The sequence below is a fragment of the Paenibacillus sp. sgz302115 genome, from assembly GCF_056120445.1.
The window spans coordinates 1-230,686 of the sequence record NZ_JBVYOK010000004.1; the positions used below are offsets into that span (position 1 = coordinate 1).

Annotated in this window: 164 protein-coding genes, 7 tRNA genes, 2 rRNA genes, 2 pseudogenes and 1 other annotated feature (1 of these 176 cut by a window edge); of the genes and pseudogenes, 133 read left to right on the forward strand and 42 right to left on the reverse strand. The window is 51.2% G+C overall.

Features of this window, described 5'->3' with window-relative positions:
- From AC0LWN_RS10600 to AC0LWN_RS10640, 9 genes are all read left to right on the forward strand, one after another.
- A 23S ribosomal RNA gene (locus tag AC0LWN_RS10600) occupies positions 1-132 on the forward strand; the annotation flags it as partial.
- A gap of 148 nt (positions 133-280) precedes the next feature.
- Positions 281-397, forward strand: a 5S ribosomal RNA gene (gene rrf, locus AC0LWN_RS10605).
- Positions 398-590: 193 nt separating this feature from the next.
- A tRNA-Glu gene (locus AC0LWN_RS10610) sits at positions 591-665 on the forward strand.
- Positions 666-846: 181 nt separating this feature from the next.
- Positions 847-922, forward strand: a tRNA-Val gene (locus tag AC0LWN_RS10615).
- A gap of 36 nt (positions 923-958) precedes the next feature.
- Positions 959-1,032: transfer RNA gene (locus tag AC0LWN_RS10620), tRNA-Met, on the forward strand.
- Between the two features lie 35 nt (positions 1,033-1,067).
- A tRNA-Asp gene (locus tag AC0LWN_RS10625) sits at positions 1,068-1,145 on the forward strand.
- 63 nt (positions 1,146-1,208) lie between these two features.
- Positions 1,209-1,283 (forward strand) — tRNA-Gly (locus AC0LWN_RS10630).
- 6 nt (positions 1,284-1,289) lie between these two features.
- A tRNA-Arg gene (locus AC0LWN_RS10635) sits at positions 1,290-1,366 on the forward strand.
- A gap of 23 nt (positions 1,367-1,389) precedes the next feature.
- Positions 1,390-1,468, forward strand: a tRNA-Leu gene (locus AC0LWN_RS10640).
- A 28-nt stretch (positions 1,469-1,496) separates the two neighbouring features.
- Here AC0LWN_RS10640 and AC0LWN_RS10645 read toward each other — a convergent pair.
- The 4 genes and pseudogenes from AC0LWN_RS10645 to gap form a co-directional block, all read right to left on the reverse strand.
- On the reverse strand, positions 1,497-1,775 hold the full coding sequence (locus AC0LWN_RS10645; protein WP_474665025.1) for a tyrosine-type recombinase/integrase: 279 nt from the start codon (positions 1,773-1,775) through the stop codon (positions 1,497-1,499).
- Positions 1,776-2,364: 589 nt separating this feature from the next.
- Positions 2,365-2,540 (reverse strand): annotated as a pseudogene (locus AC0LWN_RS10650) (L-glyceraldehyde 3-phosphate reductase); the annotation flags it as partial.
- 221 nt (positions 2,541-2,761) lie between these two features.
- On the reverse strand, positions 2,762-3,001 hold the full coding sequence (locus AC0LWN_RS10655) for a NifU family protein (protein ID WP_474665027.1): 240 nt from the start codon (positions 2,999-3,001) through the stop codon (positions 2,762-2,764).
- A 133-nt stretch (positions 3,002-3,134) separates the two neighbouring features.
- A complete protein-coding gene (gene gap / locus AC0LWN_RS10660; RefSeq protein WP_458967690.1) occupies positions 3,135-4,145 on the reverse strand; it encodes a type I glyceraldehyde-3-phosphate dehydrogenase in 1,011 nt (336 codons plus the stop codon).
- A 230-nt stretch (positions 4,146-4,375) separates the two neighbouring features.
- Here gap and AC0LWN_RS10665 point away from each other — a divergent pair, with 230 nt between their 5' ends.
- Positions 4,376-4,975 carry a TetR/AcrR family transcriptional regulator gene (locus AC0LWN_RS10665; RefSeq protein WP_474665030.1) on the forward strand — a complete coding sequence of 200 codons (600 nt, stop codon included), beginning with the start codon at positions 4,376-4,378 and terminating at the stop codon, positions 4,973-4,975.
- Between the two features lie 263 nt (positions 4,976-5,238).
- Positions 5,239-5,427: a hypothetical protein gene (locus tag AC0LWN_RS10670; RefSeq protein ID WP_474665032.1), complete on the forward strand. Its 189-nt coding sequence runs from the start codon at positions 5,239-5,241 to the stop codon at positions 5,425-5,427.
- Positions 5,428-5,832: 405 nt separating this feature from the next.
- Here the strand turns inward: AC0LWN_RS10670 and rarD are convergent, their stop codons facing one another.
- From rarD to hemQ, 9 genes are all read right to left on the reverse strand, one after another.
- The gene (gene rarD, locus AC0LWN_RS10675; RefSeq protein ID WP_474665034.1) at positions 5,833-6,714 is read right to left on the reverse strand and encodes an EamA family transporter RarD; all 882 of its coding nucleotides are present in this window, start codon (positions 6,712-6,714) and stop codon (positions 5,833-5,835) included.
- A gap of 44 nt (positions 6,715-6,758) precedes the next feature.
- Positions 6,759-8,486: a thiol reductant ABC exporter subunit CydC gene (gene cydC / locus AC0LWN_RS10680; RefSeq protein WP_474665036.1), complete on the reverse strand. Its 1,728-nt coding sequence runs from the start codon at positions 8,484-8,486 to the stop codon at positions 6,759-6,761.
- Complete coding sequence (cydD, locus tag AC0LWN_RS10685) at positions 8,486-10,249, reverse strand: thiol reductant ABC exporter subunit CydD (RefSeq protein ID WP_474665038.1); 1,764 nt, start codon at positions 10,247-10,249, stop codon at positions 8,486-8,488. The genes cydC and cydD overlap by 1 nt, the downstream gene beginning before the upstream one ends.
- 42 nt (positions 10,250-10,291) lie before the next feature.
- Positions 10,292-11,305 carry a cytochrome d ubiquinol oxidase subunit II gene (locus AC0LWN_RS10690; protein ID WP_474665040.1) on the reverse strand — a complete coding sequence of 338 codons (1,014 nt, stop codon included), beginning with the start codon at positions 11,303-11,305 and terminating at the stop codon, positions 10,292-10,294.
- Positions 11,305-12,669, reverse strand: coding sequence for a cytochrome ubiquinol oxidase subunit I (locus tag AC0LWN_RS10695; RefSeq protein WP_474665042.1), 1,365 nt, complete (start codon positions 12,667-12,669; stop codon positions 11,305-11,307). Before AC0LWN_RS10695 ends, AC0LWN_RS10690 begins: the two co-directional genes overlap by 1 nt.
- Before the next feature lie 58 nt (positions 12,670-12,727).
- Positions 12,728-13,003 (reverse strand): chlorite dismutase family protein, encoded by a 276-nt coding sequence (locus AC0LWN_RS10700; RefSeq protein ID WP_474665044.1) that lies wholly within the window; start codon positions 13,001-13,003, stop codon positions 12,728-12,730.
- Positions 13,004-13,112: 109 nt separating this feature from the next.
- Positions 13,113-13,571: a Rid family hydrolase gene (locus AC0LWN_RS10705; RefSeq protein WP_053779473.1), complete on the reverse strand. Its 459-nt coding sequence runs from the start codon at positions 13,569-13,571 to the stop codon at positions 13,113-13,115.
- Between the two features lie 205 nt (positions 13,572-13,776).
- Complete coding sequence (locus AC0LWN_RS10710; protein WP_474665486.1) at positions 13,777-14,334, reverse strand: NAD(P)H-dependent oxidoreductase; 558 nt, start codon at positions 14,332-14,334, stop codon at positions 13,777-13,779.
- A gap of 143 nt (positions 14,335-14,477) precedes the next feature.
- Positions 14,478-15,224 (reverse strand): hydrogen peroxide-dependent heme synthase, encoded by a 747-nt coding sequence (gene hemQ, locus AC0LWN_RS10715; RefSeq protein ID WP_474665046.1) that lies wholly within the window; start codon positions 15,222-15,224, stop codon positions 14,478-14,480.
- Between the two features lie 909 nt (positions 15,225-16,133).
- On the opposite strand from hemQ, the gene AC0LWN_RS10720 reads away from it, so the two are divergent.
- The 3 genes from AC0LWN_RS10720 (at position 16,134) to AC0LWN_RS10730 (ending at position 19,117) form a co-directional block, all read left to right on the forward strand.
- Positions 16,134-17,333 (forward strand): MFS transporter, encoded by a 1,200-nt coding sequence (locus AC0LWN_RS10720; protein ID WP_474665048.1) that lies wholly within the window; start codon positions 16,134-16,136, stop codon positions 17,331-17,333.
- 237 nt (positions 17,334-17,570) lie between these two features.
- Complete coding sequence (locus AC0LWN_RS10725) at positions 17,571-18,146, forward strand: TetR/AcrR family transcriptional regulator (protein ID WP_014278010.1); 576 nt, start codon at positions 17,571-17,573, stop codon at positions 18,144-18,146.
- A complete protein-coding gene (locus AC0LWN_RS10730; RefSeq protein WP_474665050.1) occupies positions 18,143-19,117 on the forward strand; it encodes an NAD-dependent epimerase/dehydratase family protein in 975 nt (324 codons plus the stop codon). The genes AC0LWN_RS10725 and AC0LWN_RS10730 overlap by 4 nt, the downstream gene beginning before the upstream one ends.
- 128 nt (positions 19,118-19,245) lie before the next feature.
- On the opposite strand, the gene AC0LWN_RS10735 is transcribed toward AC0LWN_RS10730, so the two are convergent.
- Entirely contained in the window at positions 19,246-19,464 is a 219-nt protein-coding gene (locus tag AC0LWN_RS10735; RefSeq protein WP_474665052.1) for a hypothetical protein, read from the reverse strand.
- A gap of 221 nt (positions 19,465-19,685) precedes the next feature.
- Here AC0LWN_RS10735 and AC0LWN_RS10740 point away from each other — a divergent pair, with 221 nt between their 5' ends.
- The 3 genes from AC0LWN_RS10740 (at position 19,686) to AC0LWN_RS10750 (ending at position 22,629) form a co-directional block, all read left to right on the forward strand.
- Entirely contained in the window at positions 19,686-20,171 is a 486-nt protein-coding gene (locus AC0LWN_RS10740) for an RrF2 family transcriptional regulator (protein ID WP_474665054.1), read from the forward strand.
- A gap of 141 nt (positions 20,172-20,312) precedes the next feature.
- Positions 20,313-21,710 carry an MDR family MFS transporter gene (locus AC0LWN_RS10745; RefSeq protein WP_474665488.1) on the forward strand — a complete coding sequence of 466 codons (1,398 nt, stop codon included), beginning with the start codon at positions 20,313-20,315 and terminating at the stop codon, positions 21,708-21,710.
- Positions 21,711-21,765: 55 nt separating this feature from the next.
- Positions 21,766-22,629 (forward strand): class I SAM-dependent methyltransferase, encoded by an 864-nt coding sequence (locus AC0LWN_RS10750; RefSeq protein ID WP_474665056.1) that lies wholly within the window; start codon positions 21,766-21,768, stop codon positions 22,627-22,629.
- A 119-nt stretch (positions 22,630-22,748) separates the two neighbouring features.
- On the opposite strand, the gene AC0LWN_RS10755 is transcribed toward AC0LWN_RS10750, so the two are convergent.
- Positions 22,749-23,411, reverse strand: a complete 663-nt coding sequence (locus AC0LWN_RS10755; protein ID WP_474665058.1) for a nitroreductase family protein — start codon at positions 23,409-23,411, stop codon at positions 22,749-22,751.
- 176 nt (positions 23,412-23,587) lie between these two features.
- Between AC0LWN_RS10755 and AC0LWN_RS10760 the strand changes: the two genes are divergently transcribed.
- Positions 23,588-24,178: a TetR/AcrR family transcriptional regulator gene (locus tag AC0LWN_RS10760; protein ID WP_474665060.1), complete on the forward strand. Its 591-nt coding sequence runs from the start codon at positions 23,588-23,590 to the stop codon at positions 24,176-24,178.
- A 378-nt stretch (positions 24,179-24,556) separates the two neighbouring features.
- Here the strand turns inward: AC0LWN_RS10760 and AC0LWN_RS10765 are convergent, their stop codons facing one another.
- A complete protein-coding gene (locus AC0LWN_RS10765; RefSeq protein ID WP_474665062.1) occupies positions 24,557-25,777 on the reverse strand; it encodes an MFS transporter in 1,221 nt (406 codons plus the stop codon).
- Between the two features lie 192 nt (positions 25,778-25,969).
- On the opposite strand from AC0LWN_RS10765, the gene AC0LWN_RS10770 reads away from it, so the two are divergent.
- From AC0LWN_RS10770 to AC0LWN_RS10795, 6 genes and pseudogenes are all read left to right on the forward strand, one after another.
- Positions 25,970-26,563: a TetR/AcrR family transcriptional regulator gene (locus tag AC0LWN_RS10770; protein WP_474665064.1), complete on the forward strand. Its 594-nt coding sequence runs from the start codon at positions 25,970-25,972 to the stop codon at positions 26,561-26,563.
- A 111-nt stretch (positions 26,564-26,674) separates the two neighbouring features.
- The gene (locus AC0LWN_RS10775; protein WP_474665066.1) at positions 26,675-27,100 is read left to right on the forward strand and encodes a MarR family winged helix-turn-helix transcriptional regulator; all 426 of its coding nucleotides are present in this window, start codon (positions 26,675-26,677) and stop codon (positions 27,098-27,100) included.
- 94 nt (positions 27,101-27,194) lie between these two features.
- Positions 27,195-28,217 carry an NADH:flavin oxidoreductase/NADH oxidase gene (locus AC0LWN_RS10780; RefSeq protein ID WP_474665068.1) on the forward strand — a complete coding sequence of 341 codons (1,023 nt, stop codon included), beginning with the start codon at positions 27,195-27,197 and terminating at the stop codon, positions 28,215-28,217.
- Between the two features lie 54 nt (positions 28,218-28,271).
- Positions 28,272-29,306 carry an NADH:flavin oxidoreductase gene (locus AC0LWN_RS10785; RefSeq protein ID WP_474665070.1) on the forward strand — a complete coding sequence of 345 codons (1,035 nt, stop codon included), beginning with the start codon at positions 28,272-28,274 and terminating at the stop codon, positions 29,304-29,306.
- 247 nt (positions 29,307-29,553) lie between these two features.
- A pseudogene (locus tag AC0LWN_RS10790) lies at positions 29,554-29,766 on the forward strand (hypothetical protein); the annotation flags it as partial.
- Positions 29,767-29,775: 9 nt separating this feature from the next.
- The gene (locus AC0LWN_RS10795; protein ID WP_474665490.1) at positions 29,776-30,360 is read left to right on the forward strand and encodes a GNAT family N-acetyltransferase; all 585 of its coding nucleotides are present in this window, start codon (positions 29,776-29,778) and stop codon (positions 30,358-30,360) included.
- Between the two features lie 236 nt (positions 30,361-30,596).
- Here the strand turns inward: AC0LWN_RS10795 and AC0LWN_RS10800 are convergent, their stop codons facing one another.
- Entirely contained in the window at positions 30,597-35,792 is a 5,196-nt protein-coding gene (locus tag AC0LWN_RS10800) for an S-layer homology domain-containing protein (RefSeq protein ID WP_474665072.1), read from the reverse strand.
- Positions 35,793-36,201: 409 nt separating this feature from the next.
- Between AC0LWN_RS10800 and AC0LWN_RS10805 the strand changes: the two genes are divergently transcribed.
- From AC0LWN_RS10805 to AC0LWN_RS10835, 7 genes are all read left to right on the forward strand, one after another.
- A complete protein-coding gene (locus AC0LWN_RS10805; RefSeq protein WP_474665074.1) occupies positions 36,202-38,004 on the forward strand; it encodes a sensor histidine kinase in 1,803 nt (600 codons plus the stop codon).
- Positions 38,001-39,593: a response regulator gene (locus tag AC0LWN_RS10810; protein ID WP_474665076.1), complete on the forward strand. Its 1,593-nt coding sequence runs from the start codon at positions 38,001-38,003 to the stop codon at positions 39,591-39,593. The genes AC0LWN_RS10805 and AC0LWN_RS10810 overlap by 4 nt, the downstream gene beginning before the upstream one ends.
- A gap of 200 nt (positions 39,594-39,793) precedes the next feature.
- On the forward strand, positions 39,794-41,098 hold the full coding sequence (locus tag AC0LWN_RS10815; protein WP_474665078.1) for an ABC transporter substrate-binding protein: 1,305 nt from the start codon (positions 39,794-39,796) through the stop codon (positions 41,096-41,098).
- 63 nt (positions 41,099-41,161) lie between these two features.
- Complete coding sequence (locus AC0LWN_RS10820; RefSeq protein ID WP_474665080.1) at positions 41,162-42,073, forward strand: carbohydrate ABC transporter permease; 912 nt, start codon at positions 41,162-41,164, stop codon at positions 42,071-42,073.
- 11 nt (positions 42,074-42,084) lie between these two features.
- Positions 42,085-42,915, forward strand: a complete 831-nt coding sequence (locus AC0LWN_RS10825; RefSeq protein WP_474665082.1) for a carbohydrate ABC transporter permease — start codon at positions 42,085-42,087, stop codon at positions 42,913-42,915.
- Between the two features lie 59 nt (positions 42,916-42,974).
- A complete protein-coding gene (locus AC0LWN_RS10830; RefSeq protein WP_474665084.1) occupies positions 42,975-43,622 on the forward strand; it encodes a glycoside hydrolase family 36 N-terminal domain-containing protein in 648 nt (215 codons plus the stop codon).
- Between the two features lie 20 nt (positions 43,623-43,642).
- Positions 43,643-44,944: an ABC transporter substrate-binding protein gene (locus AC0LWN_RS10835; protein WP_474665086.1), complete on the forward strand. Its 1,302-nt coding sequence runs from the start codon at positions 43,643-43,645 to the stop codon at positions 44,942-44,944.
- Between the two features lie 39 nt (positions 44,945-44,983).
- On the opposite strand, the gene AC0LWN_RS10840 is transcribed toward AC0LWN_RS10835, so the two are convergent.
- Positions 44,984-45,838, reverse strand: a complete 855-nt coding sequence (locus AC0LWN_RS10840; protein ID WP_474665088.1) for an AraC family transcriptional regulator — start codon at positions 45,836-45,838, stop codon at positions 44,984-44,986.
- A 346-nt stretch (positions 45,839-46,184) separates the two neighbouring features.
- Positions 46,185-48,773 carry a beta-L-arabinofuranosidase domain-containing protein gene (locus tag AC0LWN_RS10845; protein ID WP_474665090.1) on the reverse strand — a complete coding sequence of 863 codons (2,589 nt, stop codon included), beginning with the start codon at positions 48,771-48,773 and terminating at the stop codon, positions 46,185-46,187.
- 378 nt (positions 48,774-49,151) lie between these two features.
- Here AC0LWN_RS10845 and AC0LWN_RS10850 point away from each other — a divergent pair, with 378 nt between their 5' ends.
- From AC0LWN_RS10850 to AC0LWN_RS10895, 10 genes are all read left to right on the forward strand, one after another.
- Positions 49,152-50,114: a glycoside hydrolase family 43 protein gene (locus tag AC0LWN_RS10850; protein WP_474665092.1), complete on the forward strand. Its 963-nt coding sequence runs from the start codon at positions 49,152-49,154 to the stop codon at positions 50,112-50,114.
- 438 nt (positions 50,115-50,552) lie between these two features.
- The gene (locus AC0LWN_RS10855; protein ID WP_474665094.1) at positions 50,553-54,293 is read left to right on the forward strand and encodes an alpha-L-arabinofuranosidase C-terminal domain-containing protein; all 3,741 of its coding nucleotides are present in this window, start codon (positions 50,553-50,555) and stop codon (positions 54,291-54,293) included.
- A gap of 296 nt (positions 54,294-54,589) precedes the next feature.
- Positions 54,590-56,251, forward strand: coding sequence for an extracellular solute-binding protein (locus AC0LWN_RS10860; RefSeq protein ID WP_474665096.1), 1,662 nt, complete (start codon positions 54,590-54,592; stop codon positions 56,249-56,251).
- 186 nt (positions 56,252-56,437) lie between these two features.
- Complete coding sequence (locus AC0LWN_RS10865) at positions 56,438-57,343, forward strand: ABC transporter permease (protein ID WP_474665098.1); 906 nt, start codon at positions 56,438-56,440, stop codon at positions 57,341-57,343.
- Between the two features lie 17 nt (positions 57,344-57,360).
- The gene (locus AC0LWN_RS10870) at positions 57,361-58,248 is read left to right on the forward strand and encodes a carbohydrate ABC transporter permease (protein ID WP_474665100.1); all 888 of its coding nucleotides are present in this window, start codon (positions 57,361-57,363) and stop codon (positions 58,246-58,248) included.
- 9 nt (positions 58,249-58,257) lie between these two features.
- Positions 58,258-60,027, forward strand: coding sequence for a sensor histidine kinase (locus AC0LWN_RS10875; RefSeq protein WP_474665102.1), 1,770 nt, complete (start codon positions 58,258-58,260; stop codon positions 60,025-60,027).
- Positions 60,014-61,672, forward strand: a complete 1,659-nt coding sequence (locus AC0LWN_RS10880; RefSeq protein ID WP_474665492.1) for a response regulator transcription factor — start codon at positions 60,014-60,016, stop codon at positions 61,670-61,672. Before AC0LWN_RS10875 ends, AC0LWN_RS10880 begins: the two co-directional genes overlap by 14 nt.
- Positions 61,673-62,127: 455 nt before the next feature.
- Positions 62,128-70,149 (forward strand): immunoglobulin-like domain-containing protein, encoded by an 8,022-nt coding sequence (locus AC0LWN_RS10885; RefSeq protein WP_474665104.1) that lies wholly within the window; start codon positions 62,128-62,130, stop codon positions 70,147-70,149.
- 159 nt (positions 70,150-70,308) lie between these two features.
- Positions 70,309-70,662, forward strand: a complete 354-nt coding sequence (locus tag AC0LWN_RS10890) for a PadR family transcriptional regulator (RefSeq protein WP_474665494.1) — start codon at positions 70,309-70,311, stop codon at positions 70,660-70,662.
- On the forward strand, positions 70,649-71,698 hold the full coding sequence (locus AC0LWN_RS10895) for an HAAS signaling domain-containing protein (protein WP_474665106.1): 1,050 nt from the start codon (positions 70,649-70,651) through the stop codon (positions 71,696-71,698). The genes AC0LWN_RS10890 and AC0LWN_RS10895 overlap by 14 nt, the downstream gene beginning before the upstream one ends.
- A gap of 2 nt (positions 71,699-71,700) precedes the next feature.
- On the opposite strand, the gene AC0LWN_RS10900 is transcribed toward AC0LWN_RS10895, so the two are convergent.
- Complete coding sequence (locus AC0LWN_RS10900; RefSeq protein WP_474665108.1) at positions 71,701-72,912, reverse strand: MDR family MFS transporter; 1,212 nt, start codon at positions 72,910-72,912, stop codon at positions 71,701-71,703.
- Between the two features lie 117 nt (positions 72,913-73,029).
- Here AC0LWN_RS10900 and AC0LWN_RS10905 point away from each other — a divergent pair, with 117 nt between their 5' ends.
- Together AC0LWN_RS10905 and AC0LWN_RS10910 are read left to right on the forward strand one after the other, a co-directional pair.
- On the forward strand, positions 73,030-73,905 hold the full coding sequence (locus AC0LWN_RS10905; protein WP_474665110.1) for a helix-turn-helix domain-containing protein: 876 nt from the start codon (positions 73,030-73,032) through the stop codon (positions 73,903-73,905).
- A 232-nt stretch (positions 73,906-74,137) separates the two neighbouring features.
- Positions 74,138-80,083, forward strand: coding sequence for a fibronectin type III domain-containing protein (locus tag AC0LWN_RS10910; protein ID WP_474665112.1), 5,946 nt, complete (start codon positions 74,138-74,140; stop codon positions 80,081-80,083).
- A gap of 123 nt (positions 80,084-80,206) precedes the next feature.
- On the opposite strand, the gene fabV is transcribed toward AC0LWN_RS10910, so the two are convergent.
- Positions 80,207-81,400: an enoyl-ACP reductase FabV gene (gene fabV / locus AC0LWN_RS10915; protein WP_474665114.1), complete on the reverse strand. Its 1,194-nt coding sequence runs from the start codon at positions 81,398-81,400 to the stop codon at positions 80,207-80,209.
- A gap of 190 nt (positions 81,401-81,590) precedes the next feature.
- Here fabV and AC0LWN_RS10920 point away from each other — a divergent pair, with 190 nt between their 5' ends.
- Positions 81,591-82,352 (forward strand): BofC C-terminal domain-containing protein, encoded by a 762-nt coding sequence (locus AC0LWN_RS10920; RefSeq protein ID WP_474665116.1) that lies wholly within the window; start codon positions 81,591-81,593, stop codon positions 82,350-82,352.
- Positions 82,353-82,627: 275 nt separating this feature from the next.
- Here the strand turns inward: AC0LWN_RS10920 and AC0LWN_RS10925 are convergent, their stop codons facing one another.
- Positions 82,628-84,613 carry a beta-galactosidase trimerization domain-containing protein gene (locus AC0LWN_RS10925; protein WP_474665118.1) on the reverse strand — a complete coding sequence of 662 codons (1,986 nt, stop codon included), beginning with the start codon at positions 84,611-84,613 and terminating at the stop codon, positions 82,628-82,630.
- 132 nt (positions 84,614-84,745) lie between these two features.
- On the opposite strand from AC0LWN_RS10925, the gene AC0LWN_RS10930 reads away from it, so the two are divergent.
- A complete protein-coding gene (locus tag AC0LWN_RS10930) occupies positions 84,746-85,654 on the forward strand; it encodes a helix-turn-helix transcriptional regulator (protein WP_474665120.1) in 909 nt (302 codons plus the stop codon).
- 18 nt (positions 85,655-85,672) lie between these two features.
- Here AC0LWN_RS10930 and AC0LWN_RS10935 read toward each other — a convergent pair whose 3' ends face one another.
- A complete protein-coding gene (locus AC0LWN_RS10935; RefSeq protein ID WP_458963852.1) occupies positions 85,673-86,539 on the reverse strand; it encodes a helix-turn-helix domain-containing protein in 867 nt (288 codons plus the stop codon).
- A 131-nt stretch (positions 86,540-86,670) separates the two neighbouring features.
- On the opposite strand from AC0LWN_RS10935, the gene AC0LWN_RS10940 reads away from it, so the two are divergent.
- The 10 genes from AC0LWN_RS10940 to AC0LWN_RS10985 all read left to right on the forward strand — a co-directional run bounded on the left by AC0LWN_RS10940 (position 86,671) and on the right by AC0LWN_RS10985 (position 105,730).
- A complete protein-coding gene (locus tag AC0LWN_RS10940; protein WP_474665122.1) occupies positions 86,671-87,414 on the forward strand; it encodes a GDSL-type esterase/lipase family protein in 744 nt (247 codons plus the stop codon).
- A 79-nt stretch (positions 87,415-87,493) separates the two neighbouring features.
- Entirely contained in the window at positions 87,494-89,803 is a 2,310-nt protein-coding gene (locus tag AC0LWN_RS10945) for a helix-turn-helix domain-containing protein (protein ID WP_474665124.1), read from the forward strand.
- 236 nt (positions 89,804-90,039) lie between these two features.
- Positions 90,040-91,026 (forward strand): ABC transporter permease, encoded by a 987-nt coding sequence (locus AC0LWN_RS10950; RefSeq protein WP_474665126.1) that lies wholly within the window; start codon positions 90,040-90,042, stop codon positions 91,024-91,026.
- A 13-nt stretch (positions 91,027-91,039) separates the two neighbouring features.
- Positions 91,040-91,924: a carbohydrate ABC transporter permease gene (locus AC0LWN_RS10955; RefSeq protein WP_474665128.1), complete on the forward strand. Its 885-nt coding sequence runs from the start codon at positions 91,040-91,042 to the stop codon at positions 91,922-91,924.
- Between the two features lie 38 nt (positions 91,925-91,962).
- Positions 91,963-93,504, forward strand: coding sequence for an ABC transporter substrate-binding protein (locus AC0LWN_RS10960; protein ID WP_474665130.1), 1,542 nt, complete (start codon positions 91,963-91,965; stop codon positions 93,502-93,504).
- Between the two features lie 160 nt (positions 93,505-93,664).
- On the forward strand, positions 93,665-97,441 hold the full coding sequence (locus tag AC0LWN_RS10965) for an Ig-like domain-containing protein (RefSeq protein ID WP_474665132.1): 3,777 nt from the start codon (positions 93,665-93,667) through the stop codon (positions 97,439-97,441).
- A 194-nt stretch (positions 97,442-97,635) separates the two neighbouring features.
- Positions 97,636-98,316: a hypothetical protein gene (locus AC0LWN_RS10970; RefSeq protein ID WP_474665134.1), complete on the forward strand. Its 681-nt coding sequence runs from the start codon at positions 97,636-97,638 to the stop codon at positions 98,314-98,316.
- Positions 98,309-102,394: a glycoside hydrolase family 2 protein gene (locus AC0LWN_RS10975; RefSeq protein WP_474665136.1), complete on the forward strand. Its 4,086-nt coding sequence runs from the start codon at positions 98,309-98,311 to the stop codon at positions 102,392-102,394. Before AC0LWN_RS10970 ends, AC0LWN_RS10975 begins: the two co-directional genes overlap by 8 nt.
- Before the next feature lie 31 nt (positions 102,395-102,425).
- Complete coding sequence (locus AC0LWN_RS10980) at positions 102,426-104,819, forward strand: GH36-type glycosyl hydrolase domain-containing protein (RefSeq protein WP_474665138.1); 2,394 nt, start codon at positions 102,426-102,428, stop codon at positions 104,817-104,819.
- A gap of 650 nt (positions 104,820-105,469) precedes the next feature.
- Complete coding sequence (locus tag AC0LWN_RS10985) at positions 105,470-105,730, forward strand: hypothetical protein (RefSeq protein WP_474665140.1); 261 nt, start codon at positions 105,470-105,472, stop codon at positions 105,728-105,730.
- Positions 105,731-105,743: 13 nt separating this feature from the next.
- Here the strand turns inward: AC0LWN_RS10985 and AC0LWN_RS10990 are convergent, their stop codons facing one another.
- Positions 105,744-106,604, reverse strand: coding sequence for a helix-turn-helix transcriptional regulator (locus tag AC0LWN_RS10990; RefSeq protein WP_474665142.1), 861 nt, complete (start codon positions 106,602-106,604; stop codon positions 105,744-105,746).
- Between the two features lie 270 nt (positions 106,605-106,874).
- Positions 106,875-108,005: a glycoside hydrolase family 88 protein gene (locus AC0LWN_RS10995; RefSeq protein WP_474665144.1), complete on the reverse strand. Its 1,131-nt coding sequence runs from the start codon at positions 108,003-108,005 to the stop codon at positions 106,875-106,877.
- 465 nt (positions 108,006-108,470) lie between these two features.
- Here AC0LWN_RS10995 and ruvC point away from each other — a divergent pair, with 465 nt between their 5' ends.
- The 7 genes from ruvC to yajC all read left to right on the forward strand — a co-directional run bounded on the left by ruvC (position 108,471) and on the right by yajC (position 115,664).
- Entirely contained in the window at positions 108,471-108,974 is a 504-nt protein-coding gene (gene ruvC / locus AC0LWN_RS11000; RefSeq protein WP_458963840.1) for a crossover junction endodeoxyribonuclease RuvC, read from the forward strand.
- Positions 108,971-109,594 (forward strand): Holliday junction branch migration protein RuvA, encoded by a 624-nt coding sequence (gene ruvA / locus AC0LWN_RS11005; RefSeq protein WP_458963839.1) that lies wholly within the window; start codon positions 108,971-108,973, stop codon positions 109,592-109,594. The genes ruvC and ruvA overlap by 4 nt, the downstream gene beginning before the upstream one ends.
- Before the next feature lie 30 nt (positions 109,595-109,624).
- Positions 109,625-110,629, forward strand: coding sequence for a Holliday junction branch migration DNA helicase RuvB (ruvB, locus tag AC0LWN_RS11010; RefSeq protein ID WP_458963930.1), 1,005 nt, complete (start codon positions 109,625-109,627; stop codon positions 110,627-110,629).
- A gap of 382 nt (positions 110,630-111,011) precedes the next feature.
- Entirely contained in the window at positions 111,012-113,108 is a 2,097-nt protein-coding gene (locus AC0LWN_RS11015; protein WP_474665146.1) for a SpoIID/LytB domain-containing protein, read from the forward strand.
- Positions 113,109-113,117: 9 nt separating this feature from the next.
- Positions 113,118-114,146 carry a tRNA preQ1(34) S-adenosylmethionine ribosyltransferase-isomerase QueA gene (gene queA, locus AC0LWN_RS11020; protein WP_474665148.1) on the forward strand — a complete coding sequence of 343 codons (1,029 nt, stop codon included), beginning with the start codon at positions 113,118-113,120 and terminating at the stop codon, positions 114,144-114,146.
- A 21-nt stretch (positions 114,147-114,167) separates the two neighbouring features.
- Positions 114,168-115,304 carry a tRNA guanosine(34) transglycosylase Tgt gene (gene tgt, locus AC0LWN_RS11025; RefSeq protein WP_458963836.1) on the forward strand — a complete coding sequence of 379 codons (1,137 nt, stop codon included), beginning with the start codon at positions 114,168-114,170 and terminating at the stop codon, positions 115,302-115,304.
- Between the two features lie 45 nt (positions 115,305-115,349).
- Complete coding sequence (gene yajC / locus AC0LWN_RS11030) at positions 115,350-115,664, forward strand: preprotein translocase subunit YajC (RefSeq protein ID WP_458963835.1); 315 nt, start codon at positions 115,350-115,352, stop codon at positions 115,662-115,664.
- 180 nt (positions 115,665-115,844) lie between these two features.
- Here the strand turns inward: yajC and AC0LWN_RS11035 are convergent, their stop codons facing one another.
- Complete coding sequence (locus tag AC0LWN_RS11035) at positions 115,845-116,684, reverse strand: phosphatase PAP2 family protein (protein WP_474665150.1); 840 nt, start codon at positions 116,682-116,684, stop codon at positions 115,845-115,847.
- 94 nt (positions 116,685-116,778) lie between these two features.
- Positions 116,779-117,171, reverse strand: coding sequence for a TIGR04086 family membrane protein (locus AC0LWN_RS11040; protein ID WP_458963833.1), 393 nt, complete (start codon positions 117,169-117,171; stop codon positions 116,779-116,781).
- Positions 117,172-117,404: 233 nt separating this feature from the next.
- On the opposite strand from AC0LWN_RS11040, the gene AC0LWN_RS11045 reads away from it, so the two are divergent.
- Positions 117,405-118,172: a YetF domain-containing protein gene (locus AC0LWN_RS11045; RefSeq protein WP_474665152.1), complete on the forward strand. Its 768-nt coding sequence runs from the start codon at positions 117,405-117,407 to the stop codon at positions 118,170-118,172.
- 4 nt (positions 118,173-118,176) lie between these two features.
- Here AC0LWN_RS11045 and spoVB read toward each other — a convergent pair whose 3' ends face one another.
- A complete protein-coding gene (spoVB, locus tag AC0LWN_RS11050; RefSeq protein ID WP_474665154.1) occupies positions 118,177-119,742 on the reverse strand; it encodes a stage V sporulation protein B in 1,566 nt (521 codons plus the stop codon).
- A gap of 177 nt (positions 119,743-119,919) precedes the next feature.
- Between spoVB and AC0LWN_RS11055 the strand changes: the two genes are divergently transcribed.
- The 6 genes from AC0LWN_RS11055 to AC0LWN_RS11080 all read left to right on the forward strand — a co-directional run bounded on the left by AC0LWN_RS11055 (position 119,920) and on the right by AC0LWN_RS11080 (position 126,745).
- On the forward strand, positions 119,920-120,171 hold the full coding sequence (locus tag AC0LWN_RS11055; RefSeq protein ID WP_474665156.1) for a post-transcriptional regulator: 252 nt from the start codon (positions 119,920-119,922) through the stop codon (positions 120,169-120,171).
- Positions 120,172-120,388: 217 nt separating this feature from the next.
- Positions 120,389-121,639: a protein translocase subunit SecD gene (gene secD, locus AC0LWN_RS11060; protein WP_474665158.1), complete on the forward strand. Its 1,251-nt coding sequence runs from the start codon at positions 120,389-120,391 to the stop codon at positions 121,637-121,639.
- Positions 121,629-122,531 (forward strand): protein translocase subunit SecF, encoded by a 903-nt coding sequence (gene secF / locus AC0LWN_RS11065; protein ID WP_474665160.1) that lies wholly within the window; start codon positions 121,629-121,631, stop codon positions 122,529-122,531. The genes secD and secF overlap by 11 nt, the downstream gene beginning before the upstream one ends.
- 120 nt (positions 122,532-122,651) lie before the next feature.
- Positions 122,652-123,611 (forward strand): cation diffusion facilitator family transporter, encoded by a 960-nt coding sequence (locus tag AC0LWN_RS11070; RefSeq protein ID WP_474665162.1) that lies wholly within the window; start codon positions 122,652-122,654, stop codon positions 123,609-123,611.
- Between the two features lie 29 nt (positions 123,612-123,640).
- Positions 123,641-126,052, forward strand: coding sequence for a single-stranded-DNA-specific exonuclease RecJ (gene recJ, locus AC0LWN_RS11075; RefSeq protein ID WP_474665164.1), 2,412 nt, complete (start codon positions 123,641-123,643; stop codon positions 126,050-126,052).
- Positions 126,053-126,226: 174 nt separating this feature from the next.
- Positions 126,227-126,745: an adenine phosphoribosyltransferase gene (locus tag AC0LWN_RS11080; RefSeq protein ID WP_019909079.1), complete on the forward strand. Its 519-nt coding sequence runs from the start codon at positions 126,227-126,229 to the stop codon at positions 126,743-126,745.
- 97 nt (positions 126,746-126,842) lie between these two features.
- On the opposite strand, the gene uraA is transcribed toward AC0LWN_RS11080, so the two are convergent.
- A complete protein-coding gene (uraA, locus tag AC0LWN_RS11085) occupies positions 126,843-128,147 on the reverse strand; it encodes a uracil permease (RefSeq protein WP_474665166.1) in 1,305 nt (434 codons plus the stop codon).
- Positions 128,148-128,450: 303 nt separating this feature from the next.
- Here uraA and AC0LWN_RS11090 point away from each other — a divergent pair, with 303 nt between their 5' ends.
- From AC0LWN_RS11090 to AC0LWN_RS11155, 14 genes are all read left to right on the forward strand, one after another.
- Entirely contained in the window at positions 128,451-130,628 is a 2,178-nt protein-coding gene (locus AC0LWN_RS11090) for a RelA/SpoT family protein (RefSeq protein WP_474665168.1), read from the forward strand.
- Between the two features lie 142 nt (positions 130,629-130,770).
- Positions 130,771-131,214, forward strand: a complete 444-nt coding sequence (dtd, locus tag AC0LWN_RS11095) for a D-aminoacyl-tRNA deacylase (protein WP_474665170.1) — start codon at positions 130,771-130,773, stop codon at positions 131,212-131,214.
- Between the two features lie 171 nt (positions 131,215-131,385).
- Positions 131,386-131,541 carry a hypothetical protein gene (locus tag AC0LWN_RS11100; protein WP_474665172.1) on the forward strand — a complete coding sequence of 52 codons (156 nt, stop codon included), beginning with the start codon at positions 131,386-131,388 and terminating at the stop codon, positions 131,539-131,541.
- A gap of 48 nt (positions 131,542-131,589) precedes the next feature.
- Positions 131,590-132,006: a hypothetical protein gene (locus AC0LWN_RS11105; RefSeq protein WP_474665174.1), complete on the forward strand. Its 417-nt coding sequence runs from the start codon at positions 131,590-131,592 to the stop codon at positions 132,004-132,006.
- A gap of 788 nt (positions 132,007-132,794) precedes the next feature.
- On the forward strand, positions 132,795-134,021 hold the full coding sequence (hisS, locus tag AC0LWN_RS11110; protein ID WP_458963929.1) for a histidine--tRNA ligase: 1,227 nt from the start codon (positions 132,795-132,797) through the stop codon (positions 134,019-134,021).
- A gap of 71 nt (positions 134,022-134,092) precedes the next feature.
- Complete coding sequence (aspS, locus tag AC0LWN_RS11115; RefSeq protein ID WP_474665176.1) at positions 134,093-135,871, forward strand: aspartate--tRNA ligase; 1,779 nt, start codon at positions 134,093-134,095, stop codon at positions 135,869-135,871.
- 145 nt (positions 135,872-136,016) lie between these two features.
- Positions 136,017-136,772: a tRNA threonylcarbamoyladenosine dehydratase gene (locus AC0LWN_RS11120; protein ID WP_474665178.1), complete on the forward strand. Its 756-nt coding sequence runs from the start codon at positions 136,017-136,019 to the stop codon at positions 136,770-136,772.
- Positions 136,769-137,413 carry a YdeI/OmpD-associated family protein gene (locus AC0LWN_RS11125; protein WP_474665180.1) on the forward strand — a complete coding sequence of 215 codons (645 nt, stop codon included), beginning with the start codon at positions 136,769-136,771 and terminating at the stop codon, positions 137,411-137,413. The genes AC0LWN_RS11120 and AC0LWN_RS11125 overlap by 4 nt, the downstream gene beginning before the upstream one ends.
- 136 nt (positions 137,414-137,549) lie before the next feature.
- Positions 137,550-138,851 (forward strand): NCS2 family permease, encoded by a 1,302-nt coding sequence (locus AC0LWN_RS11130; protein ID WP_474665182.1) that lies wholly within the window; start codon positions 137,550-137,552, stop codon positions 138,849-138,851.
- A 143-nt stretch (positions 138,852-138,994) separates the two neighbouring features.
- Positions 138,995-141,199: a HelD family protein gene (locus AC0LWN_RS11135; protein WP_474665184.1), complete on the forward strand. Its 2,205-nt coding sequence runs from the start codon at positions 138,995-138,997 to the stop codon at positions 141,197-141,199.
- Between the two features lie 411 nt (positions 141,200-141,610).
- Positions 141,611-141,892: a CD3324 family protein gene (locus tag AC0LWN_RS11140; RefSeq protein ID WP_019909096.1), complete on the forward strand. Its 282-nt coding sequence runs from the start codon at positions 141,611-141,613 to the stop codon at positions 141,890-141,892.
- 175 nt (positions 141,893-142,067) lie between these two features.
- Complete coding sequence (locus AC0LWN_RS11145) at positions 142,068-143,372, forward strand: replication-associated recombination protein A (RefSeq protein WP_474665187.1); 1,305 nt, start codon at positions 142,068-142,070, stop codon at positions 143,370-143,372.
- A 343-nt stretch (positions 143,373-143,715) separates the two neighbouring features.
- On the forward strand, positions 143,716-146,451 hold the full coding sequence (locus AC0LWN_RS11150; RefSeq protein ID WP_474665189.1) for a glycoside hydrolase family 9 protein: 2,736 nt from the start codon (positions 143,716-143,718) through the stop codon (positions 146,449-146,451).
- A 27-nt stretch (positions 146,452-146,478) separates the two neighbouring features.
- The gene (locus AC0LWN_RS11155; RefSeq protein ID WP_474665191.1) at positions 146,479-149,364 is read left to right on the forward strand and encodes a glycoside hydrolase family 48 protein; all 2,886 of its coding nucleotides are present in this window, start codon (positions 146,479-146,481) and stop codon (positions 149,362-149,364) included.
- Between the two features lie 150 nt (positions 149,365-149,514).
- On the opposite strand, the gene AC0LWN_RS11160 is transcribed toward AC0LWN_RS11155, so the two are convergent.
- Positions 149,515-150,102 carry a P-loop NTPase family protein gene (locus AC0LWN_RS11160; RefSeq protein WP_474665193.1) on the reverse strand — a complete coding sequence of 196 codons (588 nt, stop codon included), beginning with the start codon at positions 150,100-150,102 and terminating at the stop codon, positions 149,515-149,517.
- Between the two features lie 309 nt (positions 150,103-150,411).
- Between AC0LWN_RS11160 and AC0LWN_RS11165 the strand changes: the two genes are divergently transcribed.
- Complete coding sequence (locus AC0LWN_RS11165; RefSeq protein ID WP_474665496.1) at positions 150,412-150,555, forward strand: tautomerase family protein; 144 nt, start codon at positions 150,412-150,414, stop codon at positions 150,553-150,555.
- 138 nt (positions 150,556-150,693) lie between these two features.
- Here AC0LWN_RS11165 and mnmA read toward each other — a convergent pair whose 3' ends face one another.
- Entirely contained in the window at positions 150,694-151,815 is a 1,122-nt protein-coding gene (gene mnmA, locus AC0LWN_RS11170; RefSeq protein ID WP_474665195.1) for a tRNA 2-thiouridine(34) synthase MnmA, read from the reverse strand.
- Positions 151,816-152,125: 310 nt separating this feature from the next.
- On the opposite strand from mnmA, the gene cymR reads away from it, so the two are divergent.
- The 10 genes from cymR to AC0LWN_RS11220 all read left to right on the forward strand — a co-directional run bounded on the left by cymR (position 152,126) and on the right by AC0LWN_RS11220 (position 164,795).
- A complete protein-coding gene (gene cymR / locus AC0LWN_RS11175; protein ID WP_458963808.1) occupies positions 152,126-152,545 on the forward strand; it encodes a cysteine metabolism transcriptional regulator CymR in 420 nt (139 codons plus the stop codon).
- Between the two features lie 600 nt (positions 152,546-153,145).
- On the forward strand, positions 153,146-154,690 hold the full coding sequence (locus tag AC0LWN_RS11180; protein ID WP_474665198.1) for a response regulator transcription factor: 1,545 nt from the start codon (positions 153,146-153,148) through the stop codon (positions 154,688-154,690).
- Between the two features lie 2 nt (positions 154,691-154,692).
- Positions 154,693-156,426: a cache domain-containing sensor histidine kinase gene (locus tag AC0LWN_RS11185; protein ID WP_474665200.1), complete on the forward strand. Its 1,734-nt coding sequence runs from the start codon at positions 154,693-154,695 to the stop codon at positions 156,424-156,426.
- Positions 156,427-156,570: 144 nt separating this feature from the next.
- Positions 156,571-157,923, forward strand: a complete 1,353-nt coding sequence (locus AC0LWN_RS11190) for an ABC transporter substrate-binding protein (RefSeq protein WP_474665202.1) — start codon at positions 156,571-156,573, stop codon at positions 157,921-157,923.
- A gap of 74 nt (positions 157,924-157,997) precedes the next feature.
- The gene (locus AC0LWN_RS11195) at positions 157,998-158,927 is read left to right on the forward strand and encodes a carbohydrate ABC transporter permease (protein ID WP_474665204.1); all 930 of its coding nucleotides are present in this window, start codon (positions 157,998-158,000) and stop codon (positions 158,925-158,927) included.
- Positions 158,924-159,736: a carbohydrate ABC transporter permease gene (locus AC0LWN_RS11200; RefSeq protein ID WP_458963800.1), complete on the forward strand. Its 813-nt coding sequence runs from the start codon at positions 158,924-158,926 to the stop codon at positions 159,734-159,736. Before AC0LWN_RS11195 ends, AC0LWN_RS11200 begins: the two co-directional genes overlap by 4 nt.
- A 301-nt stretch (positions 159,737-160,037) precedes the next feature.
- Positions 160,038-161,111 (forward strand): putative 2-aminoethylphosphonate ABC transporter substrate-binding protein, encoded by a 1,074-nt coding sequence (locus tag AC0LWN_RS11205; RefSeq protein ID WP_474665207.1) that lies wholly within the window; start codon positions 160,038-160,040, stop codon positions 161,109-161,111.
- Between the two features lie 37 nt (positions 161,112-161,148).
- On the forward strand, positions 161,149-162,222 hold the full coding sequence (locus AC0LWN_RS11210; RefSeq protein WP_474665209.1) for a putative 2-aminoethylphosphonate ABC transporter ATP-binding protein: 1,074 nt from the start codon (positions 161,149-161,151) through the stop codon (positions 162,220-162,222).
- A gap of 14 nt (positions 162,223-162,236) precedes the next feature.
- Positions 162,237-163,928, forward strand: coding sequence for a putative 2-aminoethylphosphonate ABC transporter permease subunit (locus AC0LWN_RS11215; RefSeq protein ID WP_474665211.1), 1,692 nt, complete (start codon positions 162,237-162,239; stop codon positions 163,926-163,928).
- A gap of 81 nt (positions 163,929-164,009) precedes the next feature.
- Complete coding sequence (locus AC0LWN_RS11220; protein ID WP_474665213.1) at positions 164,010-164,795, forward strand: DeoR/GlpR family DNA-binding transcription regulator; 786 nt, start codon at positions 164,010-164,012, stop codon at positions 164,793-164,795.
- A 41-nt stretch (positions 164,796-164,836) separates the two neighbouring features.
- Here AC0LWN_RS11220 and AC0LWN_RS11225 read toward each other — a convergent pair whose 3' ends face one another.
- Positions 164,837-165,640: an HAD family hydrolase gene (locus AC0LWN_RS11225; RefSeq protein WP_474665215.1), complete on the reverse strand. Its 804-nt coding sequence runs from the start codon at positions 165,638-165,640 to the stop codon at positions 164,837-164,839.
- A 215-nt stretch (positions 165,641-165,855) separates the two neighbouring features.
- On the opposite strand from AC0LWN_RS11225, the gene AC0LWN_RS11230 reads away from it, so the two are divergent.
- On the forward strand, positions 165,856-170,529 hold the full coding sequence (locus tag AC0LWN_RS11230; protein ID WP_474665217.1) for a LamG-like jellyroll fold domain-containing protein: 4,674 nt from the start codon (positions 165,856-165,858) through the stop codon (positions 170,527-170,529).
- Positions 170,530-170,748: 219 nt separating this feature from the next.
- Positions 170,749-171,285, forward strand: coding sequence for a hypothetical protein (locus AC0LWN_RS11235; protein WP_474665219.1), 537 nt, complete (start codon positions 170,749-170,751; stop codon positions 171,283-171,285).
- 410 nt (positions 171,286-171,695) lie between these two features.
- Here AC0LWN_RS11235 and AC0LWN_RS11240 read toward each other — a convergent pair whose 3' ends face one another.
- Entirely contained in the window at positions 171,696-172,391 is a 696-nt protein-coding gene (locus tag AC0LWN_RS11240) for an SOS response-associated peptidase (RefSeq protein ID WP_474665221.1), read from the reverse strand.
- Positions 172,392-172,473: 82 nt separating this feature from the next.
- On the opposite strand from AC0LWN_RS11240, the gene AC0LWN_RS11245 reads away from it, so the two are divergent.
- A complete protein-coding gene (locus AC0LWN_RS11245) occupies positions 172,474-172,935 on the forward strand; it encodes a 2-thiouracil desulfurase family protein (protein WP_474665223.1) in 462 nt (153 codons plus the stop codon).
- Between the two features lie 54 nt (positions 172,936-172,989).
- Here the strand turns inward: AC0LWN_RS11245 and AC0LWN_RS11250 are convergent, their stop codons facing one another.
- On the reverse strand, positions 172,990-173,751 hold the full coding sequence (locus tag AC0LWN_RS11250; RefSeq protein ID WP_474665225.1) for a hypothetical protein: 762 nt from the start codon (positions 173,749-173,751) through the stop codon (positions 172,990-172,992).
- Positions 173,752-173,971: 220 nt separating this feature from the next.
- On the opposite strand from AC0LWN_RS11250, the gene AC0LWN_RS11255 reads away from it, so the two are divergent.
- From AC0LWN_RS11255 to AC0LWN_RS11290, 8 genes are all read left to right on the forward strand, one after another.
- Positions 173,972-175,123 carry a cysteine desulfurase family protein gene (locus AC0LWN_RS11255; protein ID WP_474665227.1) on the forward strand — a complete coding sequence of 384 codons (1,152 nt, stop codon included), beginning with the start codon at positions 173,972-173,974 and terminating at the stop codon, positions 175,121-175,123.
- Between the two features lie 96 nt (positions 175,124-175,219).
- The gene (locus tag AC0LWN_RS11260; protein WP_474665229.1) at positions 175,220-175,741 is read left to right on the forward strand and encodes a PRC-barrel domain-containing protein; all 522 of its coding nucleotides are present in this window, start codon (positions 175,220-175,222) and stop codon (positions 175,739-175,741) included.
- Between the two features lie 14 nt (positions 175,742-175,755).
- The gene (locus AC0LWN_RS11265; protein ID WP_019909142.1) at positions 175,756-175,965 is read left to right on the forward strand and encodes a hypothetical protein; all 210 of its coding nucleotides are present in this window, start codon (positions 175,756-175,758) and stop codon (positions 175,963-175,965) included.
- Positions 175,966-176,198: 233 nt separating this feature from the next.
- Positions 176,199-180,764 carry a carbohydrate binding domain-containing protein gene (locus tag AC0LWN_RS11270; protein WP_474665232.1) on the forward strand — a complete coding sequence of 1,522 codons (4,566 nt, stop codon included), beginning with the start codon at positions 176,199-176,201 and terminating at the stop codon, positions 180,762-180,764.
- 133 nt (positions 180,765-180,897) lie between these two features.
- Positions 180,898-182,304 (forward strand): sugar ABC transporter substrate-binding protein, encoded by a 1,407-nt coding sequence (locus AC0LWN_RS11275; RefSeq protein ID WP_474665234.1) that lies wholly within the window; start codon positions 180,898-180,900, stop codon positions 182,302-182,304.
- A gap of 74 nt (positions 182,305-182,378) precedes the next feature.
- Entirely contained in the window at positions 182,379-183,359 is a 981-nt protein-coding gene (locus tag AC0LWN_RS11280; protein WP_474665236.1) for a carbohydrate ABC transporter permease, read from the forward strand.
- Positions 183,356-184,213: a carbohydrate ABC transporter permease gene (locus AC0LWN_RS11285; RefSeq protein ID WP_474665238.1), complete on the forward strand. Its 858-nt coding sequence runs from the start codon at positions 183,356-183,358 to the stop codon at positions 184,211-184,213. Before AC0LWN_RS11280 ends, AC0LWN_RS11285 begins: the two co-directional genes overlap by 4 nt.
- 35 nt (positions 184,214-184,248) lie before the next feature.
- A complete protein-coding gene (locus AC0LWN_RS11290) occupies positions 184,249-187,212 on the forward strand; it encodes a GH36-type glycosyl hydrolase domain-containing protein (RefSeq protein WP_474665240.1) in 2,964 nt (987 codons plus the stop codon).
- Positions 187,213-187,223: 11 nt separating this feature from the next.
- Here AC0LWN_RS11290 and AC0LWN_RS11295 read toward each other — a convergent pair whose 3' ends face one another.
- On the reverse strand, positions 187,224-188,831 hold the full coding sequence (locus AC0LWN_RS11295; RefSeq protein ID WP_474665242.1) for a response regulator: 1,608 nt from the start codon (positions 188,829-188,831) through the stop codon (positions 187,224-187,226).
- The gene (locus AC0LWN_RS11300; protein ID WP_474665244.1) at positions 188,809-190,554 is read right to left on the reverse strand and encodes a sensor histidine kinase; all 1,746 of its coding nucleotides are present in this window, start codon (positions 190,552-190,554) and stop codon (positions 188,809-188,811) included. Before AC0LWN_RS11300 ends, AC0LWN_RS11295 begins: the two co-directional genes overlap by 23 nt.
- A gap of 116 nt (positions 190,555-190,670) precedes the next feature.
- Between AC0LWN_RS11300 and AC0LWN_RS11305 the strand changes: the two genes are divergently transcribed.
- Positions 190,671-192,251, forward strand: coding sequence for an extracellular solute-binding protein (locus AC0LWN_RS11305; RefSeq protein WP_474665246.1), 1,581 nt, complete (start codon positions 190,671-190,673; stop codon positions 192,249-192,251).
- A 66-nt stretch (positions 192,252-192,317) separates the two neighbouring features.
- On the opposite strand, the gene bglS (AC0LWN_RS11310) is transcribed toward AC0LWN_RS11305, so the two are convergent.
- Both bglS (AC0LWN_RS11310) and bglS (AC0LWN_RS11315) read right to left on the reverse strand, forming a co-directional pair.
- Entirely contained in the window at positions 192,318-193,025 is a 708-nt protein-coding gene (bglS, locus tag AC0LWN_RS11310; RefSeq protein WP_474665498.1) for a beta-glucanase, read from the reverse strand.
- Between the two features lie 218 nt (positions 193,026-193,243).
- Entirely contained in the window at positions 193,244-193,966 is a 723-nt protein-coding gene (bglS, locus tag AC0LWN_RS11315; RefSeq protein WP_474665248.1) for a beta-glucanase, read from the reverse strand.
- Between the two features lie 198 nt (positions 193,967-194,164).
- Here bglS (AC0LWN_RS11315) and AC0LWN_RS11320 point away from each other — a divergent pair, with 198 nt between their 5' ends.
- Positions 194,165-195,232 carry an AI-2E family transporter gene (locus AC0LWN_RS11320; protein ID WP_458963778.1) on the forward strand — a complete coding sequence of 356 codons (1,068 nt, stop codon included), beginning with the start codon at positions 194,165-194,167 and terminating at the stop codon, positions 195,230-195,232.
- Positions 195,233-195,602: 370 nt separating this feature from the next.
- Positions 195,603-195,868 (forward strand) — a binding site (T-box leader).
- A 401-nt stretch (positions 195,869-196,269) separates the two neighbouring features.
- On the forward strand, positions 196,270-198,720 hold the full coding sequence (gene leuS, locus AC0LWN_RS11325) for a leucine--tRNA ligase (RefSeq protein WP_474665251.1): 2,451 nt from the start codon (positions 196,270-196,272) through the stop codon (positions 198,718-198,720).
- Positions 198,721-198,823: 103 nt separating this feature from the next.
- Here leuS and comER read toward each other — a convergent pair whose 3' ends face one another.
- Complete coding sequence (gene comER / locus AC0LWN_RS11330) at positions 198,824-199,672, reverse strand: late competence protein ComER (protein WP_474665253.1); 849 nt, start codon at positions 199,670-199,672, stop codon at positions 198,824-198,826.
- A gap of 140 nt (positions 199,673-199,812) precedes the next feature.
- Between comER and AC0LWN_RS11335 the strand changes: the two genes are divergently transcribed.
- The 7 genes from AC0LWN_RS11335 to AC0LWN_RS11365 all read left to right on the forward strand — a co-directional run bounded on the left by AC0LWN_RS11335 (position 199,813) and on the right by AC0LWN_RS11365 (position 209,115).
- Positions 199,813-200,433: a ComEA family DNA-binding protein gene (locus AC0LWN_RS11335; protein WP_474665255.1), complete on the forward strand. Its 621-nt coding sequence runs from the start codon at positions 199,813-199,815 to the stop codon at positions 200,431-200,433.
- Between the two features lie 157 nt (positions 200,434-200,590).
- Entirely contained in the window at positions 200,591-201,109 is a 519-nt protein-coding gene (locus AC0LWN_RS11340; protein WP_458963774.1) for a deoxycytidylate deaminase, read from the forward strand.
- 125 nt (positions 201,110-201,234) lie between these two features.
- Positions 201,235-203,913, forward strand: a complete 2,679-nt coding sequence (locus tag AC0LWN_RS11345; RefSeq protein WP_474665257.1) for a ComEC/Rec2 family competence protein — start codon at positions 201,235-201,237, stop codon at positions 203,911-203,913.
- Between the two features lie 130 nt (positions 203,914-204,043).
- Entirely contained in the window at positions 204,044-206,101 is a 2,058-nt protein-coding gene (locus tag AC0LWN_RS11350; protein WP_474665259.1) for a glycosyl hydrolase 115 family protein, read from the forward strand.
- A 59-nt stretch (positions 206,102-206,160) separates the two neighbouring features.
- A complete protein-coding gene (locus AC0LWN_RS11355) occupies positions 206,161-206,784 on the forward strand; it encodes an RNA polymerase sigma factor (RefSeq protein ID WP_474665261.1) in 624 nt (207 codons plus the stop codon).
- Complete coding sequence (locus AC0LWN_RS11360) at positions 206,781-207,929, forward strand: hypothetical protein (RefSeq protein WP_474665263.1); 1,149 nt, start codon at positions 206,781-206,783, stop codon at positions 207,927-207,929. Before AC0LWN_RS11355 ends, AC0LWN_RS11360 begins: the two co-directional genes overlap by 4 nt.
- A gap of 160 nt (positions 207,930-208,089) precedes the next feature.
- The gene (locus AC0LWN_RS11365; protein WP_474665500.1) at positions 208,090-209,115 is read left to right on the forward strand and encodes a LacI family DNA-binding transcriptional regulator; all 1,026 of its coding nucleotides are present in this window, start codon (positions 208,090-208,092) and stop codon (positions 209,113-209,115) included.
- 159 nt (positions 209,116-209,274) lie between these two features.
- Here AC0LWN_RS11365 and AC0LWN_RS11370 read toward each other — a convergent pair whose 3' ends face one another.
- Positions 209,275-210,228: a sugar kinase gene (locus tag AC0LWN_RS11370; RefSeq protein WP_474665265.1), complete on the reverse strand. Its 954-nt coding sequence runs from the start codon at positions 210,226-210,228 to the stop codon at positions 209,275-209,277.
- A 342-nt stretch (positions 210,229-210,570) separates the two neighbouring features.
- Here AC0LWN_RS11370 and AC0LWN_RS11375 point away from each other — a divergent pair, with 342 nt between their 5' ends.
- The 5 genes from AC0LWN_RS11375 to holA all read left to right on the forward strand — a co-directional run bounded on the left by AC0LWN_RS11375 (position 210,571) and on the right by holA (position 214,863).
- Positions 210,571-211,212, forward strand: a complete 642-nt coding sequence (locus AC0LWN_RS11375) for a bifunctional 2-keto-4-hydroxyglutarate aldolase/2-keto-3-deoxy-6-phosphogluconate aldolase (protein ID WP_458963764.1) — start codon at positions 210,571-210,573, stop codon at positions 211,210-211,212.
- Between the two features lie 164 nt (positions 211,213-211,376).
- Complete coding sequence (locus AC0LWN_RS11380; RefSeq protein ID WP_474665267.1) at positions 211,377-211,607, forward strand: hypothetical protein; 231 nt, start codon at positions 211,377-211,379, stop codon at positions 211,605-211,607.
- A 215-nt stretch (positions 211,608-211,822) separates the two neighbouring features.
- Entirely contained in the window at positions 211,823-212,371 is a 549-nt protein-coding gene (locus AC0LWN_RS11385; protein ID WP_458963759.1) for an RNA polymerase sigma factor, read from the forward strand.
- Positions 212,368-213,600: an anti-sigma factor family protein gene (locus AC0LWN_RS11390; protein WP_474665270.1), complete on the forward strand. Its 1,233-nt coding sequence runs from the start codon at positions 212,368-212,370 to the stop codon at positions 213,598-213,600. Before AC0LWN_RS11385 ends, AC0LWN_RS11390 begins: the two co-directional genes overlap by 4 nt.
- 243 nt (positions 213,601-213,843) lie before the next feature.
- Positions 213,844-214,863, forward strand: coding sequence for a DNA polymerase III subunit delta (gene holA, locus AC0LWN_RS11395; protein WP_474665272.1), 1,020 nt, complete (start codon positions 213,844-213,846; stop codon positions 214,861-214,863).
- Between the two features lie 172 nt (positions 214,864-215,035).
- Here holA and rpsT read toward each other — a convergent pair whose 3' ends face one another.
- Positions 215,036-215,308, reverse strand: a complete 273-nt coding sequence (rpsT, locus tag AC0LWN_RS11400; RefSeq protein ID WP_019909173.1) for a 30S ribosomal protein S20 — start codon at positions 215,306-215,308, stop codon at positions 215,036-215,038.
- A 179-nt stretch (positions 215,309-215,487) separates the two neighbouring features.
- Between rpsT and gpr the strand changes: the two genes are divergently transcribed.
- The 6 genes from gpr to AC0LWN_RS11430 all read left to right on the forward strand — a co-directional run bounded on the left by gpr (position 215,488) and on the right by AC0LWN_RS11430 (position 222,638).
- Positions 215,488-216,498 (forward strand): GPR endopeptidase, encoded by a 1,011-nt coding sequence (gene gpr / locus AC0LWN_RS11405; protein ID WP_474665275.1) that lies wholly within the window; start codon positions 215,488-215,490, stop codon positions 216,496-216,498.
- A 192-nt stretch (positions 216,499-216,690) separates the two neighbouring features.
- Positions 216,691-218,088, forward strand: coding sequence for a stage II sporulation protein P (locus AC0LWN_RS11410; protein ID WP_474665277.1), 1,398 nt, complete (start codon positions 216,691-216,693; stop codon positions 218,086-218,088).
- A 39-nt stretch (positions 218,089-218,127) separates the two neighbouring features.
- Positions 218,128-218,628 (forward strand): hypothetical protein, encoded by a 501-nt coding sequence (locus AC0LWN_RS11415; RefSeq protein ID WP_474665279.1) that lies wholly within the window; start codon positions 218,128-218,130, stop codon positions 218,626-218,628.
- A gap of 104 nt (positions 218,629-218,732) precedes the next feature.
- The gene (gene lepA / locus AC0LWN_RS11420; RefSeq protein ID WP_474665281.1) at positions 218,733-220,547 is read left to right on the forward strand and encodes a translation elongation factor 4; all 1,815 of its coding nucleotides are present in this window, start codon (positions 218,733-218,735) and stop codon (positions 220,545-220,547) included.
- A 334-nt stretch (positions 220,548-220,881) separates the two neighbouring features.
- Positions 220,882-222,054, forward strand: a complete 1,173-nt coding sequence (hemW, locus tag AC0LWN_RS11425; protein WP_474665283.1) for a radical SAM family heme chaperone HemW — start codon at positions 220,882-220,884, stop codon at positions 222,052-222,054.
- A gap of 92 nt (positions 222,055-222,146) precedes the next feature.
- Positions 222,147-222,638, forward strand: coding sequence for an N-acetyltransferase (locus AC0LWN_RS11430; protein WP_474665502.1), 492 nt, complete (start codon positions 222,147-222,149; stop codon positions 222,636-222,638).
- A 177-nt stretch (positions 222,639-222,815) separates the two neighbouring features.
- Here AC0LWN_RS11430 and AC0LWN_RS11435 read toward each other — a convergent pair whose 3' ends face one another.
- On the reverse strand, positions 222,816-223,547 hold the full coding sequence (locus AC0LWN_RS11435; RefSeq protein WP_474665285.1) for a hypothetical protein: 732 nt from the start codon (positions 223,545-223,547) through the stop codon (positions 222,816-222,818).
- Between the two features lie 148 nt (positions 223,548-223,695).
- Here AC0LWN_RS11435 and AC0LWN_RS11440 point away from each other — a divergent pair, with 148 nt between their 5' ends.
- The 7 genes from AC0LWN_RS11440 to AC0LWN_RS11470 all read left to right on the forward strand — a co-directional run.
- Positions 223,696-224,295 carry a TetR/AcrR family transcriptional regulator gene (locus AC0LWN_RS11440; protein WP_474665287.1) on the forward strand — a complete coding sequence of 200 codons (600 nt, stop codon included), beginning with the start codon at positions 223,696-223,698 and terminating at the stop codon, positions 224,293-224,295.
- A 107-nt stretch (positions 224,296-224,402) separates the two neighbouring features.
- A complete protein-coding gene (locus AC0LWN_RS11445) occupies positions 224,403-225,221 on the forward strand; it encodes an SDR family NAD(P)-dependent oxidoreductase (protein WP_474665289.1) in 819 nt (272 codons plus the stop codon).
- A gap of 131 nt (positions 225,222-225,352) precedes the next feature.
- Positions 225,353-226,384: a heat-inducible transcriptional repressor HrcA gene (gene hrcA, locus AC0LWN_RS11450; protein WP_474665291.1), complete on the forward strand. Its 1,032-nt coding sequence runs from the start codon at positions 225,353-225,355 to the stop codon at positions 226,382-226,384.
- 48 nt (positions 226,385-226,432) lie between these two features.
- Entirely contained in the window at positions 226,433-227,005 is a 573-nt protein-coding gene (grpE, locus tag AC0LWN_RS11455) for a nucleotide exchange factor GrpE (RefSeq protein ID WP_474665293.1), read from the forward strand.
- Between the two features lie 106 nt (positions 227,006-227,111).
- Entirely contained in the window at positions 227,112-228,950 is a 1,839-nt protein-coding gene (gene dnaK, locus AC0LWN_RS11460) for a molecular chaperone DnaK (protein ID WP_458963748.1), read from the forward strand.
- 124 nt (positions 228,951-229,074) lie between these two features.
- Positions 229,075-230,196 (forward strand): molecular chaperone DnaJ, encoded by a 1,122-nt coding sequence (gene dnaJ, locus AC0LWN_RS11465; protein ID WP_474665296.1) that lies wholly within the window; start codon positions 229,075-229,077, stop codon positions 230,194-230,196.
- Positions 230,197-230,398: 202 nt separating this feature from the next.
- On the forward strand, positions 230,399-230,686 hold the 5' portion of the coding sequence (locus AC0LWN_RS11470) for a hypothetical protein (protein WP_474665298.1). Its footprint extends 42 nt past the window's final position; the window shows 288 of its 330 coding nt (coding positions 1-288); its start codon is at positions 230,399-230,401; the stop codon falls past the right edge of the window.

Genomic DNA, 230,686 nt, shown 5'->3' on the forward strand with positions numbered 1-230,686 from the left:
CGTGAAGCCCCCCTCAAGATGAGATTTCCCAGCATGTAAGACCCCTTGAAGACGACGAGGTAGATAGGTTGGAGGTGGAAGCACGGTAACGTGTGGAGCTGACCAATACTAATCGGTCGAGGGCTTATCCAAAGAACTAATACGCAGATTTCGTTTCGGATTCAGTTTTCAGGAATCAAGTGAATTGTCATGAGGCCCAAGTGGTTGAGTGATAATGAATTGATATTCAGCATTTGGCGATGCTGAGACCTGAAAGATGCATTTGCACCGCAAGTGCCCGTTTGGTGGCGATAGCGGAGGGGTTCCACGCGTACCCATCCCGAACACGACCGTTAAGCCCTCCAGCGCCGATGGTACTTGGACCGAAGGGTCCTGGGAGAGTAGGACGCCGCCAAGCACAGAGGCCACTGTTGAAATAATCAGCAGTGGCCTTTTGTTTGCAAGCATATCTTTTGCGTCGGGAGTATTTGGTAGTATCTGGAGTAAAAGAAGCTTTTCCTTGCTATATTTTAATAAAACAACAAACTTATGTTGCTATTTTTCTTGAAGTTTGATATAATATTTTTTGTTGTCGAAATAAATATTAATATGGCTCGTTGGTCAAGGGGTTAAGACACCTCCCTTTCACGGAGGTAACATGGGTTCGAATCCCATACGAGTCACCATTTCTTCTTCGAGTTTGGGATGAGAATCCATAGGGTTCGTTGGAGCATTGACATCGTTAGGAATACTTCGCAATCGTTTCGTAGTGTGAAACGTATCCCATACGAGTCACCACTATCTTAATAAATAATAATTGCATTTATCGGAATAATATGCTAAACTCATTAAGTTGCTTCTTTTAACGGAGGCTTAGCTCAGCTGGGAGAGCATCTGCCTTACAAGCAGAGGGTCGGGGGTTCGAACCCCTCAGCCTCCACCATATGAGTTAACAAATTGTATAATCCTTTTTTACTGACGCGGGGTGGAGCAGCCCGGTAGCTCGTCGGGCTCATAACCCGAAGGCCGCAGGTTCAAATCCTGCCCCCGCAATATATCCCCAAAGGGACCTTAGAAGTGCTTATCTTGGAACCGTGGTGTAGTTGGCCTAACATGCCTGCCTGTCACGCAGGAGATCGCGGGTTCGAATCCCGTCGGTTCCGCCATCAGTATTTTGCTTCAGGGATGAGAATCCATCAGGGTTCGTAATCTTTCTTTACATACCGTATGCGGACGTGGCTCAGCGGTAGAGCATCGCCTTGCCAAGGCGAGGGTCGCGGGTTCGATTCCCGTCGTCCGCTCCATAATTTGCGCCCTTAGCTCAGCTGGATAGAGCGTTTGACTACGAATCAAAAGGTCGGGAGTTCGAATCTCTCAGGGCGCGCCATTTATACCACAACATTATATTTTGCCGGCGTGGCGGAATGGCAGACGCGCTCGACTCAAAATCGAGTGGGAAACCGTGGAGGTTCGAGTCCTCTCGCCGGTATACTTCAGCTAAGACATTTCATTAGAAATTATTCTAATGAAATGTCTTGTGTTTTTATGACTTGGTTCATAATATTAGCTGAAGATACTTTTGAACTGCACTCCAGGTGTGAGTAAATATTTGCTGTTGTGGAATAATCGCTATGACCTAACCATTCTTGTACTTCTTTCATGCTAACCTCATTGGCCAACAATAATGTAGCGCAACTATGTCGAAGATCATGATACCGAATATGTCGAAGGCTATTCTTTCTAAGAACCAGAGCAAAGTGCTGAGTTACATAATTGGGCTTGGTAAGGTAGCCCATCTCATCGACGTTTATATAGGCCAGATGCTCTGTACTGTAAGAATCACCGCATACCTGCCGGTGTTAATCTCTTGCTGCTGTTTAAGATGCACTAGAAGGTCATAGAATGCGTCTACAAGGGGAAGGGTACGTCTACTTGGTTTATTCTTTGTACGGTCTTGCTGCCTTTCACAAAATCTCCAATAGTTGATTTACTTCTTCAGCAGTGTAAGAGCTGCCGATGAAAGGTTCTTTTTTTGGTCGAAGTACTTTATCTGCTGGATTAGATGAGATCCGTTCGGTTATAAAAGCATATATTAGCAAGGTGTACTAAAAAGGATGACTCCTAATAAATTCAGAGTGCCTGCTTATTAATTGAGCAAGGACTATACATAATTTAATACTTCGGCCCGAAAGTGAATTGAGACCTTATATGTGTCAACTCGATCTATTGTTTCGCATTTACACCCCTGATGCGTACCATATAGTTCAGCATATTTGATTGTTATCGCCATAATATTTATGTGGAAATATAGCTTTCGAAAACAATAGTGTAGATAAAATAGAATAAGCGGGGACTATTGTCCCCGCCCCCTATATTGAAAGTAAATTATCCGAGCAAAATCGCTTCGATCCGTTCCAGTTCTTCCGGCTAAGCTCCGGTGCATTTAACGATACCGCATCCTCAATTTAACTAACTTTGCTAGCGCCGATCAATGCTGAGGTCACTCTACCGCCACGAAGCACCCTGGAGAGGGCCAATTACGACATCTTCTGTCCGCGAGACCATGGCGCTGTCGTTCTCGAATGTATCGATCCTTTCAAAGTTATGCCGCAGACCTAGCGAGATGGCTGGCAGAGGCAGAGTGCTGCGGCCAATTTGAAGCGCGATCACTTCATGCACTTGGAAAAGCCAATCTTTTCAGAAGCACATACTTTCGTTGGATCTTGAGCAATCTTCGTCATGAAGCTGCGGCAATGAAGTAGTTTGTGTGGTCACCCTTTCTCTAGAAGACTTGAACGACTTCATGAATGCCATCCACTTCTTCAAAAATGGCACGTTCAATTCCAGCCTTCAATGTGATCGTTGCACTAGGACAGCCGTTGCACGCTCCCAAGAATTTTAGTTTAGCCACTCCGTCCTTAACTTGAACCAATTCGGCATCTCCGCCATCGCGGTTTAAAAAAGGACGCAGTCTTCTCAATACATCATCTACATCTTCGAACAAGTCCTCAGAATCTCCCACTTCATGACTCCTCTCATAAAGGCTGTGCTATCAGCTTCACCGTTCGCATTTTCTCTATTTCATCAATCATGTCTTGATATATAAACCCTGCTCTTGATGCTTGCAGCTAGGGTGAAGAAGAATTGCAATGATGTCACTTGGCGATTTTTGCGAAGTATTCTAATGTTCTAACCAGTTGCGCGGTGTAAGACATTTCATTATCGTACCAGGCTACAGTTTTCACCAGTTGCTGGTCGCCAACTGTTAGAACTTTTGTTTGAGTTGCATCAAAAAGAGACCCAAATGTCATTCCTCTAACATCGGAAGATACGATCTCGTCCTCAGTATATCCGTATGTTTCTGGATCTGATGCTTTTCTCATAACGGCATTAACTTCTTCAACCGTAACCTTCGTGTTCAAAACAGCTACGAGTTCTGTTACGGAGCCTGTTGCTACAGGTACACGCTGAGATGCACCATCAAGTTTACCCTTCAATTCAGGAAGAACGAGGCCAATGGCTTTAGCAGCACCGGTGGAGTAAGGAACAATGTTCTCTGCTGCAGCCCGTGCTGCGCGGAAGTTTCCTTTTGAATCTGGTGCATCAAGAGTATTCTGGTTGCCTGTATAAGCGTGAACGGTGGTCATCAACCCGGACTGAATTCCAAATTTATCGTTCAAAGCTTTAGCCATGGGAGCGAGACAGTTCGTTGTGCAAGAAGCACCGGAAATGACGGTTTCCGTTCCGTCCAGTGTTTCATGGTTTACGTTATATACGATGGTCTTCATGTCGCCTGTTGCCGGAGCGGAAATAACGACCTTCTTTGCTCCGCCTTTCAGGTGAAGCTCTGCCTTTTCTTTGGTGGTGAAGAAACCAGTACATTCGAGTACGATAGCTACACCAAGCTCGCCCCAAGGGATTTCTTCAGGGTTGCGGTTAGCCAGCACTTTAATTTCTTGGCCGTTAACAGTAAGAGATCCATCATGAACTTCAATGTCACCATGGAAAGTGCCTTGTGTAGTATCATATTTGAGCAGATGCGCCAGCATTTTTGCGTCAGTTAAATCGTTTATCGCTACAACTTCGATATTTTCCATTTCCTGAATACGACGGAAAGCGAGTCTTCCAATTCGCCCAAAACCATTAATGCCTACTTTTATACTCATTGAATAGTCCTCCTGTTTCGTTCTAAATCCATTCCACATAAGTTCGTCCAATGAACTTAAAGGTAAATAATGAGCCGAAGCCAAACAGGTTTGCCTTTGGAATGGGTTTGTTTTATAATAAAAGATACCGATCGGTACCTTTTATTATATCAGAATTTAAAACTTTGGCAAGGTTTCGTCCGTAAATTTGATATAATGTTGGTTTAGAATAAGATCATTGGGAGGAAACTATGAAAAAAGGAGATCGAACAAGAGAGCACATTATTATGAGATCGGCAGCAATCTTTAATCAAAGAGGTTATGCTGGTACATCGTTAAACGATATTATTGCCGACACCGGAATTAAGAAGGGGGGCATCTATCGACATTTTACAAATAAAGATGAGATTGCCCTTGAAGCCTACAACTACGCTGCCAGTATAGTTATCAGGAAATTTGCTGAGGCGGTCGACCGGGAGCAGTCTGCGTCAGGGAGGTTGCTTGCTTTTTTTCGTGTTTATGAAGATGTTGTTGGTAATCCACCATTTGTTGGCGGATGCCCTATGCAGAATACAGCTGTAGAAAGTGACGATACTCATACGGAGCTTCGAGATCGGGCAAGACAAGGGCTTCATAACCATTTGGATATGATAAAGAGTATAATTCTTAACGGGATAAATAGTGGGGAGTTTAAGGAGGATTTGGATGCGGATGCACTTGCTTCATTTGCCTTTTCCTTGCTTGAAGGAGGCATTTTACTCAGCAAGTTAGATGGGGATAATAAGCATATGCAAATGAATACAGCATGCTTTGCATTCTATTTACAAAATTGTTGTTTGAAAAATAGTTAATCAGTTGTGCTTGGAAGCGTAGAGAGAATATGATGCTTATATGATCTCCCTCAACATTTTGGAGGTATATCGACATAAAAGTATTTGTTGCGACCAGGATGTACTCCGGGTCCAGCAAATGAGGGCAGTGTTTTAAATTGGGCTTATATCCTGTTGTTTCGTTAACGTTGTAGAGTTCTCCACGGTCGCCAAGAAGTCCGACATGTAGCTGTACCCCTGCTTTTTGCCCCTTATGGGGAGCCCAAGGCAGGCGGCCGGTTTTTTTGATTGTAGAGTCTGATCATGATATTAAGCAAACGCCTGAAGAAATGGTGGAGTGGTCAACCTTGCATGCCCGCTACGCGTCATCCGCTGCTCTCCATCCTCGAAATCCCTTCCACTGCTGGAAGGCAGCTTCCGCCAAAAACAAATATAACTTATATACGGTGAATTTCCGCGCAACATCGACGTAGTGCATCTCGCTTAGTAAGGGAAGGCTGGTTTCTTCCGGAATCAGTATATTGAAGAATGCTGGATATTGAAGTAGGCTTTTTCATGTGGCCGCCTCGTTTCGGGAGATTGCAGGGGTACAAACACTTTACCGAATGAGGCGGCTTTTTTACCTTTTTTGGCTAACCAACAGGCTTGGCCCAATACAGCCATCTTTCCGCGGGCCAGACATAAATGATATCGCTGACCCACTTCTCTTCGGGCTTCGTCGCTTGGAACTCGCGGTTTAACACGTTGTGTTGAACGGGCAGCGTATTATTGGAGAACCATACACTGTGTCTTGGTTAATCTTCAGTTCTCGGGCGACGTCTGTCACCGTTTGGACGCTTTCATTAATATGTTGAACTGTCTGACACCTGAAGGCCTCGTCATACATTCACCTTCGTGACTTTTGTGCCACGAACTGATGCCACAGCGTATATAACAAGCGCTGTCCAAATGAGTGCAAAACCGACGAGAAGGGTAGACGAAACCGATTCCTTGAACACAAATACGCTCAGTAACAGCATGATTGTCGGCCCGATGTATTGTACGAATCCGAGCGTGGAAAATGCCATGCGGGCGGCTGCTCGTGCAAAGAAGAACAGCGGCAGTGCCGTTACTACGCCCGAAAAGAGTAGTTCGATGAACATGGACGGAGGCAGCGTCCATGCCATCGCCTTGCCCACGGAGGCCAAATAGACCCAGTAGCCGAGCGCAATGGGTAGAACTACAACTGTCTCCGACAACAAGCCTACAGAAGCGTTTAGCACAATCTTCTTTTTCGCAAGGCCGTATAAGCCAAACGACGCAGCCAACGAGATTGCGACCCACGGAAATCGCCCATAGTCGATTGCGATAATGAGCACCGCCGCGCCAGCGACGGCAATTGCGAGCCACTGGCCACGATTCGGCTTCTCACGAAGGAAGACGATCGCTAGTAACACGTTCAGCAGCGGGTTTAAATAATAGCCGAGGCTTGTCTCAACGACATGGTTGTTGTTGACAGCCCAGATGAAGATGAGCCAATTAGCAGCGATCAACAGTCCGCTGGCGGTGAGCGATAGCAGGAGCGAACGGCTAGTCACAATCCGCTTCATATCACCCCAGCGGCGCTGGACGGTGACGAGAATACCCATGAAGACAAACGACCAGACAACCCGATGCGATAAAATCTCGCCTGCGGGTACATCATTAAACAACTTCCAATAAAGCGGGAGAACTCCCCACATGATATAAGCGATAATAGCGTTGATTAACCCATTATTCATAATCAATTTCCTTCTTCCCGCTCCGATGTCTGAGTGCATTATGCTCAGTCCCCCGTAGCGCCGATTAATTGTGACTCAATTTGTTTCATCTTATAAAAATAGCCGTTTTGCTCCATCAATTCGGAATACGAACCCGTTTCTACTACCCCTCCTTGCTCCATAACGACGATTCTATCCATTCCTTCCAAACCGTTAAGCCGGTGACAGATTAGCAGAAGCGTATCTTCGGACGCCTGCTCGTATAGGTGCGTCAAAACACGTTGCTCTGTCACATAGTCCAGCGAAGACGTCGGCTCATCCAGTAGCCATAGCTTTCCCTTGCGAAGTATGGCCCGCGCCAGGGCCAAACGCTGTTTTTCGCCTTCCGATAAATTTGCTCCCTTTTCGTACACGGGGTCCGTTAACGAGATGGTCGGCAATTGCACTTTAGCGAGAATATCCAACAGGTCGCCGTCAGAATGATTCTCACCATCCATGAGCAAGTTATCCCGGATCGTTCCCCGGAAAAAATGGCTTTGCTGAAGCACGACATTAGCCGTTTTCCAAATGCTCGACTCCTCCAGTTCCTGTACTGATATGCCGCTCAGTCGCAAATCCCCAGCCGTTGGCGTACGTAGCTTGAGTAACAACTCAATCAGCGTAGACTTTCCCGAACCGCTAGGTCCGACAATCGCTGTTTTGGATCCTGGTGGAATTTGCAACGAAAAGTTCTTTAATGCTGGTCTCCACTCGTCTTCATATTGAAATGAAACACCGGATAGTTCAATAGAAACGGCATGGTCGGTATTTAACGTACAACTTGGCTGAACCGGCTGCATTGCAGGAGTCAATACTGCTTCCGTCAGCCGCTTGGCTGCATGTTCGCTATCTTGCTTATATGCTGGCAAAGTGGCCATAGCCGCTACTTCTTCAAATACAGTTAATGAGGCCATGAAAAGCATAGCCAGATATACGCCAGCTAGCGTTCCATCCGATATCAGATAAGCACCAAGTGCCAACACCCCCCAGGAAATCAGATATGTGACAAAGACATGCATCGATTGTCCACGTAGCAGTTGTCCGGCCGCTCGTTGCTGCTCGGCTGCCAATGCAACAGAAGCTTGGCGTAGTTGCTGTTCCTGCTGCGCAAGCTGCCCATAAACTTTGAGATCCCGGAAACCATACAACACCTCTGTTAGTTCCGTAGACAGCAACGCCCGCTGATTGCGAACCTGCCCATTGATTTTCCGATATCCTAGCAATACGATTCCCGGCACGACCCATACGGTTCCCAGCATACCGAGTAACATGAAGCAGGCCATCCAGAAAGAAAAGGAGGCGGTAGCTAGAATTGTCGTCAAGAACACCATGACAACAACGATCGGCGGATACGCGACACGTAAAAAATAGTGCTGCAAACTCTCAACATCCCCAACTATTCGTGCAAGCAGATCTCCGCTTCGTTTATTGCTTAAAATGCCCGGCGTTAAAGGAATAAGCTTGGCAAAAAAGGAGGTTCGCAATCGGCTAAGTATAGAGAAAGTCGCTCTATGCGAATATAAGCGCTCGCCATAACGACTCATCGCCCGAATCAAACCAAGCAGCTTGACCAATGAAGTAAGTACAATCAGCGTATACAGCGGAGGTGCAAACACCGTATGCGAAATTAGGTATCCGCTCGCAGAAAAGAGGAACACACCGGCAATACCGGCGATAAATCCGCCTATAATTGAAAGAATAATATCTTTGCGCTCCCGAATCATAGCTTGGAACAAAATAGCCAATTCGTTCATCACGACCCTCCTTTACGTTGGATATCGACCATCTCTGCATACGCAGGCAGACGTTTCATAAGCTCGTCGTGATGTCCCGAGCCCATTAGGACGCCATGATCCAGAAATAAAATGTTGTCCGCATTTCGAATGGTATACAATCGGTGAGCAACCGTAATCATCGTCGCCGATTTTGCCAAGGTTGCAATCGAATGTTGCAGAATGCCCTCGGTGTGAAGATCGAGTCCAACGGTCGGTTCATCGAATAAAATAATGGAAGCTCGCTTCAAAAAAGCCCGCGCTATGGCAAGCCGTTGCTTTTCCCCACCTGATAGTCCTCTACCGCCTTCACCGATGGGGGTATCAAATCCCTGCTCCAGTTGGGATACAACCTGCGAAAGACCCGCGTCCGCAGCCGCTGCCTCAATTTCCGTTCTGGAGACTTTCCGCCCGGCACCGATTGCGATATTATCAGCGAAGGTACCTGCAAAAATGTAAGGATGCTGCGTAATGTAGCTGATATGTTCGAACCATGTCGTCTCATTCTGTTGAGTAAGCGGGTTTCCACTCACTAAAATGGTCCCCGACACCGGTCTAAGTAAACCCGCTATAAGATGGAGCAAGGTTGTTTTACCGGATCCGCTATGACCAACAAGGGCAATATGATCTCCTGGTCCAATTGTAATCGAACCTGTATTCAGCTCAAATGAGTCAGGTGCATACTGAAACCGGACATTGTCCAGTTCAATGGTAGGCGGCATTGGAAACGGCTTCTTCGGAAATGTCTGGAGCCCTATCGGCTGATCCTTCAGAGCGTTTCTATCGTTCGTGTCCTCGAGCATATTTTCAACCTTGCGAACCGCTCCCATACTGGTTCGCCCATTGTGAAAGGCAGTTCCCGAACTCTTTAGTAAGCTGTAAAATTCGGGCACGAGCAACAAAACAAAAAAGGCCGTGTGAAACGACATCGATTTGAAAACAAGCAGCTGAATGGCCAGTTCGAGAGCAACAATCCCGATGCTCAGCATTACAATTGATTCCAGCATGAGGGTATTCGTAAACGCAATCTTCAAAATATCCATTGTGGCATCACGGTATCTTAAACTACTACGTTCGATTTCTTGCTGCTGATGGCGGGCTCGTCCGAATATTTTTAACGTAACGAGCCCTTGAAGGGAATCTAGAAATGTACCGGCAAATTCAGCCAACTGCTCATACTTTTCCTCTGATTTATTTTTTGTTTTCAGCCCTACCAAAATCATGAAAATCGGTATAAACGGTGCTGTAACCAGCATGATGATACCTGAATTGGCATGTTCAGTAAACGTAACGACTAGAATCAGAATGGGGATAATGACCGTTTCCATCATACGGGGCATGTATTGACTGAAATAACTATCCGCTTCATCCACAGCATCCAGCGCAATGCTGACCTTCCTCCCGGTCTGCCCTTGAAGAGAGGAAGGTATGGAAGCATGCATGAAGTTCTCAAGCACGGCCGCTCGCATATTTATTTTGGCGGTTGCTGCCATTTGCAAACCAACTGTCCCGTTCCCAAATGACAACAGTGTACGCAACATCATCACGACCAGTAGGATGCCAAGTAGTAGGGCAACCGATGAAAAAGATGCTTTCTCTACAAAGATCTGCTGGACGGCTTGAGCCAGCAATGCAGCCTGACTTACAATCGCGGCGCCTAGTGCGAGCGAGATGAATGACAGGTAAATGAGACGTTTGCGTTGCGCGGTCAACTGTATAGCGATCAAGCTTCTTTTCTCCTTCACCAAACTCAACTCCTTTATGGTAATAGCCTGCGAGTAATCAGCCTACTTTTTCCCTTTCACGTAATCTGCATCAAATAGGAACAGCTTGAAAACCAAAATAAGAGAAGGAATTAATAGACACATACCCCCGATAAATACGACAACCAGCGCGAAGCCCATTGAGGATGAGGTGACGCTGCTTTGAATCGTAATGTAGGGATCAAGAATATAGGGATACTGCCCAATCCCGTAAGCGAAAAAGGCACAGAAAAATTGCAGCATGATGCAAACAAATGCTACCCCATAGCGGCGGCCGCGGTATAACAGCCACAACGCAATGATGAAAAAGGTAACAGAAAGTGCTAACAGCCACCATAAATCCATCATATTTTGATAGTGCCGCTCATTGTGTTGCCCCAAATAGATAAAGGCCGTCAGGGCGATAATAATCATCGGTGTGCTCCAGAACAGCGTATAGGTCCGCATAAGCTTTAGGGCAGCTTTGTCCTCTGCTCGTGAAGCGTAAAACGTCAGAAAACAGGCACTAATAAACAAAACAGACACAATCGCCAATCCAACGATGCTCCACGATAATGGATTGGTTAATACAGCCCCGTAATCCAGAGAAACTGTCTGACCTAGCTTCAAGATAAAGCCGCCTTCAGACAGGGTCAGCGCCACGGACAATGAAGCTGGGATCAGCAAACCCGTTGCGCCGTACAAGAACAGATAGACAATATTATTTTTGGATCCATAGTTTTCAAATGCATAGAACGAGCCACGAATAGCAAGCAGCACGATTGCGACACTCCCTGGAACAATAAGCGCCGAGCCATAATAATACGCTGTATCCGGAAAAAATCCGATAATGCCGATGTAGAAAAAGACAAAAAATACATTTGTGATCTCCCATACGGGTGACAAATAACGAGAAATCAGACGATTAATGAGGCGATCCTGCTTGGTCAGGCGGGCATAAAAGGCAAAGAAACCGGCTCCAAAATCAATGGAGGCTATAATAAGATAACCGTACAAAAACAGCCAAAGTACTGAAATTCCAATCAAATCATAACTCATCAGGCATGCGCATCCTTCCTGGACCTCTTGTTACCCGCATGCTGCGCCCACTTCTCCATCTCAGTTTCTGCCGGATTATTGTGGAATAAGTGCCTAAGAACAAGAACACTAACCACGCCTAATACGATGTAAAGAAGAAGGAAGAGGAAAAAAAGAATTCTCACGCTGGGCGATGTCGTCGCCGCTTCTTCTACACGCATATATCCTCGTAGAATCCACGGCTGCCGCCCCAACTCGGCGTAAAACCAGCCCAACTCGACTCCCAAAAATGCGAGCGGTGCACCTAGAGCAATAATGCGGAGCAGCCATTTATTGTGCTCATTGCGTTTTTTCCAGAATGTAAATAGGAAATACAGAACGGATATGCCCAATAATGCAAACCCTATGCCAGCCATCAAATCAAAAAAATAATGCACAAGGAGCGGAGGTTGTTCATCTGGAGAAAATTCATTCAGACCTGTTACTTTCGCATTAAAATTTCCAAAAGCCAGGAAGCTGAGAATCTTCGGCAGGTGAATTGCGCCAATAATTTTATGCTCGGCATTAAGCCACCCCAATAGAATCAAATCCGCGCCGCTCTCGGTCTCAAAATGCCATTCCGCAGCAGCTAGCTTTTCCGGCTGATGCTCGGCCAAGAACTTGGCAGACGCATCTCCAGCTACTGTGTTTAGCAATCCGAATAACATGACAACGGCCATCATAAGCTTTAACGCTTTTTTGTGGTATCCAGTAACCCCTTTTCTAAGCATCGTAAAAGCCGCAATTCCTGCTAGCAGAGCCGCTCCTGTTAAGTAGGCTGAGCTTAATACATGGAACACTTTGGAGAACGTCGCCGTATTCAGCATCGCTTGCACAGGGTTAACGGCTGTAAATTGTCCACCTTGCATTGTGAATCCCCCAGGTTGGTTCATAAAACCATTCACGGTCGTAATAAAAACAGCAGACATTCCTGCCCCTAAGACAATGGGGAGTGTGAGCAGCCAATGAATATAGGGATTCTTGAACCGATCCCACGTATACAGATAAATGCCTAGGAAGATAGCTTCAAAAAAGAATGCAAATACCTCCATGAATAACGGAAGTGCAATAACGTTCCCCGCCAACTTCATAAAATTCGGCCATACCAATGCCAGTTGCAGTGAAATTGCCGTGCCTGTTACGACACCAACTGCGACGGATATAACAAATCCCCGCGCCCACCTCTTAGCCATCAGTGTGTAATGAGAATCTTGCTTGCGGATGCCGATGAACTCAGCAATCGCGATCATGAGAGGGATACCGACACCAATCGTCGCGAATATCATATGGAACCCTAGTGTCATTCCTGTCACCAGCCTGCTCCATAGTACCGTATCAATTCCCATTCCTTACGACCTCCCTTCCAAAGTGATTTGTAATTTGAGATGATTATATCTCTGTCCTTCAGCAATCTGGTTTTACGAATTTGGCGAACCGAGAACGATTAAATGCGTTCTTCGCTGAGTTCAGCTCCTTGAGTGTCTCGCGTAGGTTTGTAAACATAATGTCTGCCTTCTGGCCGACGATGGCATACATTGCCAAGCTGCCTTTCATCCGGGATTCGAACGCCATAACGACAATCCGTTGGTCCTGGAGACGTTTAAAAAGGCATTTAAACAACATAAAGACGTGACTGGATTGACCGTTATCAGCGACCAAGGATGCCAATACACGTCTCATGCATAACACGACATGCTGCCACAGGTTGGCACACAATCAGCATGTCGTTGGGGGCAGTTGTCTTGATGGGTTCGTGATGGGCACGCCTCCTCGTCAAACCCGCGTCCGCTTAGGCTTGAGGCAGCACTGCCTTGAAGACGATTTCGATTAGCTGCTCTGGGAAGCCCAGTCTCGGTACGCCGATCAAATTGCTGGCGACCTGAGGCTGCGGCGTCCCGTATACTTCTTTCCGAACCTTGCCTGCGACCGCAAACGCCGCATCGACATCGAGGACGTAGAGAGTATCTTCAACCACGTGGTCGAAGGTGGCCCCGAATTGTGCTAGGATCTTCGCGGCATTGGCATAGGTTACCCGCATCTGCTCCTCCATCATCGAGAAGTCGGCCGGCTTCCCAGATTCATCGAGCACCGCGGGGAAGACCATCGCCCCATTTTCGTCGTGGCTGAGTTGGCCGGAAACATGGATCGTGTTTCCGATCTTGATTGCCTGTGCATAACCGTAAGCGTCTTCCGCCGGCACACCATGATAGGCGGCCTCTTTACCATTCGTTGCGTTGGTATTCGTCATCTTCTTATCTCCTTTTCGTATACGCTGACTCGGATATCCGAGCCGCTTTTTCTTGTGAGCCGATTGCATTGTTGTTGCTGATGGATAACATTATGCTCAGGAACCGTTCTTTTTTTATGCACCAGCAACGATTACTGGACATATGAGCGCAGCGCCGCTTATGAGGGGTTAAGTTTTTGGATGACTCCCCGAGTGAGATCCCCCCTTAGGATTCAACTGCAATCAGAAATGGCTGAGTGACGAATTCAGCATACTTCTTAGCCAGTTTTTCAAGAGCTTCGTCATTTACTTCTCTAACACCACTAATTTCAAAGGAGGGTTTATAAAGCATTTTTACACGATTTGCAGCAGCCTGGAAGGGTCTCAGCAGCTCGCTATAAGAATATTGATGGAATCCGCCGGCTTGATAAGCTTCACGAACACCGCCGGTTGAAATGGCCAGCCGCAGTTCCTTACCTTCCAGCTTATTTCCTCCCGGCCCGTACGCCCAGCCGCTGCCCCATACTTTGTCCAGCCATTTTTTCAACAAGTAAGGAGCGCTGTACCAGTAAAATGGGAATTGAAGTACAATCCGGTCGTAATTTTCCAAAAGTTGGCGTTCTTTTTCCACGTCGATTTGTTCGTCAGGGTAAGCTTCATACAGCAGGTGGACAGTGACTTCTTCATGTATTAATAGTTCTTCGGTCAGCCGTTTATTTATTCTTGAACTATTTAAGTTAGGATGGGTTACAATAACCAATGTTTTTTTCGTCTGGTTTGTCATCAATCTAAGTTTCTCCTTATCCGGGTTGATTTTTTGTTAAGTTTCCTCGGTACTTTGCAATTGGGTTTATATTTTCGAAATGGACCTAGAACTGTCACGAAATATAAAAAAAATCAAAAATCCATGAAGCATAATTTAGCCCTTCACACGTTCAGCAACTCTGTCAAGTCACCAGGTGTGAGTATATTACCGACGTAAAACTGGCCGAATTCGCCGAAGCGTGCACTAGTCTCGTCGAACCGCATCTCATAGACGAGCTTCTTAAACTGCAGCGGATCGTCGGCAAACAGTGTAACACCCCACTCCCAATCGTCGAAGCCGACCGAGCCGGTGATAATCTGCTTGACCTTGCCTGCATAAGTGCGGCCGATCATACCGTGACTGCGTATGAAGTTTTTGCGCTCCTCCAGAGAAAGCATGTACCAGTTATCGTTGAGCATGCGTCGCTTGTTCATAGGGTAAAAGCAGATATGTTTCGCCTTGGGTAAGATTGGCTTAAGGCGAGCGGCTACTTCGGGAACTTGCATAGGATCGGAGCCGGTAGGTACTAAATAATTGCTCAGCTCGACGACACTGACGTACGAGTAAACTGGTTTTACGAATTTGGCGAATCGAGAACGATTAAATGCGTTCTCCGCTGAGTTCAGCTCCTCAAGTGTCTCGCGTAGGTTTATAAACATAATGTCTGCCTTCTGGCCGACGATGGCGTACATTGCCAAGCTGCCTTCCATCCGAGATTCGACCGCCGACCATTCGCAGATTAGCGTCATCAAATCATGCTTTGCATACTCGCGTTCCTCTGTGGTTGCACTTTCCCAAGCAACCCAGTCGATGGTGCGGAAATCATGCAGCGCGTACCAACCCTCTATCGTTTCTGCTGCTTCACTCATCTTACTTCAACTCCCCTGGTTGTTTTGGCTTATCCAATAGCTTTCTTTTTTTGAATTTCATTTCTTGATCTTAGAACAAAGAGTGATTTCATCCTGATAAGGAGTTGCTGCATCCAATGTAACGGGACTATAGTCGAGCTGTCGTGTTTTAAGAAATGATGATTTATCATCATACACTTGATCGAGCATGCAGTCTTTCTTCTCAAGATTTGATTTGAGAAGCATTTGAATGCGTCTATCCCGAGCAAAAATGAGAATTTCAGTTCTGTATTTAAGAGATATATATTCATTTCCTTGTCCTTGCGTGTACTACATATTCATTATGTGACAACTCTTTAATTCGGCGAAAAATAAGGTTGGATCAGTCAAACGCCTTTAAAATCTACTTTTCAGTCATTCTCAAGTCCTCCTATAAGTTTTAGTTATTCCAAAAAGGTAATAACTCTCATGAAAACAAAATGGCTCGGCGCTATTTCATTCTAGAAAAGCTTGTTGTACAATAAAAGATACCGAACGGTACCTTTTATTGTATCATGATTCTATTGAAAGGCAAGACCGGAATCGTATATACGATTTTTTCGTGACGGGATTAAAGCTGGAGTTTAGGGGGGATCTGGATTTAAGGAGTTTTGCTCAGCAAATTGGATAGGGATAACAAGCGCGTGCCAATGAATATATAATTCTTCTCGTCTTATTTGCAGGAATGCTGTTTCGCAAGGAAACATGAGTAGATGGAACAACCATTGTGCGAATATGTATGACAGAATCGGTGACCTATATCGAAGGAGTAGCAGAAAGAGCTTGTCGAATGGGGCTTGTGAATAATGCAGGAATCACCCGAGTCTGGTGCTAAAGCTGCTGGTTTTCGAGTGCTTTCTTATTGAGAAAAACGGATAGGTGGTTATTTATTTGGATGCAGTGAATATAGAAAATAAACCAGAAAGTAAAAGCCCTACTTTGGCGCTATTAGCGCTGACAATCGGGGCATTTGCGATTGGGATGACTGAATTTATTATTATGGGGTTACTTCCTGAAGTGGCCGAAAGCTTGCAGGTGTCCATCCCCTCAGCAGGGCTACTCATTACCGGATATGCACTGGGTGTGGCTATAGGAGCTCCTATCATCACAGTCGCCACTCATCGAATGAAGCGAAAGCAGTTGCTTCTTTTTCTTATGATTCTGTTCATATCAGGTAATGCATTGGCTGCTCTTGCACCGAACTATGGAGTATTAATGGTAGCTCGTATCGTGTCTGCATTAGCTCATGGGTCCTTTTTTGGCGTTGGATCTGTTATTGCAGCTGGACTGGTTCCTAAGGAAAAACGTGCTGGAGCTATTGCCATCATGTTTACCGGTCTGACACTTGCAAATATTCTTGGCGTTCCGATCGGTACATTTGTTGGTCAAGCCTTTGGATGGAGATCCACTTTTTGGGCGATCACTATCCTAGGTCTGATTGCTTTGATTGGAATTGCCGTGCTCGTTCCAAAAGTAGAATCAACTTCATCAAACCTTAAGCAGGAGCTTAGTGTACTGCGTAAGCCAACCGTTTATATTGCTCTATTGATGACGACGTTTGGTAATGGAGGGCTCTTTACGGTATTCACTTATATCTCACCGATTTTAACTGATATTACTAAGTTCCCGGTGAATTCGGTTTCTTACATCCTTGTTTTATTCGGGATCGGCATCACGCTTGGAAATATTATCGGAGGCAAGCTGGCTGACCGCAAATTAATGCCGTCTCTCCTCGGGATACTCGTTGTGTTGGCCATAGTTTTGGCAGTATTCTCAATTACGGATCAGTATAAAGTGCCTGCTTTGATTACTATTTTTATATTAGGAATGGCTGCTTTTGGAATTATACCAGGATTGCAGCTTCATATGCTGAATACGGCCAAAGAAGCTCCAACGCTGGCGTCGACTTTAAATGTTGCGGCTTTTAACCTGGGTAATGCGTTTGGTGCGTATATCGGAGGCTTGGTTATAGATTTACAATTTGGGGGAGGCCTAACAGCCGTTCCTTGGGTTGCTTCCATCGTAACCGGCGTGGGAATTTTATTTACTCTCTGGAGTGTTCAACAACAAAAGAAAAGTACTAGGCCGTAATTTTAGGGTAAGCTTTGCTTATCGTCCACGAGAAATCGTTGGTCTTATAGTGACAGACTTTGATGGGGGATCGCTCGTGTTTACCACAATCACTGAATCAAGATGGATTTTCAGCGTCCGTACGGGAAACGGATATAGTCGCGTCGGGAATTGGGGGTTTATCGAATGTCAGGAGGGTATTGGCACCAATATAGCATCGCTATAGACAGACCAATATAGCTGTGCTATATTGGTCGCATGAATACACACGACGCTCTACTCAATGCGGCTTTACAAGTTCTCGAGGAAGAGGGCGAGGCACAGTTCACGACACGCTCTGTCTGCGCAATCGCGAAGGTGACCGCACCGACGCTGTACCATCACTTCGGCAGCGCCGACGGGCTACTGAGCGCCGCCATTAAGGAAGCATTTGCTCAGTTTCTCGAAAGCAAAAGGACTGCCACGCAATCCTTCGATCCGGTTATGGCACTACGCGAAGGCTGGGACGATTACGTGCGCTTCGCGGCGGCTCGTCCACGGCTCTACGCGGTGATGATGGGCCGCGTTCTCAACGATGCTGAAATTCCCGCCGCCGAGCAGGCCTTTGCGCTCCTCATCCAACGCATCGCGGCCATCGCCGCTGAGGGCCGGCTCAGGCCTACGGTGGAGGTGGCTGCCGATCTCATGTGGGCGTCTGCGAATGCTGCATCCCTACTATACGTCACAGCTCGGCTACGCAAAGCGGTGCCACCCACTTCAGAAATCCTGGAGCAAATCCGTGAGGGGGCCATACGGTCCATCCTACATCCTGAACAGAAAGGACGAACACAATGAAAATTCTTGTCACGGGAGGTACTGGTCTGCTAGGCGGTCGCCTAATCCCGAAGCTCATAGAGGACGGTCACGAGATTTTCGCTCTCACACGCTCCATATCATCTCACGCCAAACTTAAGTCCATGGGTTCTACGCCAGTCGATGCCGATCTCGAAAGCAGCACGCCACTCATATTGCCGGTGATTGATGCGGTTGTGCACGCAGCAGCCCTGTTCCGCTTTTCGGGGCCTCGCGAACCCTTCTTTCGTACCAACGTTGATGGAACCGTAGCCTTGTTGAAGGCAGCCGAGTCCGCCGGTGCGAAGACATTCGTCTACATCAGCGCAGCGGGAATCCTCATGGATAATGGCGGTACGCCCATCCGCAACGTTGATGAAAGCACACCGATTTTCCCGAACCACTTCTCCGCCTACCTGGCGAGCAAGGCACGGGCCGAATCAATGGTTCTGGCAGCTAACAAACCCGGCTTTCGCACCATCGCGCTTCGCCCGCCGGCTATCTGGGGGCCTGGTGATCCGTTTAGTCAAGGGCTTCCCGAAGCAGTCAGATCTGGACAGTTCGCCTTCATCAACCGCGGTGACTACGCTTTTGCAACCTGCCACGTGGACAATGTGGTAGAAGCCATACAATGCGCTCTCAAACGCGGAGAAGGCGGTCATGCCTTCTTCATCAAAGACCAGGAAGGGCAGACTTTCCGTGAGTTCGTCACCTCGCTCGCGAACTTGCAGGGTCTGTCCATCGATAAGCTGCGTTCGATGCCCTACTGGCTTGCCTCTGCCATTGGCCGGCTGCTCGACACTATCTGGGCCGTCACGCGGAAAGACGGGGATCCGCCGATCTCACGCTCGATGATACGCATGATCGGGCGTGAGTTCACAGTCAACGATGCCGCTGCACGTCGAGAGTTGGGTTATGTCGGAAGAACTTTGCGCGACGCGGGCTTGCAAAGCTATAAGGAACCATCTGCTTGACGATAGTGCTTTGGAGGGCGAACGCCGGCAATCGCCGGTTAGTCGTTCTCTGGACTTGCCCCCTTTTGTCGATTGACAGGCACACCATTTGGCGTCTCGCCAACCTCGATCCATTCGGGCATATCTGCTTAAAATACAATATCGGTGGTGACTGTAGCACCTGCCAGCGATTGAAAGGCCGTATTTGGCAAACGAACCATGCCGATTAATTCAGCCTTTTGTGCCAGGATCTGACGTACACTAGAGTCTTGTTTGTCCAATGTGCCTTTGCTGACGATAAAAGCCAACATGCCGCCAGGCTTGAGCAAGTCCAGCGAACGGATAAAGAAGTAATCGTGGAAGTTCATTAGAGATAGCTCTAATGAGCTTTTTTATATTTTAAATACTTAGCCTCGTTAACACGATCGTACCGCTGGGCTCCCAGTGTTATTCCCATAGCTGACATAAGGAATAAAATCATAACAGCATTGACAGCAGTCATCAAAAAAATATTGCAAAGTGATGTTAAATAATCTATTGTAGATAATGCAGATCCATATTTATTATATTGTTTTCAAGAGGAGGTAACATGCAATTCTCCAAAAGTACAGATTACGCCCTACACGCCTTGGTTCATCTAGCAAACTCGGAGCGTTGCAACAATGTCGGCATTAAGGAATTATCTTCAACGCTTAGTGTCTCTGAAAGTTATTTATCCAAGACGTTATCCAAACTGAGACAGGATGGAATCTTACGTGCGGTGCCAGGGGTGAATGGAGGATATGAGCTTGCAAGGCCGGCGGATCAGATTACATTTCTTGATGTGATTCAAGCAATTGAAGGACGACAGCAGTTATTCAGATGCTCAAATTCAAGCTCGCAGCAGCATCAGTTGTTGGCAGAAGATGAGGCTACGCAGCGAGATCAGAAAAACTTGGTGACAAATGGTTGCTTGATTGAGAAAGTAATGAACGGTGCAGAAGAGCATTTGTACCAATATTTGCGGGAACAAACAATACAATCGGTATTGGATGAGGCTCTCAAACGTTGTAATCATAAGGTAAACAAGAAGTGATAAGCTTCTTGTGCTTATATTACGGATATTGTGAGTCTATGAAGGTTTTTATTAGTCGTTATCGGTATAAAACTGACTGGACTTAGAGAATTGGAGGAAAATTAAGTGGTTGATTTAAAAAATATCAAGCGCGGTCCAATTATGCTTGCGCTGATCATCGGAATGTTTGTTGCCGCTTTGAACGAAACATTAATGGGTAATGCTCTCCCCCAATTAATGAAGTCGTTTGACGCATCTGCAGCGACGGTTCAGTGGCTTTCCACTGCCTACATGCTCGTCGTTGGTGTGCTCGTTCCAATAACGGCCATTTTGCAGCAGTGGTTTACTACCCGGCAGTTATTCTTGTCAGCAATGGGTCTATTTTTTGTTGGTACGGTGATCTCCGCAGTGTCGCCGGTATTCAGTGTATTGCTGATTGGCCGGATTATTCAAGCAGTGGGAACGGGTATGCTGCTTCCACTTGTCATGAATGTTATTATGACCATTTATCCGCCAGAAAAGCGGGGAGCCGCAATGGGGATGTTAGGGCTTGTTGTCATGTTTGCTCCGGCGGTTGGCCCGACGATCTCTGGGTTAATCGTTGACGGACTTTCATGGCGCTGGCTGTTTTACCTCGTCATACCGTTTTCATTAATCTCCATTTTTGTAGGAGCTGCTGTTTTGAAAAACGTGTCGGAGGTCACCAAACCGCGAATAGATTTCTTATCTATCGTGTTGTCAACGATCGGGTTCGGTGGAATCGTCTACGGATTCAGTAGTGCTGGCGAACATGGGGGGTTGGTTCCAGAAGTCATCTGGACGATCGCGGTGGGCGGAGTTGCCTTGTTACTGTTTGTCTGGAGACAGCTCTTATTAGAGCAACCTATCATGGACTTACGGGCGTTTCGCTACCCGACATTTGCATTAGTCGCTGTGTTGCTATTTGTGCTAATGATGACATTTTTCTCGTCGGCAATCATGCTTCCGATGTTTATGCAAGGTGTACTTATGATAACGGCATTCAAGTCCGGTTTGATCCTCCTTCCTGGCGGGATTGTCAACGGGATTATGGCTCCGATTTCAGGCAAGCTTTTTGACAAGTTTGGTCCCCGCATTCTGATCATTCCGGGGCTGACTATTGCCGTCATCTCGTTGTGGCAATTCACCCGATTCAATGAAGCTACAAGCACGGGGTTCATCGTCTCTGTTCATATTGCGCTGATGATTGGTATCGCACTCGTCATGATGCCTGCACAGACAACGGGGCTTAACCAGCTTCCACGGAATCTGCACCCGCACGGGACAGCGATCTTAAACACGCTTCAACAGGTGGCTGGTGCAATAGGTACGGCCCTGTACATCAGCATTATGTCGGGAGGACAGAAGCAGTACTTGAGTGGAGTAAGTGATCCGCTAGCTTCGTCAGAAATCACCAAAGGACTTGCAGCCGGTATCAATAATGCGTTCTGGTTTGGAGTCATCGCCGCGCTTATTGCGTTAGGAATCGGTCTTTTCCTCCGTAAAGGAAAGTCCCCGGAAAATGAACAGTTGCCAGGATGAATCAGGACATCCATTAGGATATCTCTAAATCATTAGGAAAGCGTGGAGAATAATCATGAATGATGATTTTTTAAATGCAGCCATGTGGGAAAAGGTATGGAAAGACGATTCCGATTTAAAAATCGCTAGGATGAAAAAGAGTGGAATTGATCCTACCCGATCTTTTGACCATAAGGCCAAGACCTTCAACGAGCAATCGTTTAGCAAAAAAGGAAGAGAACGAACCAAACGAATTATGAGCTGGCTCGAAGGACAAGGAGTTCAATTCGAAAACGCCTCAGTGCTCGATATTGGCGCCGCGTCTGGCGTGTTCTCAGTGCCGTTTGCAGAGAAGGGGGCTCGTGTAACGGCAGTAGAAACCTCTCCCCCGCTGATCGAGTTACTGGAAGAAAACATTTCAAACTTCGCCGAAGGCCAAGTGAAAATTGTACCCGAACCTTTTGAAGACATTGATGTAGCGTCCAAGGGCTGGAACCAGGCTTTTGATCTCGTCTTTGCCTCTATGAGTCCAATCATCCACAATTGGGAAAGTGTGGAGAAGGTACTCCAGTGTGCTCGAAAGTTCTGTTATATCAGTATGCCGGTTCTCCATACGGAGCACAGTCTGGTTAAAGAAATATGGCCGCTTGTTACCGGTCACGCCTATCAATCGAAACTTACCGAAATGGGTTATTTGTTACACCTGCTGTATCTGAAAGGATATGCCTACGAAACGCTGGTTACTGTGGAAGGGAAAACGAGGGAGATCTCCGGAGAGATGGCTTTGCAGGAAGCGATGACGTGGCTTGGACATCACCGGCTGCCTATTGATGAGCGGAATAGGAGTATTGTAGCCAATTATTTGGAGCAGTCCTATCCATCAGGCAAAGTTGTTGTTCAGGAGGGAGGACGGTTTGGCAAGGTACTGATTCGATTGTAGGATCACAATGATTACCGGGGCCACTGAAAAGCCCAGCTTGTTAGAATCTGGTGCTTAGAACCTGTAAAAGACCTTAGCTTCCCGTTGTTTATACGGGTGCCAAGGTCTTTTATATTTTGTTATTCCTTAGGCATCTCGTTAAAGAAAGCTACATCATCGATTGCCAACCTCACCGTGCGATGACCGGGCTTTACCGCCTTGCCGATGGCGATCAGCATAACAGGAGTGTATTTCTTCGGAATATCGAACGCTTCTACAAGTTTAGCCTGGTCATAGCCGCCCATCGGTACTGTGTCATAGCCTTTAGCGCGGGCGACAAGCATAAGCTGCATCGATACTAGCCCGCCGTCGGTATAAACTTTTTGATGGATGGCCTCGGGCGACATGTTCGAATACATGCCGGTATAGCGTTCCACGAACGATTTAGCCGTCTCTGCAGGCATGTAATCCGCATCGACCGCCATTCCGTAAATTTTCTCAGCCCATTTAAAACACTCCAAATCTCCAAGTACCGCAATGACTGCCGAAGCATCGACCACTTGCTGTTGATTGAATGCGATCGGAAGCAGCTTCTGCTTCAGCTCCGGCGAGTCGATAACGAGAAACCGCCACGGCTGCAGGTTAGCGGCTGAAGGAGCCAGTGTGGCTTGCTGCAATATTTCGGTCAATTCCTTCCGCGAAATTTTGATCTCTGGATCATAGCTGCGAACCGACCGGCGTTCTCGAATAACATCAAAAAAAAGTTGGTGCTCCATCGTTTGCGACTGTTGTGAAACCGACATGGTTCTCTCCTCCTTTTGCTTTGGAAAAGCTGCATACAACATTGTTGTTTGAACAACACTTGTTGTATTTCTATGTTATAATGACAACCGAATGCTACACAATCATCAATAACTATGAACCGTTGGATAGACAACACCATTCCTATAATGTCGTTTTATTTGGGGAGATCTTAACCATGACAATTAAAAAGAATGAAGCTGATCCTCGTGTGATACGTACACGGCGACTCCTTCAAGATGCTTTTGATTCACTAATTCAAGAGAAAGACTTTGAATCGATAACCGTTAGGGATATTGCAGAGCGGGCTACTGTTAACAGAACGACTTTTTATGCGCACTTTGTAGATAAATTCGAGATTCTTGAGGCCAAGCTAATGGAATCATTTATGACAATCATCAATCGTAGAATCAGCGGTCACGAAGTATTAAACGAAGAAACCATTCAGAGTATTTTTCTGGGGGTATGCGATTTTCACAAGGGTCTAAGCACTATGTGCAAAAGAAGATATAAAGAGCTTGGACCTGTATTTGAGATTCAAATAAAGGAGAAAATTCAAACGATACTTCTTTCCTTTATAGACAAAGACAAGGTGCGACCGAGTCCAAACGCGCAATTCTTAATAAATACAGCTTCTATCATGTTAAGTTGGGGGATGTATGGGGCGGCTTACGTTTGGAACAATGAAGGGCAGCTAATAAGTGCTGAATCATTCGTTAAACAGGCTACACCCTTATTGATGAATGGAGCCAAAGAACTGCTGGGATAGGTCCTGCCGCTATTGCTCCATCCAGCCCGCCTCCGTACATGTAAAAGCTATCCAACTTCTGTTATCAGGTATATCTGCCGAATAACGATGGGGATTTTCGCCAGACCAGACTTGTACCGTTCATCGTCGAACGGTTTTTTTGTTCAGCCAGGATAATTCAATTCATGTCTGCTCCTTATATAACAACGTTATGGATGAACGCGTAGATTTGGACAACAAAGGGGACGGCACATTAAAAAGAACGAAGAAAAAAACCTTACGTTTTTATGTTCGGAATCAATCGAAAAACATCTTATCCTCGTCCGCGCCGCCTTTTTGATTAGCAATAGTGATTACTGTTGTACTGGACATATTAGTTCGATTAGCTGGAAGTTATAATTATTTTGAATATTCTTGGTTTTTATAAAAATCATAACCCCAAAGCAGTAATGCAAGCCCGCTCACCGATGCTCCTAACCAACACACCCCTGCCCATCCGGACCAAGCATACACTTGTGTTGAGGCGATCGAGCCTGTTGCACTGCCTATTGAATAAAAGACCATGTAGACCGCAGTTAAGCGGCTTTGTGCTTCTGGACGGGTCTTGTAAATTAAGCTCTGATTAGTGACATGTACGGCTTGGACAGCCAGATCAAGTAGAACAACCCCGATAATGAGATAACCGATGGAACGATACATAAGCCCAATAGGTATCCAAGCGATCACCAAAATAAACAAGGAAATACCGGTTGTTCTCCGGCTAAGGCCAAGATCGGCCAGTTTGCCTGCATAAGCGGCTGCAAGTGCCCCTGTCACACCAGCAAGTCCGAAGGCGCCAATGGCTGTGTGTGACAAAGACAATGGGGGGCTGCTTAAAGGCAGAACCATTGCTGTCCATAAAATACTGAAAGCCACAAAAATCAGCATAGCCAGCAAGGATCGTATCCGCAGGATTGGCAGGTCACGATACAACTGAAATGCAGAGAAGATAACCTTGGCATAGCTCAGTTTGGTTCGTTCCGGTTCCTGCTTAGGCAATAAAAGAAATAGAGCCACACTGCCCAGTAAGGTGAGACTTGCTGAGAATAAATAGACAGATCTCCAGCCTAACCAATCGTTCAAAGTACCAGCAACTGTCCGGGCAAGAAGTATCCCGATGACAATGCCGCTAGTTACAGGCCCAACTGTTCGCCCGCGTTCTGCCGGGGGGCTGAATGTGGCTGCGGTGGCAACCATTGTCTGGGCGACAACAGCGAGTAATCCAACGATTGCTATTCCAGCAAACAGAAAAGTGCTAGATGAAGAGGCTGCTACTGTAAGTAATGCTGCGGAAGATAGGAGCATCTGTGCTGAAATCAGTTTGCGCCGATTTAACAGGTCTCCTATGGGGACCAGAAGGAGCAAGCCAGCCGCATAGAAGATTTGAGTTACTGTAACGACGATGCCGATAGAAGAATGCGAAATACTGAAGTCGCTGGCAATGGAATCAAGCAAAGGCTGGACATAGTAAATATTAGCCACAGAAAGTCCGCTGCAAAATGCCAATAAGAGGATGACAGAACGGGATAATACAGTTTGCGATTGTGAGGAAGAATGAACTTGATCGGATGAGAGATTCATAAATGAAAACACCTTTCTGTAGAGTAACGGCATTATTTTGTACCGTTCGGTATATTATGTGTTTAGTAGCATACTCCATGATTCAAGACAATGTCAACAAGAACGAAGTGTGTTTATTAAGACAAACTTGACATTGATAATACCAGGATATAACCTGTAATAAATACTGATTGATACAAAAAGGTGATCGTTATGGGAAGACAGCGGGAATTTAATACGGACAAGGCTCTTGATGCAGCCATGAAGATTTTTTGGGAAAAAGGCTTTGAAGCGGCATCGCTTCGTGATCTGACAAATGGGATGGAGATTCAGCGTCCCAGCATGTATGCAGCCTTTGGAGATAAGAAGGAGCTGTTTGAAGCAACACTGCGCAGGTATAACACCTGGCATGCCTCCCAAGTGAAGTCGCGGTTTCAGCAAAGCACTTCTGTTAGAGCTGCCTTTCGGGAGCTATTCGAGCAAATCGCTGCGGAAGAGGATGAGGCAACAGATATCCGGCGAGGTTGTTTTTGTATCAATACAATGGTGGAGCTTGCTCCGCATGATCCTAAATTTGCTATTCTCACCCGGGAGCATCAAATGTATCTGGCGGCGATTTTCCAGGAGGCTATCAAAAGAGGGCAGCAAGGAGGAGAGTTCTCAAGTGAGTTGAATGCCGAGGCTCTGGCTGATTACCTTGTTGTATATATGGTAGGACTGACTGTCATGATGAAATCCAAGCCGGATCATGTTTTTATCAGACAAAGCATAGAGATGACCTTGTCCTTATTTGATGGAAAAAGGTAACGGGCTTTATGCAAATTATCAGGTGTTGTATGGGTTTTGACCGTTCTGTGTAAGCTTGCTACAATAGTAAACTACGTGTAATTACTTTGGTATGGATTGGTGGGTCTAAAATTGCAAAATATGAATGAACTTTTAGATACATGGTTATCCTTGTCTCACATCTATTCCAATATTACTGACAAATTGGAAATAGCTCTGATACAGCAATATGGTTTATCTTTGAAGGAGTTTTATGTATTGCGGTTTATATCCAAGTCGGAGGGTAAAGAGTTAAGATTACAGCAGCTCCAAGAGATGGTGGGCTTAAGTCAAAGTGCAACCTCAAGACTCGTAGTAAGAATGGAAGCCAAGGACTGCGGCGCTCTGGAAAGACATATTTGTGAGAATGACCGCCGAGGCATTTATACCCGGATTACGGAGTTTGGCGAAAATAAATATCAGCGAGCATTACAAACGTTCAATCAGGTTTTACAATCAGAGCTTCAAAAAGAGGGCTTGAAATCACAATTTCAAGATGTGATCCAAAAATTGTTTTAAAAATTTGACATATGAAATAAACATGATATTATATATGCGTGTGCATGCATTTATTGAAAGAAATTTATCATAATAAGAGAGGAGTCTTTCTTACATGAAAGATTTATTTAGCCCATATACAATTAAAGGTTTGGAATTGAAAAATCGCGTAGTGATGCCGCCAATGTGCCAATATTCAGTTGACAAAAAGGATGGAGTTGCCACAGAGTGGCATTATACACACTACGTTAGCCGGGCAGTGGGCGGAGCCGGTTTTATCATCATTGAAATGACAGATGTAGAGCCGGACGGCCGTATTTCCGACCTGGATCTTGGCTTGTGGTCAGATGAACAGATTCCTGCTCTCAAGCGGATTGTAGATGCTTGTCACAGCTACGGTGCTAAAGTGGGAATTCAAATCGCACATGCCGGACGCAAGGCGGAGGATGCTGAAGTTCCTGTAGCGCCATCTGCCATTGCTTTTGATGAAAATTCAAAACAACCCCGTGCGCTTACGACAGAAGAGGTTAAAGGACTTGTCGAGAAATTCCGCGCTGCTGTAGCCCGTGCCGTCAAGGCTGGATTCGACAGTGTTGAAATTCATGGTGCACATGGCTATTTGATTCATCAATTTCATTCTCCGCTTACGAACAAACGGGAAGATGAATATGGTAAAGACCTTACCCTGTTTGGCCGGGAGGTTATTCAGGCAGCGAAGAGTGAAATGCCGGAAGACATGCCGCTCTTGATGCGTATTTCCGCCAAAGAATATGTAGAAGGCGGATATGGTATACAGGAAAGCACAGCTTTTGCCAAGGAATATCAAAAAGCAGGGGTAGACATGTTCGATATTTCTTCCGGCGGTGAGGGACCTATTGCTGCATGGGGCAGACCAGGAACTCACGCAGCGTACCAAGTACCTTTGGCTAAAGAGATCAAGGAAGCCCTGGATATTCCGGTGATGGCTGTTGGAAGACTCGATGATTCAATTTTGGCGAATGCGGTTATCGGAAATGAAGAGGCCGATCTGGTGGCTGTGGGCAGAGGAATGCTGAGAAATCCTTATTGGGCACTGGAAGCTGCGTCGAAATTGAGAAAAGAAACTGCAATCCCTAAACAGTACACTACAGGCTTCTAAGACCGGCTATAGTTTGCGTTGGGCCATACCATATAACATTGGAGGTATTTTACTATGTCTAGTTCTGTACAATCTTTATTCCGTCCGTTCACCTTGGGAAATCTTACGCTGTCCAATCGTATAGTAATGGCGCCAATGACTCGGGGGCTGTCGCCTAATGGTGTTCCAGGGCCAGATGTTGCCGCATATTATCGCCGAAGAGCTGAAAATAGCGTTGGTCTCATCGTGACGGAAGACACAGTAGTTAATCACATTGATGCATCCAATCAGGAGGCTGTACCTTACTTCTACGGTGAAGAAGCATTAAAGGGCTGGGCAAATGTGGTGTCTGAAGTACATGCGGCTGGCGGGAAAATCATTCCTCAGATCTGGCACATGGGGACAAGAGGCAATGTTAATGATTATTCGGAACCTGAAATCAGAGACATCGTTGACGCATTTGCAAAGGCAGCAGCTGAGGCCAAGCGCATTGGATTTGATGGAATCGAGCTCCACGGAGCGCACGGCTATTTGATCGACCAGTTCTTCTGGGAGAAAACCAATGAACGTACAGACCGTTACGGAGGCAGCTTGATTGCACGTACCCGCTTTGCTGAAGAAGTGGTCAGAGCATGCCGCCGTGCAGTAGGCCCCGATTTCACAATTGTGCTGCGGATTTCGCAGTGGAAGGGAACGGATTATACAGCTAAATTGGCTAAAACACCAGATGAGCTAAAACAATTTCTGGAGCCTTTGGTTGAAGCGGGAGTGGATATTTTTCACTGCTCAACCCGCCGATTCTGGGAACCGGAATTTGAAGGCTCTGCCTTGAATTTTGCCGGCTGGGTTAAACAAATTACCGGCAAACCAACGATCACTGTCGGTTCGATTGGCCTGGATGGTGAATTTACCACACTCTTCACCGAAGGAAAAGGTGCTGGAAACGCAAGTATCGAGGGATTGGTTCAAAAGCTCGAAAATCAGGAATTCGATCTGGTTGCAGTCGGCAGAGCATTGCTGGTAGATCCTGCTTGGGCCAGCAAAATTAGAGACGGAAGATTGGATGAACTAGTGCCATTTACTCCTGAAGCGCTTAAAACACTTTCTTGATTGAACAAATAACAGTGGAAACCCTTGGATTTTCGATTGAAGGACCTAATAAGGCGAAGGATTAGGCACAAGAAATTAAAAATAACGCAATTAAAAGTAAACAGCCAGTTACCGGCTCTTTCCCGGTACTGGCTGTTTTGTGGAAGAAGCGAGGAATCATCAGACAGATTCTGAAAGATCACTTTCATGGATTCATGGAAATGCACAGTTATCATCTGTCTGAGGCACTAGTGGCCGAGTGTGACTGTTGGAAGAAAACCGAATACAGACGGTACTAGTTGCGGCAGAAGGTTGTGTTAAAATAATAGCTGATCCGGTGACAGGCATTGTTCGGGCGCACAGATTAATTGGAGAGGAGGCATCACCCCTTATATCAGAGCTTGCTTTAGCTATTGAGATGGGGGCGACCGTGGAGGATATGCAGTTGACGATCCATACTCATCCAACGTTAGGAGAAGTTATCATGGAAATGGGGAGTGGCATTTTGGAGGAGTCAAGTCAGGTTTATGCTGCAACAGATCGCCTTGTAATAAGACATTTTTCCTTGGAAGATGTGGGTATATTCTACAAGTATCGTTCTAATCCGGTCATTGCTCAGTTTCAATCCTGGGAGAATTACAAATATGAAGATGCAGAGTTGTTTGTTCATAAGCAGATTAATCACAAGCCTGATCAACCGGGCACTTGGTTCCAATTCGCCATTGCTTTTGCTGATTCAAATGAGTTAATTGGGGATTGTGCGCTTCATACACTGCATGATGAGCCTAGAATTGTAGAAATTGGATTTACCCTCGCTCCGGAGCATCAAGGGAAAGGATATATAAATGAAGCACTCAATGCCTTGTTGAATTTCATCTTTCATACACTGGGAAAACACAAGGTGACTGCTTTTACGGATGTAAGAAACGATAAGTCCATTCGTGTACTGGAACATCTGGGCATGAGACGCGAGGGACATTTATTGCAAAACTACATGATAAAAGGACAATGGGTAGATGAATATCAGTATTCTATTCTCCAGTCCGAATGGGGATCTAATGTTACCCGGAATTGAAAAATCACCCGGGCCAGCGTGGAGGCCACTGAAAAAACAGTATCCAAAAAACCCTGGTGGTCTTCATGCTCATGGAGTACCAAAGCTAAAGAAATAGGTGAGAAAAAAACGACGTCCATTTGGAAGAAACCGAATGGACGTCGTCTTTTGAATACGTGTTTGTGGTTTTACCAAGAATGGTAAATTTTTAAGTGGCCTGGTATTTCTCCGGTCTGCCCTTACTTCCATAGCAAAGACTATTTGTTAGAGTTGTAATCAAGCATATTCATTAATAGCATAATGGCTTCTGCTCTCGAAGCTGCAGCCCCAGGATTGAACCGGTTATCGCTTCCGCCCTTGACAATTCCCGCTTTCACGGCAGCCGCCACATATGCGTTAGCCCATGCTGGAATGTCTTTGGCATCGGCAAACGCCAATTTCTCTGGCGAGCCAACCTCCAGCCCAAGCGCACGGACAGCCAATACGGTCATCTCAATGCGGGTTACCTTTTGCAGCGGACGGAAGGAATTATCCTCGAAGCCCTTAATCCAGCCGGCATCCACCGCACTGCGGATGGAGGCTGCAGCCCAGGCCGGTGTGCTGATCTTATCAGCAAAAGCCAGCTCACCATTCGCTGTGCCTTGCTTCATTGCCCGCACCAGCAAGGAGGCAAATTCGGCGCGATTCACCTGTCTATTCGGCTGGAAGGAGCCGTCAGGGTAACCCTTCACGATTCCCAGCTCTACTGCTTGCTGAATGGCCGTCTTCGCCCAATGCTGCATAATATCGCTAAACACAGGCGCGTTTGGCTGCGGTGCAGTCGTGGCCGTCGGTACTGGTGTCACCGTCGCTGTTGGTTTTGGTGACACAGTCGGTGATGGTGATGCGGTTGACACCGGTTTTGACGTCGATACCGGTGCTGAAGTTGGCACTGGTGTTGGTGCCGGAGTCGGTACTGGCGTTGGCGCCGGAGTGCTAAGTTGTTGCCACTGTGCGTACACAGTCAGGTCAGCACTTACAGGCATGCCTGCCGTAAAGCTCTTTCCGCTGCCGTCTGCCGCCGTATTCCAGCCGATAAAGCTGTAGCCGGTCCGAGTCGGCGCTGCCGGAAGCGAATTTAGGCTTTCCCCTTCCTTCACTGTCAACGCCGAAGGACTGGCAGCCGTATCGCCACCGTTCTCATTGAAGGAGACAGTTACCTTCTTAACGACGATCACTGGAGCTAGCTTAATATTTACTCCGCCTGTCACTTCTTTAGCCTTAACAATAATATCCGCTGCGCTGCCGTCCTGATAGCCCGCTTTGCTTGCGATAACTGTATAACGATCGCCTTCCGGTACACCGGTAATAGTATAATTGCCTGCTGTATTCGTAATAGCCGAATACACGCTGCCGCTTACCGATACAATGGCTCCTGCTACTGGAAGCGATCCGTCAGTTACAGTACCGGAGATGCTGCCTGTCTGTGCTTCCGGTTGACCAGGCTCTACTGCACGCCACTGGGCATAGACTGTCAGATTGGCGGTAACTGGCACTTCCGCAGTAAAGGCTGCCCCGCTGCCGTTAGCTGCCAAGTTCCAGCCCGTGAATAAGTAACCGGCCCGGGTCGGAGGTGTCGGCATAGCACCCAGGCTCTTGCCTGCATCAACGGTAACCTCTGCTGGATCAGCTGCAGTGTCCCCGCCGTTGCGATCAAAGCTCACAGTATACTTAGTATTGCCGCTGTTGTCTAGCGGCTGCTGCGGATAAATATCAAAACGGTCGAATGCAGGCGCGTACTGACGCGGCACAGCCGTGTAGGGAGTAAACCCTTGTGCGCCGGTTCCTCCATAAGGATTGGAGCCGCCGTTATACGTATTATTATTTGAGAAGCGAATCGTGTTGGTCCCTGCCTTCAGCTCAACATCGAACGTTTGTGTAGCAAACTGCTGCCATGAAATTGTGTTTTTGAAATAGACGGTTTGCGTTACTTTGCTATTGACGGTGATCTGTGCATATCGCTCAACAACGTCATTGTTATAGGCATGTGTTCCCGCGCTTTCTCCGTTTGCGTAAGTAACGACCAGCTTGTAGGTGCCCGCTTTGGGAACTGTGACATTTTGAAGCTCAAGATACCGCTCCGCTCCGTCGTAGGAGGTAATCCCGTTCACATACTTGCCGCCGGAAGCGTAATTTGCGAAGGCATCGTCCCGAATGAGCGGCAGCTCAGAGCCTGCCGGAGTTCCTACAACCGCTGCATCCTCCGCTTCAATCGAAAATAAAGCAGTCTTATTGACATAAGCTGCATCAATGTAATCCAGGCTAAGATCTGCCTTGGAGCGCACATCGACCAGATTGATGCCTTTCCGTAAAAAGGTATGGACCTTTGCTTCTTGCCATTGACCATTCGTATTTGATACTGGAAGGTCCGCAAGATGCTTACGGTCATGGTCAATTTGCAGGCTGCCTCCACTTGATGAAGCATAACGGATCTTCAGATCATACATACCGTCCTGAAGTACACTTACAACAAAGCGGGTCTTCGCATCCGCGTTATTTCCGTAGCCGGTCAAGTAGCCCGCGCCTTCGAAGCCCTGCAGGCTGCTGTCTCTCGACAGTCCTTGTGCTGGCTCATATTCTGCAAATTCTGCCTGTACATGATAACTCGGGGGTGAACTCAACTCTCCGTTGTACGTTAATTCAATTGCATCCAGTGTAGATTCGCCCTGACCTGCTGCTCCTGTATCCGGGTTGTATTTGCTGATGCTGATCGAATGAGTTCCTTTTGTCAGATCGGCAAATGTCGTATTGCCTCCCATCAACTGCATGTTGTAATCTGCGCGAAGGACAACCTTAGTTGCCGGCAGATTGTCAATCTTGAGGAACCATTCGGAATTGATGCGTTGATTCGCATCTCCGGTATTGGCCTGATTGCGCATCGTAGCTGTTGCACCGCTGCCGCCGATCAGATCCAGACGGTAATTTCCATCTGCGGGAACCGTGACTTGAGTCCATTTCACAAGACTGTCAGGAGCTTTGATTCCCTCGACATACTGTCCGTTGGAAGCGGAGCGGCCCGATGTGCTCTTGCGCGGGTATTGGTCCACCGTCGCCACATTTGTCCGCACCTCTGCATTCTCGGCTTCGAGGCGATTGAAAAACAGCTCGTGCGGGGCATGAGTGACGGCCGGAGTAATGACAGCAAAATAAGCAGAAGTGTAATCATCCAGCTTGACATCCAGTGTGACCGAGCCGTTTTTGACCGGATAATTGCGGTCAATGATCTGTGTCGGCTCTACAAGAAAGCCGGTCAGTCCGGTATATCCCGCATGCCAGACGGTGACATGCACCTCATCTGCTCCTGTCAGGAACGAGGGACTTTTTGCATCGCCTGTCACATGGTTGAACACGATTTGGCCTTTTCCCTGTGTACCGCCAAACGCCAAGCTTATTTGTTTCTTGTTATCCTGAATAGAGGATAACCCGTACAGGCCTGGGCCGAAGGCGTCGTTCTCGTATCTGGCATTAATGACATTGATCTTGGCCATATCGCCGCCCATCATATCTGCATACCATTTGTAGAGCCACCATGCACCGTTTGGCTCATTTTGACCTGCCAGCAATGACCCGTAGGAGTTGGCCGTGTTCCAATAAGGCAGCATGCTGTTCATCTTCAGCTCATCATAATGTGCAATGTAATGAATCAGTGAGCCGCCTACAGCTATTTCTGAAGTTGCGGCATATTCATTGATATCTACTTTGATCGGGAAAGGTACTTTTCTATTCGGGTACAGCTCTTTATAGCGCTGCAAGGATTTTTCTTCAACTGCCCGGAAGGTGGCTACATTGGAAGGCGCCTGGTTGAAGGCTTTGTTCCACAGCATATGCCAACTGATTATATCGGGCAAGCAATCATTTTCAACGCAGAATGGAATGAAATCCTCAAATACTCTTGATCCATACTGGGTTAAATTCATTCCTGAAATAACCGCGCCGGGGTCAATTTCTTTGATTTTTTTCGTTACCTTCAGCCAATCGCTGTTGAATACCTCTCTTGAATTTTTTCCCGTCTGGGTATCGTCAAGCAGCTGGGGATAGCGGGTATTGTTCTGTTCAGGCTCATTGAAGGGAATATAAATGAATTTTTTATCAGGATCCTGTCCCGGATTCGCCGCCGCCCATTGCTCCTTATATTCTTTGACTGCAGTTACGACGGGGATGATTGCTTCGCTGATATATTCCTCGGCCGTTCTGGACGGATAATACCAATGCTGATAATAATCCTGTAAGACGATATTAACTGCTTCACCGCCAGCCTCGAAGAAATAGTCCGATACTCTGAGTGCATCGCCTGTCGGGTGCTGGATACCGTTCGGCGGTTTCTGGGAGATATGTGAGGGCTTGATCGGAATCAGTGTATTGATATCCGGCACATTAGGCTCGCTGAGGGCATACAGAGCGCCAGAGGCTCCATGAAATACGGGGCCGAGCGAGCGATCCGCCAGATCTACAGAGATCTTGGCGGGTAGGGTCGTATCAACTTCCTCATGCTTTGTCTCCTCATACAGTGTGCTGACCTGATTCGCATTCAATTGAACGTTGTATATCCGCAAGTCGTCGAATTTACCGCGGACATCTCCATCCGAGGTATACAGCGATCTGCCGAAATCGTTAAATTTCAAGGCGTCCAGATAATCGCGGGAGAAGAAATGCTGCAAAATAGAGGCCATCGTCGCTCCAGATGAGCTTTTACTCTGATCCAGGCCCTTTGCGCCGACCGATACGCCGTTCATGTACACATCGTAGGCTCCATTGCTTTTCATGGTAACAACGATTTGCTGCCACTTGCCTTTGGCCGGGTTGCTGTTCCAGACGATATCGCCTTTGTAGCTGGCGATTTCCTTCGGATTCGTACCGGTATATATGCGGTTATTAAATGATCCCCCGCCGGCAATGATGATGAATTCCGAATCCTGCCATCCGCTTACTCCGGCTGATGTCAGCCCTTTCTCGGCAATTGTAGAGGAGAGGAGGCGTGAATAGGCACTGGTGGAAGTGTCTAACTTTGCCCAGAAGGCAATCGACATCTCATCTTTGATTCCACTGTAGATTTGATCCGGCAGCTTCAGCCAGCCACTGCCATTCGCACCGCCAGACAAGGAGAGGACTTCTCCGCGCTGGTCGTCGTATACAATCGCCGCTACTCCTTTAAGCTCGGCGCGTTCAGCGCTGGCTTGCGGGTAGACGCTGTTCACGACCGAGGTGTTGTCGATTACCTGATTCGGGTGAAAGCTCCATTTGTACAGAGGAGCCACGGCCGTGGATGCCGTCAGCTGCTGCATTTGATCTGGAACAGGGTCAGAAGCTGTGGGGGAATCAGACAACATCTCACTGGAAGCGCTTACGATAGTGCTTGGCAGGATAGTCAGGCATACAAGCATGGATATCAATGTACGTTTAAGATGTAACCTCAATATAACCTCACCTCTTGTGTTTTTTTGGGGGAACCTCTTCTCATCTGACATTTCATCAATCACTTTTCCGTTGCGGACTCTATTTCCGTGTAGGCTCCACATCCTCCCTTAACATTATCGTTTCTGCTCACAGCAAATGTTAAGTTAATGTATAGCGCTATTAAATCAAGATTTTTTACTATTTTTGTTCATTTCTTTACGATCTGTCTCTGACAGAAAATTAGAAGTATACGATGCCGGGGGCGGATATAATAAAATTTCTTAAGCCGGGGTTCCCATGAAGGCCTACTCGAGTAAAAAAGAGAGAAAAAAGAGTAAAAAAAAGACATGCCAAGCAGGGTAGAAAGAAAGCACCTAAAAGTCTATCATTAGAGGTATTCTATCATTCGAGCGACCCGGAGGTTTTAAATTGGCTCAGACCCGCCGCTTTGTAAGTGTTAAGAACAAAATGATGTTCTTTTTCCTGCTGGCCATTCTGATACCGGTTGTTATCATGTTCATCAACTCCTACATTTCCTCCCAGCAGCTGCTTGAGCGCAAATATACGGATCTGCTGGCGGATGTTACGAGACAGTCGAACATTCGTATCGAGGAATTTCTGGAGGACACGAAGCAGATTTCCCTCATTTCCAGCTATGGGATCAACAGCTATATCTCCCCCATCTCGCAGGAAAATTATCCGGTACAAAACTATTTGCACAACAGCTCCGTTACGAACGAGCTGCAGGCCACCCAGTTGCTGATGAACTATATTACGATGAAGGATCGCGCTATTTCCATCTATGTCTACAATCTGAATAACGGCAACGACCTCTATATAGCTCCGAACAAGCCTATAGATTACACCTATCATCCCAGGGGTGAGGGCTGGTTCAACAATTTTTTGCGTTCAGACGATATTACGCTCGATTTGCCTACAAGGCTTGATCTGCAGACCAAGGGAGACAACAACTGGGCCATTTACAATTTGCGCAAGGTTTTTGATATGGAAAATGGCAAGCTGCTCGGCATCATGGTCGTGAGCGTGGATATTGACTTTATCAACCGGCTGAACAAACGGATGCAGGCTGGAGGCCGCTCCGCATTTACGGTTGTGGATGATAGCGACAGAATTATATTCAATAATAATTACAGTCTGATCGGCAAGCCGTTCAACACACTGTTTCCGATAGGTGAACGTGAGCTGGCTACGGATTCGGACCGGCAAGTTGTCCGCGTGTCAGGCAAAGACTACATCCTGATTCAGGCGCCGTTTGAGCTGCATCACTGGAAGACGTATATGTATATGCCGGTTGAAGATCTTGCTGTTGAAAGCGACATCCTCAAACGGAATTTGTGGACGATCGTTATCGTCCTGGTCTTGTTTGCCCTGATTAGCTCTGTGTATATGTCAAACCTCATCACCCGGCCGATCAAGCAATTGATCCGCAATATAACGCTCGTTGAGCAAGGAAAGTTCGATAACTTGCCGGCGGTCAGGTCCAATGATGAGATTGGTGTGATGGCAAGCAGATTTGAGCAAATGTCTACTGAATTGAAGCAGCTTGTGGAACGGATCTACGATGAGCAGGAGCAGAAGGTGGAGGCCGAAATCCGGGCATTGCAGGCCCAGATTAACCCTCATTTTTTGTACAATACACTGAATTCGGTCAAATGGATTGCAACCATGCAGCACTCGGAGAAGATCGTAGAGATGACGGAAGCACTGATCTCTATGCTTCGTTATACCGCCAAAACGAACAACAGGCTGGTTCCTATTCGCGAAGAGCTTGAGCACATTGGTCATTACATTGTCATTCAAAAGGTCCGCTATTTCAACCGGATTGACTTCCACTGCGAGATCGAGGAATCGCTGGAGCAGCAGGAAATTCCCAAGCTAAGCATTCAACCGCTGGTGGAGAACGCCATCTTTCATGGAATTGCGGATCAGGAGGACGGGCTTGTGTCGATCGAAGTCCGGCGTATGGGAGATTTCGAACTTGCTATAACGGTGAGGGACAATGGCAACGGCATGGATGCAGACACGGCGGATCAGCTGAAAAGCAGGCTTGGCGGTGCGGAAGACAGCGGCGGCATCGGAATTATCAATGTGCATCAGCGTATCCGCCGCGTTTTTGGGGAGCCTTACGGTGTGTCGTTCGAGAGCAGTCTGGGCAAAGGCACGGTATTCGTAATTCGAATTCCGCTAAGGAACGGGGAGGAGACATTATGAGCATGTTAGGCGTTCTTATTGTTGATGACGAGCTGCTGATGCGAATCGGACTCAAGTCAATTATTCATTGGGAAGGCGAAGGCTTTACGATTCTGGGTGAGGCGGGAAACGGACGTGAGGCGCTGGAGCTGGCCAGAACACATCAGCCCGATCTGATTATTACAGACATTAAGATGCCGGTTATGGATGGTCTTGAGATGATTCGGGAGGCACGGCGGATGAATCTGGGCGGACAGTTCGTGATCCTCAGTTGCCTTGAGGAATTCCAGCATGCGCAGGAGGCGATTCGGCTTGGAGCGACGGATTATCTGATTAAAAGTGATATGAAGCCTGCACAGCTTCTGAGTGTGCTGGATATTGTCAAGAAACGGGCTGTCCACACTCCCCCTGACAGGTCTGATGAAATGCCGCCAGGCTCTTACAAGGAGAGTATTGAATATTTGAAGGAAACACTGATCAAGGAGCTCATCAGCGGCTTCAAAGGTGCCGGAGATGTGCTTGCAAGCCGTGAATCCCTGCGCATCCGTCTGAAGGATGAGCCGATGGTGCTCATCAAATTGCGCATTAATCATTTCGAGCAGCTGAGACGCAAATATGTGGAGCAGGACGAAAAGCTGCTGCGCTATTCTGTCGCCAACATTCTGGAGGAGATTATACCGCGCAAGCGTGCCAAGGAGATCATAGTCATGAACTCCGCTGAATATGTGCTGCTGCTGGACCTGGAGCAGGAAGGGCGTATCGTCCGTGAGGAAATTGAGCGTGTTGTGGGTAAGGTTCAAACGGCAATGAAGGATTTCTTGAAGCTGACCATGTCAATCGGCGTAAGTGAACCGGCGTCAGGCTTTGAAGGCATAAAACGGGCATACCAGGAGGCGGAGGCGGCGCTCGACGCGTTGTTCTTCGAAAGCGGGAGCGGTCTTTCCTTTTATGATAAGAAGGGGATCAGACAAAGGGGCGGGGGCCGGCTGGTCATCGACAGGTTGGCAATGAGAAAGTTTAGACAGGATACGGAGAGCGGAAGTAAAGAGGCGATAACGTATCTGAATAGTCTGAAGGATAAAATGCTGCGGGAAGGCTGCACAAAGCAGGCGGCGCGGTCGATCTATATCCGGATGCTCGCTGCGATCCAGTCGTGCTTCCCGGCGCTTCCCGAACCGAATGAGGATGGACTTACAGTCTATGAAATCATTCTTCATGAGGAAAGTCTTGAGGGGCTTAACCGGACTGTCATCGGCTATCTGGAGCAATGCAGAATGCAAATGCTGGATCGTGAATCGCCCAGAAGTTATGCGGAGCAAGCCAGCGAATTAATTATGCAGTTGTATGCTGAGGACATCTCTCTTCAGTCGGTGGCGGACCGGATTAATGTGAATGCCTCCTATCTCAGCCGGGTGTTCAAGCAGGAGACAGGTGAGAATTTTGTCAGCTTCCTGACCCGTTTGCGCATGGAAAAGGCTAAGAATATGCTGAAGGAGAGAAATGTGAAGGTATATGAGGTTGCAGAAAGGGTGGGTTATCCGAATACGGCTTACTTCAGCAAGCTGTTTAAAAAGTTATGCGGCATGAGTCCCGAGGAATACAGGGGATAAAACGGAAATTGTCAAAAAAAGAATACGATCAGTAAAAGAAGTGCATCTGCCCCGGGTGCGCTTTTTTTGTTCAGTTGCCAAACGGTCAAAAAAGGGAAATGTTCCGTAAAAATCATTCATTTTGATGGCAGCATTGTTCCCCTAATATTGGAGATGCAGCAGATGCAGTATATCCTAAATGGAAGTTGGGGGTAATTCTAGTGAAGAAAAAAAGCTTAGCGATCGTATTGTCCATCATGCTTACGGCGGCCGCCCTTACTGGTTGTGGAAACGGCAAAGGGAACAATGCAGCTTCACCATCGGCGGAAGCGACAAATGCAGCGTCGGCCACCCAGGCGGCGAGCGGGGACAAAGTCTCACTTACGTATGCGATCTGGGATTCAAATCAGGAAAAGGGACTTCGGACTATTGCCGATGAATTCGAAAGCAAGAATCCGAACATCAAGGTTAACATTGAGGTGACAGGCTGGTCGGATTATTGGACGATGCTGGAAGCCGGAGCCACAGGAGGGTCATTGCCGGATGTGTTCTGGATGCACTCCAACGAAATCTACCGATATGCAAGCAACGGCATGCTGCTTGATCTTACGGACCGTATAAGCAAGAGCACTGACGTCAAGCTGGATAATTATCCGGAAGGACTTGACCAGATCTATAATCTGCAGGGCAAGCAATATGCGATTCCGAAGGATTTTGACACCATTGGGCTATGGTACAACAAAACGTTGTTTGATAAGGCAAATCTCAAATACCCGGATGAGAACTGGACATGGGATGATCTTCACAAGGCAGCCAAAACGCTGACGAAGGATGGAGTATACGGCTTCCTCGCGCCGCTGCACAATCAGGAAGGATATTATAACTTTGTCTACCAGAACGATGGCACCATCATCACAGCCGACAAAAAATCGGGTTATGACGACCCTAAGACGATTGAAGCTCTTAAATTCTATGTAAACTTTGTACGCGAAGGACTGTCGCCTGAGGTATATGGCGATGCTGAGCGCGCCGATCTGTTGAAGAACGGAAAGGCGGCGATGGGCTTGTTTGGGTCATGGAACCTGGCCGGCTTCGCAGAAAATGAGTATATGGCTAAAAATTTCGATGTGGCGGTATTGCCTAAAAAGGTTAAACAAGCTTCGATCTACAACGGCCTCGGCAATGCAATAGATGCCAAGACCAAGCATCCGGAAGAGGCATGGAAGTTCGTAGAGTATCTTAGCTCCAAGGAAGGACAGGAGCGTCAGGCGGAACTGGGGGTAGCCATCTCAGCCTATAAAGGCGCCGCCGATTTGTGGATCAACTCGAACAAGACGTTCAATATTAAGGCATTTGTCGATATGGTCAACTATGGTGTGATTCGTCCGTATTCCAATACGACGGCTGTGTGGGAAGATAAGGCCTATGAAGCGCTCAAGCCGGCATTTAGCGGCAAGGTATCAGTCGAGGAAGCGGCCAAAAATGCAGCTCAGGTGATGAATGAGAGCCTTGCGGAAGAGAAATAAGCATGAGCCAACTGCCTGTGGCAACCTTCCGGTTGCCACAGGGTTTGATAGGAGATGGGGCAGATGAATCATACCGTTAACAAAAAGATCGGGGCCAAAACCTGGAATGAATGGTTCTGGGGCTGGTTCCTGAGCGCGCCTACGATAATCGGACTCTTATTTCTTAATTTCATTCCGATTATTCAGACCGCTTATCTCAGCTTCTTCAAGAGCGGAGATTTCGGCAAAGGCAATATCTATGTGGGATTCGAGAATTACCGCAAGCTGATCCATGATTCGCAAGTATGGCATGCAGTCGGCAATACGTTGCTGTACACGCTACTGGTTGTGCCTGCAAGTATTGCAATCGCGATGCTTGTTGCTGTCTTGCTGAACGGCAAGCTCTCAGGCCGCTCACTCTATCGTACAATCTATTTCATTCCGATGGTCGCCGCTCCTGCGGCAATCACTATGGTATGGAGATGGATGTATAACCAGCATTACGGCTTGATTAATTATGTGCTATCCAAGCTGGGCCTTCCTGCTGTTAATTGGACGACAGACCCGAACGTAGCGCTCTTTGCGATTGCGATTATCGGAATCTGGAGTGTCATAGGCTATAATATGGTGCTGCTTCTCGCCGGTCTTCAGGAGATTCCGAAGGACTTCTACGAAGCCTCTGATATTGACGGAGCCAGCCGGGTACGCCAATTTTTTGTAATTACGCTGCCGCTTGTATCACCCACGCTATTTTTCGTTGTAGTGACCTCGATCATTCAGGCCATGCAAGTATTCGATGTCATCTATATGATGATTGATGTGACCAATCCGGCCTATGACAATACGGTTTCACTTGTGTATCTGTTCTATAACAACTCGTTCAAGTACTCGAATAAGGGGTATGGTTCAGCGATTGTGATGGTGCTGCTGGCGTTGATCATGATTATTACCTTCTTCCAGATGAGAGCGCAAAAAAAATGGGTCAATTACATGTAGGAGGTGTCAGTATGGACAAACAGAAACGCATTAACCGTATCGTAGCTCATATAGTGCTGCTCCTGGGAGCCGCCGCGATGATTTTGCCGTTCGTCTGGATGGTACTGACCTCCTTTAAGACGGTTACGGAGTCAACCTCGATGAATCCTTTTGTGTTTTTTCCTAAGACATGGAAAGTGGAGAACTATGCAGAGGTGTGGCGCCAGAACAACTTTCTCATCCTGTACTGGAACACGTTTGCTATGATGGCATTACGCGTGCTGTGCGCCGTATTGTTCAGCGCGATGGCCGCCTATGCTTTTGCAAGACTGAAGTTCCCGGGACGCAATTTCTTTTTCAGTCTCGTTTTGTTTCAAATGATGGTGCCGACCCAGATCTTCATTATCCCGCAATATTTGATGGTTGATGCGCTTGGCATGCGCAATACGATTTTCGCATTGTTGTTTCCGGGGCTTGTAAGCGCCTTTGGCACCTTTTTGCTGAGACAATTTTTTATGGGACTGCCTAAGGAGCTGGAGGAAGCTGCAAAAATTGACGGCTGCAATATCGGACAGACATTTGCACGAATTATGCTGCCGCTGGTACGGTCGGGCCTGGTGGCCCTTGGCATCTTCACAGCTCTTTTCTCCTTCAAGGATCTGATGTGGCCGATGATCGTCAATACAGGCGCTAACGCTGCAACGCTCTCCTCGGCTCTGGCGAAGATTCAAAGCGCCTTTTCTGTTGACTACCCGGAGCTGATGGCGGCATCCGTGCTGGCCATTTGGCCAATGCTGCTGATATATGTCCTGTTCCAGAGACAATTTATTGAGGGCATCGCAACCTCGGGGGGCAAGCTCTGATTGCCTGCTGACGGAAGCGGTCTACCCTAAGCCAGAATTTATGGATCGGAGAGGTTGAAATGCAGATTCATTATCACGATAGCTCGCGTGAATTTCATCTGACTAACGGGATGATCAGTTATGAGCTGTCGCTTCAGCATACCAAGCAAGAATATCCCGCCTATGGGACAACTGATTTCCGGCATCCGGCTTTTGAAATCAAGCAGGAGAACGGCAGCCGGATCACTGATTTTCGTTATGTGTCTCATGTTATCTATGGCGGCAAGCGCAAGCTGGAAGGAATGCCTGCAACCTATGTGGAATCAAAAGAAGAAGCTATGACCCTGGAGCTCAATCTGCGCGATTCGCTGATCGGGGCCGAACTGCACCTCAGCTACACGATTTTCCGGGATGTTCCAGCAATTACACGCGATGCGCATATCGTCAACTTAGGGGATGCCCACTTCACGCTGACGCGTCTGCTGAGCGCGTGCCTCGATCTGCCTGATGCAGACTACGAGATGATTCATTTGTCGGGGGCCTTGAGCCGCGAGCGGCATGTAGTGAAGCGCGAAATCTATCCCGGCGTGCAGGGTGTATACAGCTCCAGAGGGATAAGCAGCGCAGAGCATAATCCCTTTCTTGCCATCAAGAGGCCGGAGACCGGCGAACTGAGCGGAGCGGATCATGCCTCTGCCCTATACCATCTGAGACTGGTTGGAGAATAGATTGAAGGGGGAGGAACGTCATGATAATGAACACGCTCCGGATTCGGGCCAGCGCCGCCGTGCTGCTGCTGACGATTGCCGGCTGTAGCTCACAGAGCCATTCTGACGCGTTCCTCCTTTCCGGCGATGCACCAGGTGAGAGTGAACAGATCACGCTGCGATACTCCAGCTATCTGCTGGACACGGCGCAGGCGGGCAAGGTGTACTTTGATGCGATTGCCGAATTTGAAAAGCTCCATCCCAATATCAAAATTGATGCAGACTTTATTCAGAACAACAATTATACATCCGGTATCAAGATCAGGCTGCTTGGCGGCGAGCCAATGGATGTGTTCGATACGTGGTCGCCCAGCTTGTTCGAGGAATTCCGCGCCTTGCGGAGTGATGTGTACCTGGACTTGACAGGGGCCTCATTTCTCAAGGAATTCTATCCCAATTCGCTGTTGCCGGTCACAATCGGGGAGCGGGTATACGGGGCGCCGGAGGTGATGCACAGTGACGGGCTGCTCTACAACAAAACATTGTTTGACCGCCTTGGGCTGGAGGTTCCGCGAACCTGGGATGAATTCATTACGCTCTGCCTGAAGCTGAAGCAGGCTGGCATCATACCGGTAGCAATGGATGCAGAGTGGTCTACGGCCCAGTTCTTTTGGGGGTCCATTATGTCGGATAACGGAGCCGATTCTGCCTGGACGAAGAAGCTGGAGAGCGGCGAGATCCCGATTGATAATCCGGTGTTTGTGGATGCCATCCAAAAGCACCGGGAGATTATTGACCGGGAATGGGTTCCGCCGAACTGGAAAAGCCTGAAGCATGAACAATCGAAGGATTTGGTCGGCAGCGGCCAGGCGGCAATGATTATTACCGGAACCTGGGACATTCCAAGCATCAAGGAGCGGAATCCCGCACAGGATATCCGGTTTATGATGGTGCCGGGCAGCGTGAAGACGGTACCCAACATCAATGTCGGTACGTATCGGGTAATCAGCTCCAGAACGGAGCATCCTGAGGAAGCGAAGCAGTTCGTGGCGTTTATGAACGGCAGAACCACACAGGAGAAGCTGGCAGCAGGAGCGTTGGCCGTGCCTTCTGTAATATCGGCGCCGACAGGTCGTACGGATTCCGTGTCCTCTATTGCAGCGGCGGTGACACGTGAGGATGCGACGCTCTATTGGCCGCACACCGTCTCCACGGAATCGCTTCAGGTGAAGATTCAGGAGGGTGTTAATAAATATTTGGCAGGTCAGCCGCTTAAAGCGGCCTTGGCCGATATCCAGCAAGCGATTGATGAAGCTGCAGCCAAGCGGCGCCAATCAGAATGATCTGCGCTCTGGAGGGACAGGAAAGCTGCTGAGCGCAGCTTATTCGTAAAAAAGCAGCCGTTTGGCATAGGCATTGCGGAACTCGCTTGGGGTCAGGCCGACGATTTTTTTGAAGGATTTCATGAAGGTGTGGGAATCCTTATAGCCGAGCTGGAGCGAGACCTCGTTAATATTCTGGTTGGTGTCTGTCAGCAGAAATTTGGCCAGCTCCATCTTTTGCTGCAGGATATACTGCTTCAGGGATGTGCCGGAAATTGTGCTGAAGAGATGAGAGAGATATTTCTCATTGTAGCCAAAATAATCAGCGATTTGGGACACCTTGATATGCTCGCTCCGGCTCCATTTGATATAATCCACGATGTCATTGTAGAGCTGCTCCTGTTTGCTTTTTCCAGCAGGAGGGTGCGATGAGAAAATGACCTGGTTGTACAGCTCGCACAAAATGACGGTGGACATATAATTGTTCAGCGTCTTGTCGTTGTAGCAGCGGACGGAGTCCTGAAGCTGTTTCATCATGACGATGATTTTTTCCAGGCTGCTTAGTGTTCCCGACTGGGGCAGAATCACTTCTCCAGCGCTTACGCTAGGGGAAACGGAGGCGGGCTCTGTCACTTCGATGGCATTCTCCGAAGAGAAATGCAGCCAGTAGAAGCTGCACTCGGAGGCTTTATATCCATATTGCTTCGTGAGCGGCGGGAGGAGCAGATACTCTCCTTTGGATACGGAAAAACGCTGCTCGCCGCTGGCAAGATACAATGTGCCGCTGGTCATAACAATAAGCTCGTAATCGCACAGCACCCGGCTCAAATGCATCCAGTCCGGCGACGGCGCAACAAATTTCCCCGTAATCTCCAGATCAACAGGCTTGTCTACCGCCAGTTTGTAAGCAATCATTCGTGTGGCCCCCTTTCTATATAAGTTGAACTTTAGGTGTTCATATTGAGGTCTGGCCGTAACTGCGGGGAATGTTTGGACTTCCGGCCGCTGTTGTCTGCAGATTTCTTGATTTATACCGCTCGTTGCGGTGGAAATCCGCAGACAAAGGCGAACGCTATCGCTCCTACAGTTCCAAACTTCCCCTCCGTCACTTCCGCCCTTTTTTATGATTTTTTAGTTCAACTTATATAGCATAGCTGTATAAATAAAACTAACATAGCATGCTTCATAAAAACAACCGGCCTGCCGGAGCGGTGAACCTGCTCGGCAGACCGGTTATTTTTATACTACTGGATCTGTTGTTCTAGGCCGGTTTAATAATAGTAACTTTGTATTCCTTAGCCGTCTCCAGATCCTCTGCCTTGACGATGATATGCAAGCTCGTAATATGATCCGGAAGGAATACTGTTCTCGGAAGGGTATCCTCGATCAGGATATCATTGATATAGACGAGCGCATTTTTGTGTGACGGTACGGCATGCATACGCACAGCCGGCGTACCGGCGGCCACTGTCAAGGTATAGTCGGACTGACCGGCGGTGAACGTCTTGGAGAGGGTGCCTGCATCAAAGTGCAGATCCGCCAGCTCCGCATCACTGCTGTAGCTTGTCATCATCCGCAGCAGATCAAAGATTCCGTTCATTTGCCCCGGAATGACGAATTTGACTTCTACCTCGGTGGAGGACTGTATCCGCTCTGCCGGAATGAGATAGCGTTTGTTATAGAAGGTGCGGACCTTATCCGTCATGAGAGTATCGCTGACAAGCAGCTCGCCGTCTACATAAATATCAAGGGTTCTGCCGTTGTTGCCGGAGAAGCAGGTGACAGACAAATAGTTGTCCTGCTCAGGAAGCACCTTCAGCCGGTAGCTGAACCAGCCGTTGTTCTCCGCTTGTCTCAGGGTGTACCCGTCCCAGACGGCGACGGAGGTATTCTCTCCTTTGACGCCATGCTCAAGCTCGTATTGATCATTGCCTACCGGCAGACTGTCAATGGTGGCCTCGCGGATGGTCTGATTTTGTTTTCCCTGCAAAATATGCTCCTGCAATTCCCGCGAATCCGGCTCTACAAGCTTCCAGTAGATGCCGTAGCGTTCCTCATGCTGCTTGTAATGCGGTGTGAATTCCAGCCGCCCGTCCTCATCTGTTCCCCGCAGGACGAAGACCAGTTCATCATTGCTGCGTACAAAATGCTCCTCGAAGCGGTCAAGCCATTCGCCGATGCTCTGGTTCGACGGCGTAATGAAATCCTTGATCAGCATATTCTTCGTCGGCACGCTGACGGCCACGCCTGTTGCGGACTGAGTCAAGTCTTCTTTTCCCAAAGCGGCGCTGAGCACTACCGGTCCGTATTTGAAGGCCACTACATTCGGCGCGTCTGGCAGTGTGTGGTAGTACGGCTTCATCGGCAATTGAATGCTCAGCTTGTCGCCTTCCTTCCAGCTTTTCTCCAGAACTGCATAACCGCCCTCAGTCTTGTAGGCCACCGCCTCACCGTTCAATTGAATTTGCATCGGCCCGGCAATCCACTCTGGAATGCGAAAATGCAGCGCAAGTGTGGCTTCCAGGCTGTCCAGGGTACGCACTGTAAATGTGACCGTGTCATTGTAAGGAAGATTAGCCGACTGTATCAGCTCAATCCGGTGCTGTTCCGACATCAGGCTGGAGCTGGCGTATTGATTAATATAAATGCTGTTGCCCCGGTGGAAATACAGGCTGTCATTCAGCTTGGTGAAGCTCTCCATGCCGGTTCCGGTACAGCACCAGAAGTGCTCGAAGGGAGAACTGTACACTTTGAAATAGCCCGTAGCCATCGGCTGAAAATACATCGTCATGCCGGTGTGCGGATGCTGTGACGAAAGAATGGCGTTGATGAACGTATTTTCATAAAAATTCGCGTATTTGATATCGCCCGTGAGCTTGAACAATTCTCTGGTCAGCTTCAGCATGTTGTAGGTGTTGCAGGTCTCGGCGGTAAAGTTGGAGCGTTCCCCGTCCAGAATATCCGGATCGCCGAAATGCTCCCATTCGCTGTTCCCGCCGGTAACATAGCTATGGTGGTTGACAACCATGTCCCAGAACTCTACTGCAGCTTCCAGATAGAAGCGCTCGCCTTCTCCCAGCACAAGATAACGGTTCAGCGCACCGAGAAACTTCGGAATCGTCGTATTGGCATGTTTGCCTTTGAGAATATCCCGGCCTTCATGGACTGGAGTGAATAATGTCAGCTCATCGAACATATGGGCTGCGTACAGATGATGCTCGTCTTGCGTAATCTTATACAGGTCATAGAGGCAATCGTTCATTCCTCCGTACTCAACTGCGAGTACCCGTTCCTGAATTTCAGGCGACCAGGCGAAGACGCGCCGATACACCCACTCGCCCAGCCGGGAAACTATGCTGTACGCCGCTGCGCTGCGGGTTGAGCTGTAGACGGCGACCAGACCTGCGATGATTTTGTGCATGGTATACCAGGGAACCCAGGCAGGCTGTTTATTTTCTACATGATCGAACAGCTTCTCGGGAAAAGCCGACAAGTAGCCGTTATCGAACTGGCATTCCGCCAGCTCGTCTATGATATATTCCAGCCGTTGCAAAAGCCCGCCGCTGCCGGTACTTTGGTAAGCCTGAGCCAGCGCCGTCAGATAATGACCCAGCGTATGCCCTCTGATTTCGGTATTTTCCCAGCCGGGGTATTTTTCGCTTTTGGGAGCGAGCCCCCGGTTTTCGCGGAAGCCGGCGAGGAGCCGGTCGGGGTCATAGCTTTTGAGATAGAGGTTTTCTTTGGCAAAAGCGTTAACCATATACGGGTCGGTCAGCGTAACCTGATTCATGGGGAAGCTTTGAATGTGGGGCTGCAGGGTTGTCAGGAGCGGTTTGTTGTCTAAGGTCATTTTTTTATTCTCCTATATCCAGATTATATGAGCAGGTTTTCACTTAAATCTTATATTTTACACAGGGTATGCGTAAATAGAGCAACGTTCGAATATGTGTCAAAAGGTTAGATTTTACGAAAAAGCGGATGACAAATCAGTGCAGCTCACGTTATGGTAAACCGGGATATTGACAGCGGCAGCGGTTGGTGCGGGTGTCGTTTTTTGAGTTTAATTTTAAATATAACTAAATAAATTCATGTTTACATAAAAATAATGCTGTGCTAATTTGGTAATGCATGAATCGCAAACGGTACACATGCATTCCCGGCTGGCGGGGCACGGGTGAACTCCGGATAGCTGCGGCAGCCGGCATCATAGTAAAGAGGAGAGATCATTATGCCTGCAAACAGAACATTTACCAATCCGCTGGTGGAGCAGCGCGCCGATCCTTGGGTGTACAAGCATACTGACGGCTGGTATTACTTCACAGCTTCGGTCCCTGAATATGACCGGATCGAAGTGAGAAGATCAAAAACACTGGAAGGCTTGCCGGAAGCTCAGCCTGTTGTGGCCTGGCGCAAATATGCAGCCGGACCGCTTAGCGCGAATATCTGGGCACCGGAAATTCATTACCTTATGGGCAAGTGGTACATTTATTTCGCGGCGGCACATACGACTGAGACGAACGAAGGGCTGTTCGACCACCGCATGTATGTGCTTGAGAATGAATCGGCCAATCCGCTGGAAGGAGCCTGGGTGGAGAAAGGACAGGTGAAGACAGCCTGGGAATCCTTTGCCCTGGATGCAACGGCGTTCCAGCACAAGGGAGTGCTCTATTATGTGTGGGCGCAGAAGGACCCTGAAATTGAAGGCAACTCCAACCTGTACATCTCTGAAATGAGCAACCCCTGGACACTGCGCGGTAAGCAGACGATGATATCGACTCCTGAGCATCCGTGGGAGATTATCGGCTTCAAAGTCAACGAAGGAGCAGCGGTTCTCAAACGAAATGGCCGTATCTTCATCAGCTTCTCGGCCAGCGCCACCGATCACAATTATTGCATGGGGCTGCTTGCGGCGGATGAGAACAGCGATCTGCTGGATGCCGCTTCATGGACGAAGCATCCCGAGCCGGTGTTCCAGACAACGGAGGAGAACGGCCAGTTTGGACCGGGACACAACAGCTTTACGGTAGATGAAGACGGCGGGGATGTTATCGTGTATCACGCGCGTAATTACAAGGAAATTACCGGTGATCCCCTCTATGATCCGAACCGTCATACGCGGGTACAGGCATTCGGGTGGAAAAAGGATGGCACACCGGATTTCGGAGTGCCAGTGAAGGATAACCGGAGCTAAAGCACGGGCTTTAAGTTTAAGCTGCAAAAAGCAAACCACAGCACTGCGCCGCAGGGCCGTCCAGGCTGTCGAGAACTTCTCGACAGCCTATTGGCATTGCCGGAAGGTGAAATCTTTTTAAGTTGAACTAAAGGAAATATAAAAAGGGCCGAAGTGACGGAGGGGAAGTTTGGAACTGGAGGAGCGAACGCGTCCGCCTTTGTCTGCGGATTTCAACCGCGAACAGCGGTATAAAATCAAGAAATCTGCAGACAACAGCGGCCGGAAGTCCAAACATTCCCCGCAGTTACGACCAGAGCCCAATATGAAATTCTAAAGTTCAACTTTTGCAGCAAGAAAAACTTGATAAATGGTAGGCAAACAGAGTAGGATAAGTATAGTTCATACTTTTATTAATTTATTCACTATTTTATTAATTAAATGTATAGGAGAATGCATATGGCTACTTTTCAAGAGCAAATGATCGCCCATTACAGATTCGATGATGCAGAGAACCCCGGCAAAGACAGCTCGGGTCACAACAACCACGGGGCTGCAGCCGGCAAGCTGCCTCCGGCGGTCTCCGGGGTAGGCGGCAGACCGGCTGTTACCTTTGCGGGAGGACGGAATGGTTCGTCCTTTATCGAGCTGCCCTCTACTCTGCTTGCAGGAGTGAGCGACAACACCGGGATAACGGTTGCGGCCTGGGTGAACTTCGGCAAGGGGACCAGTGTGTGGGAACGGATTTTTGATTTTGGCAATGGGGAGGCGGGACCGGCTGTGTTCCTGACCCGCCAATTGCGCGGAACATTGTCTGCGGGCGGAGACCTGGTTGTTGATCCGGGCCGGGGTTTTGCCAGCGGGGAGTGGATGCACATTGCGATATCCATCATTGGCACGGAAGGCGGCAAGTTAAGCAGTGCAGGTCCGGTTGTATATATGAACGGTGAATTGGTTGCCGACGGCTCCATCAGCCAGACCTCCAGCGGCAACTATGCCCAGCTTCGCCGCTGGTTCGCGACGTTAACCGAAACGTCCAACTACAGCAGCAACTTTATCGGCCGCTCCCAATATGCGGCGGACGATGATTTTGCCGGTTCGCTCTCGGATTTCAGAATCTATAAAGCTGGTTTATCTGCGGATAAAGTGATTGAGGTGATGTGCGACTCCCTGACGGATGAGGAGATTGTGAAGCTTGCCGGGGACAAATACCTGAGCTTGCCGACAGCGATTGTAGCCCATGACCTGACTTTGCCTTCTGCCCTGCTGGGTGGAACAGTGCAGGTTGCCTGGGAATCCAGCCGCCCTGAGGTGCTCTCGAACGAGGGACACATACAGGCCATTGACTCTGCGCATGGAGTAACGCTTACCGCTATTGTGAGCAAGGGCTCCTGCATTAGCCGGAAAAGCTTTGAAGTATCGGTTATCCCGCCGAATCTGCCGACGTACACCTTGAACGTGCACGGGAACCGGGAAATATTGGATGTCAGCGAAGTGCTGTACGGCTTGTTCTATGAGGACATTAACAATGCAGCCGACGGTGGGATTTATGCCGAGCTGGTGCAGAACCGGTCTTTCGAGTCCTTCGCCTTTGACACCTATTCCCATGCTTCGGGAGAGTGCGGCTGCTCCACAGGCCGGAACCGGGAGCCACTATTCGCCTGGTCCGGGGATGTAGACCGGATGAGTCCGCAGAACAGCGGGGGGCTTAACGAATTTTTTAATATCAGTGATAAGGACGTCAATTCCTATTATGTGAAGGTGGCTGACGGGGCAACCATTCGGAACAGGGGCTTTGCCGATTCCAATCAGCATTGTGCCATGTCCGTCCGGACAGGTGCTAAATATGACTTTACGATATGGGCCAAAGCTGAATCGGCGGGCACAATTACAGTGGAATTGCAGTCACCGGACGGCGAAGCCGTAAGTGACGCCGTAGTTGTGCAGGTGGAAGGCGGCGGCACATGGAAGAAGTACGGGGTGGATGCCAAGCTGGTGCTGACGGGATCGGCTACGGTTCTGGGCCAGCTCGCGCTCACTTTTGCCGGTGAAATCTCCATTGATATGGTCTCCTTGATGCCGCAGGATGTTTGGGGTGCAGGGGAAGAACCGCGTTCTGCTTCGGCGCATGCCAATTATCAGGGCAACCCGAATTACCGGTTAAGAAAAGATCTGGTCAACGCGCTTGTGGATATGCATCCGAAATTTCTGCGTTTTCCGGGGGGCTGCATCTCTGAAGGCTCCTTCATTTGGGAGAATGTCTATGACTGGAAGGATTCAGTGGGCGACATCGAGCTTCGCAAGGAAAACTACAACGTCTGGGGCTACATGATGACTATGGGGCTGGGCTATATGGAGTATTTCCAATTGGCCGAGGACCTGAATGCTACTCCGCTCCCGGTTATGGCTTGCGGCGTGCTGTGCCAGGCCCGCTCCGATTATGCCCATCCTGCCGGAGGCAAGCTCAGAGAGTATTACATCAAGAACTTTACGGATTTGATTGATTTTGCAATCAGTACGGATTTTGCGGGCAACGAATGGGCCGCCATGCGCCGGAAGATGGGCCATGAGGCGCCGTTTGATCTGCACTATCTGGGAGTGGGCAACGAAAACTGGGGCACAGAGTTCTATGCCAATTTTGAAGTGTTCAAAACGTCCATTGACGAATACATGGAGCGTAACTATCCGGGCTATACATTGCACATTATTTCGACAGTCGGCGCTCAAGCGGATGACGATGCCTATCAGCAGGGCTGGAAATTTCTGAGCGGCAATATGGAAGGCTCGGCCAAGGTCGCTTTTGCCGACGGGCATGAAGTCATTGAAGAGACCGTAACCTGGTACGAAAAACAGCCGAACTATATGGATACCATCGCGGACGAGCACTATTACCGTTCCAATGAGTATTTGCTGAACAATGTGGACCGTTACAATTACTACTACCGGGCAACCAATCCGGACGGAAGTGTGAACTGGAAGGAAACCTCGAAGGTGTTTGTCGGAGAGTATGCTTCCACGGATAAAAATACATTGGCGGGCGCTGTAGCGGAGGCGGCGATTATGACCGGCTTCGAAAACAACGCCGATGTCGTATTGCTGTCCGCCTATGCGCCGCTGTTCAACAAGGTGCTGACAGATGGAACGTACAGATGGACCCCGGACTGCATCTGGTTCGATGATGAAACCGTATGGTTCACTCCGAACTACTATGTACAGCAGCTATATGCCAAATATTTGGGCGACAAGGTGCTGAAGACATCCTTTTCGACATACAAAAACGGCAAGCCGGCCGAGCTTATTCCGCATGGCGGCATCGAGATCGCGACAGGCAACGCCGAAGTGGCGGTTAAGCGGGTGACTGTAACCTCCAACAAGGACGGCAGCGTGCTTTTGAACCAGGATTTCACACAGCAGCTAGACCCGGCATGGCAGGTCATTCCCGGCTCTGCGGGTTATGTTGTCCGGGCAGGAGAAGGAATTGTGCTTAAGGCCCAGAACGGCGGACTGAACGGCTTGTACATCCTGAATGACAACTGGACTGACTATAAAGTGGAGGTTGCCGCTACAAGGCTTGCAGGTGAAGACGGCTTCTACGTGGGAGCGGGTCTGACGGATATTAATCCCGGAACCAAAAATGTCATCGAATATGCCATCGGGTATGGCGGCAATGCCACCGGCGTTAAAGTATACAAGCAAGGCATAGAAGCGTACACCTTGGGAGATTACTCTTCCAGCACGGCGGCGGGCAATTTAAGAGCGGCTCAATATGAGGAGCTTGCCGACAACACTGAGTATACCCTAACGCTGAATTACGGCGGCGGTACCGGCGAACGGCTGATTTGCTCCTATACGGATGGCCGGACGACCAGCAAAATTCTGGATTATAAGCTGGAGGCCTACAACCGGGAAATTTTCAGCTCGGTTACAAAAGACGCAGCGCATGTATATGTGAAGCTTGTTAACGCCGACAATGTGGACAAAACAACGCAGCTCCATTTCCATGACCTGCACGTTCAGACAGCCGCGAAGCTGGTTACCTTGACCGGTGATTCCTCGCTTGTGCATGTGCCGAATGTTAATAAGAAGAACAATGAAAGGGTTGTGCCGAGCGAGCGCAAGGTCTCCCTGGACAGCAACGACATCGTCCTGAACCTGCCAGCCAACTCTGTAAATGTACTGGTGCTTGATCTGCAAGCGTAAGCTGAATAAATCTATCCTTCTATGAAATTTCATCGTCTGAAGTGCCGCGAAAAAGCGGCATGGCTGTCTATTGTGAAGCAGAGCTGTTCCATCGTCATGACTTGACGGAGGGGCAGCTCTGTTTTTTTGTTATACTAGCATAAGCCAGCGGCTTGCCGGTTCCGTTAGTTATATATTTATCTAAAAAGTCTCAGCAACAGGTAAAGAAAAGATACAGAAAGTCAAAGGATACCACTCGCGGGTGTGAACGCTTTCTTTATACAATAGGATTGTAAATAACAAGGGAGGTTCATCAGATGACAAAAAAGCATAAAGCATTGCCGGTGCTGGCTTCAGCGATGGTGTTATCAATGGTTCTCAGCGCATGCTCCGGTGGAAACAGTGATAACAGCAGCAAAAATAGTGCGTCCGCCAAACCGGACAATGCGGCCCAAGCCGAAATGCAGGGCGGACCGCTTACGAAATATGACCCGCCGATCAAGCTGAGCTCCACGATGAGCGAGACAGGCAAAGAGACGCTGGCCCAAGGCGACACCTATGCCAACAATATCTGGACCAGAGGGTATGAGAAAGAGCTTGGCATCAAGGTATCCTATGACTGGATTGTTCCCGGTGCCAACTATGATGAGAAAATGAACGTTACGATGGCTAGCGGCGACTTGCCCGACCTTCTGAAGGTCAATATGGTGCAGTTCGAGCAGCTTCATGAAGCGGGAATGCTTGAGGATTTGACCCCGTACTTCGATAAATATGCTTCAGATCTGGTCAAAGGATATTACCAGGAAGAAGATGGAGCAGGTCTGAAGCCGGTTACGAAGGATGGCAAGCTGTATGCATTAACCAGCTTTGGCGGTTCACTTGACTCTTCGGATATGATGTGGATTCGGAAGGACTGGCTTGATAAGCTTGGCCTGGCAGAGCCGAAGTCGCTGCAGGATGTCATCAAGATTGCAGAGGACTTCACCACTAAAGATCCTGATGGCAACGGTAAAAAAGACACGTACGGCATCTTTATGAACAAGGATCTGCCGATCAACGGCTTCCTGCTTGGCTACCATGCTTATCTGGAAACCTGGATCAAAAATGACAAGGGCGAGATTGTCAACGGTACGGTCCAGCCTGAGGTGAAGGCGGGCTTGACCGAGCTGCAGCGGTTGTACAAGGAAGGTGTTCTTGATCCTGAGTTCGGCGTGAAGGATTTCGCAAAGGCTATTGAGGATGTCAACGCAGGCAAAATCGGAATTATGTTCTTGCCGCAATGGGCTCCTTTCCAGGTCATGAATATGATCAAAAAGGATAAAACAGTGAACTGGGTTCCATATCCGGTACAATCCATTGACGATCAGCCGGCCAAAACACAGAATCACCTGGGAATCGGCGGAGTCTTTGCTATCCGTAAAGGGTATGAGCATCCTGAGGCTCTGATCAAACTGCTTAACTTCCAGGCTGAAAAAATGTTCGGCGCGTCGGCGGCCAAAGAACGGGCCAGCTATCTGAACGGTGAGACAGGTCTCGGATTCCAGAACGCAACTGTAGCCAACCTGCCTCCGAACAAAAACGTGAAGGCGCAGGATGAAGTAGAGCAGGCGCTGAAAACAAAGGATACTTCCAAGATGGGGCTGGAAGCCAAGCTGTTCTACCAGGACATCCAGGCATACCGCAATGGTAATCTCGACAAATGGAATATGGAACGGATCTTTGGACCGCTCAGCTCGCAGGGGGTAATCAAGCACTATCGTGATAATAACCTGATTGTGATGAACCAGTTCATTTATGCGCCAACCAAAACGATGAACAGCAAACAGGCAACACTCGATAAGCTCCGCGCCGAAAATTTCGTAAAAATCATCTATGGCAACCTGCCGGTTGATGCCTTCGATAAATTTGTAGCGGACTGGAAAAAGCTTGGCGGCGATCAGATTACCAAAGAAGTCAATGAAGTGGTAAAAGGCAACTAATCCTGGCCTGTAGGCCCGCTATAAACGGGACAGCCCAAAGTCATGCGAATGGCGGTGCGGCTGTCCCGTTTTTTGTGAGTGCAACGCGCCGGGGAGAGGTCAACAAAAGATACCAAATGTCAACAGGCTCCACTGTCGGCATTCTTTTGGGGTGAACTAAAATTTAGCATATAAGGAGGGACAGAGATGCACTTTAATACCAAAAAATTCGTCCGTAACATCCCGCTGCATGCCATGATTCTGCCGGCGCTGATTGTGATCATCATCTTCAGCTATGTGCCGATGGCGGGTCTTGTCATTGCGTTTCAGGATTTTTCCCCGATTGCAGGCTTTAAAAATATTACATGGAACGGATTGGAAAACTTCCGTTACTTGTTTAGCTTGCCCGGCTTCAGCCAGGTGGTGTGGAACACGGTGTTTATTTCCGTGATGAAAATTGTGGCCGGCCTCACGGTGCCGGTAATCACCGCCCTGCTGCTCAATGAGGTCCGTGTGAACGGCTTCAAACGCACAATACAGACCATAATATATATGCCGCACTTTTTCTCCTGGGTTATTCTTGGCGGCATCGTTGTTGATGTGCTGTCCCCAAGCTCCGGGATCGTCAATATGCTGCTCAAGAGTCTGGGTATGCAGCCGATTCAATTTCTGGCGGACAATCACTGGTTTCCATATGTTCTGGTCATCACAGACCAGTGGAAGGAATTCGGCTTCGGGACCATTATCTATCTGGCCGCGCTAACCAGTATTGACACCTCATTGTATGAAGCAGCCATTATCGACGGCGCCGGCAGATGGAAGCAGTCCTGGCATATTACGCTGCCCGGCATCCGTCCGATTATGATTCTGATGCTGACGCTCAGCCTGGGCAATGTCCTGAACGGGGGCTTTGATCAAGTGTTCAATCTCTATAATCCGCTCGTTTATGAATCAGGAGACATTCTGGATACGATGATTTACCGGATAGGTCTGCAGGATGCGCAGTATTCGGTATCCACGGCCCTTGGCTTGATTAAATCCGTCGTTTCGTTTGGCTTTATCGGGCTGGGTTATTACTTGGCTTACCGGTTCGCTAAATATCGGATATTTTAGGGGAAGGAGATCAACCTATGTCATTCACATCTCGGCCGTATCGCTGGTTTATCCGTTTCAATTATGTTTTTCTTGCTGTGCTTGCCGGACTTTGCCTGTTTCCAATCGTCAATGTGCTGGCGGTTTCCTTCAGCTCAAGTGCGGCTGTCAGCGCCGGAAGGGTCACCTTCTGGCCGGTTGACTTCACATTATCTTCTTACCGGTACATGCTGGAAAATAACCAGTTCATCCATTCCTTCGGAACCAGTCTGCTCAGAGTGGTACTGGGCGTGTCCGTTAACCTGCTGTTTACGGTTCTGGTTGCCTATCCGCTCTCGAAAGAAGCGGCGGCGTTCCGTTCGCGGACCGTATATGCATGGATCTTTGTATTCACTATGCTGTTCAGCGGCGGCTTGATTCCCGGCTATTTGGTCGTTAAGGAAATGCACCTGCTGGATAGTGTATGGGCACTTGTCCTTCCCGGTGCTGTGCCGATCTTCAATGTGCTGCTGATGCTGAATTTTTTCCGGGGTCTGCCGAAGGAGCTGGAGGAAGCGGCCTGGATGGATGGCGCCGGCCATATGCGGACTCTATGGAATGTGTATCTTCCGGTGTCTATGCCCAGCATTGCAACAGTGACGCTGTTTGCGCTTGTAGGCCACTGGAATGCCTGGTTCGACGGAATGATCTTTATGCGGAGCCCGGAGCATTACCCGCTGGCTACTTATCTGCAGTCGATGCTGCAACAGACAATGGCTTCGATGGAGAATGTTACGCTTGAGGAAGCAGCCTTGCTAACCCAGGTCTCGGACCGTACGACGCAGGCTGCGCAAATCTTTTTATCCATTCTGCCGATCATGGCGATTTACCCGTTCCTGCAAAGATATTTCGTGCATGGACTGGTCGTTGGAAGTGTAAAAGGTTAAAGTGTAATAATGAAGAAATCAATTCTATTCCGTTGGAACCGCCACTCCATCGTTCACAAGCTGCTGGTTGCGTTTTTGCTGGTTGTGCTGCCGCTGTATATTCTGGGCATATCCATTACCTTTTACAGCTCCAACCAAATGCAGGCGGAAGTGGAAAGGGCGAATGAGTCGAAGCTGCGTTTTTATTACAGTCACCTTGAGTTTGAGCTTCAAAGAATCAGCCGTCTGGTTGCGGAATATTCGATTGATGATACAATGGCCTCCTTCAGCGCCAGGCTGCCGATCATGAGCCAGTATGAAGTGGACAATACGCTGAACAATATATTCACCAAACTGAAGCAGATCAGAGAAACCAGCCCTTACATCGCCGATGTGGTCTATTATCTGCCTGAGATCAATAAAGAAGTCAGTGTTCAGGATGGCGTCCGGGATGTCAGTCCGCCGGATTGGCAGAGCCTCTCCGACACTATGGGCAATCTGGGCGGTCCTGTCTCTGTCTATAAGGACGAGCTGTATGTGCTGCGGCGCAATCCGTTTAATCTGGACAACAAAGTTCCGCCTAATTTTCTATTGGGCATCAAGCTGTCGAACACGGAGCTGGAGCTGCGGCTGAAGGAGTTCGCGGTGTCCGGCGGAAGCAATATTACCCTGGAGTTCGGTAACAACAACGAATATGTTCTTTCGACTTCACAGCCTGCTCCAAAGCTGTTGCCGAACACGGAGCGTCCGCCGGAAGATGAATCTGTCAGTGTGCAGCGCTACAGGCAGAATGATTCCTTTGATTATTCACTCTATGACCATAACGATCATTTCAGGCTGATTGCCAGTATTCCTAATTCGATACTGCTGCAGCCAATCCGTGTGTTCACCAGGCTGATGTGGCTGTTGACGCTGCTGTCGCTGATCGTTATCCTGGTGTTCTCCGTATGGTCGTTCAGGGCGATCCACCGTCCAATCACTGTATTGATCAGGGGGTTCGAGAAGGCGGAGCAGGGGCAGACAGGACTTCACATTACCCATTCCCGCAAGGATGAATTCGGATATTTGTATCTGCGGTTCAATGACATGCTCCGGCGCCTGCATACTTTAATAGAAGAAAATTATGTGCAGCGTATCCGCACCGGGGAAGCGGAATTGAAGCATTTGCAGTCCCAGATCACCCCTCACTTCTTGTATAACAGCCTGTTCAGCATCAAGCAGATGGCGGAAGTGGAAAATGTGGAGCTGATCAAGGAATTCTCCGACTATTTGGGACAATATTTCCGCTACATGACGCGCGATTTTGCCCAGGAGGTGACTTTGCAGCAGGAGCTTGACCACGCGCTGGTATACCTGGCTATTCAGAGAATCCGGTTTGGGCCGCGTATCCAGGCTGAGATTGACGATATGGAACCGGATTGCAGCCGCATCCATGTTCCCCGGGTGCTGCTGCAGCCCATACTTGAAAACGTGTTCGAGCATGGCCTCCGGCAGAAGACGAGCGGCGGCCGGCTGCGAATGAAATATGAAAAAACAAATGACACGCTGACGATCCTTATAGAAGATAACGGCGACACATTGACCGAAGAAGGGCTGAACCGGCTGCAGCAGCAGCTATCCCGGCAAGAAATCACCAGGGGAGAGACAACCGGATTGTTAAATGTAAATCAAAGACTGCGCATCAAGTTCGGCTCCTCTTACGGACTGCAGGTTGAACGGAGCGAACTAGGCGGCTTATGCGTAAAAGTCAACATTCCGGGAAAGGGGGAGGCCAGCAGTGCGGCGGATGATGATCGTTGATGATGAGCCGGTTATTTTGGACGGGCTGTACGAATTTTTTATGAAAGCCGATTTTGCCGATTTGGAAATTATTAAGGTGCATTCGGCGGATAACGCGATAGAATGGCTGAATACGCTGAGGATAGATATTGTGCTAAGCGACATTTGCATGCCGGGAATGGATGGCATGGAGCTGATCCGGGAAATCGTTGACCGGTGGCCGCGCTGCAAGGTTATTTTGCTGACCGGACATAACGAATTTGATTATGCCCACCAGGCCATCCGCAATCCATGCGTCATCGACTATTTGCTGAAGACCGAGGGCATGGACAAAATCCGCTCCTCCGTAGCCGTAGCATTAGAGCGGCTCTCTTCAGAGGAGGAATATCAATATCAGACGCAGTGGTTTCGCGACAAGCTGCCCCGCACCTTGCCCCAATTGCAGCAGCAGCTGCTGCATGACATTCTGCGGCGTACTGAAAAGCTTGATTACCGGTCTTTGCAGGAGGAGTTCGATACGATTCAATTGCCGTTTCAGGCTTCAGAGCCTATATTGCCTTTGATTATCAGAATTGAAGCCTGGAGAAATTACGAGACTCCCTCAGACCGGACCCTGATCCGCTATGCTGTAGCCAACATCTCGGAGGAGCTGCTTGGCGACAAGGCCGAAATTAAAGCCGTCGATCTTGATCCCGTTACAATTGCCTGCTTCGTTCAGCCGGAGGCCGGCCGCTTGCCGGCAGTTTCCGGTGAAGAGGTCTGGCTGAAGACGCACCGCTTCGTGCATGGCACGATGGAGTCCATCCAGCAGGCCTGCGACACTTGTCTGCGGCTGTCCGTATCCATCATTGTCAGCAGCCATACGGTAGACTGGCATGAGCTGAACTATACCCTCAACCGCTTGCGGCTGGCTGCCTATGACAGCTTGGGACTTGGGATGGAGAAGCTGCTGAAGGTCAACACGCTGGAAGCGGAGCCGCCACAGGGTCTCATGCAGAGCCGGCTTGCGTCTACGGGTGTGCTGCTTGAATATGTAAAGCAGCGGCTGCTGGAGGGGAATGCGGATTGGAGCGCTTCGTTCCGCAAGTGGGTGGATCTGGCCGGAGAGGACGGCCCGGAAGATCCTTTTATCAGATGGAGAATGCTGTCCGGCATCAGCAACACCTTGCTGGAGGTGGTGCAGGAGCTGGGCTTGACTGAACAGGCTTTGAGCGGACAGGACTTGTCGCAACTGCTGCATTTTAATATCAGCACACCCTGGCCGGCCGTTATCGCTTTCTATCATTCTTTCTTCGAATGGATTGCTGCCAACCGCAGCGCCGCCTTCAGGCATGATGAATCCAGCATTCTGTCTATGGTCCATCAATACATCAAGCTCCATTTAGCCGATGATCTGTCTCTGACCCGGATTGCCCAGGAGGTCTCGCTTAATCCCTCCTATCTGTCACGCTGGTACAAAAGAGCGACCGGAAAAAGTCTTTCGGATTATATCGCTGAGAAAAAGCTGGAGTTAAGCAAGGAACTGCTGCTGGGCACAGCCCTGAAAATGCATGAAATCTCGACCCGGCTTGGCTTCAGCGACCAGCATTATTTTTTTCGTTTCTTCAAGAAAACGGCCGGCTGCACGCCGCAGGAATTCCGGGAGCAGCGCAAGACAAGGGCCTAACGATAGCGTGGACTACAGTCCGGCATGCCAAACAGCCTTACCTCCATTCGTGGAAGTAAGGCTGTTTGCTGTGCAGGCTTCTTCCCGTACGATGAGAGCAGACGCTCGATGCTCCACCATGATTAACCTGTTTTTATAGCATGAATATACATTAAATTCTAATAACATAAATTTATTGACAGTGGTGGAACTCGTTGAGTAGGCTGCTGACACAACCTTAATTCTCTACTGATATTTTGATAACATTGCCATGCCAGAATGAAATATAGTCAGTGAATTAATGCCGTTAAGCATTAATACGTTTTTCATATGAACGTCGACCTGACGAAATGGCTTGGCGGGCGTTGCGTTTCTGTTACATAGAAGCGAAGAGGCACTCAATCAAATGACTGAGTGCTGCTTGGCTGTAAGCAATGGAACACGGCGTTCATTATTATGTCTGGGGGGAATTACTGGTGTTTCGAAGGAAATTTGTGGCTTCATTGTTCAGCTTCTCGATTATTGCAAATACGTTAAGTCCGGTCATGATGGTCGGCTCCACTGCTTATGGTGCCGGTGACAACGGGGACTCCCAGGGAAGATGGATGACCGGGGAGTATCATGCCCATACCATTCAGTCCGATGATGCCCAGGGAAAACTTACGGATGTGCTGGATACCGCTTTTGAGAAGTATGGGCTAGATTGGCTGGCGTTGTCCGATCATTTGCGTATGTCCAGCCGTGATGCAGACGGCAATACGCTGGCCAGTCCAATTCCGTTATCGCAAGGCATTGCGAAGTACCAGGCACCCAAAATCAAGGAGCTGCAGGATTCCGGCAAATATGGGGGCAAGACGATATTTAACGGCTTCGAATGGGACATGCCTACCTATGATCACGTTGGTGTCGGCATTGTCACCGATAACCCAGGCTCCGAGGAAGCGTTGAAAGCTATCAATCAATTTGAGTATCTGTTCACGAACCGTGATGCCAGCTTATTCAATGCCGATGATGTTGCTGCGTGGAGTGCAAAGGACAGCCGGGCGTACACCACGGCAAGCGATGCACGCAAAGCATACCAGTGGCTGGCCGACAATTATCCTGACAGTTATGCCCTTATCAATCACCCTTCCAGAAAAAATGGTACCGGCTCTGAGCTTAAGGTCAGTGATATTCGTGACTTTAACAACATTGCGCCGAATATTGCCTTCGGGTTTGAGGGAATGCCCGGGAATCAAATGGCGCCGGACCGCGGAGAGACTACGGACGTCTATGGCGGCGCGGATATCCGCATTGCCAAGATAGGTGGAATGTGGGATGCGCTGCTTGGCGAAGGCCGGCATTACTGGAACTTTGCTAATTCCGACTTTCATTTCAAGATCAGCAGCGACCGTAAGTATTCAAGCGGCTACTGGCCGGGTGAATATGCCAAGAACTACACCTGGACCACAGGCAGCGACATGAAGTCGATTGTGGACGGCATGCGCTCCGGCAAATCCTTTTCCGTTACCGGGGATTTGATTAACGCTCTTGATTTCCGCATCGGCGGCGGCGGCTCCGAGAAAGAAATGGGCGGAGATCTGGTGGTGCCTGCCGGTGAAGAGCTTAAGCTTAACCTCCGGTTCAAAAGCCCCGGAACGAACAACAACGGCGATCCCGTCAAGGTAGATCATGTCGATCTGATTGCCGGTGATGTTACCGCAAAGGCTGAGCAGGGAACCGCTGCCTACAATAAGGCAACCAATGACTCAACCAAGGTGGTTAAACGGTTCACCAGCGCCGACTGGACAACTGATGCTGATGGATACAACACGATTTCGTACACCATTGGCGCGGCGAGCAAGAACCAGTATTTCCGGCTGCGGGGAACAAATCTCGGAACGGATGTTGCCGGGGAGACAAGCGGCGGGGAGCCGTTAATTGATCCGAAAAATACGACCTCCGACAACGAGACGCGGTTTACGCAAATTAATAACCGTAACTACTCGGATATGTGGTTCTATTCAAATCCGATTTTTGTGAACGTGACCTACACGGATAGCCAGGCTGTACAGGAAGCCCTCGATCATATCAATTTTCCTGCCGGCAAGGTGACTTCGGCGTTCACATTGCCTTCTGCCGGAGTGCAAGGAGCAACCATTACTTGGGCATCCTCCAATTCGGCGGTAGCTTCCATTGCAGGAAGTAATGTACAGATTACCCGTCCTGCGCTTGGACAACCCGATGCTAAGGTAACACTGACGGCTACAGCTACCAAAGGTGCCGAGAGTGACACACGTGCTTTTGAGCTGACGGTAAAAGCGCTTGGTGCCAACGATCCGATGCTTCATTATTCTTTTGATGCGGATCAGGATTACGGCACAGCGGTTCCAGATGTTTCGGGGAACGGATATAACGGTACGCTAGTCGGCGGCGCTTTAGTGACCTCCGAGCATGGCGGAGCGGTGACGCTTGACGGCTCGAACGATGCGGTTCAACTGCCGAACGGTATCCTGTCAGGGTTGACCAGTGCCTCGTTCACCATGAGCGTCAAGGTTGATTCCTCGCTGGTGCGTCCGGCTTGGCTGTTCAGCTTCGCTACTGAACCGGCTGCTGTAGCCGGAACTAAGTATTTCGGTCTGCTGGAGGATGGGAGCGGGCGCTTCCGCACGGCGAGTACCACCAACTGGTGGGCTGCTGAGCAGAATGTCTCGAAAGGATCAGCTCTGACGCGCAATGTCTGGAAATCAATCGCCTACACGATTTCCGATTCAACCGGAACGCTGTATGAGGACGGCGTAGAGGTTGGGAAGAATACAGCTCTTTCAACAACACCGCAGGATATCGAGAAGACTGTCGCGAACTATCTCGGCAGACCTACCTACTCGGGCGATAAGTATTTTAAAGGAAAAATCTCTGATTTCCGCATCTATTCGCGTGCGCTGACGACAGAGGAAATCACGGCATTGGCTGCTGAAGAGAATGATGGTGCTGTTGCCGATGACAAGGCCGCGCTTACGCTGGGGGATACGTCTGCAGTTATCTCGAACCTGACGCTGCCTGCAACCGGTCCGAACGGAAGCGCGATTAGCTGGCAGACCAGCAATGCCGCCGTAGTTGGAACGGACGGGACGGTTACACGCCAGAATGATGCTACGAAGACGGTCACGCTGACGGCTACGATCAGCAAAGGCACGTCCTCTGCCGTTAAAACCTTTTCAGTAACAGTACTGGGAACGGGCGATGCTGAAGCGGTGGATAAGGATAGCCGTGCCATCAACCTGGGCACCAAGGCGATTCAGTCGGATAAGCTGACGCTGCCTGCTTCCGGAACAAACGGCTCAGTGATCGAGTGGAAATCCAGCAATGCAGCGGTGCTGGAGGACGACGGTACGGTTCACCGTCCTGCGGCTGCGGACAATGCCAAGGTCATGCTGACCGCTACGGTAACGAAGGGCAGCGCGGTAACCACCCGTACCTTCGACCTTGTAGTGCTGTCGCAGACACCGGTACTGGCACACTGGAAGTTCAGCCAGGACAATGTAGCATCCGGCGCGCTCGATACCTCCAATCTGAGACTTGGCGACTTGTCCGGGCTCGGCAACGATCTGACACTGGCAACGACAGGCAATGGCCTCTCCAGCGAAGCAGGTTCAATGCTGAAGTGGTCGGAAGACGGTAAGAGCCTTGTGTTCGGTAATTACCGCGGGGCAAGTGTCGGCAAGTATTTCAAGACCGTAGACGGGGCTCCGATCAACAGCGAAGAGTTCATGAACGGCTATACTATCGAAGCGGTATTTAAGATGCCGAAAGGGTTCACGCCGGCCAGAAATCAATGGACAGGGATTCTTACCCGTCAGGGCACAGGCAAGCAAGCCGGTAAAACGGCTGGCGAGACTGAGATCCTGACTACACTGTCTGTTTCCAATCTGGGCGAGCTGCAATGGGAGAGTTACCCGACCAACCTGAACAACAATCCTTCGGCATGGTCGTTCTCCTTGAGCAGCCCTAATAACTGGTATCATACAGCAATCGTTAATGACGGAAAAAATACTAAGCTGTACATTGACGGTGTAACGGATTTCCGCAATCCGCCCGAAGAGCTGATCGGTATTAAAGCTGTAAACGGCAAGGGCTGGAACATTGGCGCCTCTGAATGGGACGGAGCAATTGACGGCTTGTTCGCCGGATCACTTGAAGAGATCAAGATTACAGCGAACGCGCTGCCGGAGAGCAAATGGGTGGTACAGGATTATGATACCGCCGGCTTGATTGAAGGCAACAATGACGATACGCCGCTTGTTAGCGGTGATGGTACGTATACATTTGCCTTCCTTCCCGACACGCAGATGCCGGTGCGGTATCAGGAGAACATTTTCTTCAGTCAGATGCAGTGGCTGGTTGACAATTATAAGAAAATGAATATTAAAATGACCTCCGGTCTTGGTGATATCGTTGACCAGTCGTGGGTATCCGAACAGTGGGACCGGGCAACGGTCGGCTACAATATGCTGGATACCGCCGGCGTACCTTACATTGTTACCCGCGGAAATCATGATGTTGGCGGCTATGACTCGTACACTTATCTGAACAGGTTCGGAGCGAGCAGATTCTCGGACAAATCCTACTGGCATGGCGGTTCGCCGAGCGGGACAAGCTCCTACGTTATCTATGAAGCCGGCAGCTACAAGTATATGGTGTTGTCCATTGATATGAAGGATTTCAACACCGATCTTGCCTGGGCCAAGAGTGTCTTGGCGGCGAACAGCAAGCTTCCGACTATTCTCATCTCGCATGAGATTCTTGTAATCGGCGGCAATGGAGATCTGGAGTATAGCGGAAATGGCCAGTCGATGTTCGATAATCTGGTGAAAAACAACAATCAGGTGTTCATGACGATCGCCGGACATAACCACGGCACAGGATACCGGGTTGTAAAAAATTCCAGCGGCAATGATGTGCTTGAGATGCTGGTCGACTATCAATCTTATTATCACGGCGGCAACGGCTGGATGCGGCTCATGGAGCTGGATGAGGCGAACAATAAGCTGATCTTCAGAACGTACTCCCCGTGGGTTGATTCCTTGTCTCAAGGAGAGCTGACCTTCTTCGATCTGAAGAACTTGACTAACAACTCCGAAAATTTCACAACGAACTTTAACTTTGCCGAGCGTTTCAACTTCTACAAAAAAGTAGGCTCCCTGGCTGGTACAGTAACCGACGGGACGAAACCGCTCGAAGGTGTCAAAGTTAACCTAACTGTGAACGGACAGCAATATTCGGCGCTGACATCTGCCGACGGCAGCTATAAGGTTGCTGACATCCCTGCAGGCGATGGCTACACAGTGACGGCAAGCAAAGCAGGTTATGTTGATGCTGAACTGAAGCAGATTAGTATCGGGTCCAACCGCACGACCGAAGGTGATATGCTGCTTAAGCCGTTATCAACGGTGTTCTACAAGGTGACCTTTGATGCGAACGGCGGCGATACGGCTGCGGACCCGGCTGAGAAGAGTGTTATTGAGCACGGCAACGTTGGAGTATTGCCTGCACCGCCGACCCGCAGCGGATATGTCTTTGCCGGCTGGAACAGCAAGCCGGACGGCAGCGGAACCGCATTTAATGCGGCTACTGAAGTAACTAGTGACCTGACGGTGTATGCACAGTGGACCGATTTGCTGCTCCGTTACACATTTGATGCGAACGCGGCTAATGGTACAGCGGTACCGGATCAATCAGGCAATGGCAACAACGGTCTGCTGATTGGCGGCGCTGAAGTGACAGCGTCACACGGTGGTTCAGTGAAGCTCAATGGAACGAATGGTGCGGTGCAATTGCCAAACGGCATATTAAAGGGCTTAAGCGACGCCACCTTTACAATGAATGTTAAAGTAGACTCCTCTATGGCCCGTCCAGCGTGGCTGCTCTCCTTCGCTTCGGCGCCGGCAGCGGTCAGCGGCACTAAGTATCTTGGACTGCTGGAGGATTCAGGCAGTAAATTCCGTGCTTCTATTACGCAAAACTGGTATCCGAACGAACAATCGGTGTCCAAAGGCTCGGCGATCGACCGCGGCGTATGGAAGAGCATAGCGTTTCAAATTTCAGGCACAACCGGTACATTATATGTTGACGGTGTGCAGGTAGGCCAGAACACGAACATGACTTTGACACCAAGGGATGTCGAGGCAACGGTTGCGAACTATCTCGGCAGACCGGCCTATTCAGGCGACAAGTATTTTATGGGTGAAATTTCTGACTTCCGTATCTATTCCCGCGCGTTGTCTGCTAACGAACTTGCAGCAGTAGCGGCGGAGGATCTGACCAATTACGGTACGATCAGCGGTACGGTAACAGATGGCACGGACCCGCTCGCAGGGGCTGCCGTTGAAGTAACGGTTAACGATCAAAGCTATCGGACGGTAACGGGTGCGGACGGCAGATACGTTGTCGGCAGCATTCCGGCTGGTTCGGGCTACAAGGTCACTGCTTCCTTGAAAGGATATGAGGCGGGGGCCGCAGACAATGTTACAGTAGCTGCCGATGCGGTGGCAAATGCCGATATTGCACTAAAAGCTATTGTCTACTCAGTATCCTTTGATAAGAACGGTGGCGATACCGAGGCTGATCCGGCAAAAGTAACGGTAGCTGAAGGTAAGAGTGTAGGCACATTGCCGGCTCTGCCTACGTATAAAGACTATCTGTTCACAGGCTGGAATACGGCAGCAGACGGCAGCGGTACTGCATTTACGGCAGCAACGCCGGTTACCGCTAATCTGACAGTCTATGCCCAGTGGAAAAAGGTGGAAAAGACTGGTGCTATCTCTGGTAAAATAACTGACGGTTCGCTTCCAATGGCAGGGGCCGTTGCTCAGGTTACGGTAAGCGGAAGTGTGTATTCGGCCTTCACCAATCCATCAGGCGAATACCTCCTTACTGGAATACCGGAAGGCAAGGGCTATACCGTTACTGCCAGCAAGTCCGGTTATCTGGACGGCAGCGCAGAGAACGTAAGTGTAACAGCTAATGAGACGACGGAAGGTGTGAATATTACCCTTGGTCTCGTTGTCATCATTACCAAGCATACTGTAAGCTTTGACCGTAACGGCGGTGACACGGCAGCCGATCCGGCAGAGGTTACCGTTGATGAAGGCAAGAGCCTGCATGCTCTGCCGACACCTCCGACCCGGGCCGGTTACTTGTTCACAGGCTGGAACTTAGCAGCTAACGGCAGCGGGGCAGCCTTTACTGCGGAAACACCGGTAGAAGCCAACCTGACAGTCTATGCCCAGTGGCGCGCAGTAGAGCCTGGTGAACCGGAAGCACAGACAGGCAGCATCTCCGGTACTGTAACAGACGGCTCGCTTCCGGTAGCAGGAGCCATTGTAACGGTAAGCGGCAGCGTGTATTCGGCTATTACGAATGCAGCGGGCGGTTATATTATTGCCGGTGTACCGGAAGGCAATCGTTATACAGTTATCGCAAGCAAAGCGGGCTATCAGGACGGCAGCGCAGCGGATATTATTGTCAAGGCTAATGAAACAACAGGCGGAGTAAATATTAAGCTAGCTCAGGTGGTCATTGTTAAGAAGGTAACCGTCACCTTCAATGGGAACGGTGGCGATACGGCTGCCAATCCTTCAGCGTTGACGGTGAATGAAGGGGAGAGCCTAATTTCGCTTCCGGCAGCGCCGACTCGTACCGGCTACAGCTTTATCGGCTGGAATACGGCAGCAGACGGTAGCGGAAAGAGCTTTACGGCAGGCATGCCTGTAAGTGCTGACCTGATTGTGTATGCACAGTGGCAACAACTTAGCACTCCGGCACCAACGCCAGTGCCGACCACGGCACCGGTATCGACGCCAACACCGGCGCCGACCGCATCACCATCGCCAACGCCGACCGTATCACCGTCACCAACGCCAACAGCGACGGTGACTCCAGTTCCGACGGCAACAGCAACACCGCAGCCGAGCGCGCCTGCTCTGAGCGATATTACGCAGCATTGGGCGAAGACGGCCATTCAGCAGGCAGTGGAGCTGGGAATCGTGAAAGGTTACCCTGACGGCTCCTTCAAGCCGAATGGAGAGGTTAACCGCGCCGAATTTGCTTCCCTGCTGGTGCGGGCGATGAAGCAGGGCACAGCGAATGGTGAGCTGGCTTTTGCTGATAAGGACAACACACCGGCATGGGCCGCAGCCTCCATCCGCAGTGCGGTGGATGCCGGCTGGATTAAGGGCTTCGAGGATAATTCCTTCCGTCCGCTGCAGAAGGTAACACGCATTGAGATGACCGTAATGGTTGTCCGTGCGCTTGGGCTGGAGGTTGGCTCGCCAGAGAAGTTATCGTTTGCAGATGCCAAAGACATTCCAGCATGGGCTAACGCATATGTGGCTGCTGCCGTGAAGGCGGGAATTGTCAAGGGCGGAAGCGATAACCGGTTCAATCCGGGAGCTGCAGCTTCGAGAGCAGAATCCATTGTGCTATTAATGAATATGCTTGATTACAACTCCAGCAAATAGCTATACCTGGTATTCTTTAAATGGAAGCCGACCGGAGAAACAAATGCCGGTCGGCTTTTTTTGTGCGCTACGCTTAGCGATGATTTTCAAATTAATTTATTGTACATATTGCAATAGTGTGTGGCATACAGTATGATGCAAACAGGAGTTGATGATGAAATGGACATCCGCGAGACGATTAACGGACTGACCCTGGAACTGCGCCGCGGAACGATCATTCTTGGCGTACTCAGCCAACTATCCGAGCCTCAATACGGTTATTCGCTGGTTCCCATTTTGAAGGAAAGAGGTATTCCCGTTGATCCCAATACACTGTACCCGCTGCTGCGCAGGCTGGAGAAGCAGGGGCTGCTGAACAGCACCTGGGACACCAACGAAGCCCGGCCCCGTAAGTACTATTCGCTCAGTCCCGCAGGGAAAGAAGTATACGATCGTTTATGCGGAGAGTGGAACAGTCTGAAGATTAGCATTGACAGTCTTATTGAAGGGGGAAGCAACAATGGAACAGATTAAGCGGTACATTCATGAAGTGACCAGGCAACTGCCGGAGCAGCAGCGGGGCGAGATCGGGAAAGAGCTCGAAGGACTGATCGGAGATATGCTGGAGGAGCGGCTTCAGGATGGGAGCCCGGGGACGGCAAAAGATGTGGAGGAAGTGCTGCTGGAGCTGGGAAATCCGCGGCAGCTAGCGGATCGATACAGAGGTTCCAGCCGATATCTGATCGGGCCGGAGCTGTTTGCCCCCTACGTATCTGTTCTCAAAATTGTGTGCATAGCCATTATAATCGCCATAACTGTCGAATTCGCAATCACAAGCATTATTCAACCGGTTCACCAGCCTGAGCTTACCGAAAGCGGTATGCTTGACAGATTCGTAAACTATATAGCCGATCTGTTCATGGGCGGCCTCCAGGGATTCACCAGTGTAACGATCATTTTCGGACTGATTGAATATACGGGACTGCGCAAAGGAAAAGCGGGCTTCAATAGCAAAAAGGATTGGCATCCCTCACAATTGCCGCCCCTGCCAACAGAGCACAACAAGATTCGCCGTTCTGAACCTGTTGCCGGTTTGATTTTTACTATACTATTCGGTGTGTTGTTCACCACTATCTCCATCGATTGGCTTGGTGCTTGGAGATTCAGGGACGGTGGCGGAATGTCGATTGTGCCTCTTTTTGATGGAGGGATATTTCAGGGATATCTTCCGTTGATCTGGGTCTTCCTGGCGGCAAGCATTGTTAGGGATACACTGAAAATCATCGTTGGAAAATGGACGGAAACACTGGTCATATTCAATATTGTGATCAGCATCTTAGGATTCGGGCTGGCGTTGTTGATGTTCACCAATCCGGAGATCTGGAATCCCGATTTTATGGCGCAAATGGTTCAGGCCGGAATAGTTCAAGACGGAAGCGAGGCGTATGGTACCCTCTTGAACATCTGGAATTCGGCAGCAGGCGGACTTATTTTTATTGTGGGAATCGTGTTTGTCATTGATCTAATCGTTGCCGTAAGCAAGCTGTTCAAGCTCAGAAGTGCCGCTTAGGATCAGGTGCGGGTTTCTCCACGGAGGTGCTTCATCTTGGCAAGGTGAAGCAACCCGGCCCCGGTAATGGTTATGAGGCATAACAGTCCAAAGACGGGAAGGCCGGACTCGAGTCCGAATTGCTCAAGCAGGAGTGTTCCGATGATGGGGCCGCAGATGGTGCCGATTTTGACAGACTCCGAGCAGCCGAAGTATAAGCCTTTGGATTCTTCTGTTGCCAGCTCATCTACAAGGGTATCGAAGCGGGCCCCGATTAATAATTCGCCCAAACTGTAAAGTACAATGAACACCAGCAGAAGTGTATACGAGGTGGAGTGGACAAGGGACAAGAAGCTTATGCCGATCAGCAAATTGCTGACCAGAACAACGTTAAAGGGGTTCCAGCTTGCGATCCAGCGAAGTATTGCAAACTGTGAGACCAGAATAATAATGCCATTGAGTGATAAGAGAGTGGAGTATAGCTGAATGCCATTTCTTAAGGTGCCGGTATTCGCCATAAACTGTGAGACGGTCGCGTTAAGCTGGGAATAGCCAAAGAAGGAGAAGCTCATGCCAGCCAGCAGGAGAAGAAACACATGATCCTTTCGAAGCGTAGAGAAGGCCTGCCCCAGACTGTATTTCTTTTTTTGCTGCTTGGGTGCTGTGACATCAGATAGGTCTCTGAAGAAAAACCATGTGGATAGCCCATATATAATATAGAAAATGCCGAGGATTACATAAGGAAACAGGGTCATTTTCATATTGAACAGCAGACTTAGCAACGGCCCGATAAAAGCTCCAAGGTTAATCGCCGTGTATCTCAGGTTGAATACAAGCAGCCGATTCTCCGGGAGGGTCTGGGTGGACAGCACTTTTTTGCTCGCCGGCTCGAAGATAGAGTAGCATAAACCGTTAAGGCCGCTAAGCAGGAGGAATTGCCAGAAGCTATCAGCGAAATAGAAGAGGATAAATACGGTTCCCCAGCCAATGGGGACGCAGCCTATGATCCTTTTCAATGAAAACCTGTCTGCGAGTCCCCCACCAAAACCGCCGAACAACACATTAATGAGCGGGTTTACGCTGAGAATATAGCCGGTGTGGAGGATCGAAATGTCCTTTTGATTCGTTAAAAAGATGGCCAAAAAGGGGGTGCTCATAAAAAGCGCCGTTCTTGTAAAAAAGGTTCCTGTCAGGATGTTCCATACTTTGCTGTTCAGCTTCTGTTGCAATGCCATGCTTGCTCCCCTTCCTTCTCCCAAGATATGTATTTCCACCCTGTCGAATGTAGCATACAATGAAAAAAACGCTGAAAATTTGTGCTGTATACTCACATAATGGGCGGGGGACAAGGAATGTATCTCGGCAAAACGATTCAACAGATCCGTAAGTCTAAGGGGCTGAACCAAGCCATTCTTGCAAGGGGAATTATGAGCCGCTCCAACCTGTCTCGCTTTGAGGGAGGGAAGTATTTTCCTGGCTATGACAAGCTGATTCTGCTGCTGGACAAGCTGGAAATGTCGCTCGAGGAGCTGCTGTTTCTGCATCAGGATCTGACTCAGCCGGTCAAACGGACGCTGCACCTTACACTGGTTGAGGCGGGGAACCGTTATGAATTTGAGCGGGTTAGGGCACTCAGCTATGAATGCCATGCTTTGTATGAGGAGACGGGAACAGAAGCCTTTTACCATTTGTATCTGCTTGGACAAGGGTTTCTGCTCCAGCATCATCAGGAAGATCAAATTAGGCGTCTGAGTGAGATCGCTGATTATATCAAGCCGTATTTGCTTGGAGTAGAAACTTGGTATTTGTATGAATTCAAGCTGCTCAACAACTTCTTATTTACGTTGAACAGTGACGATGCCATATTTTTTGGACAGAGGGCTGTGCGTGAATTCGATAAATATCACTTCTTGGCCGAGAGCAAAACCATTCAGCAGCATTTGCTGCAGAACATCTCCCGCATTTGTCTGGATGAACGGAATTATGAGAAAAGCTTGTTTTTTCTGGGTAAGGCGCTGCCATCGGCGGATAAAACCAACCTGCTGTACGATAAGATCGTGACCTTGATCTATTATGAAATTACAGTGATCTGCCTGAAAATCAGCAAGGACACTGCTAAATTAATCAGTTATTTGGGCATTCTGAAGGAGCTTGATTTCATGGACAGCTATCATGCCATGCTTAATTTGAGCCGGAAGCATCTTCAGGAAGGCTTGCCCTTGGCGTAAGGAATTTCGGTATGAAAAGATAAGCTGTAATGTTGCTTATAGCAATTTTACGGCTTATTTTTTTGTTTATTTTGGAGGATAAAGACGGGCGCTTCTTCTATTTGTGACAAAATTATGAATTTTTTATGGTTTTTTTTATTTTTTCTGAATCTAAAAGAAGGGGAATATGGTGGATTATAGAATATTTACTCTCTAATCAAATTTTGGATATTTCTATTCTAGGAGGGGAATTATGAAATTTTACTCTAAGCATTTAAAAAGATGGCTTATTCTCACTCTTGCGCTCTTGTACATCTTCTCGGGTGTGCTTATTCCAAAAGGGAGAGTAGCAGAAGCAAGCGGGGCGCAAACGTACTTAAGCAGAAGTGCGGATGACAAGTATATTTTGTATAAAAACAGTGATGGAGATTATTATGTAAATGACAAAAAGATTAAGATGTCGTGGTCACGAGTCTACTCTTTCAGCTATTCCGGAGGTTCTCATTACAGAAGCCAATCCGCGAGTCTATCTTCAAGCAATTTGCTAGATGTCAAATTCGTAAAATATGTATCCAATTACACTGGAACTGTTGAGAATGCGTTTAAGATTCGCTTTGATAACTTTTACTATCTACATACCCTTATGATATACACTCAATCCGGGATGAACCCTGGAGTCTGGGACATTACTAGAACAGATGTTTACGGGAATGAGACGCCAGTACAAACCCGGGACTACGGGTTGCAGGAATATTTTATTGTGAATGCAGATACGGGTGAGGTCGTAGATTATGATTCTAATGAGAACGTATACTACGCTTCCGGTGGAGAGAAACGGACGGCTACGCCTAAGCCGGAAGGTACAGGGGAGCTTGCCGCTCCAGGTGCTATGGGGAATGTAACCGCGACTGCAGCCAGCAACTCTGTGTTGCTGTCCTGGCCTTATGCTGACCGGGCGATGTCCTACGATATTGAAGAAAATGGGTCAATAGTCGCTTCCAGTTCATCCTCAGCATTTACCAGATCGGGACTAACTCCCAATACTGAATATACGTACCGGGTTAGATCGGTAAATCCTGCAGGGAAAAGTGACTGGAGCAGCCCAATCACAATAAAAACTTTATTGTCAGTTCCCGCTGTCACAGCACTCTCGAAAAGTAGTGAAATCAGCTTGAATTGGGATGCGGTAGCCAATGCTGAATCCTATGAGGTAGAGTATGACGGTGTGGCAGTAAATGTTGGAGCACAAACCTCCTATACACTTACCGGTTTGGAGCCCAGCACTGAACACACCTATAGAGTTAGGGCGCTTAGCTCCGGGAATGCAAGCGTCTGGTCGACACTAACCAAAAAATTCACAACACCGGTTATACCGGCCAATGTAACAGTTAACCCAACAAGCTCAACGCTAGCCGTTGCCTGGACTGGTGCCACAGGGGCGACAGGATATGATGTGGAAATTAATGGGGCAGTCTCTGGAAGCTCAGCAACAACCAGCTATTCCAAAACAGCGCTTGCGGCAAATACGGACTATACCGTTCGGGTGCGGGCCAAAAATACCGGGGGAACTGGTGAGTGGAGCACACCTGTAACGGTAAAAACGCTGCTGGTGACACCAACGCCAACGCTCGTTTCGACAAGCAGCCAGGTAACGGTAAGCTGGGCGGCCATTACTGGGGCTACGGAGTATGAAATCGAAGTAGATGGCACTGTAGTGGATAATGGAGCCGAATTAAGCTATACCCACAGCGGCCTGACATCAAGCACGTCCCATACGTACAAAGTACGGGCCTTAAGTGCGGATAACGCCAGTGCCTGGAGCGCTGCGGTCAGCAAGTTTACGACGCCGGCAGCAGTGGGACCTGTAACAGTAACTCCGGCGGCTTCTTCTTTGGCAGCCGCATGGACCGCTGTCACAGGAGCTACGGGATATGATGTGGAGATTAATGGAACTGTTGCAGGCAGCGTGGCAGCAGCCAGCTTCTCCAAAACGGGATTAGCAGCCAACACCGAATACACGGTACGTGTGAGAGCGAAAAACGCCGGTGGAACGGGCGAATATAGCGCCCCGGTGAAGCTGAAGACGCTGCTGGCAACGCCAACAGCAACGGCGGTTTCAACCAGCAATCAGGTAACAGTAAGCTGGGCAGCCATCGCCGGAGCGACAGAATATGAAATCGAAGTAGATGGCACCGTAGTAGATAACGGAACAGAATTAAGCTACACCCACAGCGGCCTAACGCCAAGTACTTCACATACGTACAAAGTGCGGGCAAAAAGTGAAGATAATGCCAGTGCATGGAGCGCAGCAGTCACCAAGTATACGACGCCGGCAGCGGCAGGAACAGTGACAGTTACGCCTGCCAGCACATCGCTGGCTGTGACGTGGACGGCAATTACAGGATCAACGGCTTACGATGTGGAGATCAATGGTACTATCGCTGCCAGCCCGACTACAACTAGCTATACCAAAACAGGGCTGACTCCAAACACGGAGTATACGGTTCGAATACGGGCCAAGAACAGCGGAGGTATCGGAGAATGGGGAACGCCGGTGAAGCTGAAGACGCTGCTGGTGACACCAACGGCAACGACAGTTTCAACAAGCAATCAAGTAACGGTAAGCTGGGCAGCCATCGCCGGAGCGGCAGAATATGAAATCGAAGTAGATGGCACGGTAGTAGATAACGGAACAGAATTAAGCTATACGCATAGCGGCCTAACGCCAAGCACTTCCCATACGTACAAAGTACGGGCCTTAAGTGCGGATAATGCCAGTGCCTGGAGCGCTGCGGTCAGTAAGTTTACGACGCCGGCAGCAGTGGGTCCGGTGACATTAACTCCAGCGTCTACTAGTTTAGCGGCCAGTTGGACCGCAGTCACAGGAGCTACGGGATATGACGTTGAGATTAATGGAGCGGTTGCAGGTAGTGTGGCAACGACTAGTTTCTCGAAAACAGGATTAGTAGCCAACACCGAATATACGGTACGCGTGAGAGCGAAGAATACCGGTGGAGCGGGCGAATATAGCGCACCGGTGACAATGAAGACGTTGCTGGTAACACCAGCGCCGACAACAGTTTCGACAAGCAACCAAGTGACAGTAAGCTGGGCAGCCATCGCCGGGGCTACGGGATATGAAATCGAAGTAGATGGCACGGTAGTAGATAACGGAACAGAATTAAGCTATACGCACAGCGGCCTAACCCCGAGCACCTCCCATACGTACAAAGTACGGGCCTTAAGTGCGGACAATGCCAGTGCCTGGAGCGTAGCGGTAAGTAAGTTTACGACGCCAGCAGCAGTGGGTCCGGTGACATTAACTCCAACGTCTACTAGTTTAGCGGCCAGTTGGACAGCAGTCACAGGAGCTACGGGATATGATGTGGAGATTAATGGAACTGTTGCAGGCAGTGCCACAGCAGCCAGTTTCTCCAAAACGGGTCTAGTAGCCAATACCGAATATACGGTACGCGTGAGAGCTAAGAACGCCGGAGGCGTAGGTGAATATAGCGCACCTGTAACGCTCAAGACGTTGCTGGTAACGCCAGCGCCGACAACAGTTTCGACAAGCAACCAAGTGACAGTAAGCTGGGCAGCTATCGCCGGAGCAACGGGATATGAAATTGAAGTAGATGGCACCGTAGTGGATAACGGAACAGAATTAAGCTACACGCACAGCGGCCTAACGCCAAGTACTTCCCATACGTACAAAGTGCGGGCATTAAGTGCGGATAATGCCAGTGCCTGGAGTGCGGCGGTAAGTAAGTTTACGACGCCAGTAGCAGTGGGTCCGGTGACATTAACTCCGACAGCTTCTAGCTTGGCAGCTAGCTGGACTGCTGTTACGGGAGCCACGGGATATGATGTGGAGATTAATGGAGGGGTTGCAGGCAGTGTAGCAACAACCAGCTTTACCAAAACAGCGCTTGCAGCCAACACTGAATACACGGTACGCGTGAGAGCGAAGAATGCCGGAGGCGTAGGTGAATATAGCGCACCGGTGACACTGAAGACGCTGTTGGTAACGCCAACGCCGACAACAGTTTCGACAAGTAATCAAGTAACAGTAAGCTGGGCAGCAGTTGCCGGAGCCACAGGCTATGAAATCGACGTGGATGGCACCGTAGTGGATAACGGAACGGAATTAAGCTATACGCACAAAGGCTTGACGCCAAGCACGTCCCATACGTATAAAGTACGGGCATTAAGTGCGGATAATGCCAGTGCCTGGAGTGCTGCGGTCAGCAAGTATACTACGCCGACAACAGTGGGTCCGGTGACGCTTACTCCAACAGCTTCTAGCGTGGCAGCCAGTTGGACAGCAGTCACAGGAGCCACAGGATATGATGTGGAGATTAATGGAGCGGTTGCAGGCAGTGTAGCAACAACCAGCTTTACCAAAACAGCGCTTGCGGCCAACACCGAATACACGGTACGAGTAAGAGCTAAGAACACTGGGGGAGCGGGCGAATATAGCGCACCAGTAACGCTCAAGACGTTGCTGGTGACACCAGCACCAACGACGGTTTCAACAAGCAACCAGGTGACGGTAAGCTGGGCAGCCATCGCCGGAGCAACGGGATATGAAATTGATGTAGATGGCACTGTGGTGGATAACGGAACAGAATTAAGCTATACGCACAAAGGCTTGACGCCAAGCACTTCACATACGTACAAAGTGCGGGCGAAGAGCGAGGATAATGCCAGTGCCTGGAGCGCAGCGGTCAGCAAGTATACTACGCCGACAGCAGTAGGTCCTGTGACATTAACTCCGACGTCTTCTAGCTTGGCAGCTAGCTGGACCGCAGTCACAGGGGCAACGGGATATGATGTGGAGATTAATGGAGCGGTTGCAGGCAGCTCGGCAACAGCCAGCTTTACCAAAACAGCGCTCGCGGCGAACACCGAATATACGGTTCGGGTGAGAGCAAAGAACACCGGGGGAGCAGGTGAATATAGCGCACCGGTAACGCTCAAGACACTGCTGGTAACGCCAACGGCAACTACGGTTTCGACAAGCAACCAGGTGACGGTAAGCTGGGCAGCCATCGCCGGAGCCACGGGATATGAAATCGACGTGGATGGCAACGTAGTGGACAATGGAACAGAATTAAGCTACACGCATAGCGGCCTGACGCCAAGCACTTCCCACACGTACAAAGTGCGGGCGAAGAGCGAGGATAATGCCAGTGCCTGGAGCGTTGCGGTCAGCAAGTACACCACGCCGGCAGCAGTAGGCCCAGTAGCATTAACTCCGACAGCTTCTAGCTTGGCAGCTAGCTGGACAGCAGTCACAGGAGCCACAGGATATGATGTGGAATTTAATGGAACGGTTGCAGGCAGCGTCACAGCAGCCAGCTTCTCCAAGGCCGGTTTAGTAGCCAACACCGAATACACGGTACGCGTGAGAGCAAAGAACACCGGAGGTGTAGGTGAATATAGTGCACCAGTAACGCTGAAGACGCTGCTGGCAACACCAACGGCAACAACCGTCTCAACAAGCAACCAGGTGACGGTAAGCTGGGCGGCCATCGCCGGAGCTGCGGAATATGAAATCGACGTGGACGGCAATGTAGTGGACAATGGAACAGAATTAAGCTACACGCACAGCGGCCTGACGCCAAGCACTTCCCATACGTACAAAGTACGGGCAAAAAGTGCGGATAATGCCAGCGCCTGGAGCGCAGCGGTCAGCAAATATACGACGCCGGCAGCAGTGGACCCGGTGACAGTAACTTCAACGTTTTCTAGTTTGGCAGCCAGTTGGACCGCAATTCCAGGGGCCACTGGATATGACGTGGAGATTAATGGAGCAATTGCAGGCAGCGTGACAACGACCAGCTTTTCTAAAGCGGGGTTGGCAGCCAACACTGAATATGCTGTTCGGGTCCGGGCTAAAAACAGCGGCGGGCTTGGAGATTGGAGCAATTCAACACTGGTAAAAACGCTTTTGGCAACTCCTGCAGCATCTGCTGTAGCAACAAATAATCAAATCACAGTGAGCTGGGGGACGGTTGCGGGTGCAGCTGGATACGAAATTGAGGTAGACGGTGCAGTAGTGGATGCTGGCGCAGCAACGAGTTATACTCATTCTGACCTGCTTCCTAAAACTACACATACGTATCGTGTAAGAGCAAAATCCCCTGACAATAGCAGTGCATGGAGTGCAGTAGTAAGTAAACAAACTTTGTCTTAGGTATTTATAACGCTATATCGCAACTGTAGCAAGACGGATCACAAGTAAAAAGCCGTTCCCTTCGGTTACTGCTGAAGGGAACGGCTTTTTTGAGGTTAGAGACTTTTACGGGTTCTCAGTGAATTACAAAACCAGATTGGGAATATCTACCTCAGGGTCAATATCGGCTTCATAGTCCACACCATCCGTGCGGAAGCCGAACAGGTGGAAGAAGTCGTCCTGATAGCCCTTAAGGTCGGACAGCTCAGGAACATTATCGGTCTCCAGTTCATTCCACCGTCTCATAACCTCAATCTGCACATCCTCGCGCATTTCCCAGTCATCAATCCGGATCAGGTGGCTGCCGTCGGCAGACGCTTCGCCGCCATTATACAGATGCTCTGCGAACAAGCGGTACATTTGCTGGATGCAATTTTCATGCAGATCTTTTTCCTTCATTACTCTGTATAGTGCGGAAATGTACAAAGGAACTACCGGGATCGCCGAGCTGGACTGCGTGACGAGTGCTTTGTTGACTGATACATAAGCACGTCCGCCCTTTGGACTCAGCTTTTCATTTAGCCGGATAGCTGTCTTTTCCAGATCATTTTTAGCCTGGCCAATGGTTCCGTCCCGGTAGATCGGATGGGTAATCTTCGGGCCGATGTAGGAATAGGCGACTGTTGTTGCCCCGTCAGCAAGCACACCTGCTTCCTGAAGCTGATCAATCCACATGCCCCAGTCTTCTCCGCCCATGACGGCAATCGTCTGGCGAACCTCATCGTCTGTCGCAGGTTCAATAGTCACCGTGGATACTTCTCCGGTATGGAAGTTCATGGTTTTGTTCGAGTAGGCTTCGCCTACCGGCTTAATGACGGAGGAGAAGGTTTCTCCGGTTACCGGATGGGTACGGCGCGGGGAGGCGACACTGTATACCACAAGATCGACTTTACCGTATTCCGCTTTGATAAGCTCAATGGTTTTGGTTTTGATGGCATCGGAGAAAGCATCTCCAACGATGCTGTGTGATTTCAGGCCCTGTTCTGCGGCAGCCCGTTCAAAAGCTGCGGAATTGTACCAGCCTGCCGAGGCTGTGCGGGAGCCCTCTGCCGCTTTATCAAAGTATACGCCAATCGTATTTGCACCGGCGCCAAAAGCGGCGGTAATCCGTGATGCGAGTCCATATCCTGTAGAGGCGCCGACCACCAGCACGTTCACAGGTCCGGTCAGCTTCTTTTGTGCTTTGACATAATCAATTTGTTCTTGTATTTGTTTGGCGCACCCTTCCGGATGGGCGGTTGTGCAAATGAAGCCGCGTGTTTTTGGCTGAATGATCATCGAGGATTACCCCTTTGTTTTAGTTTTTAACTATTCCACTACTATAGAGTATAGCAAATGATGGCTTAGAATGATAAGTATGAATGTATTTTTACACCTAACCGGGGGGATTCGTCAAATTTTACGCCAAAACGCATAAAGCCTCCCTTCACAGGCCACAATAGGAAAAAAGCAGAATGAAGGGATCAACGTGAATGCTTTTCGCTTAAAAAAACAATTGTGGCGGCGTTGGAGACGCTGGAAAAAAGCTCCCTGGGTAGGCGCGGCTTGTATTGCCCTGACAGTGCTGGCCTGGCGCGGCATGCAGGTGCCGGAGGAGCTCAGCGGATTGCTGACCGATAAGGTGTGGACTGTACCTGAGGGGCTTGGAGAGCTGCAAAATGGTGATGCGGGCGGAAGCATGCCGGTTGCGGCGGCCGTGTATAACAATACAGAAAGAGGCAGGATAGAAGGTAACCCGGCAATGGCAATAGACCGGGAGCAGTTGCTGCAAGCGGTCAGCAGGGAGCCGATTTCCCGCACGGTTCATTTGAAGACGGCCTATATTTCCGGCGAGGAAGTGCAGACGCTTCCCGGTGAACGTTCTCCGGCACAGCTTAGAGAAGTGATTGCGGCTCATCCGGGCTGGAACGGCTGGATCAGCCAGGAGGGCGATCTATGGCTGGAGCGAAGCGTCAATGATTTATCTCCGCTGGTTAAGAAGGATGCCTATTTCGGTGTGGATGAACACGGGAACCTGACTCTGTTCAAAGGCCCACCCGCAGCGGATAAGGTGCTGAAAACCTTTTTTCAAATGGATATGGGCTCGATGAAATCCTCACTGCCCGAAGAGATTCTGAACCAATTGCATGAGGGTATCCGCGTGCAGGACATTGAAGAATATAACAGCGTGCTCTCCACCTTCAGCGATTATGCGCGGGATACGGCGGAGCAGGTGATGCAACCGGAATAGGCCGGACTTGAGGTCCATCATATTAGACCCGTGATGCTTAGCATCGCGGGTTTTTGTGTTGTTTCAGATGGTGTGTAAGCTGCTGGATGCGGTTCTCGAGCTGCTTCCCCTGGATCATTATGTGCCGCATCAGGCGGCGTTCATGGCAGTATGGAAATGGAATTATTAAGAAGGGTGTCGTCAAGCCGGGGGACAATAGCTGAGGTTTACTAGTTTATAAAAAAGGAGGTCGCAGCAGCCAATTAAGGCTTTTTGCAACCTCCCTTTTTGCATACCTACGCCAGTTCGATCACGGCCAGCTGATGATTCTCAAGGTAAGGAACGGTGTAACTAAGTTCACCATCTTTGCCTAACGTAAACGGCAGCTCTGTCATCGACGTTGCCAGATAGACACGCTGGACGGACTCCGGAGCCGGGAGGTACAGGCTGACGGAAATATCCCGCAGTGGCACGATATCCTCAATGACCTCGATGCGGCCCTTCAGAGCTGGTGCGGCATAGAGCAGATGGTTCACATAACGGCGCTCCGCCTGCTGGTATTGCAGGGTCGTAATTCCCCGGGCTGGCAGATTGGTCCGCAGGGCAGGCTGCGGAAGCAGCAGAGATAGTGCATGAAGTACCATATCCTTCAGGATAAGATGACCGCCGTCCGCATATTCACTGAACACATTCCAGCCGATATAGATTCCGTACTCGCTCTGAACCATGCCTGGCCCATTATCCTGTCTGGCACCCGGTGTGTGCTGATGCGAACAGAACGTGAAGACATCGCGGTTAAAATACGGATTCTCCAGATGGCCTAGCAGATGGCCGCCGTCAAGCTCCACAAGCTGGCCTTCGCCGTACATCACATAGGAGGCGGGCAGCAGGGCGCCGGGAGTGAAATGCGGATGGAAATAGGACGGCCGGAACGGATTGATGCCCAGCCAGCGGACTCCCAGTTCCAGGACAAACGCATCGCCCGCCGTGTTTAATCCGGATCGTCCGGTAGCGAGTACCTTGCCGCCGCCTGCAGTAAACGCTTCTATCGCAGCAGCCAGCTCCGGCCACACCAGCACGTCATCCGGCAGAACCAGCACCTTATAGGCGGAAAAATCGCTCAGCGTGTCAACTATGTCGTACAGGTAGTGGCCTTCACTTAATATCCGCACTGCGCCGGCGTCGGCCAGATTGGGCTTCCCCTTCAGCACCTCCCTGTCAGGACAGGCTTCCCGCGCTGCCTCCAGGGACAGGACAGCGATGTCGGCTACATTCTCTACTCCGCTGCACCAGGGCTCCTTTGCCTCCACCTCGGCATAGGCGGCGCCGATCAGGGTGTAGGTTGCTTCATCCATCAGGCCCGAGGGGTGAAGCTGGTCGCCGATGGAGCATTTGGCGCCGTGCGCGAGACTGAGCGCGGCCTCATACCGCAGTGCATTCGGATGCTTAAAGCCGCCGAATTCGCCCCACGAGGTATGGAATTTGCCGGTCATGCCGAGATAATCCAGCCCAAGCTGCTGGGCGTACCTTGCGGACAGCGGGAAGTGGTCGTAACCCCAGCCTCCGGTCGGAAGCGATTCCAGCTCAAGGTGGGTGTTGACTGCGGCCAGGTCACGACGGCCCCGCTGCTGATGGCCGCTGTTGTGAAAGACCGGCAGGCCGGGCTTCACGGCATCTATGGTCTCGCGGACGCGGCGGGCGTAGTTCAGGTAGGTCGCTTCGCCCAGGGCGGTGACGGCGGCTTCGTCGCGCGGATCCTGCCCGGCTGCCCGCAGTGCAGCCACGCAATACTGGCAGCGGCATTTACGGATGCCGACGATATCAAGGAAGATGCCGTCTGCGTCATAGCGGGAGACAACTTCATGGATCTGCGCGAGCAAAATATCCAGATAAGGCGTATTAAAGCAAAATTCGTGATAACCCGGCGTCATAAAATCCTTCACCCAGCGTGTCCGGTCCTCAGCGTCGCGGATCAGCCATTCGGGATGACGGCGGGCCAGCTTCTCATCCAGACCGGCCGATAAATATACCGGCGTCCGGACTCCGATCTCATGTGCGGCAGTGATCATCTCCTCCAGCAAGTCAAAGTTGAGGTGCGGGTGTATCTCATTGGCATCGCTTGGATGGTAGGCCCAGCCGTGATGGCATTTGGAGAACACGGTGATTGAATCAACATGGCCGGTGCGCAGCATGGACTGAAACTGGGATTTGGAGAATTCGCTGCCTATGCCGGGAATTGCCTCCGACGTATGGAAATCGAGGTGGACCTGACGAAAACGCATCGTTAAACAGCCCCTTATGTGGTTGGTGATAAAGCTTATTCCCAGTCAATGTAACTCTTTTTTGCCGGGGCAGCCAGTGATAATATAGACTTTGAATAGCACAAAACCGACTTGTGAGAGAAGGGATAGAAGATGCTGTGCCTGGAATTCGCCATCCCGCCGCTGCCGCAGTTCGTAACGGTCGGGCATGCGGTCTGGTCGCCGGGAGACCGGCATTTCGCCCGTACCTTCGGCGTCTACGATCTGCTGCTGGTGAAGCGTGGGACGCTGTATATGGCGGAACAAGATAAGGAGTACGCGGTAGGTCCGGGGAAGCTGCTCGTCCTGGAAGCGGGGCTGCCGCATGCCGGATACGGGGACTGCGCAGAGGATACGGAAATCTACTGGGTGCACTTCATTCATGGAGGCAAGCCGGCTTCGATCCGGCGAGAGGAGATCCCCTGGTCGTCGCTGCTGGCGAAAGGGACGGTCGACGATGAAGCGCCTTCCGCCCAGCAGCGGCTCTATATACCGAAGTTCGCTTCAGTTGATGTGGATGCCATAGAGCCGGTGCTGCATGAGATGAACGAGATTCACAGCGGGCTGAATACAGAAAACGCGCTCCGGCTCCACCTGCTGCTGGCCAGGCTGCTGGCGCTCCTGCAGGCGGAATGCAGCCGGACTGCCCAGCCGGAGCCGGCAGTCCGGCTGGCCCGCGCGGCCGCAGCCTATCTGGATCTTCACTGGAGGGAGCCGTTTCAGCTGGCGGGGCTTGAGGAGGAGCTGCATTTCCAGGCGGATTATATTACGAGGTGCATGAAGCAGCATATCGGCACGACGCCGCTGCAATATGTGCTGCACCTCCGCCTGGAGGAAGCCAAGAAATTGCTGGGGGAGACGGTGCTCAGCATTCCCGATATTGCCGAGCGGGTGGGTATCCGTGATTCGAACTACATGATACGCCTGTTCAGCGGGCGGTTCGGTATTACCCCCGGGGCCTACCGGCGGCGGCTGCGCCAGAGAGACGAGGCTGCTGCCGGAGCCGACAGGGAAGAAGGATAAGAGCGGTTGAGGGCAGCGTCAGGAAGGCCGCAGGTTCCCGCGGTATTCGCTCGGCGAGCAGTTGAATACCTTGCGGAACTGGCGGGAGTAGTAGTTCTGGTCATGAAAGCCGCTGTCCATGGCCACCTGGGAAATGGAGAGATCCGGGTTCCGCAGCAGCGTGCAGGAATAATCCAGCCGCTTACGGATCACATAGTCCATCGGAGTCGTCTGATAATTGCGGGTGAAGACCCGCAGAAACTGGCGGGTGGACATATAGGCCATATCCGCCATGGACTGCAGGGTGATGGGCTGCAGGAAATGCTCCTCGATATAGGTGACCGTCTCCCCGATCCGCAGCGCCTTATTGTCCTCGCTTCCGCTGCTGTTCTGGTAATACCGCGACAGCAGGCCGACGAGCGCAGTAAAATAGCTGCGGATCATCAGCCGGTACCCTTCGGGCCGGCGGTCATGCTCTGCGAGAATCACATCCAGCAGCCGCGTAGCCTCCTGGAGCTGCGGTTCATCAAGCGTAAGCATGCCCTTGAAATACATCTCTTTCCGGTAGAAGGGCTCGATGTAGAACAAAGCCTGAAAGCCCGGCAGCAGCCTGAGCTCGGTCAGCTGCAGCAGCTGCTCAGGCTGGAACATGACGTTGACGTATTCGATCCCGTCAACATTCTTGTAGCCGTGGGAAACGTTGCTGTGGATCAGAAAAACCTGACCGGCGGTAACCGGATACTCCCTTCCCTCGATGATATGCACGGCATTTCCCGACAAAATAACGACCAGCTCGGAGAAATCATGGCTGTGAACATAGTAGTCATGATTCAGCGGGCATTTCTGGATTCTGAAAGTGAACCCGGGCTCAAGTCCGATGTCCCGGGCAAATAGTTTGGTTGTCATGGCCATATTATGCTAAAGATGGTCGGTATCGTCAAGGCAGAACGGGGCGGGCGGTGCTACCATTAGAGTGCGGGCGTACCGCCCGGTTTCGGCCGGGAGAAGGGCCTGGGCAATGATCAGGAGGGAACAGCATGCAGCAAATAATAACCGAGTTGATCAATAAAGATTCCGCGAAGCCGCTGATTCTGTTTCTCGGGGACAGCATTACGGCAGACGGCCTGTATATCCGGCTGGCCGGCGAATGGCTTAGGAAGTACCGTCCGGATCTGGGCGTGGAGCTGCTTGGCCGCGGGGTCCCGAGCGAGACGGCCTCCGGGCTCAGTGAAGCAGCCCATCCGTTTCCGCGGCCCTGTATCCATGAACGGCTGGCGGGGGAGCTGGCGGAAGCTTCGCCCGGCGTAGTTGTGGCTTGCTATGGGATGAACGACGGGATATATCATCCCTTTTCAGCGGAGCGTTTCGCAGCCTATCAGGCGGGAATGCGGCGATTGAGCGCTGAAATCCGTGAAGCCGGCGCCAGTGTCATATTGATGACTCCTCCGCCATTTGACGGCGCGTCGATGAATGTTCAGCTTTTGCCGGCCGAAGCGTCCGGGTTCAGTTATCTGACTCCTTATAAGGAATACGATCTTGTACTGGAGCGTTATGCGGACTGGCTGTTATCCGGGGGCTGCCCCGCTGATGGCGTGATTAATCTGCGGACTCCGCTGCTGGAGCATATCCGCCAGGAACGCGCGCGGAACGCTTCATACCGCTATGGTGACGGAATTCATCCAGATGCATCGGGACACCGGGTTATGGCTGAGGTGCTGCTGCGGGAGCTGTTCGGCGCAGAACAGGTTACCTTGCCGGGTGCGGAAGGATCCCTGGAATAATTTCACTGAGCTGCGGATTGACAAGCAAAATCGCGCAGGATTATAGTTAGGTCACTCTAAGAGCAGGGAGAGAGGGCCCATGAATGTAATGCAGACGATCCGTTCGCGCAAATATTTACAGCGGATTCTGCTCAGTTTTATGCTTGTAGTGGCTATTCTGGCCGTGGCTTCGCTGTTTCTGAACGCCGGCGCCCGCAACAAGGTAATGAGTCTGCAAAACGAAGCTGACCGTAAGCTGCTGACCCAGATCAACTACAACATAGAGAATATGAACGGCATTGTGAAGGATTTGGCGGTGTCGCTGTACAATGACGATGAGCTGCTCGGGCTGAAGTCCGGTGCGGATTACAAGATGAGCATTCTGAAAATCGAACGCCTGAACCATACGGTGGCTTCTTCCCCGTATCTGCACGCCGCCGTCTTTTACAACGGTGCCCAGCACAGGTTTTTCTCGTCGCTGAACCATGAGATGGATAACAGCGTGTTTTATGGCGCTCTGCAAAAATATATGGATGCCCACGCGGATGTGCCGAAGCTGCAGCTGATTCCGCTCGATCTGGACGGAAAGAACGGTGGAATCGACGTATTTGCGTGTTTCCTGTACGACGGGGATTCTCTGGGTTCGATCAATGATAATGTGCTGGTTCTGACCGTGAAGCCGGGCTGGATGCTTGATAATATGAAAGCGCTTAATATGGTGGCGGAGCGGCAAAATGATGTGCTGTTCGTCACCGACAGCAACGGGGAGGTGCTGATCTCTACCGATGGGCTGCTGCCCGCCGGGCTGGATATCAAGACTGACCTGCTGCCGCAGATAGCCGCCGCAAATTCTCCGCTGGATTCATTTATCTACCCGCATGGAGATAGGAAGTACAAGGTAACCTTTTTGAGTAAAGCCCTGAACAACTGGCAGATCATCAGTATGCAGGATTACGATATCGTACTGGGCAGTGTCCGGCAGATGAAATGGACGGAAGTGGCGGTAACGCTGTCTGTCGTCACGCTCGCCGTCATGCTGTCCGTATTCTTTGCGCTGCGGCTTTATAAGCCGGTGGGCCAGCTGCTGATGCTGGTGCCCGAGGAGGTGCGCGGCGCTCCGCAGGGGAAGGATGAGCTGTCGCTGATCGCCGCCAATGTCAGCGAAATGATCGGCAAGCTCAAGGGGCTGGAGCAGGAGCGGGCAGCGCAGTCGAACGTCGCTAAGCTGTACCAGCTGCGCAGCCTGATCGGGTCCAGCCGCAGTATTGATGAGCAGGCGTTCCTGCAGATCAGGGAGCAGTACGGGCTAGACATCGCTTATCCGTCGCCGCTGCGGCTGGCGCTCGTGCAGCTGGATGACCTGCAGGAGCTGGCGAAGGGGCCGGGGTCCGCAATGGAAGCACTGCTGTATTTTGCCGTGGCGAACATCGGCCAGGAGCTGTTACGGCTTGATGGCTCCTGCGAAGCGGCAGATATGAAAAGCGGGCATCTTGTCTTCATCGCCGGCGGCGGAACCGGCACGCTGGAGAAGCTGGGCGAACGCTTCAAAGAGCTTCAGCAGACGATTCTCGGGTATTACCGCATCACCTTTACCGTAACGCTTAGCTACATATTTACCGACTACCGCAGCATATCGCAGCACTATAATCTGGCGGTGCGGCACGCCAATTACCGGATGATCTACGGAAAAGGTGCGGTGCTTGAACCGGAGCAGCTCCGGGAGAATGAGCGGAACGAATCGCTGCGCATCCCGCTGGAGCTGGAACGGCAGCTGACCGAGGGGCTGAGGGGCGGCGATCTGGCGGAGACTGAGCAGGCGATCCTCCGCTGGCGGGAGATGCTCGGCGGATTCAGCTATGAGACGATGTTCTCCGCCGTGCTGCATCTGGCGGTTACACTCAGCAATACGCTGGGTGAGATGAATAACCACAGCGTCAATCCGCTATCCATTAATCTGCAGGCGATTAACCGGCGCATTCTGGAAAAAGAGACACTGGATGAGATTGAAGCCGTACTGCTCGAAGTGGTGCAGGAGGTGACCGAGCAGCGCCGGAGCGGACGGGAGGATAAGAACCGGCTGCTGGCCGAGACGGTTAAGGAGATTATCGATAAGCATTATGCCGACCCGGATCTCAATGTGCAGCGGATCGCCGACATGCTGAAGATGAGCTCCGTCTATCTGGGCCAGGTGTTCAAGGCGCAGGAGGGCACGACGGTAGTTGACCAGATCAATGCGGCCCGCCTGGCCTATGCCAGAGAGTTCCTGGAACAGAAGGACTTAACCGTGACCGAGATTATGGAGAAGGTCGGCTTCGGCAACGAGAGCTATTTTTACCGCCTGTTCAAACGCCGCTATGGAACGACTCCCAAGGAATACCGCCTCAAATCAGCCATCGACCGCAGCAGATAATCCATATACGCATTAACACCCAGGCCCGAATGAATCCATATTCATTTATCGGGCCTTTTATTGTGCAGGGGCTCCATCCGGGGGGCCGGCACAGGAATCCGGGAACTATACAGCCCCTCTGTACAGCAATCCTGCGATTGTACAGTACCGAAAAAGCCAGATTCTACGCTATTCTTAGTCGTGCAAAGCCTGAAACACAGGCATCAGCTAAGGAAGGAAGGGAAGGGGCTTTGGTTATGATGAAGAAGGTTACACTCGCGGAGCAAAGAGCAAATCCGGGTGCGCCGCCGGTCACGCGTAAACAGTCGTGGGCCCGGAGAGAGCTGAATCATTTCCGCAACAACCGGGAGCTGTTCCTGCTCTCGCTGCCGGGAATACTGTACAAATTGATTTTTGCCTATATTCCAATGATTGGTCTGGTCATCGCATTCAAAAATTACCGCTATGACCTCGGCATCTTCGGCAGCAAATGGACCGGGCTGGATAATTTCCGTTATTTGTTCAGCACCGATACGGCATGGCGGATTACCCGCAATACGGTCCTTTATAACACCGCTTACATTCTGGTGGGGACATCGGTGGCCCTGCTGCTGGCGATTCTGCTGAACGAGCTGAAAGCCAAGTGGACCAAATTTTATCAGACGGCGCTGTTTCTGCCCCATTTTTTATCGTGGGTGCTGGTGGGTTATGTGGCGTACGCGTTCTTGAACCATTCTGACGGCTTCATTAACCGCACGCTGGAATCCTTCGGCCTGGACCCGGTGAGCTGGTATCAGAATGCCGCGCCGTGGCCGGTAATACTCATACTCGTTCAATTGTGGAAAGTGGTCGGGTTCAACACGCTGATTTATTTTGCCGGCGTCATCGGAATCAACAGTGAATACTACGAGGCGGCGCGGATCGACGGGGCGACCAAACGGCAGATGGCTTTTAAAATCACGATTCCGCTACTGGCACCGCTGGTCATTATTATGCTAATTCTGTCGATCGGCAACATGTTCCGCGGGGACTTCGGCCTGCATTACTTTATCCCGAACAACTCAGGCTTTCTCTACGGCTCAACGGATGTCATCGATACGTATGTGTACCGCGCGCTGCGTGAAGTCGGTAATGTCAGCATGTCGGCGGCTACAGGCTTCTATCAGTCGGTTGTCGGTCTCGTGCTGGTGCTGACGGCTAACAGAATCGTGCGCAGAATCAATCCCGATCATTCCCTGTGGTAAGGAGGTGCCTCAAGTGCCAAAAAAATTCGAATTCTCCAAATTGTTCATCAACCTGCTGTTCATCGTGCTGTCGCTTGCGGTCATCCTGCCGTTCCTGCTGGTCATTGCCGTGTCGCTAACGGATGAACAGTCGCTCAAAGAAAACGGGTATCAGTTCATCCCGCATTCGTTCAGTCTCGATGCTTACCGCTATCTGCTGGATGCTCCGGATATTCTGCTACGTGCCTACGGCGTGACGCTTACGGTGACTGTCATCGGCTCGCTGCTTGGTCTGCTGCTGACCGCAATGACGGCTTACGTCATCTCAAGGCAGGATTACCGCTACAACCGGGTGACGACGTTTTATGTATTTTTCACGATGCTGTTCAGCGGGGGGCTGGTTCCCTCCTACATCCTCATTACGCAATATCTGCATCTGAAAGACAGCCTGCTGGCGCTCATTCTGCCGATCCTGCTGTCGCCGTTCAACATCATGGTCATGAAGGGCTTCATGTCCAAAATTCCGCTTGAGATCATTGAATCGGCCAAAATGGACGGGGCACGGGAATTCCGCATCTTTTTCAAAATTATCCTCCCGCTTTCTACGCCAGCGCTTGCGACGCTGGGTCTGCTGATTTCGTTTACCTATTGGAATGAATGGTTCAACGCGATGCTGTACATCGACGATCCGAACAAAGTACCGCTGCAGCTGCTGCTGGTGCGAACGCTCAACAGTATTGAGTTCCTCACCACGAATTCAGAGTTTACAGGGCAGCTCGGCATCGACTTAAGCAGTTTCCCGAACAGTTCGGCGCGGATGGCGATTGCAGTGCTGGCCGGCGGACCGATGCTGGTGATCTTCCCGTTTTTCCAGCGTTTTTTCGTCAAAGGGCTTACGGTTGGCTCCCTTAAGGGTTAACATACAATTACATGTACTAAGTACAGGAGGTCACTCACATGAAAAAGAGGCTGATTGGGGTTTTGGCGCTTTGTCTGCTCGCCGGGTCCGTGCTTGCCGGCTGCGGCGGCAACAATAACGGAAACGGGGGAAACAGTGCGGCGCCGGCCGGCACGGAAGGGGCTCAAAGCGCTGCTCCGGATTCGGGGGGCTCAGATGAACTGAAGCCGGTCGAACTGACCTGGTATTATCCGCTGTCACAGCTTCAGGCTGATCAGGACAAAGTGCAGGAGGAAGTCAATAAAATTGTCAAATCGAAGATCAACGCCACAGTCAAGCTGATGCCGGTCGCGGTCGGGGATTATGTGCAGAAGATGAACACGGTGCTGGCGGCGGGCGAGAAGTTCGATATTCTCTGGACCGGCTACATGCTGAAACCGGAGGAGCTGGTACGCAAAGGCGCGATTCAGCCGATGGACGCCTTGCTTGATCAATACGCGCCGGAGCTGAAGGCGGATGTGCCGCAGGTAATGTGGGACGGTCTGTCGGTCGACGGGGAAATCTACGGCATTCCGAACCAGCAGATTAACGGCTCACGCTACGGATTCATTATCCAGAAACGTTTTGCCGACAAGTACAATCTTGACACCGCTTCCATCAAAAAGATCGCCGATATCGAGCCGTTCCTGGCCCAAATCAAGCAAAATGAACCGGGTATCATTCCGTTCGGCGTATTCGGCACTTCATTTATCAATCCTCAGTCACATGACGACCAGTACTGGGTAGTTCCGGGGCTGGATGACCACTTCTATATCAAAACAGATGACCCGACCTATACGCTGTACCGCTATCCGGAAGAAGAGCTCGACAATTTCCGGCTGGCCAGCAAATGGTATAAGGAAGGCTATATTTACAAGGATGCAGCTACGGAAAAAATGAACGATTACCTGGCCAAAGGCCAGATCGCGGTAGACTTTAACGTAACGCTGAAGCCTGGGGTGGAAGCGGAGGTTAAAGCGAAAAATGGCGGAAATGAAGTCATCACCGTTCCGCTGAGTGACTGGTTCTCCAACGGATATTCGGCTACAACCAACCAGTCGATCAGCCGCACGGCACCAAATCCCGAACGGGCGATGATGCTCCTCAACCTGGTGAATACCGACAAGGAGCTGTACAATCTGCTCTGCAACGGTATTGCCGGTGAACATTATGAGAAGACAACAGGCGATTACATCAAGCCGCTGGCGGATTCGCGTTATATGCCGAACATGGACTGGGTTTTTGGCAGCGTATTCAACTCTTATCTGAAGGAAGGACAGCCGGAGAACATCTGGGAGGAAACGAAAAAGATCAATTCCGATTCTGAGGTTAATCCCGTCGGCGCCTTCAAATTCAACTCCGAGCCGGTCAATACAGAAATCGCCAACCTGAACGCGGTATGGGGAGAGTACAAACGGGGACTGGTCACCGGTACGCTTGATTTCGATGAAACCTGGCCTGCACTCTACGGCAAGCTGAAGGAAGCGGGCGAAGAGAAATACGTCGCGGAAGTAACCAAGCAATTTGAACAATTCCTGAAGGATAAAGGATTGAAGAAGTAGGCGGCGGTATAGGCTAAAGCTTGGGCTAGATTAACAGTTCAATGTAGACAAGAGACCTGCAACATCGTGGAGTCCGGAGAACCTGCTGCTCACTGGTCGGCTTCGCCAAGGCATAGACTGGCGGAGCCGTCAACATTCCCATCTGAAAGGAAGAGGAGCTATGGTGAAAAAAAGGTTGCTTGCCGCACTTATGACCAGTCTGCTGCTTCTAACAACGCCCTATCCGCCCTTTGCTGCTTCTGTATCAGCGGAGAACGGGCCTGCCGGAAAAACATTTTTTGTCGCTACAAATGGAAGCGATTCCAACAACGGGACGCAAAATGCCCCGTTCCTGACCCTGGAGAAAGCGCGGGATGCCATCCGTGCACTGAAAGCGGATGAAGGGCTGCCGGCGGGCGGCGTCACCGTGTATCTGCGCGAAGGCCGGTATGAACGGACGGCCAGCTTTGAACTGGGCCAGCAGGATTCCGGCGAAGCCGGCAAGACGGTTACCTACACCGCTTATCCGGGTGAATCGGTAACACTGACGGGATCGGAGAAGCTGGCGAAGTCAGCATTTACGCCTGTTACGGACTCGGCCATCCTTAGCCGGATTATCGGCCCGGAAGCGAGAACCAAAGTGCAGGTTGCCGATCTCGCCGCACTCGGGATCACCGATTACGGTGAGCTTAGCCGCCATGGCTATTATCTGGCCAATGATCTGAGCGAGGTCCCGCCGATGGAGCTGTATGTGAACGGCCAGGGCATGACGCTGGCCCGCTGGCCTAACGAAGGTACTGTCCAGATGGATGAGATTATCGATCCCGGACCGACGCGGAAGGACCCGAACGGGGAAGTGCATACGCGCGGCGGCACCTTTACCTATACGTATGACCGGCCCCAGTACTGGACGCAGGCCAATGATATCTGGCTGGACGGCGTGTTTGGCTACAGCTGGGAGTGGTCGTACAACAAGATCGCATCCATTGATACAACCGCCAAGACCATTACCCTGCGGTACGGGGAAATGAGCGGCCTGTTCAAGAACTGGTATCCGGATTTCCATTTTGCGCAGAATCTGCTGGAAGAGATCGATATGCCCGGTGAGTACTATATTGACCGGCAGGCCGGTAAGCTGTACTTCCTGCCAAATGCCGAGTTTGCTACATCAGACCCGGATATCGAAGTGACAATGCTGAAGACGCCGATGATCAACGCGCTCAACGCTTCGTACATCGATTTCTCGGAGCTGGTGCTGGAGAACGGCCGCGACTCGGCGGCTGTGTTCATGGGCGGCAGTCATATGCGCATCCTGAACAGTGAGATCCGCAACTTCACCAACAGCGGTGTGCTGGTCAATACGCAGAGCCGGTTCTATTACAATAATTTCGACGGTGCGCCGGGGACGGATCACGCCATTATCAGCACCCATATCCATCATATCGGCGGCACTGCGGTTACCCTGGCGGGAGGCGACAAAACGACGCTCCAGCCGGCGAATAACAGCGTGGAGAATTCGCATATTCATGATTTTGCCTACTACCACAAAGCTTACAATCCCGGTGTCCTGCTCTCGGGGGTCGGCAACCGGATGTTGCATAATGAGCTGCATGATGCGCCCCATCCCGGTGTGCTGATTTTCGGCAACGATCATGTTGTGGAATATAACGAAATCTATGATGTCTGCACCACCTTCTCGGATCTCGGGGCGATTTACATGAATGCGGGAGAGACGCCTCAGCAGCGGGGGACAGTGATCAGGCGCAATTATTTTCATAACATCGGTGAGAGCAAAGCGGGGGTAGAAGGCGTGTACCCCGATAACTTCACGATGGGGCTGACGATCGACGAGAATATTTTTTACAAAATGGGCAATTCGGCCATCAAAAATAACGGCGGTGCGCATATCCAGGCCCGCAACAATATTTTTGTCGACAGCAAGGTTCCTTATGATTACGCGGATCTGTACCTCGGCGATGAGCCAGATGATCAGGTGCCGCTGAATTACATGCCGAAATGGCAGGCGCTGTTCACCGCGAACAACAATTTTGCAGGCACACCGTATTTGACCAAATACCCTGAGCTGGCGGATTTCTTTACGGAGAACCGCTATTATCCTGACACTAACACCTTCCAGGGGAATGTGGTCTACAATCCGCAGATTGCCCGCAGCGTAACGACCAATGTATATGGTGCTTATGACAAATTCGGGCTGCTGCAATATGCGAATAACTGGGTGACTACGACGGACCCGGGCTTCACCGATCTGGCGGGCGGTGATCTGTCCCTGCGGCCGGATGCGCAAGTATTTACTGCCATTCCCGGATTTCCGGACATTCCGTTCGGCGACATCGGTATAAACGGCAAAGCGGGAACCACTACCGGCCCGGATAGCCGGCCTGTGCAGGGTGTGGCTGTATATAACAGTGAAATTACGGTAGACCGCTGGAAGACGGTGAAGCTGCGGACGGCGGTGCTCCCATGGAATGCGGATAACCCGGCATTAACCTATGTCTCGGCTGATCCTTCCATTGCTTCTGTTGACAGCAGCGGTGTGGTCACCGGCCTAACGGTCGGAAGCACGGTCATTACGGTGGCGTCGGCGGAGAATCCGCTGCTGACAGCTACCGTTATGGTGACAGTGGAGGCCGGCGACGGTGTGATGGACTTCACGGATTTCGAATCCGGCGCGAACGGCTGGACCCAGGACGCCTACCGCAGCATTGAAAAAATTGACGGCAACCGCTGGTATAAGGTGCTGAACGGGGCATCTTCACTCAGCGCCAAAACCTTCTCCGAGTACGAGCTGAGCTTCCGGCTGAAGACTCCGGAGACGATGGGCGACAATGTGACGCTGTATGTCTTTGACCGGCAGTCCGGCAGCGGCTCCAGCCGGATCGGCTACAAGACGCGGGCGGACGGAACTTCCGCCTGGCTGCTGTACAACTCCGCATGGGCGGTGCTGAAGGAAGTGAAGCTGCCCGGACATGATCTGCTGCCGAATACGGAATATACAGTCAAAATGCTTGTGAAGGGCGGCGATATCAGCGTCTACCTGGACGGCGAGTTCCGCCTGAAGGGCAATGACCCCGGACACAATGCGTCCGGCAAGGTCGGCTTCTACGTCAGCAATGTCAGCCATATGCTGTTCGATGACATCCAGTTCAAGGAGCTGACGGCTGATTTAGCGGGAATTATTCCGGCGGAAAGTAAAGTACGGCTCGCGGCCGGGGAACAGAAGCAGCTGCAGCTCAGCTTCGATCCATCGGATACGCCGGATACGGCGGTCACCTGGCAGTCGGCTGACCCGGCAGTGGCTACCGTGGACAGTGCGGGGGTAGTTAGCGCTGTCTATGAAGGCGAAACGGTGATTACGGCAGTTTCTGTGGCCGATCCGCTGATTAAGACGGATATTACCGTAACGGTGTCGAGCATTATGCATGAGACAGACTTCGAGAACGGCGGCAACGGCTGGCCGGTCGACCCTAACCGCAGCATCGCCGCCGATCCGGACGGGAACCGCCGCTATAAGCTTCTGAACGGCGCCACGGCGTTACTGGACCGCAGCTTTACGTCATATCAGCTGGAATTCAAGCTGAAGACGCCGTCCGTCATTCCGGACAATGGCATCCTGTACATCTTCGACCGCCAGGACAGCACCGGCTCAACCCGGATCGGCTACCGCACGCGGGCGGATGGAACCTCGGCCTGGATCTTGTACGATACGGCCTGGCAGAAACTTACCGAGAATGTCCTGCCGGGCTATGACCTGCAGCCGGACACAGAATATGCAGTGAAGGTGACAGTGAAGAACGGGGATATCTCCGTCTTCGTAGATGGTTCTCCGCGGCTCTCTGGCAGCGATCCGGGCCACCGGCCGTCCGGCAAAGTCGGCTTCTATACAAGCGGCTTCTCTTACCTGCTGTTCGATGACATTGTCTTCTCGGTAAATCCTTAATCTTCGTGAGCGCTCTTCCTGCGGGGAGGGCGCTTTTTGCAAATGAGAAAGAGCAGAGCGCCGTGATGATGAGCGCCGGAAAATGGCTGTGCCAGCCCATGTCGTTATCATGCTAAACATGGTCGCCATCGTCAAGGCGGATAAGGATTGTATGCGATAACATGAAGGTGAACTTAAGCATAGGGAGGTACGGCATGAAGCGTTGTATGTACAGAGCCGAAGGGCTGGAAGGTAAGGAGGCCGCCGCTTTTTTCCGGAGCCGGGAGCTGCAGATTTCACTTCGCGGGGCGATGGAGCGGCTTGCTGTAGATCATTTGAGCTTGTTTGCCTGCGGCAGCCAGCTGTTTCTATATTACGAATGTCTGGGGGCGGAAGCAGCGCCGGAAGCTTTATTGCCGGAAGCTGCAGAGCGCCTTGCTGTGTGGCCCGGCGGGGAGCGGGGACGGCGCTGGGCGCCGCTTACGGATATTTTTCATTATCAGCAGCCGATATCAGTGGAGCACTGGGAGCGCCGGAACCCGGAAAGTGTGCCTTACGGGCGGCTTGCAATGCTGAAGCCTGAAGAGGCCGCCAGCTATATTTATTACCACTACCAGTACCAGGAGGAACGTCCGGGGGACGGGGATAAATACGGCATCATCGGGCTGCATGAGAATATGCTGTTTTTCTATGCGGAGCAGCCGGACACCTGGGAGCCGGCTCCCTATGAAGGGAAACTGAAGACGGCGCTGCGTCCGGTGAACTGGGGGGAAGTGATGGAGCCGCATTTTTTGAAATGGAAGGGAATGCCGGTGGGCCAGGAGCTGTGGCGGAGGCTGGAGCTTGTGCTTGAGGTGAATTTGTCCAAAGGAAAGCTGGGGATAGAGCATGCGTAATTTATTTTGTCTGAACGGGGACTGGGATTTCATGCCCCTGTATGATCAGCCGCAGTGCCGCAGGCTGCCTGAAACGATTATGTATGAAGCGCGCAAGGTGCAGGTCCCGTCCAGCTGGAGACGGACCTATCCGCAGCCGGACGGCAAGCGCTTCGGCAGCATTCCGGAGTATGATTATGCTCCGTTTGACCTGTACGGGTATCCGCAGGAGTGGGATGCCGCTGAAGCAGGTGTGCTGCACCGGAGCTTCCGGGTGCCGGAGAGCATGGCCGGGCAGCGGATCGTGCTGCGGCTGGACGGGATCATGCAGAAGGCTGTCATCTATGTGGACCGCCAGGAGGTTGGCATCTGGGAGGACGGATATCTGCCGCTGAGACTCGATATTACTTCACTGGTCGAGCTGGGGCGGGAGCATCATCTGCATGTCGTGTGCAGCGGTTTCGATACCGTGACGCTTCCGAACGGCCAGTCCAAAATCACCGGGCTAATGGGCTCCTGGTATGGAAGAATCAGCCGGGGAATCTGGCAGGATGTATATCTGGAGGGTTATCCCGTGCTGTCGCTGGAGGATGTAACCATCCGCACTTCTGTCAGGGAAGGACGGATTGAGGTCAAGGCACTGGCCTGTGCGGCGGAATCAACTGCCGTGAATGGCCCGCTGACGGTCAGATTGGGCATCCGGGAAAAGGGGGTGCTGCTGCGGGCTGTGGAGGGGCCGGAAGGGACGGAGGATTCCGGAGTCACTATTTCATCGGGGTTGGTTCTGTCCGCTGAATGTCCCGCCGAGTCTGGCGGCGATGCCGCGGCTGCGGAGAAGCTCAGACGGTGTGAGAACATGCGGACGGGGACAGTGTACAGCGCTTCCTTCGATCTGGACTGGAGCGATGTCAAGCTGTGGAGCCCGGATACACCGTTTTTGTACACTGTGGAACTGGAACTGCTCGAAGGCGGAGTGGTCATCGACCGGCAGGTGCAGGTATTCGGTTTCCGCGAATTCTGGTGTGAAGGCCCGCAGTTTATGCTGAACGGCATTCCGCTCAATCTGCGCGGGGATTCCTGGCATTTTCAGGGCGCCCTGCAGATGACAGAAGACTATATCCGCAACTGGTACCGCATCAGCCTCAGCGTGGGCATCAACAGCATCCGGCTGCATGCCGAGCCTTATCCAGCTGATTATCTGCGTATCGCAGATGAAGAAGGCATGCTGATCGTCGATGAGACGGCGATCTACGGCTCGGGCAAATCGATGCTGGCGGATCATCCCGACTATGTGGAGAACTGCCGGCAGCATGTGCGGCGGCTGGTACAACGCGATAAAAACCATCCCTCCGTCATCCTCTGGAGCCTGCAGAACGAAATGCGCTGGGTGGACGGACGGGATGGCTTCAAGCAGCATATGCCAGGTCTGATGGACGACATCCGTGCGCTTGATCCGACCCGGCCGGTGATCGCCGAAGGTGACAACCGGCTGCTGTCCAAAGAGCATACCGAGGTGGAGAGCTGCCATTACAACATCGACGGCACGATCAGCCAGTGGGACCGGAGTGTACCGCTGACCTTCGGGGAGCACGGCGGCTGGTGGTATATCTGTCCGCAGAACAGCAGTATGTATAGCGGACTTGAGGTTTACTGGGGAACAGATGAGAGCACCGCAGGACTGGCGCAGAAGGAGCGGCTGTTCGTAGAGTATGCCAGACGGCAGGAAGTATCTGGCATCTCTACCTTCAATTTCGCCCATTATTTCATGCAGGCGATGCCGGAGGAGAACCTCACTCTGCCGCCTGCTGACCCGGCATCACCAGGGGTGAAGCCAACAATAGTTCCCGCCTATTCCCTAACGATCAATAACGGCCTGCTGCCGGAGAAATATCCGCTGTATTCGCCCAATCCGGCTTTTGCCATTATGGCTGAGGCGCTGAAGCCGGCAACGATTATCGCTGCCGAGTACAACGGTTGCTTCTATGACGATAAGCCGGTTGCCCGCAGCTTCGACGTTTATAACGATACTTATTCCGGGCAGGAGGTCCGGGTGGATGTAGTAATCCGCCAAGGGAACAAGCTGGTTCATGAACAGAGCTTCAGCTTCTTCCAGAAGCCTGCCGGTCATGAGGTCATTTCATTTACCTGGATGCCGGTGTCCGCTGCTTCTGGAGAGCAGGCGGTGTTGACGGCGCTGCTGTTCCACGGCGGCCGGCAGGTGCACAAGCTGTCCAAGGAATACCGGATCGTCTCCGCAAGCCTATTACAGCAGCCGGTGAACCTTCAGCGGCGGGTGGCCTATTGCGGAACGGATCGCGATAATGAGTACCTTCTCCCGCTTGTTCCAGGCTGCATAAGGGCAGACCTGGCCTTGCTGGCTGAACTGCCGGCTGACTATTTGCTTATTGTAGGCAGCCGGGCGAAGGATGAGGACGGCACGCTGGAAGCGCAGCTGAAGGCGTTCGTGGCGCGCGGCGGCCGGCTGCTGCTGCTGGAGCAGGACCAGCTGTCGCTGGGCAAGCTGCCGCTCTCGCGGCGGCCGTTCTTCCGCGCCCATGCCGGCAGCTGCCTCCACCCGGTGCTGGAGGGGCTGGGCGACGGGGATCTGATGTTCTGGCACGAGGAGCTGCGGGAAGACGGACCGCTGCCGATCATCCGCGCCGCCTTCGAGAAGCCGGCGGTAGGCGATTTCACCCTGCTGCTGGAATGCAGCGCAGGCGATTTCGGTGACGGCGGCGATCTGTGGTCGCCGCTCCTGGAGTACCGCAGCGGAGCGGGCCTGTTCCTCGCCAGCCAGCTGGAGCTGATGGCGAATCTGGAGCAGGTTCCGCAGGCTTGTCTGCTGCTGCGGAACCTGCTGGTTTATGCCGGCGGGGGCACCGCCGGCATTCCTGCAAGGCCGGCCGCCGCACTGGTGCGGCCGGGCAGTGAAGCCGCAGCCCTGCTCAGCAGGCTGCGGCTGCGGTACACGGGGCTGGAATCGCCAGCGCCGGGCAGTAGCATGCAGGACTTCGGCCTGATCGTGGCCGAAGCCTGCATGCTGGAGACGCCGGGCGCTGCCGAAGCGCTGCGGCGTCATGCGGAAGCCGGCGGGCAGGTGCTGCTACTGCCGGCGGAGGAACGCCAGCAGGCGGCGCTTGGGCGCCTGCTGGAGCGCCCCGTGCGCGTGAAGCCGCACGAGGCGTATCACTTGGCGGTGGACTACGGCCATGCCGCCGTGCGCGGGTTCAGCCCTGTCGACCTGTTCGGCTTCGACAAAGTATTCTTGTCGCCGCGTGAGGTCAGGAACGCCGTGCTGGCCGGGAACAGCCTGGAGATTCCGGACGCCGGGAGGCTCTGCACGAGCGTCGAAGGCACGGCCTGGAAGGATTATTTCGTCCATGGGTACACGGCAGAATACAGCCGTCTGGCGCTGGTTGAGCTGAACCGCCGCAACGTCTCCCCGCCGGGAACCTTCCTCACCGAGGTCAAGATCGGAGCGGGCTCTGTAATCTGCTCTCAGCTGCTGACGGATCCGGATAGCGAAAAGGCGCTGCGCCTGTATACCCGTCTGCTCGCCAATCTGGGAGCGTCTTTCGATGACGGCCTGCTGGATAGCGTGAAGGGCGACGGAGAGTGGACAGTGGAAACGATGATGGCGCTGCCCTGCCCGCCCTACATTGATTTTGCACAGATGAAGGCTTATTACACCGATCCGGCGTTTTCGCTGAATAATCTGGGGGAAGGCCTGTACGGCTGGATGCAAAAAAAGGAGCGGCGCTCTGGAGACGGCACTTTGCGTATTCAAAATGCCGGTGGGGTTCCCTGGTTTCTGAGCTGTTTTGTGCATGTGCCGGAAGCAGCGGGAGCCGAGGAACGGCTTCACATGGGACGCCTGCGCGTCAACACGGCCGTGCCATACGAGATTTATTTGAACGGCGCACCTGTTGCCGAGCCGGAACGCGAACTTACCCTGCAATCCGGCCTCAACCGGCTGATTGCCATCGTGCAGGCCGGGGACGGTGACCTGACGTTCGGCCTGACATTTTTGAACGAGGACGGCAGCTATATGAAGGGCCTGGAATACCGCCTGACCCTGGACGAGGTAGAGCCGAAATAATCCGAATTGGATGACAAAGGAGCTGGAGCCCGTGAACAAGGAGAACATCAAATATGCTGATCCAAAAGAGTATTATACCTTCAGGGACGCGGAGAAGGAGGTGGAGTTCAACCGGCATGATATGCCGACGCCTTGGATGAACTATCTGTCGAACGGCACCTTTCATACGATGCTGTCGCATGCGGGCGGCGGGGTGGCTTTTTACAAGTCCCCGCAGATCTGGCGGATCACGCGCTACCGCTTTTTCCACCTGCCGATGGACCGTTCCGGTCCGTACATTTATATACAAAATGCCGACACAGGCCGCTACTGGTGCCCGACCAGCGAACCCGCCCTGGACAAACCGGAGGAGTGGAAGAGTGCCCACGGCATGGGATATACCCGTTTTGAGGCGAAGCGCGGGGATATCGCAGCGCGGACGGTGTATTTTGTCGGACCCTATGAAAATTCGCTGATCTGGAATCTGACCCTGACCAATCACGGGAGTGCGCCGCAAGAGCTAAAAATCTACGCCTATATCGAGTTCGGCATGATGGAGTTTATGCGTGAGCTGCAGTGGCAGTGCTACAACAAACATCAGGTCTCGGTGCAGTATCATGACGATGAGGCGCTGGTATACCGTTACGGGGTTGAGAACCAGCCGAAGCCGGATGAGACGCCGCTTGTCTACCTGGCTGCTGATACACCGCTTGCCGGTTATGATGGCGACCGCGAGGAATTTATCGGCTGCTACCGCAGTGAATCGAATCCGGTAGCTATCGAAAATGGCGGCTGCACCGGTTCGACGCTGATGGGCGGCGACCCGTGCGGCGCGCTGCAGTTCAACCTGACGCTTGAGCCGGGCGAGAGCCGGACGGTCAATGTCTTTTTGGGTACGGCAGCGGATGAGGCGGAGGTTACCCGGGCTATCGCCCATTCTCGGGAAGTACGCTTCGTGGAAGCCTCTTACCGGGCGCTGCAGGAGAACTGGGCAGATTATCTGGGAGCATGGGAGAGCCGGCTGCCGGATCAGGATGCCGAGCGGATGATTAACATCTGGAATCCGTATCAGGCGCACCGAAATTTTTTGTTCTCGCGCAATATCTCCTTTTATGCCACCGGCACATTCCGCGGGGTAGGTTACCGTGATACTGCGCAGGATATTCTGGCGGTCGTGCCTTTTGACACGGAGGCGGCTTTTGACAAATTACAGCTATTGTTGGGCCAGCAGTATAGGGACGGGCATGTGAACCATTATTTCTTCCCGAACGAAGGCTGGGAGCCGGTAACGAGCATCCATTCCGATGATCATCTGTGGACGGCGCTGGCGGCGTGGGATTTGCTGGCGGAAACCGGGAATGCCGCTTTTCTGAAGGCAACAATTCCTTATTATGACGGCGGCGAGGGCACAGTGTATGAGCATTTGAAGGCGGCGATTGATTTTACCGCATCCCAGCTGGGGGAGCGTGGCTTCCCGTTAATGCTGCGCTCGGACTGGAACGACCAGTTGTTCCGCGTCTGCCGCGAGGGGCGGGGCGAGAGCATCTGGACATCGATGCAACTAGGTATGGTGCTGCTGCGGATGATCGATCTCGCGGCCGCTGCCGGCCAACCGGAGGATGCCATCCGGTATGCCGAAATGTACGAGACCCAGCGTAAGCTGGTTAACAGCACCGGCTGGGATGGACGCTGGTTCCGGCGGGCCATTATGGACGACGGCCGGTTCCTCGGCAGCGACGAGCACGACGAAGCCAAAATCTGGCTCAACGCCCAGACCTGGGCCACCCTGTCCGGCATGGCCGATCATGATAAAAGCCTGATGGCTATGGACAGCGTCCGTGAGATGCTGGATACGGAGCTCGGCATCAAAAAAATCCACCCGTCGATCACCACCTTCCCCGACCCGGCCGATCCGCTTACTAACTACAATAAGGGTACCGGGGAGAACGGCGCGGTCTTCTGCCACGCGAATACATGGGCGATAATCGCCGAGTGCATACTGGGCCGGGGAGATTTGGCCTACAAATATTACCGCCAGCTGCTGCCGAATGTGGCCATGGACAAGGCCGGCTTATGGCGCTACAAAGCAGAACCCTACGTCTACGCCTCCAACCTATTTGGTCCGGAGTCCGACAAGTTCGGCCTTGCCAATGTCTCCTGGTTAACCGGAACAGCTGCTTGGATGTATGTTGCTGCAACCCAATATATATTGGGCGTGAAGCCGGTGCTGGAGGGCTTGTCCATCGATCCCTGCATCCCGGCGGATTGGGAGGGCTTCGCGGTGAAACGCCGTTTCCGGGGCTGCGTCTACGACATCACGGTTACGAATGCCAGTAAAGTCAGCAAAGGTGTCCAAAAAATCACCGTCAACGGCGAGCCGATTGAAGGCAATGTCCTCCCGCCTTATCCCGGACGCCAATCCGTCAAGGTTGAGGTGACTCTCTAGACAATAGGCGCAGTGTTCTGGATGTTGCGGCTTAGTGTTATATGGGTTGTGTTCCAGGGGTGTGGTGGGTTTTGGAGGTATGCGGAGTTCTGCCGGTAGTGTACTGTTCCACATGTGCTCTAACGGACTGAGAAGACGTTATTTTGCAATAAAAAGCCCATCCGTAATCATTAACGGACCGTAGCGCCGTTATTTGAACGAAACAGCGGACGTTAGCAAGCAAAATGGTGGAATAACGTCACTGAGGTCCGTTAGCCTGCGAGATGAGGCGATTTCCAGTAAATAAGGGCTCTGGAGTCCGAAGCGTGCTGGTGTAGTGCTCCAAATATAATGTACTGTTCCAAGGCGCTGTAGTGTTTGGCAGTGGCATACTGTTCTGCAGGCAGGGGGCGGACGATGGTCAGCGACCAGCGGCACGCGGCAAGCCATAGGCAGACGGGGCAAGGAAACGCTGCCCCACAACATCCGATGGTATCGAAGTTATCAATTCTGCGTTAATGCCGAACCCCACCGGTAATGATTAAGTAACCTGCACTAAAGCAAGTACCACGCAGCACCACCTATCACCTTGTCTCCATCACCTATAGCACAATTTACCCGCCCTTAGCCACAATGGTAGTTCATCGCTCCGTTGCATAAGGGCGTTTTTTGTGGTGACTCCGACAGTGTCCTCCCGGCGTACTCATTACTTTAAAGGTTTAGTTGATGAGGAATACGAAGGGGAGGGCAGTCTGTTCCAGGAAACGATTGAGCGGGGCGTACGGTCAGGCGAACTACAAAAAGAGACTAACTCCAAGGCCCTGGCCCAGAGCCTGGTCGTCTCGTTAATCGGGATAACGGTATTGCTGAAGGCGCGGCCTGACCGGTCGTTTATCGATAATGCGCTTGGAGTGTTGTTAGCGAATTTGTGATCTTTTGCCGAATTCAGCGGATGCTCTTCCTGTACTTCTCCGGCGAAAGACCTTTTTGTTTTTTGAACATCTGGCAGAAATACGGCGGGGAGAGGTGGCCCACTTCTGCTGCAATCTCCTGAACGGACTTGGTGGTGTTGGCAAGCAGAATGCAGGCTTCCCGGACCCGCCGCTGCATCAGATACCCGGACAGTGTGATCCCGGCGTACTCTTTGAACAGATGCGAAATATGGTACGGCGACAGGTGCATGGCGTCAGCCAATGCTTCCAGGCGAAAATGCTCCTTGTAATGCTCATCCAGCCATTCAGTGATCCGCCCGGCATGCGAGTCTCCGCGTGACTGGAGCGGGAAATCTTGGGTTAAGGTGCCTGAGAGTTGGCTTTGCAGCAGCCGGATCAGCTGAAGCAGCAGCAATCCCGTATGTTCCTCCCTGTCCGCAGCTGTGCTATTGACGGTATGCTGTAATTCGTCCAGCACGTCAGGAATCCGCGTATTCTGCATGTCATAGAAGACCGGCTGCTGCAGATTGCCCTTCCATAAGCTGCGGAAGAACTTCTCCAGTAAAGGAAAAGCCGTCAGATAATGCTCCAGAATACCGGGGTCAAAGGTCAGATTGGTCCGCATATAGGAACGGCCGGAGGCCGGAGGGACCAGCACACGGTGCAGCTGATAAGGCTGGAACCAGACCAGCGTATGATCCTGGATCGGATAGATCTGATTTTCGGCCATAATCTCGCCATGTCCGCTGTAAATGTACAGCAGCTCAATCCCCCTGTGCGCATGATACCAGTTCGCTTCCCCGTCAACATATTTGTAGTTGTACATCAACAGACCGGGCTCCGGCCCCTGCGGCAGATCATTGTTCCTGTTCATGCAGCGCTCCTTATAAACCAATATTACCTCTTAGTATAAATACCCGGTGGTGAGATTTGTAGCCCGCCCGAAAATAGCTGCATTCTGTACAACTAAAATCGGCGAAAGGCTGCAGCTGAAGCAAATAGTTGTATTCTGTACACCTAAATTTGCTTATATTGGCTTAAACAAGGCTCTTGCCGTTTTTTTATTGTACAAAATACAACTAAGTTGATCATTTGCAGCAAAGTAGGCGTTTTAGTTGTACGAAATGCAGTTACGGTCATTGGCTCACCGCCCATACCAGTAGCCCGGCACACCCTGCTGCAGCCGCAGCAACGCCTCCAGAAAGAAATAGTCGCCCCAGATCATGAAATCGTCGGGGGACGAGCTCACTCTGACGGAATAGGAACCGTGCCGCAGAAAGCCTTCTTCCGTCAGGCTGCCGGCCGTAAAATAGTTCTGGACCAGGGAGTCCATCGACTTGTTTACCGCTTCGCTTAGCAAGGCCCGCTGCGGCTCATGCTCCGGCAAATGCTCCAGCAGCTCAAGGACACCGCATACAAAGATAGCAGATGCCGAGCTGTCGCGCGGCGTCCCTTCTTCTTGCGGCGCGTCGAAATCCCAGTAGGCGACATGGTCAGCGGGAAGATGCTCCAGAAAATAGCGGGCCAGCCTCAGCGAGGTGTCCAGATAACGCTCATCCCGCGTGTAGCGGTAAGCTAGGGCAAAGCCATAAACGCCCCAGGCCTGGCCGCGCGTCCAGGTGGAGCCGTTGCGGAGACCCTGCCCGGTCCCGCCTCGCACCGCATCCCCATTTTTCTGATCGAAATAAAACGTATGGTAGGAGGAGTCGTCTCCCCTGACCAGGAACCGGCAGCTTTGTTCGGCCTGGATGAGGGCACAGTCGGCATAGCGGCGGTCTCCGGTCTGTTCTGTGGCCCAGAACAGCAGCGGAAGATTCATCAGGCAGTCAATAATAATCCGGCCACCGTTGTCGGCATCGCCTTCCGGCCCCCACGCCTGTAGCAGCTGCGGAACAGCGCGCCAGCGCTTCATCAGCACATCGGCTGCCTGCAGCGTCAGCAGACGGGCTGACTCGTCCTGATCGACAGTCCAGCGGGCCATGGCGGACAGTGAATATAAGAAACCGATGTCATGGTGATCGAGATCCTTCCCCGCCTCCAGGCGCTTCCGGAAAGAATCGACCGTTTGAATCGCTGAATAGTAAAATTCGGGATCCTGGCTATATTCATAGCTCAGCCATAGTATCCCGGACCAGAAGCCCTCTGTCCAGTTGTTCTGATCGGTCAGATGATATTTGCCGTCCCCCTGGCTGACAATCGGAAATTCGTCTCCAAAGCGCTTTATGTTCAGGCGGGTGGTTACAAGTGTCTGTTCAATCACTGTTTTCCAGTTCATAATAACCTCCATAATATTGCTAAATTGTTCTTGAACTTATTATAAACCCTGAGTTATATCAGTTTGTTGTGCATATCTGTAGCTGTATTGCGGTATCGTCAGCGAAAGGCCTGCATTTAACACACCGGTATACAATTAAATATAGTAGCGACAATTGTCCTAGTGGTAAAAATTACTTATAATGATATTTTCTTGGCGGTCTGAAGGATATTATTCCGCACTAATAGATAGAATGGCTTAATTGAATAATAGGAGAGCGGGTTCTGCACGGGAGCAACATTGCAGACTCGCTTTTTTAGTTAAATGATAGGATTCTTGACCTCACTCTATTATAGCGGGCAAATTTCTTTCTCCGGGAGAAGGATTTTTGCTATAATGGGTTGAAGGAATACATATGTTCGCTTTACGGCGGGAAAATGGATGAAACAGAAGGAATATCCTTCCTGTTCAGAGGAGAGATTGGACTTGCGCATCTTGGGAATTGACCCCGGGCTGGCGATCGTCGGCTTTGGCTTCATAGAGAAGGAAGGAAATAGATTGACTCCGGTTCAATACGGATGCATCCAGACCGAGGCGCACACGCCTGAGGAGGAACGTCTGCTGCATGTCTATGAAGGCATGGTGCAGCTCATTGATAAATACAAGCCTGATGCGGTTGCGGTGGAGAAGCTGTTCTTCAGCCGCAATGTGACCACGGCGCTCCCGGTAGCACAGGCAAGGGGTGTGCTGATCCTGGCTGCTGTGCAGCGCGGACTCCCCGTCTCGGAATATACCCCGATGATGGTGAAGCAGGCTGTGGTTGGCTACGGCAAGGCTGAGAAGAAGCAGGTACAGGAAATGGTGAAGCTGCTGCTGAAGCTGTCCGCTGTCCCGAAGCCCGATGATGTCGCGGATGCGCTGGCTGTGGCGGTATGCCACGCCCATTCGGTTAGTCTAAATTCCAAGTTAAATGAGGTATTGCGAAGATGATAGATTATTTAAGAGGTCCGGTTGTACATTTGGAGCCGGAATATGTAGTGCTGGATGTTCAGGGTGTCGGCTACCGGGTATTTTGTCCGAATCCGTATGCTTTTGCCAAGGTGGAGGGTCCGGTGATGGTCTACATTCATTACCAGACACGCGAGGATGCCACGCTGCTGTTCGGGTTCCCGACGAGAGAAGAGCAGAAGCTGTTCCGCAAGCTGATTGAGGTATCCGGCATCGGGCCGCGTGTGGCGCTGGGCATTCTGACCGGCGGCACGCCTGACCAGTTGATTTCAGCGATCTACCAGGAGAACATTACGTTCCTGACGAAGCTGCCGGGAATCGGCAAGAAAACGGCGCAGCGGATGATTCTTGATCTGCGCGACAAGCTGGATGGCCTGAGCACAGTGCCGATACAGACCGGACTATTCGCGGTTGCTGCCGAAGCCCAGGCTGCGGAGGAGGCTCTTCCTTGGGAAGAAGCACGGGACGGCCTGAAGGCGCTTGGTTATACGGATGCTGAGCTGGACCGGGTATGGCTGACTATGAAGAAAGAGGGCTCTGACATCGGAACTGTCGATGTGCTGATGAAGAAGGCGCTGGGACTGCTGTATATAGCCAAGTAGGCTGCTTGAAGGAACGGAGTGATGGATACAATGGATGACCGGATTATTTCGGCCAATCTGATGATGGACGAGCAAGCTGTGGAGTTAAGCCTGCGCCCTCGTTACCTCGGGGAGTATATCGGACAGAATCAGGTGAAAGAGAATCTGAAGATATATATAGAAGCCGCCAAAATGCGCAGTGAAGCGCTGGATCATGTGCTGCTGTACGGGCCGCCCGGACTCGGCAAAACGACGCTGGCGAATATTATCGCTAATGAGCTGGGCGTCAATCTGCGTACGACCTCCGGGCCGGCCATTGAGCGGCCCGGAGATCTGGCGGCGCTGCTGACCAATCTGCAGCAGGGTGATGTGCTGTTCATTGACGAGATTCACCGGCTGCACCGGACGGTGGAGGAGGTGATGTATCCGGCGATGGAGGATTTTGCGCTGGATATCATGATTGGCAAGGGACCCAGCGCCCGCTCGGTGCGCCTGGACCTGCCGCCCTTTACGCTGATCGGCGCGACGACACGCGCCGGACTGCTGTCGGCTCCGCTGCGCGACCGCTTCGGTGTCGTCAGCCGGCTGGAGTATTATACGATGGATGAGCTAAGCTTCATCGTCTCCCGCAATGCCGAACTGCTGGGCATTGAGATTGTTGGCGATGCCGCCGAGGAGATCGCCCTGCGTGCAAGGGGGACTCCGCGTATCGCGAACCGCCTGCTGAAGCGGGTACGAGATTTCGCCCAGGTGCGCGGCGACGGGATTATCACGCCGGAGATTGCCGGAGAATCGCTGAAGATGCTTCAGGTAGACCCGCGCGGTCTGGACAGCATCGACCATAAGATGCTGCAGTCGATGATCACCTCTTTTCGCGGCGGTCCAGTGGGACTGGATACAATCGCCGCAACGATTGGCGAAGAGAGCCAGACCATCGAGGATGTCTATGAGCCGTATCTGCTGCAGATCGGCTTCCTGCAGCGGACGCCGCGGGGGAGAGTAGTGACACCTGCAGCCTATAAGCATTTAGGGCTGCCGCTTCCTCCGCAGCCGTAATAATCTTTTTTAGCACTTATACTTCCGAAGCTATAGTTCTAAATCTTTGGCTTAGGACGGAGCCTTTGGGGTTCGGGGAGAGAGGGATTCGTCGTATCCATCCTCCTGTTCCTTACGGATCGTAAAGCCGTTACTTTCCCGAAAGGGATACATTTAGCCGAGCTAACAGACCGTAAAGCGCTTATCGCCTCTTCGGCAGGTATATTTGGGGTGAAATGTCCGCCCCTAAAGGCTCTGGAGTCCGTTCACTTGCAAAATAATGACTTCCAGTAGAAATAAGAGCTGCTCAGCCCGTTACAATTGGGCAGACTCTTCCGGCCAGGAGATGATTATTCGAAGCAAATCAGTGAAGCCAAAGCTCACATAACTTTTAGGAGGCATCATGATGAATCTTGCCAGGTGGAAAAAGACAGGAATGGGCTTGCTGGCTTCTGCGCTGGTTGCGGGCAGCTTGCTTCTTCCTGCCGGAAACAGCCATGCCGATTCCAATGCAACCATCCGTGTCGCACTATATGCCGATATCGGCAGCAAATATAAATCTACGGTCCCATTCGTGACGCTGCAGTCAACGATGGGCTTCAGCCTGATGTCCGGTTCAGCCGGAAGCGCGCAGCTACTTCCAATTCCGGCCAACAACAAAATCCGTGTCAGTCTCGACGGCTACAAGGTCAAGGTTATGGACAGTCCCACATGGCAGGCGGCGGCAGACGCTGCCAAGAAGCTGCAGGCCACCTCTGATAAGCCAATGTTATTTGTTGCTTCAAGGAACGGCTCGAATGTGTACCAGCTGTATACAGGCCCATATGTCAGTGAGAGTGCAGCCAAGGAGGGGCTGGCCCGGGTAGGGAAAGCGGGGCTGTCCATCCCTGACGGACAAGCGCCGGCCCTGAAGGGCAGCAAGCATTTGTCTGCCGGACAGTTCGCTACCCAGCAGGAGGCTGAGACCGTGATGAGTACGATTACTGCGGCAGGCTTCGACGCTTGGAAGACGCTGGTGAGCGGAACGGACGGTAGCGCGCAGGTAGAAGTGTGGGTCGGCGAAGCGGCAAATGACAGTGATCTCGCCGCTTTGCGCACCGCCGTTACGGCCGCGCTGCCACAACTGGTTCTCTCAGCCGGGGCGACTTCAACTCCAGGCCTCATGATCCGTACGGATGCCGGGATGGATTGGAGCAGCGAAGGTCAGGCTTTTCATTACAGCGTGTCCGGAGCGGGTGCCAAGTTTTTGGCAGCGGGCAATACAGCGGGAATTCAACTGGTTGAGCGCTCAAAGCGCACCTACCGCGGCAATTTGGAGCTGAGCGGGCTGAACGGTTCGCTGGCTGTGATCAATGAAGTCCCGCTGGAGCAGTATTTGTATGCCGTCGTCGGTGGAGAGGTCTCATCGGGCTGGCCCGATGAGGCGCTTAAGGCCCAGGCGGTGGCGGCGCGCAGCTACGCGCTGGCTCAAGGCAACCGTTTTGATGTCGCAAATGTGGTCGATACAACTCTCAGCCAGGTCTATAACGGCATTGGCGCTGAAGCTCCGGTGATCACCAAAGCGGTGGATGCTACCGCCGGTGAGGTGCTGAAGAGCGGCGGCAAGGTGATTGAAGCGGTCTTTTCCTCCAACAGCGGAGGTGTGACGGCAGATCCCTCGGAGGTATGGGGCAATGGTGGCACTAATTTTGTCAGCGTAGCCAGTGCTGAGGACGCTGCGGCAGTGGGGGCGTCGAAGAAATGGTATTATCTGCTGCTTGATAATGGTGTCTCCGGCTATGCCCGGGAGGACAACATCAAATTGACCGGCAGCAAAACAGCGGCAGGGCTGGCTATTGCCACAGCGGCCACTAAGGATGTGAACATCCGCCCGCTGCCTATTATTGAGAGCAGCGGTAGTCCTGCCGGCAAGCTTAATCCCGGCGATAACGCCGTAGTGCTGAATCAGGTCTTTGAATCCGGCAGCTATAGCTGGATCAAGGGACCTTACTCCTCTGCGGAGCTGCTCAAAAACCTGGCAGGCAAGACCTCAAATTCGCTGCCTTCTTCGATTACAAGTCTGCAGGTTACGCAGCGCGGGCCTTCAGGGAGAGTCACTCAGGTAAAAGCCAACGGGGAGATTCTGCAGGTGAAATACCCTGATTTGTTCCGTTCTGCGTTTGGCGGATTGCCTAGTACATTGTTTGATATTGTGCCTGCCGGCAGTTATACTGTATTAGGCGCTGGCGGCTCTACGGCAACCGTTAACAGCTCTCAGAGCGCCGGAGTGCTCTCTGCAACCGGGAAGGTGACGGCAAGCGGAAGCGGGACGGTGGTCATGGGCGGAGATGCTTCGTCCAGAGTAGTCACGAACAGCCCCGGATTCTATTTTATTGGCTGGGGGAATGGCCACGGGCTTGGCATGTCCCAATGGGGTGTGAAGGGCATGGCGGACAAAGGGTATGACTACAAGCAAATATTGCAACACTATTTTAGTAACGTTACTATAGTTAAGGAATGAAGACTGAACATGAACGTAGACGATTATGACTTTCATTTGCCGGAGGAGCTTATTGCCCAGACTCCCCTTTCGGACCGCAGTGCGTCACGGCTGCTGCTCGTGAACAAGGAGAACGGACAACTTGCGCATCGGCATTTTACAGATATACTTGAGCAATTCCAGCCAGGAGATACTCTGGTTCTGAACGATACGCGGGTGATTCCCGCCAGGCTGTTCGGCGTCAAGGAAGACACTGGTGCCAAGGCAGAGGTTCTGCTCCTCAAGAATCTGGGCGAAGACCGCTGGGAAGCGCTGGTGAAGCCCGGCAAAAAGCTGAAGACCGGTGCGGTAATTATTTTCGGCGAAGAGCTTCGTGCTGTTATTGAAGATGAGTCCGACATGGGTGGCCGGACGCTTCGCTTCATCTATACAGGGATATTTCAGGAGATTCTGGACAGGCTGGGAACAATGCCGCTTCCACCTTACATCAAGGAAACGCTGGACGACCGCGAGCGTTATCAGACGGTGTACGCCAAGCATGAAGGCTCGGCGGCCGCACCAACCGCAGGCCTGCATTTCACCGAAGAATTGCTGGAGCAAATTGCCGCCAAAGGCGTTAATATTGCTTATATTACGCTCCACGTCGGACTGGGAACGTTCCGGCCGATGTCGGTGGAGAAGGTTGAAGAGCATGTGATGCATGCCGAGTACTTCGAATTATCGCATGAGACTGCGGAGATCCTTAATGATGCAAGAGCAAGAGGCGGCCGGATCATCGCTGTAGGCACAACCTCTTGCCGGACACTGGAAACGGTCGGAAGACAATGCCAGGGCGGACCGATTGCGGCCTGCAGCGGCTGGACGGATATTTTTATCTATCCCGGTTATGAGTTCACGGTAGTGAATGCGCTGATTACAAATTTTCATCTGCCGAAGTCAACACTGGTGATGCTGGTGAGCGCTTTGGCTGGCCGGGAGCATATCCTTGCCGCGTATGAGGCGGCGATCCAGCAGCATTACCGCTTTTTCAGCTTCGGCGACGCAATGTTCATTTATTAAGCAAGAGGAAGGATTACACATATGGCAGCAATAACTTATGAACACATCAAGACCTGTAAGCAATCCGGTGCACGGCTCGGCCGGGTGCATACTCCGCATGGCGTGATTGAGACGCCTGCATTTATGCCTGTCGGCACACTTGCCACCGTCAAGACGATGAGCCCCGAAGAGCTGAAGCAAATGGACGCGCATATTATTCTGAGCAACACGTACCATCTGTTTCTGCGCCCGGGCCATGATATTATCCGCGAAGCCGGCGGCCTGCACAAATTCATGAACTGGGACCGGCCGATCCTGACGGACAGCGGCGGCTTTCAAGTCTTCTCGCTGAGCGAAATGCGCAAAATCTCCGAAGAAGGCGTGCATTTCCGTTCCCACTTGAACGGGGATCCGAAATTCCTCTCGCCGGAAGTGGCGATGGAGGTTCAGAATGCGCTCGGTTCCGATATTATGATGGCTTTTGACGAATGTCCGCCTTATCCGGCAGAGTATGATTACGTCAAAAAGTCACTCGAACGTACCACACGCTGGGCCGAAAGATGCCTGAAAAGCCATGCCCGTCCTGAAGACCAAGGGCTCTTCGCTATTGTCCAGGGGGGCATGTATGAGGATTTGCGGCGTCAGAGTGCGGCAGATTTGACTTCCATGGATTTCCCGGGGTATGCTATTGGAGGACTCAGCGTCGGAGAGTCCAAGCAGCTTATGTATGAAGTGCTGGATTATACGGTTCCGCTGCTGCCGCAAGGGAAGCCGCGCTATTTGATGGGCGTCGGGTCCCCGGATGCGCTGCTGGAAGGTTCAATCCGCGGAGTAGACATGTTCGACTGTGTTCTGCCTACGCGTATAGCCCGCAATGGAACAACCATGACCAGTCAGGGAAGACTTGTTGTACGCAACGCGCAGTATGCCCGTGATTTCGGGCCGCTTGATCCTGAATGCGATTGCTACACTTGCCGGAATTATTCCCGTGCTTATTTGCGCCATTTGATCAAAGCCGACGAAACCTTCGGCTTGCGGTTAACGACATACCATAATTTGTACTTCCTGCTGGAATTGATGCGTAAGGTGCGTGAAGCCATCAAGGAAGATCGGCTGCTTGATTTTCGCGATGAGTTTTTTGCACAATACGGATTATATGATAATCTTAAAGGCTTCTAGTACACCTGGATTGTGTCTTAGTGTTTTTTGAAAGGGGGGAGAATTATGTTACAGTTTCAATACGCATCAGCCGCAGGGGGCGGCGGAAGTATATTGGGTCTTGTAGGCCCATTTGTGCTGATGTTTGTGGTATTCTACTTCCTGTTGATTCGTCCGCAGCAGAAGAAGACCAAAACGCGCAACTCCATGTTGAAAGCTTTGAAAAAAGGCGATAAAGTAGTGACCATTGGTGGCCTTCACGGGACGATCATGGAAATTACCGACGATATCGTGGTCCTGCGTGTAAACGATGTGACCAAGCTGACCTTTGACCGCGGCTCTATCAGCCACGCTGTTGTGGAAGTGGAAGATAAAGAGTAGCTTGTTCTTGTAAACGGTACATAAAAAGCGGCATCCTCTTCTTGAAGAGTGATGCCGCTTTTTTGCAAATATAAGAAAGTATAAGTTTCACGCTATACTTTATCCTTATATTTCTCGCTGAAACGAATGCCGTCCTTTTAAGGACGGCGTAGCCGTTTCTACTTGGTTTATCTGGATTTATCAGCGGGTATTGGTGGCACGGCTTCTGACAGTCAATCTGTCCTCTCCGCTGCGCAGAGTCAGCTTGGCAAGCTGCACCGCAACTGTGGTTGATACGACAGCCAGCAGGGTGCCGCCCAGCATGTCGGTCAACCAGTGAATGCCAAGGTAGAAGATCCCAAATACGATGATTACCGCAGAGACTGTTGAAATGACCATCCAGCGGCGGTTGCCGGACCGGAAGGCAAGCAGAGCAGTTGTGACGGAAATTGAGGTATGCAGACTTGGGAAGCAATTGTTAAGACCGGAGAGGGCTCTGTATTCCTGCTCAAATTTCGGGAAAACATCCAGCATCGTAAAGCGAACCCCTGCCGGAACATAGGACCAGACCTCATTCACCGGAAAATAAATATAGAACGGAATGGCAATGGCATAGTTGATGATAATCGCATAGCAGGTGGCGTAGAGCATCACGCGGTTCTTATCCAGCAAATAGACGCCAAGCGAAGCAGCAAGCACCGATTGGAGCATAAAGATGTAGAAGAATACGATAGTGGGTGTCAGCCACGGAGCGAAGAAGATCTCCTGAACACCTCTGACAAAATGGCCCTCCAGACCAAAAATGAACGAGGTGTAATCCGAGGTGAGCTGCATTTTACGCTCAATCTGCAATTCATATTTATTCAGTAAGAGCACACCGAACATACCCGCAAACAGCAACAAAAATTTATAAGAGCGCAGGAGTTCTTTTCCAATCTCCACTAAAGCCTGCAATGGATTGCGCCGGGAACCAAGCCAGATTAGTAACACAACAATTATAACAGTGTACAACGAGATTAAATTCATTGATTGGTAAAGCAAAACAATCGAAGCCTCCTTGATCCCTCACATAGTCATATGAAACCAGTGTAACATATTTTTGGGGGCCAGGTTCGATTTTTGGAAAATATAAATTTTAAGATTTCTGCAGATTGACTCCAAACATTCCGCCAAGTGCAGCAATACCTGCAGCAGCCAGAATCCACAGGCAATCCATAACGGAAGGAGCGCTGTCCAGTGCCAGAAATCCAATCAGCAGTACGGTAATCCCGTAGAGGGCGCCAGTGAGCGCTCCCTGATACCAGCCCTTGCTGGACGCTCTGCGGCCCGCAGTCAAGCCCCCGAATGCAGCGGCGATGCCGTGTATGATGTAGGTGTACATTGCAAGATCCTGCTCTTCAAGACCGCTGCCCCAGAGTAAAAAGGAGAGGACGAGCGCGCCCAGCAGCATCCAAAGGAATGAGCGGCATAACCCCGATAACACAGGACTCGATATTCTCCACGAGAACAGGCGCCGGAATAAGTACATGGTACAACCTCCTAAAAGTTTTGTTAGCTTACGCTTAAGCTTTTTATGCGGGTTTTTACTATTGTATGGGGGGGCTTGCCCCAATAGTACAAGAATGAGTGTGAAGCCTTTTTTACCATTAATTAATAAGCCGTTTTCCGAATGCTCCCTTGGCGCAGAGGCCAGAATAGGGGTACATTAATCAGCCCGCACAACAGCTGCGCGGGTGACACTGGAAGGGGAGCGAAGAGAATATGTTCCAGCATATTTCTGCCCATATCTTTCTGACCGTGCTGATGTATATCTTCATTTTCCTGAGCATGCGGATTATGGGGAAGCGGGAAATCGGCAAGCTGTCTGTATTTGATCTGACGATCTCGATTATGATTGCCGAGATTGCTGTTTTTTCCATTGAGGATATTGAACGGCCGATCTATGACGGATTTGTACCGATGGCGACACTCGTGCTAATTCAGGTTCTGGTTGCACAGCTCAGTCTTAAGAGCAGAAAGCTGCGGCTTCTGATGGACGGCAAACCGAGCATTCTCATCTCGGATGGCAAGCTGCACCGCGGGGAGATGCGCAAACAGCGCTACAACATTGACGATCTGCTGCTGCAGCTGCGCGGACAAAATATCACCAGTCCGGCAGACGTTGAATTTGCTATTCTGGAACCGAGCGGACAGCTTACCGTCATTGAGAAAGACAAAAGCGTGTCCTCCAGCAATCAAACCGGGAACAGCAGCTCCGGTGCCAACCGCGGCAAGCACGCTGAGCACTCTACAGGAGAGAGCACAGGCGATGCTGAATTGCCGAAACATAAAATCAGATATGAAGGCCTGCCGATTCCGCTGATCATGGATGGAAAGGTACAGGATGAGAATCTGGAGATGATTGGAAAGACCAGATTTTGGCTGAGAACACAGATCCGTCAGAAAGGGGTTTCGGATTTTCGGGATGTGTTCCTATGCTCAATCGACCACAATGGCAAAATCTATGTAGACCGTCTGGGTAGCAGGTGACAGTTCACCGCCACTTTTTTATAAAAGGAACCCGGTCCAGATCACGTATGGAGATTAAGCCGGACAACATGCATATCCCGAAGTACAAGGCCATTCCGCTTCCGGCGGCGAATAGGAATTGTGCCCACTGCGCCTCAGCGATTGGCACTTTGGTATAGATGTAAGACATTCCGGCAGCCATGATGATCATTGCGGCGAAGGTTTTTATCGGGTCGGCAAGCCTCAGCGAGAAGGATATCAGCTTAATTACGCTGAACCCGTGAAGCAGAGTCACAAGGATACTGTTGACGATAATGGCGATAATCGCTCCGTAGATCCCATATTCCGGCTGGGAGGCAAGCGTAAGAATGAGCAGAATTTTGATTACCGCACCAATCAGCGTGTTGATCAGCGCCCTGCCTGGACGGTCCATAGCCTGCAAGGCAGCCTGCAGCGGAGCTTGGACATATAAAAACAAGGCGAACGGCGCCATCATCCGCAGCATGGGTGCGGTATCGGCATTGCCGTACATCAGCGTGCACAGCGGGTCAGCAAAAATATACATAACCGCCGCGAAGGGGGCTCCGGTTACCATCGCCAGGCGCAGCGCCTGATGCATTCTTTTATGGATTGTGGGCAGATCTTTGCGCGCCGCCGCTTCCGACAAGGAAGGCACGAGCGACACGGCGAGTGAAGAGCTGAGCACCCCCGGCAGCAGCAGCAGGGGAATCACCATCCCTTGCAAAGAGCCATACTGTGCAGTGGCAGCGGCAGTGGCGATTCCGGCCAGCGCCAGACTGCGGGCAGTAATAATGGACTCCAGCAGATAGGAGAAGGAGCCGACAAGCCGTCCGGCGGTAACGGGCACTGAAATGCCGATCAGCCGCTTAAGTATGGAGAAATCCCGGGTAGAGGCGGGTATATTCTCGGTATGGGACTGGCTGGTTTTCTTGTCCTTTTTTACGATGAAATAGTACTGCCCCAAAAGGGCCAGCATGCCGAAGATTTCACCGACAGTTACACCAAGCATCGCCCCGGCTGCCGCATAGGCAATTCCTTTTGGAAGCAGCAGCCATGATAACCACAGCATAAAAAAGATCCGAATAACCGATTCTATCACTGAGGATAGCGCCGAGGGAATCATGTTCTGTCTGCCCTGGAAGTAACCTCTGTAAATCGCGGAGACGGCAATAATGGCGATCATCGGTGTCATGCTCAGAAAGGTGTAATAGACACGCCTGTCCGTTAATATCACATTGGAAACCCATGAAGCGCTGAACAGTGCAAGAATAGTAAAAAAGATACCGAGTCCAAGACTGAGCGTCAGTCCGCTATGCAGAATCCGGCGCGACTCTTCCGGGCGGCCTTCTCCTTCGGCTTCGGCAACCATTTTGGCGATGGCCAGCGGAATTCCACCGGTGATGATGGTCACCAGCACGATAAAAAACGGATAGCCAAGCTGATACAGGCCCACCCCCTCGGCCCCGATAATCCGGGGTAAAATAATACGGGGAATAAAGCCGAGCATCCGGTTAATGATGCCTGCGGCCAGCAGAATCAAGGTTCCTTGAATAAAGGTCTGTTTCCTCAAAGGGCACTCCTTCTTCCCAAATATAGTCTTTCTAACATTGATATGGGCAAGCAGGCTTTTCCATGACAAGCTTTAGGTGTGACAACTTTTCACCGGAAGAAGGAAAGAGAGGAAGCTTGGTCGAATACATAACTTTGGGAACATGCACAAGGAAGTGATCTCTGGAGGTGTCAACACGTGGAATCGGAACAATGGAATTACGACGAGCTTAGTGATGAAATCGAAGCCATGTGCCGCAGTAAAGCGGAGGAGTTTCGCCTCCTCGGCTATGAATATGTAACAGGCAAGGATATTTGGGAATGTGTCAGCCGCAACTACAGCAAGGAAGGCAGGCCCCCCCTGCATAAGCTGGTGAATGACATCTATTCACTGAAGTCAAGCAGTTATATGAACTATCTGACGATTGCCGCTTATCGGGGATTGAACTGATAAAAGGAACGATTTTCTTTTGCAAACAGCTATAGGAAGCAGTAAAGTAAGAGAAGAATAATTCAGCTTTTCCTATCAAAACGGATGGCTTGCCCTTTGAGCGGAGCCGGCCGTTTCTTTGTGTGAACGCGTGCCGTCATTTCCGCCTGAATTGACGGTCATTTCGCACGTAGCTATAATAGGAATATTGAGTAATGAAAGGGGAACTAGCAAGAGCATGAAGAGACTGTTGAGCTTTATCATTACCGTGCTCGTTTTAACAGGCGTCATGGTATTCACAACTCCCGGGCTGCTGGACAAGGTCCGTCTGGGGCTTGACCTGAAAGGCGGCTTCGAGATTCTGTATCAAGCCACGCCGATGGAGGCCGGAGCGGAATTGACCCGTGCTTCGCTGCAGAAGACGGCGGAAAGCCTGGAGAAACGGGCAAACGCACTCGGAACAAGCGAGCCTGAGGTTACTACAGAAGGAACGGACCGCATCCGTCTGAAGATTGCGGGCGTTACCGACGAGGCCGAAGTCCGCAAGAAGATGAAAGAACCCGCAGTTCTGACCTTCCGCAGTGCCGCCCCAGGCGATGCCGCAGGAACCTACAGCAAGATTGAGCTTGTGGGCAGTGATTTTGTGGAGGGTGCGGCAGAGGTTCAACGCGATAATCTGAACCGGCCGGAAATCAGCATCAAGGTAAAGGATAAGGACAAATTTGCAGAGATTACTAAACGTCTGCTGGGCCAGAAGCTAGTTATTTATCTTGATGACAGAATGCTATCAGATCCCGAGGTTCATTCGGAGCTTACCGACGGTAATGCTTCGATTTCAGGGAACTACACCATAGATCAAGCCCGTGAGTTAGCCGATACCATCAACCTTGGCGCCCTGCCGCTGAAGCTTACAGAGAAATATTCCCAAAGCGTAGGTGCAACACTCGGTAAACAGTCTCTTGATCAGACGATCAAAGCCGGTCTTGTGGGTTCAATAATTATTCTGATCTTCATGATCGGCATGTACCGTCTGCCGGGTGTTCTGGCCAGCTTTGCGCTGATTCTGCATACATGGCTGCTCATCGCGGTGTTCGTCGTTGCCGATTTCACCTTGACTCTCCCCGGTATCGCCGCGTTTATTCTGGGTATAGGGATGGCGGTCGATGCCAATATCATTACAAATGAACGGATAAGGGAAGAAATGCGCAACGGTAAGAGCATTCTGTCTTCTGTCAAAGCAGGGAACAAAACTTCCTTCCGTACAGTTATGGATGCGAACGTCACTACCATTATCGTAGCGGCTGTAATGTTCGCCTTTGGTACAGGTGCGGTTAAAGGCTTTGCCCTGATCCTGATTGTGGAAATTGTGCTTAGTATCGTAACAAACCTTTATTTTGCCCATTGGCTGCTTACGGTGCTGGTCAAAGCCGGCACTCTGAAAAAGCCGAAGCAATTTGGGGTAAAGGAGAGTGACATCCGTGCGCTTTAAGAAAGAGCTTGATTTTGTACACTTAAGTAAATATTTCTATATCTTCTCCATTGTGATTACTGTACTTGGTGTGGCCTTCCTTAGCTTCATGGGGCTGAACTACAGCGTTGACTTCAAGGCCGGTTCCAACGTAGACGTGTCGTTATCGAAGAACATCACGCTGGAGCAGCTAAAACCTGCCCTTAATGAGCTTGGCATCTCGCATGAGCCGGATATTACAGTCGGTGAGAATCGTGTGAACATCCGTTATGATGAAGTGCTTAATGATACTCAGGACGCCGCGCTGAAAGCGGCGATTACGAAGCTGGATGACAAAGCCTCCTTCGAGATCAACACTGTTGATACGGAAATGGCCAAAGAGCTGGCCCGCAACGCGATCTACTCCGTATTGCTGTCCTGCTTAGGGATCATCATCTATGTTAGTATCCGGTTTGAATGGCGTTTCGCCTTAGCGGCGATTGTGGCGCTTATCCATGATGCTTTTATCGTGGTTGCCGTTTTCTCCATTTTCCGGCTGGAGGTCGATTTGACCTTCATTGTAGCGGTGCTCACGATTATCGGTTACTCCATCAATGATACGATTGTTATCTTTGACCGGATCCGCGAGAATCTGCGCTTCGGCAAACAGAAAACCTATGAGGATCTGAAGGCGCTGGTTAACAAAAGTGTGGCCCAGACCCTTATGCGGTCCCTGTACACAGCCTTTACGGTATTTGTTGCCGCGTTCTTCCTGCTGGTACTTGGTGGTGCATCAATTAAAATGTTCTCACTCGCTATGGTTATCGGTCTGCTCTTTGGAGCCTACTCTTCCATCTTTATCGCAAGTCCGCTCTGGCTGCTGCTGAAGAAACGCCAGAAGACAGCCGTAAAGAGCAAACCGGCCAAAGCCTAAGCTTAGTTGTCCCGGGAAGCCGCGTCAATGACGACGCGGCTTTTCGGAATCTTTGGAGTGGAATGTCAGTCGGAACTCATCATCATGAGATGACTTGCTAGTGGTAAGGAGGGCCTCGTAATGAATGATAAACAATCACCGCAAAGTGAGACGGTTACCTGGACAGGAGTCGCCAGCGATATAGCGCTGGCGCTGGCCAAAGGAAGCGTTGGTTATCTTTCAGGCAGTAAGGCATTAGTGGGTGACGCATTATATTCCGGATCAGATGCGGCTGCCAAGCTGGCGGAAATTCTTCCGCTTCCGTGGCGCAGACAGGATCAGAAGCGCAGAGGGATACAGCGGACTTTGCAGAGCAATAAGGAACCGCTTATTCCCATCCTCTTTTCAGTACTGATTCTTATGGGCGGGCTGCAAATTGCCTTCTCGGCGATCCGCGATTTGACCAGAGGACATTTATCGGCACCGGGACAGGCAGCGCTTGTTACCGTCCTCGTGTCTATTGTTTTTAAAGAGGCGATTTTTCAGTATCAGTACCGTTATTTCAAAAAAAAGGGCGATGGCAGTCATGCCGCTTACGCGGATAGTCACCGTTTCAGTCTTTATACTTCAATCACTGTATTTATCGGAACCTCCCTGGCCATAGCCGGCGGAACGTTCAATTGGCATCCGCTGCTGTATATGGACCCGATTGCCGCATTGTTAACCGGATGCTTTATGATCCGAAAAGGATATTCGCTAGTCACAGCCTCTGTATACGGTAAAAAGCTTCAGGAGCTCCCCTCCGAGGAGGCGGCCAGCTTCATAGAAACCGTACAGCGGGTGCATGGCGTTATCCGTGTAGAGTATTTGCAGGCCTTGGAGCAGGGGCGTTATGTGAACCTTCAAGTCAAAATCAGTGTAAATCCGCGTATTACCGTTATGGAAGCCCAGGATATCTCGGAATGTGCCAGAAAGCTGCTGCAGCACCGTTTTGTGCATGTAGGCGAGGTGCATATGGATGTTGTGCCTTATGATCCGGGTTATCCTTACAAAAGCAACCAGGAGCTCGTGGACAACGATATTCCCACGCTGCTGCAGTAGTCCGCAAGGTGAGAGAAAGGTGAAATCTATTGCTCCATTCAAAAACAAGATGGCAATCTCCGGCAGCCGATCCCGATGTTGTTCGGGAGTTGGCCCGGAGCCTTTCTGTTTCTCCGCTCCTTTCGTCACTCCTGGTGACCCGGGGCATGGACACGGCTGACAAGGCGCTTATGTTCATGGATGGCGGAGACGAAGAGGAACATGATCCCTTTCTGCTGAAAGGGATGGCAGAAGCGGTTCCCCGAATCAGAAAGGCGCTGCAAGATGAAGAACATATTCTTGTTTATGGCGACTATGATGCGGACGGAGTGTCCAGTACTGCGCTGATGATCTATCTGCTGCGGCACTTGGGGGCTTCTTTTGACATTTATATTCCGCACCGTTCGAATGAAGGCTACGGGCTGCACAATCATGCTCTGGATTGGGCGCAGCAGCAGGGAGTGTCGCTGGTTATTACTGTCGATACCGGAATCAGCGCTTATCATCAGATCGCCTATGCGAGTGAGCTCGGCATTGATGTGATCGTTACGGATCATCACGAGCCGCCAGAGCTGCTGCCGCAGGCTTATGCGCTGATTAATCCCAAACTGCCGGATTGCCCTTATCCGTTCAAAGGCTTGGCAGGAGTCGGTGTGGCCTATAAGCTGGCCCAGGCGCTGCTGGACGGTGAGGTCCCAGAGGCCTGGAGCGAAATTGCGGCAATCGGTACGATTGCAGATTTGATGCCGCTGCTGGGCGAGAACCGCAGCATTGTGCGCAGAGGGCTGTCCAGCATGCAGCGCTCGTCTTTTCCGGGCATCCGGGCTTTGCTTGGAGTCAGCGGAATTACGATGAATACGGTAAGCGCTGTAAATATTGCTTTTGGGCTGGCCCCGCGTATCAATGCCAGCGGACGTCTGGACCATGCCGGACGTGCAGTGACGCTGCTGACTACAGAGCAGCCGGCTGAAGCGGAAGAGCTTGCCGGAGAATTGGACCTCCTGAACAAAGAGCGCCAACTGGTTGTCGAAAGAATCGTCGCTGAAGCCACAGTTAAGCTGGAACAGCAAATGGAGCGCGGCAAGTTGCCGGATATTATTGTTCTTGCAGAGCAGGGCTGGAATGTGGGTGTGGTAGGAATTGTAGCCTCCAAGCTGCTGGAACGCTATTACCGACCGGTCATTATTCTGGATATTCACCCCGAGACAGGGATGTGCAAAGGCTCCGCCCGCTCTATACCGGGGCTGGATATTTATGAGGCGTTAACCTCCTGTGCGGACTTGATGGACCATTACGGGGGCCATCCGGCGGCTGCCGGGATGAGTCTGCACCGGGACCAGCTTGCGGCTTTTGCTGCGGCCCTTAATGAATATGTGGCTGCTGTGCTGACGCCGGAGCATTACATGCCGGTAACGGCTGCAGACGGTGAGGTGGCGATTGCCGACCTTTCGCTGCAGGCTGCGCTTGAACTGGACAGGCTGGCTCCTTTCGGAATGGCCAACCCGCTGCCAAAGTTCATTGTTCGGGGAGCTGCAGTAAAAGAAACCCGCAAAATGGGCCAGGACGGCAAGCATTTGAAGCTTGTTCTCCAGCAGGGCAAAAATACAATTGAAGCTGTAGCTTTCGGTAAAGGTCCGCTGGCTGATTTACTGCCGGCCGGCACTATGATTGACCTTCTGGCAGAGCTGTCGGTTAACGAGTGGAACGGCTCGCGCAAGCCGCAACTGATGCTGCAGGATCTGGCAGTGCCGAATCCGCAGGTGTTTGACCTGCGCGGCGCTGCCGATGCGGTGAAACAAGCCGCATCTCTTCAAGAGCTGCTGCAGCCCTACAGTGGCGGCAGCCCGTTCAGGACAGCAGCGGTATTTCAGAACAGCCGCATGTCACCGCTGAGTGCGCTCCAAGGCATGTCCCTCTGGGTATATGATGAAGAGGCTGGAATTTCCGCAGTCCGTCATGAACCGGAGAATGCAGAAAGCACCCAGGTCTCATTGCTCTGTCTGCTTGATATGCCGGAAACACCGGAGCAGCTTGATGCGTTGCTGGCTGTTTTCCCGAACGCAGATAATATCGCACTGCTGCATTCGATCCGCGATGGCCGTGACCGGCTGCAAACACCGACGCGGGAGCATTTCAAGTCATTGTATAAATTGCTGGCAGCGCTTGCCACAGCTCCAACACCAGAGAATGAACTGCTGCTGCGGCTCAGCCGTCAGTCTGCAATGAGCACGCGGATGCTGGGCAAAATGCTGGATGTGTTCGAGGAGCTTGATTTTATCGAGCGAAGCCGCGGCAATATCAGCTTTGTCACCCAGCCTGCCGCCAAAAGTCTTACGGCTTCAGAGCATTTTGTCAGATTGGGACAGACTGCCGAGATTGAGCAATATTTCATGGAAGCCAGCCGCAGCGAGCTGCAGGACTGGATGTTATCCCGCCGTCCGGGTGCCTCTCAAGCTGGATGATTTGGCGGCAGATGCTTCCGAAGCAAAACTAAGCGTATGCTTCCGAAGTGAGTTTGTTCGAAGATAAATCAGTGAGGTAACGCTCACAAACTTAAGCGTATGCTTTCGAAGCAAGTTTTGTACGGAGGTAACGCTGAGAAGCATATGCTAACAAAACTTTCAGGAGATGATGTTATGGATTTTAAAGACAGTATTCGTGTGATTCCGGATTTCCCCCAGCCGGGAATCAGCTTCAAAGATATTACTACCCTGCTTAAAGATGGCGAAGCTTACCGCCGGGCGATTGATGAGCTGAAAGCGCTGGTGGCGCATCTGAAAATTGACGTGATCGCCGGACCTGAAGCCCGCGGCTTTGTAGTAGGCGCACCGCTTGCTTATGCGCTGGGTGTCGGCTTCGTGCCAATCCGCAAAAGCGGCAAGCTGCCATATGACACCATCGAGGTGGGATATGATCTGGAATACGGCAAGGATACACTGGCTGTTCACACGGATGCGGTCAAACCTGGACAAAATGTGCTTATTGCTGATGATTTGCTGGCAACGGGCGGCACAATCGCTACTTCGGTCAACCTCATAGAACAGCTTGGCGGCAAAGTGGTCGGAGCAGCCTTCCTGATCGAATTGACCCAGCTTGCCGGACGCAACAAGCTTACAGGCATTGAGATTCATTCTCTCCTTTCGTACGAGGACTAAGGGGAAGCGAAAGACTTTTCCCGGGAAATAAAAAGCGGACTGCTGTCGAATAAAGACAGCAGTCCGCTTTTTATATATGAAGCTAATCAACCGGGATTTAGTGCGCAGCTTTCTCGTTGTCTTGCTCGTTGGACAAGCCAAGCACCTCAATTAATTTGAAGAGCAAGGACAGAACCATACCAACAATCGTCGCAAGTGCCATGCCTTTAAGCTGTACACCATAGATATTAAGCGAAATGCCGCTGATGCCGACTACAAGGACCAAGGTTGCCAGGATCATGTTGGTGGCCTTGGAGAAATCGACCTTCTGCTCAACGAAGATGCGCAGACCGGATGCGGCAATTACACCAAACAGCAGCAGCGAGACGCCGCCCATAACGGGCTGGGGAATATTGGAGATAATTGAGGAGAACGTCCCGGAGAACGAGAGCAGAATCGCAATGACTGCAGCGCCGCCGATCACATAGACCGAATATACTTTGGTGAGCGCCATAACGCCGATATTTTCACCATAGGTTGTATTCGGTGTAGAACCGAAAAATCCGGACAGAATCGTGGAAATCCCGTTGCCCATCAGCGAGCGGTCAAGTCCCGGATCTTTGGTCAGGTCTTTGCCGACAATGTTGCTGGTCACGAGCAAGTGTCCGATGTGCTCTACAATAACCACAAGCGATACCGGAATAATTGTGAAGATAACATCCCAGTCAAAGGAAGGTGTAACAATAGTTGGATGGGAGAAGAAGTTGCTGCTAGAGATTGCATCTGTGTTCACCACTTGCATGATATAAGCCAGAACGTAGCCGGTCACGATCCCGATGAGGATATGAATGATTTTGGGAAAGCCGCGGAAGAGGACTGCGCCAATAACAGTCACGCCGAGTGTTACCATGGATAATGTAATAGCTTTTCCGTCCGGGGTCCAGCCGGTGGCTCCTTCAGGAGCAATCAGCCCGGCCATGCGCGCAGCAACCGGCACCAGCTCCAGTCCGATAGTAGCGACAATGGCGCCCATAACCGCCGGAGGGAATACGACATCAATCCAGCCGGTTCCGGCATAACGGACGATCAATGCGACCAGAATAAAAATAACGCCGGTCACGATAAAAGCTCCCAGTGCAAGCGAATATCCATGCTGATGATCACCCTGATGCTGCTTCAGCACGCTGAGCACCGGCGAGATGAAGGCGAAGCTTGAACCGAGGTATGCCGGGATTCTGCCGCGGCAGATCAGGATATACAGCAGTGTTCCGATCCCGTTCATCAGCAGAATCATGCCAGGGTCTACCCCGAACAGGTTAGGGACAAGCACCGTGCTGCCGAACATGGCGAACAAATGCTGAAGACTCAGCAAAAAGCCCGGGCCCCAAGGGAGTCTTTCGTTAACTTGAATTTCGCGTTGCAATGGTGTTCACTTCTCTTTCATGTCTATTTTATGTGAGGTTCTAAAAAACCGCCTTTACTAGATTAAATAGAACGGAGTCTTTTTACAACAACATTTTTACAAGTGCCACGAAATTGTCCATTCTTGACACTTTACCTTACAGCAATGCCACGGTGTGGCAAGTGTTGACGTAATCCATCGCAAGCGTCATAATTATAGACAACTTTAAACGGATTGTAGTGTAGCTTGGAACATATGGAACCTGCAAATCCTGCACCCCTTGCGGGTTCATTTTATTATAGAAAGGAAACGGATACGACGAGAATGCGCATAGAGCAATTAATCGAAAAGGCCGGCGCCTATATAAAAGAAAAAGATCTTCTCCGCATCCGGGAAGCTTATGAATTTGCCGATCAGGCTCATCACGGCCAGGTTCGGAAATCGGGGGAGCCATACATTCTGCATCCGCTGGCGGTCGCAGATATTGTCATTAATATGCAAATGGATGTCATCTCCATTATTGCGGCGCTGCTGCATGATGTTGTGGAAGATACAACCGTGTCGCTGGAGCAGATCCGCGAGAAATTTGGCGATACCTGCGCCATGCTGGTGGATGGTCTGACCAAGCTGGAACGGATTCGCTTCCGCTCGAAGCAAGAGCAGCAGAACGAGAATTACCGCAAAATGTTTATCGCCATGGCTCAGGATATCCGGGTCATTGTCATCAAGCTGGCGGACCGTCTGCACAATATGCGTACACTCAAATATCAGTCCGAAGAGAGCCAGCGCCGTATTTCTTATGAAACGCTGGAGATTTTTTGTCCCATCGCCGACCGTTTGGGGATTTCCGCGATCAAATGGGAGATGGAGGATATTGCCCTCCGCTATTTGAACCCGCAGCAGTATTACCGCATTGCCAATCTGGTGCACAAGAAACGGGCGGAACGCGAGCAGTTCATCGAGAGCGTAATCGGACGCATCCGTGCCAAACTGGATGAAATGGGCATTGAGGGGGATCTCTCGGGCCGTCCAAAGCATATTTACAGTGTATACAACAAAATGAGCACCAAAAACAAGCAGTTCAACGAGATTTATGATCTGCTCGCTATCCGCATTATCGTAGACAATATTAAGGATTGTTATGCCACATTAGGTATTATTCATACTCTTTGGAAGCCGATGCCCGGCCGTTTCAAGGATTATATTGCTATGCCCAAAGCGAATATGTATCAGTCGCTGCACACCACAGTGGTAGGCCCGGGCGGAGAGCCGACTGAGGTTCAGATCCGTACATGGGAGATGCACCGTACTGCCGAGTTCGGGATTGCCGCCCACTGGGCTTACAAGGAAGGCAGCAGCAGCATCAACCCGGAGAACCGGATGCCGTTTTTCCGGGAAATTCTGGAGCTGCAGCATGAGGCCAAGGATGCCGAGGAATTCGTCGAGTCGCTCAAAATGGACTTTTTCTCGGATCTTGTTTTTGTCTTCACGCCTAAAGGAGAGGTTGTGGAGCTTCCGGCCGGATCGGTGCCGCTTGACTTTGCTTTCCGTATTCATACAGAGGTAGGGAACCGGACGATTGGCTCCAAGGTGAATGGGCGGATTGTGCCGCTGGATCATAAGCTGAAGACCGGGGATATCGTGGAGATTCTGACCTCGAAGAACTCTTACGGTCCGAGCCGCGACTGGCTGAAGATTGCCCAATCCTCTCATGCGCGCAGCAAGATTAAGCAGTGGTTCAAGAAGGAGAAACGCGAGGAAAATGTTGAGAAGGGCCGCGAAGCGGTAGAGCGCGAGCTGAAACGGCTGAATATGGAGGTTTCCGATTTTCTCACCGAGGATAAGCTCAGCGATGTAGCCAAAAAATTCGCCTTCGGCGATGTGGAGGATATGCTCTCCGCAGTCGGCTTCGGGGGGATCACCGCTTCGCAGATTGCCAACAAGCTTACGGAGAAGCTGCGCAAGGAGCTGGAAGAGGCTGCAGGGCATCTTGAGCTTACGGCCGAAATGAAGGAGATCAAGTCCAGCGGGGAGAAACGCAATCAGCCGACCAACGGGGTGCGTGTAAAAGGCATTGATAATCTGCTTGTCCGCTTCGCACGATGTTGCAATCCGGTGCCCGGCGACGATATTATCGGCTATGTGACCCGCGGGCGCGGCGTTTCCGTCCATCGTGAGGACTGTCCGAATATTCCTACAGATGGCGATGGCGAGGAATCGGCGCGCGTGATCGAAGTGGAATGGGAAGGCAGCATGGAGGCCAACTACAGCGTGGATATTGAGATTACGGGCCATGACCGCAACGGCCTGCTCAACGAGGTGCTGCAGGCGGTGTCGGAGAGCAAGACGAATATCTCGGCAGTCACCGGACGCTCGGACAAGAACAAAATGGCGATGATTCATATGACCATTCTGATCCGCAACACTGATCATCTGCAGTCTGTGGTGGACCGGGTGAAGCGGGTCAAGGATGTATATACGGTTAACCGCATCATGCAATAGACATACATGCCGCTCTTTCGCGGCACTTCAGACGATGAGATTTCATAGATGGGCCTTAGGTTTGGCTTCGCCAAATTCGAGGCTTCCATAACAATGTCCTCCGTTAGGACATCGTTATTTCAGGGTAGGGAGCTAAGACATAATGAGAGTAGTGGTGCAGCGCTGCAAGGAAGCCAGGGTAACCGTAGAGGGTGAAGTGACCGGAGCGATCGGAGAAGGCTTGATGCTGCTGGTCGGAGTTACCCATGAGGATACAGAGAAGGACGCCAAGTATTTGGCTGACAAGGTCGCCGGACTGCGCATTTTTGAGGATGAAGCCGGCAAAATGAATTTCAGCGTTACCGATACAGGCGGAGCGATATTATCGGTATCACAGTTCACACTGTATGGAGACTGCCGCAAAGGCCGGCGGCCGAATTTCATGGCTGCGGCTGCGCCTGCCGAGGCAGAGCGGCTGTACGATTACTTCAACCAGGAGCTGAGAGCCGGAGGGCTTCAGGTGGAAACCGGCAGGTTTGGCGCTATGATGGATGTATCGCTGACCAACTGGGGTCCGGTGACGTTATTGCTGGACAGCCAGGGCTAAGCAAATACGTTTGTTCTAAAAGGGTTTCGTATGGGGTTCCGGGAGGAATCGGCGTACGGTATCCTTTTTTTGTTGCTGCACTTGCTGCAGCCGGGCTTCTGTGCGGATAGAGCCACCTTGTACTGGATAAACTAGGGGTGATTAATCATTCGCGTCATGTGGAGGCCTGACATGAGACATTCACAAAAAGCTTGGGCATGGATGAGCATTCCGGCGTACACTGTTGGCTGCTGTCACGAAGTCACGGCGGCGTTCAAAGGGGCCGAAGACCAGCGGGAGCTTCATGTATTGAAGGGAAAAAGCCGCAGTCTCCTGCCGCGAAGCTGACCAAGTGCGGTGAATCGGCTTTATTATTACTAACAGGAGGGAACGGACATGACTCAGAGAATCCAGGCGTATTTCGAGAACGAAGATGAAGCGGAAGGCGCAAAGACGGCGCTGATACCATTTGGTGTGACGGACATTGAAGTATCCGCATTAACTGATCCTTTGGATAATGGCGATCATCGCGAGAGCAATATTTTGCTGCCGCTTGTCCCTTATAACACTTCAGCGATGGCCGGGCAATCGTTTGGGGTTGCGGGAGCAGCAGGTACCCTTCCGGGCGCGGTAATTGTGCCGGGAATCAACGTGGACGATGGCTTCGGCAGTAGCAGCGTAATGGATGCGGCTGACCGGGGGCCAGAGGATCTGCATTATGTAATGGCACTTAAAGTGCCGGAAGAGAAGCAGAATGAGGTTGTTGAAATTCTGCGCGGCAAGCGTGCTATTGTGGAGATTTTTGAAGAATAGGAAGGAATGTATAAGCTTCTGCTGACCTGTATGGGTCGCCAGGAGCTTGATTTTTGCCCTTGAGCTGAAAAATGTTGAATGAAATCTCTGGACAGAGAATAATGTTGTAGTGTAAAGTAATTTGTGATCTGAGACTGGGGAATGTCCTAGAAAATAAAACGCTTTCTTTTCTGTAATACAACCGTAATATTACATTCATGATTCCTTAATATAGCCTGAATATAATAGAAGCATGACCCCCTTTTTTATAATATATGATGATGGACCTGCAGCAATCGGCTGCAGGTCATTTTTTTTGAACGATAATTATTTACAAGTTTCGCACCACCAATTTCATTTCATTCCTTGACTTTAGCGCAGTGGTTCAGTAGAATCTAACAGTATACGGTATGTTATATTGTTTCGATGACGGGACCAAGTACTCCGTAACCCACAACCCCAGAGAGGAATCCCCGCTGAACCGGCTTTCGTCCATAGGAAGGACGCGTACCGTTTCCGCCCTGGCTGCAAGGATTCTGTTGATGAACGGACGAATGACTTCCCCGAGAACGCACGGCGAAAGCAGGCAATTCAGAATTGCCGCAGGTTAGTAGCCGATGCGCGTAGGCGGGCGTTAACCGCTTTGAGCGGATTTAAGGCAGTTTGCTTGAATCCGGAATGTGGGTGGCACCACGGGTGAATTATTGGTTATGATAATCCCTCGTCCCTGTTTGTAATGAACAGGACGAGGGATTTTTTGTTATTTTCAGGAGGGATAGGCTGTGGCTAAAGAAAGATTCGAGAAACCTATGGGCACACAGGATGTGCTTCCGGGTGCAGTGGAGAAATGGCAATACGTTGAGAGCAAGGCGAGAGAGCTGTGCCGCCGCTTCAATTACCGGGAGATTCGCACCCCATTGTTCGAGCATACCGGGCTGTTTGAACGCGGTGTAGGAGAAACAACGGACATTGTGGAAGGTGAAATGTATACCTTCAAGGATAAGGGAGACCGCGATCTGGCGCTGCGTCCGGAAGGAACAGCCGGCGTTGTGCGTGCCTACGTTCAGAACAAGCTGTATGGCGAACCGGATGTCAGCAAGCTGTATTATATCGGACCGATGTTCCGCTATGAACGCCCGCAGGCAGGAAGATACCGCCAGTTCCATCAGTTCGGGATTGAAGCCTTTGGAGCGGTGGACCCGGCAATTGATGCCGAAGTGGTCTCGATGGGGTATCAGTTCTACAAGGATTTGGGACTGAAGGATGTCAAGGTAGAGCTGAATTCTGTCGGCAATGCGCCAAGCCGTGCGGCTTACCGCGAGAAGCTGCTGAACTTCCTGCGGCCGATGAGAGATACCCTCTGCAGCGACTGCCAGCGCCGGATGGAACGCAATCCGCTGCGGGTGCTCGACTGCAAGGTGGATCAGGATAAATTTGGCGGTGCGCCGTCCATTCTCGACAGTCTGGATGAGGAATGCACCGCACATTTTGAAAAGGTCAAAGCGCATCTGGACGTGATGGGTGTGGAATACAGCATTAACCCCCGTCTGGTACGCGGTCTTGATTATTACACGCATACAGCGTTTGAATATAAGGCGGCAGGCATTGGCTCTATTGATACAGTTGGCGGCGGCGGCCGTTACAACGGTCTGGTGGAAGAAATCGGCGGGCCGGATCAGCCGGGTATCGGGTTCGGGATCGGACTGGAGCGGCTTCTGCTGATTCTGGAGAATCAGGGTGTGGAGCTGCCGACGGAGAAGCCGCTTGATGTATATTTTGTCGCTCTTGGTGAAGCGGCGGATTTGGAGATTACGAAGCAGCTGTTCATTCTGCGCAGCCTGGGATACTCTGTGGAACGTGATTACCTTGGACGCAAAATGAAGGCGCAGATGAAATCGGCAGACCGGCTGAATGCGCGGTATACCGCAATTCTTGGTGAAGACGAGCTGAATAGCGGCGTCATTGCCCTGAAATCTATGGCCACAGGCGAACAAAGGACGGTCAAGCTCGAAGAACTGGCATCCGCGCTGGATTGAGATTTGTTACTGATGTGATAACAGGGTTAGCAATAACACAAGTATTTTAACCATGAAGGGGTAGATAAATAATGACTAGAAGCCATCACTGTGGACAACTGACGACCGGGCACATCGGCGAGACTGTAACTCTTAACGGCTGGGTGCAGACCCGCCGCGACCTTGGGGGCGTACTGTTTATTGACTTGCGTGACCGCAGCGGAATTGTGCAAATCGTGTTCAACCCGGACTATTCCGGCGAAGCGCTGCAGATTGCCGACAAGGTGCGCAGTGAATATGTGCTTGCCGTTACGGGTAAAGTTGTAAAAAGAGATGATGAAACGATCAACCCCAATCTGCCGACTGGTGAAATCGAAGTGCAGATTACAAATATTGAAGTACTGAATGCCGCTAAAACGCCGCCGTTCTTCATTGAAGATGGCGTGGAAGTGGATGAGTCCCTGCGCATGAAATACCGTTACCTGGATCTGCGCCGTCCGGAAATGTACAAGACGATGCTGCTCCGTTCCAAAGCGGCGAAGATTTTCCGCGACTTCCTGGACAGCGAAGGCTTCATTGATATTGAAACTCCGATTCTGACCAAAAGCTCGCCGGAAGGCGCACGCGATTATCTGGTGCCAAGCCGGGTGCATGAAGGTGAATTTTTCGGGCTTCCGCAGTCGCCGCAAATTTACAAGCAGCTCCTGATGGTGGGCGGTATCGAGCGCTACTACCAGATGGCCCGCTGCTTCCGCGATGAGGATCTGCGCGCTGACCGCCAGCCGGAATTCACCCAGTTCGATATCGAGACTTCGTTCATGCCTCAGGATGAGCTGCTGTCGATGATGGAGACTCTTATGCAGCGACTGCTGAAAGAAACGATTGGCGTCGAGGTTGCTGTTCCGTTCCAGCGCCTGACTTACGCCGAAGCCATGGGCAAATACGGCTCGGATAAGCCGGATCTGCGCTTTGGCCTGGAGCTGGTGGAAATGAATGATATCGTAGCCTCAAGCGGTGTGAAGGTCTTCGCCTCTGTCATCGAAAAAGGCGGAGAGGTCAAATGCCTCAACGCGAAAGGCTGCGGCACCTGGACCCGTAAGGAGATTGACGATCTGGGACCTTATGCTGCACGTTACGGCGCGAAGGGTCTGGCCTGGATTCAAGTGAAGGACGGCGAATTCAAGGGGCCAATCGTTAAATTCTTCACTGAAGAAGAGATTGCAGCCGTGAAGGAGCGCACAGGCGCCGAAGAAGGCGACCTCTTGCTCTTCTCCGCTGATAATAAGAAGGTAGTGGCTGATGTTCTTGGGGCGCTGCGCCTGAAGATTGGCCGCCAGCTTGGGCTGATCGACGACAGTGTGTTCAAATTCGCCTGGGTGACTGAATTCCCGCTGCTTAGCTATGATGAAGACCAGAAGCGTTATGTGGCGGAACATCATCCGTTCACCCGTCCAATGGACGAAGACCTGCACCTGTTCGAGACCAATCCTGGAGCCATCCGTGCGCAAGCCTACGATATCGTACTTAACGGCTATGAGGTAGGCGGCGGTTCCCAGCGTATCTACAAACGCGATGTGCAGGAGAAAATGTTCGATGCGCTTGGCTTCACAACTGAGGTAGCTTACGAGAAATTCGGCTATCTGCTGGATGCCTTCGAATACGGCACTCCACCGCATGGCGGGATTGCCTTCGGCTTCGACCGCCTGGTAATGCTGCTTGCCGGCCGCACGAATCTGCGGGAAACCATTGCCTTCCCGAAAACGGCAAGTGCAACCGACCTGCTGATGGATGCTCCTGCGCCTGTAGACGCCGTACAGTTGGAACAGCTGCACATCAAGCTGGCTCCAAAACCGGAAAAAGTAAAGCAATAAATTAAATTTGGCTTACGGAGCGGGTTGCCTACTCCGTAAGCTTTTAGATGCTTATAAGACTAAAAGTGTATGTTTCCGAAGTGAGGTTTGTACGAAGCTAAATTCAGGAAGCATACGCTACAAAACTTTTAGGAGGCTGTACATCATGCTGCATCAGTTCTCGCGAACAGAGCTGGCGATTGGACCGGAAGGTCTGGAGATTATGAAGAACAGCACAGTAGCCGTGCTCGGGATCGGCGGTGTGGGCGCGATGGCGGTTGAGGCCCTTGCCCGCACCGGGATTGGCCGCATTATCCTCATCGACAAGGATTCGGTAGACATCACCAACATCAACCGCCAGCTTCATGCGCTCACAACCACCATAGGCCAGAACAAAACGGATCTGATGGTCGAACGCATCAAGCTGATCAATCCGGAATGTGAAGCGATTGCGCTGAATATGTTCTATACGGAAGAAACGTATGAGGAGCTTTTCAAATATAAGCTGGATTTCGTAATTGATGCTTCGGATACGATTATCTACAAAATTCATCTGATGAAGGAATGTCTGTCCCGGGGAATCCCGATGATTTCAAGCATGGGCGCAGCTAACAAAATGGACCCGACCCGCTTCCAGGTGGCCGACATTTCCAAGACCAGCATGGACCCGATTGCCCGGGTGATCCGCCAGAAGCTGCGCAAGGAAGGCATCAAGAAGGGGATAAAGGTTGTCTTCTCAACCGAACAGCCGGTGAAGCCGCGTGAGGATGTTACGGAACAGATCGTCCCTGCCAATGCGCCGGACCGGCGCAAAGCGAAGCAGCCGCCAGCCAGCAACTCGTTCGTGCCGCCGGTAGTCGGCCTCATTATGGTCAGCGTCACCGTGCGTGATCTGCTGGAGGCTGGTGGAATCACGGTATGAATGAAGCGCTGATCAAGAAGCTGCGCTTGCCGCAGGGCGGGAGTGTGCTCGTGCTGCAGCCGCCAGAAGGGTATTTGCAGGAGTTGGGCCTTGAAGCCGGGGCTGCAGAGTATAACTCCGGCCTCAAGGGGACGTATGATTACGTACAATTGTTCGCAGCGACTGTGAAAGAACTGGAGCAATTTGCACCTGCTGCCCTTAGCGCCATCCGGCCGGACGGCCTGCTGTGGTTATGTTATCCGAAGGGAAGCTCCGGGCTCAAGACCGATCTCAGCCGGGACAAGGGCTGGGATAACGTGAAAGACGCAGGCTTTGAAGGAGTATCGCTTATATCAGTTGACGAGACATGGTCGGCGATGCGGTTCCGTCCGCTTGGAGCCACGACGCGCCGAAGCGGCTCGGGAACCCCTTCGGCTGCTAAGAAGCCTGCGGCAGCGGTGCTCCCTGTTCCAGAGGATTTGCAGGAGGCGCTGAAGAAGAATGAGGCAGCGGAGAGCTTTTTTGCCGCACTCGCCCCTTCACACCGTAAAGCTTATATCACCTGGATTATGGAAGCCAAGCGGGAAGAAACGCGTGCCTCGCGTATTGTTCAGTCTGTAGAGAAGCTCCTACTGGGCCGGAAGAATCCTTCAGATAAATAACATCGGCTAAGAACACAGGACACAAGGGCGTACAGCTTTATCCGGCTGCTACGCCCTTTTATTGCGGCTGCGGAAAGACAATAGTCTTATCGAAAAGATACCGCCGGAGGAACTCAAAATCAGTGGAGGTTGCAAAATGAAATCGAAGATTTGGCGAAATAGCGTAGGCCTGGAGCCGGGTGATAATTGGAAACAGGAATGGGCGGCAGGCATCCTGTCCTATTTTGCTTCAGTATATATTGTAATGGTTAACGCAGCGATTCTGCATGATGCGGGGATGCCGCTGCGGGCAGGGATGGTGGCTACGCTGCTAACGGCGGTCACCGGCTGCCTGCTGATGGCTTTTGGCGGCAAAACGCCGATTATCGTCGTGCCGGGCATGGGCATTAACGCTTTTTTCACCTATACGCTTGTGCATTCCATGAAGCTGGATTGGCGCGAAGCGCTTGCGGTGGTAATCGTGACGGGAGTGCTGTTCGCCATTGTCGCGTTTACTTCCCTGTACCGGATCTTAAGCGAGGCGATTCCCCATAATATGCAGCATGCGATTACTGTCGGAATCGGGCTGTTTTTGACGTTTATCGGTCTGCAAAAAAGCGGAATTGTGATCGCCCACCGGACGACCTTTGTAGCGATTGGGCATTTCAGTAATCCGGCGGTCATTACCTCCTGTGTGACCCTGATTCTGGCGCTTGTGTTATTCATACGGGGGACACGCGGCGGGCTGCTGATCAGCATGCTGGTGGGTACAGGACTCGCTTATTTGCTTGGAGCAGCCAAGGTACCGGAGAATACTGATTCTGGACACGTGTTCACAGGCTATGGCGATGTGTTCGCCGGGATGGACTTAAGCAGAATCGTCAGCCTGGTCTTCTGGATTGCTGTATTCCTGCTGCTGCTGATTGTCGTGTTTGAAAATATCGGCCTGATCTCATCCCAGACGCTGATGGCAGGCCGTCCCGAACGCTTCAAAAGCAGCCTGCGGGCGCTCTCCATTGCGAATATCGCCGCCGGGCTGTTCGGCAGCAGCCCTGTGGTTGCTGCTGCCGAGTCCACGGCGGGGATCGCCGCCGGGGGGCGCTCCGGCCTGACCTCGCTGGTCACCGGCCTCCTGTTCGGGGCCACGTTCCTGTTCATTCCGCTGCTGGCTTATGTGCCGGACAGCGCCATCGCGCCGATTCTGATTGTGATCGGCGGCCTGATGGTGCAGAATGTGCGCGAGATGGATCTGAGCGACATGACCGAGCTGTTCCCCGCCTTTCTGATCATGGTGATGATTCCGTTCACCTACAGTATTGTGGACGGTATGGCGTTCGGCTTCATCACCTATCCGATTGTTAAGCTGGCTATGGGCAAAGGCAAGGATGTTCCGCCCGCGCTGTACGGAATTGCCGGCCTGTTCGTAGCTAACTTTGCGCTGCATGCTTTTATGGGATGAAACTTCATGTCGAAATATGTAGCTTGAAAGATATGGCATTTCATACTCTGCTGTGATATAATAAATATCCTTTTTGTGTGAGTGAAGCCAGTCTTACACGAGGCGAATCAGTGGCATACAAATCTTTTAGGAGGTAACTGAAATTGGAGGACAACTTTCAAAGTGCCTATCAAGAGGAAGAAGACAGGCTGAACAGCACGCTTACAGAGATTGACACGGTGCTTGAGAGACTGCGCAGCATTCCGGTGTACACAGGGCACGATTATACGGAGCAGGCGCTGGAGGCCTCAAGGGAGCAGCGGCGCAAAGACCTTGCCAAGCTGCGGCAGGAGCCATATTTTGGACGGCTTGATTTTCAGGGTACAGATGAGGATGACCGCAAAGCGCTCTACATCGGTAAAATCGGTGTAGACCGGGAACAGGTAAGCGACCGTCCGCTGGTGATTGACTGGCGCGCTCCGGTAGCGAGCCTGTTCTATTCGTTTACCGGCGGTACGGAGCCAGCCTCCTACGAAGCCCCGGAGGGGCTGATCGAAGGGCTGGTGTACCTGAAGCGCAACGTGGTGATACGCAAGCAGATCCTGGAGAGGGTAGCGGATACGTATAACCGGGACAGCGACGGACCGGCCGTATCGGATGAATTCCTCGTCTACCGGCTGGGTGAGAACAAGGATAACCGGCTGCGCGACATCGTCTCGACGATTCAGGAGGAGCAGGATAAAATTATCCGGGCGGCGAAGAACACCGCGCTGATTATTCAGGGCGTGGCGGGAAGCGGAAAAACTACGGTAGCGCTGCACCGGCTGGCGTTCCTATTGTACCAATACAAAGATCAGGTCTCTGCGGAGAAAATGATTATTTTCGCGCCGAACCGAATGTTTCTGGATTATATTTCGGATGTGCTGCCCGAGCTTGGGGTCGGCAACATTGCCCAGAGCACCTTCCCTGACTGGGCGGCGGATGTGCTGGGACTTGAGCTGCCAGAGCAGAATGCTGCCGAAACAATGAACCTCTGGTTCGAAAGAGAAGGCGGCATGCCAGAGATTACAGAAGAGACACCGGGCCGGTTCAAGGGATCGACTGCCCTTATGGAGATCATCGAGTCCGCTATCCGGCTGCTGGAGAACGGTGCGGTGCCCGAAGGCGATTTCAGCCCCTGGGAGGGGGCGGTACTGCGCCGGTCCATGATTTTGCGCTGGCATAACGAGGAATACGCCCCGTATCCTCCAGCGAAGCGCAAGGAACGCGTAATGGCGCGGATTCACCGCTGGGTTGAGATGGAGCTGAAGAAGAGTCCCTCGGCGGCGGCGCTGAAGGACCGCAAGAAGAAAAGCGCGGCACGCGAAAAAGCCTACAGCGCCAAATGGCCGAAGTACGAGCCGCTGAACATTTACAAGCAGCTTTTCCGCGCGGTGAAGGTTCCTGAGGATTGGCCGGCTGAAGCACCTGAGCTTATTCCGCAGGGTGTGCTGAAGATGACCGTCAAGGACCTCAAAAAAGGCATTTTGCATGAAGAGGATCTGCCGCCGCTGCTGTATATTCATTATTTGCTGAACGGCAATGAGGGCGGCAGCCGCTTTGACCATATCGTAATTGATGAAGCGCAGGACTTCTCGCCATTTCAGATTGCGGTGCTGGATTTGTATGTCAAAGGACACTCCTTTACCATTCTGGGCGATCTGTCGCAGGGTATCCATGCTTATAAAGGCGTCCATGCCTGGGAAGAGATGCAGAGATTGTTCGCTCCTGAAAATACGGCTTACCACGCATTGACCCGCAGCTATCGTTCGACCATGGAGATTATCGAATTTGCCAACGGTATTCTCTCCGCCGGTGTCGGCAGCAGCCTGCTCGCTGTACCGGTCTTCCGCAGCGGAAATCCCGTGCGCCTGATTTCTTATAGCGAAGAGCTGCCCAAAGCTGCGGCAGCAGGCGGGGAGGGCCGTGTCCATGCTGTAAGGACGGCCCTGAAGGCACTCTCCGGCCGGGAATACCGCACGGTGGCCGTCTTGACCCGCAGCATGCGGGAAGCCTCTGAGCTGTACGGCGAGCTTTCCGGCCAGTTTGAGGATATACACCTGATCGACGGCAGCATGACTGAATACAAGGGTGGGCTGTCCGTCCTGCCGGTATATCTGTCCAAGGGGCTGGAGTTCGACGCAGTCATCCTGGCTGATGCCGATTCGGACCATTACGGAGCCGCGGCCTGGGACGCGAAGCTGATGTATGTAGGCTGTACCCGCGCACTGCATGAGCTGTGGCTGCTGTGCGGAAGCGCCCTCCCGTCCTATGTGCAGGACGGAGATGGAACCGCCTCCGGCTGGCCGGATCAAGCCCCATCCGAATAAAAATAGTATCCTCCCTGCTGGTCAAGAATAATTATAACTATTCTTGAACTTGTAACCTGCCCGTCGCTATGGCTTAATAATAAGTGTCCGGCCGGGCAAGATTACTTCTGGAAGGAGGCTGATTGAAATGATTTCAGTATACGAGGTGGTTTCCGCTTAGTGCGGAAGCCTGTTACGAGGAGGCCGAAAGGCCTCCTTATCATTTATAGATAGATGCGGGAAAGGGCCGTTACCAGGACGGTACACCCGCCGGAATGACATTGAATGTAGACGCTAACCACAGGGTTTTATATAATGAACTTACGGTTTTACCAAATTTGAGGAGAAGAAAGGAGGCAGGTGGCATGAAGGTATTTAACAATGCAGTGGACGGACTAAACGGAACACACCTGTTGAAGGAGGAAACACAGCGTGAGCTATGTCAATGGAAAGGATGTGCTCCCCCCGGGCCTGCTCGAAGAGCTTCAGGGATACATCCAGGGTGAATTGCTTTATATCCCCAAGAAAACGGAGCAACGGGTAAAATGGGGCGAGAACAGCGGCTCCCGGCAAGAAATTGCCAACCGCAATGAGGAGATTTTCTGCAGTCACCGCAGCGGCTGCTCGGTGAACGAGCTGCAGGAGAGATACCACTTATCTGAGGAAAGCATCCGCAAAATCATTTCAAAAATGCGGCTGGCGCTGACCCGCTAGCCTTAACTTTGAACAAAGAGCATGGCACCCGCCACGAGGGCGAGGTCATGCTCTTTTTATTCAAATTACAGAAGAGAACGGCGGCGCGTTTCTTCTTGATTGCTGATGCAGTGTGGTATGATAGAGGACAGGAATGTTTCTCTTATCCCCAAGATTACAGCAAGGAAGTGGAATAATGGATTTATTTTCACTCAGCGAGGAGCCCGCAAGCGGCCGGCTGCTGGCAGACCGGATGCGGCCGGAGAATCTCGATGAATATATTGGACAAGAGCATATTGTGGGTCCGGGCAAGCTGCTGCGCCGCGCGATTGAAGCCGATCAGGTCTCATCCATCCTGCTCTATGGCCCCCCCGGCTGCGGCAAAACGACCCTGGCCCATATCATTTCCCATCATACCCAAGGTGAATTTGTCCGGCTAAATGCGGTGGAGGCTTCGGTTAAGGATGTGCGCGAGGTGATTGAGCGCGCCCAGAACAATAAATCGCTGTATGGCACGAAGACGATACTGTTTCTGGACGAGGTGCACCGCTTCAACAGCTCCCGCCAGGATGCGCTGCTGCCGGCTGTGGAGAAGGGGACGATTATTTTTATCGGAGCCACGACCGAGAATCCGTTCCATTATGTGAACGGGGCGCTTATGAGCCGCTCCACGCTGTTCCAGCTAGAATCCTTAAGCAGTGCGCACAGTATGATAGCGATGAGGAGAGCACTGGCTGATGAGAAGCGCGGGCTCGGATTTATGGAGCTGCAAGTGGATGAAGAGGCGCTGGAGCATATCGCGGGCATGGCGAATGGCGACATCCGGCGGGCGCTGAACGCCCTGGAGCTGGCAGCGATGACGACAGCGCCGGAGGCGGATGGCAGCGTGCACATTACGCTTGCGGTGGCTGAGGAGTCGATCCGCCGTCCGATCGTCAAAGCCGATGAATCGACGCAATATGACGTCTTGTCGGCTTTTCACAAAAGCATCCGCGGCTCCAGCGACGCCGCCCTGTTCTGGTTCCTCTATGCCGTGGAGAAGCTTGGCATGGACCCGATGACGTTCATCCGCCGCCTGATTGCGGCCAGCAGCGAGGATATCGGCCTGGCCAATCCGCAGGCGATGGTACAGGCGGTCAGCGCCCTGGAAGCCTACCGCAACAACGGCTGGCCGGAGGCCAGACTGAACATCACCCAGGCCATCCTGTTCGCGGTCGAGAGTCCGAAGTCGAATGGCGTCGCAATGGCGATTGCGAATGTGATGGACTGCATCGAGGAGCTCAAATCGGCCGAGGTTCCGCTGCATCTGCGGGATACGCACTATAAAGGCGCGGCAGCGCTCGGGCACGAGGGTTATCAGTATCCGCATAATTTTCCCGGCCATTATGTGAAGCAGGATTATTTGCCTAAGGCGATAGCCGGGAAGGTCTTTTATGAAGCTACCGAACAGGGCAATGAAGCAAAAATCCGCCACAATCAGGGCTTACGGCGCGGACAGTAACCCTACCAGATAAGGATTAGACAATGAAGAACCGCTCATTCGCTACATGAGGCGCTGTTGCCTCTGGCGGAGGAGGGGTTCTTTTTTTAACAGCAATTTAGCGAAAAAGAAAATTTTATTTACAAATAAGCCCAGATTTCATCTTTTTTTCTATGTAAATATATAGCAATAAACGCCCGTTTATGGTATATGTGTATATAGGATGAAAAATCCTAACATCAACATGGGAGGTGGAAGATGAATCCAGCCGCATAAAATGTCCAATCTAGGCACTGGGGAGGTATTGGTGCGTGAGCAAGTCAATCCAAATGAATTGTGAGGAAAAGAAAGGAGCAGGGTTAAGATGAACAAGAGGAAAGGGAAGCAAGGTCTTATTCTATCCTTGAGTTTAATGTTAACTTGCACTATGTTTTCAGGTGTTGCATTTCACCCGTCTGTGAGCAAGGCTGCGGGAAGTAGCTACAATTATGCAGAGGCACTGCAGAAATCTATCTACTTCTATGAAACCCAACGTTCCGGCGTACTGCCGGGTAACAACCGTGTGGAATGGAGAGGCGACTCGGGACTGCAGGACGGTGCGGATGTCGGTCACGATCTGACCGGAGGCTGGTATGATGCGGGAGATCATGTCAAATTTGGCTTCCCGATGGCGTACACAGCCACGATGCTGGCATGGTCGGTCTATGAGTACAAGGATGGTTATGTCCAGTCCGGGCAGCTTGAGGAGATTCTGGACAACATCCGCTGGGCAACAGACTATTTTATGAAAGCGCATACTGCTCCGAATGAGCTATGGGGACAGGTCGGCAACGGTACTGCGGATCACAATTGGTGGGGAGCAGCAGAGGTCATGCCGATGGCACGCCCTGCGTATAAGATTGACGCAGCCCATCCCGGTTCTGATCTGGCGGCGGAAACCGCAGCGGCGCTAGCTTCGGCATCCATCATCTTTAGGGATTCGGACGCCGCTTATGCGGACAAGCTGCTGCTGCATGCGAAGCAGCTGTACAATTTTGCCGATACGTACCGGGGGGTTTACTCCGAGAGTATCACTGACGCTACGCAGTATTACAAGTCTTGGAGCGGTTATGCGGATGAATTAAGCTGGGGTGGCGTCTGGCTGTACATGGCGACCGGCGACCAGACTTATCTGAACAAGGCTATAACCGCAAGTAATTCGTGGTCTACCAATCAAGCCGGACAATGGGGTTATCAATGGACCCAGTCCTGGGATGATAAGCATTATGGTGCTCAGCTGCTGCTGTCGCGCATCACCGGGGACAGCAAGTTCATCCAATCCACTGAACGGAACATGCAGTATTGGACGACTGGAGTGAACGGCACGTCCGACCGTGTAGCCTATACTCCTGGCGGACTTGCGCATCTGGATGATTGGGGAGCGCTGCGGTATGCGGCCAACCAGGCTTTTCTGGCGTTTGTCTATGCCGACTGGGTAAGCGATCCGGCGAAGCAGGCTACAGCCCGCACGTTCGCTGAACAGCAGATTAAGTATATGCTGGGCGATAATCCGCGTAACAGCAGCTATGTTATCGGGTTTGGCAGCAATGCGCCGCAGCATCCGCATCACCGGACCTCGCATGGTTCGTGGAGCGACAGCCAGACCACGCCTGCGAACCACCGGCACATTCTTTACGGAGCGCTGGTTGGAGGTCCTTCCAAGACCGACGGTTATACCGACTCCATCGGCGATTACGTTTCAAATGAAGTTGCAACCGATTACAATTCAGCATTTACAGGTGCTTTAGCTAAAATGATGATCCTGCACGGACAGGGACAAAAGCCGCTGGCCAACTTCCCTGAGGCAGAAACACCTGAGGATGAGATGTTTGCCGAGACCTCTGTCAATGCCAGCGGCAGCAACTTCGTGGAAATCCGGGCGCTGCTGAATAACCGTTCGGGCTGGCCGGCACGCTCCAGCAGCCAGATGTCTTTTAATTACTATGTAGATCTAAGTGAAGCTGTAGCTGCGGGCTATGGGCCGGAGGATATCACGGTCAAGGCGGGAGGCTACAACCAGGGCGGTACCGTCTCGCAATTGCAGCCTTATGATGCAGCGAAGCATATTTATTATACGAAGATCGACTTCACCGGAACACCGATCTATCCCGGCGGGCAATCTGCCTTCCGTAAGGAGATTCAGTTCCGGATATCGGCTCCCCTGAACACGGCCTTCTGGGATAACTCGAATGACTTTTCCTTCAAGGGCGTTGCTACTTCGGCATCCTCACCTGTCAAAAATCCTTATATTCCGGTGTTCGATGCAGGAGTTAAAGTGTATGGAGAGCTGCCATCGGGCGGCAATCCCGGTGAACCGCAGGTTCCGGCACATCCATCCGGGGTGCAGGCTGTGGCCGGCAATGCCAGTGTGGCCTTGAGCTGGAACGCTGTCAGCGGCGCGGCACAGTATACTGTCAAACGCTCCCTGGTGAACGGCGGGCCTTATAGTGCAATCGGGACCGTAACAGGGACGGCCTATAGCGACACCGGGCTGGTTAACGGAGTGGACTATTATTACGTAGTGACCGCTTCGAATAGTGTAGGCGAGAGTACAGCGTCCGCACAGGTCAGCGCCCGGCCGAAGGAGTCCACTCCGCCGGCAACAGGCACTTTACGTGTGCAGTACCGCACCAATGATACAAGTCCCGGTGACTCACAAATCCGCAGCCAGTTCCGAATCGTGAATACAGGAACAGCGGCTGTCGATCTCAGCGGGCTTAAGCTCCGGTATTATTACACCGTAGACGGGGACAAGCCGCAGGAATTTCATTGCGACTACGCTGCGATCGGCAGCGGTAATCTGAGCGGCAGCTTTGGCAAGCTGAATCCGGGGACCGCGCTTGCGGATGCTTATGTCGAGATTTCTTTTGCCTCAGGTGCCGGCAGCCTTGCTCCAGGAGCAGATACCGGTGAAATTCAGATACGCTTCAACAAGACGGATTGGGCAGCTTATAACGAGAATAACGATTATTCCTACAGCGGCACTCAGACAGCCTTCGCTGATTGGAATAAAGTCACACTGTACCGCGAAGGAACATTGATTTGGGGCTTGGAACCATAAATCATTCCAGAGAGGAAGCGTGAGAAGATGAAACTGAAATCGATTAAAAAGCCTGTATCCGCAGTGTTATCCGCCGTTCTAGTGGTCTCTCTTTCAACCAGTTTATTTAATTTCAAACCCGCAACAGCCAAAGCTGCTTCGGTAGAAGAAACGCGTTTTCTGCAAATGTATGCCCAGCTAAAGAACCCGGCGAACGGTTATTTCTCGGCGGAAGGCATTCCTTATCATTCCGTGGAAACCTTGCTTAGCGAAGCGCCCAATTACGGGCATATGACTACCTCGGAGGCATACAGCTACTGGATGTGGCTTGAAGTGCTGTATGGTTATCACACCGGGGATTGGACCAAGCTGGAATCTGCCTGGGACAACATGGAGAAGTACATCATCCCGATCAATGAAGGCGATGGTGTGCAGGAGCAGCCGACTATGAGTAAATACAATCCGAACAGTCCAGCAACCTATGCCGCAGAATTCGCGCAGCCGGATCAGTATCCAAGTCCGCTGAACGGCAAATATACTCCGGGTAAAGACCCGATTGATGCCGAGCTGAAGTCCACCTATGGTGACAACCAGACCTATTTGATGCATTGGCTGGTCGATGTGGACAACTGGTACGGCTTTGGCAACCTGCTGAATCCTAAGCATACTGCCTCATATGTGAACACGTTCCAGCGGGGCGAGCAGGAGTCAGTCTGGGAGGCGGTGGGGCATCCTTCGCAGGACAACAAAACGTTCGGTAAAAGTAATGAAGGCTTCATGAGCCTCTTCACCAAAGAAAATAATGTGCCTGCCGCACAGTGGCGGTATACCAATGCTACAGATGCCGATGCGCGTGCTGTACAGGCTATGTATTGGGCCAAGGAGCTGGGCTATACCAATACCGTATACTTGAACAAAGCTAAGAAAATGGGCGACTATCTGCGGTACGGCATGTACGATAAGTATTTCCAAAAGGTTGGAAGCGCAGCCAACGGCACGCCGGTAGCAGGAACCGGCAAGGATTCTAACCAATATCTGCTGGCCTGGTATACCGCATGGGGCGGTGGACTTGGCTCAGGCGGAGACTGGGCTTGGAGAATTGGCGCGAGCCACACTCATCAGGGCTACCAGAACGTGGTCGCTGCTTATGCTCTCTCTAATCCAGACGGCGGTCTGATTCCGGCTTCGGCAACGGCGGGGCAGGATTGGGACAAATCATTAACACGCATGCTTGAATTCTACAACTGGCTGCAATCGTCAGAAGGAGCCATTGCGGGCGGAGCCACCAACAGCTACAACGGCTCATACAGCGCTTATCCAGCCGGCACAAGCACCTTCTATGGCATGGCCTATGATGAAGCTCCGGTCTATCATGATCCTCCGTCCAACAACTGGTTTGGCATGCAGACATGGAGTATGGAGCGGGTAGCCGAGCTGTATTACATTCTGGCTTCCAGCGGAGATACCACCTCGACCAATTTCAAAATGGCAAAACGGGCTATCGAGAACTGGATTGACTGGTCCAGCGATTATACCTTTGCCGGCAGCCGTCCAGAAACAGATTCCGATGGCTATTATCTGAACAAGCAAGGTCAACGGATTCTGGGCGGAGCCAACCCTCAGATTGCTACAGTATCTGCACCCGGCGAGTTCTGGGTTCCAGGCAATGTCGAATGGCATGGCCAGCCAAATACCTGGAGCGGATTCAGTTCCTTCACTGGCAACAGCAATCTGAAGGCTGTCACCAAAGATCCGGGCCAGGATACCGGGGTTCTGGGCAGCTACATTAAAGCCCTTACTTTCTTTGCCGCAGGGAATAAGGCAGAGCACGGCAATTATACCGCCCTTGGCGGAACAGCTTCACAGCTCGCTAAATCGCTGCTGGATACGGCATGGGGCTACAATGATGGCGTAGGTATTGCCACAAAAGAGAAACGTGCGGATTATTTCCGTTACTTCACAAAAGAAGTGTATTTCCCTGCTGGCTGGACCGGAAAATTCGGTCAAGGAAACACTATACCTGGTAATTCTGTAGTTCCTTCCGACCCGGCAAAAGGCGGAAACGGGGTATACGCAAGTTATACCGACATTTTGCCTAATATCAAAAACGATCCGAAATGGAATTATTTAGAAGGCCTGTATAACAGTTCTTATAACAAGGTCACCAAGACATGGGATAATGGAACTCCTGAATTCACCTACCACCGGTTCTGGTCACAGGTAGATATGGCCACTGCTTATGCCGAATATGACCGGTTGATCAACAAGGGCTCCGGTCCTATACCAACGGCAACACCGACAGCTTCGCCAAGTGCTACACCAACGCCTACAGCAACACCAACGGCAACGCCAACAGTCACACCGACACCAACGGCAACACCATCAGCTACGCCAACTGTCACACCGACGCCAACGGCTACACCGACAGCTACACCAACAGTCACACCAACACCAACGGCTACACCTACGCCGCCAGTGGCGAATTTGGTGGTTCAATACCGTACAACGGATACCAACGCCACAGACTCACAGTTCCGCCCACAACTTCGGATTGTGAATAACGGAACCACGGCGGTAGATTTGAGCAAAGTAAAACTCCGCTATTATTACACGATTGATGGGGATAAGCCGCAGCAGTTCAATGTGGATTACGCCACACTTGGCGGCAGCAATGTGCTAGGAAGCTTTGTGAAGCTGACTCCTCCGGTAGCAGGGGCGGACTATTACGTTGAGGTCTCCTTCGCGGCAGGGGCAGGCAGTCTGGCTCCAGGTGCCAACACCGGAGAGATTCAACTGCGCATCAACAAAACCGACTGGAGCAATTACAATGAGGTTGGAGACTATTCCTATGATCCGTCCAAAACCTCCTACACCGACTGGACCAAAGTGCCGTTGTACATTAACGGTGTGCTGGCCTGGGGAGTAGAGCCTTAAGGGTCGCAGCAAAAATAAGAGATCAATAAGGAATCGCCTTTGATCCGGCATTGCAGGTAAAGAGTGCACCCCTCAGAAAAGTCACTGGATTAAACCTTTGGTTTATCCGATGACTCTGAGGGGTGCTTTTTCAATGTCTATACAATAAATCTATAAACGGTCCACAAATTCATTGATTCGATGGTTGTATTCGCTCCACAGGTAATCACTGTTCTCAATGATCAATTTAGGAACTTCCCATTGGTCAATGACCGCACGGACAAAGGACTGGCTTAGCCCCCAGACTTCAGCAGCTTGCTTAAAATCTTCATCCGTATGCATGGACACCGGTCCCCACTCGTTGCCGCGAACACTGCAAATAAACCGCCATTGCTTCTCAACATCCATCTGATAATAATAGATAAGAGCTGTATTCAATGGCTCAAGGATAGCCAGAAGAACGGAACAAAGCTCAAGAAGCTTATCTCGATTTATCCCATTAAGGTGAGCTACACTGATTGCGTCCTGGAACAAAACGCTTTCAATAATGATGGTCTCTTCAGGTCCATTCAAACAGGTCTGAACAAATTCGCTGAACCTGGAAGCCAATGCTTGAATGAACAGGTCTGTAGCTACCTCATTGTCAAAAGAACCATAGTCCAGTCCCGGTACTAAAAGCGGGTGGTTCTCTTCCTGCTCCAAGAAGCATCTGGTGTTGATGTGGGCTGCGGACAATCGTTCGAAAATCCTGCTATTCATGATTCATCCAAATATTACTTTATATCCTTGGAGCATGCAATTGGTCACAACGCAAATGTTTGAAGCAAATAAAGTATCAGACTGACGATTCTTCATTAAGCTAACTGACAGTTTAATCTCTGAGGGTCTAAATTCCCCGCAGCAAGCTGCAGAGAGCTTCATTTGAGTATTGGTACATGTAAATTCCAATATGGTATATTATGAATATAGTTGTTGACAATTTAATAGTCATTTGTCTAAAGGAGGATACAAATGCCATATATTAATCTACAGATAACAAAAGGTGCTACCCGAGAGCAAAAAGCTTAAATCGTAAAAGAATTTACTGAGACCCTTGTAACTGTTCTCGGTAAAAAGCCAGAACATACCCACATAGTCATACAAGAAATTGATGATGAGAATTGGGGGTTTGCTAGTGTTCTAACCGATGAATATCGTAAAAGAGAAGGATGATCGTTTTCAACTAAAGGGAAACGTTAGTTCAACAACACTTCGGTAGTCTATAACTTATCTTTGGACAGCAAAAAGCATCCTCAGCCGTATGAAAGGCTAGGGATGCTTTTGTCTGTTCATCTTCCGCTCCACGGAATATTAAGACAGGGGAAGCGGAACAACCTTCTCAGCGGTTTCAATCGTTCCGCCGCCGAGACACTGTTCGCCCAGATAGAATACGACAGCCTGGCCCGGTGTAATGGCCTTTTGCGGCACATCGAAGACCACATGCACAGTACCGTCTTCACGCGCCGTCAGGGTTACACCTTGATCGGGCTGGCGGTAGCGGAACTTAGCGGTGCACTTCAGCGGGGCTGCCCCGAGTAGGCCTTCTTCGATCCAGTTCACGCCTGAAGCGATCAGGCCGGTAGAATATAGGCTTGGATGCTTGTCCCCCTGTACAACGTACAGGATATTGCGGCTGAGATCCTTCTCGGCCACAAACCACGGTTCACCCGTGCCGGAGCCTCCAATGCCAAGGCCCTGGCGCTGGCCCAGCGTATAGTACATGAGGCCTTCATGACGGCCCTTGACTTCGCCGGTGGCGATGTCCACCATATCCCCGGACTGTGCCGGCAGGTACTGGCTGAGGAATTCGCGGAAGTTGCGTTCGCCGATGAAGCAGACGCCGGTGCTGTCTTTTTTCTTCGCGGTGTACAGTCCGGCTTCCTCGGCAATTCTGCGCACTTCAGGCTTCGGCAGATGGCCGATCGGGAACATGGCTTTGGAGAGCTGGTATTGGTTCAGCGCATTTAAGAAATAGGTCTGATCCTTGTTGCTGTCCACTCCACGCAGAAGCTTATAGACACCGTCTTCTTCTATCACTCTGGCGTAGTGACCTGTGGCGACATAATCTGCTCCAAGCTGCAGCGCCTTGTTCAGAAATTCCCCGAATTTGATCTCACGGTTGCACATCACATCCGGGTTCGGCGTCCGTCCAGCCTTATATTCATCGAGGAAATAGGAAAAGACTTTATCATAGTATTCCTTCTCGAAATTAACGGTATAGTAAGGAATGTCAATTTGCTCGCATACGCGGCGGACATCCTCGGCGTCGGTCTCGGCAGTGCATACGCCGAACTCATCAGTATCGTCCCAGTTCTTCATGAAGATGCCGATGACGTCATAGCCTTGCTGCTTGAGCAGAAGCGCCGTAACGGAGGAATCGACTCCTCCCGACATGCCGACGACGACACGTGTATCCTGGATTGCCTTTGTCATCGAAATCACCATTTTCTATGCAAAAAATACCGGTATCCTACAGAACACCCGGCTCATTCAGTATTATAACATACATGTCTACCCCAAACCGCCTGTGACGGCTGCAAATTACGCTGGATTTGGCGGAAGTTTTGACAATTTGTCCACCACTGGTGAACATTTTTACGAAAAATTACAGTTTGCGCTCCAAATGTGTCCAAGGATATGATAACATAAGCTGAGAGCAAACATCGGAATACGTTGATATGACATATCTCATGTCCGGTCAACGATTTGGATTACCAGCAACTAAACCGAAAGAGGTGCCCCTTTGAAAATATCGACAAAAGGACGTTATGGATTAACAATTATGATGGAGCTTGCCCTGAAATTCGGCGAGGGTCCAACATCGCTTAAAAGCATTGCCGAAAAAAATGGCCTGTCCGAGCATTACCTGGAGCAGCTAATCGCTCCGCTACGCAACGCAGGCCTGGTGAAGAGTATCCGCGGAGCCTACGGCGGATATATTCTGTCGCGTGAGGCCGGCACAATTACTGCTGGAGACATCATCCGTGTACTGGAAGGCCCCATTTCACCTGTAGATTTCACCGAAGAAGACGACCCGGCCAAGCGCGACCTCTGGCTGCGCATCCGCGACAGCATCGCCGACGTGCTGGATTCCACCACCTTGTCCGATTTGATCAACTTCAAAGAAGCGAGTCATGTAGATAACTACATGTTTTATATTTAACAGGAATCAGAATTCCGTTGATTTTAAAGGGATTTTTGAAAAGTGTTACCCGCAAACTACCCACATATCACTGATTGATTGCCCACTCGAAGTCATCAGCTATTTGATACTGGCGTTGTTTTGTAACGTGGAGATAGATCAGTTCTGTTACCATGGAATTGCTCTTATGCCGCGAGCCTGAATTTCTGGCAGGCCGACCGGTGGATTGGATGCGAGAAGCGATACGTGAGTGTGACGCAGACTGTGCGGTGTAAGGTTAGTGAGCAGGTCTGCTTTTGAAAGTGCTTTTCGCCTGATCTTGCTTATACTTGTTATTGCAATTTGGTTGCCAGGCAAGGTCGGGCACCAGAAAACGAAATATCAATCGTTCTCTTCTTCATATCAATGTCCTCCCATTGGAGACCTGCGGCTGCAAGTTGTGGTGGAGAACATTAAGAGCTATACAACCAGCAGATTCCCGGTAACGGAAGCCTGCTGGTTTTTGTTTGCCTGCTGGCTCCCTCCCTTCCATTTAGTCGTTATTCCCATTGACAGCGCCTTCAAGTTTCGCTATACCTGCATATATACTAGGAATGCGACAGGAATGGAGGAAATTCTACAATGAATTCATTAATTTCGGTCATGCTTGTCGATGATGAACCGCTTGCACTCGATAATGTATACCAGTTGGTTCCGTGGGAGGAGAATGGTTTTCAGGTAGTCGCAAAGGCGACTAGCGGGCGCATGGCGCTGCGGATGTTCGAAGAATTACTGCCGCAGATCGTCATCACTGATATTTCCATGTCGCCTATGGACGGCCTGGAGCTGGGACGGCTTGTAGTTCAGCTTGCTCCCAAAACCCGGTTAATCTTTCTGACCGCTTACCGCGATTTCGATTATGCCCGCCAGGCGCTGGAAATGCGTGCAGCCCATTATCTGCTAAAGCACGAAATCAGCCGCAACCGCCTGTTGGAACAGCTGAAGCTGCTCAAGGAAGGCCTAATAGCGGAAGCAGCCGAGGAAGAAGGGCGCGGACACGCGCTGCATATTCTCCTGAAAGATATGCTTGCGGGCAAATACCAGGCACCCCCTGAGAACCAGGAATCCAGGCTGCACCGTCTTGTCAACGAACAGCAGCAGGGAAAGCCAGCGCTGCTGTATTTCGAGCTGGATGCTGCGCTTCTGCTGGACGGCAGCCGCCGGAGCAAACGCTGGCCGGTACCCGCTGTATGGAAGAGCATCGAAGAGGAAATCCGCCTCCGGAATGCGGACATGGAGGATATTGATATTTTGGAGATGGATGAAGGCGGATATGCCGTACTGCTGAAGCTGTCCTCTTCAAGCAGTCTTCTGCTTCAGCATTATAATTTGCGGCAGATCGCCGCCCAACTGCTAGAAAGACTGGAAGATAGCCGGATGGGCGCCCTCCCCCGAATCATCATCTCTGCAGGCAGCGGCGCGGAATTGCCGGAGCGGAGATATGCGGCGATGAGACAAGCATATGACTATTCGTTGTTTCTTCCGCCTGGGGCTATTTTCCTGCTGGATCAGGTTCCTTCAGCCGGGGCGGCGTCCGTTATTGCCGAAGAGGTCAGGCAGTACCTGCTGTCACCCGAGATAAGCGTACTGGACAGGCTGAAGGAAAATTTGGAGAAGGTGGCTACCCAGGCCCGTCTGGCGGATCTACGCACAATCATTGGCCAGATTAGCGACGAATGCAGCAAGGATGGGAACATCAGACCAGATCTCTCGCTTGGCACCGACGCACGGCAGGTCGTAGGCAGCCTGTGCAGGATTCTGGAAGACCGCTTGCAGCGGCGACAGCTTAAGAAGAATTATTCCCGCTGGGTGAATAAAGCGATGGAATATGTCGCCAGCAATTATGCCGACCCCGACCTGTCTCTGGAGACGGTCGCGGGCCATCTGCAGATTAGCAGCATTCATCTGCGCACCACCTTCAAGCGGGAGACCGGCCAGTCCCTGCTGGACTACACGACGGAATACCGGATCGCCCTGGCCAAGCAGCTCCTACAGACCGGGGAATTTAAGATATACGAGGTATCCGAGAAGGTTGGTTACAAAACCAGCCAATATTTCAGTCAGGTGTTTAAAAAAACCACCGGTATACAGCCAAAGGACTTCCTCCAGCAGAAGGGCAGCGAATAACCATGCGCAAAATAAAAAATAAAATTCTCAGCAGTGTCATTCTTATAGTCACTCTGTCAGTAACGGCCATCAGCGCGCTGGCATATGAGCAGTTTTCTTCTATCCTCGAAGCCCAGGCGTTGCGCGAGGACACCATACATCTGGAGCAGACAACGAATCAGATGAATCACTTGATTGATGATGTGCAGAAATACGCGGCCAACATGGTCAACGACGAGTTACTCCAACAATTTGCAGCGCGGCTGCAATATCCCTCGACGTATGATGAGCTTAGTGCGTACCGGGATGTAGTCACCCAGCTAACCAAATTCAATGTGCTGCGCGACTACCTCGAAAGCTCGGCCATCGTCCGCTCTGACGGCAAGGTTTTCTGGTCCTCTTTGTATATTGATCCTTATTTTGAACGGCTGCTTCATGAAGATTGGTACCAAAAGGCACTAAAAAGCAACCCCAAAAGCGGATTTTCAGCTCCCCACGTCATTCTGGACCCCGACGGCAAAAAGGTCGTCACCTTCTTTATCCGTTTCGATCCCCAATACGGCGGTGTGCTGCTCCTGAATATTGATTATGCAGCTTTTGAGAGTCTATTCCAGTATTTGGGCCAGTCCTTTGACCAGGTGGCCTGGATAGGGCCAGACCGTTCATTTCTGTATCAACAGGGCATCGAAGCTGACCCTACCGAAGCAGAAACTTTGACGGCTGACGGACCGGACATCAAAGTGATCAAGCATGACAAAGGTTATTATCTGACCAGTGCCTTTGAGAAATCGCAGTGGTCCGTATTTACTTTCACCTCCAAGGACCGGTTCTACGAGTGGGTTGGATACATTGTACGCTACTGGGCCATTTTCCTCGCGCTGTGCCTCGTGCTCTGCTTCCTGTTATTTCTCCCGATTATATCCAATATTATCCGCCCGATTCTGCAAATGACCAAGGCGATGAAGCAGGTATCCATGGGCAACTACAATGTTCAGTTATCATTCCGCAGCAATGACGAGCTCGCTGTACTGAAGAACGGCTTTGAGATGATGCTTGGTGATATTGAGCGGCAAATGAGCGAAAAGGTGGAGCAGGAACGCTGGAAACGCAAAATGTCTATAGAGCTGCTGTTCGCACAGATTAATCCCCATTTTATCTACAATACGCTGAACACCGTCGTCTATCTTGCCCGCAAAAAGAATTACACTGCAATCGAGGAAATGATTGAGTCCTTCATTGGCATTCTGCATGATGCTGTCAATATCGGCGATGCCGGCCTGTATGTCACTGTAGAGCAGGAGATGGACATAATCAATCACTTCGTGCGTATCCAGAAATATAGATATGCGGACCGGTTCGAGCTAGTCTGGAATGTAGAAGAACAGGCGATGGGCGAATATATTCCGAAAAGCCTGATCCAGCCGCTGGTTGAAAATTCCATATTCCACGGTTTCTCAGAAAAGGAGTCTATAGGCCATATAGAGATCATTATCCGCAAACGCAGCGGGCGGCTGCTAATCTCGGTCAGAGATGACGGCTGCGGCATGAGCCAGGAAAAGGCTCAGGCAATTATGAACGGAAACATGCCACCGGCGCGCCTTCCTTCGGGTGCTATGAAGCAGATTGGCCTGTGGAACATCCGGGAGCGGATCGAATATTTGTACGGGAGGGATGGCCGTCTGGTGATCCGTTCACGTGAGCAAGAAGGCACGAAAGTGTCAGTTCTTCTGCCATCACGGCCTCATTCCGCCGATTAAGGAACTATCATTATTTATACAAAACCATCGGATCGTCTCGTTGTTGGGTGATGCCATCAAGCTTATAGTACTACTATACAGACGGACGGCAAGGCATCAGCAGAACCGCCGGCTGTTACAACAGATGCAAGGGGGACATTGATTTTGCGACATCTATTCAGTAAAAAAGCATCGGTCATCGGGCTTGTTCTGACATTATGCTTCACGTTGGTGCTCGCCGGCTGCGGCAACGGAAACAACAGCAACGCCGCTTCCGAAGGCCCAAACAGCACCAGCAATGTAAACAGCTCAAGCGATCCTGCAAACGCTTCCGGTAAATTAACGGTATGGGGCTGGGACAAAGCCTGGTTCGAGGGCACCGCAGCGAAATTCAACGAGAAGTTCCCGAATATCAAGCTTGAGTTCGTCGAGGTATCGGCGGCGGATTACCTGAAGAAAATCCAGACATCCATCGCCTCCGGCTCCGAACTGCCGGATATCATCTGGGCGGAAGCAGCCTTCCGCGGCGCACTATATGAGCTGAACGTGCTGCAGAGCTTGTCCGGGGAGCCTTACAATTTCGATACGTCCAATCTGCTTGACTTCGAGCTTCCGCTTCTTACGAATAGCAAAGGTGAACTCGTTGGCCTGGAACAATCCGGCTCTCCGGGTGCTCTGGCCTATAAACGTGATCTGGCAAAACAATATTTTGGCACGGATGATCCCGATCAATTATCAGCAATGTTCACCGACTGGAATACCTTTATTGCCAAGGGCAAAGAGGTCTATGAGAAAAGCGGCGGCAAAACGTTCATGCTGGGCAGTCTGATGGATGCCTACACCATCTTCTCCAACCAGGGTACAACCGCCATCGTAGACGGAACAAAAGTGAATACCGGCGAGATGCTGCGAATGTTCACTCAACTGCAGTCCATCCGCGACAATAACGGCGAAGGCAAGCTGGCGATGTGGTCACCGACCTGGAATGCCTCGTATTCGCAGGACAATGTTATTTTCTATCCGGCTGCGAACTGGTCGCCTGAATTTGTAATTAAACCAAATGACAAGGCCAGCAAAGGCCGCTGGGGTCTGATGGTGCCTCCTGAAGGCGGATACCCATACGGCGGCACGACGATTGGCATCTGGAAAGACGGCAAAAACAAGGATGCCGCTTGGACTTATCTCAACTGGCTGCTAGGTTCTGACGAAGGCGCCGAAGCCAACTTTGCAACCTCCGACTACATTTTGCCACTCAAATCCTTCTTCAATGACACCTCCAAGCTTTCCTCCGGGGCCGATGAATACTTTGGCGGACAGGATCTAGGAAAGTTCTGGGTAGAGAAGGTATTCCCGAGTATGAAGTCCAAAGCCGTTACCAAATACGACCAGGATATTTACAGTGCTTCAGAACTGGTGCTCCAGACTATGGCGCAGGACAATGGCTTCGATGCCAAACAGGCGCTTGATAAATGGGAAGAACAATTGAAGAAAAACCATCCTGAGCTGACCTTTGAATAAATATCATACTAGAAAAAGCGGCGGCCCGCTCGAAAGAACAGGCTGCCGTTTTAACGGATAGGAAGTGAATGATCATGCAACAAGCGAAGGGAATCAGCAGTAAAAACAAATGGCCGTATCTGTTCATCACGCCTTATTTCTTATCCTACGCAGTACTGAGCCTGTTCCCGATCCTTTTTACCCTCTACATCAGCCTCACCGACTGGGATTTGTACGGCAACCGGAATTTTATCGGACTCGGCAACTATATCCAGCTCTTTTCCCATGACGCCTTTTTCTGGAAGTCTCTTCTCAATGTCATCATCTTTATGGCAGTTTATCTCCCGGCCCTCGTTCTTATGGGCATGCTGATGGCCAGTCTGATTGAGAGCAAGCTAATTCGCAAAAAAACCTTTTTCCGTCTCAGCGTATTCAGTGCCTATATGACAACACCGGTTGCGGTCGGGATTATCTTCTCCCTGCTGTTCGACTGGCAAGGCGGGTTCTTCAATAATCTGCTGATGGAGCTCGGTCTTATTCAGGAAAAAATCAATTGGCTGGGCTCAGCCAGTTCTTCCCGCTGGGTGGTCATCCTGATGGTGTTCTGGAAGAACTTGGGATACTTCGTGATGTTTTATACTGCGGGGATGGCCAGCATTGACACCTCCATCTACGAGGCGGCAATAATTGACGGCGCTTCATCCAGAAATGTGTTCCTGCGCATTACCATTCCTCTGCTGAAGCCGATCAACCTGTTTCTGATTATTACCTCCATTATCAGCGGCCTGCAACTGGTGGAAGAACCGATGCTGCTGTTTAGCGGATGGGCCTCCGGCTCCAGTATGGTGGGCGGACCTGACGGGTCAACCTTCACGCCTATCTGGTATATGTTCGATGCTTCCTTCAACGGAAGTGCGTTCAAGTACGGTAAAGGCGCAGCGATCGCTTATGGCACCTTCCTGTTCATCGCCATATTCTCAGTTGTTGGCATGAAATGGATCAATAGGGACGGTGACGACAAATGAGAACACAAAAATTCTTTATCATACTACTGCTTAGTCTGATTGCTATTGCCTTCCTGTTCCCTTTCTATATGATGATTGTGATGGGAACCTATTATTCGGAAGATCTGTTCAAACAGCTTCCGATTCTGCCCAGCGACTATTTACTGGAGAACCTGAAGACGATCATGTCGGCCAACTTCTTTCGCAATTATTGGAACAGTTTGTATGTTGCAGTATTGTTCACTCTGGTAACGGTTGGTATCGCCTCGGTTACCGGATTCGCTTTTGCCAAATATGAATTTAAGGGAAAAAATGCGCTGTATGGCTTTATTTTGCTGACGATGATGATTCCCGGACATTTAGGTCTGATCGCTTATGTCATGGAAATGAAGTGGTTCCATCTCAACAATACCCATGCGCCTCTGATTCTGGCCGGACTGAACAATGCCTTCGGGGTATTCTTTATGACCCAGTTCATCCGTTCATCCGTTCCGACAGAGGTCATTGAAAGCGCACGGATCGACGGCTGCTCGGAGCCGGCAATTCTTATAAGGATCGTTATTCCGTTTCTGATGCCGGCCATCAGCACCCTGGGTCTGATCTCCTTCCTCGGCTCTTGGAACGGCTATTTGCTGCCGCTCGTAACGATCAACAAGCCGGAACTGTACACGCTCCCCCTGGGAATCGCCAATCTGTCCACCGTTTTCCGTACCGACTATTCAGCAAGTATCCTTGGCCTTACGCTTGGCACCCTACCGCTAATTGTTCTCTTCCTGTTCGGCTCCAAGACACTGGTCAGAGGACTTACAGGCGGTGCGGTCAAAGGATAATCTTCAGGAACGCTACTGCTCAGACTACTTCTTTCCATACGCAAAAAGCGCAGAACCTTGAATCAGGTTCTGCGCTTTTTGCTGCTTAGCCAAGGTGCGCCATCTATTTTGGTTCTTGATGACAAACCTGCGCTTATCAAAGAAAAAGGACAAAGAGAATAAAAATATTCAACATAAATCAACAATAAATATAATAAAAAACAACAATATTAATCAACAATTAACATATGGATGACGATAAGTTAACAATGCGGAGTTATATTTTTAATGTCGACAAAATATGATAAGGGGAGAAACAAGGATGAAAAAGGTAATGAAGCTTTCTGTTTTGGTAACTCTGCTGGTATCGCTTCTTGTTGCATGTAGCAATGGTAAAACAACAACATCAGGCAATAACGCGTCGTCAAGTCAGGATGTTAACAACAAAGAGCTGACCATTTACACGGCGCTTGAAGATGACCAAATCCAAGCCTATCTGGAAACGTTCAAGCAGGCGCATTCGGATGTCAAAATAAATATCGTTCGTGATTCAACCGGCATCATAACAGCTAAATTGCTGGCCGAAAAAGACAATCCGCAGGCTGATATTGTGTGGGGTCTGGCAGCGACCAGCTTGCTTGTGCTGAATCAAAATAATATGCTGGAGCCTTATGCGCCAAAAGGTGTGGAACGTGTCATTCCAGAGTTTAAGGACACGGCAAATCCTCCAACCTGGGTCGGGATTGATGCCTGGGAGACAGCTTTCGTAGTGAACACCAAAGAATTGGAGAAACGGAATTTGGCGATTCCCAGATCTTACGAGGATCTGATCAAGCCTGAATATAAAGGCTTAATTACGATGCCGAATCCGGCTGCCTCAGGTACAGGCTTCCTTACGGTCAGTGCGTTAGTCCAATTAATGGGCAAAGATAATGCGTGGACGTATATGGACAAGCTGCACGAAAACATCGGCATGTATACGCAATCCGGCTCGAAACCATCCAAGCTTGCCGGCACAGGTGAATACCCAATCGGGGTCTCCTTCGGCTATCGGGGAATCGTTGAGAAAAAGGGCGGGGCTCCGGTAGAAGTTGTTTTCCCGAAAGAGGGTTCCGGTTGGGATGTTGAAGCGAATTCGCTGTTGAAGAAAAAAACGATCAAGCCTATCGCCAAAGAATTCCTCGATTGGGCCATAAGCGATGAAGTAATGAAGGAGTACAACAAAAACTATGCGATTGTCAGCGTGAAGAGCGAAGGCAGCAAAATTCCCGAAGGCTATGAGAAAGATCCGGTGAAGCAGTTGATTAAAAACGACTTGAACACGATGTCCAATGAACGCGAAGGCATTCTCGAAGAGTGGCAGAAACGTTACGATTCCAAGAGTGAAGCAAAATAATAATCTGGCCGCTGTTTTTCAATAAGGTAGGTGCACAATGACAGACTATTTGGAGATTAATAACATAAGCAAGACGTTTGGCGGATTCCAGGCGTTAAAACAAATTCAAATCGGTATACGGCAAGGTGAGTTCGTATGCTTGCTGGGGCCGAGCGGATGCGGGAAGACGACGCTGCTCAGAATACTTGCAGGGCTTGAAATATCTGACTCAGGTTCGGTTGTTTTGAACAGAAAGGATATTACATACCTGCCTCCGGCAAGCCGCAATTTCGGTGTTGTATTTCAATCGTACGCTTTATTTCCGAATCTGACGGCCTATGAGAATATTGCTTATGGCTTAAAGGGAAAAGGAATGAACAAGCAGCAAATTCGCTCCAAGGTGGAGGAAATGCTGGAGATGGTTGGACTGGTGCAGGCGCGGGATCGTTATCCCGCGCAGCTGTCCGGCGGGCAGCAGCAGCGTGTGGCTTTGGCGAGAGCGATTGCGTTATCGCCGGAATTTCTATTGCTGGATGAACCGTTATCGGCCCTTGACGCACAGGTAAGGCACAGGCTGCGGCAGGAAATATGCGATCTGCAGAAAAAGCTGGGAATTACGACGGTCATGGTGACTCACGACCAGGAAGAAGCCCTGACGATGGCTGACCGCATCATTGTGATGAATCATGCGGAAGTGATTCAAATCGGTACGCCTGAAGACATCTATGACCGGCCAAGAACCCCTTTCGTCGCTGATTTTATTGGCGCGATGAATTTTATTAGGCAGCAGGGAGACCAAAGAAACGACCGTAAGGATGAACAGCTGTTAGCCGTTCGTCCTGAGCATATCCGGATCGTATCGGAACCAGCGGCAGGCGGAGTTCACGTAGTGCTGAATTTTCATGAATTTCGCGGCTCCTTTTACCGGACTACGGTCCAAACGATACAGGAGGATGGAAGAATCCGCGCCGGACAAATATTGCAAGTCGATGTGCCTGTTGAAGAATTCCGCCGGTTGATGCTAAATAATGGCGATAAATTTACCGTTGTTATTCCCGAAGAGAAAATGCTGTTTTTTGCTGACCGGAATGACCTGGATCAAGCTCAGCTTGAAGTGGCGGTAAGTGGATGAGGAGTACAGAGCGCATGATAATTAAACCGAAGACGCGACAAAAGGCAGGAGGTGAAGGGTGGATTCTTCGCTTTTTGCTGATCTTTATGTTAATCATTCTGACGATATCCATCCTGTTGCCTCTCATCGACTTATTTGTTAATGCCTTTCAAAATCAGCAAAAGGAATGGGTAGGCTTTACCCATTTTGCCAAATATCTGACTACTCCCGCATTATCCAGATCTGTGTGGCATTCGGTCTATGTGTCCCTAATGACTACAACAATTTCCGTAACTGGCGCCTATCTTTACGCTTACGCTTTGACTCGCACCGGGATGTCCGGGAAGATCGGGTTTCGTTATATTGCGCTGCTTCCTTTATTTGCTCCGACGATGATGCACGGGATTGCATTGACCTATTTATTCGGCAACCAGGGGCTGGTTACGACAGGGCTGTTCGGGCTGCTGCCGGGCCTGGATATTCAGATGTATGGAAGTACGGGAATAATTATTGCCGAGGTCATTTACACGTTTCCTCAGGCGTTTTTGATTCTAATGGTATCCTTTTCGACAGTGGATTACCGCTTGTACGAAGTATCTGAAACACTTGGGGCCGGAAAATGGAAGCAGTTCTTCACCATTACGCTCCCTCAATCGAAATACGGGCTGATCAGCTCGTTATTCGTATGCTTCACACTCAGCTTTACCGATTTTGGAGCGCCTAAGGTAGTGGGAGGTCAATACAACGTATTGCCGACAGACATCTATAAACAGGTTATCGGACAGCAAAATATGTCAATGGGTGCAGTGATCGGCATAATTTTGACGATTCCGGCCGTAGCAGCCTTTTTAATCGACCGCTTTGTGGAACGCAGGCAAAAGACGATGGTTTCCGTTAAAGCAACGCCATACCAAATCAAGCCAAACCGGTTGCGCGATGCCGTATATACGGCATATTGTACGCTTATTGCTGCCGGCATCATCCTATTGATCCTGACGGTGCTGTTCGCATCGCTAATCAAAATATGGCCTTATAATTTGGAGCTGACGCTGAAACACTATGATTTCTCAAACGTATCCGGCGGCGGGCTTGAGCCGTTCTGGAACAGTCTTTATGTCGCGTTGCTGACAGCCGTTTTCGGTACGGCTATTGTATTCGTCCATTCTTATCTTATTGAGAAGCTGCGGATCTGGCGTGCTGTCCGGCAGATTGGCTATTTTATTTCTTTGCTTCCTTTAGCGTTGCCGGGTCTTGTTATCGGTCTGGGGTATATTTTATTTTTCAACCGGCCGGATAACCCTCTGCATACTCTGTATGGAACGGTCTGGATTGTTGTGCTGGCGAATATCGTCCATTTTTATTCGGTAACCTTCGTTACCGCCACGACCTCGCTGAAGCGGCTTGATAAAGAATATGAACTGGTCTCGGAATCAATGCGTGTACCTCTGTATCGCCTGTTTTTCCGTGTTTCGGCCCGAGTGTCCCTACCGGCGATATTGGAAATCTTCGTGTATTATTTTGTCAATTCTATGGTGACTGTTTCTGCTGTCGTATTTCTATATTCGCCCGCTTTCAAGCTGGCTTCGGTTTCTATAGTCAATATGGACGATGCGGGTGACGTGGCTGCGGCGGCGGCGATGTCCAGCCTTATCATTCTGGCTAATATCGTTGTCAGATTGATTTATGAGATATTGTCCCATAGATTAATGAAGCGGACGGAAGCCTGAATATACACGCCAGGTTTGAATTGAAAGGCAAATCCAGTATACTGAAACTAATATTTATATCAATTGACGGTGGTGAATGGGTTGACACTCTTGGCTCAGGAAAGAAAAGAAATCATCTTACAGACGCTGCTTCGCGAAGGCAAAGTGAAAGTGATTCCGATGGCCGAAAAGCTGGGGGTTTCCACGGAAACGATACGCCGGGACCTGGATGCGCTTGAGGCAGAGAGCAAACTTCAAAGGGTTTACGGAGGAGCGGTCCGCTCCGGATATGAGTCTGGGGAACCCCCTTTTCAGAAGCGCACTCATCTGAATATCGATGCCAAGAAGAAAATCGGAGCACGGGCGGCGGAACTGATCAAGGATGGTGACACCATTGCACTGGATATAGGTACTACTATGATGGAGCTGGCCAAAGCGATTCAAGGAAAAAGAAATATTACCGTGGTTACTAACTCGCTGCCGATTGCCGCATACCTTTCAGAGGCATTGAACAACAACCGGTTTACGGGCAAGGTATTTGTACTCGGAGGGCAGCTAAACCCGGAGCAGCAGTCCTTAATGGGACCGCTCTGCGAGCAAATGATGGGTCATTTTTTTCTGAACAAAGCGTTTTTGTCCGCCGGAGGTCTCTCCTTGACGGGTGGCGTGACAGATTATGATTTGAACGAAACATACATTTCCAAGCTGTTTGCCGAGGCTGCAAGGGAAGTCATTGTTTTGGCAGACCAATCCAAAATAGGGGTACAATCTTTTGCCAAGATCATAACTCTGGATGATGTGAATATTATAGTATCGGATCAGGAGTATCCAAAGGATTGGAAAGATCAGCTTGAGAATAACGGGATATTCTGGATTTCTTGTGAATAAAAAAAGAGTCGAGCAGATCTTTGGACCTGCCCGGCTCTTTTTTATAATTGGAGTGTTGGCTGTAAAATGCTCAGCAGCTCCGACAGCTGTTGAATTTCATAGGTAGGCCGGTTATCGGCAGGTACGGCTCTTCCTTCATGATTAATCCAAACGCTTCGCAAGCCGATACTGTTAGCTCCCTTAATATCTGTGTTCAAATTGTCTCCTACCATAATCCCCTCTTCAGAAGAAATTCCAAGCTGTTTCATCGCCTGATGGAAAATTGAAGGATGCGGTTTTCCTGCGCCGAAGTCACCTGAAATGATAATCTGATCGAAGTAGTCTGCCAGTCCGGGAATGCCATCTACTTTTTCTTGCTGCAGGCTAGGCGCTCCGTTAGTTAGAAGAAGAAGCGAGTAATGATTATGCAGAACATCCAGAACCCGGAAAGTATCTTCGTATATCAAATGACGATTACTGCGTTCTTTAATAAATCTTTCGGCAAGCTGTTGTCCCATTTCCGGGTCGTCGATGCCCAGCTCTTGCAGCCCGCGGGTCCAGGACTCTTTCTGATAAACAGGAGCCAATTGCTTGAGCTTATGAAAAGCAGGATAATGATCGGAGTCGAACCGTCCCCAAAGCGCTTCCAGGTAAGTGACTTCAATCATATTAGCCCAATCATAGATTTCCATAGAAGTGAACAGCTTTAGTGCTGCTTTACGAACGTGTTTTTCCAAAACGTTTGGGTCGAGCGGCAGTATTTCCGCAGCAACCCGGCAAGTGGCCTGAAATGCCTCGTTATTACTTCTATCGTCCCATAATAATGTATTGTCCAGATCAAATATGATGGCTTTGATATTTAGCATTGTACTTCATCCTTTCCTGACATCTAATACTAAACTGCAACAGAAAAACATAAATGTCAACACGATTATGAAGGAAAAAAAGAAATTCACAGAAAGAAAGTTAATATTACGTTGATTTTGCTTTAACAATTGGCTGATATATTGAATAGTGTGCAAGAAACAACAAAAAGAAATGAAAAAATCCACAAAACAACAGAATGGGAGTGGGAGCTCAAGTGTTCCAGAAAAAAACGTTTGGAGCAAAAGTAAGCCGGCTTTTGGTGATATGCAGCCTGTTAGCGGGAACGGTTGTAAACGGAAGCGCAATGGCCGGTCCGAGTGAAATTGCTAACGATTCAGCAGCTGCGGGAGCAGGCTCATATTCGCCTTTCGTAGCTATGGCGCAGGACAATCAAACGCCTCGCGTTGTAAATGCGGTATATGGGTCCGTTGCCGAAGCAGTATATGCAGACCGGGTATTTGACCTCAATTTTCTCGACGGGAAAGCGACCGACAGTTCGCCGGCAAAGCTGAATGGTGAAGTCGTTGGTGGTGTGAAATTTGAATATGACAGTGCGGTTAAGAAACAAGTAGCTGTATTTAATGGAGAGAGTAATAATTTTATCAAAATTCCTTTCTCTCAAGAGCAAAGGGATAAGGTGGCAAAGAAGTTCACGCTGGAAACAGTATTCAAGATGAACAAGATTGCTGATATGGGCGTTCTGATGAATACCGAGGGCGGAGGCATAGGCTTCGAATCGAACGACTCCGGATTAATGGAAATCTGGGCGCATATCGGCGGCAGCTACAAGCGGGTAGGCGTGCAGCTTGAGAAGGACAAGTACTATCATCTGGCGGCGACCTACGACGGCAGCGCCGTCAGCTTGTATTTGAACGGTGAGCTGGCAGGATCGGTTGCCGCTTCCGGAGATGTCTATCAGCCGGAGATGAATTTTGCCGTCGGGGGTGACCCGGGATCGGGGGATTCGGCAAGCGTTGTGCTGGATGGCAAAGTTTCGATTGCCCGCCTGTACAGTGATGCTTTATCGGCCGAAGATATCAAGAAGCTGTATGAAGAGCAGGCGGATCGCGGCAAATTGAGTGAGATTGATCAGTTGATTGCCAAGAATACAGAGCTTCAGGCTCTGCTCAGCTCCAAGCCGACGGACGAGCTGAAGCAGCTCGTTTCCGATATCGCTGCGGCGAATGGCAAAATGAATATTACCGGAGCTGAAATTGCCGCTTTGCTGGTACGGGCAAACGCACTTCTTGCCGAAGCACAAAAAAATAAACTGACTTTTTCCGTATGGAGCGATGTGCACATCAACGATGAAGCTTCCATACAGGATGACAAGTTCGCGAAGGCTCTGACGACGGTCAACAACATGGCGCCGAATCTGAAGGCATACATTATGGTCGGGGATTTGGCCAACACCGGGTCTCAGGCGCAATATACCCGCTTTCTGGGTACGTTGAACAAGTATGGCAAGGCCGGAGTTAAAAAGCTGTACACAATGGGCAATCATGATTACTGGACCGATTATTACGCCGGTCTGTCGCCTGAGGTTTCGCAGAAGAGATTTACCGATAACCTTGGGGCGGAGATCAATTCTCATGAAGTTATCGACGGCTATCATTTCATTCAGGTAAGTACGGAAAGCAATGAGGTCAACGGAGTTTTCACCAAGGCCAAGCCGTGGCTGAAGGAAGAATTGAAGAAGGCGGCAGCCGATGCGCCGGACAAGCCTATCTTTGTCTCCATTCACCAGCCGCCTAAGGACACGGTGTATGGCAGCGACGATTGGGGAAATTCGGAGCTGTATGATGTACTGAAGAGTTATCCTCAGGTCATTACCTTCTCCGGTCACTCGCATTATGCGCTCAATGACGAAAGATCAATTTATCAAAAGGATTTCACCTCCATCAACGACGGCGCGCTGACTTATATTGAATTGGAAAACGGCAAGCTCGGCGGCAGCATTCCCCCAAGTCCCTACGATTTTAACCAGGGGCTGCTGGTTGAGGTGGACAAGACAACCAACGACGTTCGGGTGAAGCGTCTTGATTTCGATAATGATCGGGTCATCAAGGATGACTGGCTCATTAAAAGTCCCGGCGATAAGAGCAAATTCACGTACACCGACGCACGTAAAGAGCAGAGCGCCAATCCTTATTTCGATAATAGTGCGTTGCTTACTGTTTCGGATGTGAAGGAAAATTCGGTAAAGCTTACATTTGACCAGGGACAAGACGAGGATTTGGTGCATTCCTACAAGATTCAAGCGATCAACAAGGCAACGGGTGAGGTTGAAAAAGAATTTCTGATGTTCTCGGATTTCTATCTCGATCCCAGAGCGAAGCAGATGTCTACGCCAGTATCCGGCTTGAAGGGCGGAACGGAATATATTTTTACCGTAACAGCTATTGATTCGTGGGGTAAGGAGAGTGTTCAGCCGCTGAAGGGCACTGCAACGACAAAGACTAGCACCGATGCCGATGAAGGAACGGATATTCCGGGCGTGCTTACATGGGCTGCGGAAACGAAGAGCGCACCGGTCATTGACGGCAATCTGAGCGATAGCAGCTGGAAGATCAAGACGCCGATCGAGCATTTACTGAAGGATTCCGCAGTACGCGAAAATAAGGCCAATTATGGTCTGCTGTGGGATAAAGACTATTTGTATGTAGGGGTCGATATTGAGGACAGCAAGCTGGTCGAGCGGAAGCTGTGGCTTGGCGATGAAATCAGCGTCTTTATTGACGCGAACAATGACAAGAAGAGCAGCTATGAGGTTCCTTACGATGTACAGATCGGTTATGGGTATACGGAGGACGGCAGATCCAAGGTATTCGGCTTCGGCGGTGGTTCGGCAGGAAGAAATGCTGACGATATCAAAAAAGCCCAGAAGAAAACCGCTAAAGGCTGGGCCGTTGAAATGGCAATCCCGTGGAAATTCCTCGGCATTGATCCTCAAGTGAACAAAAGCCTTGGCTTCGATATCGGCGTAGACGATAATGACGGTACGGATGCATTCGATTCGACCCTCTTCTGGAGCAAGAACGAAACGTCTCAGTCCTGGAGAACGACGGAAGGCTTTGGAACCGCGATGCTGTACAACACAGAGACTCCCAAGGCGGATGTGTTTGATTTCAACTTCCTGGACGGGAAGGCAACCGATAACTCGGCTTCGAAGCTTAATGGTGAGGTTGTAGGCGATGTGAAGTTTGAGTACGACGATGCGGTAAAGAAACAGGTTGCCGTGTTTAACGGCCAGAGCAATAACTTCATCAAGATCCCTTTCTCGAAAGAGCAACGTGATAAAGTAACGCAGCAGTTCACGCTGGAAACGGTATTCAAAATGAACAAGATTGCCGATATGGGTGTGCTGATGAACACGCAGGGCGGAGGCATTGGTTTCGAATCAACCGATTCCGGATTAATGGAAATCTGGGCGCATATCGGCGGCAGCTACAAGCGGGTAGGCGTTCAGCTTGAGAAGGACAAGTACTATCATCTGGCGGCGACTTACGACGGCAGTATTATCAAATTGTATCTGGACGGCAAACTGGTCAACTCTACTGATGCTTCCGGAGACGTCCATCATCCCGACCTCCATTTTGCTTTGCCAGGCGATCCGAATCCGGACGGAGGAGCAGGAGCTGTGCTGGACGGCAATATTTCCGTCGGACGCTTGTATAGCACAGCGCTGACGAGCGGGCAAATCAAGCAGGTCTATACGGAGTACGCAACGCGAAGCAAGATGGTTCAGATTGATCAGCTGCTGGAAATGCAGAAGAAGCTTGCAGGGCAGAATTCGGAAGAATTGAAAAAATTGTATGAGGAATCCGGCAAGCTGTATGCGAAGATGAATGTGACGGCTGCCGAGATCGAAGCGTTCCTGGCTAAGTGCGAAGAGGCGCTGAAGGGTGAAACGCCGGTCAATCATGCGCCTAAGTTCATCAAGACCGCCAATCAGGAAGTAAATGAAGAAAGCAAGCTGACCTTCCAAGTCAATGCTGACGATGCAGACAGCAAGGTGCTGACTTATCGGGCAGAGAATCTGCCAAAAGGAGCAACATTCGCTGCAGATACGAGAACGTTCAGTTGGATTCCCGGAAAGGATCAGGCCGGCAGCTATAAAGTGAAATTTGTTGTTAGCGACGGTTCGCTGACGGATGAAATGGAAATTGTCATCACTGTCAAAAAAGTAACAACCGGCGGAAGTGGTGACAATAATCAGGGCGGAGGTAACAGCAATCCTGTATCTCCAACGCCAACACCAACGCCAACGCCAACACCAGTAAAAGTGGAAACGAAGCCATCAGAACCGGCAAAACCAGAACCATCGCAAGAAGCACCGAAGAATACGTTTAAGGATTTGGCTAATTACGGATGGGCCGAAAAGTCAATCGCCACTCTGGCAGCAAAAGGCATTGTCATGGGCACGTCGGAAACAACCTTCGAGCCAGGGAAAAAGATTACACGTGCTGACTTTATAGTTCTGCTCGTGAGAGCACTTGACTTGAAGGCGGGCTTGGACTCCAACTTTGCCGATGTAAAGCAAGGCGATTATTACTATCAAGCGCTGGGAATCGCTAAAAAGCTTGGGATAGCAAATGGTATGGGGGGCAACCTGTACAATCCGAGAGGCGAAATCACCAGACAGGATATGATGGTGCTTGCTGCAAAAGCTTTGACCGTTGCCGGAAAGCTGTCAGAAGGCGATCAGGCAAGTGAATTGAAGCAGTTTGCCGATGCGAATCAGGTTGCAAACTATGCGGCAGGAAGTATTTCATCTTTGATCAAACACGGTATTATCAAAGGCAATGCGGGAAATACGATCAATCCGCTAGGACATGCGAACAGAGCAGAAGCAGCAGTCATGGTTGAACGGATGCTGCAGAAATAAACGGCTGTTAATAAGCAACCAGATGCTGCGGGATGATTCGCAGCATCTGGTTTTTTGTGTGTAATAGAAGCTAGGTCACATATCTTCCTGCAGGAATGCTTTCGGCTCCTGAAAGAAGTCAAATATCACCCACAGTACCCCGCTGATTTTCGGTTGGCAGGGCTTTTTTCTTCTATCTGCCCATGGTAAACTTTAGAAAAAATGTGCAGGGGGATAATGATGCGTCGGAGTGTTATTGCTTTGTTGTTTTTGGTATTGTTAACTGCTTGCAGTTCATCGAAAAACGGGCTTACTGCTGATGATCTTGCTATTGTTAAGGTAGACAATGAGAAGGAAATTGTACGTTATGGTATGAGTCGCGCGAATGTCGAGAAGGTTCTTGGAGAAAGTGAAGAAAGCAAATTAAAGAGTATGATGTTTTATAAAAACGGTGTGGCTATTATGTACAGAGATAACTCCGTTGTTGCTATCTTATTGAGCGAGGAATCAAGAGGTATCTTCAAGACTTTACAAGGTGCCGAGATTAACATGAACAAAGATGACCTGAAAAAAATTTACGGAAACGACAATGCAATAGAGACAAAGGAAAATTTAGATTACATATATGACTCGGAAAGTAAAAAATATTTGTCCGAAATGACAGTTAAATCAGAAGACAGAACAAAGATTTACCATGTTTCAGTCAGGTTTAATGATGCTGGTGAAGCTGAAAGAATATCTGTTTTGGATAATCGCGCGGCTACTCTTGCAGAATGAACTCACGGCCTTCTCAAAAATTCCCATGCGGCTTTGAACAAAAAAACCTGCTATACAGGTGGTGTAATCTAGGTTTATAGCAAACTTGAACAAAATGAAAGCCAGCGCCTTTAGACGCTAGCCTCAGAGTAGATCCCCTATCTTTCAGTACCAGATATCTTCTAGCGTAACAATCTTGAGAGCAGAATAATCTCAGCCAACCGGATGATGAGTCTTCTTCTGCGTCCTCTGATGATGGAGCTTAGGATAAGAAAGTCCGTACCAACCGACGAAAGAGTTCCGATAAAAGTACTACCAGTTGTTGTAACCTGTACGGTTTTTCCCTGAAGCAATTTTGCTTTTCTACGAAAGTTCATGGCTTAATCCCACCTTCTTCTAGTAATGAGGAACATATTATAGAGTATTCCTGATCAATAGAGCTTGAAAGGTATAGGAGTGGAAACTTCATCAACCAATTCCTTATAGTCATTGCGTACGTTACCGACCGCCGCAGAAACAGGGTATGCCCGCATCAGCTCGGCGTTGTAGGGAACCAGCAGCTTCATCAGCTCCGGCTCCTCCTGATTATTGCGGTCAAGCCACTGTGATTCCGCTTCGCGGCTGAGAATGACCGGCATGCGGTCATGGATATCCGCCATCAGGCTGTTGGCCTCTGTGGTGATGATCGTGCAGGTGCTGAGCTTGTTTCCGCTGGCATCCACCCAAATATCGTACAGCCCGGCCATGGAAAAAAGCTCCCCGCTCTTCAGCGTAATCCGCATCGGCTGCTTGCCGCCGTCCTGCTGCTTCCAGTCGTAGAAGCCATCCGCAGGAATGACGCAGCGGCGTGAGCGGATAAGACTCTTGAAGGCTGCTTTGTCCTGAAGCGACTCGCTACGTGCGTTGATCATTCTACTGCCGTTCTTGTCTTCCTTCGACCAAGAAGGAACCAGCCCCCACCGGAGCTCTCCAAGCCGATTTTGTCTGCCGTCATGAATAACTGCCGGTATATGCTGCATCGGGGCCACATTGTACTTAGGAGCATAATGGACAAGAGAGGTATCCTGGATAAAATAATGCAGCATCAATTCTTCCATACTTACCATAATGGTATATCTCCCGCACATCCTGACGCGCCTCCCGTATCTTTGAATGCTATAATATCAATTATAAATGAAGAAACGGGTTATAGCGAAGGAGGGATTCCCGGTGATTATGGTAAGCTCCTGCCTGGCAGGCATGAAAGTAAGATATAACGGCACGGCTTGTCTGGATGAGACCATTCAAAAGCTGCTGGACAGCCATCAGGCGGTTGCGGTATGCCCCGAGCTGCTGGGCGGTTTCTCCACCCCAAGAGAACCAGCAGAAATTATTGGCGGGGACGGTGCGGCTGTGCTTCAAGGGACCGCGAAAGTGGTGAACCGTCTGGGGACGGATGTAACTGAAATGTATATAAAGGGAGCTTATGAAACGCTGGAAAAAGCACGCCAATATGCGGCAACGACTGTAGTCCTCAAGGAAAACAGCCCTTCCTGCGGCAGCTCCATGATCTATAACGGAGAATTTTCCGGACAGAAAATTCCCGGCGAGGGCGTAACGGCTGCGCTGCTTCGGCTAAATGGAATCGAGGTCATTTCCGAGGAGCTGCTTTCCGCGCGATTGGTTCTTTAATTCATGCAAAATCAGGTGTGGACTTATCGGGTAGGGTGCAGGGGTTATTTTCTTTTATGCCAACGTCTGCAGGACATTGCTGAACAGGCTGGACAGTTCGCTGTCAGTTGCTGTGGAGAAATCCGCTCTAGACAGCATCGCCTTCACCGCAGCTAGCGGATTATCCGTGTCTGCAGAGGTTTCTTCCCTGTTTCCGGCAAAACTCAGGCGGCTCTGCAACCGGGTCAGTACGGACTTCATATCCTCTGAGGTCAGCCCGGCTTCCATCGCGGTTGATCTGCCGATTCTGCCTGCGTCATCTGTACTGTCTGTACGCTCAGAGCTGTTCATGTTGTTCAGCCCCCAGGCAAAAGGCGGAGGGAATCCCCCCATAGCCTGCAGCATCACAGGGATACCGTCTGAATCTTGCCCTGTACCCGCTGAGTCAGCATTCGCTGAGCCAAACGGCGATGGAACGGATTGCAAGGTCTGCAATATCGACGTCAGCTCATCCCCGTTAACCGGGGATAGACCATAACTGCTTGTATCCGTTTGGATTTGCGCCAGCAGCGAGTTCAGCTCATCACCCGATAAAGCTGCCTTCGCCACACGCATCGTAGCCGGCGAATAGGTGCCGGTGTAGTAATCCTCTGAATCTTCTTTGGACCCATTCAATTGAGAAAACAGCTTGGCAATTTTGCTGAAATCGGTTGAATCCGTACCGGTCGCACTCTTATCTCCATCCGTGGAGTAGGAATTGGCTGAAGAGGTACCCGTGCTTGTGTTGGTGGGATCATAATAGCTCTTATTATAGTAATTATTAATGGATAAAGACATTTCGGGTCTCCTCTCAAACTCTGTTGCCCTGTCCCTATCCGAAAGTCCACGTTACTATATCGGGGAGGAAGCTGAGCGCAAGCTGAATATATCTGCTACTTGCGGCCTGGAAATGTTACAATATTGTGTTTATTGACAGGTGGTAAAAGAACACATTCAGCAGTATAATCGAGTAGTCCTGTAAGGAAATTCTGATTATCGAGAAGCGGAGAACATCGTTATGAAACCGATCTACTTGGACCACGCCGCCTCAACCCCGGTTCATCCGGAGGTGGCTAAGGTTATGTACAATATGCTGCTAGAGCAATATGGCAACGCGTCCAGCGTGCACACATACGGACGTTCCGCCAAAAGAATAATCAATGGCGCGCGCGATACCATCGCGGGCTTTTTGGGCTGTGCGCCTGAGGAATGGGTGTTCACAAGCGGAGGTACGGAGAGCGACAATCTGGCGCTGTTCGGCGCGGCCGCCGCATCCGCCCACAAAGGCAAACATATCATTACCACGGCTGTTGAGCACCATGCGGTGCTGCATACCTGTGAAGAGCTGGAGAAGATGGGCTTCACGGTAACCTATCTTCCGGTGGATTCTACGGGGCGAGTGAATGCTGCCGATGTGGAAGCTGCCTTGCAGGAGGATACGGTGCTTATCAGCGTGATGTTCGCGAATAATGAAGTAGGAACTGTGGAACCTATAGAAGAGATTGGCAGATTGGCTGCTGAGCGGGGCGTTTTGTTCCATGTCGATGCAGTACAGGTTCTGGGCATGCTGCCGGTTACACTCCGCGAGCTTCCAGTGGACTATATGAGCTTTACCGCCCACAAGATCAATGGGCCGCAGGGGATCGGCGGTCTGTACGTCCGGCGCGGCGCGCCGCTGTCTCCAAGGCAGCACGGCGGAGTGCAGGAGCGCGGCAGAAGGGCAGGCACCGAGAGTCTTGCCGGCGCTGCTGGTTTTGCCAAGGCGGTGGAGCTTGCGGTGAGAGAACTGCAGCAGCGCCGGGATAAGGCGCTAATGCTGCGGGAAACACTGCTGCAGGAGCTGGACCGCCGGATCGGCCGGGAGGGCTATGTTATCAACGGGGATGAGCAGTATTTTTTGCCGGGGATTCTGAATCTCAGCTTTCCTGGAGCCCCAACCGATGTGCTGCTGATGAATCTTGATATGGAAGGAATCGCCGCCGCCAGCGGTTCAGCCTGCACCTCAGGTTCTCTGGAGGTTTCGCATGTGCTGGAGGCGATGAAGCTGCCGGGCGAACTTTTGAACTCGGCGATTCGCTTTAGCACGGGATTGGGTAATACTAATGAAGAAATGGAGTATGTGGCCCAAAAAGTTGAAACCATTCTGAAACGGCTGCGTAAAAAAGACTAGGCGTTACTACTACCTTGTATCCGTTTCAACGAGAGAGAGTTCTTCTGGCTCCGAGGGAACTCGTAAGCACACTCAAGGTGAAGGGAAATAGCAGCCATGAAACTTCAAGATATGATTGGCCTCGCTGTATATGAGGTTGAAGAAGGTAATGAAATTGGCAAAATCGCCGATATTGTACTGGATTCAAACTGGCATGTTACGGGTATTGAACTGGAAAGTAAAGCATTTTTTTCTAGTCACGTGAAAGTTGTGGCATGGGATGACATTGCCGCTTATGGCGAGGATGCTGTCATGATCCACAGTAAAGAGTCGATTATGAAGACCGACACTGACCATATACCCTATACTTTTCTTCTGGGAAAGACCAAACTGAAGGATCTGCAGGTGCTGACTACATCCGGAACAATTCTGGGACGAGTATCCGATGTTTATTTTGACCAGAAGTTGGGAAACACAATAGTAGCGCTGGAAATCAGTGACGGGCTTGTAACTGATTTGATCGAGGGCCGCAAATGGCTGCCTTGTTCTGAAGGAATGTCCATTGGGGAGAATTCGGTACTGGTTCCCGCGATGAGCGAAGAACGGCTTCAAAAAGCCATTAATATTGTTAACGGATAGGTGGAATGTATTATATGAAGTGTCCAAACTGTGGCTCCAAGGATATCGGCAAGATCGGTTCCCACCAGTTCTATTGCTGGGGTTGTTTCATCGAACTGACAGTCAACGGTGAGAAAATGTCGGTCTATCAGGTTGAAGAAGACGGCACACTCAGCTCGCTTGATGATTTGTTCTCCGGGGAAGAGATTGCCCAGGATTTCCCTCAGATTCATGCATCCTCTTGATCCTTTGACCGGTTCATGCTCCACAAGAGTTAGATAGATTCCCCGCGCCCAATCCTCGGGCGGCTGTTGCAGCCGCCCCGAGGATTGGGCTTTTTGCTTTTGTGCGAAAGTTGCATCTTTGTTATACACGCTAAGGAATTGGTATGTTACCTGCAGCGGACGGACTCTATACTGAAATCGACCGGAGACAACGCCGGGATTCTACATGGATCTACATAAGGGGGAATGTTTAGATGTACCGCAGAGGAATATCCAAGCTTCTGGTTGCAGTTCTGCTGCTGTCAGGGCTTCAGCTTCCGGGAAACACGGGACTGGCAAGAGCAGCGGGGCCGGAGGGACTTCCCGGATCAGCCGCAAGCGCAAGCAGCGCTGGCACAGCCGGAACGGTAAAGTTTGCCGATATGAATCAGCATTGGGCCGGGGCGTCAGCGGACAGGCTGGCAGCGGCAGGAATTTTGCAAGGAGACGGGCAGGGTGGATTCGGACCGGGACGAGCGGTCTCCCGTGCGGAGATGGCGGTCATACTGGGCCGGGTATTCCGTTATACCAACCCAGGTACTGCTTCTTTCAGTGATGTAAGCGCTTCTTCCTGGTACGGAAAAGATGTTGCGGGGGTCCGAGCAGCGGGCATTATCGAAGGCTACGCAGATGGCCGGTTTCAGCCGGGAGCTTCAGTTCAGCGGCAGGAAGCGATAACGATGCTAGCCCGGGCTTTCGGGCTTGGCACTGCCTCCCAGACCGCACTGAACGGGCAAGCAGACGCCACGGTGGTCAGCGGCTATGCCCGGGAAGCTGTGAGCGCGATGCTTGAAGCTGGCTATATCCGCGGCGATTCGGCAGGAAAACTGAATCCGCAGGCAACGATGACCCGGGCCGAGCTAGCGGCGCTGCTCGGCCGGATGATCGGGTGGATCAGTCCGGCGGAAGGAACTTATACGATTGGGGATGTGTCCGGGAACGTTATTGTCAACCGGGCGAATGTGCGAATCGAAGGCGGGGCGCTCAACGGAAATCTTTATGTGACTCCCGGAACGGGAGGGGGAGAAATATCGTTCACCGGAATCCAGGTGAAGGGTAAGACCCGTATCTCAGCAGGGAGCGGCAATTCCGTTATTTTTCACAAAGCCTCCTTGGGGCAGGGCATCGTAGACTCCTCCAAGGCGCCTACACGGATCGTCCTTGGAGATGGAAGTACGGCGGCCCGGATTGAATTGACCCAACCGGCCAAAGTAGAGATTGGGCCCGGCTCAAAAGTGGATGCACTGATTGTCGGCGCTGCTGCTGCCGGATCACAGATCGTGAACCAGGGGCAAATTGGCTTGCTTGAGACAAAGGCAGACAATGTGCTTCTCAACGGTACAACGCTCAAAACCGGAGAGACGCTTAAGGACTTGTCCGGCAGTGCTTCCTCACCGCAGGCCAGTGCTACGGCTAGCACTGCGGCGAGCGGCGGAACTGGGGGTGGAGCGACACCGGCACCAGCGACACCGACACCGGCGCCAGTGACACCAACGCCGACACCGGCAGCGACGGCCAGCGCCACGCCAACCCCGAGTGCCACAGCGACACCAACTCCGCCATCAGAGGACAACCAATGGGAACTGGTCTGGAATGATGAATTCGATGGCCAATCCATTGACAAGACCAAATGGAATATTCAAGATACAGGGACTGTATACAACAACGAACTGGAATATTACCATCCGGACAACGCCTCACTGGAGAAGGAGAGCGGGAAGAGCGTCCTGGCACTGGAAGCGAAGAAGGAAGCTTACGGCGGCAAAGAGTATACCTCTGCCAAGCTGACCTCCAAGATGAAGGGCGACTGGACTTATGGGAAATTCACGGTCCGTGCCAAGCTGCCGATACAACAGGGAATGTGGCCGGCTATCTGGATGATGCCAACCGATGATGAGAAGCAGTACGGACCTTGGCCGGGAAGCGGCGAGATGGACATCATGGAATTGACGGGGCCAGTGGCAGGTGATCCGGAGAAGGCTGATCTGTATCCGAGAACCGTTCATGGTTCGATTCATTACGACATTCCGCATGCGTCCCAGTCCAAGACCTACGTTCTGCCGAAGGGCCAGACATTCGCTGACGATTATCATGACTTCACGCTTGAATGGCTGCCGGGACTGATCCGGTATTACGTGGACGATAAAATGTATTTCGAAACGAGCGATTGGGGAACCAAGGCTGCCGGCCAGCCGGATTACTATACGTACCCTGCGCCATTTGACCGTCCGTTCTATATGATTCTCAATCTGGCGGTTGGCGGCGATTGGCCGGGCGATCCGGCGGCTGACTTCCATTCGGACAAAATGTATGTCGATTATGTCCGGGTCTACAAGTACAAGAAGCTGGATCAGTGGCCAGACGTAACGGGACATCGTCCAACGAAGCCTGAGCTCTCTGTTCCGCAGCGTCCTGCGCTTCCGGACGGGAACCAGATTTACAACGGTGATTTCACCGGTGCTGCAGCAGCTAACGGAATTCCTAAATATTGGGAGTTGATCGAGAATGCGGGTGGTGCGGCTACAGCTTCCGTCATTGATGATAAGGATAAGGGCAAGGCGGTGAAGGTTGCTGTCAAAGATGCGGGAACCAAAAATTATTCCATTCAGCTGACCCAGATGCCGCTTATGCTGGAGAAAGGTAAAGCCTATAAGGTAACATTCGATGCCAAAGCGGATGCTGCCCGTCCGCTGATGAGTAAGCTTACCGAATTCGGCGGCGGCTGGACGGCATATTCCAAGGAACGGAATTTCCAGCTAACCCCGGACTGGCAATCGTTCGAATACACCTTTAACATGGACCAGGCTACCGACAACAATGTCCGGTTCGAGTTCAATCTGGGTCTGAACGACATTACAGCATATTTCGCAAACGTCCGGGTTGTGGAGACGGAGCCTCTGCCGGTGGTTCGCACCCCGCTTGCAGACGGAAACCTGATTTACAATGGAGGGTTCGATCAGGGAGAAGGGCGGCTGGGCTATTGGACATTTGCGGTTAAGCCGAACTCGGGGGTAGTGGCTGAAGCCAAGGTAACCAATATACTGGAGCTGCCGCTTATGAAGCGGGAGTTCGCATCTGAAGTTCAGACTACCGGCGTGTCGCCGGAGGATGTGACGCTCACCCAGACAGGCATACCTATGTCTGCAGGAGGGACCTATCAGCTGGCATTCGATGCCAGATCGGATGAGGCGCAGCCAATCGGAATCAATCTTAACACCGGAGGGGGAGACACACTCTATCCTGACGGAACAACATTTACTCTGACACCGCAGTGGAAGAGCTATACAGCGGAAATAGCGCTGACCGGCGCGTCCGGCTCTGAAGGTGATCTGTCGTTTCTACTTGGCCAGTCTGCCGGAAAGACCGAGATCGACAACGTGCGTCTGGTCCGTAAGGCCGATCCGCCAGCATTAAGCGGCGGTTACCTGCATCTTCGTGGCGATCAGTATTGGAGCGCATCGGGAATCAGCCTGACCCCGAGCGGCGAGGGAGGCAAGGATGTCACCGATATCGACAAGGGCGATTACGCGGAGTATAAAGTGGTTCTTCCTCAGGCGGCAAGCATTGTTCCGGTGGCCCGGGTGTCCAGTGTACGGGCGGATTCCGAACTGGAACTGTCCGTTCTGGATGCCAGCAAGCACAGTGTGGTAACGGGAGCCGTCTACAGCACCACAGTCGGGGATACGGGAGGACTTCAGTCTTATCGCGCAGTCATCGGGGCGCCGCTTGAATTGCCCGCTGGAACCTATTATTTCCATCTCGGCGGCAGCGGCTATAATCTGGCCTGGCTGGATCTTTCCCGCGAGCTGGTGCTGAACGGAAGCATCAAGAATGATTCAACCGAAGGCTGGACGTTGTTCAAGAAGGACTGGATAGACAATGATCCGGTGAAGAATACTGCAATGACTGCTAAGAATGGAGCGTTGCAGGTTGCCCTTGGCGGCAGCGGCGACGAGGACTGGAATGTACAGGTTAAGCAAGGCGCAATTCCTGTGGAGAAGGGTAAGAAGTACCTGCTTCGCTTTGATGCGGAAGCTTCTATAGCCCGGTTGATTCGGGTACTGGTTCAGCATGACGGTTCTTCGGACAACAACTGGACCGCATATACGAATCAGACGGCGAGCCTGAGCGAAGCCGGCGGACACTTCGAATACTATTTCACCGCTTCGGAGAGCGATGCCGCCGCCCTGCTTCAGTTCAGTCTCGGCAAGGTATCGGAGGCCCTAGAAGCACATACTGTTACGCTGAGCAACATTTCCCTCCTTCAGGTAAATCCGGTGATCGCCGGAGAAGCGTACGGAGAGAATCTGATCCCGAACGGAGATTTCTCAGCTCCGCTCCAGGGCTGGAGCTCCTATTCATCCGACAGCGGTGAATTGTCTATTGACAATGTGAATGGGGCGCTGCGGATGCAGGTCGGTTCCACAGGAACGAACAGCTGGGACCGGCAGGTCTATTACGAGGGAGTAGCCTACAACGAGGGCAATCATTATACGCTCACTTTTAAAGCCAAGGCAGGAGCACCACGCAAAATGAATATCAGCATCGGCTGGCTGGATGTCGCGAACAATTACACCTGGCACGGATATGCGAACAAAATCGTTGATCTTGGTACGGATTATGCCGAGTATACCCTGGAATTCGACGTTACCGGAGGAAGCACATCCATCGGCCGTATTTCTTTCGAACTGGGGAATATTGCGGATGGAGGCACAGGTCATCTTGCGGTAGATGTCGATGATATTATGTTGACGAATAACGGAACGGTAACTGCACCTTGAGATAAGCTTTATAATTTGTTATCTAGGCTTGGGATTTGGTATTTAGACCGGCACCAATCGCTTTTATAATCAAGACATGGAGGACGGGCAACCGTTCTCCGAGATCTTCATAAGATAATGGGGGAGATTTATTGTGAAAAAGACAGCAGTTTCAATTAGTGCGCTGCTCATGGCATTTTCATTAGTCGTCAGCGGATGTGGAGGCAATAACAATTCATCCAGTTCTGCTAACAACGGAGAAAAGAAAGGGGATTCCAGCGCGACTACGGCTCCTGCAGCTTCTGATGCCCCAAGCACGGAACCGGTTACACTGAATGCCTGGGTAATGCCGAACAGCCCGAAACCTGATGCGGATTTCCTGAAGACCCTTGATCCCTACCTGAAAGAGCATCCAAACGTCAAAGTCAAAGTAACGGTGCTTGACTGGGGTTCTGCCTGGACCAAGATCACAACGGCAGCTACAAGCGGCGAAGGCCCGGATTTGCTTCAGTTGGGAAGCACCTGGGTACCGGCAATTGCCAGCATGGGCGGTATTGACAAGGTGACTGACAAAGTTGCCGATGTGGGCGGCGCAGAAGCCTTCCTGCCAGCTATCTGGAAAACAACCTCCATCGCGGGCGACAGTGAGGTATATGGAGTACCGTGGTTCGTGGACGCGCGTGCGATTTACTACCGGACCGATGTATTTAAGCAAGCCGGGGTAAATCCTGAAACAGCATTCAAGGATTGGGATTCCTTCAAAAACGCGCTGAAAGCGGTCAACGGACAAACAGTTGACGGCAAGAAGATCGCAGCACTGGGACTTCCGGGCAAGAACGACTGGAACGTAGTGCATAATATTTTCCCATGGATCTGGGCTGCAGGCGGCGACGTTCTCGCCCAAGATAACAAAGATGTAATTTTCAACAATGAAAAAGGTCTTGAAGGCGTTATGTACTACACAGGACTCGCGCATGAAGGTCTTGTTGATAAAGCCTCGCTCGAAAAGAACTCGTCGCAGATCGAGGGTGACTTCGGCGATGGCAAGTCGGCAGTGATTATCACTGGACCGTGGCTCGCCAAAAACTTTGCTACACCAAAAGCAAACGGCGGCATGGATGACAAGAAGGCAGCGAAAAACTTCGCTGTGGCTCCACTTCCAGCTGGTCCTGGCGGACAAGCCACCTTTGTTGGCGGCAGTGAGCTGACAGTGTTCAGCGGCTCCAAAAACAAAGAAGCCACATGGGATGTTATTAAATACCTGACCTCGGATGAAGCGGAGAAGGCTTATGCAGGTGTATCCGGCCAGCTCCCGGCCAGAGTGTCTCTTCTGAATTCGCCGGATCTTGATGCTAATATGAAAGCATTCTCGGAAGCAACGAAATACGGAAGAACTTACCCGTCCATTCCGCAATGGGGACCTACAGAAACAGCGCTGCAAAAGCACTTTGCCAACGTGTGGGACATCGTTGCCGGTGTGAAGGGTACGTATAGCAAAGATAGCATCAAGCAAGAGCTGGATTCCGCAGCGGCTGATGTTAAAGCAATTATTAATCAATAACTACTAGAATTTTGGGAGGCCGCCGCGCGATAGGGTACGGCGGCTTCTTCCATTAACAAAGTGAGGGATAGCAGATGGGACTCCATACTGAAAAAAATCTTTCCGCGAAAGCCCCTTCCAGCAAGCGTGGTCTGTGGCGCAAGCGGGTCAGAGAGAACAAGTTCGCTTACATGCTGATGGTGCCGACCATCATCTTCATGATGTTAGTACACTTGCTTCCGATGCTTCAGGGCATCTGGATGTCATTTTTGAAGCTGAACCAGTTTACACTGGTCAAATATTTAAAGGCGCCTTTTGTTGGGCTGGATAATTATTCCGGACTGCTGTTCAACTCCGATAATCCGGTTCGTTCGGGTTTGAATTTCGCAATACGCAATACCGCAATTTATGCGGTCCTTGTAACTATTGGTGTAATGTTTATGGGGCTAATGATGGCCATGCTGCTGAATCGTGATTTTCCCGGCCGCGGCATTGCCCGTACAGCCATGCTGCTTCCATGGGTTATCCCGTCTTATGTTGTCGGTGTGCTCTGGGGCTTCATGTGGCAGCAAAATGGTATCATCAACTATTTTCTGGTTGATGTTCTGCATCTCTTCCATGACAAGCCTTTCTGGCTGCTTGGACCGAATACCATCTGGGCGATCATTATCCCAACCATCTGGCGCGGCTGGCCGTTCCTAATGGTCATTTTCCTGGCTGGCTTGCAGACCATTCCTGAAGATATCTATGAGGCGGCAACGATTGACGGGGCCAGTAAGTTCCGCCAGTTTTGGAATATGACACTGCCATTACTCAAACCGATTATTGCGGTACAGCTTTTATTCCAAATTATTAACAATGTATACTCCTACAATATCGTTTCCACGATGTTCGGTAATGGTGCCGGATATCCGGGAGAGTGGGGAGACCTGCTGATGACGGCCTTGACCCGCCAATCCTTCGGCTACTGGGCGTTTGGTTCCGGTTCTGCCGCTTCAATGATGCTGATGTTCGTAATGCTGATGGTTGTCGGTGTTTGGTACCGAGCCTTTAGATCGGAGTTGAATGCCCAATGAGTACACACCGAAAACGTTCTGCCACTTCATTTCTGCTGACTTCACTGACATGGTTCATTGTTGTAGTAACGATATTCCCGATTCTGTGGATGATCTTTACCTCTCTGCACTCGAATGATCAAATTTTGAACGGCATTACTACCTTCAGCTTGCCGAAGCCGCAGTGGGTCAATTACATCAACATGTGGGATACAGTTAATTTTGCTATTTATTTCCGTAACAGCTTGCTGATTTGCGGCGCGACAACCGTGCTTGCCGGTTCCTTTGCCGTGCTTGCCGGATATGCGCTGGCCCGGTTTGATTTTCCCGGATCGAAGCTGTTCAGTATGAGTATTATATCCACTCAGCTTATTCCAGGAATTATGTTCCTGTTCCCGATTTATCTGATGTTCCTGTGGATCAGAAATACATTCGGTTTGCCGATGATTAATACGTACTGGGGAATGATTCTCGTCTACACGGCGTTCTATACCCCGATCAGTATCTGGATTATGCGCGGTTTCTTTGTCTCCATCCCGAGAGATCTGGAGGAGTCGGCTACGATCGACGGCTGTTCGAAATTCCAGGCTTTTTACAAAATCATTCTGCCGCTGTCTCTGCCCGGCATTATTGCGACTGGCATCTTTATCTTTCTTACCGCGTGGGATGAGCTTCTCTTCGCCTGGGTACTTACAACCAGTTCGGATGTACAGACGATTCCGGTTGGTATCCGCCTGTTTGTCGGCCAGTACAACACCCGCTATGACCTGCTGATGGCGGCGTCCACTGTTGTAACAGTTCCGGTTATGGTGATATTCTTCATGACGCAGAAATACTTTATTAGCGGTATGACCGCGGGAGCCGTTAAGGGCTGATCCGCAGTCTGCCTGGAAAGGTGGAAGCAACATTTATGTTGAAATTTGCTACTGCAAGAGGAACGACGGCATCGGCCGAAGACATCCTGCGACAAGCGTTTGCTGACCGGATTGGAACCGGAACACATATTAGCGCCCTTTTTACCGATTCGCAACGCCAAGGGGCTATCGGAATAGCAGGGTTGCCGTTTAGGCTGCCTGCTATTCAGGAGCTGTTGAAGCAGCCAGCCTTGGCTGCGCTGCTGCCGGCTGAAGCCAGAGCCTCCGCTCTGTTCGTTGTAAGCGGAGAAGGCACTGAGCTGTCCTTGTATATCCGGCATGCCGGAAGTCAGGAGGAGAGCATTGAAATACCGGAGGCCACCGCAAGGGAGGCGCTGGCGCAGCTGCAAGCCGCAACAGGCTGGGCCGGTTCGCTTAACGCCGAGGGAGAGCATGTAATCGACCTGCGTTCACCTGTACCGGGTCCGCATTTTGCGGTCAATCTGTTGCTGGGTAACCGTCTCCGGTTCCCCCATCCGCTTCAGACCACGCCGAAGAGCGTGGTTGACCGGTTCGGCGGCGGCAGCTTCCGCTCGCACGCGGCAACCCAGGTGCTGGCGACCCGCTGGGATATGCGTCAGGAAGAGAACGGCTTCCCGGCCAACCGGCAGTTTTATCTGTTTGAGGACGGGAAGCAGATTTTCTATTCCGCAGATCCCGGAGATGAAGGAATTGAATCAGCAGTCTGCAGGCATTCGCAGAATGCAACGGTCATAAGCTACCGTACCCGCTGCGGTCTGGAAATCATCCGCACGATCTTTATCCTGCCGCACTCCGAAGGTATGCCTCTGGCTACCGAAATGCAGCGGATAGAGATTGCGAACCACGGAAAAGGTGACCGCCGTCTCCGGATTGTCTATACCGGGATGTTCGGTTCCGCCGCTCCGGGCGCACTGTTCGAGGATGTACTGTACAGCAATGTCATCATGCAGGGCGGTGTGCTTCAGGATTCTACGGGAGCCGTGGCGGCTATCAGTCCCGATTATTATCCGGAAGGCGGTAAGCACGATCTGCGCTTCCACACGATGATCGTTCATGGGGAGGGCGGAGCGGTGCTGCCGCGCGAATACTGTGTCAGCTACAATGAATTTGTTGGTACAGGCTCGCTGCACCGTCCGTCCGGGGCGCTCAAACTGAGCAGCATTCTGCACCGCAAGGGACCAGGTTTCTTCGCTGTAGCAGGTGAGGTTCATATCCCTGCAGGAAGTGCGGCAACGGTTGATCAATTGACCGGACTTGTCTCCGACAAGAGCGGCGCAACTTGGAACGACACGGTGCTGGCGGATGAGGTGGGGGCGCTGGTCGCCCGTTTCTCTGACCGCAGCGCGGCAGAATCGGCACTGGCGGAATCGTCCGGCTTCGTGCGCGAGTATGGCAAGTTCCTGCAGGTTTCCTCCGGTGACGGGAACTTCGATGTGTTTGTCAACCGTAACCTGCCGTTTCAAGTGCTCTACCAAACGTTTGTCTCCCGTTCCTTTTGCCAGACACAGAAGGGCTACAGAGAAATTGGTTTCCGCGAAATCCAGGATTTGTACGCCTCGATGTACTATTTCGTCGGAATGGGAAGAAGCGGTCTGGTGAAGAGCCTGCTGAAGGAATGGACAAGTATGGTGTTCGAGCTGGGCTATGCTTATCACAATTTCTTCTGGGTCGGCAAGGAGCCGGGCAAATGGTCCGACGATGCGTTATGGCTTGTTCAAGCCGTCTATCGTTATGTAATGCTCACAGGCGATATCGAATTCCTAGACGAGTCTTGCCCGGTGGCGGGACAAGAGGCCAGCCGTCCGGTCTTCGAGACATTGAAGGCGATCATAGTATACTCCGGGCGGATTTCAGTCGGCCGCCACGGCCTTCCATTGTTGGATTATGCAGACTGGAACGACTGCCTAAAGCTCGACGATACTTATCTGAACGGCCCCGCCAAGGAAGAACGCTACCGGAAGCAGCTGCAAGCAGGCGGAGTCTTCGGCGGTCCGCTGGACAGCGATTATTCCGAGAGCGTCATGAATGCTTTCCTGCTGAAGGTGGCGGTGGATGAATTGTCCGTACTGGCTGACCGGAAGGGAGAGCAGGACTATGCCGCGGAACTGGACCGCTTCGGAGCAGAACTGCGGGGACGTATTCAATATCATGCCTGGAAGGACAACTTCTTCGCGCGCGTACTGTTCAACCGGTATGCGAACGACGAATACACATATTTGGGAGCCGCCGGGGACGGTCTGTCTTCAGATCCGGCCGCTGATGGTTCTTACTTCCTGAACTCCTTCAGTTGGAGTATCCTGTCCGGCTGTGCGGACGAAGCGCAGATCGCTGTGATGCTGGACACTATGAAGTCGCATCTCATGACTCCTTTCGGGCTGAAGCTGGTCTCGCCTGTTGCACTGGGACGGGTGTCCTCCCACACAGCTTCGGACGAATACTTTCCGGGGGACCGGGAGAACGGCGGCGTGTTCAAGCATGCCTGCATGATGGCAGCTGCAGCTATGTTCAAGGGAGCCAAGGAAGTGTCGGATGTGAAGCTTGCCGCCGAGTTGGGCCGCTTCGGCTACTGGCTGCTGGACCGGATCATGCCGTTTAAGACTATGGAAGATCCGTTCGCAATCTGCGGGAATCCGCGATTCTGCACCCAATACAACAACAGCGAGACCGGTGAGAACATCGGTCCGATGCTCAGCGGCACCTCGACCTGGCTCACCCTCTCGCTGATGGAAGCGCTGGGCATTGAATATACAGCGCAAGGCATTGCGCTCAATCCGATCCTGAGGGAAGAGCAAACGGAGTTCTCCTACACCCTGAAGCTCGGCGGCTCTTCGTATTGTATCCAGATCAGGAAACCTGAGGGCTTCTGCCGGATCCGAGACGGTGTTGCCAGTCTGACTCTGGATGGCCGGGCGCTTGAGGAAGGGCTTGTACCGGCTATAGATGACGGTCTCGTCCATGAGGTGGAGCTGCGATTCTAAGGTTAAGGCCGTTACAATGACCGATCGCGGAACTCCTGCGGGGTCATGCCGGCGTATTCCTTGAACAGCTTAATAAAATAATGGGCGTTGGAGTAGCCCAGCTCAGCGGACACTTCATAAATTTTCAGCGGCGTATGGATTAGCAGATACGCCGCTTTTTCCATCTTTACCTGGCTGATATAGTCGCTGATTCGCTTACCTGTCTCCAGCTTGTACATTTTGGACAAATAGACCGGGTGCATCTGAACATGATCGGCGATGGCCTGGAGTGAGACATAGTGCAGATTGCTGTTAATATATTCATGCACGTTCCGAATCAGGACGGTCCGGCTGTCCCGGCGTTCCGATTCAAAATGCTCTTTCAGCAGAACGATTACCTCAAGCGCCCATTCCCGCAGTTTGTCCGGCGTCTGGAAGGGAGCCTGCTCCAGCAGCGGATTGCCGACTATCTCGCTCAGCATTGTGTTGTTCTTGTGGGCGAAATAATAGAATGCCGTCTCCAGATGCAGACGGGCTTCATGGATATGCTCCAGCGAGTGGTCCGGATTTCGGACCAGCTCCGAAACGATGGCATTCAGCTTGTCTTCGATACCCTGCCAGTTGTTCGCTTCGAACATATGAAAGAGCAGCGGAGGCTCATAGAGCGGCTGGAGAATCTCCACAGGCTGGGAGCCGCTGTTATCCGTTACATCCAGATAGATACCTGTTTCGCTGCCGATATGCTGGCGAATGGCCGAAATGGCGGATTGATAGAGAGGGTAGACCTGGTCGGGGAAGCTTCCCCAGCCTGTAGTCACAACGGAGAGGCCGCCTCCAATCAGCATGCTGACATGGTTCTGCAGCTGATAGGCCGCCTGGGCGACATCATCTGCCGGATTGCCGCCGGATTCAATGTCATCCCTGGGCTGCAGCAGAAATACGAGATAATCATGCACATCCTTGCAGGACCATATGCGGAAGAGGTCCTGGAACAGCTCCTGTGCGATATTGATGATCGCGTATTCGAACAGCAGCATGCTGCGCATGTCCTGGCGCCGGAAGAACTCCTCCGGTCTGACGACTGCGAGGCATACCGGCAGATCGGTCCGCAGCGGCAGATCGAACTGAGTCAGCCGTTCTTGCAGCTGCGCCCCGGACAACTTCCGCCCCTGGAGCAACTCGCTGAGCAGGCGGTCCCGCAGGAGAGGGAGATGCTCGCGGAAGGTCTGCATGGTCCGTTGATAGGAGGACCATGTCTCCCACTCTTTGCGCAGCTCTTCCTGGAGCTTAACGATGACGGCGATCAACTGGTCATTTGCAATTGGCTTTAGGAGATAGGCGCTGGCTTGCTCTTCTATCGCCTTGCGGGCGTATTCAAACTCGGCATAACCGGTCAGCATAACAACCCGGATATGCTTCCAGCGGCTGCGGATGGACGCGATCAGCTCAATGCCCGAGATTTCCGGCATGTTGATGTCAGTCACTACAATGTCGATAGGATAGCGCTGAAGCAGCTCCAGCGCCTCGTACCCGGAGTAGGCTTTATGAACCTGTTCGAACCCCATTTCCGCCCAAGGAATCGAGATGGATAGATCATCGACGACGTAAGGCTCGTCGTCAACCAGTAGAATTTGATGCATTGTTTTCCTCTTTCTTCTCCATACGGAGAGTGATTTTTAGACCGCCGTCAGGCGAAGGGGCGATCAAAAGGCCGGATGAATCATCATAATGAGACTTAAGACGCTGCTGGATATTCCATAGCCCGCAGCCTCCGTCCTCACGCGTCGATTCGGATATTCTGGCATGCAGAGAGGAAATCGCTTCAGGGGTCATGCCGGCTCCGTTGTCCTCAACGGTGACGGTGACCACCTCATTCGTCTGGCTGGCGGTGATCCGGATGAAGCCCTGGCCGATTTTTTTCTCAATGCCATGGATGATGCTGTTCTCAACTAAGGGTTGAATCAGCAGCCGGGGAATTTGCAGGCCCAGCAAATCATCGGCAATATCCATCTCGTAGCGGATGCGCTGTTTTCTCAAATTCTGAATCTCCAGGTAATTCTCCAGCAGCTTCAGCTCATCCTGAAGCGTTGTGAGGGAATGGTCGACTTTGGTGATATAGCGGTAATACTCGCCAAGATTAAGTGCCATCGCTTCCACTGAATCCGTGTCGCCGACTACAGCCTTGCTCTTGATGAAGAACAGGCAATTGTAGAGAAAGTGCGGATTGATCTGTGATTGAAGCTGCTTCAGGTGAGCGTCCTTGGCTCGTAGCTGTTCCAGATAGACCTGCTCGATCAGCGATTGAATCTTTTCCGCCATCTCGTTGAACTCTTCGTTAAGCATCGTGAATTCAGGATTGGTCTTGGTATGAATACGGGTAGACCAGCGCCCTTCCTTCATTCTGTTGAGGGAACGCAGCAAGAGGCTTACCGGACGCTGCACTTGGCGGTAGAGCTGAAGCGAGAACAGCAGGCTCATGGCCAAAAGTATGGCCGAGCCCGTCAGGAAGGTATAACGGCTGCTTCGAATCGGCTGAAGTATCTGCTTTAGCGGCGAATAATGCACAACCTGCCAATTAATGGCCGAGGATGGGACGGAGCTGACGAGAAAGCTGCCTTCCTTGAGGCTGAAGATTTCCGAACTCCCCTGATTTGTCGAATGAGCCAGTGTTGCAACGATCTGCTTCGCCAATTCCCGGTCTGTATTGCGAGAAAGAATCACCCCGAATGACGGATGGTACAGGAAGGTGTCGCCCTTGTTTTGCGATTGGTAGGCATCAAACATCCGTTCAATATTGGATACAGGAAAATACATCGACATCATCAGTCTCGCCTCGCGGGGAGCAGTTCTTCTCTCGACAGGGTCCGACAGCAGCAGGCGGAAGCCCGCTTCAGCGCTGCCCTTGTCCTCCGAAATATACTCCCAGCCGGAAGGCAAAGGCTTGTCCAGTACGGAGGAATCGAAGGAAAGAGAGGAATCTGAGCCCAGAGTCTCGCCGCTGTGCGGCTTGTACAGGACGATCCGGTTCTCCCACGTGCTGGAGCTGGTCTGAAGGGAAAGCTTCTCCAGCACGGTCATGATGGTCTGGGCGGGATCAATGAGATGGCCGAGTTGCCGGATCTGCTCATAGTCGCGGATGGTGGGATCTCTCTGAAGGGCATACATGCTGCCTGCTAATTGGTTGATATTGTTGTCCATCTGCTGGGTCAGGAACTCAAGATGATTCAAATCGGTCGTTTTGATCTGACTCGTTATGACCCCGATATCCTTGCGGTAGGATAATCCATAGAATAAGAGCGTGACTGAAATAAGGGATAGAAGAATCGCAACCATTTTAATAAATAGGTTCGGGCGCCAGGTCATAAGATCATCCTTTTCAAAGACTTCGCTGTACTAACAGAAGTGTATCACACGATGCTGAAGTAGATATGATACAATTTGTTCGACTCCCCAGAACATTACGAAAAGCAGGTGGTTCCATGAAAATCCGATTATCGCTGATCTTGCTGCTCTTGATGTTGTCGGGCTGCGCGTTTCACAGCTCAGGTGAAAGTCTCCCGGCAGCCTCCATGGAGAGCACTGCGCCACATTTCGATATCAAGGCAGGAAAGTATAATCCTCCTGTAGATCTGTATACCGTAGGCTCTGTGAACCCAAATCTGACCTTCAAAAAAGGCGAGAGCCTTGAAAATAACGTGCATACAGCCTGGGCCGAGAAACGGCTTGGCATCCGCATCCGTTATCTTTGGACCATCTCCGGTACCTCCGAGAACTATGCCAACAAGCTGAGGCTTGAACTGGCCAAAGGCAATATGCCCGATGTCGTAACAACACGGGATACCGTTATCATCCAGGAACTGATCGACTCCGGGCAATTCATGGAGGTCGGCGGGTTATTCGAACAATATGCTTCCAAAGTGTGGAAGGAGGCTGTGGCCGAGGACCCTTCGGCATGGGACTCCTTTGTGCGGGATGGGCATAAGTATGCAATTCCGATCATGGATTACGATTATAACTCTGATCCGCTGCTCTGGATTCGTCAGGATTGGCTGGACAAGCTGCATCTGGCCGTGCCGCGGACTCTGGACGAACTGGAAAAGGTCATGGATGCTTTTGCCAACCGGGACCCGGACGGCAATGGTCTTAAGGACACATTCGGCCTTTCGGTTGGTTTCCGCAACGGACCCAATACCTGGATGGGAGACAGCAGTTGGATTTTTGGCGCGTTCGGTACGGTTCCTGAGCAATGGAACCGCCGAAGTGACGGAACACTTGAATACGGGTCTGTGCAGCCAGACGCCCGGAAGGCTGTCGCGCTCATGAAGCATTGGGTGCAGCAAGGATACTTGTCCACCGACAGTGCGTGGCTTGATGAAGAGGGTGCCGCCAATCTGTTCGTCTCCGGCAAGGCCGGCATCATTGCAGGTCCGTACTGGATGCGTGGCTGGCCCTTGTCAATCCTGACCGACGCAAACCCGCGGGCGCGCGTCAAGGCCGTTGCCATACCTTACGGCCCTGACGGCATCGCCATGAGAAGAGGGACCTTGCCTGTCAACGGCGCTATTCTGATCAACAAGAAAATGAAGCATCCTGAAATCTTTTTTACTTATCAGAACTATTTGTTTGATTATTACGCTACCTCGACCGGCGAATTCGCCAATGGCCTTGCAGAGGGGTATGATTGGACGATGGTCGGCAGCAAGCCGACCATTAAGCCTTCCGCTTTGCCGCTGGGCGGCATCCGGGTCGCTTCCTACACGCTAACCTTCGATGGAGCGAGAATTCCCTCCAAGGTCGTCAAGGAAATTCCGAAGGATATTACCCCCGTGCTGCTCGGCCAGAAGGAGGCTTCCCGCAAGGATCAGTTCACGGGACCGCCAACTGCGACGATGAAGAGCGACGGTGAGCTGCTGAAGAAGCTGGAACAAAAAAGCTTTCAAAAAATCATCTTCGCGGACAGCGGCATCGGGGAATTTGACAAATTCGTCGACAAATGGAAAGCCTACGGGGGGTTAACTGAAACCTCGGAGGTCAATGCCTGGGACCGCAGCCGCCGATGAGTGCCGCAGGGACAAGAAACCGCCTTGATCAAGGCGGTTTCTTGTCGAAAGCAGCGCCGGAGCTTCTTACTTGCCCGACGATTGATCCGGAGTATAGCGGAACTGGTCATAGTAGGCGTGAAGCGGGACTTTGCCGTCAAACGGCTCCAGCCAGGAATCCACGCCTATCCCGTTCCAGAGATTCATCATAATGCGGCCTGGAGTAGAGGGAATGTTCTCGGTGGCCGTGTGAACGGGTCGTCCGTCGATGTACCAGGTAATAGAATCCTTCTTCCAGTCGAAGCCGTACCAGTGAAATTCCTGTGAGGCGTCAAAGTCGAGGTCAATCACCTGTTCGTGCTTTCCTACGCCGTCAGTGAAGTAATTAAACTGCACCTGCCGCGTATTCTTGCCCAAAAATTCAATGTCAATTTCATCCCAAGGCTCCCCTTCCGAGGGACCGGTGTAAGTGAAAAAGGAAGAGACCACACCGGGATTGGCAGCTGGCTTCATCTTAATTTCATATTTGCCATAGCCGTACTTCTCCAGCGAACGGTATTCTGCACCGTCGAACTCGCCGGGAGACGGACTAGTAAGTGACAGGGTCATGAGGTCGTCACCTGCGAATGAGATGTTGTCCTCCCGCCAGGTGCAGTTGAACATGTCTCCGTTGGAATAGCCGTCCGTTTTCTTCCATAGTTTTGTGTTGAACTCTGAGAAATTGTCCTTTACGACTCCAGCGTCGGACTTGGATACTGAAGCGAAGGCCCATATGCCCCATACTGCGGCCGACAGAGCTGCTACCGCTGCGGACACTTTGATTAACCTGCTGCGATTCAATGCTGTTCCTCCTGTGATATTGTCTTGCTATTATCGTACTGAATGCCGGCTTAGGCCGCCATACCAATGTGTCAATCCGAATAACAAATTCTGAAGATACGGGATGGCTTATAGAAAAAAAAAGGACCCCGGAGGGTACCATCTGTGCAGCCGCCGGGGTCTGACTTTAGCTTTTAGTTGCTTGTATATTTCAACCAATCATAATAAGCGTACAGCGGATTGGCTCCGTTATATGAACCGAGCCAGGAGTCTACACCGGTTCCGTTCCAGAGATTCATCATGATTTTCCCGGGCTGGGATGGTATATTGCTTGTTGCCGTATGCTTCAAGACGCCATCCACATACCATTTAATGTAGCCTGACTGCCAGTCGAAGGCGTACGTATGATATCCTTGGGAAGCGTCAAATCCAAGATCCACGATCTTCTCATGGCCGCCAACGCCGTTCGTGTAATAATTGAACTGGACCTTGGTGGTATCTTTACCCAGAAACTCGATATCAATTTCATCCCAGGGGGTCCCGTCGGAGGGTCCGGTATAGGTGAAAAAGGAGGAGACGATTCCGCTGTTCTTAGCCGGCATCATGCTGACCTCATATTTCCCATAGCCATATTTGTTTGTAGACCGATACTCTGCACCGTCAAACTTATTGTAGCTGGAGCTGGTCAGTGCAAGGCGAAGCTGCCCGCCGCTTGTAAACGAAATATTGTTTGCGCGCCAGGTGCAGTTAAACATACCTCCATTGGAATAGCCGTCGGCTTTTTGCCAGGTTGCGGAATTGAAGTAGGTTAGCGGCTCATAAAAAACGGTGGCTGCCGAAACAGACGGAGCTCCCGCCAGCAATCCGGCAAGCAGCAAAGTTAGACCTGCACCGCAAAATTTTTTCAACCTTTTCATAAAAAAGTATCCCTCCTCGAAATGGAAGCGTTTTACATTATGATTTTATTCAACTCCGATTCCGTCCACCATACCAACTTCTGAACCGGGATAACAAAAAACCAATTTTTTGTTCGGAAAAAGGTTATTTCACCTTTCTCCCACACATACTGATATTGCATGGCTTGTTCGGGGCTGCATTTAATCGGGAGGGATAACATGGAGCAATGGTCCCAAAGTAAATGGTTCCGCTGGATGATCGGAGTGCTGCTTGCCCTGATCATTTTATATTTCGTATGGCTGCTTCGCCCGATGCTGCAGGGGATCTTCGTGTTTCTGAAGGAGATTCTTGCGCCGTTTCTGGCAGCCATGATCATCTCATATGTTCTGAACCCTGTAGTCAGTATGCTGGCCGGCCGCAAAATGCCGCGCAGCGTTGCAGTGCTCCTGATCTATGCCGTATTCCTGACTTCGATTGCGGTGATTGCCATCAACCTCATTCCCATGTTCATCGAACAGCTTGAGGAACTGAATGAGCATTTGCCGGAAATGACACTGCATGCGCAGGGCCTTATGCGGAATATGAATTCAAGGCTGATCCCGCCCGGTGTGGAGCTTGGCATGAACAACTGGTTTTATCAGATGGAAAATCGTTTGGCCGAAGGCATTTCCCACTTTCTCGATAATATCGGATCGACGATAGGCGTATTGTTCAACGCATTCATCGTGCCTTTTCTTGTGTTCTATATTCTTAAGGATTTCGATGTGTTCGAACGGGCGATTGTCTCCTGTCTGCCCCGCTCACGGCGCAAGTCAATGGTTAAGCTGTTAAAAGATATTGATGATGCGCTCGGCAACTATATACGCGGACAGTTCCTCGTCTGTGTCATCATCGGGGTGCTGGCCTATATCGGCTATGCGATTATCGGCATGCCTTATGCTCTGCTGTTCGCCTGTGTGGTAGCCGTGTTCAACATCGTTCCTTATATGGGCCCGTTCCTGGGTGCGGCGCCGGCAATCGTGATGGCTTCAACGCTGTCGCTGCGTCTTGTGCTGCTGGTAGCAGTGGTGAACACCCTTTGCCAAATGCTGGAGAGCAATGTCATTTCGCCGCAGGTGGTGGGCCGTACACTGCATCTGCATCCGCTGATGATTATTTTCGCGCTGCTGGTGGGCGGAGAATTGGCCGGGATGATCGGGCTGATCCTGGCTGTGCCTGTTTTTGCGGCCGGAAAAGTAGTGATCCAGCATTTTATCACCTATTATATCCGGCGTAAGCCGGTGTAACAGCAGGGCAATCGCTTGCGGATTTTTTTAAACCCTTGCCTTCAAAATTTCAGGAATAAATAACTGAGGTGGAATTTCTCCATTTCATTCCGCTGGGTAACCTCCCCCCGGATGGTTAGTTGGAAAAACTCCACTTAATTCCTTATAAAATCACTGAATGGATGGAAATGGAGAGAATTAGGTCTACTTTTTCCATCTAATCACCAAAAAATCGGTGGAATTCGCAAATTAGGATTCCTTTTTCCACTTCATTTAATCTCACAGTTCATTTCGTAAGCGTTGCCCGGGGTGTAACAGGCAAATCATTGACTGGATAGGGTTCTTTTGTATATAATGTGGTGAATATTACTGATTTACAATCAGGAAGCATAGCAGTGCGATGAAGAGGAGTATTAATTCGTGTGACCGTTATTGCAGAGAGCCGGCGCAAGGTGCGAGCCGGTTAACGGAGAAGAGTGAACTCACCTCGGAGTAACGGCGCAAGCCGCAGGTGGCCGCAAGCTTGAAGCTGCGAAGCCCGCGCGTGAACCGTCGTCGTCTCACCCCCGTTACAGGGTGTCAAAGTGAGTGGCAGATAAAGCATATCCGCCGCTAACTAGGGTGGTACCACGGGAATTCAAACCTCTCGTCCCTAGCGATTATACGCTAGGGATGGGAGGTTTTTTTGCGGTATTGGGGCCTGGCAGGTGGCAGGCCGCCGAAGCGCCCCCCTCTGCCTGAGGCATACGAAGGCAAATCCCCGCCCCAACGGAACAGCGAGTCCAGAGCTGGTTCTTGGACTTTGCCGGCCTGTTAGGTAAAACGGGTTAGTATTTTAAATTTTTGAAGAGATAAAGGAACGGAAAGAAATTTTGGAGCTGGAGCAACGTTAGTGGCCGCCTTTATTCTCGGATTTCTACCGCGAAGAGCGGTTCAAATCAAGAAATCGGAGAATAACAGCGGGCGGAAGCCCAAACATTTCTGGTAGTGACCCTACTCTGCATATTTTTTACAAAGGCGTTTAACTAAGTAAGCAACACTCCAAGGAGGAGCATAAGATGAGCGACAACAAATTTAGCACTGAGCCTCAAGCAGGCTACCGTGCGCAAACCATCGAGCCGAAATGGCAAAAATTCTGGGATGATAACAAGACCTTCAAGACAGGCGAAGATGCGGGCAAGCCGAAATTCTACGCGCTGGACATGTTCCCGTATCCTTCAGGCGCAGGGCTGCACGTCGGCCACCCGGAAGGATATACGGCTACGGATATCGTCTCCCGCTACAAACGGATGCGCGGCTATAACGTGCTGCACCCGATGGGCTGGGATGCCTTCGGACTTCCTGCGGAGCAGTATGCGATGGATACCGGACAGCATCCGCGCGACATTACAGTTAAGAACATTGATAACTTCCGCCGCCAGATCAAGTCGCTGGGCTTCTCCTATGACTGGGACCGCGAGATCAGCACAACCGATCCGGAGTACTACAAGTGGACACAGTGGATTTTTATCCAGCTGTACAACCGTGGCTTGGCGTATGTGGCAGAGGTATCGGTCAACTGGTGTGAAGCGCTGGGAACGGTGCTGGCCAACGAAGAAGTTATTGATGGCAAAAGCGAGCGCGGCGGCTACCCCGTGGTCCGCAAACCGATGCGCCAGTGGATTCTCAAGATTACGGAATATGCAGAGCGCCTGCTTGAAGATCTGGAAGAGCTGGACTGGGAAGAAAGCATCAAGGATATGCAGCGCAATTGGATCGGCAAATCCACCGGCGCTGAGGTGATCTTCGCGATTGAAGGTCATGATGCGAGCCTGGAGGTATTCACCACCCGCCCGGACACTTTGTTCGGCGCAAGCTATTGCGTGCTGGCACCGGAGCATAAATTGGTAGACCTCATTACGACAGAGGAGCAGAAGCCGGCAGTTGCGGAATATCGTGACAAGGCTTCGCGTAAAAGCGACCTTGAACGTACGGATCTGGCCAAGGAGAAAAGCGGCGTATTTACCGGCGCTTATGCCATCAATCCGGTAAATGGCGCACAGGTGCCGATCTGGATCGCCGATTATGTGCTTGCCGGGTACGGAACGGGAGCGATTATGGCGGTACCGGGCCATGACACCCGCGACTGGGAATTCGCCAAGCAGTTCGGGCTGAACATTGTGGAGGTTGTGCAGGGCGGCAATGTCGAAGAAGAGGCCTACGCTGGAGACGGACCGCATGTGAATTCCGATTTCCTGAATGGCCTGGAGAACAAAGAAGCAATTGCCGCAATGATTTCTTGGCTGGAAGAGAAGGGCAGCGGCAAAGGCAAAGTAACCTACCGCCTGCGCGACTGGCTGTTCAGCCGCCAGCGTTACTGGGGCGAGCCAATTCCAATTCTGCATCTGGAAGACGGCACAATGAAGACCGTTCCGGTAGATCAACTGCCGCTGCTGCTGCCGGAAGTGGATTCAATCCGTCCTTCGGGCACTGGTGAATCCCCGCTGGCAAATGTGACCGAGTGGGTCGAAACGGTTGATCCCGAGACCGGCATGAAAGCCCGCCGCGAGACGAACACCATGCCGCAATGGGCCGGCAGCTGCTGGTATTACCTGCGCTACATTGATCCGCGCAACGACAAGGAGCTGTGCTCACCGGAGAAGCAGAAGGAATGGCTGCCGGTTGACCTGTACATCGGGGGTGCCGAGCATGCGGTGCTTCACTTGCTTTACGCCCGTTTCTGGCACAAGGTGCTGTATGATCTTGGCGTGGTCGATACGAAAGAACCGTTCCACAAGCTGGTGAACCAGGGGATGATCCTGGGGAATAATAACGAGAAAATGAGTAAATCACGGGGCAACGTCATTAACCCGGATGAAATTGTGGAAGCCTATGGCGCGGATACGCTTCGTGTCTATGAAATGTTCATGGGGCCGCTGGAAGCCACAAAGCCGTGGAATGAAAAAGGTGTAGAGGGAATTCACCGCTTCCTTTCCCGCGTATGGCGTCTGTTCGTGAATGAGGACGGCAGCATCAGTGCCAAAATCACCCCAGACGGCGGCACTGACGAGTTCAAGCGGACTTGGCATAAGACGCTGAAGAAGGTTACCGAAGACTTCGAGCATCTGCGCTTCAATACGGCGATCAGCCAACTGATGATTTTCATCAACGATGCTTATAAGCAGGAAACCTTGTCCACCGAAGCGGCAGAGCATTTCGTACAGATGCTGTCACCGCTTGCGCCGCATATCGCAGAAGAGCTGTGGCAACTGCTCGGACACGAAGGCAGCATAAGCTATGTAGTATGGCCGGCTTATGATGAAGCCTGGACGGTGGATGCCGAGGTGGAAATCGTCGTACAAGTAAATGGTAAAATCGTACAGCGCGCGCTGATCGCGCAGGATATGAGTCAGGAAGATATGCAAAACCATGCATTGTCGCTTCCGAATGTGAAGGCGGCAGTCGAGGGCAAAACCGTACGCAAGATCATTGCGGTTCCCGGCAAGCTGGTTAATATTGTAGTGGGTTAAGCGAAGAACGCAATTCTGCCCGCAGCAACGGAGTTATCCGTGCTGCGGGCTTTATTGGTTTAAGGCAGCTTTGAAGGCAAAGGGCCGGCGTTGTGGCGGGGTGTTAGCGGTCTAGCGGAGTTTGAATGATGCCGCCCTTGCCGAACAGAATGTCGAGCTTATCGACATCTTCATCGTATTTTTCATGTGTTGTGGTGGTCAGGCGTTCGAAAACGCCGTCGAGACTGGTGCGCAGATGGTTCAGCGCTTCCGCTGTAATGCCGCCGCGCACGGCTACCCGCTCTTGCAGCTCCTGCGGAGTGAATCCGCCTTCTGTCAGCAGCTTGCCTGTACCGAGCAGCATTTCACCGGCCAGCCGGGTAAGCAAGGCTTCTTCTATGCCAGTGGCTTCTACCGCAGCTTCAATCCACCGCTCAATGAAATAGCTGATGAACGCAGGGCCGCAACTGGAGAAATCCGAGGCAATCCGGGTATGCGTCTCCTGTATTTCCAATGGAACGCCTATGAAAGACAACAGATGAAGCAGCAGTAGCCTGTCTTTTTTATTAATTCTGCTGCCAAATATGCAAAGTGAAGTCCCGCTTTTGACAGAGTGGGTGATGCTGGGGATAACTTTGGCAATTTTGGATGGCAGAGCGGATTCCAAGTGATAGAGCATCACGGGGCTGGTGATGGAGACAACAATTTGCTCGCTGCGCAGGCATGTTGAGATTTCCTCTGTCAGCGTTTTGAATTCCAGCGGTTTTACACATATGAAAAGGATATCGCTTCCGGCCGCGATCTCTCTGTTGCTGCCAATGGATAGGCCTGGATGGCGTTCTTGAAGCTGCAGCAGTTTGTTCTGGCTGCGGTTGCCGGCAAGCACATCGCACGGCTCAAGTGCTCCCGAAGAAAGAAAGGCGTCGATGAGCAGACTGCCCATGCTGCCTGTTCCGATAAATCCCACCTTCATCCTAGGGTACCTCCTTTCTGATGTCGCTATTGCTTGCAGCAGTACTCTTCGTTAAGTGTATGCACAGGAGTCTTGGACAAATGACAGGTTTTAAGCGGATTATTGAATAAAATTCCAGTTTATTGTAGGAGGAGAGCTTCATGAACAAAAGAATACTGGCTTTGGTCATTGCATCCGGACTGCTGGGCGGCGGGCTTGTGTGGGCAGCGGACCGCGAGGAGGACAGTGGTATTGCTGGCTGGAAGACACTCAATGCCAGCATGGCGCAGGCTCTAGGCTCAGCGGACAAGGGGGCGGCGGTGGCTGCGGCTGGCGGGAATAGCGTGGAGGAGAGCAGCAAGCTAGGCGAGGAGCGCGGGGAGAAGGGGGCAGGCACAGGGAAGGAAGGTAGCGCAGGGAAGGAAGATGCAGCATCCACAGTGGCGGAAGCTAATGCTGCGAGGAGTGGCGGCGCAGAAGCGGTATCACCGCCAGGAAATGGCGCAGGGACGCCTGTTGCTGGAAGCAGTGCAGGAGCGGCGGCCAGTGCCGGAAGTGGAGGCGCTTCTGCAGGCCAAACATCCGTGGACGGCAAAATTAACGTCAACACAGCGGATGCTGCTGCACTGATGAATCTGCCGGGAATCGGTGCGAAGAAGGCGCAGGCGATTATAGATTACCGCAGCAGTAAGGGGGCTTTTCGCAGCTTGTCTGATTTGGGTGAAGTGAAGGGAATTGGGCCGAAGCTGCTGGAAAAGCTGAAGCCGTTGGTGATATTCTGAGAGTGACCGGATAGATTCAAAGCAATGTTGGCAGTGGGCGGCTGGCTCTGCTTCAATGTATTAGCGGCTGTAAGCTGTGCAACCATTGTCCTAGTGGAAGCTTGCTGCAATATGCTACAATAATGATCAACTATTGAAGGGAAAGTGGAGATTACTGATGACTGTAGCCTACCGTAAGAATTGGGATACTTATTTCATGGATATTGCCTGCATGGTCTCCACACGCTCGCGGTGTCCCCGCCGCCATGTTGGCGCCGTGCTGGTGCAGGGCAAGAAGCTGCTGGGCACTGCTTACAATGGAGCGCCGATGGGGGTGCCGGATTGCTCGGAAGCGGGCTGCATGGTCTCTGAGCAATATGAACGGGAAATGGTTAACGGGGTGGAGACGATGGTGATGAAGCAGCGCTGCATCCGAACCATCCACGCCGAGCAGAATCTGCTGCTGTTCACGGACCGGAGCGACCGGGAAGGCAGTACCGTCTATGTTACCGATGAACCGTGCTGGACCTGCGCCAATATGCTGGCTAACAGCGGAATTGTGGAGATCGTCTATCTGCGGCCCTACCGCAAGGATATGGAGAAGGTAGAGGCGATGCTGCGCTCCAAAGGGATTATCTTCCGCCAATTGGAGAATTATGAGCCGCCGAAGGAAACGATGATCACCGTATCGGAATAGCCGGAAGGCTGCCGCAGCCAAATAGCCATAAGCTTCAGGGGAAGAACCTCTGTACTACGCGTTTTTTTTGCGTATGCAGGGGTTCTTTTGTTTGTGTACGGATGTGTATATAGGGAGGAACGTTCATGAAAAAAAGGCCGCTGTTATGCTTCACAGTATGCTGGATTGCAGGCAGCTCGGCAGGCTGCTTGTTCTCCGGGCAGAAGCTGCTGATTTACTTGGCGGGCTGTCTGCTGCTGCTCATCATCTTTGCTGTCAGCGCAAGAATCGGATGGAGAAATTTAGTGGTGTTCGGACTGGCGCTTATTGCGGCAGCCCTGATCTGGGAATGGAACGAGGGGAGCAATGTCAGTCTGCTGCCGGAAGCGCTGGGACATTCGGCAGCGGAGCTGAATGAGTCCTATGTACAAGCCGAAGGCGTGATCACTTCACCTGTGGAACGTGATGGAGACCGGGTTGATTTTACTGTGAAACTATCGCAACTAGGAGTGAGCGGGGAAGGAGAGCATCCGCAGGAAGGAGCACTGAAGCGGGAAGGACGAGTGGCAGGCGAGTTAATCGCTGTGCAAATCAAGCTCCAGGCCGAAGCTGAAATCGCCACTGCTGCCAAGTGGAGGAGAGGCGATCAGGTGATGCTTGAGGGACAGCTCGTGCAGCCCGCAGAAGCGCGTAATTTCGGCGGATTTGACTATCGGGAGTATTTGCTGACTAAGAGAATTCATTGGCTCATCAAGGGAGACGGCGCGGAAAGTGTACAAGCCTCGCCCCCGGCATCCTGGGGGCTATCAAGCATTTTGCGCTGGAATGATGCGGCGCGCGCCGCTCTTGGTGCGGAGATGGACCGCTTATTTCAGGAGCCGCACGGGGGATACATGAAAGGATTGGTCCTGGGCATTCAGGACGCCCTGGACGAAGAGACGTTCAAGCAGTTCTCGCAGCTTGGACTGACGCATATCCTGGCGATTTCGGGCATGCATGTGGCGGTGTATGTCGGGGTTATTTTGTTTCTGCTGCGACGCTGCCGCCTGACCAGAGAAACGGCGCTAACCATTACCGTGATACTTGTGCCTGTGTACGTGCTGCTGTCCGGCGCGGGGCCGTCCATTGTGCGGGCGGGAATTATGAGTATGATCGCCTTGCTAGCCGCCCGGTTCGGGCTGCTGAAGGACGGAATGAATATTCTCGCGGCGGCGGCGCTGATTATGCTGGTCTGGAATCCGTATCTGCTGCTGAGTGTCAGCTTTCAGTTGTCCTTTCTGGTTACGGCCGGACTTATGGTCTATATGCCGCTTGCCGCGCCTTTGCTGCGCGGGTTGCCCCGCTGGCTGGGCAGCGCGGTATCGGTGACACTGATCGCTCAGCTGGTGTCTTTTCCGCTGACGATTTATTACTTTAATCAGTTTTCGCTGCTGTCCTTTGCCGCTAATCTGGTGTTTGTCCCCTTTATTACTTTTCTGGTGCTGCCGCTGGGGACGCTGGCGCTGTTGCTTGGCCGGCTCTGGAACGCTGCTGCTGGTGTGAGCGCGCATGTTGCGGAGCTGCTGAATAATGCTACCTTTGGCGCGGTGGAATGGATGAACGGGTTTTCCGGCGGGGTGCTGATCTGGAGTTCTCCTTCCTTGCTGTGGATTTGCTTGTATTATTTACTGCTCTATGGCCTGCTCTACAGCTTGAAGCGGCGGTATGAGGTCCGGCTGGCGCCGCAGGCAATGGAGGATGAGACGAAGCCGCTGTCGGAGCTGGATCAGCCGCAAGGTGCAGGCGGGAGAAGCCTGGGCGGTGGCATTTGGAGCGGAGCCAGGGGGAGCGCTTTGCCGATGCCTTTCCAACCACCGGTTGCTCAGCGCTGGACTGGCCCGGCAGCCTTCTTGTGTACTGCCGGAATTGCTCTGCTGCTGTACAGGGGCTACTATGCAGAGAACCTGGGCGGTGCGGGAGCGATCAGCTATCTCGACGTCGGACAGGGTGACAGTATTCTGATCACCACTCCCGGCGGAGCCCATATTCTGGTCGATGGGGGCGGCACAGTCAGCTTTGGCAAAAAGGAGGAATGGCGCATCCGCCGCAGCCCGTTCGAGGTCGGGGCTAAGACGCTGCTGCCGCTTCTGAAGCAGCGGGGGATTCACCGGCTGGACGCCGTTATTTTGACCCACGGCGACCAGGATCACGCCGGAGGGCTGCAGGCGGTGCTGGAGGGAATGCCTGTGTCGGCGCTGCTATTTAACGGGACGCTAGCCGACAGGGAGCCTTACCGGAAGCTGATGGGTACAGCGCTTGCGGCTGGTGTCCGGCTGTACCCTGTACAGCAGGGGATGGCGCTTGCTCCGGATGAGGATACGGAGCTGATCTTCCTCTGGCCGGAACCGCAGACGGCGGGGAAGCCCATACTGCCGGAGGTGGAGGAACAGAATCACGAATCGGTGGTTTTTCGGCTGGAGATGAATAGCCGCAGCTTTCTTTTTACAGGAGATATGGACAAGGCGGCGGAGGAAACAATCCTTGCGGACGGCAGGCAGGCGGGAATCGGCGCTGTACAGCCCATTGATGTGCTGAAGGTGGCGCACCACGGCAGCAAAACCGCAACAAGCGCAGCCTGGCTGGATTTCTGGGATCCCAGCGCCGCTGTGATCTCTGCCGGAGTGGGCAATCTGTACGGGCATCCGAATGCCGAAGTGCTGGACCGTTTGGCGGCTGGCCGCACTGCTGTATACCGGACCGATCTGCTGGGGGAGATCCAAATGAAGGTCCGGCAGGAAGGAATCACGGTGCGGCATAAGCTGACCGCAGCAGAGGGGCAGCGTTAAATGCGGAGCGCTTCAATTACGCTGGAGCCGTCTTCCTTATCAACTACATTAGTGCAGTATCGGAGGTTCTGCTGTACAATATTTGCAATGGGATGTAGATAATTCCAAAGTCAAATAGGAGATGGGGACGATGTATTCAGCCAGCGAGCTGAGAATTTCAGCCGCAAGCCTATACGATATACAGACCTGCTGGACACGGCCGCTCGAACATGTCTGGAGCATGATTGCAAGAGACCATGAAGCGGTGTTCAGCCAGGTTCCGGTGCAAGGAACGGCAGCCTCCATCGTGGTGCGTTACGCACAGGAGGAGGATAGCTGTCCGGAATGGCCGGAAGGATTCTGCTTTCGCTTTGCCGGAAGTTCGGCTGCTCCGGTGCTGCATATTGTCGGCAGCGATGAACTTGGAGTCATCTATGGATTGCTCCATTACAGCCGGTACGTTCTTGGGGTAGATCCCTTCTGGTTCTGGTCGGAGCTGCCGCCGGCCAAACGGGCAATCATCTCTATACCTGCTGAGAATTATGACAGCATTCAGCCGAAGATACGCTACCGGGGCTGGTTCGTCAATGACGAGGTTTGCCTGATCGGCTGGAAGGAGCAGTATCCTCCGGGTGAGGAGGTGTGGCAGCCGATTTTTGAAGCGCTGCTGCGCTGCGGTGGCAATATGGTCATTCCGGGTACGGATCTGCCGCGGATTGGCATCCATCACCAGCTTGCCGTGGACATGGGGTTATGGATAACCCACCATCATGCCGAGCCGCTTGGGGCGGAGATGTTCCTGCGGGCTTTTCCGGGCAAGCAAGCCAGCTACAAGGAATACCCCGAGCTGTTCGAGCAGCTCTGGAGGGAAGCCATCCAGCGCCAGAAGGACGAGAAGGTGCTGTGGGTGCTCTCTTTCCGGGGCCAGGGCGACAAGCCATTTTGGGAGAATGATCCCGGATTTGATACGCCGGCGAAGCGTGGCCGCTTGATCTCCAGTGTCGTCCGCAAGCAGTACGACATGATAAGCGAAGATGTTAAGCAGCCGGTTTGCTGCATGGCGATGTATGGTGAGATTGCCGAGCTGTACAAGCAGGGGTATATCGAGGTTCCCCCGGGTGTTATCAAGATTTGGGCCGACAACGGTTATGGCAAAATGGTCTCACGGCGCCACGGCAATCTGAATCTCCGTGTGCCTGCGCTGCCTGCTACTGGCGATGAAGGAAAGAACGGAGTCTATTATCACGTAACCTTCCATGATTTGCAGGCATCGAACCATCTGACGTTGTTCCCCGCTCCAGCGGGACTGATTGTAGATGAGCTGGAGGATGCTTTTGCTGCCGGGGCGGACGAATATTTGCTGGTCAACTCCGGCAACATTTTGCCGCATCTGTATACTTTGGATCTTGCGGCACAGCTGTGGACACGGGGAACCGCCGACTCTGAAGGGCAGCTTCAATCCTTCGTAGAGCGGTTGTATACCACCAATCGGCAAGAGATTGCGGGCCTATACACAAGCTATGCTGAGTGTACAATCTCCTATGGACCACATGCGGATGACCGCGCCGGCGATGAATTCTACCATCATCCCGCCAGGCAGATCATGGGCCATTGGCTGAAAGGACGGGAAAGTGCAGATGAGCGGCTGCTGTGGGCGGCAGGCGGCGGGGATTTCCAGGAGCAGGTCCGCTGGTTCAGGGAGAAGGCGCAAGCTGCCATCCCCGGCTGGGAGAAGCTAAGACTACAGTGTCTGCAGCTTATGGAACAGATGCCGGATGCAGAGCGCAGCAGGCTGCACCATCAGTTGCTGGTGCAAATCGAATTGCACTGGAGTGGCTGCCGGGGCCTTGCGGCAATCTGCAGTGCCTACGAGTGCTATCGTGAAGAGCAATATCCACAGGCCTTCATTCACGCCTCGCATGCAGTCTGGAACTACAGTGAAGGCAAACAGGCGCTTATTAACGCAGAGAACGGACGCTGGGAGCATTTCTACCGTGCCGATTGGCTGACCAATCTGGATAACACCATAGATCATGCTAATACGGTCCGTAAATTCCTGCGGATTCAAGGAGACAGTCCCGACATGTTCCTTTGGTACAAAGAGTATTTGATGCCCGAAACCGAAAAGCATATCTATCTGGAGAATACGCACCGTAGTCCGCTGCCCGATGATGATTTGGCCCGGCGCTTAGAAGCGAAACTGGGATAATGCGCACTCTATTCAAGTTTAATATCCCCCAAGCAGAAAGCGCTGCTTGGGGGATATTTTTGCGTATTAAATTATATTGTTTATTCCTGGATTTCGAGGGAACCATTTGCGGCCTGAAGAGTCTTATTGGGGGAGAGGTGAGAGAGATGCAGAGCGAAGAATTACCCTATGCCGTGGCGTATGCTCCGGCCATGTCATTGCGGGAAATGATGGAGACGTATGGCTCTGATGTGTGGCATTATGCTTTTTTTCTGACGCGCAGCCGTGAGCAGGCGGATGACATCAGCCAAGAGGTATTCCTGAAGGCATATAAGAACATCGGCAAATACCGCGGCCACTCCACTCTGAAGACCTGGCTGCTGACGATTACACGCAATACGGCCTTCAGCTTCAGACGAAACAGCTTCTGGCGCAGATTCGCTCCACTTGGGGAACGGCAAGGACCCGGACAGGCACCCTCTGCGGAAAAAGAAGCGATTGGCAACCAATATGCTAACCGGATCTGGGAAATCATTATGGGTCTGCCGGATAAGCACCGGGAGGTGCTGGTGCTTGATATCCAGCAGAGCTTGTCGATTGCGGAGATGTCCGCTCTGCTTGGCATAGCTCAGGGGACGGTCAAATCCCGGCTGGCCCGGGCCAGGGAGAAGGTAAAAACGGCGATGAAGGAGGAGGACTTATGACAACTGGACATGAAAGCGAAGAGAACAGTGTAATGGCTGGTGAAAAGGAATGGTATGCCAAAGCAGGCCGCAGTCCTTTTGTGGAGGATGGTTTTACTCCAGAGCTGATGGCCCGGATCGAAGCGGCTGCCGACAGTCACCGGGCGGCAAAGCGCCCATTCCGTTCCGGCAAAAGCTTGGGGTTCACGTGTCTGGCGGTACTCCTGCTGTTCGGCGTTCTGGTATGGCCGCTGGACGAGTGGGGCAAAGGGGATTTTGCCGGAAAGCTCTCTTCGCTGTGGCGCACAAGCACTGGCGCAGCAGTTCAGCCTCCAGCTTCACCACAGAGGTATAATCCGCCAATCGGGTCTGCAGAATTTGAGATCGGCGGTATGAAGTACTACATGCCTTTGCCGCTGGATCGAAATAAGGGAATTGCTAAAGCTGTTGAAACATCGGCAGGCATCGTATGGTCACCTCCGCCGCCAATGGTTGACTACACGAAGCCGAAGTACACCCACATTACAGAACCATACACACTTTATTTGACCCCTAAAGGGCATTCGGAGTTATCGGCCGCTTCAGCCAAAAGAATATATACATTCCCGCTGTATGCAGGAGGGGCGCAAACCTATTTTGAGTTAGGGTACATCTTTGGCGCAGGAGACTATCTTCTCTTTACCCATAGCGCTTATACATTGGGATCGGAGAGGATACCTAACACAGGCAAGATTTCCGTTATAGATATCGGGAGGGCTGAGGAGGGGGAATTGATTGTTCCCAGAGAGCTCCTGGCGCTTAACACTTCTTATAGTTTGTACAAATCCTTCATGACTATTGACCAGGATAGAGAAGAATTGTTGATGGTTTATTATACGGAGGATGGAAAAGGCGGTTATGTGCAGCATAACAAGCTATATGACATAGCTACCGGGAAAACACAAGTACTGAGGGGGAGCATCACTACAGAGAAAAAAGATAAGCCAGCGATGCATTCTGGAGAAACCATTGAAGATACCCAAATAACTCCTGTTACAGCAATCTACGAAGTCAATGGGGAGAAACGCAAGGTTGATATTTCTTTTCTTACTGGACGGCAGTGGTTCTACGATTGGTGGTATGAAGAATACGGTGAAAAGATCGACCCGGCTACATTGAACAATTAATGGGGCCAACATAAACTTTGATTTTGATTACTAGATAATTTACTAAAAAAAAGCTATACTTTTTGATATTATCAGAAAGTATGGCTTTTCTGCGTTGAACCGTTCTTGCTGGACGTGCCGTGGAAGCCGGTGTTTTTCTGTACAGAGTGGAGCGGAAATGATGAAGAAGCTGACGATTGAAGATGTCGCCCAAAAGGCGGGAGTGTCGAAAAGCACGGTCTCGCAATTTTTGAATAAACGGTTCAAGTATATGAGCGAAGCGACCAAAAATCGCATTGCCGAGGTCATTGAGGAGCTGAATTACCAGCCGAACGGCCTGGCCCGCAGCCTGAAGCAGAACCGGACGCATATGGTAGGCATCATTGTGGCTAACATTGATTATTCGCTGTCCATCCAGTGTATCCGGGCGATTGAAAATGAGCTGCAGCGGCATGGCATACAGGTGATTATCTGCAACAGCGATGAGAACGCGGACAAAGAAAACACCCACGTGGAGGCGCTTGTGGCCCGTCAGGTGGATGGATTGATCATTTTTCCGACAGGGGATCATCCGTCACCCTACACCCGGCTGATCGAAGCGGAATATCCGCTTGTATTCATGGACCGGCTGGTAGAAGGCATCACCACCCAGAGTCTGCTGCTCGACAACGAAATGGCGGTCAAGACAGCGATTAAAGAGCTGACAGGGCAGGGTCATGAGGCGATTGCCATCCTGTCGCTGCCGCTTGGCGAGCATGCGATTACTCCCCGCAAGGAACGGATGAGCGGCTACAGGAAAGCAATGGAGGAGACAGGGCTGGCTCTGAACGACCAGTATGTGCGCAGTGTGCCAAGAGAGGCGATTGCCTCGGCGCTTGATGAGCTGCTGAGTCTGCCGCAGCCGCCGACGGCACTGCTCGCGGCCAACGATCTTGTGCTGGGGGAAATCCTAAAGTATGCGAACCGCCACTCCATAACCATTCCCGGCCAACTGTCTGTAATTGGGATTGACGATGCCGAATTTGCCCGGATCTATAATCCGGCGATTACGACCATCCGCCAGCCCGCCTACGAGATGGGGATGCAGGCAGCCAAGATCATGCTCACTTTGATCGAGGATCAGGGAGCGTCCATGCCGATTACGTACCGTTTTCCGCCTTCGCTGCAGCAGGGGCAATCCGTACAGGCTCCAGCTCCCAAGAAATAAAACGGTTTGGCAGATTGCCGGCGAACAACAATGCTCTTGCGGGAAGAAAGCAAACTGCCCGCAGTAAAAAGCCCTTCACAGCCTAGTTGAGACTGTGAAGGGCTTTTTACGTGAATGCCGCTAGCTTGACGGCAGAGCGCTCTGCTATAGTTCCGCCGCCTAAACGCCCGCCTTCATGAAGGCTTCCAATCCGTCGCGGACCGGAAGTCCATCCATGTCGCCAGGAGACATGACGGCAAGTGCGCCGATGGCGTTGCCGCGCTTAACGGCTTCGGCTACAGTCAGCTTTTCCAGCAAGGCGCTGATCACGCCGACGGCAAAGCCGTCACCTGCGCCGACGGTATCGACTACCGTCTCTACTTTGAAGCCAGCGACGTACCCTTCTTCACCGGCCGCTGTTTTGTAATAAGCGCCTTCAGGACCGAGCTTGATCACGACAAGAGAGACCCCGCGGTCCAGGTAAAAGCCGGCAATTTCCTCCGGTGTATCAAGACCGGTAAGGGTTCTGCCTTCGCTGAGTCCAGGGAGGAACCAGTCGCAGCGGGTGGCGAGATCGTTGATCGTGTTCACCATAGTCTCCTTATCCGGCCATAGCGTAGGACGCAGATTCGGGTCGAGGGAGACGGTTTTGCCGCGCTGCTTCATAAATTCCATCGCATGTATAGAAAATTCATGGCAGGTTTGCGATAATGCCGAGGAGATGCTTGTCACATGCAGATGTCCGGCGGAAGCAAAATAAGCTTCGTCGAAATCCGCCAGGCTCAGCTTGGAGGCTGCGGAATTTTTACGGAAATATTCAACCTTGGGGTCGCCGGTCAGCACCTTGGATTTGATCAGCATCCCGGTTGGAAATTCTTTAGTAAAACTAATGCTGCCGGTATCAATCTGCTCTTTGGTCAGCGCACCGACAATGAACTGGCCGAAGTTGTCTTCGCCAAGCTTCGTTACGTAGCCGGTCTTGTGTCCAAGACGCGATAAACCGGTCGCCACATTGCTCTCTGCACCGGCCAGCGCTTTGGAAAAGGAAGTAACCTCGTGCAGCGGGCCTACCTCATTGGCATAAAACATCGCCATCGGCTCCCCGAATGTAACTGCTTCCAGTCGTTTATTCATGAATAGATCCTCCTCAGGGTAATTCTATAAACCCCTGTATAATGATTTGTAATTTGAAATTATCACATAAAACGGTTTTGTACAATAATACATCACTCATCTGCTGAAAATAAATTACTGTATTGATATGGAGTTTGTTTTAAAAATCCTTTATTAATAAGGGGTTTATAGAGTATTGATGAAGTTTTTTAATCTGTTCATACAAATATATATTGACTGCAAGCAACATTATTATTACTATTTTCTTATAGGTTTTCAGTATGAGGTTAGTAAATTAGATAAAATTTTTTATCTAAATAAATATTCTTATTCCAAGGATTGAACCAAGAAAGGGAGTTTATGATGAAGAAGATAAAAGTATTGCAGAATATCTCATCCGTTGGCGTAGTAGCGGTAATTCGTGCAGACAATGCCGACGATGCATTCAAAATGTCCGTTGCCTGCATTGAAGGTGGTCTTAACAACATTGAGGTCACCTTTACAACACCGGATGCGGATGTGGCAATCAAGCGGCTGGTTGCTGAATACGGAAGCCGTGCGGTTATCGGAGCCGGTACAGTGCTTGACCCTCTTACAGCAAGAATTGCCATTCTGGCAGGATCGGAATTTGTAGTTAGTCCTTCTTTTGAAGAAGAGACCGCCAAAATGTGCAATCTCTACGGAATTCCGTATATGCCGGGCTGCATGACGCTGAACGAAATGAAGGAAGCGCTGAAGCTGGGCGTGGACGTACTCAAGCTGTTCCCGGGCAGCGCCTTCGGACCGGATTATGTCAAAGCCGTCAAAGGGCCTATGCCGCATGTCAACATCATGCCTACGGGCGGCGTGGATTTGAACAATATGGAGAAATGGATTGCGAACGGCTGTATCGCCGTAGGCATCGGGGGCAACCTGACCGCACCGGCCAAGGAAGGCCGCTACGACCAGATCACCGAGCTGGCCGCCAAGTATGTGGCGAAATTTAAGGAAATTAAGGGCGCTTAAGAGCAGCGCTGCAGAAATATAGCTCAATAAGCCGTGGGACTGAATTTCATCAGCCTGCGGCTTTTTTTCTACCATATTAAAGAGCTGGCAGTATAGAACAAAGTTAAATATAATACACTATATAATAGTAGAAGCCTTTTATTATCCCGTCAGGAGTGATTGGAATGTCTGCTCATGATCATCTGCTTAGCCCGGCTTCTGAATGGGATGCGCAATATGTGGAAATTGCCAGCAGGCATCATGGCTGCAAGGTAACTGAGGGCCGTATTTACAGGCTGGAGCGCAACTTTAACAATCCGCATATTTTTGATAATGGTGAAGCTTATATTGTGGATGATGAAACCAAAGACAACTACTCCATCTTTATGCTCTGCAAAACTATACTGTATAAATGATGTATTTATAGGTATTAAGGCTGCAGCCCCACGTCGTGGGGCTTTATTTATTTCATTTTTGTAATAATTTTCTGTAAAAGAGTATTTGAATGATTCGAGCTTCCCTTGTATGCTTAGTAAGGATTATGGAGTGCGTTCCAAAATATTGATTACAGGCTTGCAACAAATTCGCAGTCTTGCACGTCAGTAAGATTGCATAGAGAGGGGGAACCTTCGTGGTGGAGCAGGGACTCATCAGAGCCGCTCAAGCGGGCGATCGCGACGCTCTAATCACCCTATTGCGAGAAATTGAAGGACAGGTGTATAAGACGGCCTTCTACATTTTGCATAATGAACAGGACGCTTTGGATGCTTCACAGGAGGCGCTTATCCGGGTATATACCAAAATCGGTTCCTATGAGGAGAAGGCTCAGTTCAAAACATGGGTACAACGGATCGTGACCAACATTTGCATTGACAAGTTCAGAAAAACGAAACCAACAGTTTCCATGGATGAGCATGAAATGGTATTTCCGGATAAGCAGGATGTGGAGCGGGAAGTGATGTCCGGGTATATGGCGGAGGATATACGGGAGGCGATAGATCAGCTCCCGGAGCATCACCGGACGGTGATCGTGCTGCGGTATTTGCAGGATTTTTCTTACAACGAGATTGCAGACTCACTGAATCTTCCTTTGAATACGGTGAAATCCTACCTGTTCCGGGCAAGACAGCAACTGCAGAATAGACTTCAGGAGTATCAGAAAGGTGGTGTATCGGGATGAAATGCGCGGAGGTGATGGAATGGATGCACCGCTATTTGGATCATGACTTGAGCCAGGACGAGATTATAGAAATGTTCCGTCATATCGACGATTGTCCTTCATGCGCAGATGTCTTTGACCGGCTGACCTTGCTCTCCCAGCAACTGGAGCAGCTGCCGGATGTGAAGCCCCCTTTCAGTTTGGTTGATTCGATCCTGCCGCAGCTTGACAAGCTGGACCAAGGTGTTCAGGAGCAGGGTGTGACAAGTGATGAAGATTCAAAGGTCGTTCCTTTCACACGCAAAAGTACCCATGGCAAAAAATTCAAGGGGAATTCCATAGCAGCAAGGACAGGCATAGGTGCTGTAGCGGCTGCGGTTATACTGCTTATAGCTATTTTCAATATGCCGGACAGCATGCCGGCGGCGGATGTCGATCAGGCACTGAATCAGGCGGCAGATGTAAGTTCAAGCAACCAGTCTATGGAGAAATCCGCAGCATCAGCAGGGGGCGCAATGGATACCGGCCAAGTCAGCAGCGCAGACAAAGCCAACGCGGATAGCACTGCGGCAAGCCTCCCGGAGCAGAGCAGCGCTCCAACAGACGGCAACAATAATACTTCACTTGTTGCGCCTACGAATGCTCCAACCCAGGGTTCTTCGGATACGGCACCCGCCAAAAGCAAGGAACCGCTAAAGGGGAAAGGGAGATCCACTGCCAAACCTGGAAGTGCGGCTACTCCTCCGGCAGCTCAGTATAAGGGAGCTGTAGGCAGCCAAGCTCCAAGTGAAGATAACAGCTCCCAGGATGTCGCAGCGAATATGTCAAACGATGCTTCTACGGGTAATTCAGACAGAGCTAAGGAGCGTGTTTCCAAAGGCGAGGAAGCCGGTACGATGGGCATTTTGCCTTCTCTGATGATGACACAATCGACATGGGCTTCACCGGACGGCCGTTTTGACGCCGAGCTTGCCGGTCAGCAGCTTGTGATCTACACCATTCAGGGGGGAGCTTCGAATGACGGACGGACGGCGCTGACCTCTCTTCCTTTGGAAGGCACGTGGGTTTCCGGTTCATGGTCGGCCGACAGCCGGGAGTTCACTTATGTGACTGAGCAAGGAGGCAATGAGGTTACGAAGGTATACACAGTTCCAGATTCAGCAGCCTCTGCGCAGCCTTCCGCTTCACCAGCCGCTTCGTCTGCAGCAACACCGGCGGTTACCCCGGACGCGGCAACGTCCGCAAAATAATCGCGCGGTGGAACATTTTTAGCGGCAGTGGAATATGCTTATAGTAAGAGAACAGAATGTTTAGGATTTGCGAGAATCATCGGTATGACCGGCGGCTTGGGAAGTTTCTAGAGCTTTTCCTTCCGTCGTTTATATAGATGCGCCTCTGAAACGGAGCAACTTTGGCCATGGCTGCCGGAGTTGCTCTGTTTTTGTATGACTGATACAATGATCCAAGAATGACATGGAAAAGGAAGTGGCGGGATGGATGCCAAAACGGCGGCCAAGGACATCAGACAAGGAAAAGTTTCGCCATTCTATGTGCTGTACGGCAGCGAGAAGTTTCGGATGAATGAATTTGCAGCCTTGCTGGAGGATCAGTTGATTGCCAAAGAGGATCGTGATTTCGCGGTAATCCCTTTCGATCTCTCCGAGACGCCGGTGCAGGCGGTTGTGGAAGAAGCGGAGACTGTGCCGTTCATGGTGGAGCGGAAGCTGCTGCTGGTGCGTGACGCCTCCCTCTTCACTGCGGGAAAAGACAACGCCAAGCTTGAGCATCGCGTAGAGGTCTTAAGTGAATATATGCAGCACCCGGCCAGCTTCAGCGTGATCGTATTTCTGGTCAATAATGACAAGCTGGATGAGCGTAAAAAAATCGTCAAGACGGCAAAAACGGCAGGAACCGTCCTGGCCTTTAACCCGCTGGGAGCGGAGGAGCTGCTGCGCTGGGTAGAAAAAGGGTTCCGTGACCGGGGCTGCGCGGTTGCTCCGGGAACGGCTGAGCTTCTTGTTGCGAATGCCGGGACGGGGCTGCAGGGCTTGTCGGCGGAAATGGACAAGCTGAGTCTCTTCGCCGGCAAAGGCGGTACCGTAGACGCTGCGGCTGTTGAGAGCCTGGTGCACCGGGGGACGGAGCAGAATGTGTTCACGCTGGTGGAGGACATTGCCAACCTGCGCCTCGACAAGGCGCTGAATACGCTGTATGAGCTGTTGAAGCAGCGTGAGGAGCCGATCAAGATTGCCGCGCTGATTGCCAGGCAGTTCCGGATTATTTTGCAGGTAAAGGATTTATCCGCGCAGAGCTACTCACAGGGACAGATTGCCTCGCAGCTTGGGCTTCATCCCTATGCTGTCAAGCTTGCGGGTGAGCAGGCCCACAAGTTCGAAGGCCAGCGGCTGAGACAAATTATGAGCTACCTGGCTGATCTGGACTACCAAATGAAAACAGGAGCCATCGACAAGGTGCTGGGGCTGGAGATGTTCATGCTGCGGCTGGGCGCTTGACCGAAGGGGATGTAAGCAAAGAGCCTGCTTCGCAGCGTCTAAACGCTCGGAGACAGGCTCTTGTTCTGGGCGAGACTAGCAGGCAAGCATATAAAAGAGCACAAAAAAACCTAACCGTATGCAGCATAGCGGTCAGGTTCTTATAGTGCTCATTATGAAAGTAGCCCTTGGCTTAGGCTTGAGCCTTAAGAGCGTTCAATTTCTTCGCCAAGCGGGATTTTTTGCGGGCAGCCGCATTTTTATGAACCAGGCCTTTAGTTACAGCCTTGTCCAGCTTTTTGGAAGCAGCTTTGAAAGCAGCTTGAGCAGTTTCAACTTCAGTACCAGTCAGGGCTACATCAGCAGTTTTCACAGCTGTACGAAGCGCGGATTTCTGGGAAGCGTTCAGTGCACGGCGTTTTTCGGTCGTCTTGACGCGTTTTACCGCGGATTTGATATTTGGCATTGCATTCACCTCCTGAAAGACATTCGAAATCATCAAATGATTCACAACTTAAAATAGTTTAGCATGACGCTCAGCAAAATGCAACACTAAAAGCTTATAATTTAACCTTTTCAGCCTGTATAAACCAAGGCCTTCTCTCGCACACTATCGACAATATGCAAAAGGAGGCTGAACTAATAATGGAACTGGATCTTCAGCTATATTCGGTACGCACGGACTTGGCGCTGGAGGCCAAGGAAATGGCTCAAGGCCCGCAAAAAACGCCGATTCCCGGTGTTAACGAAGAGGTGGAGGAGGCAGATGGCATTAAGGTTACCCGCCTTGCCGTAGCTAACAACGCAGGCTCGCAGGCTATCGGCCGTGCCATAGGAAACTACGTGACCCTGGAGGTTCCAGGGCTGCGCGGGGGCGATACCGGGCTGCAGCAGAAGGTATCCACGGTTTTTGCCCGCGAATTCGAGCAGTTCATGGACAGAATCGGCATTGGACGCAGCTCCTCTGTGCTGATTGTCGGCCTGGGCAACTGGAACGTGACCCCTGACTCGCTGGGTCCGCTTGTTGTGGAGAATGCCCTGATTACACGCCAGTTCTATGAGCTGGTTCCCGATCAGGTCTCTCCCGGCTACCGCAATGTGAGCGCGATTGCCCCCGGCGTACTTGGCTTGACAGGCATTGAATCCAGTGAGGTGGTACAGGGAATCGTTGACCGGACGAAGCCGGACGTTATTATTGCTATTGATGCTCTGGCCTCCCGGTCGCTTGAACGGGTTAATACGACGATTCAAATTGCCGATATCGGCATTCATCCCGGTTCGGGAATCGGCAACAAACGCCGGGGGTTGACCAAGGAAATTCTCGGTATCCCCTGCATTGCTATCGGCGTTCCTACAGTATGTTATGCTTCAACGATTGTGAACAATGTGCTGGAGATGATGAGCAAGCATTTTGGACAGGTTGGAGCAGGTGCGGCTCATACCAAAGAAATTATGGGCATGCTGGACGATATCTCTGAGCAGGAGCGGCTGTCTCTGGTAAAAGAGGTGCTGGAGCCGCTAGGGCATGATCTGATCGTAACTCCGAAGGAAATTGATGAGTTCATTGAGGAAATCGCCAATATCGTTGCGGGCGGACTGAATGCCGCGCTGCATGATGCCGTAGATCCCGGCAATGTCGGGGCCTATACCCACTGACCGTAAATTCAGCCATATCAGGCCTGCTCAGACTGCCGGAAGGCAGCCCCTGGGCGGGCTATTTTCGTGTGATCAGAAGGGTCCCGATATGTGTGTTGCTGTGTTCTCTCATTTTCGGTTCTAGTATTTCTCTCTCACTCATAGATTTGGAGTATAAGAGATTACAGAGGGCTGGAGGAGGACATAACAATAATGAATAGAAAATGGTTTCAGCTATGGAATATCGGCCGGTTACGCAGCAAGCTGCTGGATATTCTGTCGCTGGGGAGAACGATGTTGCTGCTGGCCGGAGGTTCACTTGTGTTTTTTATGCTGCTTGGAGCCGGTGGGGTGGCCGGGCAGAAGCTGAATTCTTCACCCGTTCCGTCGATGAAAGGTTTGGCTGCATCGCTCTCCAGCGGGTTTTTCATGGAGCTGCTGGGCATGGAGGTTCCGCATTTGCCGCAAGGACAAGCCCCTTCCGCATTTTCGGGCAAAAATGTAACCTCCTTCGTTTTCCGCATGCTGACCAGCGTCGATCCGGGAGACCCGAAAAGCCTGCTCTCCCGCGAGATGCCGGGTCTGGCAGCGGATGATCCTTTTCTGCTCCGGGCAGGCTCTGGTGGTGCTTCGGGCGCTCCTGCCGACTACCATCCGGGAACAGACGAAGTGGCGGCAAACGGAGCGGGCGGCAAGAATGCAGCAGGAACAGACGTAACGGAGCCTGCGCATACCGATGGAGCGGACGAGCCCGGCGGTGAAACAAGCACACCGCAGCCGGAAGCTACAGCAGCACCGGATGCGGCAGGAACAGGAGAGGCGGGCAATAACAGCGACTCAGAGAAAACCTCTGAACCCGGCGGCAGCCAGGATACCTCGATCAAGCGGATATTAATCTACCATTCCCATCCCCGCGAGGCTTATAATCCGCTGCTTGGAACAGAGAGCGACAACCCAAGCTCTGCCGTTCCATCCAAAAATGTAATGATGGTAGGCTCGTATATTGCCAAAAGACTGGAGCAGCGCGGGATTGGGACCGTCCATTCCCAGGAGGATTACGCAACAAAGGTGCCGGATTACAATTGGAATTTTTCCTATAAATATTCACGAATTACGGTCAAAGCAGCTTTAAGCGCCAATCAGGAAATGAGTGAAATGATTGACATTCACCGCGATTCGCAGCGGCATGGCAAAACTACCGCCGTAATTGACGGAAAAAGCTACGCCCAGGTGTATTTTATCCTCGGCCATGCGAATAAGGATTGGAAGAAGAATGAGGCATTTGCCAATAAAATTCATCAGCTGCTGGAGAAGAGCTATCCTGGGATATCCCGCGGGATCTGGGGCAAGTCATCCGGTAACGGCAACAACGGTGAATACAATCAGACTCTTTCGCCTAACAGTGTATTAATTGAAGTAGGCGGGATCGACAATTCAGCGGAGGAGCTAAAGCGGACGGCGGATATTCTGGCTGATGCCATCGCCGATGTGTACTGGAACAGTCATGACGCTGAAAAAGCGGCTGCGCCTGACTCTGGCTTGGACACTACGAAGCAGGATGAGAACATGCAAGGCAAGACGGGAAAAGCCGCTGCTGGCGGCGCTTCCTAGGATCAAGCCTACTTGGGCACGTATGAAGGAGTGAAAGTAATGTCGCGGATCGGAAAAAAATTGGTTATGGTAGGAATCTGGACGGGCATTGGAATACTCATAGGCATGCAGTTTGGCGGCAGCGTCGGAAGCAAGGTTTCCCGGGTGCTGCCGGGCTGGAACGGGGCAAATGGGACAGTGCAAACTGCTCCAGCCGCTCCATCCTCCAAGGCGTCAGGACTCCAAAATAATCCGGCGGCGGGTACGGTCCAAGGCGGTCAGGCCTATGTCTACCTTCCAGTAACCGTGGACCCGGTAACCGGCGCTTACACGGTTGCTCCGGTACAGACGCAAAGTCCTGACGGATCCCCCTCCTCCGGCAATCTGCCGCAGCAGGAAGTGAAGGATTACAGCACAAAAAGCCCTGAGCAGCTTCTAATTCCTGAGGAACAGAAGCCTACGGTAGACAAACTTGCCGACAAAACGGCGGGTCTCTTGCAGCAGGCCTCCCAGAAAAGCATCCGCTGGGTGGTATCATTGTTCGACTCTGCTGGGGAGTAAGCTTTCGCCCCTTCTTTGCCCTCCCCCAGGCGACGGGATTGATGGCTGCAGCCCGTACTGCTATAATAAGAGGATTAACATTAGGCTTTCTGTGGGGGTAAGGAATGACTGACGTTCAGAAAAGACAACAACAAATCCGCAATTTCTCGATTATTGCACATATAGACCATGGCAAATCGACACTGGCTGACCGCATCCTGGAATATACAGGGGCACTCACCTCGCGTGAAATGCAGGAGCAGGTGCTCGACCAAATGGATCTGGAGCGCGAACGCGGCATTACCATTAAGCTGCAGGCTGTCCGCCTCACTTATCGTGCCGATGACGGGCAGGAATATTTGCTGAACCTGATTGATACACCGGGGCACGTCGATTTCACTTATGAGGTTTCCCGCAGCCTTGCGGCCTGTGAAGGCGCTCTGCTGGTAGTGGATGCGGCCCAGGGTATCGAAGCGCAGACATTGGCTAACGTATACCTGGCGCTGGACAACAATCTGGAGATTCTCCCTGTAATCAACAAAATTGATTTGCCGAGCGCTGACCCTGAACGGGTGAAGCAGGAGATCGAGGACGTAATCGGGCTGGATGCCAGCGAAGCAGTGCTGGCCTCCGCCAAAGCCGGCATCGGCATCAAGGAGATTTTGGAGCAGGTGGTTAAGCAGGTTCCAGCGCCAGCAGGCACTGCTGATGCCCCGCTGAAGGCGCTGATTTTTGACTCCCACTATGATCCGTACAAAGGCGTTATCGTCTATGTCCGTGTTATTGATGGAAAGATCCGCGCAGGCTCGAAGATTAAGATGATGGCTACGGACAAGGTGTTTGAGGTAATTGAAGTTGGCGCATTTATGCCGCGTATGAGCATTGTGGAAGAGCTCAATATCGGGGATGTCGGCTTCATCGTTGCCGGTATCAAGCATGTCGGCGACACTCGCGTCGGTGACACCGTAACGGATGCCAAGAATCCTACGCCGGAGCCGCTGCCTGGTTACCGGAAGATTAACCCAATGGTATACTGCGGTCTCTATCCGATTGAAACCTCGGATTATAATGATTTGCGCGAAGCGCTGGAGAAGCTTCAGCTCAACGATGCTTCGCTCAGCTTTGAGCCGGAAAGCTCAAGTGCACTCGGCTTCGGCTTCCGCTGCGGCTTCCTGGGGCTTTTGCACATGGAAATTATCCAGGAGCGGATTGAGCGTGAGTTCAATCTGCCGCTGATCACCACGGCACCAAGCGTTATTTACCGCATTAAGCTGACCAATGGCGAAACGATCCAGATCGACAACCCGTCGCATTATCCGGAGGTCGGCACTATTGATTATGTGGAGGAGCCTTACGTCAAAGCGGGGATCATTGTTCCCAACGATTACGTGGGTACCGTTATGGAGCTGTGCCAGAACAAACGCGGTGAATTCGTCAATATGGAGTATCTGGATTCCAACCGGGTGACGATCACCTACCAGATCCCGCTGTCAGAAATCGTATACGATTTCTTTGACCAGTTGAAATCCGGCACCAAGGGATATGCGTCCTTTGACTATGAAGTATCGGGCTACCGCCAATCCAACCTCGTCAAGATGGACATCCTACTTAACGGGGAGCAGGTCGATGCCCTGTCGTTCATCGTCCACCGCGACCGCGCCTACAACCGCGGCCGCATCATCTGTGAGAAGCTGCGCGGCATCATTCCGCGCCAGATGTTCGAGGTGCCAATTCAGGCATCCGTCGGCACGAAGATTGTGGCCCGCGAGACCGTTAAGGCGATGCGCAAGAACGTACTCGCCAAATGCTACGGCGGCGATATTTCGCGTAAGCGGAAGCTGCTCGAGAAGCAGAAGGAAGGCAAGAAGCGCATGAAGCAGGTCGGCAGCGTTGAGGTGCCGCAGGAAGCGTTCATGGCGGTGCTCAAGATTGATGAGTAGCTGCAAATGAATCGCCGCCCTATGCGAGCTGGATTTGTAAGCGGCATGTTATGCAGGGGAAGCCAGACGGCTTCCCTTTTCTGGCTAAATACTTGTACAAAAATATATAAGCTGAGACATAAAAATAAATAAAAGGGCCGAAGTAACGGAGGGGAAGTTTGGAACTGTAGGAGCGGTAGCGTCCGCCTTTGTCTGCGGATTTCCACCGCGAACAGCGGTACAAATCAAGAAATCTGCAGACAACAGCGGCCGGAAGTCCAAACATTCCCCGCAGTTACGACCAGACCCGATATGAAATCTATAGATCAGCTTATTTTTAACAAAGGAGACAGCTATGACAAACGTTAATAATGGCCGTCCCCCGGAGGCCGTATACATTCATATCCCGTTTTGTACGAATAAGTGTTTTTATTGCGACTTTAATTCCTATGTGCTGAAGGACCAGCCGGTCATGGATTACCTGCATGCGCTGGACCGGGAGATGGAGCTGACGGTGAAGCAAACGCCGCCCGGCGTGATCAAGACGATTTTTGTGGGCGGGGGAACACCGACGGTGCTGAAACCGGATGAAATGGCTTATTTTCTGAAATCCGTGCGCACACATTTCCCGCAATGGGATGAGAATATAGAGTTCTCTATGGAGGCTAATCCCGGTACCACTGACAAAGACAAACTGATAGTAATGAAGGAAGGTGGCGTCAACCGGGTCAGCTTTGGCGTCCAGGCTTTTCAAAATGAGCTGCTCAGCGGCATTGGCCGGATTCATAATGTGGATGATGTCTACCGCAGCCTGGAAAATGCACGCAGTGTCGGCCTGAATAATCTGTCGGTCGATCTGATGTTCGGCCTGCCGAATCAGACGGTAGATATGCTGAGAGAAAGCATTCGCAAGGCACTGGAGCTGAATCTGCCGCACTATTCCATCTACAGCCTCAAGGTGGAGGAGAATACGCTTTTCCACACATTATTCAATAAGAACAAGCTTCCGCTTCCGAGTGAAGAGGACGAACTGGAGATGTACCTGCTGCTGATGTCAACAATGGAGGCTGCGGGCTACGGTCAATATGAGATCAGCAATTTTGCCAAACCGGGGATGGAGAGCCGGCACAATATTACGTACTGGCGCAATGAGGACTATTATGGTCTCGGCGCAGGAGCGCATGGATATGTGAAGCGGCAGCGGCATATGAATATCAAGGGCGTCAATCCTTATATTGAAGCTTCGCGCAGCGGACTGCCGCGTCTGGACACCTTCATGATCTCCGAGCAGGAGGCGATGGAGGATTTCATGATGGTTGGCCTGCGCATGCGCGAAGGCGTGTCTGACCGGGCATTCCAGGCGCAGTTTGGAAAAGCGATAGCGGATGTTTTTGCGCAGCCACTCAACAAAATGCTGTCTGCCGGACTGCTGGAGCCAAGCGGAGACAGCTACCGTCTGAGCAAACAGGGCATCCTGTTCGGGAACGATGTATTCGGTGAATTTGTCGGTGCTTTGACAGAGGTTTAATTTTAAAATACCCCTTGAATTGTAATTCACCCTGTTGTATATTTATTCATATTAACAACGAGGGGTGAGTCAAAGTGCTTGTCAAAACGGAAATGTTCCGCCAGCCGGCTCCTGCGGGAGACCATAATGTGATATGCAGGAATGCTACAGTGGAGGATGTTGAGCCGCTGTATTTAATGATAGAGGAGTACGCCCAGCGCGGAATTATGCTGCCCCGTTCCAGGCAAGCGCTGACCCGCCAGATCGACCAGTTCGTTGTTGCCGAATTGGACGGCAAATTCATCGGCTGCGGATCGCTGTTCAGACTGGGCGCTGATCTCGTAGAGGTCCGTTCCATCGGCCTGCGCGATGAGGGCAAGGGCAAAGGCGTTGGCTCGATGATTCTGGAGAAGCTGACAGAAGAGGCCAGACGTCAGAAGATCCCCAAGATTATGGCCCTGACCTATGCGGTGGATTTCTTCCTTAGAAACGGGTTCACCGTTGTTGAGAAGGAAATTTTCCCGGAGAAGGTATGGACGGATTGCATGAACTGCAAGAAGCAGCATGCCTGCGATGAAATCGCCGTGCTTAAGAAGCTGGATTAATCGCAGCGGATGATATAAAATACACAAACCACTTTTCTGCAGGGCGGAAGCCATTTGCGGAAAAGTGGTTTTTTAATAACCTCTGATAACTATAGAAGTGAATAATGCTAAAAATGGGCCGGCAGTCATCGTATGTGCAGTTTAGGGAGAGGAGAATGTATTTCTTTACTATTACTTTTACTTTCCGTAAATCAGCCTCCGCTGCTCTTCCACGAGTTTGGCCAGTTCAGGCGTAGCGTAAGCTGAAGGGGTAAATACAGCAAACATGGTGTTGTAGACTATGGTTCGTTTGGTGCCGTCCATCAGAACTATTTCCAGCCAGTAGTGCCCTCCAACCAATCCTTTGTTTTCTTTATAAAGCTGATTGAATGGAACATATTTAAGCTTAGGATACTCCCGAATGAACACGTCAGCCGCTTCCGGTGAGAAATCCTTCAGAGGGCTGCCATCCATGCCGCTGACAAAACGGACGGTTTTGATTTTGCCTTCGATATCAAGCAGATCGTTAATGGTTTGGGCATTGGGATTATCGCTAGCCACATACAGCCTGTCCCCTGCTATTAGCCGGGCCGAGGTTTTATAGCCCTTTACTTCGTAGAGCTTCGTACCCGCTTCCAGCAAGGTAGCATCTCCATCCTGCATGGGGTCCCGGGGGCAAGTATGATCGGCTTTGCGGTAGCGGATTTCGCCGACTTTTTTGCCTTTTTCCGTCTTGCCGAGGTTTTTTTCATTATAATCCGTATACATGATGCCGTTCCATTGAAAGGCAGAAATATAATCTACCTCACCGTAATAACACTTATATGGACCCATCTTCTTCGGCATCCCGCCCGGTATGGAGCCTGACAGCATAAGCACTGCTATTATCACAGCGGACAAGGAAACAGACCATAATCGAAGTGACTTCATTTCACACCTCCTTAACTATCAGACGAAGAATAAGACGATTGGTTGCTCTATTTTATCCGAAATTATGGATTTGTCTTGAATAAAATGTAATGCTGCTGTATTCTGTCAATTAGTACGTTCGTTCAATTCTATTGAGGATGGTTGAGCTATGAATAAAAGGCATTATGACAGTGACGCGACCCGTTCAATCATTACAGACAAGGCAACACGCCTCTTTGCACAGAAGGGTTTTGCTGGAACCTCAATTGCTGATATTTCCAGAGAGTCCGGCTGCAGCAAGGGGCATATCTATTATCATTTTGAGAATAAAGAAAAGCTCTTTGTCTATCTTGCGCAGGAGACGATGCGTTCCTGGAAAGAACGTTGGGACGAGGTTGCTGTCAACTATGCCACGGCTGAAGAGAAAATGTACGCCATAGCCCGTTTCGTGCAGAACAATTATAAAACTCCGCTGCTTCAGGCTGGTCAGGAAGTGGGCAGCAACCCGGATACTTCACCGGAGACGGTAGCACAACTGAGGGGGCTCGCTTCAACCCCCATGAAGGCGTATTATGAAATTTTCAAGCTGGGGATGGAGACTAGGGAGTTCAACCTTAGAGTAGAGGAACTGGAGTCTACGGGTTTTTTGTTCGGAACCTTGCTTGGCGGGTTGTGCCAATATCTGTTCACGATGGAGCCGGAAGCCTTAGAGGGGCTATTTCAACGGAGTGTGACTGTTTTTGTAAACGGGATTCGCAGTAAGGGGTAACGGGCACTAAATGCCTCCTGCTCGATTAGATTAGAACGATCGTACTATTTTGTTCCAAAGTTGTTATGAGGTTGACCGCATACATATTATTTAGGGGGAGATGAAGGATGGGACAGGCTAAGCAGGTAGGTATCGTTACCGGGGGAGCTTCAGGGATAGGCAAGGCACTGTGCAAAGAACTTCTGCAAAGAGGGGTGTATGTTGTCATTGCTGATCTCAATGCGGAAGAAGGAGTCAAAGCAGTGGCTGAGCTTGAGAGGTTAGGCGGGGAGTGCCGCTTCGCTCAGTTAGATGTTACAGAGGGGTTGGCTGTGGAGGCGCTGGTTAGCAGTGTCTACCGGGAATTTGGGCGTTTGGATTACCTGTTCAACAATGCGGGAATTGCCATGTACGGTGAGATTTGTGACATGACGGAGCAGAATTGGAAGAGGATTATGGATGTGAATGTATGGGGAGTAATCTACGGAGTACAGGCAGCGTACCCTATAATGAAAGAGCAGGGATTTGGTTGTATTGCGAACACCGCGTCTGCGGCGGGTCTGGGGCCGGCTCCGGGAAGCGGTGCTTATTCTGCGTCCAAACATGCAGTGGTAGGGCTGACGGCCTCCTTACATTATGAAGCTGAAGCCTACGGAGTCAGGGTAAGCTGCTTATGCCCCGCATTTGTCGATACTCCGATCTTTGATAGCGGCGAGGCCATTCATATGGATAAGAAGAAGGTGCTTGCTCAGGTGAAAAAGCAGAAGCTGATGACTCCCGAACGGTTTGCCGCTCTCGCCTTTAAAGGATTGGAGAAAAACGAGGCGCTGGTGAACCCGATGCCGCTGCGCCGGACGATGGACATTGTGTTTACGCTTTTCCCCTTTCTACACCGCAAGCTTATGCGGCTGGTTTGCCGTACGGCACGGGAAGCCCGGCTGGGCTGAATTTGAGGCCATCAAGATACTGAACTGACTTGACAATGTCAAGGTCAGTTTGGTATTTTTGTATTAGTGGTTAGCACTCATCTAACCAGAGTGCTAACGAATCGGAGCCGCAGCCGACTGGAGGGAATTATATGTTAACCGAACGCCAGAGAATGATACTTAACGCCATCGTAGATGATTACATTACTTCCGCTGAGCCGGTTGGCTCGCGCAGCATTTCCAAACGCGGTGATGTAGGCTACAGTCCTGCCACAATCCGCAACGAAATGGCCGATTTGGAGGAGTTAGGCTATCTGGAGCAGCCGCACACATCGGCAGGCAGAATTCCTTCGCATAAGGGCTACCGCTATTATGTGGATCATCTGGTACCGTGGAATTCCGCTGAATCGGCAGAGCTGGGCACGATCCGGACTTTTTTTGCCGAGAAGCTTAATCAGACGGAGCAGGTTATCCAGCATGCGGCGATGATCCTTTCCAATATGACGAATTATACTTCCATCCTTTTGGGGCCGGAGGTTTTTCATACTTCATTGCGCCATTTTCAGCTGCTTCCGCTGGATGACAATACCGCTGTGGCGATTATTGTTACAAGCACCGGCCAGGTAGAGAACAAGACAGTGACTATTCCACCGGAAATATCTTTGTCCGAGATGGAGAAGGTCGTTAATTTGCTGAACAGCAAGCTGGTAAATGTACCGCTCTACAAGCTGAAGAGCCAGCTCTATTCCGAGCTTGGAGAAGAGATGCAGCGTCATATCTCCCACTATGAAGAATTAATGAAGGTGCTGGACACGGCGCTGGAAAGCGATCATGAGCAGCGCATTTATCTCAGCGGAGCGACCAATATGCTGACCCAGCCGGAGTTCAAGGACGTCGATAAGGTCAAGAATATTCTCGATTTGCTGGAGGAAACGCCCACCCTGCTCAAAATGCTGGACCCCGTATCCGGAGGACCCGGCATGCAGGTGCGCATCGGCACAGAGAACAAGCATGAGGCTTTTGCCAACTGCAGTCTGATTACCGCCACATATTCGCTGGACGGGAAGGCGCTTGGAAGCATTGGCATCCTGGGACCGACCCGGATGGAATACGCGCGGGTAATGGGTATACTAGGCATACTATCCCGAGATTTGACAGCAATGCTGGCTCACTGGTATAAGTGAACAGAGTGTAATTGATTTCGTGACTGATTATAAGGAGGTGAAGACAACTTGAAAGAGGAAGAAATTCAGGATCAGGCAATAAATGAGAACCAGACGGCTGACGAGGCTGAAGCAGCGGCAGACACCGTGACAGCTAATGCGGAAGAAACCTTCGAGGAGGCTTCGGACACCGGTGAGGCGGCCAAACGCCTGCAGGAGCTTACTGAAGAGTACCAGGCGCGTGCGCTGCGCGTACAGGCTGATTTTGACAACTTCCGCCGCCGTACCCAGAAGGAGAAGGAAGAGCTGGCGCAATACGCTACCTCCAAGCTTGTAGCAGAACTGCTTCCGGTGCTCGACAACTTCGAACGCGCAATTGTCACAGCTCCGGCCGGTCCGGAGTTCGAGGCTTTTAACAAAGGCGTGAATATGATTTTCCATCAGCTTGAAGGAGTACTAAAGTCTGAAGGACTTGCGGCGATGGAATCGGTAGGACAGCCCTTTAACCCTGAATATCATCAGGCCATCATGCAGGTGGAGAGCGAGGAGCACGAGGAAGGCATCGTGACGGAAGAGGTCCAGAAGGGCTATCTCCTGAAGGATAAGGTTCTTCGTCCCGCTATGGTCAAAGTCAGCATGTAGTCCTGTCTATATAAGCTGGGGATACTTAATGATTTTCACAAGTATTATCAATCAATAAATTCAAGAGGGGCCAAGGCTCCATAATATTTTGAGGAGGCACATTACTGTGAGTAAAGTTATCGGTATTGACTTAGGAACTACCAACTCTTGCGTTGCCGTTATGGAAGGCGGCGAAGCTGTCGTTATCCCGAATCCGGAAGGCGCGCGCACAACCCCATCGGTTGTAGGCTTCAAGAAGGACGGCGAACGTATCGTCGGCGAAACTGCCAAACGCCAGGCGATTACGAACCCTGACCGCACAATTGCTTCTATTAAACGCCACATGGGCACAAACCACAAAGAAAGCATCGACGGCAAGGATTACTCTGCACAAGAGATTTCGGCCATGATTCTGCAAAAGCTGAAATCCGACGCCGAGGCTTACCTGGGCCAGCCGGTAACACAGGCCGTTATTACGGTTCCTGCATATTTCAATGACAGCCAGCGTCAAGCTACAAAGGATGCGGGCAAAATCGCCGGTCTCGAGGTTCTGCGTATCGTCAACGAACCAACAGCAGCGGCCCTCGCTTACGGTCTGGAGAAAGCCGAAGACCAAACGATCCTCGTCTATGACCTTGGTGGCGGTACCTTCGACGTATCCATCCTTGAGCTGGGCGACGGCTTCTTCGAAGTAAAAGCAACAAGCGGTGACAACCGTCTCGGCGGCGACGACTTTGACCAAGTGGTTATGGATTTCCTCGTAGCTGAATTCAAAAAAGAACAGGGCATCGACCTGAGCAAAGATAAAGCAGCGGTACAACGTCTGAAGGATGCTGCGGAAAAAGCGAAAAAAGAACTGTCCGGCGTACTGACAACTACCGTATCCCTTCCGTTCATCACGGTTGTTGACGGCGTGCCTCAGCACTTGGAAGTCAACCTGACCCGTGCTAAATTCGACGAGCTGACTGCAGGCCTGGTTGAACGTACACTGGGACCTACACGCCAGGCGCTGAGCGATGCAGGCATGACTCCGGCTGATCTGAACAGAATCGTGCTCGTGGGTGGTTCCACACGTATTCCTGCTGTACAGGATGCCATCAAGAAGCTTACCGGCAAAGAGCCGCACAAAGGCGTTAACCCGGATGAAGTGGTAGCCCTCGGTGCAGCCGTTCAAGCGGGTGTATTGACTGGTGACGTTAAAGACGTGGTATTGCTCGACGTAACTCCGCTGTCCCTGGGTATTGAAACTGCAGGCGGCGTATTCACGAAGATGATCGAACGCAACACCACGATTCCTACAAGCAAATCGCAGGTGTTCTCGACCTTTGCCGATAACCAGCCAAGCGTAGAAATCCACGTCCTGCAGGGTGAGCGCCAGATGGCGAACGGCAACAAAACGCTGGGACGCTTTATGCTGAACGAGATTCCACCGGCACCACGCGGCGTACCGCAAATCGAAGTTACCTTCGATATTGACGCCAACGGTATCGTTAATGTATCTGCAACCGATAAGGGCACGAACAAGAGCCAGAAGATCACCATTACTTCCTCCAGCGGCCTGAGCGATGCAGAAGTAGAACAAATGATGAAGGATGCCGAGCTGCACGCAGAGGAAGACCGCAAGCGTAAGGAATTGGTAGAAGCAAAGAACTCCGCTGACCAACTCGTGTATTCCACCGATAAAGTCATCAAAGACCTTGGCGACAAAGCGGATGCTGCTGAAGTAGACAAAGCCAATGCTGCCAAGGATAAGCTGAAAGCCGCATTGGAAACTGACAACCTGGAAGAAATCAACGCGGCTACAGAAGCGCTGACTGAGATCGTACAGCAGTTGTCCGTGAAGCTGTATGAGCAGGCTGCACAGGCAGAGCAAGGCGCAGAAGGCGGCCAGGGAGCTCCAGAAGGTGCGAAGAAAGACAATGTGGTAGACGCCGACTATGAGGTTGTTGACGACGAGAAGAAATAAGGGTAACTTTAAACGATAAGTTATTTTGTTCGAAGGGAAGGTCAAGACCGGGGCATCCCGTGTTTTGGCTTTCCTTTTAACATGTTACAGGGATAATGAGTATTGATGTACGGAGGTGAAAGCAGTGGCAGATAAACGCGATTATTATGAGGTTCTGGGCCTCGGAAGAGATGCTTCAGACGATGAAGTAAAGAAGGCGTACCGCAAGCTGGCACGCCAGTATCATCCGGACGTCAACAAGGCGAGTGACGCAGAGGCTAAATTCAAGGAAGTGAAGGAAGCCTACGATGTGCTCAGCGACGCTCAGCAGCGCGCGCGTTATGACCAGTATGGACATATTGATCCTAACCAGGGAATGGGCGGCGGCTTTGGCAGCGGTGGAGATTTCGGAGGACTTGGCGACATCTTCGATATGTTCTTCGGCGGCGGCGGACGTCGTGATCCGAACGCACCGCAGCGCGGCGGCGATTTACAGTACACAATGACCATTGAATTCAAGGAAGCGGTATTCGGCAAAGAAACCGACATTACCATTCCACGTACGGAAACCTGCGATACCTGCTTTGGCTCCGGTGCCAAACCCGGTACCAAACCGGAGACCTGCTCCGTGTGCCACGGCAGCGGCCAACAGGAATTTGTGCAGAATACACCGCTTGGACAAATGCGTAACCGCCGTCCTTGCTCACACTGCTCTGGTACAGGCAAGATTATTAAGGAAAAATGTACGACTTGCGCCGGACAGGGGAAAGTCAAGAAGCAGCGCAAGATTCATGTGCGCATTCCCGCCGGGGTCGATGACGGTGCTCAGCTGCGCATGACCGGCGAAGGCGAAGGCGGCACACGCGGCGGCCCTGCAGGTGATCTGTACATTGTTATTCGCGTGAAGTCGCATGACTTCTTCGTGCGCGAGAACGATGATATTATGTGTGAGGTTCCCTTAACCTTTGCCCAGGCAGCGCTTGGCGACGAGATTGAGATTCCTACCCTGACGGAAAAAGTGAAGCTCAAAATCCCGGCAGGCACACAGACAGGCACCTTCTTCCGGCTTAAAGGCAAAGGTGTTCCGCATCTGCGCGGCTCCGGTACAGGCGACCAGCATGTACGGGTCATCGTCGTTACCCCAAGCAAGCTCAGTGAAGAACAGAAAGACCTGCTCCGCCAGTTCGCCTCCTACAACGGGGAAAATACGCATGAGCAGGAGCAATCCTTCTTTGACCGTGTGAAACGCGCGTTCCGCGGGGAATAAGTGTTGCTGGCCCAGCTTCATTAGCAATTCTGATTATAAATACGCCAAGCCCCCAATCGCTTATCTGGTGATTGGGGGCTTTTTTGCTGCGCACAGAAATGGCCGCTGCCTGTGATGGGGCAGAGTACCTTGTGGATTGAAGGAACAATTGATGTCAGTATCAATCAATGGACAAACGAATCGCGCTGCTGGAGCGAACGGAATGGAATTCGAAAAAAGTAATGGACAGCAAGCCAATTATGTCCGTGGTGACCGGGTACTGGTGAAGAAGGAGAAAAAGGACAACAAGTCCTTGAAGGACTACTATTACCTATACAACGGTCATGGTGATGTTACGCAAATTGTGGATACTAGTGGAAAAGTCGTAAATAGTTATTCGTATGATGAATGGGAAAATATTACCAACCAGACTGAGGAAATTTCGAATCCATTCAAGTATACTGGAGAGATATACGATGAAGAGTTGGTGGATGATAATGAGGGGAGAAGA

Bases quoted from the DNA above. Each gene is read 5' to 3' on its own strand.
- holA (WP_474665272.1), top strand. From the start codon at position 213,844: ATGGATGCCAAAACGGCGGCCAAGGACATCAGACAAGGAAAAGTTTCG.
- AC0LWN_RS10700 (WP_474665044.1), bottom strand. From the start codon at position 13,003: ATGAGACGTGTATTGGCATCCTTGGTCGCTGATAACGGTCAATCCAGT.
- AC0LWN_RS11380 (WP_474665267.1), top strand. From the start codon at position 211,377: ATGTCTGCTCATGATCATCTGCTTAGCCCGGCTTCTGAATGGGATGCG.
- AC0LWN_RS10840 (WP_474665088.1), bottom strand. From the start codon at position 45,838: ATGATTGCTTACAAACTGGCGGTAGACAAGCCTGTTGATCTGGAGATT.
- AC0LWN_RS11340 (WP_458963774.1), top strand. From the start codon at position 200,591: ATGACTGTAGCCTACCGTAAGAATTGGGATACTTATTTCATGGATATT.
- AC0LWN_RS10780 (WP_474665068.1), top strand. From the start codon at position 27,195: ATGAAAGATTTATTTAGCCCATATACAATTAAAGGTTTGGAATTGAAA.
- AC0LWN_RS10810 (WP_474665076.1), top strand. From the start codon at position 38,001: ATGAGCATGTTAGGCGTTCTTATTGTTGATGACGAGCTGCTGATGCGA.
- AC0LWN_RS11270 (WP_474665232.1), top strand. From the start codon at position 176,199: ATGTACCGCAGAGGAATATCCAAGCTTCTGGTTGCAGTTCTGCTGCTG.
- AC0LWN_RS11440 (WP_474665287.1), top strand. From the start codon at position 223,696: ATGAATAAAAGGCATTATGACAGTGACGCGACCCGTTCAATCATTACA.
- hrcA (WP_474665291.1), top strand. From the start codon at position 225,353: ATGTTAACCGAACGCCAGAGAATGATACTTAACGCCATCGTAGATGAT.
- AC0LWN_RS11240 (WP_474665221.1), bottom strand. From the start codon at position 172,391: ATGTGCGGGAGATATACCATTATGGTAAGTATGGAAGAATTGATGCTG.
- AC0LWN_RS11105 (WP_474665174.1), top strand. From the start codon at position 131,590: ATGACTCAGAGAATCCAGGCGTATTTCGAGAACGAAGATGAAGCGGAA.
- AC0LWN_RS11285 (WP_474665238.1), top strand. From the start codon at position 183,356: ATGAGTACACACCGAAAACGTTCTGCCACTTCATTTCTGCTGACTTCA.
- AC0LWN_RS10945 (WP_474665124.1), top strand. From the start codon at position 87,494: ATGAATGTAATGCAGACGATCCGTTCGCGCAAATATTTACAGCGGATT.
- tgt (WP_458963836.1), top strand. From the start codon at position 114,168: ATGGCAGCAATAACTTATGAACACATCAAGACCTGTAAGCAATCCGGT.
- AC0LWN_RS11375 (WP_458963764.1), top strand. From the start codon at position 210,571: ATGAAGAAGATAAAAGTATTGCAGAATATCTCATCCGTTGGCGTAGTA.
- mnmA (WP_474665195.1), bottom strand. From the start codon at position 151,815: ATGACAAAGGCAATCCAGGATACACGTGTCGTCGTCGGCATGTCGGGA.
- AC0LWN_RS11265 (WP_019909142.1), top strand. From the start codon at position 175,756: ATGAAGTGTCCAAACTGTGGCTCCAAGGATATCGGCAAGATCGGTTCC.
- AC0LWN_RS11215 (WP_474665211.1), top strand. From the start codon at position 162,237: ATGATAATTAAACCGAAGACGCGACAAAAGGCAGGAGGTGAAGGGTGG.
- AC0LWN_RS10760 (WP_474665060.1), top strand. From the start codon at position 23,588: ATGACAATTAAAAAGAATGAAGCTGATCCTCGTGTGATACGTACACGG.
- AC0LWN_RS11335 (WP_474665255.1), top strand. From the start codon at position 199,813: ATGAACAAAAGAATACTGGCTTTGGTCATTGCATCCGGACTGCTGGGC.
- AC0LWN_RS11160 (WP_474665193.1), bottom strand. From the start codon at position 150,102: ATGAATAGCAGGATTTTCGAACGATTGTCCGCAGCCCACATCAACACC.
- AC0LWN_RS11300 (WP_474665244.1), bottom strand. From the start codon at position 190,554: ATGACCTGGCGCCCGAACCTATTTATTAAAATGGTTGCGATTCTTCTA.
- AC0LWN_RS10895 (WP_474665106.1), top strand. From the start codon at position 70,649: ATGGAACAGATTAAGCGGTACATTCATGAAGTGACCAGGCAACTGCCG.
- hisS (WP_458963929.1), top strand. From the start codon at position 132,795: ATGGGCACACAGGATGTGCTTCCGGGTGCAGTGGAGAAATGGCAATAC.
- AC0LWN_RS10765 (WP_474665062.1), bottom strand. From the start codon at position 25,777: ATGAATCTCTCATCCGATCAAGTTCATTCTTCCTCACAATCGCAAACT.
- AC0LWN_RS11210 (WP_474665209.1), top strand. From the start codon at position 161,149: ATGACAGACTATTTGGAGATTAATAACATAAGCAAGACGTTTGGCGGA.
- gpr (WP_474665275.1), top strand. From the start codon at position 215,488: ATGGAACTGGATCTTCAGCTATATTCGGTACGCACGGACTTGGCGCTG.
- AC0LWN_RS10860 (WP_474665096.1), top strand. From the start codon at position 54,590: ATGACAAAAAAGCATAAAGCATTGCCGGTGCTGGCTTCAGCGATGGTG.
- gap (WP_458967690.1), bottom strand. From the start codon at position 4,145: ATGAGTATAAAAGTAGGCATTAATGGTTTTGGGCGAATTGGAAGACTC.
- AC0LWN_RS11225 (WP_474665215.1), bottom strand. From the start codon at position 165,640: ATGCTAAATATCAAAGCCATCATATTTGATCTGGACAATACATTATTA.
- AC0LWN_RS10750 (WP_474665056.1), top strand. From the start codon at position 21,766: ATGAATGATGATTTTTTAAATGCAGCCATGTGGGAAAAGGTATGGAAA.
- aspS (WP_474665176.1), top strand. From the start codon at position 134,093: ATGACTAGAAGCCATCACTGTGGACAACTGACGACCGGGCACATCGGC.
- AC0LWN_RS10690 (WP_474665040.1), bottom strand. From the start codon at position 11,305: ATGAGTTATGATTTGATTGGAATTTCAGTACTTTGGCTGTTTTTGTAC.
- AC0LWN_RS11205 (WP_474665207.1), top strand. From the start codon at position 160,038: ATGAAAAAGGTAATGAAGCTTTCTGTTTTGGTAACTCTGCTGGTATCG.
- AC0LWN_RS10850 (WP_474665092.1), top strand. From the start codon at position 49,152: ATGCCTGCAAACAGAACATTTACCAATCCGCTGGTGGAGCAGCGCGCC.
- AC0LWN_RS11365 (WP_474665500.1), top strand. From the start codon at position 208,090: ATGAAGAAGCTGACGATTGAAGATGTCGCCCAAAAGGCGGGAGTGTCG.
- fabV (WP_474665114.1), bottom strand. From the start codon at position 81,400: ATGATCATTCAGCCAAAAACACGCGGCTTCATTTGCACAACCGCCCAT.
- AC0LWN_RS11090 (WP_474665168.1), top strand. From the start codon at position 128,451: ATGCGCATAGAGCAATTAATCGAAAAGGCCGGCGCCTATATAAAAGAA.
- AC0LWN_RS10975 (WP_474665136.1), top strand. From the start codon at position 98,309: ATGCGTAATTTATTTTGTCTGAACGGGGACTGGGATTTCATGCCCCTG.
- AC0LWN_RS11445 (WP_474665289.1), top strand. From the start codon at position 224,403: ATGGGACAGGCTAAGCAGGTAGGTATCGTTACCGGGGGAGCTTCAGGG.
- AC0LWN_RS10855 (WP_474665094.1), top strand. From the start codon at position 50,553: ATGGCTACTTTTCAAGAGCAAATGATCGCCCATTACAGATTCGATGAT.
- secD (WP_474665158.1), top strand. From the start codon at position 120,389: ATGAAGAGACTGTTGAGCTTTATCATTACCGTGCTCGTTTTAACAGGC.
- AC0LWN_RS11415 (WP_474665279.1), top strand. From the start codon at position 218,128: ATGTCGCGGATCGGAAAAAAATTGGTTATGGTAGGAATCTGGACGGGC.
- AC0LWN_RS11045 (WP_474665152.1), top strand. From the start codon at position 117,405: ATGTTCCAGCATATTTCTGCCCATATCTTTCTGACCGTGCTGATGTAT.
- AC0LWN_RS11235 (WP_474665219.1), top strand. From the start codon at position 170,749: ATGCGTCGGAGTGTTATTGCTTTGTTGTTTTTGGTATTGTTAACTGCT.
- AC0LWN_RS10755 (WP_474665058.1), bottom strand. From the start codon at position 23,411: ATGTCGGTTTCACAACAGTCGCAAACGATGGAGCACCAACTTTTTTTT.
- rpsT (WP_019909173.1), bottom strand. From the start codon at position 215,308: ATGCCAAATATCAAATCCGCGGTAAAACGCGTCAAGACGACCGAAAAA.
- AC0LWN_RS11435 (WP_474665285.1), bottom strand. From the start codon at position 223,547: ATGAAGTCACTTCGATTATGGTCTGTTTCCTTGTCCGCTGTGATAATA.
- bglS (WP_474665248.1), bottom strand. From the start codon at position 193,966: ATGAAAAGGTTGAAAAAATTTTGCGGTGCAGGTCTAACTTTGCTGCTT.
- AC0LWN_RS10835 (WP_474665086.1), top strand. From the start codon at position 43,643: ATGATAATGAACACGCTCCGGATTCGGGCCAGCGCCGCCGTGCTGCTG.
- AC0LWN_RS10705 (WP_053779473.1), bottom strand. From the start codon at position 13,571: ATGACGAATACCAACGCAACGAATGGTAAAGAGGCCGCCTATCATGGT.
- AC0LWN_RS11305 (WP_474665246.1), top strand. From the start codon at position 190,671: ATGAAAATCCGATTATCGCTGATCTTGCTGCTCTTGATGTTGTCGGGC.
- AC0LWN_RS11255 (WP_474665227.1), top strand. From the start codon at position 173,972: ATGAAACCGATCTACTTGGACCACGCCGCCTCAACCCCGGTTCATCCG.
- AC0LWN_RS10665 (WP_474665030.1), top strand. From the start codon at position 4,376: ATGAAAAAAGGAGATCGAACAAGAGAGCACATTATTATGAGATCGGCA.
- AC0LWN_RS11195 (WP_474665204.1), top strand. From the start codon at position 157,998: ATGCAACAAGCGAAGGGAATCAGCAGTAAAAACAAATGGCCGTATCTG.
- comER (WP_474665253.1), bottom strand. From the start codon at position 199,672: ATGAAGGTGGGATTTATCGGAACAGGCAGCATGGGCAGTCTGCTCATC.
- AC0LWN_RS11370 (WP_474665265.1), bottom strand. From the start codon at position 210,228: ATGAATAAACGACTGGAAGCAGTTACATTCGGGGAGCCGATGGCGATG.
- AC0LWN_RS10880 (WP_474665492.1), top strand. From the start codon at position 60,014: ATGATGATCGTTGATGATGAGCCGGTTATTTTGGACGGGCTGTACGAA.
- AC0LWN_RS10745 (WP_474665488.1), top strand. From the start codon at position 20,313: ATGCTTGCGCTGATCATCGGAATGTTTGTTGCCGCTTTGAACGAAACA.
- AC0LWN_RS10785 (WP_474665070.1), top strand. From the start codon at position 28,272: ATGTCTAGTTCTGTACAATCTTTATTCCGTCCGTTCACCTTGGGAAAT.
- AC0LWN_RS10740 (WP_474665054.1), top strand. From the start codon at position 19,686: ATGCAATTCTCCAAAAGTACAGATTACGCCCTACACGCCTTGGTTCAT.
- hemQ (WP_474665046.1), bottom strand. From the start codon at position 15,224: ATGAGTGAAGCAGCAGAAACGATAGAGGGTTGGTACGCGCTGCATGAT.
- AC0LWN_RS10735 (WP_474665052.1), bottom strand. From the start codon at position 19,464: ATGAACTTCCACGATTACTTCTTTATCCGTTCGCTGGACTTGCTCAAG.
- AC0LWN_RS11430 (WP_474665502.1), top strand. From the start codon at position 222,147: ATGTTCCGCCAGCCGGCTCCTGCGGGAGACCATAATGTGATATGCAGG.
- AC0LWN_RS10820 (WP_474665080.1), top strand. From the start codon at position 41,162: ATGAATCATACCGTTAACAAAAAGATCGGGGCCAAAACCTGGAATGAA.
- AC0LWN_RS10825 (WP_474665082.1), top strand. From the start codon at position 42,085: ATGGACAAACAGAAACGCATTAACCGTATCGTAGCTCATATAGTGCTG.
- AC0LWN_RS11350 (WP_474665259.1), top strand. From the start codon at position 204,044: ATGTATTCAGCCAGCGAGCTGAGAATTTCAGCCGCAAGCCTATACGAT.
- cydC (WP_474665036.1), bottom strand. From the start codon at position 8,486: ATGAACGAATTGGCTATTTTGTTCCAAGCTATGATTCGGGAGCGCAAA.
- queA (WP_474665148.1), top strand. From the start codon at position 113,118: ATGAACGTAGACGATTATGACTTTCATTTGCCGGAGGAGCTTATTGCC.
- AC0LWN_RS11070 (WP_474665162.1), top strand. From the start codon at position 122,652: ATGAATGATAAACAATCACCGCAAAGTGAGACGGTTACCTGGACAGGA.
- ruvB (WP_458963930.1), top strand. From the start codon at position 109,625: ATGGATGACCGGATTATTTCGGCCAATCTGATGATGGACGAGCAAGCT.
- AC0LWN_RS10925 (WP_474665118.1), bottom strand. From the start codon at position 84,613: ATGCGTTTTCGTCAGGTCCACCTCGATTTCCATACGTCGGAGGCAATT.
- AC0LWN_RS11155 (WP_474665191.1), top strand. From the start codon at position 146,479: ATGAAACTGAAATCGATTAAAAAGCCTGTATCCGCAGTGTTATCCGCC.
- AC0LWN_RS10710 (WP_474665486.1), bottom strand. From the start codon at position 14,334: ATGACAAACCAGACGAAAAAAACATTGGTTATTGTAACCCATCCTAAC.
- AC0LWN_RS11295 (WP_474665242.1), bottom strand. From the start codon at position 188,831: ATGCATCAAATTCTACTGGTTGACGACGAGCCTTACGTCGTCGATGAT.
- dtd (WP_474665170.1), top strand. From the start codon at position 130,771: ATGAGAGTAGTGGTGCAGCGCTGCAAGGAAGCCAGGGTAACCGTAGAG.
- AC0LWN_RS10940 (WP_474665122.1), top strand. From the start codon at position 86,671: ATGCAGCAAATAATAACCGAGTTGATCAATAAAGATTCCGCGAAGCCG.
- AC0LWN_RS10830 (WP_474665084.1), top strand. From the start codon at position 42,975: ATGCAGATTCATTATCACGATAGCTCGCGTGAATTTCATCTGACTAAC.
- AC0LWN_RS11040 (WP_458963833.1), bottom strand. From the start codon at position 117,171: ATGTACTTATTCCGGCGCCTGTTCTCGTGGAGAATATCGAGTCCTGTG.
- AC0LWN_RS11120 (WP_474665178.1), top strand. From the start codon at position 136,017: ATGCTGCATCAGTTCTCGCGAACAGAGCTGGCGATTGGACCGGAAGGT.
- AC0LWN_RS10990 (WP_474665142.1), bottom strand. From the start codon at position 106,604: ATGAACAGGAACAATGATCTGCCGCAGGGGCCGGAGCCCGGTCTGTTG.
- AC0LWN_RS10900 (WP_474665108.1), bottom strand. From the start codon at position 72,912: ATGGCATTGCAACAGAAGCTGAACAGCAAAGTATGGAACATCCTGACA.
- AC0LWN_RS10645 (WP_474665025.1), bottom strand. From the start codon at position 1,775: ATGGGCTACCTTACCAAGCCCAATTATGTAACTCAGCACTTTGCTCTG.
- rarD (WP_474665034.1), bottom strand. From the start codon at position 6,714: ATGAATAATGGGTTAATCAACGCTATTATCGCTTATATCATGTGGGGA.
- AC0LWN_RS10960 (WP_474665130.1), top strand. From the start codon at position 91,963: ATGAAAAAGAGGCTGATTGGGGTTTTGGCGCTTTGTCTGCTCGCCGGG.
- AC0LWN_RS10865 (WP_474665098.1), top strand. From the start codon at position 56,438: ATGCACTTTAATACCAAAAAATTCGTCCGTAACATCCCGCTGCATGCC.
- AC0LWN_RS11125 (WP_474665180.1), top strand. From the start codon at position 136,769: ATGAATGAAGCGCTGATCAAGAAGCTGCGCTTGCCGCAGGGCGGGAGT.
- AC0LWN_RS11290 (WP_474665240.1), top strand. From the start codon at position 184,249: ATGTTGAAATTTGCTACTGCAAGAGGAACGACGGCATCGGCCGAAGAC.
- ruvA (WP_458963839.1), top strand. From the start codon at position 108,971: ATGATAGATTATTTAAGAGGTCCGGTTGTACATTTGGAGCCGGAATAT.
- AC0LWN_RS11185 (WP_474665200.1), top strand. From the start codon at position 154,693: ATGCGCAAAATAAAAAATAAAATTCTCAGCAGTGTCATTCTTATAGTC.
- AC0LWN_RS10965 (WP_474665132.1), top strand. From the start codon at position 93,665: ATGGTGAAAAAAAGGTTGCTTGCCGCACTTATGACCAGTCTGCTGCTT.
- AC0LWN_RS11200 (WP_458963800.1), top strand. From the start codon at position 158,924: ATGAGAACACAAAAATTCTTTATCATACTACTGCTTAGTCTGATTGCT.
- AC0LWN_RS11150 (WP_474665189.1), top strand. From the start codon at position 143,716: ATGAACAAGAGGAAAGGGAAGCAAGGTCTTATTCTATCCTTGAGTTTA.
- lepA (WP_474665281.1), top strand. From the start codon at position 218,733: ATGACTGACGTTCAGAAAAGACAACAACAAATCCGCAATTTCTCGATT.
- AC0LWN_RS10845 (WP_474665090.1), bottom strand. From the start codon at position 48,773: ATGACCTTAGACAACAAACCGCTCCTGACAACCCTGCAGCCCCACATT.
- AC0LWN_RS11250 (WP_474665225.1), bottom strand. From the start codon at position 173,751: ATGTCTTTATCCATTAATAATTACTATAATAAGAGCTATTATGATCCC.
- AC0LWN_RS10935 (WP_458963852.1), bottom strand. From the start codon at position 86,539: ATGACAACCAAACTATTTGCCCGGGACATCGGACTTGAGCCCGGGTTC.
- AC0LWN_RS10870 (WP_474665100.1), top strand. From the start codon at position 57,361: ATGTCATTCACATCTCGGCCGTATCGCTGGTTTATCCGTTTCAATTAT.
- AC0LWN_RS10875 (WP_474665102.1), top strand. From the start codon at position 58,258: ATGAAGAAATCAATTCTATTCCGTTGGAACCGCCACTCCATCGTTCAC.
- AC0LWN_RS11280 (WP_474665236.1), top strand. From the start codon at position 182,379: ATGGGACTCCATACTGAAAAAAATCTTTCCGCGAAAGCCCCTTCCAGC.
- AC0LWN_RS10970 (WP_474665134.1), top strand. From the start codon at position 97,636: ATGAAGCGTTGTATGTACAGAGCCGAAGGGCTGGAAGGTAAGGAGGCC.
- AC0LWN_RS10930 (WP_474665120.1), top strand. From the start codon at position 84,746: ATGCTGTGCCTGGAATTCGCCATCCCGCCGCTGCCGCAGTTCGTAACG.
- AC0LWN_RS11410 (WP_474665277.1), top strand. From the start codon at position 216,691: ATGAATAGAAAATGGTTTCAGCTATGGAATATCGGCCGGTTACGCAGC.
- leuS (WP_474665251.1), top strand. From the start codon at position 196,270: ATGAGCGACAACAAATTTAGCACTGAGCCTCAAGCAGGCTACCGTGCG.
- AC0LWN_RS10910 (WP_474665112.1), top strand. From the start codon at position 74,138: ATGAAATTTTACTCTAAGCATTTAAAAAGATGGCTTATTCTCACTCTT.
- AC0LWN_RS10950 (WP_474665126.1), top strand. From the start codon at position 90,040: ATGATGAAGAAGGTTACACTCGCGGAGCAAAGAGCAAATCCGGGTGCG.
- AC0LWN_RS11180 (WP_474665198.1), top strand. From the start codon at position 153,146: ATGAATTCATTAATTTCGGTCATGCTTGTCGATGATGAACCGCTTGCA.
- AC0LWN_RS10890 (WP_474665494.1), top strand. From the start codon at position 70,309: ATGGACATCCGCGAGACGATTAACGGACTGACCCTGGAACTGCGCCGC.
- yajC (WP_458963835.1), top strand. From the start codon at position 115,350: ATGTTACAGTTTCAATACGCATCAGCCGCAGGGGGCGGCGGAAGTATA.
- AC0LWN_RS11130 (WP_474665182.1), top strand. From the start codon at position 137,550: ATGAAATCGAAGATTTGGCGAAATAGCGTAGGCCTGGAGCCGGGTGAT.
- AC0LWN_RS10730 (WP_474665050.1), top strand. From the start codon at position 18,143: ATGAAAATTCTTGTCACGGGAGGTACTGGTCTGCTAGGCGGTCGCCTA.
- AC0LWN_RS11015 (WP_474665146.1), top strand. From the start codon at position 111,012: ATGATGAATCTTGCCAGGTGGAAAAAGACAGGAATGGGCTTGCTGGCT.
- hemW (WP_474665283.1), top strand. From the start codon at position 220,882: ATGACAAACGTTAATAATGGCCGTCCCCCGGAGGCCGTATACATTCAT.
- AC0LWN_RS10695 (WP_474665042.1), bottom strand. From the start codon at position 12,669: ATGGGAATTGATACGGTACTATGGAGCAGGCTGGTGACAGGAATGACA.
- AC0LWN_RS11390 (WP_474665270.1), top strand. From the start codon at position 212,368: ATGAAATGCGCGGAGGTGATGGAATGGATGCACCGCTATTTGGATCAT.
- AC0LWN_RS11360 (WP_474665263.1), top strand. From the start codon at position 206,781: ATGACAACTGGACATGAAAGCGAAGAGAACAGTGTAATGGCTGGTGAA.
- AC0LWN_RS11080 (WP_019909079.1), top strand. From the start codon at position 126,227: ATGGATTTTAAAGACAGTATTCGTGTGATTCCGGATTTCCCCCAGCCG.
- AC0LWN_RS11260 (WP_474665229.1), top strand. From the start codon at position 175,220: ATGAAACTTCAAGATATGATTGGCCTCGCTGTATATGAGGTTGAAGAA.
- AC0LWN_RS11320 (WP_458963778.1), top strand. From the start codon at position 194,165: ATGGAGCAATGGTCCCAAAGTAAATGGTTCCGCTGGATGATCGGAGTG.
- AC0LWN_RS10905 (WP_474665110.1), top strand. From the start codon at position 73,030: ATGTATCTCGGCAAAACGATTCAACAGATCCGTAAGTCTAAGGGGCTG.
- AC0LWN_RS10995 (WP_474665144.1), bottom strand. From the start codon at position 108,005: ATGAACTGGAAAACAGTGATTGAACAGACACTTGTAACCACCCGCCTG.
- AC0LWN_RS10725 (WP_014278010.1), top strand. From the start codon at position 17,571: ATGAATACACACGACGCTCTACTCAATGCGGCTTTACAAGTTCTCGAG.
- AC0LWN_RS11145 (WP_474665187.1), top strand. From the start codon at position 142,068: ATGGATTTATTTTCACTCAGCGAGGAGCCCGCAAGCGGCCGGCTGCTG.
- AC0LWN_RS11100 (WP_474665172.1), top strand. From the start codon at position 131,386: ATGAGACATTCACAAAAAGCTTGGGCATGGATGAGCATTCCGGCGTAC.
- AC0LWN_RS10770 (WP_474665064.1), top strand. From the start codon at position 25,970: ATGGGAAGACAGCGGGAATTTAATACGGACAAGGCTCTTGATGCAGCC.
- AC0LWN_RS11345 (WP_474665257.1), top strand. From the start codon at position 201,235: ATGAAAAAAAGGCCGCTGTTATGCTTCACAGTATGCTGGATTGCAGGC.
- AC0LWN_RS10795 (WP_474665490.1), top strand. From the start codon at position 29,776: ATGGGGAGTGGCATTTTGGAGGAGTCAAGTCAGGTTTATGCTGCAACA.